A 227,416-nucleotide genomic window follows, 5' to 3' on the forward strand; every position below is an offset into this window, starting at 1 on the left:
CGCTCAAGCTCAAGCAGGGCGGCGGCCACGGCGGCCACAACGGCCTCCGCGATATCGCCAAGGCCCTCGGCACCCCCGATTTCCTGCGCGTGCGCGTCGGTATCGGGCGGCCGCCCGGGCAGCAGGACGCGGCCGACTTCGTGCTGCGGCCGTTCTCGAGCGGCGAGCGGTCGACGCTCGCCGTGCTGCTCGAGGACGCCGCGGACGCGGCCACCGCGCTCATCGACGACGGCCTGCTCGCGGCGCAGCAGCAGTTCCACGGAGCCAAGCAGTGAGCCTCGGCGGCATCGAGCGGCTGCTCGAGCAGTCGGAGTCGTTTCTGCAGGCGCAAGACGCCGCCGCGCAGGATGCCGACTTCTCGGTGACGGAGGGGCTGCGCGCCCCGCTGGTCGCCGGGCTCCTGCGACGGCTGCGCGGCGGCGGCGACCGCGGGGCGCTGCTGCTCATCGCGGCCACGAGTCGCGAAGCCGATGCCCTGCGCACTGCGATCGCATCGATTCTCCCGAAGGCCGACACCGTCGAGTTCCCGGCGTGGGAGACGTTGCCGCACGAGCGGTTGAGCCCGAGCCCCGAGACCGTCGGGCGCCGCGCGCAGGCGCTGCGCATGCTGCGGGAGCACACCGGCGAGCGCATGCTCGTCGTGGTCGCCTCGGTGCGCGCCGCACTGCAGCCGATCTCGCCGCACGCGGCGACGGCCGAGCCGCTCGTTCTGACAGCGGGCGCCGCATCCGACGGCCTCGACACCGTCGCTCGCGCACTCGTCGATCGCGCGTACACCCGGGTCGACATGGTCACCCGGCGCGGCGAGTTCGCCGTGCGCGGCGGCATTCTCGACGTGTTCCCGCCCGAAGCGCCGCACGCGGTGCGCGTCGACTTCTTCGGCGACGAGGTCGACCAGATCCGGGCCTTCTCCGTCTCCGACCAGCGGTCGGCAGGCGACCCGCTGCCCGCGGTCGAGCTGTGGCCGGCGCGCGAACTGCTGCTGACCGACGATGTGCGCGAGCGCGCCGCCGCGCTGCTGCCCCGGTTCCCGGCGCTCGGCACCCTCCTCGAGAAGTTGAGCAACGGCATCCCGGTCGAGGGGATGGAGAGCCTGCTCCCGCTGCTCGTGCCCGAACTGCTCCCGCTCACCTCGCTCATGCCCGAGGGCGGGGCCGTGCTCGTGGCGTCGCCCGAGCGCGTCGCCGGGCGCGCGGTGAGCCTCGTCGAGACGAACCGCGAGTTCCTCGAGGCGGCCTGGCATGCGGCGACCGCGGGCGCGGATGCGCCGATCCCCGCCGACGACTCGAGCATGCTCACGATGCGGGAGCTGCGATCGGGCTCCCGGGGCCTGCGCCCGTGGTGGACTCTCTCGAGCTTCGTGCACGGCGAGGATGCATCCGCCGAGCACGAGGGGGGCGCCGACCCCGTCGTGCCCGTCGACCCCGCCGCGATCGCCGTGCACGGCGCGCCCTTCCCGCGCCCGGCGCAGAGCGCAGACCCGACGGGCGCCGCCATCCGAGTGCTCGGCGAGCGCATGCGCGAAGGCTGGCACGCGGTCGTCGCCGCCCAGGGCATGGGGCTCATCGAGCGCGCCCGCGACGTGCTCGCCGAGGCGGGCGCCGCCGCGCGCATCGTCGACGAGCTGCCCGCAGAGCTCGAGAACGGCGTCGTCTACCTCGTCACCGGCGTCGCGCCATCCGGCTTCGAGAGTCCCGAGGCGAAGCTGCTGCTCGCCACCGAGGCCGAGTTCTTCGGCCGCGCCGTCAGCGCTCAGGCCGCGGGCAGCCAGAAGCTCGCCCGGCGCCGCGGCAAGAACGTCGTCGACCCCCTGAAGCTCGTCGCCGGCGACTACGTCGTGCACGAGACCCACGGCATCGGCCGCTTCGTCGAGCTGACGCAGCGCATGGTGCCGACCGGCATGGGGCGCGATGCCGAGAAGGCGCCCCGCGAATACCTCGTGCTCGAATACGCCGCCTCGAAGCGCGGGCTGCCCAAGGACAAGCTGTACGTGCCCACCGATCAGCTCGACCAGCTCTCGCGCTACGTCGGCGGCGAGGCGCCCGCCCTGTCGAAGATGGGCGGCAGCGACTGGTCGAACGCCAAGTCGAAGGCCCGCAAGGCCGTGCGCGACATCGCCGTCGAGCTCGTGAAGCTCTACTCGGCGCGCGTCGCCTCGAAGGGGCATGCGTTCTCGCCCGACACCCCCTGGCAGCACGAGCTCGAGGAGGCGTTCCCGTACGCCGAGACGCTCGACCAGCTCACCACCATCGACGAGGTGAAGCGCGACATGGAGCGGCCGATCCCGATGGACCGCCTGCTCGCCGGCGACGTCGGCTTCGGCAAGACCGAGGTGGCCGTGCGCGCGGCGTTCAAGGCGGTGCAGGACGGCAAGCAGGTCGCCATGCTCGTGCCCACCACGCTGCTCGTCACGCAGCACCTCGAGACCTTCCAGAACCGCTTCGCAGGTTTCCCCGTATCCATCCGCCCGCTCAGCCGCTTCCAGACCGAGAAGGAGTCGACCGATACGATCGAGGGCCTGGCTGCGGGCACCGTCGACGTCGTCATCGGCACCCACCGGCTCCTCGCCGAGAGCGTGCGCTACAAGGATCTCGGGCTCCTCATCGTCGACGAGGAGCAGCGCTTCGGCGTCGAGCACAAGGACGCGCTGAAGAAGCTGAAGACCGGCGTCGACATTCTCGCGATGAGTGCGACGCCGATTCCGCGCACCCTCGAGATGGCGGTCACCGGCATCCGCGAGATGTCGACGCTCGCGACCCCGCCCGAGGATCGCCACCCGATCCTCACCTTCGTCGGCCCGCGCAGCGACAAGCAGATCGCCGCCGCCATCAGGCGCGAGCTGCTGCGCGAAGGGCAGGTCTTCTTCGTGCACAACCGCGTCTCGTCGATCGGGCGCATCGCCGCCCAGATCTCGGAGCTCGTGCCCGAGGCGCGCGTCGCCGTCGCCCACGGCAAGCTCTCGGAGCATCAGCTCGAGCGCGTGGTGCAGGATTTCTGGGAGCGCAAGTTCGATGTGCTCGTCTCGACCACGATCATCGAGACCGGCCTCGACATCGCGAACGCCAACACCATCATCATCGACGCCGCCGACAAGTACGGCCTGAGCCAGCTGCACCAGCTGCGCGGCCGTGTCGGGCGCAGCCGCGAACGCGCCTACGCCTACTTCCTCTACGACCCCGACAAGCCGCTCACCGAGCACGCGCACGAGCGACTCGAGACGCTCGCGACGAACAACGAGCTCGGCTCGGGCATGCAGGTCGCGCTGAAGGATCTCGAGCTGCGCGGTGCCGGCAACCTGCTCGGCGGCGAGCAGTCGGGGCACATCGCGGGCGTCGGCTTCGACCTCTACCTGCGCATGATCGGCGAGGCCGTGAACACGTTCAAGGGGGAGGAGACGAGCGGGCCCTCCGAGCTCGTGCTCGAGCTGCCCGTCGACGCGCACATCCCCGAGGCGTACGTCGAGAGCGAGCGGCTCAGGCTCGAGGCCTACCAGAAGTTCTCGGCCGCATCGCACCCGCAGGCTCCGGAGGATCACGTCGCGCTCGTGCTCGAGGAGCTCACCGATCGCTACGGCGAGCCGCCCGCGGAGGTCGAGCGCCTCGCTGCGGTCTCGGCGCTGCGCCGCCGGGTCACGAAGCTCGGCATCGCGAAGCTCGTCGCGATCGGCCCGAACCTGCGTATCGAACCCGTGCGGCTGCTCGACTCGCGGCGCATGCGCATGAACCGCATGTACCCGGGCGCCCGCTACACCGAATCCACGGGGGTGCTGCAGATCCCGATGCCGGGCTCTGCCTCGCCCGCGCGCAGCCCGCTCGCGTCGGTCGGACGCAAGCCGACGGACGATGACGGCGATGTCGTGGCCTGGGCAGGGCGCGTGCTCGCGCACCTGCTCGAGGACGATGCGCCGGCCGCGTGATCCCTGTGCTAAAGTAGACCCTTGGTGCGCAAGCGCCCGATTTGTTGAGCCCTCCACGGCCCCTGCACCCTCGCGGGACGGGGCACGGAGCGGGATTCACGAAACACCTCCATTTCGACAGAAAGCAGCACGACAGTGACTCGCACTTATTCGCCGAAGGCAGCTGAGCAGAAGCACGACTGGATCGTCATCGACGCCACCGACGTGGTTCTCGGCCGTCTCGCCTCGCACGCGGCAGCCCTGCTCCGCGGCAAGCACAAGACCACGTTCGCCCCCCACATGGACATGGGCGACTACGTCATCATCGTGAACGCCGACAAGGTCGTTCTGACCGCCAACAAGGCGGCCAAGAAGATGGCCTACCGTCACTCGGGCTACCCGGGCGGCCTCACCGCCGTCAGCTACACCGAGCTCCTCGCGAACAACCCGGAGCGCGCGGTCGAGAAGGCCATCCGCGGCATGCTTCCCAAGAACTCGCTGGGTGCCGACCTGTTCCGCAAGCTGAAGGTCTACGCGGGTGCCGAGCACCCGCACGCCGCGCAGCAGCCCACCCCCTACACCTTCGGCCAGGTCGCGCAGTAATCGCGCCCGACGAGACGTTCAAGAGAGAGACTGCACAGTGACTGAAGAGCAGACCGTGGCCACCGAGAGCTACACCACCGAGACCCCGGCCGCCCAGGCGACCGAACAGGCCCCGCGCCCCGCGCTCACCGTTCCCGGTGCCGGCGTCGGCCGCCGCAAGCGCGCGATCGCGCGCGTGCGCCTCATCCCCGGTTCGGGCACCGCGACCGTCAACGGCCGCGAGCTCGCCGAGTACTTCCCGAACAAGCTGCACCAGCAGCTCATCACCGACCCGTTCACGGTGCTCGAGCTGAACGGCTCGTACGACGTGATCGCACGCATCACCGGCGGCGGCCCCTCGGGCCAGGCGGGCGCCCTGCGTCTCGCCATCGCTCGCGCGCTCAACGAGATCGACGCCGAGCACAACCGCCCGACGCTGAAGAAGGCCGGCTTCCTGAGCCGCGACGCCCGCGTCATCGAGCGCAAGAAGGCCGGCCTCAAGAAGGCGCGCAAGGCTCCGCAGTACTCGAAGCGCTAAGCTTCGGAGCTTCCTTATGGGACGCCTTTTCGGCACCGATGGGGTTCGGGGTCTGGCCGGGGTCGATGTGACCGCCGACCTGGCCCTGGGCCTCGCCCATGCAGCGGCTCTCGTTCTCGGCCGTTCGGCCCGGAGCGAGAGCCGTCGTGCTACCGCCGTCGTCGCGCGCGACCCGCGCGTCTCCGGTGAGTTCATCGCGGCCGCTGTTGCAGCCGGCCTCGCCTCCGCCGGAGTCGACGTGCTCGACGCCGGCGTCATCCCGACCCCGGCAGCGGCGTACCTCGTCGCCGACACCGGCGCCGATTTCGGCGTCATGGTCTCGGCCTCGCACAACCCCGCCGCCGACAACGGCATCAAGTTCTTCGCTGAGGGCGGGCGCAAGCTCGCCGACGACATCGAGGACGCGATCCAGGAGGCCATGAGCCGGCCCCCGATCGCGGTCACCGGACGCGAGGTCGGCCGCATCCGCCGCTTTGCCGACGCCGAGGACCGCTATCTCGTGCACCTGCTCGGCACCCTCGAAGGCCTCCGCCTCGACGGGCTGCACGTCGTGCTCGACTGCGCGCACGGCGCCGCGGCCGGCATCTCGCCCGACGTCTTCAGCGACGCCGGTGCGAAGGTCACCGTGATCGGCAACGACCCCGACGGCTTCAACATCAACGACGGCGTGGGCTCCACCCACCTCGAACCGCTGATCGCCGCAGTCACCGAGCACGGCGCCGACCTCGGCATCGCGCACGACGGCGACGCCGACCGCTGCCTCGCGATCGACGCCGACGGCAACGTCGTCGACGGCGACCGCATCATGGCGATTCTCGCGCTCTCGATGTCGGCGCGCGGCCGCCTCGAGCAGAACACGCTCGTCGCGACCGTCATGTCGAACCTCGGACTGAAGCTCGCGATGGCCGACAACGGCATCGATGTCGTCGAGACCGGAGTGGGCGACCGCTACGTGCTCGAGTCGATCAACGCGAATGGCTACTCGCTCGGGGGCGAGCAGTCGGGCCACGTCATCATGAGCGAGTACGCGACGACCGGCGACGGCATCCTCACCGGCCTGCACATCGCGGCCGAGATGGTGCGCAGCGGCAAGACGCTCGCCGAGCTCTCGACATGCATGACCGTGTACCCGCAGGTGCTCGTCAACGTGCGAGGCGTCGACCGGACCGGCGTGAACGGCGACGAAGTGCTGCAGCAGGCCGTGACCCAGGCGGGTATCGCGCTCGGCGGCAAGGGCCGCGTGCTGCTGCGCCCCTCGGGCACCGAGCCCGTCGTGCGCGTCATGGTCGAGGCCGAGCACGAGGACCAGGCGCTGAGTCTCGCGAACGACCTCGCGGCCATCGTCAAGGAGCGCCTCGCGGTCTAGCAGATCCTCGTCGGAGAGCTCACGGCCCCGTCGACCCGAGCGCGGGTCGGCGGGGCCGAGTCGCGCCCTACGATGTACGGATCCCTGCTGAGTGCGGAGCCATACGGTTCACCGTCATGGCCCCGGTGGGCCATATGGCACCACACCTGTTGGAGCGCCGGCGCGGCCGGCGCCAGGGCAGGGAGCCGTTCGATTCAGAGCTTGCGCAGGAGCACCTTCTGCACGCTGTGGTCGGCGTCCTTGCGCAGCACGGCCGTGGCCCGCGCGCGGGTCGGTCGGATGTTCTCGATGAGGTTCGGCTCGTTGATGTTCGTCCAGAACTCGTCGGCGACGGCCATGGCGACCTCGTCCTCCAGGCCGGCGTAGCGGCGGAAGTACGAGTCGGGGTTCGAGAACGCGCTCGCCCGCAGCTTCAGGAAGCGGTTGCGGTACCAGCGGTGGATGTCGGACGTGCGCGCGTCGACGTAGACCGAGAAGTCGAACAGGTCGCTGACCGCGACCGGATGCTCCATCGACGCCGGGCGCAGCACGTTGAGCCCCTCGACGATGAGGATGTCGGGGCGGCGCACCACGGCGTACTCTCCGGGCACGATGTCGTAGATGAGGTGGCTGTAGATCGGCGCGCACACCTCGGGCACCCCGGCCTTCACCTGCGACACGAAGCGCAGCAGGGATCGCCGGTCGTACGACTCGGGGAAGCCCTTGCGCGAGGCGATGCCGCGGCGCCGCAGCTCGGCGTTCGGGTACAGGAACCCGTCGGTCGTGACGAGCGACACGTTCGGCGTCTCGGGCCAGCGCGCGAGCAGGTCGCGTAGAATACGGGCCACGGTCGACTTGCCGACCGCCACCGAACCGGCGATGCCGATGACGAACGGGCTCTGCTGCTCATCCGGATGCTGCAGGAAGCCGCGGGTGCGGTTGTGCATCTCGCGCGCCGCCAACGCGTACTGGTTGATGAGCCGACTGAGCGGCCGGTACACCTCGGCGATCTCGGTGAGGTCGAGCGGCTCGCCGAGGCCGCGGAACGCCCGCACTTCCTCCTCGGTCAGCGGCATGGGAGTGGTGTCCGCGAGGCGCGACCATTCCTCGCGCCCGATCTCGGTGAACGGCGTGAGGAATTCGGGTCGGATCAACGCCTGGGTGTCGGTTCCGATTTCGCCGGTCTCGGCGCTGCTGTCAGTCATCGTCCATCAATCGTGCCACTAAAATATTCCTCATGTGTGGAATCGTCGGATATGTCGGCCCGAATAGTACGGTCGACGCGCTGATCGGTGGCCTGCGCCGCCTGGAATACCGCGGATACGACTCGGCGGGCATCGCCGTGTACGACGACACCGGTCAGATCGCCGTGCGCAAGCGCTCGGGCAAGCTCGCGCGCCTCGAAGAGCTGCTCGAGGCCGCCCCCCTCGCGGCCGCGGGCACCGGGATCGGCCACACCCGGTGGGCGACCCACGGCGGCCCCACCGACGAGAACGCGCACCCGCACCTCGGCGACGACGGCAAGCTCGCGCTCATCCACAACGGCATCGTCGAGAACTTCGCCGAACTGCGCGCGGAGCTCGCGGGAGAGGAGTTCCACGGTGAGACCGACACCGAGGTCGTCGCCGTGCTGCTGGGCCGCGAGGTCGCCCGCACCGGCGATCTCGAATCCGCGTTCCGCGGCGTCGTGAAGCGTCTCGAGGGCACCTTCACGCTGCTCGCGATGCACCGGGACGAGCCCGGCAAGGTGGTCGCCGCCCGGCACCACTCGCCGCTCGTCGTCGGCCTCGGCGACGGCGAGAACTTCCTCGGCTCCGACGTCGCCGCATTCGTCAGCTCGACGCGTCGCGCCGTCGCTGTCGACGAGGACAACATCGCGATCATCACGCCCGAGGGCGTGCGCATCACCGACTTCGACGGCGCTGCGGTCGAGTTCGCCGAGTTCGAGGTCGAGTGGGATGCCGATGCGGCCGACAAGGGCGGCTGGTCGTCGTTCATGGCGAAGGAGATCAACGAGCAGCCCGAGGCGGTCGCGAACACCGTGCGCGGCCGCCTCTCGGGCCGCGCGGTCGTCGTGCCCGAGCTCACTCCGCTCGATGACCGCCTGAAGGAGATCGACCGCATCGTCATCATCGCCTGCGGTACCGCATCGTACGCGGGACAGGTCGGTTCGTACGCGATCGAGCAGTGGGCGCGCGTGCCCGTCGAGGTGCAGCTCAGCCACGAGTTCCGCTACCGCGAGCCGGTGCTCAGCGATCGCACCCTCGTCATCTCGGTCAGCCAGTCGGGCGAGACGATGGATACGCTCATGGCCGTGAAGTACGCGATCGAGCGCGGCACCACGACCGTCTCGGTGTGCAACACGCAGAGCGCCACCATTCCGCGCGAGTCGGATGCGGCCGTGTACACGCACGCCGGCCCCGAGGTCGCCGTCGCGTCGACGAAGGCCTTCACCGCCCAGATCACTGCGCTCTACCTCATCGGTCTGCACCTCGGCCGCGTGCGCGGCACCCTCTCGGACGACGATTCGGCCACGGCCGTCGCCGAGTTCGAGACGCTGCCCGAGAAGGTGCGCGAGGCCGTCGACACCCACGAGCAGATCGCTCAGCTCGCGCACTGGATGGCCGACACCCGCTCGGTGCTCTTCCTCGGCCGCCACGTCGGCTTCCCGATCGCCCTCGAAGGCGCGCTGAAGCTGAAGGAGATCGCCTACATCCATGCGGAGGGCTTCGCCGCGGGCGAGCTGAAGCACGGCCCGATCGCGCTCATCGACCACGGCCAGCCCGTGTTCGTGCTCGTGCCGAGCCCGCGCACCGCGCCGCTCATGCACTCGAAGGTCGTCTCGAACATCCAGGAGATCCGCGCACGCGGTGCCCGGGTGATCGCGATCGTCGAGAAGGGCGACACCGCGGTGCTGCCGTACGCCGACGACGTCATCCGCATCCCGCTCTCGGATCCGCTGTTCGACCCGATCCTGCAGGTCGTGCCGCTGCAGTGGTTCGCGCTCGAGCTGTCGACCGCGAAGGGCCTCGACGTCGATCAGCCGCGCAACCTCGCGAAGTCCGTCACCGTCGAGTAGCGTTCGCAGCATGATCGTCGGCATCGGCGTCGACACGGTCGACATCCCGCGCTTCGAGCGGCAGCTCGAGCGCACCCCGGCGCTGCTCGAACGGCTCTTCACGCCGACCGAGCGCGGGCTGTCGCTCGTCTCGCTCGCCGCGCGCTTCGCCGCCAAGGAGGCGCTGATCAAGGCGCTTGGCGGCTCGGGCGAACTGCGCTGGCACGACATGAGCGTCGCCAGGGATCGGGGCGATGCGCCGGCGTTCATCTCGACGCCGCGCTTCGCCGAGGCGCTCGCCGAGAAGGGCGCGCATCGCGCGCACCTCTCGATGACGCACGACGCCGGCGTCGCCACCGCGTTCGTCATCATCGAGCGCGACCCGCACGCGGAGACCCCCGGGGGAGGCGCGCGATGACGCGGCTCGAGATCGCCGACCCGGATGCGATGCACGACCTCGGCCTGCGGCTGGGGCGCGTGCTCGCTGCCGGCGACCTGCTCATCCTGACCGGGCCGCTCGGCGCGGGCAAGACGACGCTCACGCGCGGCATCGGCGAGGGCCTCGGCGTACGCGGGCCCGTGCAGAGCCCGACCTTCGTGCTCGCGCGCACCCACCCGTCGCTCGTCGGCGGTGCTCCGCTCGTGCACCTCGACGCCTACCGTCTGAACGATGCGACCGAGCTCGACGACCTCGACATCGACTTCGAGGCCTCCGTCGTCGTCGCCGAGTGGGGCGCCGGCCTCATCGACGAGCAGGAGTCGTGGGTCGAGATCGTGATCGAGCGCCCGGTCGGCGCGGGGGAGGCCGTCGATGCGGGCGCGGGGCCCGAGGCGGAAACCGACGCGGAGCACGAGCTCGTCGAACCGCGCATCGTCACCATCGCCGGGCACGGGCCCCGATGGCAGAGGGGAGTGCTCGCATGACCGACGCGCACAGCGATATCGCGGCGCCCGAGCTCGGCGGGCAGGTGCTGCTCGCGATCGACACGGCCATCGGCACGAGCATCGCGCTCGGCGCCGACGGGCGCATCACCGAGGTCTCGAGCGACGACCCCCGCGGCCACGCCGAGCTCATCGGCCCGCTGCTCGCCGAGGTCTTCGACCGCTCGGGCGTCGCGCCCGAGCGGGTGACCGGCGTCGTCGCAGGTATCGGGCCCGGCCCGTTCACCGGGCTCCGCGTCGGCATCGCCGCCGCGCACGTCTTCGCGCAGTCGCGCGCCGTGCCGCTCCTGCCGTTGCAGGGACACGAGGCCGTCGCGCTCGATCACCTGCGGGGCGCCGAAGCCGGCGTGCGCGTCGTGCAGGATGCCCGGCGGCGCGAACTATTCGTCACCGACTACTCGGGCGTCGACTGGGCGGGCATCCCCGTGCGCAGCGACGGGCCGCGACTCGTCGCCCGCACCGACCATGCCCCGGTCGTAGGCGAGATCTGGCCCGAGCGCATTCCGGCGAGCGGGCTCGTGCGCCTCGCCGCCCGTCGCCTGGCCGCCGGCCTCGCCTTCGAATCCGACCGCGCCCTGTACATCCGCCAGCCCGACGTGCTCGTGTCGTCGGGGCCGAAGAAGGTCATTCCGAGTGCTTGATGCGGTGGCGGGCGAGCTCTCGATCCGCTCGGCCGAAGAATCGGATCTCGACGCGATCCTCGCGATCGAACGCGCCGTGTTCGGCGGCGAGGCCTGGAGCGAGGGCGCGCTGCGCTCGGAGCTCACGGGCGACTTCCGCCGCTATATCGTGCTCGTCGATGAAGCCGGGGCCGTGCAGGGCTACGCCGGCCTTCTCGCGGTAGGCGACGACGGCGACATCCAGACCATCGCGCTCGCACCCGCCGTGCGCGGTGCGGGCCACGGCAGACGCCTCATGGATGAACTGCTCGACGAGGCCGACCGACGGGGCACCCGCCAGGTGTTTCTCGAAGTGCGCGCCGACAACCCGCCCGCCCGGGGCCTCTACGCCTCGCTCGGCTTCGCGGAGATCGGCGTGCGCCCCCGCTACTATCAACCCGACGACGTCGACGCCGTGGTCATGCGGCTGAATCTGGAGGACCGGCGATGAGCCCGAACCGCGAGCCTCTCGGGAGCGCTCATGGCACGAGTGTCGAGCCGCTCGGCAGTGCTTATGGCACGAGCGTCGAGCCGCTCGTGCTCGGCATCGAGACCAGCTGCGACGAGACCGGCGTTGGTATCGTGCGCGGCCGCACGCTGCTCGCCAATGCGATCGCGTCGTCGATGGAGGAGCATGCACGATTCGGCGGCGTCGTGCCCGAGGTCGCCGCGCGTGCGCACCTCGAAGCGATGACCCCGACCATCGACCGCGCGCTCGCAGACGCCGGCGTGACGCTCGACGAGATCGACGCCGTCGCGGTGACCTGCGGCCCCGGCCTCGCCGGCGCGCTCATGGTGGGCGTCTCCGCCGCGAAGGCGCTCGCGGTCGCGCGCGGGCTGCCCCTCTACGCCGTGAACCACCTCGTCGGCCACGTCGGCGCCGACCTGCTGCAGAGCGAGGGGCTGCGCCCCGCCGTCGGCGACATCGGCGAGCTCGAACTGCCGACGGTCGCGCTGCTCGTGTCGGGCGGCCATACGTCGCTGCTCGTCGTGCGCGACCTCACGGGCGACGTCGAGATGCTCGGCGAGACGATCGACGATGCCGCCGGCGAGGCCTTCGACAAGGTCGCCCGCCTGCTCGGGCTGCCCTACCCCGGCGGCCCCCAGATCGACCGCGCCGCCGCAGACGGCAATCCGACGGCGATCCGCTTCCCCCGCGGCCTGACGCTGCCGAAGGATATGGCGAAGAACCGCTACAACTTCTCGTTCTCGGGGCTCAAGACCTCGGTCGCCCGCTGGGTGGAGAAGCGCGAGGCCGAGGGGCTCGAAGTGCCCGTCGCCGATGTCGCCGCGAGCTTCAGAGAGGCCGTCGTCGACGTGCTGCTCACGAAGGCGCTCGCCGCGTGCGCCGACCTCGGCGTACCGCGGCTGCTGCTCGGCGGGGGCGTCGTCGCGAATGCGCGCCTGCGCGAGGTCGCCGCGGAGCGCTGCGCCGCCGCGGGCGTCGAGCTGCGCGTGCCGCCGCTGTCGCTGTGCACCGACAACGGGGCGATGATCGCATCGCTCGGCGCGCAGCTCGTGGCGGCCGGCCACGCGCCGTCATCGCTCGGCTTCGGCGCCGACTCGACGCTGCCGGTCACCGAGATCCAGGTCGCCTAGACCCGTCGCCTGCTCGACTCGTCGACTGCAGGCTGCCCGCCCTGCCGCCTGCCCGCCCTGCCGGCTGTTTACCCCGCCCGAACTTCGGCTCTCACCCGTATTTCGGATCGCATCCCCGGTTCTCATCCGAAATACGGGTGAGAGCCGAAGTTCGGGCGCAGGTGTCCGTCAGCAGCGCTCGGCGAGGAGCGCGACGTGGCGCTCGCCCTCGCGGGTGAGGAACAGCGTCGCGCTCCGCGATCCCTGCAGCTTCAGACGCGACCGCAGCTGCGCAGGGTCGACGTCGGCGCCCCGCTTCTTGATCTCCAGGCGACCGATTTCGCGCGCGGCGAGCGCCTTGCGCAGCTGCTTCTCCTTCGCCGGCAGCCGCTCGAGCACGCGAAAGGCGGCGGCGAACGGCGTCGGGACGAGCTCGTCGCCCGTGAGATAGGCGATGCGCGCGCTGACCATGCCCGCCCCCAGCTGCTCGGCGAGCAGCCCGATGAGGCGCGCGCGGATGACGGCGCCGTCGGGCTCGTAGAGGAACTCGCCGAGGCCGCGCGCCTCGGCATCGGGAGTGTCGGCCGAAGCGGTGAGCTCGTGCACGTGGTCATCGCCATCGCGGCCCGAGCGGTGCACGAGCGCCGCGCGACCGATGCCGGGTCGCGCGGCGGCGCCGAACCACAGCCCCATCTCGACGAGCTGCCCGTCGCTCGACACCCACTGCGCCTCGGCGTTCTCGGGGATGAGGTCGCGGTCGAGCCCCGGGCCGAGCTTCACCCCGGTCGGCATCCGGTCGCCGTGCGAGAAGGCGAAGCCGAGCGAGGGGGAGTAGTCCCCGTGCGAAGCGAGGCGTCTCGTATCCCGATGCCCGGCCGTGCGTCGGGCGGGGTCGAGGAAGGCGCCGTCGACGCCGTGCGCGAGCGGCAGCGCCTCCGCGTCGCCCACCCGCACCTCGGCGTCGCAGCCGACCGCCCGCAGGTTGTGCGCCGCCAGTCGTGCCGTGAACGGGTCGAGCTCGACCGGGGCGGGAGTGAGACCCGCGCCTGCGATCGCGAGCGACTCGGCTCCGATGCCGCAGCCCAGGTCGGCGACCGATGCGCAACCCGCGCGCGCGAAGCGAGCCGCATGCAGCGCCGCGATCGGCGCGCGGGTCGCCTGTTCGAGCCCCGCGGGCGTGAAGAGCAGCCGCGAGGCGAGTGCGCCGAACTTCGCCCGCGCGCGGCGCCGCAGGTCGGCCTGCGTGAGCAGTGCCGAGACCTCGTCGGGTTCTGCTCCCGCGCGCCGCAGTGCGGCGCCGACGGCGGAGGGGTCGCTGCCGCCCGCGATCTCGGCCTCGACGCCCCGGAGGCGTTCCGCGCCGTCCGGGGCGAGCAGGGCCCGCCAGCCGGGCGGCCCGTCGGGGCCGTCTGCGCGCGTCATGCTCGGGTGCGGGGCGGGTCAGTATGCGTAGGAATCGTCCCAGGCGCCTTCCATGCCCGAGATGGCGGCGCCCATCGTGCCGAGCATGATGAAGATGAAGCCGATGTAGAAGATGAAGAACAGCGCGACCATGGCGAGCGAGGCGTAGCCGATGATGGTGCCGGTGAGGGCGAGGCCGCGGCCGGCGTCGCCGTTGCGCTTGATCTGGCTGAGGGCCATGTGCCCGAAGACGATCGCGGCGATCGGCGACAGGAAGGCGAGCACGATGGAGACGAGCGCGAAGGCATTGGTCGCGGCGAGCGTCGTGGCGCCGGCAGGAGCGGTGGCGGGCGGCGCGGGGAGCGGGGCGACGTAGGGGGCGGGTTCCGAGCCCGCGACGACGGCCTCGGGGAACTGCGCCGAGGGGAGCTGCATGTCGGGCAGCGGGACCGTGGGCTGTGCGGACGTGGGCTGCGGGGTGTCGGGGGTCGTCATGGTTTCCTCGATTCCGGTCGGCCGAGCAGGCGCGCTCAGGCGTCGCCGTCGATTATTCCACACCGCCGTTTCGCGCCGCCGTTCTCGAGGCGGGCGGCCGCAGGGCGGCGGCGGCCGTTCGCTGAGCGCGATCCCCGGCCGAATCATTGGCACTCACCTTGCGAGAGTGCCAGCGACGGCCATAGACTTTGCTGCAGAGCCCGACCGAAGTGGTGGGGCGCGAGAGTCACCTTGTCATCAGAAAGAGGTCAACCGTGTCGGTAGCCATCAAGCCGCTCGAAGATCGTATCGTCATCAAGCAGGTCGAGGCGGAGCAGACCACCGCTTCGGGTCTCGTGATCCCGGACAGTGCGAAGGAGAAGCCCCAGGAGGGCGAGGTCGTCGCAGTCGGCCCCGGCCGCGTCTCGGACAGCGGCACCCGCATCCCCGTCGACGTTGCCGTCGGCGACATCGTGATCTACTCGAAGTTCGGCGGCACCGAGGTCAAGGCCGGCGGCCAGGACTACCTCGTGCTCTCGAGCCGCGACATCCTCGCGGTCATCGAGCGCTGAGCGCTCACCGAGCACTCGCCCTGAGGGCGCGCACCGCGCCCGGGCATCAGCAGGAGCCCGTCGGGATCATCCCGGCGGGCTCCTGCGCGTTCGCAGGCGGGTTCGCGGAAGCGTTCCCGGTGCGCGATCCATCCCCGCCCGCGCCCTAGACTGGTGCGGATGAGCAGCACACGCACCGGCCTGGCCTTCGGCATCGGGGCGTACGCCTTCTGGGGCGCCTTCCCCTTCTACTTCACCCTCATCGCGGTCGTGAACCCGCTCGAGGTGGTGCCGTGGCGGGTCGCCACCACCTTCGCCGTCTGCATCGTCGCGGTGACCGTGCTGCGCAGATGGCGCCTCGTCCGGGCGATCCTGCGCACCCCGAAGCAGTTCGGCTGGTTCGCGCTGTCTTCGCTCATGCTCTACGCCAACTGGCAGATCTTCATCATCGGCGTCATCACCGGCCACGTCATCGAGACCGCGCTCGGCTACTTCATCAACCCGCTCTTCACGATCGTGCTCGGCGTCATCTTCCTGAAGGAGCGCCTCAGCCGCCTGCAGTGGACCGCGGTCGCGATCGCGGCGGTGAGCGTGCTCGTCTCGGCGATCGCCTACGGCTCGTTCCCCTGGATCGCGCTCGGCCTCGCGTTCTCGTTCGGCATGTACGGGCTGCTGCGCAAACGCACGGGCGAGGTCGACGGCATCACCGGCCTCATGATCGAGACCCTCGCCTCCGCGCCGATCGCAGTCGTCCAGCTCGTGCTGGTCGGCGTCTTCGCGGGGCTCACCGGCCTCTCGCACGGCACCGGCATCACGGTGCTGCTGATGCTGAGCGGCGTGATGACCGCGATCCCGCTCGTGCTCTTCGGCGAGGCCGCCAGGCGGCTGCCCCTGTCGACGCTCGGCTTCATCCAGTTCCTCACCCCGATCATCAACTTCCTCTACGGCTACTTCGTGCTGCACGAGGAGATGACCTTCGGGCGCTGGGCCGGCTTCCTCGGCGTCTGGTGCGCGCTCGCGATCCTCGTGTTCGACATGGTCAGAACGGGGCGGCGGCAGGCCGCGGTCTTCCGGGAATAGGGCGTTCGCCCGAGGCGCAGCCGTTCCGAGGCCGCACCCGCCGCGATCCCTTACACTGAATAGTGGTACGGCGGCCGCCCGCATCAGTCGACCCCGCGCCCCCAGGCCCAGCCACAACATAGATGAGGTTTTATGGAACAGCGTGACCCCTTCGCGTTCACCGGTCTGACTTATGATGACGTGCTGCTGCTCCCCGCGCACACGGACGTCATTCCGAGCGAGGCGGATACGTCGACCCAGCTCACCAAACGCATCCGCCTCGGCATCCCGCTCATCTCGGCGGCGATGGACACCGTGACCGAGACCCGCATGGCCGTTGCGCTCGCGCGCCAGGGCGGCATGGGCATCCTGCACCGCAACCTGTCGATCCAGGATCAGGCCGAGATGGTCGACCGGGTCAAGCGCAGCGAAGCGGGCATGATCACGAACCCCGTCACCACCACGATCGACGCGACGGTCGCCGAGGTCGACGCGCTCTGCGGCGAGTACCGCGTATCGGGTCTGCCCGTCGTCGACCAGAACGGCACGCTGCTCGGCATCATCACCAACCGCGACATGCGGTTCATCGCCCCCAGGGATCGCGCGAACGTGCGTGTCGAGGACGCTATGACGCGCATGCCGCTCATCACTGCGCCGACCGGCATCTCGCGCGCCGACGCCGCGGCGATCTTCAGCAAGCACAAGATCGAGAAGCTGCCCCTCGTCGATGACGCGGGCAAGCTCACCGGTCTCATCACGGTCAAGGACTTCGACAAGGAGGAGGAGTACCCGAACTCGGCGAAGGACGATGCGGGGCGCCTGCTCGTCGGTGCCGCGGTCGGCTTCTTCGGTGACGCGTGGAAGCGCGCGGGCGCCCTCGTCGACGCGGGCGTCGACGTCATCATCGTCGACACCGCCAACGGCGACAGCCGCGGCGTGCTCGAGATCATCGCGAAGATCAAGGCCGACCCCGCATTCGCGCGTGTCGACGTCATCGGCGGCAACGTCGCGACCTATGCCGGTTCGAAGGCGCTCGTCGAGGCCGGGGCCGACGCGGTCAAGGTCGGCGTCGGCCCCGGCTCGATCTGCACCACCCGCGTCATCGCCGGCGTCGGCGTGCCGCAGGTGACCGCGGTCTACGAGGCGGCCAAGGCGGCGACGCCGGCGGGCGTTCCGGTGATCGCCGACGGCGGTCTGCAGTACTCGGGCGACGTGGCGAAGGCCCTCGTCGCCGGCGCATCCTCGGTGATGATGGGGTCGCTCCTCGCGGGCACCGACGAGAGCCCGGGCGAGCTCGTGCTGCTCGGCGGCAAGCAGTACAAGAACTACCGCGGCATGGGGTCGCTGGGCGCCCTCCAGACGCGCGGCGAGCGCACCTCATACTCGAAGGATCGCTACTTCCAGGCCGACGTGCCGAGCGATGAGAAGCTCATCGCCGAGGGCATCGAGGGCCAGGTCGCCTACCGCGGCTCGGTCGGCACGGTGGTGCACCAGATGGTCGGCGGGTTGCGCCAGTCGATGTTCTACGTCGGTTCGCGCTCCATCGACGAGCTCAAGGAGCGCGGCGAGTTCGTGCGCATCACCTCCGCCGGGCTCAAGGAATCGCACCCCCACGACGTGCAGATGGTCGTCGAGGCGCCCAACTACCGGCGCTAGATACGGCACTTCCCGGAAGGGGGCGGAGCGGCTTGAACTGCTCCGCCCCCTTCCGCCGTCTGTCAGGAGCGAGCGGATAGACTGGCAGGGTGAGCAACGAGATCGAGATCGGGCGGGGCAAACGCGCCCGCCGCGTGTACACCTTCGATGAGATCGGCATCGTGCCGACCCGTCGCACCCGCGACCCCGAGCTGGTATCGACCTCCTGGTCGATCGACGCGTTCCATTTCGGGCTGCCGGTGCTCGGCGCCCCGATGGATTCGGTGATGTCGCCCGCGACGGCGATCGAGCTCGGCCGTCTCGGCGGTCTCGGCGTGCTGAACCTCGAAGGCCTGTGGACCCGGCACGAGAACCCCGAGGCGCTGCTCGAAGAGCTCTCGACGATCACCGATGAAGTCGCCGCGGTCAAGCGCATGCGCGAGATGTACGCCGCGCCGATCCGCGCCGAGCTCATCACCGCGCGGCTCGGCGAGATCCGCGAAGCCGGCGTCACGGTGGCCGGGGCGCTCTCGCCCCACCGCACCGCGCAGTTCACCGAGACCGTGGTGAACGCCGGCGTCGATCTGTTCGTCATCCGCGGCAACACCGTCTCTGCAGAGCACGTGTCGGTCGAGGGGCGCGAGCCGCTCAACCTGAAGCAGTTCATCTACGAGCTCGACGTGCCCGTCATCGTCGGCGGGGCGGCGACCTACCAGTCGGCGCTGCACCTCATGCGCACGGGCGCTGCGGGCGTGCTCGTCGGTTTCGGCGGCGGCGCATCGTCGACGACCCGCGCGACGCTCGGCATCCGCGCACCGATGGCCAGCGCGATCGCCGATGTGGCGGGCGCGCGCTCCGACTATCTCGACGAGTCGGGCGGCCGCTACGTGCACGTCATCGCCGACGGCGGTCTCGGCAGCTCCGGCGACCTCATCAAGGCGATCGCCTGCGGTGCCGACGCCGTCATGCTCGGCACGGCGCTCGCCAAGGCGTCTGACGCTCCGGGGCGCGGCTGGCACTGGGGCCAGGAGGCCCACCACGAGGATCTGCCGCGCGGCAAGCGCCTGCAGGTCGCGCCGGTGGCGCCGCTCGCCGAGGTCATCAACGGCCCGGCCCACACCGCAGACGGCGATGCGAACCTCGTGGGCGCGCTGCGCCGCGCGATGGCGACGACCGGGTACTCCGAGCTGAAGGAGTTCCAGCGCGTCGGCATCGTCTACGCCGAACGGTGACAGTGACGAGTACCGAGCCCGCTTCCCGTAAGCCCGAGTACCTCGGCGACCCCACGATCGCGCGCGTCGCGACGCGGCCGCGGTGGATCGCCGCGCTCGCACTCGCGCTGGCGGTCGCCGCGGGGTTCGCCTGGCTCGGCCGGTGGCAGCTCGACAACGCGATCCGCACCGACGCCTTCGACAGCGTCGAGTACGAGACGCCGCGCCCCCTCGAAGAGCTCGCTGAGCCCGGGGTCGCAGTGACCGAGGCGGCCGCCGGCGCCGTCGTCACGACCGCGGGCACGATCCGCTCGGACGACCTGCAGGTCGTCGCCCCGCGAGACAACGCGGGGCAGCGCGGCGCCTGGGTCGTGGGGCACCTCGTCACCCCGGCCGATGCGGCGGGCGAGACGCGCCACCTCGCGGTCGCGATCGGGTGGGCGCCCAGCGCCGCACAGGCCCGAAGCGCGATCGACGAACTCGCCACAGGCGGGGCGCTCGAGCCCGAGCTGGCGATCGAGGGGCGGTTCATGCCGACGGAGGGGCCGGTGGTGCCCGATGCCGGCGAGGACCCGTCGCTCATCAAATCGATGGTGCCGGCCTACCTCGTGAACCTCTGGAACGGCTTCGACAGCGGCGCGTACGCCGGGTACCTCGTGCTGCACCCCGAGGGCGACACCGCGCAGCTGATCGAATCGGTCGCCCTCGACCCGATCGACTCGGTCGCGCCCGAGGCGCCCGAGGCCGTCAACTGGCTGAACGTCTTCTACGCCATCGAGTGGGTCGTCTTCGCAGGTTTCGCCGTCTTCCTCTGGTACCGCCTCGTGCGCGACGCCTGGGAGAAGGAGCACGAGATGAAACTGCTCGTCGCCGAAGAAGCTGCGGCTGCAGAGCGAAATGCACTCGCTGAACGATCAGACAGCGCCGAATAGAATAGGGATCATGCAGCTGCAGCCCAAGCCCGCCGATTATCCTCGCATCCGCAAAGCGTTGAGCTTCTACAAGGTCACCTCGGTGGTGACCGGTGTGATGCTCCTGCTGCTCTGCGCGGTGATGGTCATGAAGTACGCCTTCGGCGTGCAGCTCTACCTCTTCACACCCGACGGCTTCGCGCATTTCACGCCCATCGCGCAGGAGGGGCTCGAGAGCGAGTTCGCTCCGCAGGGCTTCGATCTGTTCCGCGCGATCCTGATCGCGCACGGCTGGTTCTACGTCATCTACCTCGTCTCCGACTTCCTGCTCTGGAGCCCGATGCGCTGGAACTTCTGGCGCTTCATCCTCATCGCGCTCGGCGGCGTCGTGCCGCTGATGTCGTTCTTCCTCGAAGCGCGCATCGTGCGCGAGGTCGACGGCTTCCTCGCCGAGCGCGAGGCCGCGCCCGCGGCGCGGTAAACTTCTCCCATACGTCACCCGCCGCGGTTCATGCCGCGTTATTCCGAAAGGCCGACCGCACAGACTATGGCGACGCAGGCACAACAGACCGAATCCGGGCACCGTCCCGTTCTCGTGGTGGATTTCGGGGCGCAGTACGCGCAGCTGATCGCACGCCGAGTGCGCGAGGCCGGCGTGTACTCCGAGCTCGTACCCCACACGATCACCGCGGCGGAGATCGCCGAGAAGCAGCCGCTCGGCATCGTCATGTCGGGCGGGCCCTCCTCGGTCTACGCCGAGGGCGCCCCCCAGTTCGACCCGGCTATCTTCGACCTCGGCGTACCGATGCTCGGCATCTGCTACGGCTTCCAGGTCATGGCGCACACTCTCGGCGGCACCGTCGCGAAGACCGGTGACAGCGAGTACGGCGCGACCGACGCTCAGCTGCTCGGCGACGGCGGCGCCCTCCTCGGCGGTCAGCCCGAGGCGCAGAGCGTGTGGATGAGCCACGGCGATGCCGTGCAGCAGGCTCCCGAGGGCTTCGAGGTCTACGCGAAGACCGACGTCACCCCGGTCGCGGCATTCGGTTCGCCGGAGCGGGGGCTCTACGGCGTGCAATGGCACCCCGAGGTGAAGCACTCGGAGCACGGCCAGCGCGTGCTCGAGAACTTCCTCCACCGCATCGCCGAGATCCCCGCCGACTGGAATGCGGGCAACGTGATCGCCGATCAGATCGAGCGCATCCGCGAGCAGGTCGGCGACGCCCGCGTCATCTCGGCCCTGTCGGGCGGCGTCGACTCGGCAGTCTCGACGGCGCTCGTGCACGAGGCCATCGGCGACCAGCTCACGGCGGTCTTCGTCGATCACGGACTGCTGCGCAAGGGCGAGCGCGAGCAGGTCGAACGCGACTACGTCGCCTCGACCGGCGTGAAGCTCATCACCGTCGACGCGGCCGACATCTTCCTCGGTCACCTCGAGGGCGTCACCGACCCCGAGCAGAAGCGCAAGATCATCGGCCGCGAGTTCATCCGCGCCTTCGAGAAGGTGCAGCTCGATCTCGTCGCCGAGGCGAAGGCGTCGGGCGAGAAGGTCAAGTTCCTCGTGCAGGGCACGCTGTACCCCGACGTCGTGGAGTCGGGCGGAGGCTCGGGTACCGCGAACATCAAGTCGCACCACAACGTGGGCGGGCTGCCCGAGGACCTCGACTTCGAACTCATCGAGCCGCTGCGCGCCCTGTTCAAGGATGAGGTGCGGGCGATCGGCCGCGAGCTCGGCATCCCCGAGGCGATCGTCGGTCGCCAGCCGTTCCCCGGCCCCGGCCTCGGCATCCGCATCGTCGGCGAGGTGACCCGTGAGCGTCTCGACGTTCTGCGCGAGGCCGATGCGATCGCCCGCGAAGAGCTGACCATCGCCGGGCTCGATCAGACGATCTGGCAGTGCCCGGTCGTGCTGCTCGCCGATGTGCGCTCGGTGGGCGTGCAGGGCGACGGCCGTACCTACGGCCACCCGATCGTACTGCGCCCGGTCTCGTCGGAGGACGCGATGACCGCGGACTGGACGCGGGTGCCCTACGACGTGCTCGCGAAGATCTCGAACCGCATCACGAACCAGGTGCCCGAGGTGAACCGCGTCGTGCTCGACGTCACCTCGAAGCCGCCGGGAACGATCGAGTGGGAGTGAGCGTTCAGGAAACGGCCATTTCTGGCCGTTTCTCGCTCACTCCGGGTTCGTCTCGACCCCGGTTGGCGCGTCAGCGCCAGGGTGTGGAACGCCCATTTCTGGGCGTTTCTCGCCTATTCCGAGGCCGTCTCGGCCTCGGTCGGGGCGCCAGCGCCGTAGAGGTGGAACGGCCATTTCTGGCCGTTTCTCGCTCACTCCGGGGTCGTCTCGACTCCGGTTGGCGCGTCAGCGCCAGGGGAAAAGCCCGGCTTCGGCCGGGCTTTTCCGTTTCGTGTCGCGCCTGCGCGGCCGGGCCTGTCACACTGGGGTGATGGCGGATACTCAGAATGGCCGTGTCGCGGTCTACCTCGACTTCGATAACATCGTGCTCTCCTGGTACGACCGGGTGCACGGGCGCAACTCGTTCGGCCGTGATCGCCAGCGCATCGCCGAGAACCCGAACGATCCCGAGACGGCGGCGCGTCTGAAGGCCGCCATCGTCGACGTCGGCGCGATCATCGACTACGCCTCGTCGTTCGGCACGCTGGTGCTCACGCGCGCCTATGCCGACTGGTCGGCGCCGATGAACGCGGAGTACCGGTCGCAGCTCGTCGCGCGCGCGGTCGACCTGGTGCAGCTCTTCCCTGCGGCTGCGTATGCGAAGAACGGCGCCGACATCCGTCTCGCGGTCGATGCGGTGGAGGACATGTTCCGGCTCGACGACCTCACCCACGTCGTGATCGTCGCCGGCGATTCGGACTACGTGCCGTTGGCGCAGCGCTGCAAGCGCCTCGGGCGCTACGTCGTGGGCATCGGCGTGGCCGGGTCGACGGCGAAGGCCCTGCAGGCGGCGTGCGACGAGTTCGCCTCGTACGATGCTCTGCCGGGCATCGAGCGGCCCGAGCCGCCGGCGAAGGCGGTCCCTGCACGGTCGTCGCGGCGCGGCGGCCGGTCCGGCGCCGCCGCTCAGTCGGCACCGGCCGCGCCCGCGGAGCCGGAGGAGCCCGGCATGAGCCTCGCCGACGATGACGTCGATGCCGTCGACGTCGACGACGAGTTCGACGACGATACCGAGGTGTCGGTGACGGGCCTGCTCATCCGCGCACTCTGGCTCAGCCAGGACAAGGACGACTCGGGCTGGCTGTACAGCTCGGCGGTGAAGCAGCAGATGCGCCGCATGGACCCGTCGTTCAATGAGAAGGCGATGGGGTTCCGCTCGTTCTCCGACTTCCTGCGCTCGCGCTCCGAGGTGGTCGAGCTCGAAGAGACGGGGCACGAGCGCCTCGTGCGGCTCCGGGATCAGTCGGCGTAGCCCGGCGATCCCTGGCGCTGTCGGCCTGGTCGGCCCGGCCGGCCCGTGCGCCTGTGACCCCGCGAATGCTGGAAATAGTGCAGTATCCGTGACGAATTGTGCACCAGATCGTGCATGCGCAGGGTCGCTGCCGCGGCACGGGATGCCCCGGGCCCAGACGACGATGGGCCCGGCCGCAGAACGGCCGAGCCCATCGAAAGCGCGCGCTGAGCGCTCAGTCGCCGCGCAGGATCGCGAGGATGCGCAGGATCTCGACGTAGAGCCAGATCAGCGTGACCATGAGGCCGAATGCGGCCGACCAGCCCCACTTCTCGGGCACGCGGTTCTTGACGCCGTTCTGGATCAACTCGAAGTCCATCACGAGCGAGTACGCGGCCAGCAGTACGGCGAAGACGCCGATCGCGACGCCGAGCCAGCCGGAGCGCATGCCCCACGGGCTGTCGGTGAGGTTGAACATCACCAGCACGAAGTTGATGAGCGAGAACACGCCGTAGCCGACGAGCGCGATGAGGAAGATCTTGTTGAGGCGCGGGCTCGTGCGCACCTTGCCGCTGCGGAAGAGCAGCAGCGTGACGCCGAACACCGACAGCGTGCCGATGATCGCCTGCGAGACGATGCCGGCCCACTGGGCCTCGAAGATGCCCGAGATGCCGCCGAGGAAGACGCCCTGCGCCGCAGCGTAGGCGACGATGAGCGGCACGCTCGGCTGCTTCTTGAACGAGTTCACGAGGCCGAGCACGAGGCCGACGATCGCGGCGGCGAAGATGACGAGCGGGGCGGCCTTCACGAGCCACCAGCCGACGGCGCCGAACGCGAGCACGATCACGAAGAGCAGCGCCGTCTTCGAGATGGTGTTCTCGTAGGTCATCGGGCGGTCCGAGGGAGCGATCGCCGGCGGCTGGCCGGGGCCGAGACCCGCGCCCGTCGCGGGCTGGTCGATGCCCGGGCGCTGCGGCTGGGCGGCCGGCTGGTCGTAGATGCGGTGCAGCTCGTCGGCGGTCATCGTCTTGCCGTTGAGTGCCGGGTTGCGGCTCAGGGCGGGGTTGCTCATGCGTCGGAGTCCTTCCTGGCGTATGGGCCGAAGTCATGTGAGTACTCCCAGACTATCGAATACGGGCCCTGCCGCGCCTGTGTTTTCGGGCTGAATGCCGGTGGGCTCCAGGGATCGCCCCGCTGAGTCCCGGCCACTACACTGTTGGCATGCCAGCGCCTCTCGTCATCGGCCACCGCGGTGCCTCAGGCTATCGCCCCGAGCACAGCGAGTCGGCGTACCGCCTGGCCTTCGAGCTCGGCGCCGATCTCGTGGAGCCCGACATCGTCTCGACCCGCGACGGCGTGCTCGTCGTGCGGCACGAGAACGAGATATCGGGCACGACCGATGTCGCCGCGCACCCGGAGTTCGCCGATCGGCGCACGACGAAGGTCGTCGACGGTAAGAGTCTCACCGGCTGGTTCACCGAGGATTTCGACTGGGCCGAGCTGCGCACGCTGCGCTGTCGCGAGCGCCTCGCGAAGCTGCGGCCCGCGAATACGGAGTTCGATGGCGATGAGCCGATTCTGCGGCTCGCGGATGTGCTGCGCATCATCGATGATGAGAGCGCCGCGCACGGCCGCGAGTTCGGCGTGGTGCTCGAGATCAAGCACGCCCAGTTCTTCCTCGACCGCGGCTACGATCTCGGCGAAATGCTGCTCACCGACCTCGAACGGGCGGGCTGGGACGCGCGGCCCGATCGGGTCGTGTTCGAGTCGTTCGAGCTCGGCGTGCTCGACCGGCTGCGCGAGGCGGGCGCGCAGGGCGAGCTCGTGTTCCTGACCGAACGCGGCGGCGCTCCGGCCGATGAACCGGTCGGCGATGCGCACCCGCGCGGCTACGTCTGGTATCGCAGCGACGCGGGCCTCGATCTGCTCGCGACCCGGGTCGACGGCATCAGCGTCGCGAAGAGCAACCTCATCAAGCTCGGCCCGGTCGGTATCGCGGTCGGCCCGACGACGCTCGTGAAGCGGGCGCACGCGCGCGGGCTGCGCGTCTACACGTGGACGCTGCGGCCCGAGAACTTCTTCCTGAGCCTGCGCTTCCAGCGCCCGATCTCGCCCGCGCACCACGGCGACTGGCAAGGCGAGTTCGGTCTGATCATCGGGTCGGGCGTCGACGGCATCTTCGTCGATCACCCCGATCTGGGCCGCGCCGCGGTGGAGAAGCGCGAGGGCTGAGACCGCCTAGCGTGCTGCGCCGACGCACTCGCCGACGAGGTTCGTCTGCATGAGCGTGCGGATCTCGGCGGAGTCGCAGCCGCGGTCGAGCAGGAAGCCGAGCTTCGCGATCGCGGCCTCGACGGTGAGGTCGGAGCCGTCGATCGTGCCGGTCGCCGCGAGTTCGCGGCCGACGGCGTACCGGTCGAGGTCGACGCCGCCGTTCGCGCTCTGCGTGATCGCGACGACCGGGATGCGGCTGCACACCTCGCGCAGGGCGCCGAGCATGCCGGGGCGCGCCATCGGCGCGGTGCCGCTGCCGTAGCACTCGAGCACGAGCCCGTCGGGCGCCCCGCCGACCGCCGCGCGGAGATCGGCAGCGGTAACGGCGGGGGTGAAGCGGAAGCCGAGCACGCGCGCCGAGGTCGCGCGCGGGCTGCCGTGCGCGACGGGGACACCCGCCGCCCCCTGCGCGAGCGCCCGTTCGGCGCGGAAGGCCTGGAACGCGCTGCTGTCGTGCTTGGTCGCGCGCACGGCGGGCAGCAGGGCGCCGCCGAACGCGATCGATACGGGGGCGGCGCTCGAGGCCCGGACCGCGGTGCGCAGCGCGAGCGAGAGGTTGTCGAAGGCGTCGGTGCCGATGGCGCCGTGGGCGAGCTGGCTGCCGGTGACGATGACGGGCGCCCCGAGGTCGGCCAGGTCGAAGGCGAAGCGCGCCGCGCTGTACGCGAGCGTGTCGGTGCCGTGGGTGATGACGACGCCGCGGGGCCGCTGCGTGCGCACGCGGGCGCGCACCGCGCGGGCGATGCGGGGCGCGGTGTCGGCCTCGGCGTTCGCGCTGTCGATGGCGGGCAGCAGCTGGTTCACGCGGTGCTCGACGCCCATCGGCCCGCAGATGCTCGCGACGATCTCCTCGAGGATGTCCGGGAAATCGGGGTCGGGGGCGAGCCCGCGATCCGTTTCGTGCATGCCGATGGTGCCGCCGGTCGCGAAGACGAGAACTCCTGCCATGCCCACTATTCTCGCGGATGCGGCGACCGTGCGGCGACCGTGCGGCGACCGTGCGGCGACCGTGCGGCCGTCGGACCGCGTTGTCGGCGGCCCGGCCTAGACTTGTGGACGATGAGCGACTTCGAACTTCTCGACCCCTCCGGCATTCCGATCGGCGACGGCTTCGGCGCGCCCGCAGACGCCGGTGCCGACCCGCTGCTCGACGGGCTGAACCCGGCTCAGGAGCGCGCGGTGACCGCCCGAGGGCCGGCGCTGCTGATCGTGGCGGGCGCGGGATCGGGCAAGACGCGCGTGCTCACGCACCGCATCGCGCAGCTCATCCAGGGGCGCGAGGCCTGGCCGAGCCAGATCCTCGCGATCACCTTCACCAACAAGGCCGCCGCCGAGATGCGCGAGCGCCTCGAGGGGCTGCTCGGCTCGGGCGTCGAGGGCATGTGGGTGTCGACGTTCCACTCGGCCTGCGTGCGCATCCTGCGACGGGAGTCCGAGCGCTTCGGCTACGTGTCGGGGTTCACGATCTACGACTCGGCGGATTCGCGGGCGCTGCTCAAGCGCATCATCAAGGAGCTCGACGCCGACAGCTACGGATTCACCCCCGCGAACTCGGGGTCGAAGATCTCGAAGCTCAAGAACGAGCTCACCGACGTCGACGACTACCGCGCGACCATGAACGAGACCGACCCGCGCGACCGGCTCTTCGTCGAGATCTTCGCGATGTACCAGCAGGAGCTGAAGCGCGCGAACGCCTTCGACTTCGACGACCTCATCGGGCAGACGGTGCAGCTGTTCCGCTCGCACCCCGACGTCGCGGCGATCTACCAGCGGCGCTTCCGCCATATCCTCGTCGACGAGTACCAGGACACGAATCACGCGCAGTACTCCTTGATCCGCGAGCTCACGCGGCCGGTCGAGCCCGAGCAGGTCGAGCGGCTCGTGCCGCCGGTGCGGGGCCGCGAACTCGATGCCGCCGGGCGCATCCCGGGCGCTTCGCTCACCGTCGTCGGCGACTCCGACCAGTCGATCTACGCGTTCCGCGGCGCCGACATCCGCAACATCGTCGAGTTCGAGCGCGACTTCTCGGGGGCCGAGGTCGTGAAGCTCGAGCAGAACTACCGTTCGACGCAGAACATCCTGTCGGCCGCGAACGCCGTGATCGGCAATAACTTCGACCGCCAGGAGAAGAACCTCTTCACGACTTCAGGGCACGGGGCGAAGATCGTCGGCTTCACCGGATACTCGCAGCACGACGAGGCGCGCTTCGTCGCCGAGGAGATCGAAGACCTGCGCCGCGAGGGCATCGCCTACAGCGATATGGCCGTGTTCTACCGCACCAACTCGCAGACGCGCGCGCTCGAGGAGCTGCTGATCCGCTCGGCAGTGCCGTACCGCGTGCTCGGCGGCACGAAGTTCTACGAGCGCGCCGAGATCAAGGACGCCATGGCGTACCTGACGAGCATCGCGAACCCGTACGACCCGATCGCCTGGTCGCGGCTGCTCGGTGCGCCGAAGCGCGGCATCGGCCCCATGGCCGAGGCCCACCTCGCGAACTTCCAGGAGGCGCAGGGCATCTCGTTCGTCGACGCCATGCTGCGCGCCGACGAAGTGGCGGCGCTCGGCCCGAAGCTGAAGACGACGGTGCGGGAGCTCGGCTCGCTGCTGTCGCGCGCCGCGCGCATGGCGGCCGGCGGGGGCGCGACCGACGTCTCGTCGACCGCTCCCGATGCCGCCGACGGCGCAGAGAAGGCGCCCGCCCCCGTCGGCGATCTGCTGAAACTGCTGCTCGACGAGACCGAGATGATCGAGAGGCTGCGGGCGAAGCGCGACCCGCAGGACGACGCGCGCGCCGAGAACCTCGAAGAGCTCATCGCGGTCGCCCGCGAGTTCGACGCGAAGCAGCCCGGAGCCGGCCTCATCGCCTTCCTCACCGAGGTCAGCCTCGTGGCCGCCGCCGACGACCTCGACGACACGAGCGGCACCGTCTCGCTCATGACCATGCACACCGCGAAGGGTCTCGAGTTCAAGGCCGTCTTCATCACGGGTGTCGAAGAGGGGCTGCTGCCGCATCAGATGTCGGTCGACGAGATCGGCGGCATCAGCGAAGAGCGCCGTCTCATGTACGTCGGCATCACCCGCGCCCGCGAGCGCCTGTACCTCACGCTCGCCTCGACGCGCGCGACGTTCGGCGACATCTCCGCGGCGATGCCCTCCCGGTTCCTGCAGGAGATCCCCGAGGGACTCATCGACTGGCGGCAGTCCCCGGGCGAGGTCACCGGCCGCGGCGGCACCGAATCGCGCGCGCTCAACGCACCCCGCGGCGGCGCGGCGGCCGGCGCCGGCGGCCGCTTCCGCGCGCGCACCGACTCCGCGGTCTCCTTCGGCGGGAACGCCTCGGGGGCGGCTGCGGTGAGCGAGCCCGCGAGCGGCAATATGCAATCGGCGCTCGACAAATGGCGCGAGCGCAAGCGCCTCGCGAAGGAGGCGCAGGCCGCGGGCGGCGGCTTCCCGAACCTCATCGGCGGGGCGACCCGCGACAACGGCGAGCTCGAACTCTCTCCGGGAGATCGCATCACGCACGACGACTACGGCGGCGGCCGCGTCTCGGCGATCACCGGCACCGGTTCGAAGCGCGTCGCCCACGTCGTGTTCGACTCGGTGGGGGAGCGGAAGCTGCTCGTGAAGCTCGCCCCGATCGCGAAGACCGAGGGCTGAGCGGGCCGATGCGTCGAACCGGGCGGGGCGAACAATCGTGCGCGACCCGCTGCCCGGGTATTCCCGCAGCGGCGAACGGCACCCCGTAGGCTCATGACCATGAACGATTCATCGTCGAATCCGTGGCCGGCCATCGTGGAGGATGCGAGGCGCTACCCGAGCCCGCACAACTCGCAGCCGATCAAACTGCGGCCGACCGGCCGGCTCACCGCGACGGCGTACTACGATCTCGACCTCGGGCTCCCCGCCGAATCGTTCGGCATCCCGTTCGCCCACGTCTGCGCGGGCGTCTTCCTCGAAACCCTGCGGGTCGTCGCGAGAGCCGCGGGCTACGGAGTCGTCGAACGGCTGCACCTCGAAGAGATGGATTTCGACAGCGCCGATCGATTGCACCGCTTCGCCGATGTGACGCTCGCACCGCTCGACCTCGACGCCGACGAGCGCGTGCAGGCCGGCATCGAACTCGAACGGCTGCGCACCCGGCGCACCTCCCGCCGGCCGTACACGCGCCGCAGTGTGCCGGCCGAGGTGCTCGACGCCGCCGTCGCGCTGGCGGCGGGCGCCGGCTACGACTTCCGCTTCACGAACGATCGCGCGCTCGTGAAGCGCATCGTGCACGTCAACCAGGCGACGCTGTTCGACGACCTCGAGAACGACGCCGTCTACGACGAGATCATGACGTGGCTGCGGTTCTCGAAGGCGGAGGCGGGCGAGAAGGCGGACGGGCTCTCAGCGGAGGCGATGCTGATGCCCGGGGGCGTACTGAAATACGCGATGGGGCATCGATCCCTGTGGCGGGCGCCCGTCGTCGGCGATGCGATCAGGGCCGTCTACCTGAACACGATGCGCGGCGTGCACCAGCTCGGATGGCTCGAGGGGCCGTTCGACGGACCGGGCGACTACCTCGAGGCGGGGCGCACTTTCATGCGCCTCTGGCTCGAACTGCACCGGCACGGCGTCGTACTGCACCCCTTCGGCACGGTGATCACGAACCCGCGCTCGCACGAACTGTTCGCCGAAGCCGTCGGCACGCGCGAGGGAAGCGGGCGCATGGCCTGGATGCTGTTCCGCTTCGGATACAGCGCGTACCCGCCGCTCGCGCACCGCCGCAGCGCCGCAGCGATGCTGCTGGAGGCCGCAGAGGAGACCACCGCCGATATCGCCCCAGACCCGGGCCACGACTCAGAACCAGACCCGGGCCGCGGCCCCGCGGGCGCAGAGGAGACAGCATGAAACGCCTGATCGCATTCGGATTTCTCGCACTGCTCGAGCAAGCGGTGCGGCTGCTCATGCCGCGCGTCGGCACGCACCGCATCCTGCTCGCCCCGGGCATCGAGCCGCTGCGATGGAAGCTCGGCCGACTCCGCGCCTGGCGCACCTTCGAGCAGACCGCGCGCCGGGTGCCGGCCTACCGCGAGTTCCTCGCCGAGCGCGGCTTCCCGCGCAAGCTCGACACGAGCGCCGGGCTCGAGGCGGCTCTGAAGACCATCCCCGAGATGGACAAGGATTCGTATGTGAAGCGCTGGTCGATCCCCGAGCGCTGCCAGGGCGGCCGCATTCCGCGCCGCGGCGTCATCGTCGACGAATCGAGCGGCAGCTCGGGCACGCCGACGAGCTGGATCCGCGGGCCGCGCGAGCGCCAGGCCACGCGCCAGATCCTGCAGCTCGGCTACTCGAACACCGCGAGCGCGCTCAAGTACCCGCCGTTCGTGCTCAACGCCTTCTCGCTGGGCGCGTGGGCGACCGGCATGAACGTGACGACCTCCCTCACCGACGTCAGCATGATCAAATCGATCGGCCCCGACAAGAACAAGATCATCCAGACCATCCAGGAGTTCGGGCCGCGCTACACCTACGTGATCCTGAGCTACCCGCCGTTCTTGAAATCGCTCTTCGACGACACCCGTCTCGACTGGTCGCAGTACGACATCGTCGCGGCATTCGGCGGCGAAGGCATCAGCGAGAGCATGCGCGACCGCATCCTCGAAGTGGCGCACTCCGCCTACGGCAGCTACGGAGCGAGCGACCTCGAGATCAACCTCGCCCTCGAGACCGACTTCACAGTCGAGGTGCGGCGGGCGATCGCAGCGAACCCGGAGCTCGCGAAGCGCATCAGCAAGCGCGCCGAGTACGGCGTGCTGCCCATGGTCTTCCAGTTCAACCCGTTCAATTACCGCATCGAGACGAACGATCGCGGCGAACTGCTCGTGACCATCCTCCGCGCCGAGAACCTCAACCCGCGCGTCAGGTACAACATCCACGACCGCGGGCATGTGCTGCGCGTCGCCGAGCTCGAGCCGGTGCTGCGCGAGCTCGGGATGCAAGGCGTGATGCAGTCGAAGCTGCTCGACCTGCCGTTGCTCTTCCACTACGGCCGCAGCGACCTCTCGGTCGACTTCAACGGCGCCGTCATCGGGCCCGACTCGCTGCGCGATGTCGTGAACGCGCACGAGCTGCTGCTCGGCATCGTCGAGAACCATCGCCTCATATCGTTCGAGGACGCGCACGGCAACCGCCAGCTGCACCTCGCCATCCAGCTCGTCGACGGCGCCGACGCCGCCTCGCTCGATGCCCGTGCCCTCGCGGCCGAGATCTTCGCGCAGCTGCGTCGCGCGAACGGCGACTTCCACAACGCGATCCTCACCTCCGACGAGGCGATGCTGCCGACGCTCGCGTTCTACGCCTTCCGCCGAGGTCCGTTCGAGGGCGATGGCGCGAAACTGAAGAACGTGTACGTCGCCCACCTCGACGCCGATGAGGCGGCCGCGGAAGGGCTCGACCTCGAGATCGTCGCCGAGCAGCAGCTCGGCAAATAGCGCGGAAGCCGGGAAACGGCGGCTCGGCGAGAGGTCTGGAGACTGGCGCCTCAGCCGAGCACGGTGCGGTAGTTCGCGAGGGCCTGCAGCAGGTCGCCCTCCTCGGCGATGGTGTCGCCGTCGCGGCTCGCCCAGATCGGCATGTATGCGGCGACCATGCCGTGCACGAGAGTCACGGCGAGGGTCGCCTCGGTCTCGGGCGAATCGAGCTTGGCGTGCTCGGGGTGGGCGTTCAGCCAGGCGGTCGTGACCAGGCTGAGGTGGTACGACGACTCGAGCAGCGACGAGATGGTGAGGTGCAGCGCCTGAGGCTGCTCGGCCAGCAGTCGGGAGCGCAGGCGCGCGACCTCGGCGTTGACGTTCGCGTGACCGATCGCGGCGAACAGCAGTCGGAAGACGCCGAGCGGCAGATTGTCGGGGGAGGAGTCGAGCACGGCGAACGCTTCGGAGCCCTCGGGCAGCGTGATGGCACGGCCGACGATCGCGTAGTCGCGCGCCGAGAAGTAGTTGAAGAAGGTGCTGCGCGAGATGTCGGCCTTCTCGCAGATCGCCTCGACGGTGACGTTGTCGACGCCGAGCTCGAGCGCGAGGCGCACCGCGGAGCTCTCGATCGCATTCTCCGTCGCGCGGCGCTTGCGGGCGCGCAGGCCCTCGGGCTTCGGAGATGCAGCGTTGTTCACGTGAGCGTTCCCTTCCTCGTGCCTGGGCAGGCGGGGCCCGCGTCGAACGCGCACCGGCCCCGGCAGTCGATCAGCGAGTGTATCCAGCCGGCCTGTGAAGCCGTGCAGGATCGGGCATGCGTGCGCAGGCTGGCACTCGTGCCTCTCGTCTGCGCCGGGTGAGGGCGGCCGCTGTACCGGCTCCGCGCTCTGCGCGGGCCCCTGAGCGGACTCAGATCCGGGCTCTGCCAGGCGGTGGTACACTTGGCCATTGGTCGACTTATCTCGACATCGAGACATTTTCAGCCTCGGATCACCCCCGACTCCCAATGCAAAGGACAGTACGTGGATCTGTACGAGTACCAGGCACGAGATCTTTTTGAGCGATACGGAGTGCCGGTGCTTGCCGGCATCGTCGCGGACACTCCCGAGGAGGTGCGTGCGGCAGCCGAGAAGCTGGGCGGCGTGGTCGTCGTCAAGGCCCAGGTGAAGACCGGTGGCCGCGGCAAGGCCGGCGGCGTGAAGGTCGCGAAGAGCCCCGACGAGGCGTTCGAGGCCGCCCAGGCCATTCTCGGCCTCGACATCAAGGGCCACGTCGTGAAGCGCGTCATGGTCGCAGCCGGTGCCGATATTAAGCAGGAGTTCTACTTCTCTGTGCTGCTCGACCGCGCGAACCGCTCCTACCTCTCCCTCTGCTCCGTCGAGGGCGGCATGGAGATCGAACAGCTCGCCGTCGAGAAGCCCGAGGCGCTCGCGCGCATCGAGGTCGACCCGATCGCGGGCATCGACGCCGCGAAGGCCGAAGAGATCGCGCGCGCCGCGAAGTTCCCCGAGGAGCTCGTCGGCAAGGTCGTGCCGGTCTTCCAGAAGCTCTTCGAGGTGTACGCCGGTGAAGACGCGACGCTCGTCGAGGTCAACCCGCTCGTGCTGACCGGCGAGGGCGATATCATCGCGCTCGACGGCAAGGTCTCGCTCGACGAGAACGCCGAGTTCCGCCAGGCCGGCCACGCCGAGCTCGAGGACAAAGCCGCGGCCGATCCGCTCGAGGCGAAGGCCAAGGCGCAGGATCTCAACTACGTGAAGCTCGACGGCGAGGTCGGTGTCATCGGCAACGGTGCGGGCCTCGTGATGTCGACGCTCGACGTCGTCGCCTACGCCGGTGAGAACCACGGCGGCGTCAAGCCCGCCAACTTCCTCGACATCGGCGGCGGCGCCTCGGCCGAGGTCATGGCGGCGGGCCTCGACGTCATCCTCGGCGACCCGCAGGTCAAGTCGGTCTTCGTCAACGTCTTCGGCGGCATCACCGCCTGCGACGCGGTCGCCAACGGCATCGTCGGCGCGCTCGAGAAGCTCGGCGACGCCGCGAACAAGCCGCTCGTCGTGCGTCTCGACGGCAACAACGTCGAAGAGGGCCGCGCGATCCTCAACGAGGCGAACCACCCGCTCGTCACCCAGGCCGCGACCATGGACGCGGGCGCCGACAAGGCCGCCGAGCTGGCGAACGCCCGCTGATCCCGCACGAGACTCAAGGAAAGAACTAGCACTATGTCGATCTTCCTGAACAAGGATTCCAAGGTCATCGTCCAGGGCATCACCGGCGGCGAGGGCTCGAAGCACACCGCGCGCATGCTCGCCGCGGGCACCAACATCGTCGGCGGCGTGAACGCGCGCAAGGCCGGCACCGTCGTGTCGCACACCGACGCGTCGGGTGCTGCCGTCGAGCTGCCCGTGTTCGCGACCGTCGCCGAAGCGATGGCCGAGACCGGCGCCGACGTCTCGGTCGCCTTCGTGCCGCCGGCATTCACCAAGGACGCCGCCGTCGAGGCGATCGACGCGGGCATCGGCCTGCTCGTCATCATCACCGAGGGCGTGCCCGTCAAGGACTCCGCAGAGCTGTGGGCGCACGCCCAGGCGACCGGGAACCGGACGCGCATCATCGGCCCGAACTGCCCCGGCATCATCACGCCGGGCGAGGCGCTCGCCGGCATCACCCCGGCGACCATCACGGGCAAGGGCCCGATCGGTCTCGTCTCGAAGTCGGGCACCCTCACCTACCAGATGATGTACGAGCTGCGCGATCTCGGCTTCTCGACCGCCATCGGCATCGGCGGCGACCCCGTCATCGGCACGACGCACATCGATGCGCTCGCCGCGTTCGAGGCCGACCCCGAGACGAAGGCGATCGTCATGATCGGCGAGATCGGCGGCGACGCCGAGGAGCGCGCGGCCGAGTACATCAAGGCCAACGTGACGAAGCCCGTCGTCGGCTACGTCGCCGGCTTCACCGCCCCCGAGGGCAAGACCATGGGCCACGCCGGCGCCATCGTGTCGGGCTCGGCGGGCACCGCTCAGGCGAAGCAGGAGGCCCTCGAGGCCGCGGGCGTGAAGGTCGGCAAGACCCCGACCGAGGCCGCCGAGCTGCTGCGCGCGGCGTACAACGCGCTGTAATCCACGCGCGCCCGCAGCCGAGGCCCCTGTTCCCCGATTCCGTCGCGGGAGCAGGGGCCTTCCGCGTCCCCGCTCCGTAGTGCTCGCGAACGGCACCGAAGCCTTCGCGTTCACCACCGTAGAGCTCGATCACGAGTGTGGATGCGAATCACCGTGATTCGGGTGCACACTCGGTCGAGACCTGCACGCTCGCTCGTTCTGCGCGGGCCGGGCGGGGAGCCGGTGCGAGTAGCCTGGTCGGGTGAGCGAACAGGTCGGGCCCGGGGCGCGGTGGTGCGCGGTCGGCTGGGCCGGGGATCGCGTCGCGCTCGTCGATCTCGACGCATCGGGAGCCGCGATCGGTCGCACCGACGTCGAGCCCGCCGAACTGCCCGCGACGGTCGCCGCGCGCGAGGGGGAAGATCGCCCGCGCTGGGTCTGGAGCGATACCCCGCACTGGTACCCGCGGCTGCTCGACGCGGGCGTCGAAGTGCAGCGCGCCCACGACCTGCGCCTCTGCCACGCGATTCTGCGCAGTTCGGACGGCGCCGCCGGCAGCGCCGAGCACCGCGCGCTCGCCGAGGCGCGCGAGTGGGATCGGCCGTCGGCGGCCCTCGCCGCGGCCCCGGCGAGCCAGGCGACGCTCGGGGCGGATCCCGCGACCGCGCTTTTCGAAGTCGACGAGCTCGGAGACCTCGACGGTCGGGGCGCCCCCGCCGCACGCGCAGACGAAGTGCCGCACCGCATCGACGCCGCCCTCGCCGAGTTCGCACGCCAACGGGCGGCGCTCGCCCGCGCGGCGGGGTCTGCGCGTCTCGGCCTGCTGCTCGCCGCCGAGTCGGCCGGCGGCCTCATCGGCACCGAGCTCGGGTCTGCCGGGGTGCCGTGGGATGCCGACGAGCACGACCGCATCCTCGTGCACGAGCTCGGCCCGCGCCCCGACCCGGGTGCGAAGCCCGCCGAGATGCTCCGGGCGGCCGAAGCGGTGCGCGCGGCGCTCGGCGATGCGGCCGTGAGCCTGGACTCGCCGCCGAAGCTGCTGCGTTCGCTCCGCGCCGCCGGCATCGAGGTCGCCTCGACCTCTCACTGGGAGCTCGAGGAGCACGACCACCCTGCGATCGCGCCGCTGCTGCGCTACAAGAAGCTCGCACGCCTCCTCAGCGCCAACGGCTGGGCCTGGATCGACGAGTGGGTGCAGGGCGCGCGCTATCGCCCCGTCTACGTGCCCGGAGGCGTCGTCACCGGGCGGTGGGCGTCGAGCGGCGGCGGCGCGCTGCAACTGCCGCGCCAGCTGCGCCCCGCACTGCGCGCCGACCCGGGATGGACGCTCGTCTCGGCAGACGTCGCCCAACTCGAGCCGCGCGTGCTGGCCGCCATGTCGGGCGACCGTGCGATGGCCGGGGCGGGCTTCGGCACGGACCTGTACTCGGGCATCGTCTCCAGCGGCATCGTCGGCTCGCGGCAGGAGGCGAAGATCGCGGTGCTCGGCGCCATGTACGGCGGCACGAGCGGCGACAGCGGCCGGCTCGTACCGCGGTTGCGCCGCAGCTTTCCGCAGGCCATGGGGCTCGTCGACGGAGCAGCCGGCGTGGGGGAGCGCGGCGGCATCGTCTCGACCCGGCTCGGCCGGTCGTCGCCGGCGCCGGGGCCCGAGTGGGCCGAGCTGCAGGCACGAGCGAGCCTCCCGGGCGCGACGACGCGCGACGAGCAGCAGGCGCGCCGCGCCGCCCGAGACTTCGGCCGCTTCACCCGCAACTTCGTGGTGCAGGGCACGGCTGCCGAATGGGCGCTCGCCTGGCTCGCGGACCTCAGGCTGCGTCTCGCCGCGTTCCCTCCGGTGCCGGGCGGCGATCCGGTCGCCGAGGCATCGGGCCCGGTGTTCGCCCGCCGACCGCATCTCGTGTTCTTCCTCCACGACGAGGTGATCGTGCACGCCCCGCTCGAGCACGCCGATGCCGTGGCGGAGGCCGTCGCCGCTTCGGCGGCCGGGGCTGGGCGGCTGCTCTTCGGGGACGCGCCCGTCGACTTCCCGCTCGACATCCGGATCGCGGAGCGCGCCGCCCAGCACTGACCGGAGGGCCGGCCGCCGTCATCGTCCGTCATACGGCGCGCGCCGAACGCCGCTCGCAGGATACTGGGAGGATGAGCGAGCGCACCATCGAACCCCGCGGCTGCCATCTCGTCGGCAGCATCAACTTCGACGATGCCGAAACGACGCTGCGCGTCGCGGCCGAGCACCTCGGCGACCGTCTGAAGCGCATCCCCGACGGCGAGGTCGGCGAGCGCTTCCACTGGATCGTCTTCCAGGCCGACCGACTCGGGCGGGCCGCCGGCATCGAGCGCGTCGGCGATACGCCGATCCCGCTGCGCATGCTCGACATGCGGCAGGTCAGACTCGCCGACGGAGTCCGAGCGGCGGAGCTCGATCTGCCGCCGCTCGGCTACGCCGAGGCGGCGATCGACTCGTTCGCGATCTTCGACCGCCTGCAACGGGAGGGCGCGATCCCTGCGGCGACGCGCTTCCAGGTATCGCTGCCGACACCGCTCGGCGTCGTCGGCAGCTTCGTGCGGGCCGAGGATCGCGCCGAGTTCGAGCCGGTCTACGAGGCCGCGCTGGCGCGCGAACTCGACCGCATCCTCGAGGAGCTGCCGCACGACCGCACCGCGATCCAGTGGGATGCCGCGCTCGAATTCGCCATGCTCGAAGGCCAGACGAGCTTCGACGGCAGGCCCTACGAATGGTTCGACGACGTCTGGCAGGGCACGAGCGAGCGCCTCGCCCGCCAGGTCGACCGCGTGCCCGCCGACGTCGAAGTCGGGGTGCACCTCTGCTACGGCGACGTCGCCGAGAAGCACTTCGTCGAACCGGCCGACTCCGGCAACCTCGTGAGCTTCGCGAACCTCGTCGTGCGCGCGGCGCACCGACCGCTCACCTGGCTGCACCTGCCGGTGCCGATCGAACGCGACGACGACGCCTACTACGATGCGCTCGAAGCGCTCGAGATCTCCGGAGAGACCGAGCTCTACCTCGGCCTCGTGCATCGCGAGGACGGCGAGGAGGGCGCCGCCCGGCGCATCGCGGCGGCGCGGCGGCACGTGCCGCGACCCTTCGGGGTGTCGACCGAGTGCGGTTTCGGGCGGGCTCCCGAGGGCGCCGCCGTTCCGCTCTTCGCGGCGCACCGGGCGGTTGCCGCGGCCTGGTAGCTACGACGCGAACGAGTCGCGAAGCGCGGGCGCGAGCTCCGGGTAGGCGAATTCGAAGCCGACCCGCTGCAGCCGCTCGGGCAGCACCCAACGGCTCTTGAGCACGAGCTCGGTCTCGGTGCGAATGCCGATGGCGCCGATCTCGAGCATCCAGCGCGGCATCGGCGGCCCGAACTTCACGCCGAGCTGCCGCCGCACCTCGGCCATGAAGGCGCGGTTGTCGACGGGGTTCGGGCTGCTCGCGTTCACGGGCCCCGAGAGCGACGGAGTCGCCTCGGCGAAGTCGATGATGCGTGCGACATCGTCGATGTGCACCCAGCTGAAGCGCTGGGCGCCGTGCCGCGCGCCGGGAAGGTGCGCGGTGCCGGCCGCGCGCCGGGCCCGCGTGACCGGCCATGCGCCGTCGTGCTGCGCCCCGCCGAGACCGAGCCGCGCGAGCACCCTGATCGGGCCGAGCACGCCGCCGTCGCCGAGTACGATCGCGCTGCGCAGCGCGATGCGGCGTGTCGAGTGGAGCGCATCGGCGCAGAGCGCGCGCTCCCAGGCCTTCGCGACCTCGACCGAGAACCCGCTGCCGATCTCGCCTGCATCCTCGGTCATCGGGCGATCCTCCGCATGGCGGTAGATGGTCGCGGTCGACGAGTTCACCCAGAGCGGCGGGGGAGCCGCGGCGGTGCGGATCGCCCGCGACAGCGCCGCCGTCGTCTCGAGCCGCGACCGGAAGATCTCGGCGCGGTTCGCCTCGGTGTACCGGCAGTTCACGCTCTTGCCCGCGAGTCCGACGACGAGGGCTGCGCCGTCGACGGCCGCGGCGATCCCTGGCGCGTCGCCCCAGGCCAGGTCGGCGCCTGCGCGCCCGATCGTCACCACCTCGCGCCCCGACTCGCGGTAGCGCGACGCGAGGCACCGGCCCATGAAGCCGCCGGCTCCGCCGAGCACGACGCGCCCGCCGCTCGCAACCGACTCGTACGATTCAGTCATGTTCGGCCTCCGGCACGATCTCGTAGGTGAAACTGCCGCGGTACGCGTAGATGCGGCCGACGAGCGGCGCGTCGACCGTCAGGTCGACCCGCTGCACGCCGAGCGCATCATCGTACGCCTCGCTGAGCCGTACCACGGGCGAGAACCCGCGCGGCAGCCGCACCCGGAACCGCCCGCACACGAGGCCCACCGCGCGGCTCGTGAGCCGCAGCGCCCCGCCTCGCACCTCGGCGTCGAAGAGGGCCGACATCGTCCAGGGCGCGCCGATGCGGTCGACGACGCGCGACCCGACGCAGACGACCGAGTCGACCATCGTCCACGGCCCGCACGGCAGCTCGACGACCCGCTCGGCCCGGGCGGCAACGGTGCCGTCGCCGAGCGGTACCGACCGATTGACGATGCGGAACGGCACATCGCGCCCGCGGCCGGCGGCGAGCGCCCGGCGCCGCTCGAACGGCATGAGCAGCGGCCGCAGCCAGCCCCGTGCCGCCCCGAACACGGAGAACACCCCGTGCCCGACGCCGATGCTGCCCGCAGGGATCGCCGAGAAGTAGCGGCGCAGCCGCGGATGCAGCTCGTCGACCCGCGCTCCGAGCGCGGCCTCGTACGGGCCGAGCACGGCGGCGGGTGTCGTGGCCATGCCCCCAGCCTAGGGGCCGGGACGCAGAGTCGGGATGCGGAACCGGAACGCAGAGCCGGTGCGCGCCGCTCGCAATGTCACCCGGAACCGATGATCGGCAGCGGGATGCCGAGCTGCGTCGCGCCCGAGCGCACGAGCAGGAACCCGATGATGCCGAGCACCCAGGCCGTGTTCTCGGCCCCCGTGCGCTCGAGCCAGGCCGCGAGCCGCCGCAGCGGTGCGTCGATGACGCGGGCCAGCAGCAGCCGGCCCGCGATGAGCACGAGCGCCGGTGCGATCATCACAAGGCAGTAGCCGGCGAGCAGCGCGACACGGTGCGGCATCGTGATCGGGGCGTCGGCGATCATGGTCATGCCGATGAGGTAGGGCAGCATCGTCGCGACCTCGACGAGCCCCGCGGCGAGCGCGACGCCCATGATGGCGCCGCCGCTCGTGCCGTCGGCGAGCAGACGGTCGCGCCATCGCGCGATGCGTCCGCTCGGCGACTGGGCCGATTCCTGGGCCGATCCCAGGGGCGATCCCTGCAGCGCCCCCGGGGCCGACCCCGGGGGCGATCCCTGCAGAGCCCGCTCCCGTTCGGCGGCTTCGGCCTTCCGTTGCCGGGCCTTCGGACCGGGAATACTGAACGCGGCGACGAGCATGACGATGCCGATGGCGAGCATCGCCGTCTGCCCCGCCGGTGAACCGATGAAGGCGCGGCCGGCATCGACGATGTTCACGAGCCCGAGCATGAACAGTACGCCCACGGCGAGGTAGAACAGCGTGATAGTGCCGAGGTAGAGCATGATGCGGCCGGTGCGGGGCCTGCCCGGCGCGATGAGGAAGAACACGGGGATGAGCAGCGTGCCGACGCTGAGTCCGTCGAGCAGAGCGAGCAGGGTCAGCCCCGCGGGCAGCGGGATGCCGGTCAGGAAGTCCATGCCATCCAGATTCGCGTCACGGGCGGGGATGCGGATCGGCGAAGAGGACGAGGGGGCCTCATCCTTTGGGCGGAGCCGAGCGGGCCCTTCGTACTGGTTGGATGGGAGCATGACCGCACCGCAATCCGCTGCAGCGCCGAGATCAGTGCCGCTCTGGGCGCAGGCGATCGGATATGCGCTGCTCGCGGTGTTCTTCGCGGCGCTCGGCTTCTCGGGGTTCTGGACGGTGTTCCGCATCGTGCCCGAGTACTCGCCGGTCTGGTCGTCGCTGCTGACGGGACTGCCCGCGGCGGCGCTCGCGCTGACGAAGCAGCGGGCGCCGCTCGCGGGCTGCCTCGGCGCCGTCGTACTCGTACTCGTCGACCTGCTGTTCGTGGGCGGCCTCGTGCCGTTCATCGTGCTGCTCGACCTCGTCTACACGCTCACCGTCGCCCTACCGGCTCGGGCCCGCCGCCGCGTGCTCGTGGCCGTGGCGATCGCGACGGCGGCCGTCGCGGTGTTCACGATGATCGTCGGCGGCGATCTGCGCGTGACCGTGGTGATCGGGCTGCAGTTCGGTGCGCTGTTCGGCACGACCTACTGGTACGGCACCGCCGTCGCGCAGTCGCGCGAACTCGTCGAGCTGCATCGCCGGCAGGCCGACGACGCGCGTCGTCTCGCCGAGCTCGACCGCGAGGCGGCGGTGCTCGGCGAGCGGGAGCGGATGGCGAGCGAACTGCACGACATCATCGCGGGGCACGTGGCGGCGGTCGCGATCCGCAGCGAGGCGGCGCTCGCCGCAGTGCCGGCGGAAGTGGGGCAGCCCGAGGGTGCGACGGCCTCGGGTGCCGTTCCGGGCGCATCCGCCGAGCGCGCCGCGCTGCGGGCGGTGCGCGATTCGAGCCTCGAAGCTCATGAGGCGCTGCGCGCGATGATCGGCGTACTGCGGGGCGGCTCGGGCGAGACGGCGGCGGCACCGGGGATCGACCGCATCCCGGTCATGATCGAGGGCGCCAGACGCTCGGGCGTGAGCGTGGAGCTCGACGACCGGATCGCCGGCAGTGAACTGCCCGATGCGGTGGACCGGGCGACCTGGCGCATCGTCAACGAGGCGCTCGTGAACGCGGTGAAGCACGCCTCGGGCTCGGAAGTCGACGTGGTGCTCGTCGCGGAGGGCGGTGCCGCGCGGGTCGATGTCGTATCGCGGGGCGGAGCTCCGATCGCTCGGCCGGTGCTGCGGGGCGGCGGCATGGGGCTCGAGATGCTCGCCGAGCGGGTGCGGGCGCTCGGCGGCGAGTTCGATGCCGGGCCGATCGCGGGCGGCTGGGCCGTGCGCGCCCGCATACCGATGGAGGCGCGCGCATGACCGGGCGGGGAACCGACCAGGGGCGCGATCAGAGTCGGGAACCGACTGCCGTGGGGCGTGCGCCGCGCGTCCTGATCGTCGACGATCACGGAATGATCCGCGAGGGCCTGCGCCTGATGCTCGAGCGCCAGGGCATCGAGGTCGTGGGCGAGGCCGCCGATGGCGCGTCGGCGGTCGGCAATGCGCGATCCCTGCGTCCCGATGTGGTGCTGATGGACCTGCGCATGCCCGGCGTCGACGGCGTGACCGCGACCGCGCGCATCGTGGGCGACGGCATCGCCGAGGTGCTCGTGCTGACGAGCTTCGACGAGGATGAGCTCGTGTTCGCGGCGATCCGCGCTGGGGCCGCCGGATTCCTGCTCAAGACGACCGAGGCCGGGGCGCTCGCGGAGGCGGTGCGGCGAGTGGCCGCGGGCGACGGCGTGCTCGACCCGCGGGTCACACGACGGGCGCTCGCGGCCCTCGCCGACGCCCCGGAGGAGGCGCGGCCCGAAGCAGACCCCGTCGACCTGGCGCAGCTGACGGCGCGGGAGCTCGAGGTGCTCGAGCAGTTGCGCGAGGGCCGCTCGAACACGGCGATCGCCCTGCGGCTCGGCATCTCGGTGACCACGGTGAAGACGCACGTCTCGAGCATCCTCGTGAAGCTCGGCGCCGAGAGCCGCACTCAGGTGGTCGCGATGCTGAACCGCTGAGGCGGGCGCGGGGTCAGAAGTCGCGCTGCTGCATACGCACGGTGTTGCCGGCCGGGTCGCGGAATGCGAAGTCGCGCACGCCCCAGTCCTGCTCCATCGGTTCCTGCAGAATGTCGGCGCCCGCGGCCTCGACGCGTTCGTACAGGGCGTCGAGCTCGTTCGTCGCGAGGATGATCGTGGCGAAGAGGCCCTTGGCGATGAGCTCGCCGATGACGCGGCGCTCCTCATCGGTGAGGCCGGGGTCGACGGCGGGCGGAGTGAGCACGATCGAGGTGCCGGGCTGGTCGGGATGGCCGACCGTGATCCAGCGCATGCTCTCGTAGCCGACGTCGCCGCGCACCTCGAAATCGAGCACGTCGCGGTAGAAGGCGAGCGATGCCTCGGCGTCGGTGTGGGGCAGGAATACGGTGGTGATGTTGATCTTCATGACTGCCACGCTAATCGCCGGGCGGCGGCGGAACTTCTTGATTCCTGACCGGTCTCGTCATCCGCATCGCGACGACTCCGGGGAGCCCCGGCATCGGGCGCTCGCGCAGCCTCCGGTATCGGCCCGGCGAGACGCCCACGAGCTCGGTGAACCGTGTGGTGAACGTGCCCAGGGATCCGTACCCGACCGCGAAGCACACCTCGGTCGTGCTCAGCTCGCCCACGCGCAGCAGCGCCATCGCGCGTTCGATGCGCCGCGTCATCAGGTAGCTGTACGGCGATTCGCCGAAGGCCGCCTTGAACTCGCGGCTGAGGTGCCCCGCCGAGAACCCGACTTCGCGGGCGAGGGAGTCGACATCGAGCGGCTCCGCGTAGTCGCGATCGATGCGGTCGCGCACGCGGCGCAGCCGCACCAGCATGTCGAGGCGGGCGTCGTCGGGCATGGAGTCAGCTTACGCGCAGCGGTTTCGCCCGATGGAGCGGGTGCCGCGTGGAGCGGGAGGGGTTCGGTGCACTATACGGGCGGATTCTGCACCAAACCCCTCCCGCTGTGCGCCGGTGCCCGGCCGCCCGCGATAGCCTTGACGAGTCTTGAAAGGTGAGCGATGAGAGCAGTGGTGACGGCGGTGATCGCCGCGATCGAGGCGGCGGCCGTCGCGCTCATGGGCATGGCCGTCGTCGTCGTGCCCGCTGCGCTGCTCTGGGCGGTGACCTTCGATCTCGCGGCAGAGCCCGTCTCGGTGTTCGCCGGGGCGATCGGCGTCTGGTTCCTCGCCCACCTCGTGCCCATCGGCTTCGACGTCGGTGCGGAGGCCGCGGTCGGGCTCGGCCTGCCGCAGCAGGCATTCGAGTACCCGCTCTCGCTCGCGCCGCTCGGGCTCACCTGCGTCACGATCGCGCTCGCGGTGCGCGCCGGCCTGCGCTTCGGCGCCAGAGGTGGCATGGGGGCCGCAGGCGTGCTCGGCGGCATGATCGGGTTCGGCGCGGTCGTGCTCGCCGCGCTGCCGGTCGCCGCTCCGCTGCTGCACTGGTCGCCGGAATGGTCGATCCTCGTGCCGGTGGCGCTCTACGGCGCGTGCGCGACCGTCGGCTTCTGCGTGCGCGCGGCCCGCGACGGCCACGACTGGTGGCTGGCCGCCGTGCGCGCGGCGCAGCGGGGCATCGCACGCTTCGGCCTGCCAGGCTCGGCCGCGCTGCCCGATCGCGCTGCGGCGGCCGTGCGGATCGCGACCGCGCTGCTGCTCGCAGTGACGGTGCTCGCCGCAGTCGCAGTCGCCGTCACGCTCGTCGTGCACTACGTGCAGGTGGTCACGCTCTCGCAGTCGCTGCAGCTCGACCCGCTCGGCGCGCTCGTCGTGTTCCTGCTGCAGCTCGTCCTGCTCCCGGTGCTCGCGATCTGGGCGGCGTCGTGGCTCACCGGCGCCGGATTCGCGCTCGGCTCCGGCAGCAGCGTGACGCCGTTCGAGACGCTGCTCGGCCCGGTGCCCGCCGTGCCGATGTTCGGCGCGATCCCTGCCGGCTGGGACGGGGCGGGGCTGCTCGCGCCGACGCTCGTCGTGCTGGCCGCGGTCGCCGTCGGCACCCTGTTCTCGAGGCGGCCGCTGCTGCGCCGCGCCTCATGGGCTGCGACCGTCGCGATCGCCGTGTCCGCTGCCGCAGGCGCCGGGCTCGTGCTCGCGGGGGCGGGCGCGCTCGCCTCGGGCGGCATCGGGCCCGACCGGCTCACCGAGACCGGGCCCTCGCCCTGGGTCTTCGGCGGGTTCGCGGCGGCCGAGCTCTGCGTCGGCCTCATCGTCGGCCTCGCGGCGGGCCGCGTCGATGCGCGCCGCGTCGCGACGTCGCTGCCCGGCCTGCGCGGGTCGCAGGATCTGCCCGGCGAGGATTCCGAGGCCGGCGCCGCCGCCGCGACGGTGCTCGGCACCGATGCCGAGCAGGAGACGGTGCCGCTCGACGAGGCCGTGAAGGACCTGCGGGTGAAGGTCTGGCCCCGTGTGAAGCGCGCGGAGCAGGCCGACGGGAAGGCCGCACTGGAGTCCGATCCGCCACAGAGCGGGAGCCATGATCAGGGCCAGGATCAGGACGAGGTCGAGACCGGAGTGATCCCCGACAGCGTGCGCGACGCGGCATCAGCCCCGACCGCGGCAGCCGCCGGCCCCGCAGCGGCCTCGGGAGCGGAAGAAGCTGCCCCGGGCCCCGCGGTCGACGCCGATGCCGACGCGGACGACCTGCTGCGGGCCTACTCGTGGGATCAGCGCGACCGTGCCGGCGATGCCGCCCGCGAGGCGGCCTCCCGCAGCATTCCCGGTGCCGCGGCGGGCGACGGCAGCGCGTCCGGCGCCGACGGCGAAGCCGCGTCGAAGCGACGCCGCGGCTGGCCGTTCGGCCGGCGCGACGGCTAACCCGAATATGCCCTAAGGTGGAGGGTGCAATCCACGGGAGCCCCGACGCGCGGGGCTGAGAGGAAGCACGCGTGCTTCGACCGTTCAACCTGATCTGGGTCATTCCAGCGGAGGAAGGAACACCTCGATGACGCTTGTCCGAATCTCATCGCCCGCGCTGCGCCGCTTCGGCACCGCCTCGGTCGCCCTGACGGCGGTCGCGACGCTCGGCCTCGGCCTGACCGCCTGTTCGACGGGCGACGACGCCGCAGACGCCAGAACCGTCACGCTCGTCGTGCACGACGCGTTCCCGAACGAGGAGTTCGCGGCCGCCGCGAGCGAGGCGACCGGGTACGACGTCGAAGTGATCACCGCGGGCGCCGGCAGCGAACTCGCCAACAAGCTCGTGCTCACGAAGGGCGCCCCGATCGCCGACGCGTTCTACGGCATCGACAACATCGCCGCGGCGAGCCTCGTCGACAACGACGTGGCCGAGTCGTACACGCCCGAGGGGCTGCCCGAGTCGGCCGCCGAGTACGCCTTCGCCGGCTCCGATGCGCTCACCCCCATCGACATGGGGGCGACCTGCATCAACATCGACACCGCCTGGTTCGCGGAGCACGGCATCGCCGAGCCCGCGACCTTCGAGGATCTCGCCGACCCCACCTATCGCGACATGACCGTGCTGCTCGACCCGCTGCAGTCGTCGACCGGCAGCTCGTTCCTCGCAGGCACCGTCGCCGCGTTCGGCGAGAACGGCTATGCGGAGTACTGGAAGAACCTCATGGGCAACGGAGCGCGCCTCGAGCAAGGGTGGAGCGACGCCTACTACGGCCAGTTCTCGGCGCTCGGGGAGGGTACGAAGCCCATCGTGCTGTCGTACAGCTCGTCGCCCGTCGCGACGCTGAACGACGACGGGACCGAGACCACGACGCGCGCCCTGCTCGACACCTGCACGTCGCAGATCGAGTACGCAGGCGTGCTCGCGGGCGCCGCGAACTCCGAGGGCGCGCGGGCCGTCGTCGACTACCTCGTCTCCGACGAGTTCCAATCCACGATCCCCGACACGATGTACATGTACCCGGTGAGCGCGAATGCCGAGATGCCCGAGACCTGGGTGAAGTTCGCACCGCTGCCGGCGCGGGATCAGCTGAACGACCTCGACCCGGCCACCATCAACGCCGAGCGCGAGACCTGGCTCAAGACCGTGAGCGAGCAGATCGGTCTGTGACCGCAGCGGGGCCGAGGGCGGGTGAACCGGAGGGCGGTGACGGCACCGCCCTCCGGAGCCCGGCGACGGCCTGGAGCGTCGCCGGATGGACGCTCGCCGTCGCGGTCCCGCTCGCCTTTTTGGCGCTGTTCTTCGCGTGGCCGGTGCTCGCACTCGTGGCGACCGGGTTCGGCGGCACTGGGGCAGGCGCCGGCGCCGTGTTCGACACGAGCGGTATCGTCGAGGTCTTCGGAGCGCCGCGCACCTGGCGGGTCATCGGCAACACGCTCGCGCAGGCCGGCCTCGCGACGATCGTCTCGGTGCTGCTCGGCCTTCCCGCCGCGTACGTGCTCTACAAGCTGCGCTTCCGCGGCAGACTCGTGCTGCGCGGCCTGCTGACAGTGCCGTTCGTACTGCCGACCGTCGTCGTCGGCGTCGCCTTCTCGGCGCTCTTCGCGCCCGGCGGGCTGCTCGAGTGGACAGGGCTCGACCGCACGCTCGCGGTCGTCGTGCTCGCGCTCGCCTTCCCGAACGTTGCGGTCGTCGCGCGTACGGTCGGCGGGTTCTGGGCCCGTCTCGACGACAGCTCCGAGCAGGCCGCCCGCGTGCACGGCGGCGGCCGCCTGCGGGCCTGGACCATGATCGTGCTGCCGGCCCTCGCGCCGGCCCTCGCATCGGCGGCCGCCCTCGTCTTCCTCTTCTGCTCGACGTCGTTCGCGATCGTGCTCATCCTCGGCGGCAGCGCGAACGCGAACGTCGAAACCGAGATCTATCGGCTCACCGTGCAGTTCCTCGACCTCAAGGGCGCTGCGGTGCTGTCGCTCGCGCAGTTCGCGATCGTCGGCGCGACGCTCATCGTCTCGTCGCGCCTCAGACGGGCGGGCGAGCGCGCGGTGCAGCTGCGCGAGGACAGTCGGGATCTGGAGCGGGCGCCCGGCCGTGCCGACGCCGCCGTGCTCGCGGTCTTCGCGGCGACCGCACTGCTGCTGCACGTGCTGCCGCTCGCCGTGCTCGTCGCCCGTTCGCTGCGCGGCCCCTCGGGGGAGTGGACGTTCGAGAACTACGTCGCGCTCGTGCACCCGCCCGACGGCCTGCCGCTCGACGCGCCCGTGCTCTCAGCGGTCCTGCTGACCTTCCGGTACGCCGTCGCCTCGGCGGCGATCGCGATGACCCTCGGCGTGCTGCTCGCCTTCGTGCTCTCGCGCCGGCCCCGATCTCGCCTCCTCGCGCGCGGCATCGACGTCTTCGACGGCGCCGTCATGCTGCCGCTCGGCGTCTCGGCCGTCACGCTCGGGTTCGGCCTCCTGCTCACCATGCACCGGCCGCTCGGCATCGGCTTCGACCTGCGCACCTCGACCGTGCTCATCCCGATCGCGCAGGCGCTCGTCGCGCTGCCGATCGTGGTGCGCGTGCTGCTGCCGGTGCTGCGCGGCATCGACCCCGCACTGCGCGAGGCCGCCGCTTCGCTCGGCGCGACGCCCTTCGCCGTGCTGCGCTCGGTCGACCTGCCGCTGCTCGGCCGCTCGACGGGCGTCGCGCTCGGCTTCGCGCTCGCGGCCTCGATCGGCGAGTTCGGGGCGACGTCTTTCCTCGTGCGGCCGGGCGCGCAGACCCTGCCGATCGCGGTCGGGCAGCTCATCGGCAGCCAGGCACCGGGTGCCTACGGGGCCGGGCTCGCGGCGGCGGTCGTGCTCGGGGCCCTGGCCGCGGCGATCATGCTGCTCGCGGAGCGCCTGCGCACCGACCAGGCGGGGGCGGAGTTCTGATGCGCGGCGCCGAGACCCGCGGCAGTGCGAGTGGCGGGACGCAGGGGCAGACCGGGCGGGTGCCCGGTTTCGAGGTGCTCCTGATCGACGGCCGCTCGGGTGCGGGCAAGACGCAGCTCGCCGATCGGCTGCTCGCCGAGCTGCGTGCGGCGGGGCAGCGGCCGGAGGTGCTGCGGGTCGAGCACCTGTACCCCGGCTGGGACGGGCTCGCCGCGGGATCGTCGGCCCTCGCCGCCGCGCTCGACACGGGGGAGTATCGGCCCTACGACTGGGTCGCCGAGCGCTTCGGGGCGGCGCAGCGCATCGGCCCGGGCCGGCCCCTCGTCATCGAGGGATGCGGGGCTGTGACGCGCGAGAACCTCGCGGCCGCCGCGCGCTTCGCGGGTCCCGGCGGACGGGTGCGGAGCCGATGGGTGGAGTGCCCGGCGGCGGCCCGGCGGGAGCGGGCGCTCGCGCGCGACGGCGAGATGTACGCACCGCACTGGGAGCGCTGGGCGGCGCAGGAGGAGGCGCACTACGCGCGCCACCGCCCGTGGGAGATCGTCGACGAGGTCGTCGCGGGCGGCGCGGCCTGACGGGACGACAAAGGGTCGCGAATTGGGGTTCCGATACGGGACGAACCCCAACTCGCGACCCTTTGTGCGCGGCGCGGCGCGGCATGGCACGGCATGGCACGGCGCGGCGCGGGAGGTGCGGCGCGGGAGGCGCGGTGCGCGTTTAGAACGCGGCGGGCACGCCGAGCTCCTCGAGCACCGAGCGCACCTCGTCGCTGTGGAACGCCTTCGCGAGCGCCTGCGTGGCGGCCGAATCCTCGTCCTCGCCGCGGCTCACGAGCGACACGGCGAACTGCTCGTCCTGCTCGACCGCGATCGCGTCGTTCTTGGGCGTGAGCTCGAGCTGACGCGCGAAGGTGCCGTGCAGGAAGACGGCGTCGGCCTCGGGGTAGGCCGCGACGAGCTGCATGATGTCGATCTCCGTGAACTTGAGGTTCTTCGGGTTCTTCACGATGTCCTGCACCGTGACCTGCCACTTGTCGACTGAGGGGTCGAGCTCGATGAGGCCCTGGTCGGCGACCATCTGCAGCGAACGGGCCGCGTTCGAGGCGTCCTGCGGAATGACGATATTGCCGCCCTCGGGTACCTCGTCGAAGCTCTTCCACTTGCTCGAGTACATGCCGACGACGGTCAGGTAGACGGGTTCGACCGCGACGAGGTCCGCGCCGTTGGCGGCGTTGTACTCCTCCATGAACGGCGGGTGCTGCACGAAGTTCGCGGCGAGCTCGCCGTTCTGCAGCATCATGTTCGGCTGCACGTAGTCGGCGACCTCGACCATCTCGATCGTGTACGGTGCCTCGATCGCCTTGCCGGCAGCCTGCACGACGTCGGTCATCGGCGTGGTGGTGGCGGCGACCTTCAGGGTCTCGGTGCCCTTCGCTTCGTCGCCCGAGCCGTCGCTCGATCCGCCGGCGCATCCGGTGATGAGCAGCAGCGCGGCAGCTGCCGCCGAGATCGGGGCGAGGAGGTGTCGTTTCATAGGGATCCCTGTCGTTGTGTCAGATGGAGCGGAATGGGGGAGATCAGCGCTTGTCGATCGCGCGCGAGACCTTGTGGCCGAGCGCCTGCAGCCCGACCACGCAGAGGATGGTGATCGCGATCGTCACGTACATGAGCGCGAAGTCGTACCGGTGGTAGCCGTAGCGCATCGCGAAGTCGCCGACGCCGCCGCCGCCGACGACGCCGAGCACCGCCGAGTACGAGACGAAGCTGACCGTCGCCGAGGTGAGCGCGTAGACGAGACCCGAACGGCCGTCGACGAGCAGGAAGCGGAAGATGGTCTGCGGCACGGAGGCCCCCATCGCGGCCGCGGCCTCGTTCAGACCGCTCGGCAGCTCGAGCAGGATCTGCTCGGTGAAGCGGGCGTAGATCGCGACCGCCACGAAGCCCAGCGGGAAGGTCGCGGCGACCGTGCCGAAGCTCGTGCCGAAGACGGCGCGCGTGAGCGGGATCATGAAGACGATGAACAGCAGGAACGGGAACGAGCGCACGATCGTCACGTAGAGGTCGGCGATGGTCCAGACGGTGCGCTGCTGCATCAGCCCGCCTTCGCGGGTGAGGTAGATCAGCGTGCCGAGCGGCGTGCCGATGATGACGGCGGCGAGGATCGAGACGCCGACCATGTAGCCGGTCTCGGCCATCGCGACGGCGATCTCTCCGCCGTATTCGCCGAATACGCGCTGCAGTTCTTCGATGATGATCATGCGCCGAGCACCTCCTGCACGTGCGAGAGGTAGCGCTTGCCGCGGTCGCCGCGGGCGTGCTTCACCTCGACGATGTCCTGCAGACGGCCCTGCTCGAAGACCGCGGCGCGGTCGCAGATCGCCTTCACGGCCTCGAGCTCGTGCGTCACGAGCACGATGGTGGTGCCGAACTTCTCGCGGGTCGTGCGCAGCAGATCGAGGATCTCGCCGGTCGTGTGGGTGTCGAGGGCCGAGGTCGGCTCGTCGCACAGGAGCAGCGAGGGGTCGGTGACTAGCGCTCGGGCGATGGCGACGCGCTGCTTCTCGCCGCCCGAGAGCTTCGCGGGGTGGTGGTCGCGGCGGTGCGAGAGGCCGACGAAGTCGATCATCTCCTGCACCCGCGCCGGATCCGTGCGGCGCTGCAGGCGCAGCGGCAGTTCGACGTTCTGCCGCACGGTGAGATTGCCGACGAGATTGTACGACTGGAAGACGACGCCGATGCCGTGGCGCATCCGGTTCATCTGGTGCTTGTTCAGCTTCGAGAGGTCGGTGCCGCCGACGAGCACGGTGCCTTCAGTGGGGTGGTCGAGGCCGAGCATCTGCCGCAGCACCGTCGACTTGCCCGCTCCGCTCTCGCCGAGGATGCCGAAGATGGTGCCGGCCGGGATGGCGAAGTCGACGTCGTCGAGTGCGATCACGGGGGTCGGGCCGTCGCCGAAGCGTCGGGTCACGCCGCGGAACTCGAGGGCGTAGGCGACGGGTTCGCTGGCGGTCGTGTGCGCCTGCTGCGCGTTCATTCTGGGGATGGCTCGTTGTTTCGCGTCGAGGCCCGAACGGGGCCGAGGGTGGTGCGGCGGTGGCTGCGGGGCGGCGACCGGTGGGTCGTAGGCCGGGGCTGCCGCCGGATCGGTGTTGTTAGACTCGGTTTAAGATAGGCCGGATCGGTCGAGAAATCAAGTGGAGCGGCGTGACGAACATGCGGACGGAACAGTTGGGCGACGTCGTTTTCACGGCGGTCGCCGAGAATTCCAGCGGAATCAACGGTGAGAGCCGCGTAGAAGGCGGCCTCGCCGTCGAGGTGGCCTCGCCGACGGCGCAGGATCGCGGCGGTGCCACGAACCCCGAGGAGCTGCTCGCGCTCTCGTGGGCGACCTGTCTGAACGCCGCGGCCCGCGTCGTCGCCGGGCCGGGCGTCGAGGTCTTCGCGCGCACGCACGTGTCGCTGCACCGACGTGCAGACGGCGAGGGCTTCGAGTTCTCGGCCCGGGCCGAACTGCGCTTCGACGGCAAGACCGCCGAAGAGGCCGAGGCGCTCGCCGCCGCCGCGCACGAGCGCTGCCCGGTGTCGCGCATGCTGAGCGGGCGCTCGCCCGTCAGCGTCGTCGCCATCCCGTAGATATCCAGAGCGGGGCTGCAGAGCGGGGCTGCAGCGGAGCCGCGGCCCTGAGAGGGCCTCCGGTGCCGTGCGCACAGGCGCCCGTGCGGTCGGCGGAGTAGACTGGTGCGGTGCTGAATGTCGTGGTGCTCATTTCAGGCGGAGGCAGCAACCTCAAGGCGCTGATCGACGCGGCCGCCGACCCCGCATACCCGGCGCGCATCGTCGCGGTCGGTGCGGATACCGACGCGGCGGGTCTCGCGCACGCCGAGGCGGCCGGCATCCCGACCTTCGTCGAGCGGCCGGGGGAGTACCCGGGCCGCGACGCCTGGGGCGACGCGTTCGCTGCGCGGATCGAGGAGTTCGAGCCCGGACTCGTCGTGAGCGCGGGCCTCATGCGGATTCTGCCCGCGGGCTTCGTGCGCCGCTTCTCGCCGCGCCTCATCAACACCCACCCCGCGCTCCTGCCGCTGTATCCGGGAGCGCACGCCGTGCGCGATGCGCTCGCCGCGGGCGCCACCGAGACCGGCGTCACGGTGCACGTCATCGACGAGGGCGTCGACACCGGCCCCGTGCTGCGCCGGGCGTCGGTCGAGATCGCGCGCGGCGAGCTCGAAGACGACCTCCACGAGCGCATCAAGCAGCTCGAACGCCCGCTGCTCGTGCAGACCGTGCGCGAGATCGCGCAGGGCGGCATCGACCTCGCAGCTTTCCGATCCTGATCACCCACCTCTCGAACCAAGGAGCCAGATGGCAGTCCAGAGCCACGATCCCAGCCTCTACGAGCACCGCGACCTGATTCCCGTGCGCCGTGCGCTCATCTCGGTGAGCGACAAGTCCCGCCTGCTCGATCTGGCGGCGGCACTCACCGAGGCCGGCGTCGAGATCGTGTCGACGGGTTCGACCGCGGCGACCATCCGCGACGCGGGCCACGCCGTCACCGACGTCGCCGAGGTCACCGGGTTCCAGGAGGTGCTCGACGGTCGCGTGAAGACCCTGCACCCGGCCGTGCACTCGGGGCTGCTCGCCGATCTCCGCCTCGCCGACCACCGTGCGCAGCTCGAGGATCTCGGCATCGCGCCCTTCGAGCTCGTCGTCGTGAACCTCTACCCGTTCGACGAGACGGTCGCCTCCGGGAAGCCCGCTGCGGACGTCATCGAGAACATCGACATCGGCGGCCCCTCGATGGTGCGCGCATCGGCGAAGAACCACGCCAACGTCGCGGTCGCCATATCGCCCGCGCGCTACGACGAGATCATCGCCGCGGTGCGCGCCGGCGGTACCGGCCTGTCGCTGCGCCGCTCGCTCGCCGCCGAGGCGTTCGTGCACACGGCGCAGTACGACGCGTCGGTCGCCAACTGGTTCCTCGATCGCGAGGATGCGGACTGGAGCGACGCCCCGGCCGAGGAGGAGCAGACGCCCGCGGGCGAGGGCGACATCGACAGTCTATTCGAAGCGACCGAGGGGTATGTCGGCTACGAGACCTTCGGTCTGCGCGAGGCCGTGCTGCGCTATGGCGAGAACAGCCACCAGCGCGCCGCGCTCTTCACCGAGAACGAGGGCTCCGGCATCGCCCAGGCGACGCAGCTGCACGGCAAGGAGATGTCGTACAACAACTACGTCGACGCGGATGCTGCGCTGCGCGCCGCATTCGACCACGAGCGGCCCGCGGTCGCGATCATCAAGCACGCGAACCCCTGCGGCATCGCCGTCGCGCCCGAGGGCGCGGCCGATCCGATCGCCGCGGCCCACGAGCTCGCCCACGCCTGCGACCCCGTGTCGGCGTTCGGCGGTGTGATCGCCGCCAACCGAGTCGTGACCGAGCAGATGGCGCAGACCGTCTCGGGAATCTTCACCGAGGTCATCGTGGCGCCCGGCTTCGAACCGGCCGCGCTCGAGATCCTCACGCAGAAGAAGAACCTCCGCCTGCTCGTGCTGCCCGCCGACTTCTCGGCGAACCCGATCGAGTTCCGCCAGATCTCGGGCGGCTTCCTGCTGCAGGATGCCGATCGCAGCTTTGCGCCGGCCGCCGAGTGGGAGCTCGCGACCGGCGAGCCCGCCGATGCCGCGACGCTCGCGGATCTCGAGTTCGCCTGGCGCGCCTGCCGCGCCGTGAAATCGAACGCGATCCTGCTCGCCTCGGGCGGCGCCTCGGTCGGCGTCGGCATGGGCCAGGTCAATCGCGTCGACTCGTGCCGTCTCGCGGTCGCCCGCGCGGAGGATCGCGCGGCCGGATCGGTCGCGGCATCCGACGCCTTCTTCCCCTTCGCCGATGGCCTGCAGGTGCTGCTCGACGCCGGTGTTCGCGCCGTCGTGCAGCCGGGCGGGTCGGTGCGCGACGCCGAAGTGATTGAGGCCGCGACGGCCGCCGGCGTCACCATGTACTTCACCGGCGAACGCCACTTCTTCCACTGACCCGGTAGTCGACCACCGGGCCGGGACACACACCAGGAGAGATAGGAACCATGGAAATTCTTCAGGGCATTCTCGTCGTGCTGCACATCGTGGGCTTCGCCCTCGTGTTCGGCGGCGCGCTCGGGCAGCTGCCGAACGTCAAGAAGGGCATGGCGCGCGTGCAGCCGTTCATGCTCTGGGGTGCGCTGCTGCTGCTCGTGACGGGCCTCGCGCTCGTCGGCATGACCTACGCGCTCGGCGGCCAGCCGAACAACATGAAGATCGGCGTGAAGCTGATCGTACTGCTGGCGCTCATCGGACACATCTTCGGAGTGCGCAAGAAGGAGAGCCTCTCGGCGGGCGGGCTCACCGCGATGGCGGGCATGGCGCTCGTCAACGCGAGCATCGCGGTGCTCTGGCACTAGCGCGCACCGGCTCCGACGAGACAGGCGGCCCAGGGATCATCGATCCCTGGGCCGCCTCTCTCGTGTCCGGACCGGGAGCCGGCAGACCACTTTTAGTCCAGTTGGTTTCAACTGGACTAATTGGTCTAAATGTGTTTGACTCTCTTCAGAGCCGAAATCCGCGGCACTCGAATGGCGAAGGAGCAACCGCAGTGACCACACCTATCTCGCTGGCGATCATCGGCGCAGGTACGATCACCCAGTCCGTGCATCTGACGAGCCTGCGCCGTGCGGGCTACGATGTCGCGATCGTGTGCGACCTGTCGCCGTCCCGCGCCGACGAAGTGGCGCGGAGCATCGGCGCCCGCGCGGTCAGCGATCCGGCCGAGGCATTCGCCTCGGACGTCGATGCGGTGCTCATCGCGACGCCGGGCAGTCACGCGAAGCTCGCCGCCGATGCGATCCGCGCCGGCAAGCACGTGCTCGCCGAGAAGCCCCTGGCATTCACCGTGCGCGAGGTCGACGAGCTCGAGGCCCTCGCCGCCGAGCACGGCGTCGTCACGCAGGTCGGCTACATGAAGATGTTCGATCCGCTGCTCGAAACCGCTGCGTCCGAGTACCGCGACCTCAATGGTGTGCGCATGGTGCGTGTAACGGTCATGCATCCGGCCGATGAGCCGCAGATCTCCCACCTGCGCATGTCCGCGCCGCCCGCGGACGCCGACCGCGCCGCGATCGCCGAGTCGGTCGCGTACGACGAGGCCCGTGCAGCCGAAGCGCTGCCCGGTGCCGACGCGGCGCTCGTGCAGTACTACGCGAACGTGCTCAACGGTTCCGTGATCCACGAGCTCAGCCTCATGCGCGCCATGGGGATCGCGCTCCCCGAGAGCTGGCGCGCGGACGCGATCACGCCGCTCGACGGCGCAGCGCCCGCTTCTCTGCTCGCGACCGGTGTAGCCGGTGAGACCGCGTTCGTGCTGAGCTGGAACTGGCTGCCCGATTACCCGGAGTACGCGGAAGAGCTCGTCGTGCTCGGCGCGAACGGCCGTCTCGAATTCGATCTCGCGAAGCCCTATCTCGTCGAGGAGCGCAGCCGTCTCGTCAGCCGCCGACACGACGGCGATCTCCGTGCCGACACGGAGTACCGTTCGGGTCACGAGACCGGTTTCCTGCGCCAGCTCGACGCGTTCGCCGCGGCCATCCGCAACGGGGCGACGAATCCCGCGGACTTCGCCGGGGCGAAGACGGATATCCGTCAACTGCAGCGCCTCGCGCAGGCGATCGCCGCGGCGCATGGCGACACCATCGCGATCGAGGCCGATACCGTTGCGGTCGGTGCCTGATATGCGCTTCGCGAACGCCCCCATCTCGTACGGCGTCTTCGGCGACCTGACGGTCGAGGGAGCGACGACCACCGAGGAGCTGCTCGCCACCATGGCGGAGACCGGCTACGCGGGGTCCGAGCTCGGCCCTCCCGGCTTCTTCGGTTCGATCGACCGGATGGTCGCATCGTTCGATGCCGCTGGTATCGATGCCGTGGGGGCCTACGTCCCGCTGAACACGCAGCAGCCCGGGCCCGTACTCGATCGGGATCTCGAGCGCATGGAGATCACTCTCGACGAGATCGAGGCGGTGAACCCCGGGGCGCTCGTCATCCTCGCGGACGAGGGCGATGCGGAGATCATCGCGCAGCCGCGCAAGGACCCGTCGCGCATGCTCGGCGCAGAGGACTGGAAGCAGCTCGTCGAGACCGTGCAGGGCGCCGCCGACCGAGCCCGCGCCCGCGGGCTCGAGGTCTCGTACCATCCCCATGTCGGGACCTTCGTCGAGCTGCCCGACGAGATCGAGCGCTTCCTGAACGACACCGATATCCCGCTCACGTACGACATCGGGCATGTGGTGCTGGCCGGCGGCGACGGCGTCGCGCTCTTCCGACGCTGGCGCGACCGCATCAACCATGTGCATATCAAGGACGTGCTCCCCGGCGTGCTCGAGGAGGCGCGCGCGAACGGCGCCGATTTCGAGGAATGGTTCCCCCGCGCGTGCACGCGGCTGGGGGAGGGCGAATCGAACCTCGCGGCTTTCGCGGGCGCGCTGCGCGATACCGGGTACGACGGCTGGGTGGTCGTCGAGCAGGATCGCGAACCGTTGACCGCTGACACCTACCGCCGTGTCGTGGCGGATCAACGAACGAACCTCGAATGGCTGCAACGGCACCTCGCCGTCTCGGCCGCAAACTGAAAGGACCACTAGCGATGTCAACTCAACGTCGAATGACGCGCCTCGCCCCCGTCGCGCTGGGCGTCGGCCTGGTGCTCGGGCTCTCCGCCTGCGGCGCTCCCGGAGGGAGCGCGAAGCAGGCCGCGGAGTTCACTCCGATCGATGCCCCGGTCACGGCCGAGCAGGTCGCCGAGCTCGGCGACGTCACCCTCAACGTCTGGGCGGATCAGGGCGAGCAGGATCTCATGGACCAGTTCGTGCCCCTCTACGAGGAGCAGTTCCCGAACGTGGACGTGCAGATCCAGTTCAAGAGCTACAACGACCTCACGGCGACCGTGCTCAACGCCATGAACTCGGACGACGCGCCCGATGTGACGCAGGGCAACCAGGGCTGGGCCACCGACGGCGCGCTCGTGAAAGCGGGTCTCATCCGGCCGCTCGACGACGTCGCCGATGCCTACGGCTACCGCGAGGCCGCGGGCGATGCGATCACCCAGCTCGAATGGTCGGAAGACGGCAAGACGTTCGGTTCGGGCACCGTCTACGGCATGTCGCCCGACAACCAGATGGTGGGCCTCTTCAGCAATACGGAGAAGCTCGCGGCGCTCGGGCTCGAGGTACCGACCACGCTCGACGAGTTCGAGGCCGCACTCGAGACGGCGAAGGCCGCCGGCGAAGTACCGCTCACGCTCGGCAATTCGGATAAGGCGTCGGCGATGCAGGCGCTCTCGCTCGTGCAGGGCGCGCTGACGCCCGCCGAGGACACCCGCGCATGGATCTCGGGTGCCGAGGGATCGGACTTCGCGGTCGACAGCAATATCGCAGCGATCGAGAAGTTCACCTCATGGGCGCAGGCCGGATACCTGACCGAGGGCTACGACGGCATGAGCCCCGATGATGCCGCGACCGCGTTCGCGGGCGGCGACGGCGTATTCTTCGTCCACGGCAACTGGTACGCCGGCACCATCTCGGACGGCGCGAAGTTCGACTTCTCCGCGGGCCTCACGGACGGCGACTATGCGACTGCAGGGTCCTTCGGTATGCCGTGGCATGTCGGTTCGGCCTCCGAAGCGGAGCTCGCAGCGGTCGCCTTCGTCGGCATGCTGAACTCCGAAGAGACGTCCTCGATGCTCGTCGACGTGCAGCGCGTGCCGATCTACTCCGTCGAGGCGGGCGATCCCGCGACGACGTTCCCCGACCTCCTCGCGGCATCGAGCGACCAGCTCCAGGGCGCGGGCCCCCTCTTCTGGTACGACTGGGCGACCGACACCATGTTCGACACCTTCACCGGCGGACTGCAGGAGGCCATGGCGGGCAAGACTGCGCCGGAGGATCTCGCTACGCGCGTCCAGGACGACTGGAGCGCCTTCCACGACAAGTAATCGGATGATGGCGCACCCGACTCTTCGAACCGGGTGCGCCATCGACGATGGATGGCAACGGACATGCATACAACAGCCAGAACCCGGAACCGGCGCTCTCTCCTGCGCCGGTACGACTGGGACGCCTATCTCTACCTCCTCCCGGCCTTGGTCTTCTACGCCTGGTTCCTGCTGCGGCCGACGATCGAATCCGCGTGGATCGCGTTCTTCGATTGGGACGGCATCGGCCCGAGCACCTGGGTCGGTCTCGGCAACTTCGCGGACGTGCTCGGCGACCCGAAGGTCTGGGAAGCGATCGCGCACTCGTTCGTGTTCGTCGTCTTCTACGCGCTGCTGCCCATCGCGTTGGCGCTGCTCATCGTCGGCATCGTGTCGCGCTTCCGCGTGAAGGGCCTCGCGTTCTTCCGCGCCGTGCTCTTCATGCCGTACATCCTCTCGACCGTCGTCATCGCCATCGCGTGGCGATGGATCTTCGCCGAGACCGGCCCGTTGAACTCGGCACTGCGCGCGGTCGGCCTCGACGCGCTGACGCGCAGCTGGCTCGGAGATTTCGGCACCGCGCTGCCGTCGGTGGGCATCATCGGCACCTGGGCGATGTTCGGCCTCGCCTTCGTGCTCTTCGTGAGCGGCCTGCAGGGTATCCCCGGCGAGCTCTACGAGGCGGCGCGTCTCGACGGGGCCGGTCCCGTACGCGAGTTCTTCACCGTGACCCTCCCGGGGCTCCGCGGCGAAATTCAGGTCGCTCTCGTGCTGCTCATCACCGCAGCGCTGCGCAACTTCGATATCGTCTGGAACACGACGGCGGGCGGCCCCGGCAACTCGACGACCGTGCCGTCGTACTTCATCTATCGCGAGGCGTTCACTGCGCACCACGTCGGCCGCGCCTCGGCCATCGCCATCATCCTGATGCTGCTCATCTTCGCCGTGGTCGGCCTCGTCATGTATCTCACCCGCCCTGACGATCGGGGGAACCGATGAAGGTCGCACGCCACGAACGCATCATCGGCTACATCGTACTGATCGTCGGTGCCATCCTCGCGTTCTATCCGTTCTTCTCGATCCTGATGCTGTCGGTGACGCCCGCGGACGCGCGTCGTCCCGGGCAGGTGATTCCTCCCGCCTTCACATTCGAGAACTTCATCGAGGCCTGGACCCGCGGCGGTTTTGGCTCCGCGCTCTGGTCTTCGCTCGTCGTAGCCGTCGGTGTGGTCGTCGGTGCGCTCATCGTCTCGATGCTCGCGGGCTACGCGTTCGTCGTGCTGCGCTTCCCCGGCAAATCGCTCATCATGGCGGTGCTGCTCGTCGGGCTCATCGTGCCGTACGAGGGCATCATCGTCCCGCTCTACTACCTGCTCGACGGCATGGGGCTGCTCAATACCTATTGGGCCCTGATCCTGCCTCAGATCGCGACTTCGGTTTCGCTCGGAGTGCTCTGGATGCGCACGACCTACAGCAACATCCCGAAGTCTTTGAACGAGGCAGCCCGCGTCGACGGCAATACGCACTGGGGCGCGCTCTGGCGCGTGTACGTGCCGATCTCCGGGTCGGGCATCGCCACCCTCGGCACGCTGCTGTTCCTCTACACCTGGAACGAGTTCCTCATGGCGCTCGTGCTCGTGCCGCAGAACCCGGACGTGCAGACCGCGCCGCTCGCGCTCTCGTTCTTCGCCGGCAGTACGCGCAATTTCGACCCGGGCGTGACCGCAGCCGCGGCCGTGCTCGTGGCATTGCCCATCCTGATCTTCTACGTCATCTTCCAGCGACGATTCATCAATGGAATCGCCGCCGGTGCAGTCAAAGAATAATTGAGAGGAAGCGACGCGATGTCGAACCCGCACAATCCGATCGTCGTCCACCCGGACGCCGAAACACTGGGCAGCGCAGTAGCCGCCGATATCGCTGATCGTATGAGCGAGAAGATCGCGGCAGGCGGGCGCTTCCTGCTCGGCTGCCCGGGGGGGCGCTCGCCGCAGACGACGTATGCGGCGCTCGCCGATGAAGCCGCTAACCGCGGTCTCGATCTCGGTTCGCTCGTCATCGTGATGATGGACGACTACCTGCAGGAAGTCGATGGCGGCTGGGATCACATCCCGGCCGACGCGCACAACTCGTGCCGTCGCTTCGCTCGGGAGGACATCCAGGCCGTACTGAACCGTGCGGTGCCCGAAGAGCACCGGGTTCCCGATGCGAACGTCTGGTTCCCGAATCCGGCCGACCCGTCCGCATACGACGGCCGGATCCGCGACGCCGGCGGTATCGACTTCTTCATCATCGCGAGCGGCGCCGGCGACGGTCACGTCGCATTCAATCCACCGGAGTCGCCGGTCGACTCCCGCTCCCGTATCGTCGAGCTCGCCGAGCAGACTCGTCGCGACAACCTCGCGACCTTCCCCGACTTCCCCTCGATCGATGCCGTGCCGACGCACGGGGTCACGGTCGGTATCGCGACGATCGCCGAGCTCTCGAAGGCGGGTGCCCTCGTACTCGTCGGGGCCGACAAGCAGTCCGCATTCGGCAAGCTGGCCGACGGCGAGGGGTACGACCCGAGCTGGCCTGCGACGGTGTATCGCCTGATCGATGGCGCCGTGCTGCACAGCGACGCCGCAGCTGCCGGAGATCGCGCCTGATGACGAAAGCGACGAGCAGCGCGAGGGAGCTCGGGAGGGCGGCCTCCGGCGCTCGCCGTCGCATCATGGAGCTGATCGACTCGGGCGTCTACCCGCCGGGGAGCAAACTGCCGGGCGAGCGCGAGCTCGCAGTCGCTGTCGGAGTGAGCCGAGCCGTGCTCCGCGACGCGCTCGGCGTACTCGCCGACGAGCAGCAGCTCGAGGCATCGCCCTGGCGGGGCTGGTTCGTCACCGCCCCGCATATGGAGGAGAAGGTCGATCTGCTCTCGTTCACCGAGATGGCCGAACAGCGAGGGCTCCGCGCCGGCGCCGAAGTGATCGACTTCGCACGCCGAGCCGCGACGCTCGAGGAAGCGCGCAGACTCCGCCTCGCCCCCGGTGACGAGGTCTTCGATCTCGTACGTCTGCGCACGCTCAACGAGAACCCCGCCTGCGTCGACTACACCGTGATGCCGGTGGCGCTGATGCCGAGTGCGACGCGCGATGACTTCGTCGATGCCTCCCTGTATGCGGTTCTCGAAGCACGCAGTGCAGTCGTGATCGTGCGCAGCGACTACGCGGTACGCGCAGAAGGCGCGGCCGCAGAGGACGCCGGAAGGCTCGGCATCGACTCCGGGTCCCCGGTGCTCGTGGGCGAGGAGACCGCGGGAGCGATCGATGGCGTGCCGAGGCTTCTCGGCCGAGTGGTCTACCGTCCCGACGCGTACGAGTTCCACGCGACCCTGTTCAGATCGGTCGGCGCATGAACGGGACTGTTCTCGCCATCGATATCGGGGGCACCAAGACGCTCGTCGGCCTCGTCGATCGTGCGGGCTCGGTCCTCCTGGAATCCGAGCAGACGACACGTCCCGGGGCGGCGCCCGAAGCTGCCGTCGAACCGGGCAGCACGGACGAGTTCGATCGTGCATTCGCGTTCGGCTGCGAATTCGCTGCATCAGCGGGCGTGCATCCGGTCGCCGTGGCGGCCGGGGCTCCGGAGTACGTCGCCGCCGACGGCACGGTCAGTACCTCGGAGGTGCTGACCTGGCAGCGCCAGCCCGCTGAGTCACTGCTGCGACGCGCGACACAGGCGTTCTCGAGCCCGAGTGCCGGCGTAGTGCCGGCGGTGCTCGACTCCGACGTGAGACTGGGAGCATTGGGGGAGCTGCGCTTCGGCGCGGGGCGAGGCCTCGGCTCGTTCCTCTATGTCTCCCTCGGCACGGGATTGTCGTCGACGCTCGTGATCGACGGGCGGCCCTGGGCCGGTGCGCGCGGCCAGGCGATCGCACTCGGCGAACGGGTGATCGGATCGGGGGCCAATCTCGAATCGTTCGCGTCGGGGACGGCACTGACGGTACGCTACGAAGCGGAGACCGGCGAGCGCCTGCCCGGGCCCGAGCTCGTGCGCCGAGCGAACAGCGGTGATCATGTCGCCGCCGAGGTGCTGCGCACTGCGGGCGAGGCGCTGGGCGATGCATTCGCCGATGCGCTCGAGCTGCTCGATCCGGGCGCGATCATCGTGGGCGGCGGTCTCGGGTCCGCTGAGACTCCCGTGATGGATGCGGCGCGAGCGCGCTATGAATCCCGTGCCGTGCACCGGGCCGGCGGCGCGCCGCTGATCACGGCGACGTGCGGCAAGCGCTCGGCTCTGCTGGGTGCGGCCGCGCGCGCCTGGGGGCTCGTTCAGCCCGCGTGACGCTCGAGCGCGCCGATCTCGGCGCCGCTCTCGTCGAACAGGGTCAGGGTATCGCCCGACAGCTCCGCCGTGCGCGCCTGCACGAGCCACGTGTCGACGCCCTCGCAGAACATGAGCGTCGACCGCATGAGTCCGAGGTCGATGCTGCCGTCCTCGACGGTGAACGACCCGCCGACCGAGTTGCACCCGTCGGTACCGGAGTAGTCGCCGGAGCCCTCCGTGCCGCTGAACTCCAGCGACGGCGTCGCCTGCGCATCCGGGTCGCCCCACGTGCCGATCAGTTCGCCCGAGGGCGACGCGCATGCCGAGAGTCCGATGAGCACCGCTGCGGCGAGGGCGGTCGTGCGCAGGAGAATCTTCATGCTGCTCAGCATAGACGGGGCACGCCGGAGGCGCGCGGGTCGGAACCGGGCATCCGCTGTGCTAGTTTTAGTATGTTGAAATTATTTGATGTTTATTGAAACTTGACTGGAGCAGCGCGCCGCGGGGCGCCGCAGCGACGGCACGACGGAGTGTTATGAAGATCGTAGACCTGCATTCGGATGTCTTCACCGACATCGCCTGGCGGGTGTCCCAGGGCGAACGACAGGTATTCGACCGCCTCCATTATCCCGCACTGCGCGCCGGCGGCGTCGACACCGTGATCTGCGTGTTCTGGGTCGAGGAGCGCCACCTGCGGCAGGCGAGCCCGCGCTTCAGGGATCTGCGGTCGCGGGTGCTCGCAGACCTCGCCCGCAGCGAGCACGCGAACATCGTCGCCGAACCGGCGCAGCTCGCGGACGCGCCCGAGGGGCGCATCAACATCGTGCTCGGCCTCGAGGGGATGAACTTCTTCGAGACCGACGCCGTGCTCGACAGCGAGCAGTCCGTCGACGAGCAGATGCAGCAGCTGCACGAGAACGGCATCCGCCATGCGATGCTCGTCTGGAACGACAACAACGCACTCGCCTCGGGCACGGGGGCCGCGCATCCGAGCCCGGAGCCGGGACTCAGCGCCGCCGGCCGCCGGGTCGTGCGCTCCATGCAGCAGCGCGGCTGGGCGCTCGACGTCTCGCACCTCGACGTGAACTCGTTCTGGGGGATGCTCGAGGCGACCGAGGCCCCGATCATGGCCTCGCACTCGAACGCATTCGCCCGCTGCCCGCACGAGCGCAACCTGCGCGACGAGCAGCTCCAGGCGCTCGCCGAACGCGACGGGCTCATCGGCCTGAACGCCTACTACGCGTTCGTGGACGAGGAGGACCCGAACCTCGACGCGTTCATCGACCACGCCGTGCACATCTGCAGCCTCATCGGCGTGCGCCACGTCGGCTTCGGCTTCGATTTCCTCGATTTCCTGCCGACCGAGCACGGCGGCTCCTTCATGGGCGGCCGCACCCGGGGGCTCGAGAGCCACCGCGACATCCCCGCTCTGATCGAGCGCATGTCGGCACGCGGCTTCTCCGAAATCGAGATCGCCCAGATCGCCCATGTCAACGCCACGCAGTGGCTCACCCGAACCGCACCCGCTACAAGGAAGTAGGTACCACCTCCCATGACAGACACACTGATCCAACCCGATGACACGCTCACACTGTGGTCGATCATCATCGTCTGGGCCACCATCAGTATCGTGCTCGAGCAGCGATACAAGTGGGCCAGCCGCATCTCCGGCGCCATCATCGCCCTCATCGGCGCGCTCGCGCTGTCGAACCTGAACGTGATCCCGACCGAATCCTCGGTCTACGACGCGGTCTGGGGATTCATCCTGCCGCTCGCCATCCCGCTGCTGCTCTTCCACGTGGACCTGCGGCAGATGTGGCGCGAGAGCCGCAGGCTCCTGCTCATCTTCCTGATCTCGACGGTCGGCACCGTCGCCGGCGCGATCCTGAGCTTCTTCCTGCTGCGCGAGCACATCCCGTACCTCGACAAGATCGCGGCCATGATGACCGCGTCGTACACGGGCGGCGGAGTCAACTTCGCCGCGATGGCCGGCAAGTTCGAGACCCCCGGCGAGATGGTCTCGGCCACGATCGTCGCCGACAATCTCATGATGGCGCTCTTCTTCGTCGTGCTCATGGCGATCCCGGCCATGTCGTTCTTCCGCAAGCGCTACCAGACCCCGCACCAGGATGCGGTCGAGCGCGACGCCGCCGCGGCCGGTGACGACGGCACCGAGACTGTCGCGGCCGAGTACTGGGGGCGCAAGGAGATCTCGCTCAAGGACATCGCGCTCTCGATCGGCACCGCGATCTTCCTGCTCGCCGTCTCGACGAAGCTCGCCGAGTTCTTCGCGGGCATCATCCCGACGGGCGACGGCGACAACGTCTGGCTCAACCTGCTCACCGGCATCTTCGGCGACAAGTACCTCGTGCTGACGACGCTCACCTTCGTCGCCATGCTGCTCTTCCCCGGCTACTTCAAGTCGATCGCGGGCAGCCAGGAGATCGGCACCTTCCTCATCTACCTCTTCTTCATGGTGATCGGCATCCCCGCCTCGATCCCGCTGATCGTGCAGAACGCGCCGCTGCTGCTCGTCTTCGTGTTCATCATCGTCGCATGCAACCTCGCGCTCTCGCTCGGCCTCGGCAAGCTGTTCAAGTTCGATCTCGAGCAGATCCTGCTTGCCTCGAACGCGAACATCGGCGGCCCCACGACCGCCGCGGCCATGGCCATCGCGAAGGGGTGGAAGAACCTCGTCGGCCCGATCCTCGTCGTCGGCACCGTCGGCTACCTCATCGGCAACTACCTCGGCACCGCGGTAGGGGTCACATTTGCTGGCATGATGTAGGCATGGTGTCACTGGGGTCGGCCGATGTTTGACGGCACGAGGCTGCGCGAGCTGCGCCAGAAGCAGGATCTGACGCTGAAGGATCTCGCCGAGCGATCGGGCGTGAGCCTGAGCATGATCAGCCAGATCGAGCGCGGCAAGGCCGACCCCACCCTCACCACCCTCTACAAGATCTGCAAGGGCCTCGAAGTCCCGCTGTCGATGCTCGTCGTCGACGACGCCGAGGAGTTCCAGATCGTGCGCGCCGATGAACGGCGCGTGATGAACTTCCCCGACTCGCGCTCGCGCTACGAGTTCTTGACGCCCAGCCATCACGGCGGCGTCGAGATGCTCATGATCCATCTCGAGCCGGGCACGCACAACCGGCACCAGGTGCAGCACACCGGCGAGGAGTGCGGTCTCGTGCTCTCGGGCATCCTCACCGTGTCGCTCGCGGGCGAGGAGCACGTGCTCCGCCCGGGCGACAGCATCAGATATCTGAGCACGTTGCCGCACCGCCTGCACAACGACTCCGACGAGGTGACGGTGTCGGTGTGGGCGATGACGGGTCAGGCTCTGTAGCGGTGCTCGTCCAGGGATCGCGCGAGCAGCGCCACAGCGACGCCGACGATCACGAGCAGTCCGAGCGCCCAGCGCAGTGAGGCGGCACCGGCGAACAGGCCGATCGCGGGGCTCGCCACGACGGCGCCGACGCGCATCAGCCAGCCGATGAGCGTGAGCGCTGTGCCCTGCCTGAGCCCCGGCACCTCGGCGGCGGCGCTGAACGCGCTCGGGATGAGCGTCGCCGAGCCGAAGCCCGCGAGCGCGAGGCCGGTGAACAGCAGCACGGGGCGGCCCTCGGCACCGACCACGGCGAGCCCGCCCGCGGCGATGAGGATGCCGCCGAAGCGCGCGACCCGTGCCCGGCCGTAGCGATCGATGAGCGGGTCGCCGGTGAAGCGGCCGAGGCACTGGCTGCCGATCATGAGAGTGTATGCGATGCCCGAGACGGCGGGCGGGCTTCCGCCCACCGCGACGGCCGAGAGCGCGGCCCAGTTGTTCGCGATGTCCTCCACCACGGTCGCGAAGAGGCCGATGCAGACGAGCGGGGCGATGGCGACCATGATGCGGCGCCGGCTCGGGGACGGCTGCTCGGCGCCCGTTGCGCCGCCGCCCGCTTCGCGCACGCGGGCCCTCCCGGTGAAGCGTAGGGTCATGGCCCCGCCGGTGATCACGAGCGCCGCCCCCGTGCCGCCCGCGACGATGAGGTAGGCGCCGATGCCGAGTCCGGCCGCGGCCGCCGCTGTGGCGAGGGCTCCGCCGGCGACGCAGCCGAGGCTCCACATGGCGTGCATCGACGAGATGATCTGCCGTCCGCGCCTGCGCTGCACGGTGATAGCGGCATCGTTCTGGGCGACGTCGGCGATCGCGTCGCAGAAGCCGATCGCGCCGAGGCAGGCCGCGAGCATCCAGGGGGCGCCCGCGAACCCGGCCGCGGCGAGGCCGGCCGCGAGCAGCAGCGTCGAGCCGATCGAGACCGGAATGGGGCCGAAGCGCCCGACGAGCGGGGCGGGCAGCGCCGACGAGACGATCGCGCCGGCGACGAACGCCGAGACGACCAGGCCGAAGGCCGCCGTATCGAGTGCGAGCCGCTCGACGAGCAGCGGGTACCAGGGGAGCAGCGACGCGAAGAGCGCGCCGTTGCTCGCGAACATCAGCGCGACGCCGATGGTCGGGCGCAGCGTGCCGTCTCGTCGCGTCATCGTCGCACCGCCATCATCGCCCGGGTGCCGTCCGCCCGCGCTACGCGGTCGCCGGGAGCGCCCAGCGGCTGCCCCAGGAGCGCGAGGCGCCCGCGGGGGAGACCGTCTGCGCGACGCCGCGCGGGTTGTCGTCGCGCAGCACGTCGGGCAGGAACGCGGCGGGCGCGTTCTGGAAGGCGACCGGGCGCAGGAAGCGGGTGATCGCCGAAGTGCCGACCGAGGTGTTCGCGTCGTTCGTTGTCGCGGGCCACGGGCCGCCGTGCTGCTGCGCCGGCGTCACTGCCACGCCGGTGGGCCAGCCGTCGAAGAGCACCCGACCCGACTGGCGTCCGAGCGCCGCCACGAGCGCCTGCAGCTCGGCGACGTTCTCGCTCGCACCCGCGGCCTCCTCGCCTCCGAGGTGCACGGTGCCCGACAGGTTGCCCTCGAACAGTTCGGGTACGAGGGCGGCGAGATCGGTGCCCTCGGGCACCTCGACGATGATCGACAGCGGCCCGAAGGCCTCCTCCACGAGCGCGTCGGCCGAGGCGCGCAGCTCCGCGAGCGGCACGGAGGCGATCGTCGCAGCGGCCCACCCCTGCTCGTCGGCGTCGAAGCGCAGCGCCCCCGGTACGACCGCTCGCACGCCGGGGGCGGCGAGCACCGCGTCCCGCCTGGCGGCGAAGGCCGCGGCGATGCGCGGCCCGAGCAGCCGGTGCTCGGCGAGACCGTCGGCCGCGGCCGCGGCCGCGGCCACCGCCTCCGTGAAGCCCGACCCCTCCGGCACGAACACGATGCCGGGCTTCGTGCAGAGCTGGCCGGCGGAGCCGGAGACGCTCGTGAGGTAGCCCGCCGCGATCCCCTCCGCGCGCTCCGCGAGCGCGGCCGCGGTGATGAAGACCGGATTCATGCTGCCGAGCTCGCCGAAGAACGGGATCGGCGCGGGGCGCGACGCCGCGATGTCGGCGAGGGCGCGGCCGCCGGGGATGGATCCCGTGAACGCGCCCGCCGCGATGCGCGGGTCGCGGAGCACGGCGACGCCCGCCTCGCGCCCGTGGATGAGCTGGAATGCGCCCGCGGGAAGGCCGGCCGAAGCGATGGCCGCCGTCGCGATCTCGGCCGTGGCGTCCGAGAGCTCCGGGTGGCCCTCGTGGGCCTTCACGATGAGCGGGCAGCCCGCCGCGATGATCGAGGCCGAGTCGCCGCCCATCACCGAGAACGCGAACGGGAAGTTCGAGGCCGAGAAGTTGATGACCGGGCCGAGCGGGAAGTGCGCGCGGCGGATGTCGGGGCGCGCCCCGAGCACGAAGTCGGCATCGGCCGGGTCGATGCGCGCGCCGGCGTAGTCGCCGTCGACCGCCTCGTCGGCGAACAGCCGCAGCTGCACCGCCGTGCGCGTCACCTCGCCCGTGAGCCGTGCCTCGGTGAGCCCGGTCTCGCGGGCCGCGATCTCGACGAGGCAGGGCTTCGCGGCCTCGAGCGCGTCGGCGATGGCGACGAGCGCCCGGGCGCGCTGCTCGGGTGCGGTGCCGGCCAGCACCGGGGCGGCCGCTGCGGCCCGGGAGACCACCGCCTCGAGTTCGGGGGAGAGGGCGATGTGCTCTCGCTGATCGGTCATGCTCGGGATCCTTCCGGCGGTGCGCTGCACCGCTCGCGTTCTCTATCGAAAGCGGCTGAGCCTGTTCCCGCGATCCGATCGCGGGAACAGGCTCAGCCGGGTGGGTGGCGTCTAGGCCTCGAAGCGCAAGGTCTCCGCGACGATCCGCTCCTGCTCGACCGCGTGCACCTTGGCGGAGCCCGTCGAGGGGGCGGCGGATGCGGCGCGCGACACGACTCGGATGCGGTCGTTCGCGAGGTGCTTCGCGAGCATGAGCGAGATGAACGGCCATGCGCCCTGGTTCTCGGGCTCGTCCTGCGCCCACACCAGTTCGGCGTCGGGGTAGCGGGCAAGCACGCGACCGAGCTCGGCGGTCGGCATCGGGTAGTACTGCTCGATGCGCACGAGCGCGATGCGCGGGTCCGGGCCCCGCTCGAGCGCCGTCGCGAGGTCGTAGTAGAGCTTGCCCGAGACGAGCACGACCCGTTCGATCGTCGACGCGTCCGCAATGGTCGGGTCGTCGATCACGGGGCGGAAGTGGCCCTCGGTGAAGTCCTCGACGTCCGACGTCGCGCCGCGCAGGCGCAGCATCGACTTCGGGGTGAAGACGATGAGCGGCTTGCGGGGGCGGGCGTACGCCTGGCGGCGCAGCAGATGGAAATAGTTGGCCGGCGTGGTCGGCTCGGCGACGACCATGTTGTCCTCGGCGCACAGCTGCAGGAAGCGCTCGATGCGGGCCGACGAGTGGTCCGGGCCCTGTCCCTCGTAGCCGTGCGGCAGCAGCATCACGACGGAGGACTGCTGGCCCCACTTCTGCTCGGCGCCCGCGATGTACTCGTCGATGACGGCCTGCGCGGTGTTCGCGAAATCGCCGAACTGCGCCTCCCACACGACGAGTGCGTCCTCGCGCTGCAGCGAGTAGCCGTACTCGAAGGCGAGTGCCGCGTACTCGGCGAGCAGCGAATCGTAGATCCAGAACCTCGACTGATCCTCCGAGAGATTCAGGAGCGGAATCCATTCCTGGCCGTTCAGACGGTCGTGGAAGACGGCGTGGCGCTGGGCGAAGGTGCCGCGGCGCGCATCCTGGCCGGCGAAGCGCACGGCCGTGCCCTCCATGAGCAGCGAACCGAGGGCGAGCAGCTCGCCGAAGCCCCAGTCGATCGAGCCCGACCGGCTCATCTCGGTGCGCTTCTTGAGCAGCTGGTCGAGCTTGCGGTGCACCGTGAAGCCCTCGGGCTTGTTCTGGTGCGCATCGCCGATGCGTTCGATCATCGCCCGGTCGACACCGGTCGGGATGACCTCGGTCGAGGCCGCGTTCGACTCGGCGGGGGCGCCGGCGGAGATGCCGCTCTGGTCGATCACGGGGATCGAACCGGTCTGCGCGGCGTGCGTCTCCATGAAAGCGCGCTCGAGGCGGCTCTGGAAGTCCTCCTTCGCCCGCTCGTACTGCTCCTCGGTGAGATCGCCGCGGCCGACGAGGGCACTCGTGTACAGACGGCGGGTCGAGCGCTTCGCCTCGATCAGGTCGAACATGAGCGGCTGCGTCATCGATGCGTCGTCGCCCTCGTTGTGGCCGCGTCGGCGGTAGCAGACGAGGTCGATGATGACGTCGACGTGGAATCGCTGGCGGAACTCGTACGCGAGGCGCGCCACCCGCACGACCGACTCGGGGTCGTCGCCGTTCACGTGGAAGATCGGGGTCTGCACGACCTTGCCGATGTCGGAGGAGTACACCGCCGAGCGCGAATCGCGCGGCAGGGTCGTGAAGCCGACCTGGTTGTTGATGATGATGTGGATGGTGCCGCCGGTGCGGTAGCCGCGCAGCTGCGACATCTGCAGCGTCTCGTACACGACGCCCTGACCGGCCATCGCGGCGTCGCCGTGGATGAGCACGGGCAGCGTCGTGAACGAGCCGATCGGCTTCAGGTCCTGCTTCGCGCGCACGATGCCCTCGAGCACGCCGTCGACGGTCTCGAGGTGCGAGGGGTTGGCGGCGAGGTGGATCGGGACCTTGGTGCCGTTCGGCGCGGTGAACACGCCGGAGGTGCCGAGGTGGTACTTCACATCGCCGGAGCCGCGGCTCTGGGTCTGCGCCCCCTCGAACTCGCGGAAGATCTGGCCGTAGGTCTTGCCGGCGATGTTCGAGAGCACGTTGAGGCGGCCGCGGTGGGCCATGCCCACGTCGACGCTGTCGACGCCGTCCTCTGCCGCATCGATGAGCATCGCGTCGAGAAGCGGGATGACCGACTCGCCGCCTTCGAGGCTGAAGCGCTTCTGGCCGACGTACTTGGTCTGCAGGAAGGTCTCGAAGGCCTCGGCCTCGTTGAGCTTCTCGAGGATGCGCATCTGCTCGTCGTGGTTCGGCTTCGCGTACGGCACTTCGAGCTGCTCGCGCAGCCACAGGCGCTGCTCCGGATCCTGGATGTGCATGTACTCGATGCCGATCTTGCGGCAGTACGAGTCGCGCAGCACGCCGAGGATGTCGCGCAGCTTCATCGTGCGCTTGCCGCCGATGCCGCCGGTGACGAACTCGCGGTCGAGGTCCCAGAAGGTGAGGCCGTGGCTCTCGATCTCGAGGTCGGGGTGAGTGCGCTGCACGTACTCGAGCGGGTCGGTGTCGGCCATGAGGTGGCCGCGCACGCGGAACGAGTTGATGAGCTCCTGCACCCGCGCGGTCTTGTCGACCGCGCCCGACACGTCGACGTGGATGTCGGAGGCCCACTGCACCGGCTTGTAGGGGATGCGCAGGGCGGCGAAGATGTCCTCGAAGAAGTCGTGGCCGCCGATGAGGCGCTCATGCACCTTCTTCAGGAACTCGCCCGAACCGGCGCCCTGGATGACGCGGTGGTCGTAGGTGCTGGTGAGCGTGATCGTCTTCGAGATGCCGAGGTTGACGAGCACGTCCTCGGAGGCGCCCTGGAACTCGGCGGGGTACTCGAGCGCGCCGACGCCGATGATCGACCCCTGGCCCTTCATGAGGCGCGGCACCGAATGCACCGTGCCGATGCCGCCCGGGTTCGTGAGCGAGATCGTCGCACCGGCGAAGTCGCCGGCCTCGAGCTTGCCGCCGCGGGCTCGCTTCACGAGGTCTTCGTAGGCGCTCAGGAACTCGTTGAAATCGAGAGTCTCGGCGCGCTTGATGGCGGGCACGAGCAGCGAGCGGCTGCCGTCGGGCTTCGGGAGATCGATCGCGATGCCGAGGCCGACGTGCGCGGGCACGACGATCGACGGCTTGCCGTCGACCTCCGCGTACGACACGTTCTGGCTCGGGAACTCCTTCAGCGTCTGGATGAGCGCCCAGCCGATGAGGTGCGTGAACGACACTTTGCCGCCGCGGCTGCGGCGGAGGTGGTTGTTGATGACGATGCGGTTGTCGATGAGCAGCTTCGCCGGCACCGTGCGCACGCTGGTCGCGGTCGGCACGGTGAGGCTCTGGTCCATGTTCTTGGCGAGCGTGCGCGGCATGCCGCGCAGCGGCGTCACCTGATCGACCGCCTCGTCATCCGAGGTGCCGGCGTCTGCCTTCGCCCGCGGGGCATCCGCAGGGATCGGGGCCGTGCGCGGCGCGACGTTGGTGGTGCGGGCCGGTGCAGCCGCTGCCTGAGCGGCGGGAGCCGCTGCAGCGGGGGCCGCGGGCGGCGCCGGAGCCGGGGCTGCCGGGGCCGCGGGTGCCTGCTGTGCAGCGCCGTACTGCTCGAGGACCGGCCACCATGCCTGATCCACCGAGTTCTTGTCGACTTGGAATTGCTTCCACATCTCCTCGACAAGCCAAGCGTTTGCACCAAAATCTTCTGCGGAACCGCCCTGTACGGGGGTCTCCGTGCGCTCCGCCAAAGCGACGTCCTCTCGTTTGTGCCGATGCGTGGCGGCGATGCAGCCGGGGTGGCGGCTCCATAGCCCAATGCCTCCGACAAGCCTACGCCTTTTCCTCTTCGATGTTCGGAGCTTTTCTCAGGGCATCGCCCGTACGGGCTGGTAAAGTGGGGAAGGCTATGGATGCAGACTCCCGAAGACCCTCAGACCCCCCGAGTACCAGCCGCGCTGACGCGCGGCCCCTCTTCCTTCCGAGGTGCACCCGGTGAACGACTGGGTGCTCCTGCTCATCGGAATTCTGCTCACCGCGGGCACCGGCATCTTCGTCGCCGCGGAATTCTCGCTCGTCGCGCTCGACCGGCAGGATATCGAACGCCGCCGCGACTCCGGCGAGCGCGGACTCGACCGCGTCATCAGCGGTCTCGCGCGCACGTCGACCCATCTCTCGAGCGCGCAGCTCGGCATCACGCTGACGACGCTGCTCGCGGGCTACACGCTCGAACCCGCGATCAGCGGGTTCCTCGACGCCCCGCTCGGCGCGCTCGGCGTGCCCGAAGAGCTGCGCCGTACGATCAGCGCCCCGGTCGCGGTCATCGTCGCCACGATCCTCTCGATGATCGCGGGTGAGCTCGTCCCGAAGAACTTCGCGATCTCGCGGCCCCTGGCCACCGCGAAGTTCGTGATGCCGGCGCAGGCCGCGTTCACGGCCGTGTTCAAGCTGCCGGTGCTGGCGCTGAACGGCAGCGCCAACGGCATCCTGCGTTCGATCGGCATCGAACCGAAGGAGGAGCTGTCGGGTGCGCGCTCGGCCGAGGAGCTCTCGTCGCTCGTGCGCCATTCGGCGAGCGCCGGCTTGCTCGAGGCCGACACGGCGACGCTGCTCGATCGCACGCTGCGGTTCGCCGAGCTCACCGCCGGCGACGTGATGACCCCCCGTCTGAAGATCGAGAGCCTGCACCGGCTCGACTCCGCGCAGGCCGTGCTCGAACTCTCGGGTCGCAGCGGGTTCTCGCGCTTCGCCGTCATCGACGACGACCGCGACGACGTCGTCGGCATCGTGCACGTGAAGCAGGCCGTCGCCGTGCCGCGGGCGAAGCGGGCCGAGGTGCCGGTCGCGGCGCTCGCCGAGGAGGTCCTCCGGGTGCCCGACACGATGCGCCTCGATCAGCTGCTCGAAGAGCTGCGCGGCAGCGGCTTTCAGTTCGCTCTCGTCGTCGACGAGTACGGCGGCACGGCGGGCATCGTGACGCTCGAGGATCTGGTTGAGGAGATCGTCGGCGAGGTCGCGGACGAGCACGACCGCGCCTCGGCCGGGGTGATCGGCACCGCCACCGAGATGACCTTCCCGGCGAATCTGCGCCCCGACGAGGTGAAAGAGCAGACGGGCATCGACATCCCCGAGAACGACGATTACGACACGATCGCGGGCTACGTGCTGCTCGAGCTCGGCCGCATGCCCGAGGTCGGCGACTCGGTCGACCTCGAGGGCGGCGGCACCCTGACCGTGACGCGGCTCGAGGGCCGCCGCATCTCGCGCGTGAGGTTCACGGCCCCCGCGCTGCCCGAGACGCAGGGCGACGCGGGCGGCGATGCCGGCGGCGCGGGTGCGACGAACGGAGGCGCGGCATGAGCGACTGGATGGGAATCTTCTGGCTCGTGGTGCTGCTCGTCGCGAACGCCTTCTTCGTCGCGGCGGAGTTCGCGGTCATCTCGGCCCGTCGGTCGCAGATCGAACCGCGCGCCGAGGCCGGTTCGAAGAGCGCGAAGACCGCGCTCTTCGCGATGGAGCACGCGACGCTTATGCTCGCGACCAGCCAGCTCGGCATCACGGTGTGCTCGCTCCTGATCCTGAACGTGTCCGAGCCCGCCATCCACCACCTGCTCGCGGGGCCGCTCGAGTGGACGGGGCTCTCGACGCAGGCGGTATCGGTCACGGCGTTCGTGATCACGCTGGTCATCGTGTCGTACCTGCACGTCGTCTTCGGCGAGATGGTGCCGAAGAACGCGGCGTTCTCGGTGCCCGACCGGGCCGTGCTGCTGCTCGCGCCCCCGCTCGTGGCGATCTCGCGACTGCTGCGGCACGTGATCGCGTCGCTCAACGCCGTCGCGAACGGCGCGCTGCGCCTGTTCGGCGTCGAGCCGAAGTCGGAGACCACGAGCACCTACACGCTCGAGGAGGTCGCGAGCATCGTGAGCCATTCGACGCGCGAGGGCGTGCTCGAAGACCGCAGCGGGGCGCTCTCCGCCGCGTTCGAGTTCACGACGAAGCACGCGTCGGACCTGCTCGTGACCTCGGATCGGCTGGTCGTGCTGCCCGAGGGCGCGACGCCCGAGGACGTGGAAGCGGCCGTCGCCCGGCACGGCTTCTCGCGGTACCCGATCGCGGGCCCCGGCGGCGAGCTCGAGGGCTACGTGCACATCAAGGATCTGGTGCGCCTCGGCGAGGATCGCATCGCCCAGCCGATCCCGGCGAAGCGCATCCGCACGATGGTCACCTTCCCGGGGGGCGCCGACCTCGAGGACGTGCTGAGCAGCCTGCAGCGCGGCGGCATCCACCTCGCGCGCATCTGCGACAGCGATGGGCGCGAGCTCGGCGTCGTCTTCCTCGAGGACATCATCGAGGAGCTCGTCGGCGAGGTGCACGACGCGACGCGCCGCCGCCGCTACGAGTAGGCGGTACGGGGCCTGCTCAGAGCGCGGCGGGTGCGGTGCGTCGTGCCCGCCGCGTCCCGTCGCCGTCAGGGCGCGGCGGTGAGTGCGATGCGCGCCGTGAGATCTTGCACGGTCGCGGCGCTCTGCTCGAACGGCAGTTCGCTCGGCAGGTCGAAGTCGATGTCGAACACGAGCTCGTCGATCTCCAGCGTCGTCGGCGTGAATTTCACCATCGTCGGAATGGGCGGGTGATCGCCGATGGTCAGCTCGCCGACGGCGTAGGCCGGCCCGGTCTCGTTCTCGGCCCGGCGCAGCGTCGTCGGCTCGGTGAGCACGAAGCTCGCGCTCTGCAGGCCGGTCACCCCGAAGTCGAACTCGGCGTCGGTGATGATGTCGTCGCTCAGCACGATCGCACCCGAGTAGCGGAAGCCCGACTGCGCCGCATCGCTCAGCGAGGCGAGGGCGCTCGGCGCGGTGATCGTGAACTCCGAGAGCTCGTACACCTGCTCCGTCGGCAGCGCCAGCAGGTTCGAATCGCGAGCCGCTCGCAGTTCGGCGAGGTGCTCGGAAGGCGCCGCGACGGCCGCGGAGCACCCGCTCAGAGCGAGCGGCAGCAGCACTGTTGCGATCGCCGCAGCCGTGACCGTGCGCGGGGCTCGAATCACGTGCAAAGGGGCTCCAGTCGAATCTGACCCGAGGGCGGATCTGAACAGTACTGGGCCGAGCCTACGACCGGAATGTGTGAAGCTCTTGTGAGAACGTCGGGAGAACGCTTCGGCGTCACTCCGCGAGCAGTCGGGCGAGCTGCGCGCCGACCATCTCGAACTCGATGAGGAAGGAGTCGTGGCCGAACGGCGAGTCGATGCGGGTCGCGAGATCGCCGTCGAGACTGCCCGGCGCGTGCCGCGCGATCTCGTCCTGCCCCTCGAGCGTGAAGAGGCGGTCGCTCGGGATGCCGAGCACGAGCAGCGGCATGTCGAGCGCCGCGAGCGCCTCCGCGACGCCGCCCCGCCCGCGGCCGACATCGTGCGAATTCATCGCCTGCACGAGCGTGAGGTAGCTGTTCGCGTCGAAGCGGCGCGTGAACTTGTTGCCGTGGAAGTCGAGGTACGATTCGACGGCGAAACGGCCGCCCGCGCCGAGCGGGCTCACCGCCGACTGCCAGGAGCGGCCGAAGCGCTCATCGAGCTCGGTGTTCGAGCGGTAGTTCAGCAGCGCGAGGCGGCGCGCGGTCGCGAGCCCGTGGTGGGGGCCCTTGCCGTCGGGCGCGTCGTAGTAGTCGCCGCCGTGGTAATTGGGGTCCGAACGGATGGCTTCGAGCTGCACGAGGTTCAGGCCGATCTGGTCGGCGGTCGTCACCGGGGGAGCGGCGATGACGGCCAGGCGCTCTACGCGGTCGCGGTGGGCGATGCCCCATTCGAGGGCGTGCATGCCGCCCATCGAGCCGCCGATGACGGTGTGGAAACGGTCGATGCCGAGCGCGTCGGCGAAGCGGGCGGTCGCCGCGACCTGATCCCTGATGGTCAGGTACGGGAATCGGCCGCCCCATTCGCGGCCCGTCGGGTCGAGCGAACCCGGGCCCGTCGACCCCTGGCAGCCGCCGAGCACGTTCGGCACGACGATGCAGAATCGAGAGGTGTCGAGCACGAGCCCGGGGCCGACGATCTCGGACCACCAGCCGTCGGTCGGGTGGCCTGCGGTCGCGGGCCCCGCGATGTGGCTGTCGCCGGTGAGCGCGTGGAACACCAGTACGGCGTTGTCGCGGGCCTCGTTGAGCTCGCCGAAGGTCTCGTAGGCGATGCGCACGTGGGGCAGCTCATCGCCGGATTCGGTCGTGAGCGCGCCGACCGGCACGAATCCGCGGTCGCCGACCGGGTCGCCGTCGCGCCAGCCGCCCGAGATCGGGGGGCGGCCCATGAGCGCCCGCAGCTGCGCGTCGGTGATGAAGTCGGTCGGAAACGAATCCTCGGGCGTCTGCCAGTCCATAGCTCCCTATTCTGCCCGCGATGCCGGGGCGTCGCGGCAATGTTACGACGGCCGGCGGCGCGAGCGGCGGTTTCTCCAGGGATCGCCCGGCCCGGGCCCGCCCCGACGCATGCGAAAGGCCGCATATATGTCCGCCTCGCGACGGGAGAACATAGATGCGGCCGATCACATATCGTGAGCCGGAGCCGGAGCCGGAGCCGGAGCCGGAGCCTAATGACCGAGAACTAGGCGCGGGCGGACGCGACGACCTCGCGTGCGGCGGCGAAGCCGAGCTCGAGGTCGCTCTTGATGTCGTCGATGTGCTCGAGGCCGACCGAGAGGCGCACGAGGCCCGGAGTGACGCCGGCCGTGAGCTGCTGCTCGGGGGTGAGCTGCGAGTGCGTCGTCGAGGCCGGGTGGATGACGAGCGAGCGCACATCGCCGATGTTCGCGACGTGGCTGAACAGCTCGAGGTGGTTCACGAACGCCTTGCCGGCGTCGACGCCGCCCTTCAGCTCGAACGACAGCACCGCGCCGACGCCCTTCGGAGCGTAGGCGTTGGCGGCCGCGTACCACGGCGAGGTGGGCAGGCCCGAGTAGTAGACGGCCGCGACGTCGTCGTGGGCGTCGAGCCACTCCGCGATCTCCTGCGCGTTCTGCACGTGGCGCTCCATGCGCAGCGACAGGGTCTCGATGCCCTGCAGCAGCAGCCAGACGCTGAGCGGCGCGATCGCCGAGCCGAGGTCGCGCAGCAGCTGCACGCGCGCCTTGATGATGTAGGCGATGCCGTCGCCGACGGCCTCGGTGTAGCTGACGCCGTTGTACGAGGGGTCGGGCTCGGTGAGACCCGGGAACTTCTCGACGTTCTGCGACCACGCGAACTTGCCGCCGTCGACGATGACGCCGCCGATGGTATTGCCGTGGCCGCCGAGGAACTTCGTGGCCGAGTGCAGCACGATGTCGGCGCCGTGCTTGAGGGGCTGGATCAAGTAGGGGCTCGCGACGGTGTTGTCGATGATGAGCGGCAGGCCGTTCTCGTGCGCGACGTCGGCGACCGCGCGGATGTCGAGCACGCTCGAGCGGGGGTTGGTGAGGCTCTCGGCGAAGAAGAGCTTCGTGTTCGGGCGCACGGCGCGCTGCCAGGCCGCGACGTCGTCCTGATCCTCAACGAACGTGACCTCGATGCCGAGCTTCGCGAGGGTGTACTTGAAGAGGTTGTAGGTGCCGCCGTAGATCGACGACGACGACACGATGTGGTCGCCGGCGTTCGCGATGTTGAGCACGGCGAAGGTCGAGGCGGCCTGGCCGCTGGCGAGCAGCAGCGCCGCGGTGCCGCCCTCGAGGGCTGCGATGCGCGCCTCGGCGGCATCCTGCGTCGGGTTGCCGATGCGGGTGTAGATCGGGCCGAGGTCGGCGAGTGCGAAGCGGTCGGCCGCCACCTGCGTGCTGTCGAAGACGAACGACGTGGTCTGGTGGATCGGGAGGGCGCGCGATCCGGTCGTCGGGTCGGGCTCCTGGCCCGAGTGGATCTGCTTGGTCTCGAAGCCCCAGGCGGTCTGGTCGGTCATGAAAACTCCTCGGTGAGTGGAATCGGGGGGTCGCGTGCGGAACGGCAACGCTCACGAGAGTATGCAGAGCGATCGCGAACGGCAAGGGGCCGCGACACGAAGTGTAATGTTCTCCGGGCGATAGGGTGGGAGGCGCCGGCAGACGGAGCCGTCGATGAAGGGAGACTCGGATGCAGCGAGTGGTCGTCACAGGAGCGAGTTCGGGCATCGGCGCGGCCTCGGTGCGCAGGTTCTCGGAGCTCGGCTGGCAGACCGTCGCGGTCGCGCGGCGCGAGGATCGGCTCCGCGAGCTCGCCGAGGAGACCGGCGCGTACCCGATCGTCTGCGACGTGACCGACGAGGAGCAGGTATCGCGGCTCGCGGGCGAGGTCGCGGCCACCGGCGGCGCGACCGGCCTGGTCAACAACGCGGGCGGTGCGATCGGCACCGAATCGGTCGAGCACTCGTCGAACGAGGACTGGCGGCGCATGTTCGAGGTGAACGTGCTCGGGCTGCGCGCGGTCACGGCCGCCATGCTGCCGGTGCTGCGCGAGGGCGCACGCCAGACGGGGTGGGCTTCGATCCTGAATCTCACCTCGACCGCCGGGCTCAACGCCTACCCGGGCGGTGCGGGCTACAACGCGGCGAAGTATGCGGCGCACGCCGTCACCGAGGTCATGCGCCTCGAGCTCGCGGGCGAGCCGATCCGCGTGATGGAGCTCGCACCCGGGCTCGTGCACACCGAGGAGTTCACGCTGAAGCGTCTGCGCGGCGACGCGGCCGCGGCCGCGAAGCCGTACGCCGATGTCACGCCGCTGACCGCGGAGGACGTGGCGAGCGTGCTCGTCGGCGCATTCGAGCAGGCGCCGCACATCAATCAGGATCTCATCGTGCTGCGCCCGGTCGCGCAGTCGAGCGTGTTCCATACGCACCGCGGCCCGCTGGTGCCGAAGATCTGAGACGCGACGCATGGCGATGACGGCGGGCGGGGCCCTCGGGAGCGGCATCGCAGCCGACTGGGCCGAGGTTCTCGCGCCGGTGCGCGGCACTCTCGCCGAGCTCGAGGCGTTTCTGGATGCCGAGCGCGCTGCGGGGGAGCAGGTTCTGCCCGCCGAGCGGCGCATCCTCGCCGCATTCGAGCGGCCGCTCGCCGATGTGCGGGTGCTCATCGTGGGGCAGGATCCGTACCCGACCCCCGGCCACTCGATCGGGCTCGCGTTCGCCGTGCAGCCGGAGGTGCGGCCGATCCCGCGCAGCCTGCGCAACATCTACCGCGAGCTGCACGACGATCTCGGCATCGCGCCCGCCGACCACGGCGATCTCACGGCCTGGGCCGATCGCGGTGTCATGCTGTTGAACCGCGTGCTGACCGTGCGCGCCGGGCAGATCGCCTCGCACCGGCGCAAGGGCTGGGAGACCGTCACCGCTGCAGCGATCCGGGCGCTCGCCTCGCGCGGCGGCCCGCTCGTCGCGATCCTGTGGGGCAACGATGCCCGCGCGCTCGCGCCCGTGCTCGGCGACGTCCCGTGCATCGAGAGCCCCCACCCGTCGCCGCTGTCGGCATCGCGCGGGTTCTTCGGGTCGCGGCCGTTCAGCCGCGCAAACGCGGCCCTCGCGGCGCAGGGGTCGCCGCCGATCGACTGGTCGCTCGCGTAGCGGGTCCGTTCTGCAGCATCGCTCAGGCGATGCGCGAGCCGCGCGGCAGCCGCTTCGCCGGGGTGTCGAGCCGGCGATAGCCGCCCCAGAGGGCTCCTGCGACGAGCAGCAGCTGCAGGCCGAAGCCGATCCACCACACGGGCACGGTGCTCTCGAAGACCTCGTCGGTGGGGTCGACTTCGAGCGGCACCCGGTTCTCGGGCGCGCAGTCGTTCCACCCGGTCGGCGCGGCCGGGGCCTGCTGCAACGAGCGCACCGTGTAGGCGATGCCGCCGAAGAGGTCGTTGGGAGTGCGGTACCGGTCGAGTTGCGGCGGCACCATATCGGCGACGACGACGTAGGGGTTGAGCGCCAGAATCCACCACAGCCGGTCGGTGGGCACGTAGGGCACCCGGTCGATGCGGGTCTCGCACTCCTCGGGCACCGCCTGCCAGCACGCCTCGTCGGTGCACTCCGCGGTGGCGGCGTAGTACTCCGATGTGAATGCGCGGTTCTCGACCTCGTGGTAGCTCGTCGTCACGCCGCTCGCGAGGGCGAAGCCGATGAGGGTACCGACCGAGAGCAGCGCCACCATGAGGTAGGCCATGACGATGGCGAACACCTGCGAGCGGATCATCGCCGACAGGCCGACCCCGATCGCGGTGAAGACGCCGATCTGCAGGGCGAGCGCCACGAGCGCCAAGCACAGCTGGGCGGCGCCGGTGCCGCTGAGCAGCAGACTGAACACGACGAACGGCGCCGCGATGACGAGGAAAGCGATGCCGGTGATCCAGGCCGCGAGGGCCTTGCCGAGCAGGATCTGCCAGAGGCCGATCAGCGTGACCTGGGTGGTGGCGAGCGTCGCCTGGCCGCGCTCGGCGCCGATCGAACCTGCCGAGATGGCGGGGGCGACGAGGGTGCCGAAGAGCAGCACGAAGGCGACGATGAGGGAGAACAGCGGGTACCCGTCGGTCTCGGCTCCGGCGGCCCCGAGCATCGCCGAGAGCGTCGCCCAGGCGAGCAGGGTGACGGCGCCGATGATGACGAACCAGACGATCGCGAGCACGAGTAGGGCGCGCGACCGCATGCGCTGCCGCAGCTCGAGCGCGGCGATGAGCCGGAGGCCGCGCCAGAAGCCCGGGCGGCTCACGGCGAGGCGGTCCGGGGCACGGCCGGTCATGACCGGCCGGCTCTCTCCCCGGCCGCTCATCATGCCTCCTCCGCCGAGAGGTGCACGAACGCCTGTTCGATCGCGCTCGAGGCGGGCCCGAAGCCGATCACGGGCACTCCGAGCGTGACCAATCGGCTCAGCAGCTCGGCCGCGGCCGGTTCGTCGGCGAGCTCGACGGTGAGGCTCGTGCCCGCGAGCGTCTGCCGGGTCTCCGCGGTCACGCCGAGCTGCGCGAGCGCGGCGTGCAGCGCGCCGGCGTCGAGCGCCCGGATGCGCCAGCTGCGGCCCGGGCGCAGCGCCGCCTCGACGACCGCGGTCGGCGAGGTGCTGCCGTCGTGCAGGAAGACGACGTTCGAGGCCAGCTCGTCGAGCTCGTCGAGCACGTGGCTCGTGACGAGGATCGCGGTGCCCTCGGAGGCGAGACGGCGCAGGAGGTCGCGCTGCGCAAGGCGCGCCGCCGGGTCGAGGCCCGCGGCCGGCTCGTCGAGCAGCAGCGCGCGAGGGCCGTGCGCGACCGCGCGGGCGAGACTCAGGCGCTGCTTCTGGCCGCGCGATAGCGTGCGGGTCTGCTGCGCGGCGAGACCGTCGAGGTCTGCGAGGGCGAGCAGCTCGGCGACGCGACCCTCGGCCGCCGCGCCGCGGATGCCGTACATGCCGCAGACGGCGACGAGCGTCTCGCGCACGGTCAGCGTCGGCCACGAGCCGAGCGCGTCGGGCATCCATCCGAGCGCAGCACGTGCCGAGGCGGGGTCGCTCGCGGCATCGTGACCGGCGATGCGCACCGTGCCGCGGTCGGGCGCGAGCAGCGTCGCCAGCATGAGCAGCAGGGTCGTCTTGCCGCTGCCGTTCGGCCCGACGAGGGCCGTGATCTCGCCGGCGTGCACCGCGAGCGACGCGTCGCGCACCACGTCGACCCCGCCGAACGAGCGCGCGAGCCCGTCGGCCACGATCACCGGTGCGGCGGTTGCGGCTTCCATGGCCTCACGGTAGCAGGTGCGGCGCGAGGCCCGGCGAGACCTGCGGAGACTCCGAGCGGTCGAGTCTGCCGGCGAGGCCCGCGGCGGCCTCGAGCACGCACATCGCGGCGAGGCGCACGGTGCGCTGGTCGGCGGCGTCGGCCGTCGCGTCGACCTCGGCGATATCGATGCCGCGCACCCGGAGGTCGGCCGCGAGCAGCCGCGTGATGCGGCGCAGCTCGTGCGCCTGGATGCCGCCCGGGATGGAAGCGGGGCAGGCTGGCGCGACCGAGCGGTCGCAGACGTCGACATCGAGGTCGACGTGGATCGGGCCGCCCGAGGCCCCCGCGACCCCGAGGGCCTCGGCCACGATCTCGCCGAGCGGGCGGTCGTGCAGCTCGTCGCGGTGGATCACGGTGATACCGAGCTCCTTCGCGCGCCGACGGTACTCGTGGGAGTTGGCGAAGTCGGCGATGCCGATCTGCACGATGCGCCGCGGGTCGAGGCCCGCCTCGATCAGGCGGCGCACGGGCGCGCCGTTGGTGCGGCCGTCGCGCAGGTCGTGATGGGCGTCGAGCGTGATGAGGCCGGCCGTGCCGAGCTCGTCGCCCGCGACGCCGAGCGCCGCCGGCACCGTGAGCGCGTTGTCGCCGCCGAGCGCGACGACGAGCTGCGCCTGCCGCGCGAGCTCGGCGACCCGTGCGGTCGCGGCGCGCTCGCCGTCGACGGAATCGGCGTCGGCGACGTCGCCCACGTCGACGATGCGCAGCGCCTCGTCGATGACGGTCTCGGCCTCGTCGCCCCGCGACTCCGCGTCGCCCGGGGCGACGACATGGCCCGAGTAGCGGCGCAGGGCGGCGCGCACGGCGGCGGGCGTCACGTGCGCATTCGAGGGAGAGAGGGAGGTCTGCGACGTCGGGATGCCGATGAGCGCGAGGTCGACCGGGTCGCCGCCGGGGGCGGGCCATCCGCCGGTGCGGGGCCAGGAAGGGTCGTGCGGCAGGGGGCGCTGGGTCGGGGCGTCGGGGCTCATGCCTGCGACGCTAGCAGCGGGCCCCGGCGCGGCCGCGAGAGGGATCCGCGGCGCCGTCTGGAATCCCGGACACGATCGGGCGCCGTGCACCCCTGCGGCACCCGCGCGTGCGGTTCCATCGAAGTTATGAACACTCGCCCAGCACCGGTCGTCGTCATCGGTTCGTCGCCCCTCACCGTCGCCGACGTCGTCTCGGTCGCCCGCCACGACGCGCGCATCGAGGTCTCGGAGGCCGGCCTCGCCCGCGTCGCCGAGAGCCGCCGCGTGATCGAGGAGCTCGCGAACGACACCCGGCCCCACTACGGCGTCTCCACAGGCTTCGGCGCGCTCGCGAAAGTGCAGATCCCTGTCGAGAAGCGGCAGCAGCTGCAGCGCAGCCTCATCCGCTCGCACGCCGCCGGCACCGGGCCCGAAGTCGAGCGCGAGGTCGTGCGCGCCCTCATGCTGCTGCGCCTCGACACACTCGCCTCGGGCCGCACCGGCGTGCGCCCGGTCGTCGTCGAGACCTACGCCGCCATCCTCAACGCCGGCATCACCCCGGTCGTGCACGAGTACGGCTCGCTCGGCTGCTCGGGCGACCTCAGCCCCCTCGCGCACTGCGCACTCACGCTCATGGCCGAGGGCGACGTGCGCGTGAGCCTCGACCCGCACGACGCGCCGATCTCCGCGGCCGAAGCGCTCGCCGCCGCCGGTATCGAACCGCTCGTGCTCGCCGAGAAGGAGGGGCTCGCCCTCATCAACGGCACCGACGGCATGCTCGGCACGCTCTGCCTCGCCCTGCACGACCTCGCCCTGCTGCTCAAGACCGCCGACATCGCCGCCGCCGCGAGCGTCGAGGGCCTCACCGGCACCGACGCCGTGTTCGCCGCCGATCTGCACGCCCTGCGCCCCCACCCGGGCCAGGGCGCGGCCGCCGCCAACATGCTGCGCGTGCTCGAAGCCTCGACCCTCTGCCAGCGCCCCGCCGAGGGGGAGTTCACGCGGGTGCAGGACGCGTACTCGCTGCGCTGCGCCCCCCAGGTGCACGGCGCCGCCCGCGACACCGTCGACCATGCCGCCCGCGTGGCCGCCATCGAGCTGCGCTCGGCCATCGACAACCCCGTCGTGCTGCCCGACGGGCGCGTCGAATCGAACGGCAACTTCCACGGCGCCCCCGTCGCCTACGTGCTCGACTTCCTCGCGATCGCCGTCGCCGACGTCGCCTCGATCAGCGAGCGCCGCACCGACCGCTTCCTCGACACCGCGCGCAATCACGGCCTGCCGCCCTTCCTCGCAGCCGACCCCGGCCTCGACTCGGGTCTCATGATCGCGCAGTACACGTCGGCCGGCATCGTCTCCGAGCTGAAGCGCCTCGCGGCCCCCGCCTCGGTCGACTCCATCCCGTCGTCGGCGATGCAGGAGGACCACGTGTCGATGGGGTGGCACGCCGGCCGCAAGCTGCGTCGCGCCATCGATGGCCTCGGCCGCGTGATCGCGATCGAACTGCTCGCCTCGACCCGCGCGCTCGACTTCCGCGCGCTCGACGCCGCCGCGGGCGTCCCCGGTGCGGCGACCGCGGCCGTGCACGCGCTCTTCCGCACCGCCATCCCGACGCCCGACACCGACTCGTTCCTGTCGCCCACGATCGCGGCCGCGCACGAGTTCGTCGTGACCGGGCGGGCGCTCGAGGCCGTCGAGGGCGCGCTCGGCTCGCGGTTGGACTGAGCCGGGCTACTTCGCCCAGCGCAGGTCGCTGAAGCCGAACCGGCCCGCTTCGGGTGTCGCCGCGAGGATCTGCTCCCGGGTGAGCATCTTCCTGGGGAGCAGATCCTCGGGCAGCTTCTCGGCGTATGGCGCAGCATGCGAGACGCCCTCCGCGAGCATGCGCACCTGCGCCTTCGCGACGAGCGGCACCTGCATGGTCCATTCGGTGAGCTGCCCGAGCGCGGTGAGCGCCCAGACCGGTGCCGGCAGGATCCCGATCGGCCGGCCCTGCACATCGGCCACCCGGCGCACCACGCGGCTCAGCTTCAGCTCCTCGGCGCCGACGACCTCGACGGTCTTGCGCTCGAGCCGCCCGCGGAGCGCCGCCTCCATCACGTCGACAAGCTCTTCGACGGGTACGGGGCGCACGGTCTTCTCCTTGAGCCCGACGGTGGCGAACAGCGGCAGAGTTCTGACGGTCCGCGTAGTGTGATCGATCAAGTGGTCGCCGAGCCCGTAGATCATGCCCGCTTTGAGGATCGTATAGTCGACCCCCGAGGCGCGGATCATCTCCTCGGCCTCCCACTTCGACTCGTGATAGGGCGACCCGCTTCCGGGCCTGGCGCGGAGGAAGCTCAGCATCACGATCTTCTTCACACCGGCCCGCTTCGCCGCCTCGATGACGGCGGCGGTGCCGCGAACATGCACGCGCTCGTACGTCTGGTCGCCGATCTCGCGGTTGATGCCGGCGCAGTGGGCGACGGCGTCGCACCCCGCGAACACGCGGGCGAGCGCCTCGACGTCGTCGACCGGGACGCCGGTTCTGCGGGAGACGATCACGGGACCCTCGAACCGTTCCGCGAGGTTGCGTCCGACGAATCCAGTGCCGCCGGTGATTGCGATGCGAGGTTCAGCCATATCCCGACAATAGCCGCCGAAGCCCGCAGTAGGATCGATGGATGACCCAGCCGAAGGTGCCCGCGGCCGACCAGACGCTGCGCATCCTGAGCCTGCTCGCAGCCTCGCGCGGGCCGCTGGCGGCGAGCATGATCGCGACGCAGCTCGAGCTGCCGCGATCGACCGTCTACCATCTGCTGGCGACGCTGCAGGAGCACGGCTTCGTCATGCACCTGCCCGAGGAGCAGCGGTACGGGCTCGGCATCGCCGCGGTCGAACTGAGCTCGGCCTACGAGCGGCAGGAGCCGCTCGCCCGCATCGCCCGCCCGCTCATCGCCTCGCTCGTCGACCGCTTCGGCTTCAGCGGGCACTTCGCGGTGCCCCACGGGCGCGACGTTCTCTACGTCGTCGAGGAGCGCGCGCAGGGCGCCCCTGCCCTCATCACCGATGTCGGAGTGCGCCTGCCGATGCAGCTCGCGGCGAGCGGCCGCTCCATTCTCGCCGCCCTGCCGCGCGCCCAGGTGCGCGCGCTCTTCCCCGACAGCGCCGCGTTCGTGCACCGGCACGACACCGCGCTCCGGCCGGGCGACGTCGAGATCGACCGCTACTCGCGGTTGCGCACGGTGCTCGACGACACGACGACGCGGGGCTATGCGCTCGAACGCGGTTCGGTGACGCCGGGCTTCGCCTCGGTCGCGCTGCCCGTGCTCGACCACCGACACTGGCCCGTCGCGGCGGTCGCGCTCACCTTCCGCGAAGGCGAGGTCGACGAGGCCGGGCTCGCAGCCCTCGTCGCCGAGGTGCGCCGAACGGCGACGACGCTGTCGCAGCGCATCCACGGCCGCAGCACGGCCGGGAGCTCCGGGGCGGCGGGGTAGCACGGGCTCGGCAGTGCGAGCTCAGCATCGCGGGCTCGGCATCGCGGGCTCAGCGCTGCGCGGCGGCGGGATCGTCGGTGCGCGCCGCCGTCTCGTCCACGAGCGGGTGGGGCTTTCGCCCGTCGCCCCGCACGAACGCGAAATAGCAGATCGCGAGGAGACCGACCCAGATGAGGCCGACCCAGAGCGCGGGCCGCGAGTCGGGCACGATGCCGACCATCACGATGACGAAGCCGATGAACCCGACGGTCAGCCACGAGGCGACCGGCCACAGCGGTACGGGGAACTCGCTCGATGTGCGGCGCTCGGCGGCGATCTCGCGCTTCATGCGGATGTGCGCGATGAGGATCACGAGCCACACGAGCACGGTCGCGAAGGTCGCGAGGGCGCCGAAGAGGAACAGCGCCTGGTCGGGGTAGAGGTAGTTGAGGACGACGCCGACGAGCAGGCCGACGACCATCGTGGCGACGGTCATGATCGGCACGCCGCCCCGGGTCGTGCGCATGAACGCTCGCGGCGCTTGACTCTGCTCGGCGAGGCCGTGCAGCATGCGCCCCGCGCCAAAGATGTCGGCGTTCATCGCCGAGAGCGCGGCGGTGATGAGCACCACGTTGAACACGGCGGCCGCGGCCTGGAAGCCCATCGACTCGAAGAGCGAGACGAAGGGGCTCGTCTCGCCGGTGATGTCGACCCACGGCTGGATGCACATGATGACGCCGAGAGCGAGCACGTAGAAGAGCAGGATGCGCAGCGGCACCGAGTTGATCGCCTTCGGGATGACCTGCTTCGGGTTCTGCGCCTCGCCGGCCGTGACGCCGATGATCTCGATGCCGCCGAAGGCGAACATCACGATGGTGAACGAGGCGAGCAGCCCGGTCAGCCCGTTCGGCATGAAGCCGCCGTGCGCGACGAGATTCTGCGGGCCCATCTGGTCGTGGCCCGCGACGCCGAAGCCGAAGACGATGACGGCGGCGCCCGCGGCGATCAGCACGACGATCGCCGAGATCTTGATGAGCGCGAACCAGAACTCGAGCTCGCCGAACACCTTCACGCCGATCATGTTGATGGCGGCGATGAAGAACACGACCGCGAGCACCCACACCCACTGCGAGACCTCCGGGTACCAGAACCGCATGTAGACGCCGATCGCAGTCGCATCGAAGACCGCGACGAGAAACATCTCGAAGGCGAAGCTCCACCCGACGAGGAAGCCGGCGAAGGGATGGATGTAGCGCGATGCGTACTGCCCGAACGAGCCCGAGACGGGGTGGCGCACGACCATCTCGCCGAGTGCGCGCATGACCATGAAGACCGCGGCACCGCCGATGATGTAGGCGAGCAGCACGGCGGGGCCGGCGCTCTGGATGGCGCTCGACGAGCCCATGAAGAGGCCGGTGCCGATCGCGGATCCGAGGGCCATGAAGCGGATGTGCCGAGCGTTCAGCCCGCGCTTGAGCCCAGTCCCGGTGCGCTGCGACGACTCCATGTGCTCTCCTTGCTCGGTGCGGCGCGCCGCCCGGGGTGAGGCGAGATGGTGCGCCGCGCTCAGGCGACCCGTTCGCCCGCGCGCCAGACCGCCGCGGTGAGCGGCACGCCGGGGCGGTAGGCGAGGTGGGTGGCCGACGGGGCCTGCAACAGCTGCAGGTCGGCACGCGCGCCGGGGCGGATCGCACCGACCGCCGGCTGCGGGGCGCCGTGCGGGTCTCGCCAGCCGTCCTCGTGCATGCCGAGGGCGATGGCCCCTCCGAGCGTAGCGGCCCGTACCGCTTCTTGCACGCTGAGCCCCATCTGCAGCACGGCGGTCGCGACGCAGAAGCCCATCGAGCTCGTGTACGACGTGCCGGGGTTGCAGTTCGAGGCGATCGCCACGATGGCGCCCGCGTCGGTGAGGCGGCGGGCCGGCGCGAGCGGCATGCGGGTCGAGAGGTCGCAGGCCGGCAACACGGTTGCCACGGTGCCGCGCGCACCGCCCGCCCACGACGCGGCCAGCGCCTCGATGTCGGCGTCGTCGAGGAAGCCGACGTGGTCGACGCTCAGCGACCCGTGCTCGACCGCCAGCCGGGCGCCCGGCCCGTGCCCGAGCTGATTGCCGTGCACGCGGGTGGCGAGTCCCTTCGCGGCGGCGGCCTCGAGCACCCGAGTCGAGGCGGCGCCGTCGAAGGCGCCCGTCTCGCAGAACACGTCGACCGCGCTCACGTGCGGCGCGACCGCGTCGAGCATGGGGCCGCAGACCAGGTCGAGGTACGCGTCGGCGTCGGCCCCGGCGGGCACGAGATGCGCGCCGAGGAATGTGACGGCGTCGACTCGGCCCGCGGCGATGCGCGCGCTGCGCAGCTCGTGCTCGACGTCGAGGCCGTACCCCGTCTTCGTCTCCATCGTGGTCGTGCCGCCGCGCCGGGCCTCGTCGACGAGCCGAGCGAGGTTCGCGTCGAGTTCGTGGTCGCTCGCAGCGCGCGTCGCGTTCACGGTGACGTTGATGCCGCCCGCCGCATACGACTCGCCCGCAATGCGCGCCTCGAACTCGGCCGTGCGGTCTCCGGCGAACACCATGTGGGTGTGCGAATCGACCCACCCCGGCAGCAGCGCGCGCCCCGCGGCGTCGAAGCGCTCATCCGCCGCGGGTGCCTGCGCCGCCGGGCCCGCCCACGCGACGCGACCGTCCTCGACCACGACGGCGGCATCGGCGATGCGGCCGCCGATCCCTGCGTCGAGCGCCTCGTCGTTCGTGGTCAACTCGCCGATGCCGTCGATGAGAAGCGTTGCCATGCCGGGAACCTACCAGGCGCGCTCGGTGTTGCGGATGGTCGGCTCGAGGGGAACGCGCACGTTCCGCTCGCTCGCGACCTCGGCGGCGCGTTCGTAGCCCGCGTCGACGTGGCGGATGACGCCCATGCCGGGGTCGTTGGTGAGCAGGCGCTCGAGCTTCTGCGCGGCGAGCTCGGTGCCGTCGGCCACGGAGACCTGGCCGGCATGGATCGAGCGGCCGATGCCGACGCCGCCGCCGTGATGCAGCGACACCCAGGTCGCCCCCGACGAGGTCGCGGTGAGCGCGTTGAGCAGCGGCCAGTCCGCGATCGCGTCGGAACCGTCGGCCATGGCCTCGGTCTCGCGGTAGGGCGACGCGACGGAGCCCGAATCGAGGTGGTCGCGGCCGATCACGATCGGCGCGGAGACCTTGCCCTCGGCGACCAGCCGGTTGAAGAGCAGGCCGGCCCGGTGCCGTTCGCCGTAGCCGAGCCAGCAGATGCGCGCGGGCAGGCCCTCGTACTCGACGCGCTCCTCGGCCGCATCGAGCCATTTGTGCAGGTGGACGTTCTCGGGGAACAGCTCCTTGAGCGCCTCGTCGGTGACGCGGATGTCTTCGGGGTCGCCCGAGAGCGCGGCCCAGCGGAACGGGCCGAGCCCCTCGCAGAAGAGCGGGCGGATGTAGGCCGGCACGAAGCCTGGGAATGCGAAGGCGCGGTCGTAGCCGCCCGTGCGGGCCTCGTCGCGGATCGAGTTGCCGTAGTCGAACACCTCGGCGCCCGCGTCCTGGAACTCGACCATGGCCTTCACATGCGCGGCCATCGACGCCTGCGCATCCTTCGTGAACTGCTCGGGGTCGGCCTCGGCGCGGGCGAGGTGCTCATCGACCGAATAGCCGATCGGCAGGTACGACAGCGGGTCGTGCGCCGAGGTCTGGTCGGTCACGAGGTCGATCGCGATCTCGCCGGCGCGGTGGCGGCGCAGGATCTCGGGGAACACCTCGGCGGCGTTGCCGACGAGCCCGACCGACCAGCCCCGCTGCTCGTCCTTCGCCTGCCGCACCCGGGCGAGCGCGGCATCGAGGTCGTCGACGACCTCGTCGAGGTAGCGCTTGCCGGCGCGGCGCTCGAGGCGCGTGCGGTCGACGTCGACGATGAGGCAGGCGCCGTCGTTGAGGGTCACGGCGAGCGGCTGGGCGCCGCCCATGCCGCCGCAGCCGCCGGTGAGGGTGAGCGTGCCGGCGAGCGATCCCTTGCCCTCGACCGCCGCGATGCGGCCCTGACCGATGAGCTTGCGGCCGGCGGCAGCGAAGGTCTCGTAGGTGCCCTGGAGAATGCCCTGGGTGCCGATGTAGATCCACGAACCGGCCGTCATCTGGCCGTACATCATGAGCCCCTCGGCCTCGAGCCTGCGGAACTCGGGCCACGTCGCCCAGTCGCCCACGAGGTTCGAATTGGCGATGAGCACGCGAGGCGCCCACACGTTCGTGCGGAAGACGCCGACCGGCTTGCCCGACTGCACGAGCAGCGTCTCGTCGTCTTCGAGGTCGCGCAGCGTGTCGACGATCGCGTCGAACGCCTGCCACGAGCGCGCGGCGCGGCCGGTGCCGCCGTAGACGACGAGGTCGTCGGGGCGCTCGGCGACCTCGGGGTCGAGGTTGTTCATGAGCATGCGCAGCGGGGCTTCGGTCTGCCAGCTCTTCGCGGAGATCTCGGTGCCGCGCGGGGCGCGGACGGGGCGGGCGCCGGGGAGTGACATCGGGTGCCTTTCGGTCGGTGCCGCTCGAAACTCGAGCGGGCGGCGGATGCTGCTTCGACCATCTCATCGCGGGTCGGGGGAGCGGACAACGAAGTTCGGCCGGTCATTGTCCGGAATCCCGGACCGCGGGCGCGGGGCCAGTGAACAATCGGGGTGAGCCGGTCGTGGGGGCGGTAAAGCGGTGTAAGATGGTACGATGCCCTCTTCCGAGAACCTGGACCAGCCCGACGCCGAACACAATTCGGTCGTCGAGGACGCCGCCGCACCCGCCGAGACCCCCGCGCCCGCAGAAGCAGAGGTGACCGAAGAGGCCGCCGCCACCGACGCCGCGTCGCACGACACCGCCACCGGGGCCGCCGACCCCGCTGCGGCCCCCGAGGCCCCCGAGGCCGCCGCTCCCGCCGCTCCCGCCGCTCCCGCCGAGAAGGAGCGCGCGACCTTCGCCGACCTCGGCCTCGCCCCGAAGGTGCTGCGCGCCATCACCGACGTCGGGTACGAGCACCCGTCGGCGATCCAGGAGGCGACCATCCCCGTGCTGCTCGAGGGGCGCGACGTCGTCGGCCTCGCACAGACCGGCACCGGCAAGACCGCCGCGTTCGCGCTGCCGATCCTGTCGCGCATCGAGCCCGGCGCCGGCGTGCCCCAGGCCCTTGTGCTCGCGCCGACCCGCGAGCTCGCGCTGCAGGTCTGCGAGGCCTTCGAGAGCTACGCCGCGCACCTGCCGAGCGTGCACCTGCTGCCCGTCTACGGCGGCCAGGCCTACGGTCAGCAGCTCTCGGCGCTGCGCCGCGGCGTCGATATCGTCGTCGGCACCCCCGGTCGCATCATGGACCACCTGAACCGCGGCTCGCTCGACCTCAGCCAGATCAAGTACCTGGTGCTCGACGAGGCCGACGAGATGCTGAAGATGGGCTTCGCGGAGGATGTCGAGACCATCCTCGCCGACACCCCCGCCGAGAAGCAGGTCGCTCTGTTCTCCGCGACGATGCCGGCGCAGATCCGCCGCATCTCGCAGCAGCACCTGAACGACCCGCGCGAGATCAAGATCGCCGGCAAGACGCAGACCTCGTCGAACATCACCCAGCGCTACGTGGTGCTGTCGTACACGCAGAAGCTCGACGGCCTCACCCGCATTCTCGAGGTCGAGGACTTCGACGGCCTCATCGTCTTCACGCGCACCCGCGGCGACTCCGAGCAGGTCGCCGAGAAGCTGCGCGCCCGCGGCTATTCGGCCGCCGCGATCAACGGCGACATCCAGCAGGCGCAGCGCGAGCGCACCGTGCAGGCGCTGAAGGACGGCAAGCTCGACATCCTCGTCGCGACCGACGTGGCAGCGCGCGGCCTCGACGTCGAGCGCATCAGCCACGTCGTCAACTACGACCTGCCGATCGACACCGAGTCGTACGTGCACCGCATCGGCCGCACCGGCCGCGCCGGCCGCTCGGGCGACGCGATCAGCTTCGTCACGCCCCGCGAGCGCCGCCTGCTGAAGGCGATCGAGAAGGCCACGAAGCAGCCGCTCACCCAGATGCCGCTGCCCATGGTCGACGAGGTCAACGCGACACGCCTGTCGCGCTTCGACGACGCCATCACCGCCGCGCTCGCCGAGACCGCGCGCGTCGACCGCTTCCGCGACATCATCGACCACTACGTGCGCCACCACGACGTGCCCGAGGCCGACGTGGCCGCGGCGCTCGCCGTCGTCGCGCAGGGCGACACGCCGCTGCTGCTGTCCGAGGACGACGACCGCAAGTTCGAGCGCGACCGCAAGCAGGCCGCGAAGTTCCTCGAAGAGGCCCAGGGCGGCCGAGACCGCTCCGACAGGGATCGCCCGCGCGAGGATCGCGGCCCCCGCGAGCGCCGCGACGACCTGAAGATGTTCCGCATCGAGGTCGGCCGCCGCCACAACGTGAACCCGGGCCAGATCGTCGGCGCCATCGCGAACGAGGGCAACCTCAGCCGCGGCGACTTCGGCCGCATCCAGGTGCGCGACGACTTCTCGCTCGTCGAACTGCCCGCGAACCTGTCGGCCGAGACGCTCGCGGCGCTCTCCGATACCCGGATCAAGGGCAAGCCGATCGAGATCAGCGAGGACAACGGCCCCGCTCCGCGCGGCAAGGGCTGGGAGGATCGCCGCGGCGGCCGCGATCGCGATGATCGCGGCGGCTACCGCGGGGGCGACCGCGGTGACCGTGGCGGGTATGACCGCGGGAACCGTGGCGGCTACGACCGCGGGGGTCGAGGCGACCGGAACGATCGCGGGGACCGTGGCGGGTACGACCGCGGCGGGCGCGGCGGGTACGACCGGAACGACCGTGGCGGCTACGACCGGAACGACCGTGGCGACCGCGGCGGGTACGACCGCGGGGGACGCGGCGGCTACGACCGGAACGATCGGGGCGGCGATCGCGGCGGCCGCGGCTGGGAGGATCGCGGGCGCGATTCGGGCTCCGGTCGCGCTGATGGCAAGCGCAAGCCCCGCTGGTAGGTTCTCGCGGGCGGATCGAGCGAAGATCCGCCGCAGCGCCTGACAAAGGGTCGCGATCTGGGGTCGGTGCGGCCACCGGACCCCAGATCGCGACCCTTTGTTCGCCGTGAGCGCCTGGGCGCACGAGGAATCGTGCGCCCAGGCGCTTCGCGCGTTCAGGCGGGGAGCACCGACCCGAGCAGCACCGCGACCGAGAGCGCGAGCATGCCGAGGCAGTTGACCCAGAACGCCTGGCCGAAGAAGCGGGCGCGGATGTGCGCGACCGCGGCGCACACGAAGTAGACGATCACGCCGACGTTCGCGGCGAAGGCGACGCCCGGAAGCCAGATGCCGACGATCAGCCCGGCCGCCGCCAGGGCCTTGATGACGATGAGCGCCCACCACCAGCCGCGCGGGAAGCGCACGCCGTCGAGGCAGTCGCGGATGAAGCGGGGAGGCCGCACCGACATCGCCGCATCGGCGAGCAGCGCGATCGCGAGTGCGACCGGCAACCACCAGATCGCGGGCAGCGGCGGCAGCGTGAGCACGGTCGGCGTCATCGTGCCTCCACCGCGCTTGCAGTCGCACCTCGAGCGCCGCCGTCGCGCCCAGCGCCCGAGCACCGGCAACAGGCGGCGAACGCGCGCCGCAGCTCCTGCTCGATCTCACGGACATCGACGGCTCCGGTCGCCGAGGCACTGAAGAGCACCCCGACGTAGGCGTAGTACAGGGACGCTGCTCGAGACGGTGCGTCCGCGCTCGCGGCGCAGCCGCGCGGCGACGCGATGGCCGCGGCGAAATCCTGCCGCAGCCGGTCGGCGAGCTCGGTGAAGAGCGTCGAGCGGTGCGTGCCCGATACGAGGATCGCCGCGTAGCGCCGTGCGAGGTCGGCATGCACGGCGAAGAGCTCGACGAACGGTCGTGCGAGGGCCGCGAGTCGGTCGACGCAGGTCCCGGTCGCGGCGCTGCGCTCGGTTGCAGTGCTGCGGTCTGCCGCCGCTGCGTCGGTCGTCGTCGGAGCCGCGCCCTCGTACCATGATCCCGCGTGCAGCGCCGCGATCTGCGCGTCGAAGACCTCGATGAGCAGCGCGTTCTTGTCGCCCACCGCCATGACGGTACCAGTGCTGACCCCTGCCGCTTCGGCGATGCCGCGCACCGTGGTCGCGGCGTAGCCTCGCTCGACGAAGCGCTGCCGCGCCGCCGCGATGACGCGCCGCCGGGTGGCGAGTCTGTGCTGCTCGCGAGTGGTGATCATGGGCGACCCCTTTCGTCCGGTCCCTGCCGCGCCCGGAACAGCGCAGTCAGTTCGCTGAACGTGTTCAATGAACGCGTTCAGCATATCATGTGAGCGGTTCGGGGCGCGGCGCGGCGGGGCTACCGACGTCGAGGGGTTCGGCGGGTTCGGCGGACCGACGGGCTGCGCGACGCCGACCGGCCTAGCAGAAGCCCCGCAGGGCGGCGAGCAGCACGCCGCCCGCGGCACCGGCGAGCACTGCGACCCAGGGCGGCAGCTTCCAGACGACGAGCAGCGCGAAGCAGACGAGGGCGAGCGCGAAAGCGCCGGTGCTCCCTCCGATGCCTGCCGGGCCTGTCGGGCCGGCCGCGCCGCCGTGGTCCGTTGAGCCCAGCACGGCGGTCGTGAACACCGGAGAGTAGAGCGCCGCGGCGAGCACGCCCACCACAGCGGCATTCGCCCCGCGCATGAACCCCCGCACCGCATGTCGCTCGCGCAGCGCCTCCCAGAACGGTAGCACCCCGATGAGCAGCAGGAGCCCGGGCAGGAAGATCGCGGTGAGCGCGATCGCGGCACCGGAGTGGCCTCCCGGGCCGACCGTCGAGTCCGCGCCCAGAAATGCAGCGAACGAGAACAACGGGCCGGGCATCGCCTGCGCGGCGCCGTATCCGGCGATGAAGTCGGCGGCCGGCACCCAGCCGGGTGCGACGACCGAGGCCTCGAGGAGCGGCAGCACGACGTGGCCGCCGCCGAACACCAGTGCGCCAGCAGTGGCGAAGGCATCGAACAGTGCGAGGCCGCCGGCGGCGTCGGAACGCGCCCCGCCGGTCGCGTGCACGACGACCGGGAGCAGAGCCAGCAGGCATGCGAAGAGCACCAGGCAGACGATGCCCGTCGCCCTGCGCGGTGCGGCCGGACGCACCGGCCCCGACGGCCGCGCGGGCGCCTCGGCCGGAAGCCCCCTGCGGCCGAGTGCGAGCCCGGTGACCCCGCCGAACGCGATCGCCGCGACCTGGCCGAGCGACCCGGGCAGCAGCAGCACCAGCACCGCGGCGCAGACCGCGATCGATGCGCGGGACCGGTCGGGGGCCAGCGTGCGAGCCATGCCGATCACGGCCTGCGCCACGACCGCGACGGCGACGATCTGCAGCCCCGAGATGAGGCCGGCGCCGATCGGGCCGTCGATGCGGGCGGCGCCGAACGCGAACACCACCATGAGCGCCGCCGACGGCAGAGTGAACGCCGCGAACGCCGCGAGGGCGCCGAGTAGCCCGGCCCGGCGCAGCCCGATCGCGAACCCGACCTGACTCGATGCGGGCCCGGGCAGGAACTGGCAGAGCGCGACGAGATCGGCGTACTCCTCGTCGCTCATCCAAGCGCGCCGCTCGACGAACTCGGTGCGGAAGTAGCCGAGGTGCGCGATCGGGCCGCCGAACGAGGTCGCCCCGAGCTTCAGGAAGACGCGGAGCACCTCCCGCGCCGAATGCCGCGCAGACGGTGCGCCGTCAGGGGGCGTCGCGGGCTCGGGCATGCCGGGAGCATACCGGGGCCGGGTGAACGCCCGGTGGCGCAGGCGGCCTCGCGCCCGGGCCGGGTGCCGCGCAACCGGGCTCGGGCGCCGCGCGGGTCACCGGGCTCGGGCGCCGTGCCGGGACGACAATGGGTCGCAAATCGGGGTGGAATCGACCAGAGAACCCCGATTTGCGACCCATTGTCAGCGCATCAGCGCGAGAAGATCAGCCCGCGAAGCGGAACAGCTTCTTGTTCGCGAACTCGAGCATGCCGACGCGGCCGAGCTCGCGGCCGTAGCCCGACTTCTTGACGCCGCCGAAGGGCACGTCGGCGCCCTCGAGGCCCGCGGCGCCGATGAAGACCATACCCACCTCGAGCTGATCGCCGACGCGCTCGGCGCGCTCCAGGTCGTCGCAGATGATGACCGAGCCGAGGCCGTAGGGCGACGAGTTCGCGAGTTCGACGGCCTCCTCATCGCTCGACACGCGGTAGAGCTGGGCGACGGGGCCGAAGAGTTCCTGGCTGTAGGCCTCCATCGCGGGCGTGATGTTCGCGAGCACGGTCGGGGTGAAGACGTTGCCCTCGGGCTCGGCGCTGCCGACGAGCACCTCGGCGCCCTGGTCGATGGCGCCGCGCACCTGGCCGGTGAGCGTCTTCGTAGCGGCGGCCGACGAGAGCGGGCCGAAGTCGCTGCCGTAGCTCTGGCCGCCGATAGCGGCGACGAACTTCTCGCGGAAGGCGTCGAAGAGCGAGTCGATGACGACGATGCGCTTCGAACCGTTGCAGGCCTGGCCCGAGTTCTCCATGCGGCCGCCCACGGCGTGCGCGACCGCATGGTCGAGGTCGGCGGTGTCGAGCACGAGGAAGACGTCAGAGCCGCCGAGCTCGAGCACGCACTTCTTGAGCGCGCGGCCGGCCTGCTCGGCGACGATCGCTCCGGCGCGCTCCGAGCCGGTGAGCGAGACGCCCTGGATGCGGTCATCGGCGATGATGCCGGAGATCTGCTCGTGGGTCGCGAACACGTTGACGTAGGCGCCCTCGGGGAAGCCGGCGTCCTTGAACAGCTGCTCGAGCGCGAGCGCCGACTCGGGGCACTGCGCCGCGTGCTTCAGCACGATCGTGTTGCCGAGGATGAGGTTCGGCACGGCGAAGCGGGCGACCTGGTAGTAGGGGTAGTTCCACGGCATGATGCCGAGGATCACGCCGGTGCCCTGGAAGCGGAAGAAGGTCTTCAGGCCGTCTTCGACCTCGAGCACCTCGTCGGCGAGCCACTCCTCGGCGTTGTCGGCGAAGGCCGCGGCGATCGCGCCCGAGAACTCGGCCTCGCCGACGGACTGGTCGAGCGGCTTGCCCATCTCGCGGTTGATGATGGCGCCGAGTTCGTCCTTGCGCTCGTCGAAGAGTTCGGCCGCGCGCTTCGCGAGCGCCGCGCGCTCGGCGACGGTCGTCTTCCGTGACCAATCGCGGTAGGCGCTCTGCGCCGACGTCAGCGCGTTCTCGATATCCGCCGCGGTCGCGTCGGGGTATTCGGCGACGGTCTGCCCGGTGGCGGGGTCGATGACTGCGAATGTACCCATGTTCGGATCACTCCTCCATAAGGATGCTGGTGGGCTCGGGTGCCGCAAGTCTCGCACATTTGCTCGAGGCGCGCTACGCGGTCGAAAATGAGGATCCCGGAGGATCGATGATCCCTGCAGAACTGTTTTCGAAGAATCTTGTGCCGTATGCTTCGGAATGAGTCGAATCGATGGAAAACTCTTCTCAGCTTTCGCCCCGGCGCGAATTGCTGCACAATTGGCGCTATGTCGAAGAAGACCCTCAGTAACGCCACTGAAACAGGGCACATCCACGTCGGCAAGGGCCTGAGCGCAGGCACCCTCGGCGTCGTCGGCTCCACCGTCATCGGCCTCGCGTCGACTGCTCCGCTCTATTCGCTCGCGGCGACGCTCGGCTACGTCATCCTCGCGGTGGGCTCCCAGGCACCGCTCGTATTCGTGGTCGCCTGCGTGCCCATGATCTTCGCGGCCTTCGCCTATCAGGAGCTGAACCGCGATATGCCCGACTGCGGCACCACCTTCGTGTGGGGCGCGAAAGCGTTCGGCCCCGTCACGGGCTGGATCGGCGGCTGGGCCGTGGCGGTATCGGCCATCATGGTGCTGTCGAACGTCGGCGAGATCACCGGCAAGTACTTCTGGCTGCTGCTCGGCAACCAGGAGTTCGCCGACAATCGCGTCATCGTCGTGAGCACTTCGGTCGTGTTCATGGCCATCATGACCGTCATCAGCACGATCGGCGTGCAGATGGGCGAGCGGCTGCAGATGGTGCTCATGACCGTGCAGATCGTCGCCATGGTGCTGTTCGCGGGGCTCGCGATCGGGCATGCCGTGAACGGCACCTCCGAGGGCTCGATCGCCTTCGACTGGCAGTGGTTCAACCCGGCGGGGCTCACCTCGTGGTCGGGGTTCATCGAGGCCGTGCTGCTCGCCCTCTTCATCTACTGGGGCTGGGACACCTGCCTCGCGCTGAACGAGGAGACGAAGAACCCGCGTAAGACTCCGGGTCGCGCGGCGCTGTCGAGCATCGTCGTGCTCATCGTGCTCTACGTCGGCACCTCGATCGCGGTCATGATGTTCTCGGGCTTCGGCGACACCGGCTTCGGGCTCACGAACCCCGAGAGCATCGACGATGTGTTCTCGGTGCTGAGCGGGGCGCTGTTCGGGCCGTGGGGCTGGTTCCTCATCCTCGGCGTGATGATCTCGGCGGCCTCGTCGACGCAGACGACGATTCTGCCGACCGCGCGCGGCACCCTCTCCATGGCGGTCTACCGCGCGCTGCCTGCGAAGTTCGCCGAGCTGCACCCCCGCTTCAAGACCCCGTGGTTCTCGACCACGCTCATGGGCGTCGCTGCCATCGTCTACTACGTCGGCATGTCGATCATCTCGGAGGACGTGCTCGCCGATTCGCTCACCTCGATGGGGCTCGCGGTCGCGCTGTACTACGCGATCACCTCCTTCGCCTGCGTCTGGTATTTCAAGGACACGCTGCGCGAGAACGCCCGCAACCTGTGGATGCGCGGCATCCTCCCCGCGCTCGGCGGCCTCATGCTGAGCTACGCCTTCGTGCAGTCGGCGATCGATATGATCAGCGTCGACTACAGCTACACGGTGCTGCTCGGCATCGGCGGCGCCTTCGTCATCGGCGTCGGCGCGATCCTGCTCGGCTTCGTGCTCATGGGCATCTGGTGGCTGCGGCCGAACTCGAAGCCGTTCTTCCGCCGCGAGAGCCTGAACCGCGACACGCCGGTGCTCGTTCCCGACGAGTGAGCCGGCCAGGGATCGCCGAGCGCGATGAGCAGCCGCCCCGAACGGCGGCATGACGAGTGAAGAGCGGAGAGACGATGGAACACTTCGATTCGATAGTGGTGGGAGCCGGCATCGCGGGGCTCACCGCGGCCGGGCTCCTGGCGCGCGCCGGGCAGCGCGTGCTCGTGCTCGAGGCGCGCGACCGCGTGGGCGGCCGCGTGCACACCGAGCGCGAGGGCGGTCGCGTCACCGACATGGGCGCGTCGTGGATCCACGGCATCGACGACTGCCCCCTCTTCGACGTCGCGGCCGGTTTCGGTCTGCCGATGACGGAGTTCACGATGGGCAGCTACCAGCCCGACGGGCGCCCGCTCGCGTACTACCGGCCCGACGGCGCGCGCCTGACCGACGAGGCGGCGGAGGCCTTCGCGGCGGATATCCATGAGACCGATGCCCGCCTCGAGGCGATCATCGCCGCGGCGGAGCCCGGCGCCTCGTACGGCGACGTCGTCGATGCGGTGCTCGACGAGCTGCGCGCGGGCGGCTGGGAGGCCGAACGCGCCGCGCGCGTGCGCGAGTACCTGCGGCACCGCAGCGAGGAGCAGGTCGGCGCCGATGCGACGATTCTCGGGGCGCACGGCCTCGACGACGACGTCATCGACGGCGACGAGGTCGTCTTCCCGCGCGGCTACGACGAGCTCGCGACCCGCCTCGCCGCGGGCCTCGACGTGCGGCTCGAGCACGAGGTGTCGCGCATCGTTTGGTCGGAGGCCGGAGCGGTCGTGGCCGCCTCGGGCGACGAGTTCGCGGCCGACCGCGTCATCGTCACCGTGCCCGTCGGCGTGCTCAAGAGCGGAGCGCTGGCCTTCGAGCCCGAGCTGCCGCAGCCCGTCGCGGGCGCGCTCGCGGGCTTCGAGATGAACGCCTTCGAGAAGGTCTTCCTGCGGTTCCCGCGCAAGTTCTGGGACGACGGCGTCTACGGCGTGCGCCGGCAGGGCGCTGCGGGCGACTGGTGGCACTCGTGGTACGACCTCAGCGGGCCGAGCGGGGAACCCACGCTGCTCACCTTCGCCGCGGGGGAGTGCGCCCGCACCATCCGCGACTGGAGCGACGAGCGCATCGTCGCCTCGGTCATGGAGGGGCTGCGCGGCATCTACGGCGATGCCGTCGTCGAGCCCGTGCACGCGCGCATCACGCGCTGGCAGCACGACCCCTACACGCGCGGCTCGTACTCGTACATGACCGTCGACGCGGTCGGCGCCGACCACGAACTGCTCGCGACGCCCCTCGGCGGCGGCGTGCTGCACATCGCGGGCGAGGCGACCTCGGGCGACGACTCGGCGACGGTCACCGGCGCGATGCACACGGGGCATCGTGCCGCCGAGCGCGTCGCCGGCCGCCCGCTCGCCTACGCGTCGCTGCTCGAGCCGCTCGCCGGCTGACCGGGCTCGGCCTGCCTCGGAGCAGCCCGGCCGGGTGCCGCCTGCTCGGGTGATGCCTGCGCCGCGCGCCGCGCGCGGCCGCGTCGGCGGGCGCGGCGTACGATCAGCACGACGACGAGCGCGATGATGCCGCCCACGACGAGCCACGGCAGCAGTACGCCGAGCAGCACGAGGGCGCCCGAGCCGGCGGCGCCGAGCGACGAGAAGCCGGCGAGGAGGCCTTCCCAGAAGTTCGCGGGGCCGCCGCCGGGCAGCGTGCTCGGGCTCGTGAGCGACACCGTGATCGTCGATTCGGCGACCTGGCCCTCGAGTGCCTGCAGCTGGGCCTTGAGCCCGTCGAGCTCCTGCTGGCGCTGGGACAGCATCGATTCGGCCTCGAGCAGTTCGGTCGTCGAGGCGGCGTTCGCCATGAGGCCCTGCAGTCGCTCGACCGACGTCTCGAGGGCGCCGACGCGAGCGTCGAGATCGGCGTGCTCGGCCGTGACGTCGACGGCCGACCGGTTCTCGGATTCGACGGTGCCGATCTCGCCGAGCGCTGCGAAGGCAGCGTCGAGCTCGTCGGCCGGGACGCGCAGCGTGAGGTTCGCGGTGGAGCGGTCGCCCGTGCCCGACACCGACATCGATTCGACCGATCCGCCGAACTTCGCGGCGACCCGAGCGGCCTCGTCTGCCGCGGCGGTGGGGTCTTTGACCGAGAGCCTGATGTCGCCGGTCTGAATGATCGACTTCTCGGCGCCCGGCGTCTCCGCCGAACCGCCCGGCGCCGAATCCTCCATGGACCGAGCCGCGTCCGAGCTGACGAAGTCGCTCGAGGCCGCGAGATCGGGGACGCTGCCGCCGGTGCCGCCGGAGCATGCTGCGAGCGGCAGGAGCAGCAGACCGCCGGCGGTCAGGGCGGTCAGGGCACGGGTTCTCGTAATGGAGGCCATGCACCCCACCATAGGGTGGCCGTGCTCAGCGGCACGGGGAGGCGCCTGCCGAAACCCTGGACGCGACCGGATCGTTACGATGCCTGTCGAACGCACCGCCCTACGGCAGCGGGAGGGTGACGGTGCCCGTCTCGGGAGGCGCCTCGATGCTGCGGCCGCGCAGATCGGGGATCCAGCGGAGCGTCGCCACCGAGCAGATGAGGCCTGCGAGCAGCAGCCCGCTCGACACGAGCAGCGCGCCGTGCGCACCCGAGGCGTCGATGGCGATACCCGCGAGCGCCGAACCGGAGGCGACGCCGACGAGCTGGCCGGTGCCGATCCAGCCGAACGCCTCGGCCGTCTCCGAGAACTTGATGGAGACCGCGATGATGCTCGAGATCGCGGCGAATGCGGGCGCCGTGCCGAGGCCGCCGATGAACAGCATGACGCTCAGCCACCACATGTCGAGCATGACGAGGCAGGCGGCGATGCCGACGAGCACGACGAAGAGGCGCAGCGCGAGCGACCAGGGGCGCATCTCGCGGTGCCCGAAAAGCAGACCGCCGACGAGCGAACCGCCCGCGAAGAGAGCGAGCACGATGCCCGAACGGATATCGCCGTGCCCCTGGCCGGGGCCCGCGAAGGCCGCGACGACGCCGGCCTCGAGCGACGCGAACGACGCGACCATGAAGAAGCCGACGACGGTGGTGATGACGACGGTCGGGTGGCGCAGTACCGCGCCGAAGCCGCGCTTCGGGCGGGCGAGCCGCACGGCGCCCAGGGCAGGGCTCACGATGAACCAGGCGCCGCCGACCAGCATGAAGCCGGCCGCGACGCACAGTCCGACGGTCGTGCCGAACTGCGACGACACGAAGACCGCGATGACGGGGCCGGCGACCCAGATGATCTCCTGCGCCGCCGCGTCGAGCGAGTACAGAGCCGACAGCTGCGTGGCGGGCACGAGCTTCGGGTAGATCGTGCGCACTGCCGGCGTGACCGGGGGAGTGGCGAGGCCGACGAACACCGCGATGACGGCGACGACGGGGAGCGGCAGGTGCACGACGGCGACCGTGATGAGCAGCGCCGCGCACACGATCGAGGTGACGGTGAGCACCGGGCGCATGCCCCAGCGGCCCATGAACCTGCTGCTCAGCGGGCCCGATACCGCCTGGCCCGCGCTCTGCGCCGCGAGCACGATACCGGCCGAGGTGTAGTCGCCGTAGGCGTTCTGGATGTGCAGCAGCAGAATGATCGAGAGCATGCCGAACGGGAACCTCGCGAAGACCTGCGAGAGAACGATACGGAAGACGCCGGGGTTGCGCCCCAGATCACGATAGATGCCCACCGATCGAGTATAGGTGCGAAATGCGCGCGAAAACAGTGGTTCGAGCACTCATTCCGTCACAAGATTTCGGCCGAGGGGGTGGAGATACGACGAATGGAGACGCGACGAGCGGAAACAGGACGAGCCCCGCACCCCGAGGCGATCGGGGTGCGGGGCTCGTCGAGGACGTGTCAGCTGTTGGTGGAGTAGACCGTGCCGCCGCCCGTGGCGCGGCCGCGACCGCCCGTGCGACGGCGGCCGCTGCCCGGCTGACCCTGCGTGCGGGGCTGCTGGGATCCCTGTCGATTCTGCTCCTGCCGGCCCTGGCCGGCGTTCTGGCCGCCCTGCGAACCGCCCTGACCGCTGATGCTCTGGCCGGCGCCGCCACCGCTGCGCCCGCGCCCGCCGCGCGAGCGCTTGCGCTTGGCGTTGGCGCCCTGCGACTTGCCCTCGCCCGCGGGGGCGTGCCCGGCGGCGCGCTGCTGCGCGACCTGGGCCGCGGCACGCTTGCGCTCGGTCTCCCGGGGGTCGACGCGCGGCGCGACTTCGCCGATGAGCGCGAGCACCTCGGGGGCGATCTGCGCGGCCATCGGGTTGACCTGCTGCGGGGTCACGCGGATCTTCGCGGCGCGCATGATCTGGCGCATCTCGCCGCGCTGCTCGGGCAGCACGAGCGTGACCACGTCGCCCTCGTTGCCGGCGCGGGCGGTGCGGCCCGAACGGTGCAGGTAGGCCTTGTGCTCGACCGGCGGGTCGATGTGCACGACGAGCTCGACGCCGTCGACGTGCACGCCGCGGGCGGCGACGTCGGTTGCGACGAGCACCTTCGCCTCGCCCGAGACGAACTCGGCGAGGTTGCGGTCGCGTGCGTTCTGCGACAGGTTGCCCTGCAGCTCGACCGCGGGGATGCCGCGGGCGGTGAGCTGCTTCGCGAGCTTCTTCGCCTGGTGCTTCATGCGGGTGAAGAAGATGCGGCGAGCCGTGCCCGAGGCGAGGGCCTCGATGAGGGCGTCCTTCTGATCTTTGCCCGCGATCTCGAAGACGTGGTGCGTGAGCTGCGGCACGGGCGACTCGGCGGCGTCGACCGAGTGCAGGATCGGATCGTGCAGGTACTTCTTCACGATGTTGTCGACCCCGTTGTCGAGGGTCGCCGAGAAGAGCAGGCGCTGGCCGTGCTTCGGGGTCTTGTTCATGATGCGCGTGACGACGGGCAGGAAGCCCATATCGGCCATGTGGTCGGCCTCGTCGAGCACCGTGATCTCGACACCGTCGAGGCTGACGACGCCCTGGCGCATGAGATCGTCGAGCCGACCGGGAGCGGCGACGACGATGTCGACTCCGGCTTCGAGGGCGGCCTCCTGGCGGCGCTGCGGGATGCCGCCGAAAATGGTGGTGACCTTGACGCCGATCGGGTCGGCGAGCATTTTCACGGTCTCGGCGATCTGGGTGACGAGCTCGCGGGTGGGGGCGAGCACGATGGCGCGCGGGCGGTTCGGTCGGCGCTTCCTCGCCGCGTCCTGCGCGTCGCTCGCGAGGTTCGCGACGAGGGGGATGCCGAAGGCGATGGTCTTGCCCGAGCCGGTGCGGCCGCGGCCGAGCACGTCGCGGCCGGCGAGGGTGTCGGCGAGGGTGTCGCGCTGGATCGGGAAGGCGGTCTCCTTGCCGTTCTTCTCGAGGGCGTGCGCGATGGCTTCGGGTACGCCGAGGTCGCGGAACGACGGGGCGGGAGTGGTCTGTTCGGTCACGGGGACCTTTCTGGCTGAGCAGCGCGGCGCGCGCGGGCCCGTGCTCCCGGCAGGGATCGGGCGGCGCGGTCGTGCGTCGCTGCGGTTCGGCGGGTGCAGCGCGGGGCCGCGCGCACCGTTCGCCGCGGAAAGTCTCGGGGCCTGGGGCCTCGGCTCGGGCCTGTCGAACGGCCCGGTATGCATGAAGATCAGCGACGATGGGGCCGATATCGGATCGGCCCGTGCGCACCAGTCTACCGTGCGATTTCACCAGTGCGGAAGAAGTGCCGAACTTCGCGGAAGGATCTGCACGATTCCGCCCGGTACGGGGCGGTCGCCTGGCATGATCGAGCCATGGCACGCATCACGATCCGAGAATTCCATGACGACGACCTCGACGCCGTCGTCCGGCTGTGGTGGGAGGCGCAGGCCTCCGACGAGCAGCCCGTGTACTCGCTCGCCGAGGTGACCGCCTCGTGCCGCGAGGATCACGCCGTCGTCGCCGTGCGCGACGAGATCGTGGTCGCCGCCGCGGTCGGTCGAGCGGCGCACGCCCAGGGGTGGGTCGTGTTCTTCCGGGCATCGGAGGATGCGCGCTCCGAGAACGTATCGGGCGCGCTGCTCGACGCGCTCGAGCGCAAGATGGCGCCCCTCGGGCTGTCGACGCTGTCGGTGCTGATGCCCGAGGGCAGTCGCCTCGACATGCTGACGTCGAACGGGTTCCGCGTGCGCTCGGATCTGCGCTTCCTCGAACGGCAGATGCCCGTGCAGCGGCGCGAGCTCGAACTGCTCAAGGAGGTCGGCGGCCGCATTCTGCCGCGCCACCTCTGGGGCAATGTCGCGGGTATGCGGCACGAGAAGCAGCTGCTCGAGGAGCGTCTGGTGGCTCCCCTCGCGCAGCCCGATCTCGCCGATCGCTACGGTGTCGTGCCGCCCCGGGCGGTGATGCTCTTCGGCCCGCCCGGTACCGGTAAGACGACGTTCGCGAAGGCGGTCGCCTCGCGGCTCGAATGGCCGTTCGTCGAGGTGTTCCCGTCGCGCCTGGGCGACGGCATGAGCAGTATGGCGTCGTCGCTGCGCAGCACTTTCGAGCAGATCGACGAGCTCGAGCACGGCGTCGTGTTCATCGACGAGGTGGAGGAGATCGCGTCGCGCCGCAGCGACCCGCCGACGCCGACGCAGGGCGTCACGAACGAGCTGCTGAAGATCGTCGCCGACTTCCGCAGCCGCGAGGGCATGCTGCTGATCTGCGCGACCAACTTCGTGCGCGCGCTCGACGCCGCGTTCCTGCGGCACGGCCGCTTCGACTACGTGCTGCCGATCGGCCTGCCCGACGACGAGGCGCGCGGCGCGATCTGGCGCCGGTACGTGCCGCAGGCGATCGCGGGCGAGATCGACTTCGCTGCGCTCGTCGAGCGCAGCGCGGGGCTCACCCCGGCCGATATCGAGTACGCCGCTCGACGGGCGTCGCAGGAGGCGCTGGCGCGGGCGCTGCGCTCGGGCGGCGGCACGGGCAGCGACGACGGCGAGGGGGCGGCCGCGGGCCCGGGCGCCGGCGAGCCCGGGGCCGACCTCACGACGGGTGACTACCTCGCCGCGCTCTCGGTCACCCGTGCGACGGTATCGGACGAGCAGCAGTCCCTGTTCCTCGAAGACATCGAGGAGCTCGCGCGGCTCTGAGCGCGGGGCGATCCCTGGCGGCCATGGGCCCAGAGCGGAAAGTTCGTGCAACCACTTGCACACTTGCCAAGTGGTAACTATTCTTGCAACTACTATCCGAACTGCGAAAGGGATTGCATCATGAACACCGAGATCACCCGCGAGGAAGCGGCCGCCGCGCTCGCGAAGACCGACCTGCTCGCCGCGAACATGCGCCGCGACCTCACGGCGATGCGCGTCGCGATGGCGGCCTTCGGCATCGGCAGTGCGGGAGCGATGCTCATCATGGGGCTCGTCGGCATGGGCGGGCAGCCCGGCGCCCTCGTCGCCGGCGTCGTGCTGCTCATCGCGGCGATGATCCCGGTGCAGATCGTCGGCGTGCGCGCCAAGGCCCGCGTCTCGAAGTTCGCCCGCCGCTACCTCATCGCCATCCTCGTCTGGGGCGTCGTCTACGCGGCCGGCATGATCGTCGGCGGCTTCGTCTTCCCGCTCGTGCCCGCGTTCTGGATTCCGGCGGCCGTCGTCAGCGCCCTGCCCGGCCTCTGGTTCGCCGCGACCGCCCGGGACGCGCGATGAACCACCCGCGCAGCGCGCTCGACAAGGAGCTGCTCGCGCCGCTCAGGCTCTCGATCGCGGCTGCGCTCTCGCGGGTCGGCGAAGCCGACTTCGGCAGCGTGCGCGATGCGATCGAGACGAACGACGCCGAGCTGTCGCGCCAGATCACCCGGCTGCAGGCCGCCGGCTACCTGACGATCGACAAGCGCAGCAGCGGCCGCTACGGCAAGACCTGGCTGGCGCTCACCGATGCGGGGCGCGAAGCGCTCGCGGGGCATGTCGACGCCCTGCGCAGGATCACCGGCGAGTGAGCCGCGCTTTCGGGAGGGCACGGCCCCGGCCCGTTGTCGGCGGCATCCGATAGCTTCATGAGCGACGCCGGGGTCGGCCCGGCAGGCGGAAGGAGACGGCATGTTCGTGCAGCAGCGCAGCGAGGGCGGCCAGCGCCTGGTCACCAGCGCGAGCGACCTGACGGCGGCGAGCGCCTGCGAGTTCGCGTTTCTGCGCCGCGTCGACGCGAGGCTCGGCCGCGACATCGAAGTGCCGCCCGACGACGACCCGATGCTCGCCCGTGCGGGCCGGCTGGGCGACGCGCACGAAGAGCGCACGCTCCAGGACTACCGGCGGCGCTTCGGCCAGGGATCGGCGGGGGAGCCGGGCGGGGTCGTCGAGATCCCGCGGCCCGACTCCATGCACGAGGCCGACCTCGTCGCCGTCGCCGAATCGACCGTGCGGGCGCTCGCCGGGCGGGCCGATCTCGTCTTCCAGGCGACCTTCTTCGACCCCGCGCAGCGCGCTGCGGGCGACCCGGGCTCGGAAGGCGCAGGCGGTGCGGGCGAGCTCGAGATCGGCTTCATCGGTTTCGCCGACTTCCTCGCGCACACGGGCGACGGCGCCTACGAGGTGCAGGATACGAAGCTCGCGCGCCGCGCGAAGGTGACCGCGCTGATGCAGCTCGCCGCCTACGCCGAGCAGCTCGAGCGCATCGGCATCCCCGTGCGCGACGAGGCCGTGCTCATCCTCGGCGACGGCGCGCACTCCCGGCACCGCATCGCCGACATCGCTCCCGTCTTCCGCGCCCGCCGCGAACGGCTCCACCGCATCCTGCTCGACCGCGCCGCCGCCACCGGCCCCGACGGGGCGCGCGAGACGGCCGCGGCGATCGCGTGGGGCGCGCCCGGCATCGCCGCCTGCGGCCGCTGCGAGGTCTGCGAACCCGAGATCGTGCGCACCCGAGACCCGCTGCTCATCGCCGGCATCCGCGCCGCGCAGCGCGACGCGCTCGTCGCGGCCGGCGTCGGCACGATCGACCGCGTCGCCGAACTCGCACGGCTCGTACCGGGCGACGGCGGCCCGGAGATCGCCGGCATCACCGCGCAGGCGCTCGCACGCCTTGCCCGGCAGGCCGCGGCCCAGATCGGCGCGGTACCGGGGGAGGCGCCGCCCTTCCGCGTCACCGACCCGGCACCGCTCGCGGCGATCCCTGCCCCCGATGACGGCGACATCTTCTTCGACTTCGAAGGAGACCCCATGTACCGCGAGCCCGGCCCCGACGGGTCGGCGCGGTGGGGCATCGACTACCTCTTCGGCTGGGTCGACCGTGCCGGCGAGTTCTCGGCGCTCTGGGCGCACGATCTCGTCGCCGAGCGCGAGGCCCTCATCGCGTTCATCGCGTACGTCGCGGCGCGCCGCCGCGCGCACCCCGGCATGCGCATCTACCACTACGCCGCCTACGAGCGCACCCACCTGCTGAGCCTCGCCGCCCGCCACGGGGTCTGCGAGGCCGAAGTCGACGAGCTGCTGCGCGAGCACGTGCTGGTCGACCTCTACCCGATCGCGCGCCGCGCGCTCACCGTCGGCTCGCGCTCGTACTCCATCAAGAAGCTCGAACCGCTCTACATGGGCGCGGAGCTGCGCGACGAGGCGGGCGTCACCAACGCCGCGCAATCGGTGACCGAGTACGCCGAGGCCGTCGAGCAGCTGGCCTCGGACGACCCCGCCGCGCGTGCCGCGGGGCAGCGGCGCCTCGACGACATCGCCGACTACAACCGCTACGACTGCGTCTCGACGCTCAGGCTGCGCGACTGGCTGCTCGGCCTCGCCGACGAGCACGGCATCGCACCGTTCCCGGCGGCGTCCGCGGACGACGCCGCGCAGCCTCCCCTCGAACTCAGCCCCGTCGCCGCACGCCTCGCCGTGCACGCCGACGCCTGGGGCCCCGGCCCCGAGCGCTCCGCGATCGCGCTCGCCGGCAGCGCCATCGACTACCACCAGCGCGAGCAGAAGTCGTTCTGGTGGGAGCACTTCGCGAGACTCGTCGACCCCATCGACGACTGGGCCGACACCCGAGACGTGCTCGTCGTCGACTCCGCCCGCAGCCGGGTGGGCGAGGACTGGTTCGTGCCGCCGCGCGCCCGGGCCGAGCGACGCCGCCTCGAGCTCCGCGGGGCGCTCGCCCCCGGCAGCGGCCTGCGCGCGGGCAGCGACGCGTTCCTGCTCTACGAGCACCCGGCGCCCTTCCCGCAACCGGGCGCCGCCCCCGGAGCCCGCGGAGCGAAACAGGTGAAGATCATCGACGGGGCCCCGGCCCCGTCAGACGCAGGCTCCGGTGACGATGCCCGCGAGACGCTCGTCATCGTCGAGGAGATGATCGGAGGCGCAGCGCAGTACCGCGAGCTGCCGGTCGCGCTGGTGCCCGGCCCGCCGCCGCGGGCCGGCGCGCAGAAGGGCGCGATCGAGGAGTGGGGCGCCCATCTCTCGGAGGCGCTCGACCGCGGCGAGTTCCCCCGCGACCCCGTCGTCGACCTCGTGCTGCGCGAGACGCCGCGGGTGCGGGCCGGCGCCGGGGCCGGGCTCGTGCGCCCCGAATCGGAGGAGGCGCTCGCCGCCGGGGGCGGCGACCCCGAGGCGCGCACCATCGGAGCCGTCGTCGAGAGCCTGCGCCGACTCGACCGCAGCACGCTCGCGGTGCAGGGCCCGCCCGGCACCGGCAAGACCTATCTCGCCGCGCACGTGATCGCGCGGCTCGTCGCCGACCACGGCTGGCGCATCGGCGTCGTCGCCCAGTCGCACCGCGTCGTCGAGAACGTGCTCGACGCCGTGGTCGGCACGGGCCTCGCGCCCGGCCTCGTCGGCAAGGTGCCGCAGGGCGGCAGGCTCTCCGATGACGACCCGAGGCCGCCGTACACGGTGCTGCAGCCGAACCGGCACCGCGCCTTCGCCGAGGGGCACCGCGACGCCGGGCGCGGCTGCGTGATCGGCGGTACGGCCTGGGACTTCAGCAACGAGACCCGCTTCGGGCGCCGCAGCCTCGACCTCCTCGTCGTCGACGAGGCCGGGCAGTTCTCGCTCGCCCCGACCATCGCCGCATCCGTCGCGGCCGAGCGGCTGCTGCTGCTCGGCGACCCGCAGCAGCTGCCCCAGGTGTCGCAGGGGTCGCACCCCGAGCCCGTCGACTCCTCGGCGCTCGGCTGGCTGCTCGGTGCGCACGAGACCATGCCCGCCGAGCTCGGCTACTTCCTCGCCGAGACCCGGCGCATGCGGCCCGAGCTCGCCGGCATCGTCTCCGAGCTCGCCTACGACGGGCGCCTGCACGCCCACCCTGCGGCGTCGCAGCGCGAGGCGGTCGGCGTGGGTGCCGCGGGGCTGCACTGGCATCCGGTGCGGCATTCGGGCAATGCGACGGCCTCGAACGAGGAGGCCAGCGCCGTCGCGCGCATCGCGCACGACATGCTGCGGGGAGCACTGCGCGCGAGGGGTGCGCCCGAACGCCGGCTCGACGAACGCGACGTCATCGTCGTCGCGGCCTACAACGCGCAGGTCGGGCTGATCGCGGAGGCGCTCGCCGAGGCAGGCCTGCCCGGCGTGCGCGTCGGCACCGTCGATAAATTCCAGGGCCAGGAGGCCGTCATCGCGATCGTCAGCCTCGCCGCGTCGAGCGCCGACGATATTCCGCGGGGCGTCGAGTTCCTGCTCATGCGCAACCGCTTGAACGTCGCGATCAGCCGCGCGCAGTGGGCGGCGCACCTCGTCTCGTCGACCCGGCTGGGCGACGGCCTGCCGAGCTCGGCCGAGGGCGTCGCGGCGCTCTCGGGGTACCTCCGCCTGCTCGAACGGGCCGAACGGGCCGAACCGGCCGAGCAGGCCGTGTCGGCGGGATAGCCTGGAGGCATGGTGACACCCCGAGGCCCGTTCAAGACTCCGCCGTCCAGACGGCTCCCGCCGCGCGAGGCACCCGCGACCGCGCACGCGCCGCTGGCGCTGCCCGCGTCGGAGCGTTCGCGCATCCCCGCGTTCGAGGTCATGCGCATCACCGATGAGATCGCGAAACGCCGAGCCGCGGGCCACGATGTGGTCTCGCTCTGCGCCGGCGAACCGAGCGCCCGCCCCGTCCCGGGCACCATCCGCCCCGCCGGATACACGGGCCCGCTCGGTACGACGCCGCTGCGCGAAGCCATCGCCGGGCACTACCGCGCCTGGTACGGCATCGAGGTCGACCCTGCCCGCGTCGCCATCACCACCGGCTCATCGGGCGCCTTCCAGCTCGTCTTCCTCGCCGCCTTCGACCCGGGCGACCGGGTCGCGCTCGCGAGCCCCGGGTACCCCGCCTACCGCAACATCCTCACGGCGCTCGGCGTCGACGTCGTCGAGATCCAGACCGGTCCCGAGACCCGCTACCAGCCGACACCCGAGCTGCTCGACGCGGCCGTCGCCGCGGGCGGACCGCTCGCCGGTCTCATCATCGCGTCGCCCGCGAACCCGACCGGCACCATGCTCAGCCGCACTGAGCTGCAGGCGCTCGACGCGTGGTGCCGCCGCGGCCGCACGCGCCTCATCAGCGACGAGATCTACCACGGCATCACGTTCCCCGAGACGGGCGATGCCGATAGGCGTGGCATCTCGGCGCTCGAGCTCGACCCCGACGCCATCGTCATCAACTCGTTCTCGAAGTACTGGGGCATGACCGGGTGGCGACTCGGTTGGGCCATCCTGCCGGAAGACCTCATCGCCCCGTTCGAAGCGCTCGCTTCGAATTTCGCGCTCTCGCCGCCGGCCCCGGCGCAGGAGCTCGCCCTCACCGCCTTCAGCGACGAGAGCTACGCCGAACGCGACGCGATCGTCGCCGGTTTCGCCCGGGCCCGCGCCCTCATCCTCGAGGCCGAACCGCAGCTCGAGTGGGGCGTCGCCGCGCCATCGGACGGCGCGTTCTACTACTACTCCGAGCTCGGCGAGGCGCTGCTCGAACGCTACGGCGACTCGGTGTCGTACGCCCGGGCACTGCTCGAAGCCGCCGACGTCGCCCTCGTGCCCGGCGTCGACTTCGACCCCGCGCAGGGGCATCGGGCCGTGCGCCTGTCGTACGCGGCGGGGGAGCCGGCGGTCGCCGAGGCGCTCGACCGCATCATCCGCTTCCAGCGCAGTTGACGCTGAGCGGGCCGCGGCGCATTCGCCGACCGGACCGCTCAGCGATTCAGCGGGCTGCATGCTGGAGTTCCTTACCGAAGGTGGGGACCGACCGGTCTCAGCTCATGCTTCCGGCTCCGACTCGGTCTCCGGCACCGCGAGCAGCGCGAGGGTCCGCTGCGCTTCGTAGACGGCCGCGTCGAACCCGATCTCCGGGTCGGTCATGATGCGCTCGGTGGCGATGGCGTGCGTACGCACCTGCAGATCTGCGTGAGTCTGCAGACGGCCGACGACCGGCAGCGCGGCTTCTCCGAGGGCCGCGAATGCGCGACTCAGGCTCAGCTGCACCTCGCGGTCGCCCCGGGCGAACTGCGATGACAGCTCCTCGGCCAACGCCGCTTCGCGTCCGTCGGGTACGAGCCCTGCGGCGGTGCGCCACGCCGTGCGCGCCACCTCGTCGTCGCTGTCGCGCAGCAGCTCCGAGGTGATCGCGGGCCAGGTGCTCGGCGCTCCGATCTTCGACAGCGTGTGGAGCGCCTGGCTCCGCGCCTGCGCGGCCTCGGAGTGCAGTTCCGGGAGCACCCGATCGAGCACCGCCGCCTGATCGTGGCGGATCAACGCCCAGGTGAGCATGTCGCGCACGTAGAAGTCCGGTTCGACTGCGCAGCGCTCGACGAGGACGTCGATGTAGTCGGGCGACGGTTTCGTGCCGGCAGTGAGCGCGGCCTGCAGACGCCCCGAAGACGTCGGTGCGTCGAGCGCGGCCCGAAGCCGTGCTGCCGGGTCATCGTTCTGTTTCATCTGGGTCATGGTAACAACCTGTGTTCCCTTCCTACAGGCTGGTCGCGGTGAGGAGTCTACGAGACGGGGCGCCGAGGCTCTCCGCCGGGAATAGCTGCGAGCCACGACGAGGAGCAAGGGCCCCCAGGCGAGCATCGGGGCGTAGGCTGCAGTGATCTGGGCGGCCTGCGGGCGTTCGCGGATCGGGCGCAGGTCGCCTCCGGGTTCACCGACGATCTGCAGATCCGGTCTGGCAGAGGCCGCTGTGAAGTAGTTGTAGATGTAGATGGCGGCGATGGTCATGACGATCACCGCTCCTGCGACAGCGAACCTCGTGACGATCCGTGAGGAGAGCTCGCGCCCGCCGACGATCGGGACGCGAGACGGAATTCGCTCGCCCCATGGGCGCACGAGTCCTACGGAGAGGAATGCGACTGCCAAAGGACCCGCGGAGAGGATGACGAAGTACCACCAGTTCTCCGGCTCTTCGCCGATGACTCGCAGCCGCCAGATGGCGGAAGGCAGCACGGTCAGCGGGATCAGCCAGGCCATGCCGACGATCCAACGATTCGGCTGGGCATACATGGTTCTACGCTCCCTGCTCTTCGCGTGATCGCTCTGCTCCACAGTGCGGGCTGCGAGATCTCCAGATCGCGACGGCCAGGAGGAGCACGGAGAGACCCCATAGCAAGCAGAAGGTGCCGAAGGGCCACCCTCCGCGATCCTCGAGAATGCTTCCGGCGACCGTGAAGACGCCCAACGCGGCCAGTGCTGCTCCGAGCACGGCGAGGGGAGGAGCGAACGCGACCGGGTGCCACCGCTGGGTCACCGGGAGGAACGGCAGGAGGACAGCGCACAACATGAGAGCGCCGACGCCTGCGTTCGCCCATTGCGCGAGCGAGATCTGCGCCGCGTTCGCGTATTGGAGCGTCTCTGCAGCGGTGACATGCGGGCCGCCGTGGATGCCGAGCTTCCCGGCGAAGGCGAAGTCCGCCTTCGCCACGATGTAGAGGGCGGTGAAGCCGGCCGACACCAGTGCCGGGATGCGAATCGTCATCGGAGTCATGGATTCTCCCTTCTGCGGTCTCGGCCTCGGTGGAGCACCCCGCGCGCAGCGCGCATCGTGGTGATGGTTCCGCGGATGACCAGTTCCTTTCCGAGGCCCCCGAGCCATGATGCGAGCGCGAATCGCCGCAGGCGATCGCGGCCGGTGACGAGCTGGACCCGGCCCGTGAACCGTCCGAGGTCGATGCAACGGATGATGTAGTCGTGCTGGAAGGGCGGCGGCGTTCGCAGGCCTTCGACTGCAGTGATGACGTCTGCGGCGTGCGCGCCCATCGGCAGCGCGGTCGCGCACGACATGCGCAGGTGACTCGCATCAGGGCCGGCGACGCATATCGCATCCCCGGCACCGATGATGCGCGGATGATTCGCGACCTGCAGCGTCGGTGTGACGACCAAACGTCCTCGGTCATCGGTCGGAAGCCCCGAAGATGCGGCGAGAGGCGGAGTCTGCAGACCGGTGCAGTCGACGAGAAGCTCGTCCGGGGGGTTCGGCGCGTCCCGCTCGGAGAAGACGAGAGGGATCCCGAGCCTGTCGAGGCGTCGTTGCTGCGCCCGGTGATAGGCGTCCTCAGGCCAGGCGGTGCGAGAGGCCAGCGTCACGTCGCGGCCTGCCGTTGCCAGGGCGGCCGCGGTCTCCACTCCCGTGAGCCCGGCTCCGAGCACCCGGACAGGGGCGTAGGGGCGCCGGGCGAGCGTGTCGGAGAGCCGGGCCGCGGCGTGTTCGTTGGCGACACTGTGCCGCTGCCTATGGTCTCTTCGGTGACCCGAGCCGACGGTTACGATGAGCCAGTCGAAGTCGATCTCTTCTCCTGATGCCAGAACGACGAGGTTGTCGTCCGCGTCGATCCGATCCGCGGTCGAGGTGATCGTCTTGATCTCATGGTGCAGCACTCGGTCCATGGGGATCCGGGCATGCGGCCGGTGGTTCGCCGCGACACGATGGAGTCTCACCCGTTCGACGAAATGCGGAACGGGGTTGACGATGGTGACGTCGAACCCTCTGCGGGCGAGCTTGTTCGCAGCGACGACTCCTGCGTATCCTGCTCCGAGTACGAGTGCTCGGGTCATGTTGATACCTCCTGAGTATGGTCGTGCTGAGTGCGATCGGGCGATGGCCGGCGACGGGGATTCTGCGTACTTCTCGACCAGAACGCCCAGGCGGCGACAGTCAGGGCGGCGCCGAATCCGGCGAAGGCCGTCACTCCGATCCATGCCACCAGCAGCGCGTCTTGCGGTGCGGGGAAGTCTCCGGCGGGGATGGCGAGAACACCGGCGGAGACGAGGGCGGTGTAGCCGATGCCGATGAGGCCGTAGGGCAGGAGCGTCCCTGCCCCGACGGCCGACGGGACCAGCAGCAGCCACCGAGGAATGACTCGGCTCCACGGCAGGACGAGCATCCACAAGAGCAGGGCGCCGGCGCACGAGAAGAGCACTGTCGGATCCAGCCCGAGGTGTTGCAAACGGAGCCAGACATCCGAGGCTCCATTGCTCGCAGAAATGCGCGCGACATCTTCCCCGGACCGTCCGGCGAATGAGCCGCCAGTCGCCCAGAGCGTCTTCATCCACGCATACGGAAGAAGTGCGATCGTTCCGAAGACAGCTGCGATCCGGGCGGTGTACGGGTTCGCTGCCGACAGTGAGAGGCCTCGAGCTGGGAATCGCCTTGCCGTGAACATCGTGAGCAGGACGGCGCCGACCGCGGAGAATGCACGCGCAACGAGCGTCCACAGATCTTCTGGAAGCTGCCCGGAGACGATCATCAGCAGATCCTGCAGCAACCCCCACGTCGACAAGACCGCGACCCCTGTCAGGATCCACAGCCAGCTTCTCTTGCCGAATCTGCGGCGCGATATCACCGTCCCGGCAGCCGTGATGCCGAGCACCGGCCCGATGATGGTCTGCAGCCAGGAGACCGCGTCCGGCTTCGTGTCATCCTGCGCGATGAGCACGGCGGTGAAACGGGCGAGCTGGAGGGTTGCATACACCGACCCCCAGACCGCTACTCCGACAGCCGCGCCCCGGTACGGGTGAGTCGGGGGAGCGCTGTTCGCATGCTGGTCCCTCATGATGGAATCACTCCTCGGGCGATTGTTCTGAGCAGTCGCTTCAGCAGGATCCGGTGCATGCCGGTACCGAAGACGGCCAGCCGGTATAGCGCGCCCTGAAGCCCGGCGAACGTTGCATGCGAGCGGATCCGCACTGTCACCCGGTCGTCGACGTCCGCGTCGACCAGGATCACCATGGCGTATTCCGAGAGCAGATGGCGGCCCGACAGCACCAGGGCTCGTGGGCGGTCGATGTGCGAGACGGCGAAGCCCGGCACTGCCGACCCTTGTTCTGGGAATCGACCATCGGCGAAACGGGGGCGAGCTCGGACGGCGCTCGCATAGGCCCGTGCGGCGCCGTTGTCGAACCCGCCCACACAGGCGAGCAGGCTCGCCCAGACGGCGGCCGGCGGTGCCGCCGCACCGGTTCGGTGTTCATCCAACAGCGGCAGCTCCGTGTGCGCCGAGCTGTTCCGGGATCCGCGCATCGCCGTCATCGTCGTTCACCTGTTCGCGCCGATCAGTGCGGCGATGTCGTTCGCGATCCGCTCCGGCTGTTCACCGTTCACCGCGTGCGAGGCTCCCTCGTAGACGTGCACGATGGCATTCGGGAAGCTCCGTCGCGCAGTCGCCGCAGCCTGCCGAGCGTCATGGATCGCCGAGTCGCCGCCGATGATCACCAGCGTCGGTACGGTGATCCTGCGCAGCTCCGCTTCGGGGATCAGCTTCAGCTGCGGCAGCCGTAGGATGAAGTGCTTCATGCCCGCCTCGATCATCTCGGCCACGGGAAGATCTGCCACGGGTGCACCGCCCGCCATGTAGGAGTTGAACCCGTCGCGCCACGACTTCGGGAACCAGCGCACCGTGGCAGGTAACGAATGCATGATCATCCGAACCGGGAGGTTCGCGAGTGTGAGCGCTGCATCGATGAGGGTGAGCGTGGCGACCTTGCCCGCGTCATGCAGCACGAGGTTCGCCGCGCTCCATCCGCCGAAGGAGATGCCGGCGAGGTGGAAGGCTTCCTCGGGAAGCGCCTGCATCGTCTGGGCGAGCCACGTCGCCTGGTCCGCGGCGTCGGTGATCGGACGATCTTGAACGCTCATGCCCGGTTCGCCCAGCAGATCCACGGCGTAGACGTCTCCCAGCTCGAGCAGCGAGGGCATGTTGTCCGCCCAGATGGGAGTGCCGGATGATTTTCCGGGCAATAGGAGCAGAGGATGCGGGCCGGAGCCCGCGCCGGCGAAGCGGTAGCAGCGGACCGAGCCGAAATCGGTGCGGATATCGAGTGTTTCAGCGGGCTGGGGCAGGCTCGCGAATGCACGTGCATACGCGTCCATGTATCGTGCCCGCCCCTGGGGGGAGTCCCAGCGACCGAGGAGTTTCGCTGCGTCGTCGATTGTTCTCATCTTGAGACCTAACCATTGGTAAGTGTTCTCACCATAGGTTAGGATCGGAGGCATGGCAACCCAGAAGATCGCAGGGCGCGGTGAATCCTTCACCGAGCAGGCTCGGCGCGCGCAGCTCATCGGCATCACCCGGAACCTGATCGCCGAACGCGGCCACCGGGGCACTTCTCTGCAGAGCATCGCCGATGCCGCCGGTATCACCAAGGCAGCCGTGCTTTACTACTTCCCCACGAAGGCCGCCGTGATCGAGGCCGCGTACGGCGAAGTCGTCGCCGCCCTCGCGCGCGACGTCGGAGCGGCCGTCGAGGCAGCGGCTCCGGGGCATGAGCCCGCGGCGTACATCCGCGCCATGGTGCATCATCTGCACGAGCACCCGCAGCACACCCGCATCTTCGCCGAGGCCGTATTGCACGACGAGCGGCCTCACAGCAGAAAAGAACGTTGGCAGCCGCTGGCGGCACTCATCGAGACGGCTGCGGGCCAAGACGCGGTAGACGCTCGTGATGCCCGCGCGACCGCGATCATCATCGGCGGCGCCATCGACGGCATCATCGCCGAGCAGCTCGACGACCCCGATTTCGATTCCGGGCATGCGGCAGAAGTGCTCATAGCGATGCTGCCGGGGGCGTCGAACGCGGCGACCGAATCCTAGGAGTCACCGCCCGTCGGTATGCGATCCTCCGTGGATCTGGGATTTCGCCCGGGTTACGGGCATTCCTTCGGCAGAAGACATTTGGAAGAGGAACCCTGGCGCGGTGGGGAGACACCTGCGGGGGACAGATCCAGGGGAGAATCCGAAGCGAGGCGAGCCCGCCCCGATGAACGGCGAAGGCCGTGCGGAGGACGATGATCTCTTCCTCCGCACGGCCTGCACTCGGGGGAGCGTCAGTACTCGATGACGCTGCGGATGCCGCGACCCTGGCGCATCTCGGCGAACGCCTCGTTCACCTCGTCGAGCGCGATGCGATCGGTGACCATCGAGTCGAGGTCGACGAGGCCCTCCATGTAGAGATCGACGATCTTCGGGAAGTCGATCGACTGGCGGCTCGAGCCGTAGTTCGAACCGATGAGCTTCTTCTCCTGGTCGCTCATCACGAACGGGTCGATCGAGATCTTCACGCCGTCGGCGACCTGGCCGACGACGACCGCGGTGCCGCCGCGGCGCACGGCCTCGTAGCAGGCCTCGATCGTGAAGGGCAGTCCGATCGCCTCGAAGGCGTAGTCGACGCCGCGACCGTCGGTGAGCTGCTGCACGGTCTCGAGCAGGTCGACCTCGCGGCTGTTGATCGTGTGTGTCGCGCCGAACTTGCGGCCGAGCTCGAGCTTGTCCTCGCTGACATCGGCGAGAATGATCTGCTTCGCACCCGCGAGGCGTGCGCCCTGCACGACGTTCAGGCCGACGCCGCCGCCGCCGACGACGAGCACGGTCGAGCCGGGCTCGACCTTCGCCGTGTTGACGACCGCTCCGATGCCGGTGGTCACGGCGCAGCCGACGAGGGCGGCCTGCGCGAGCGGGGCGTCCTTGCGGATCTTGATGGCGGCCGAGGCCGGCACCATGGCGTGGTCGCCGAAGGAGCCGACGGCGAGGAAGCTCTTGACGTCGTCATCGCCGTCGCGCAGACGGGTCTTGCCGTCGAAGAACACGTGGTTGTACGCGGTCTCGTTGGCGAGCTGGCAGAGCACGGGGTTGCCCGAGACGCAGAACTCGCACCTCTGGCACGACGGGGTCCACGAGAGGATCACGTGGTCGTCGACCTCGAGATCGTCGACCTCGCTGCCGACGGCGATCACGACTCCGGCGCCCTCGTGCCCGAGCACGAGCGGTGCCGGGGTGGCCCAGTCGCCGTCGAGCGCGTGCAGATCCGAGTGGCAGACGCCCGAGGCGGCCATCTTGACGAGCACCTCGCGGGGGCCGGGCTGGTCGGAGATCTGGAGATCGCGGAGCTCGAGGGGCTGTTCGGCGCCGACGAAGACGGCGGCTTTCACGTTGACCATGGAGTGTCCTTTCAGAGGGTGGATGGCAGGCGGGGGAGCAGGCCCGGGGGATCCGAGCCCGATCGGTTCGCGCGTCAGGCGGCGACGGCCGCCTCGGCGATGCGGGGGCTGCGGAAGCTGCGGATGAGCGCGAGGATGCGCTCGACCTCCCCTGCGGGGAAGGCAGTGGCCTTGAAGACGGGCGGGATGAGCACCCAGACGAACGAGCCGCCCATCGGCACGATGCTCAGTGTGCGGCCGTCGACGGCGGAGGCGATCAGATCGATCTCGCGCAGTTGCCCGCCGACTTCGCGGTTGACCGCGTTCAGGCGCGGGCCGGGAGCGGGGCGGGTCGCCTGGCCGACCTTCTTCGGTACGTACCGTACCGCGCCCTTCTCGCGGAATGAGAGTTCGATGCCGCTGGGCACCCGAGTGTCCGCAGGCAGCGTCGCCATGATCCGCAGGTTGTACACCCGCGAGAAGATGTAGTTGCCGGGGTCGTACGACAGCGTCAGGGTGATGCCGTCGGCTGTGCGCACCGTGGCGGTGGTCTGGTCGGCGGCCGTCACCTCGCCGAACTGGGCCGCGGTGTGCTGCAGCGCGGCCCGGGCGCGGTTGACGATCGGGCCCTCGCCCGCGAGTGCGTCGCGGCGGGGCCGTTTCCCGGACTTCACTTCGTCTCCTCCGTCTCGAGTGCGCCCTCCGCTTCGAGCGCGTCGTCGTACTCGTGCTCGAGACCCTCCGAACGCACGACGATGTTCGTCTGCGTCTCGGTGAGATCGGTCGGGGCGAAGAGCGGCAGGCGGTTCATCTTCAGCCAGATGATCGCGAAGATCGCGATGGCGGCGATGACGATGCCGGCGCTGCCCCAGATCACGAGGCGCTGCGACATCTCGGGCACGATGAAGACGATGAGGTAGGTGCACGAGGCGATGCCGAGAATCTGCGGCAGCGGGTAGAGCGGCGTCTTGAAGGGGCGATGCGCCTGCGGGTAGCGGCGACGCAGCACGACGACGTCGACCTGGGCGATGATGTAGCTCAGCAGCCAGGTGGTGCAGGCGATGCTGATGAGGTTCAGGATCATCTCGATGCCGCCGTCGGAGAAGGTCGAGTACAGCAGCACCGAGGCCATGCAGCCGGCGGTGACGAGCATGCCGGTCCAGGGGACGCGGCTGCGGGGGCTCACCTTCGAGAGCCACTTCGGCAGCAGGCCCTCGTTCGACAGGCCGTACAGCATTCGCGGGATGGCGGCGAGGTACGAGTTGCCGGTCGAGAACGAGGCGAGGATGGTGACGACGGTCATGATGAGGCCGCCGGTGGCGCCGAAGATCGCGGTCGCGCCGACGACGTGCGGGATCGACGAGGTCGCCATCTCGGCGAGGTCGGCGTAACGGGTGGCGCCCCAGCCGAAGAGCACGTCGACGAGGAAGATGGTGCAGACGCCGATGACCATGGCGAGGGGGATGTTCTTCCAGGGCTTCTTGACCTCTTCGGCGAGGGGAGCGACGAACTCCATGCCGATGTAGAGCCAGATGGCGACGGCGCCCATCGAGGCGAGCGTGCCCCAATCGGTCGCGAGGAAGTCGTTCTCGACAGGGGTGCCGGTCGCGAAGCCGGTGATGCCCGCGAGGCCCATCACGGCGAGGATGCCCATCATGCCGAACACGACAGGGATCTGGAAGCGCGCGAAGATGTCGACGCCCGAGATGTTCAGGGTCAGCAGGATGGCGAGCAGGATGAAGGAGAAGAGCGGCGCTGGGAAGCCGGTGAGCGATTCGAAGGAGTCGCCGGCCACGAGCAGCTGCGTGCCGCCGTCGGCGGAGACGAGCACGAGGTAGCCGCCGAGCACTGCGATGATCGCCATGAGGCGGCCGAGCGCGGGCAGCGTGTACTCTCCGACCATGCCGCCGCCCGGCAGCATCGATGCGAGCTCGCCGTACGAGATGGCCACCATGACGATGATGATGAGGCCGATGAATGCCGGGATAGCGAAGGCGAGCCCGCCCGTGCCGAAGCCGTTGCCGAGAGAGACCATGGCGGTCCCGGAAACGACGAGTCCGGTGGAGGCCGCGTAGGCGGCGCCGAACCCGAGGCTCCTCTTGAGCTTGGTTCTGGACATGTCTCAGCTCCTTTGCTGTGTGCTGTGTCGTGAACGAACGTCCAGCAGACAGCTTGCTCCCTCCGTGCACGTTCCGCATTCGACACAGTGGTGATCTGGAGGAGAATGCTGGCCGGTCTGCCATTGGATCGTGCGAGGTTTCGACATCAGTCTGTCGAAATCAAATTCGACTACTGGACGTTCTGCTCCGAAGGCTGGAAATAGCGCAGGGCGAGCGTGAGCTCGGCGCGCACCTGGTAGTCGTCGAGATCGCTCGAGGTGATGTTCGCGATCTGCTCGAGCCGGTTCGCGAGCGTGTGCCGGTGGATGCCGAGTTCGCGGGCGGCCGGTTGCTGTCGGCCGTGCTGCTCGAGCCAGACGCGGAGGGTGCGCAGCAGCTCCGCGCCGCCTGCGGCGTCGGTGGCCTCGAGCGGGCCGAGCAGGCGCCGGGCGACGTGCGAGGCGTCCGACGCGTCGATCAGGTCGGTCACGCCCTCCCGCCAGATGTCGGGGAAGCCCGTGACGCCCGCATCGCCGCGTCGCAACCCGAACTCGGCAGCCTTCTTGGCTTCCTCGAGCGCGAGCGGCAGCCCCTCCCACACGTCGCAGTGCGAGCGTCCGATGACGAGCCCGAACGGAGCGAGCCGGTCGATGAACGCGTCGGCGTCGGCCTCGTTCACGAGGATGGCGGTGTCGCTGCGGTACTGCGCGAAGAAGAACGGCTCTTCACCCTCGAGGCGCAGCTTGTCGAGCGCGGGCAGCAGGCGCGAAGCGTCGAAGTGCTGGGGGATGCCGATCAGCGCGACGAGCGGCGGCTGCGGGAGCGGCCCCCACACGCTCTGCACGATGTGCCGGGTGACGTCGATGCTGCCCGAGAGCAGCAGCTGCAGCAGCGCCTCGCGCAGTGTGCGCTGCAGCGCCTCGAGGGTCTGGTTCTGCGCGAGCGAGACGCTCACGAGGGCGAGCACGCTCGAGAGCACGTTGCGCGACACGTCGTCGAAGCCGCGGCTGAGGGTGAGCGCCAGTACGCCGGTCGGGTAGTCGGCGCCGCCGAGGGTCTGCAGCACGACCTCGATCTCGGGGGTGGCCTGCAACGATACGAAGCGCTGCCCGTTCTCGAGGGTCTGCTGCACGATCGGGGTGAGCTCGGCCTCGGGCAGGAGGCGCCCGTCGGGCGACTCGATCAGCGTGAGGGGGCGGCCGAGCGGGTCGTAGAGCGCGACGCCGCAGCCGAGCTGGCGGGCGGTCTCGCGCAGCGTCGCCGTGAGGCCGTCCTTGCGCGTGGCGGCGTTCGCGATGGCCTTCTGGGCCCGCAGCGATCGGGTGTACCGCTCGGTCTGGTCGCGCTGCAGCACGCGTGCCGCCTCCTGCAGCAGATCCATGAACGAGATCTCGTACGGCACGTCGAAGAGGATGAGCCCGTGGCGGTGGCAGGCGAGCGCGAGCTCGTGCGGAATGCCTCGGTGCACGACATCGCTGCCGAAGCCGATGCCCTTGACGCCGTAGGCGGCGACGAGGGCCGCGTAGTCGTCGTAGATGCGCGCGAGGCGCTCGGGGTCGATGCGTACCTCGGGGATGGAGGCATCGGCCGATTCGGTGATGGGGAACTGCCAGCCGAGCGTCAGGATGACCTCGGCCGGGCCGAGGAACGGGGTCGGGTCGATGAGGTCGGTGGCGTGCAGCCACTCGAACTCCTCGTCGAACGCTCCCTCGCCGCCCGCGCCGTCGCTCTCGTCGCCCGCGACGACGAGGCGCAGATGCAGCGAGGGGTTCTGGAGCAGTCTGCGCAGGCTGAGCGACATCGCGGGGAGGGGTCAGGCGCCGAGGCGGATGGGGGTGCTCTCGGCGACGCCGATGCGCTGCTGCAGGGCGGCCGGCACGACGAGCACGGGCAGTTCGGTATCGACGCCGAGCTCTGCGAGCGCCTCGAGCTCGGCCCCGCCGAGATCGACGACGAGCGCGGTGATGGAGTCGACGAGCGGGCCCTCGAGGCCGGCGACCGCGCGGCTGAGCGCCGACCGCAGGGCGCGGGCGAGGTCAGCGGTCTCCGCGCCCGTGAGCGCCACCGCTGCCGTGGAGTAGGCGACGCCGTCGCCCGAGAGCGCCTCGGCGATGATGCGGGTCCCGGATGACTGCGCAGTCTCCGCCGCTTCGGACGCGTCGCGCGCTGCGTCCTCGAGTCGCGCCCGCACTTCGAGGACGCTGCTCGACCCTCCCGACGAGGTCGTGAAGGGGAGCGGAACGGCCGAAGGAGCGCCACCGTGATCGTGATGATCGGGTGACGCTCCTCCGAAAGTGAACTTCAAATCCATGAGGTTCAGCCTACTCCCCGCATCGGCCTCGCCGGGCGGGGAGGGACGGGGTTACGCGCTGGCGAGCACGTCCTCCAGCGACTTCGAGGCGAGGTCGGGGAACGCGACGGCGACGCCGTGGTTCGCGATGACGCCGTCGTGCGCGTTCAGGCCCTTGGCGAGCGACGCGTCGTCGTTCAGCGCCTTCTCCCAGCCCTTGTCGGCCAGTGCGACCGCGTAGGGGAGGGTGGCGTTGGTGAGCGCAGCGGTCGAGGTCTCGGGGACCGCGCCGGGCATGTTCGCCACGCAGTAGTAGATCGAGTTGTGCACCGGGAAGGTGGGGTCGTCGTGCGTGGTTGCGTGCGAGTTCTCGAAGCAGCCGCCCTGGTCGATCGCGATATCGACCAGCACCGAGCCGGTCTTCATCTGGGCGACCATCTCGTCGGTGACCAGCTTCGGCGCCTTCTCGCCCGGGATCAGGACCGAGCCGATGACGAGATCGGCTTCCTTGAGCGCCTCGGTGATGTTGTGGGCGTTCGAGGTGCGGGTCTGGATCCGACCGTTGAACTCGTCCTCGAGCTGCTTCAGGCGGGGGAGAGCGATGTCGATGACGGTGACCTCTGCGCCCATGCCGTAGGCGATGCGTGCGGCCTGCTCGCCGGCAGCGCCGCCGCCGATGACGACGACCTTGCCGCGACGGGTCGCGGTGACGCCGCCGAGCAGGATGCCGCGGCCGCCGTTGGCCTTCATGAGCGAGTAGGCGCCGACCTGCACCGAGAGGCGGCCCGCGACCTCGGACATGGGGGCGAGCAGCGGCAGCGCGCGGTTGGGCAGCTGCACGGTCTCGTAGGCGATGGCGGTGGTGCCCGACTCGAGCACGGCCTCGGTGAGCTGCTTGTCGGCGGCGAGGTGCAGGTAGGTGAAGAGGACCTGGCCCTTGCGCAGCTTCGCGTACTCCGAGGGGATGGGCTCCTTGACCTTGAGGATCATGTCGGCCTCGGCCCAGACGCCGTCGGCGCCGTCGACGATCCGGGCGCCGGCAGCGGCGTACTCCTCATCGGTGATGGCCGAGCCCAGGCCCGCGCCCGACTGCACGAGCACCTCGTGGCCGCGGCGGGTCAGCTCGAAGACGCCGGCTTCGGTGATGGCGACACGGTTCTCGTTGTTCTTGATCTCGGTAGGAATGCCGACGCGCATGTTTGCTCCTCTTGTGGCGGTGGAGTGATTCGGGGAGGATCACTGTGATAGCCCGTATCGCGCGGTGACACGAGGGCCGCGACCTCGACAAGGGCAATGCACTGATTGTGCAGTATATTCGTCGGTTTTCAATAAGTCATGAATGCTATTCGGAAAATTGGCGCTATTCTTGTCCGAAATACCGCAATAAAGGATAAGAGTGACTGAAACTTCGAAGAATCTGCGCGCCGATTCCGACCTGGACGCGATCGATCGGAAGATCGTCGAGGAGCTGCAGGCGAACGGCCGCATCACGAACGCCGAGCTCGCCGATCGCGTCGGCGTCGCCGCATCGACCTGCATCGCGCGCGTGCGCAGCCTCGTCAGCCGCCGCATCATCACCGGCTTCACCGCCAGTGTCGATCCGCGGGCGATGGGGCTCGAGCTGCAGGTGCTCGTCAGCGTCACCGTGCGTTCGGGCGCGCGCCAGCGCATCTCCGAGCTGAGCGAAGAGCTGCGATCCCTGCCCGAAGTGATGCAGCTCTTCTTCCTCGGCGGAGTCGAGGATTTCATCATTCACCTGGGCGCCCGCGACTCCGACCACGTGCGCGAGTTCGTGACCGAGCACCTGTCGGCGCACCCCGCGGTCTCGTCGACGCGCACCAGTCTCGTCTTCAGCCATCATCAGAATCCTGTGCGGTCATTCGCCTGATTTCGGGCACCGGATGCGTTTGGGTCCGGTCCAGAGTCGTTCTCTCCAGTATTTCCTGCTGAATTTTGTCTGAGAGTCTCACCGTTGCACAGCCGTTACCAAGCTGCGCATATACTTCCTCAGTGTGGTGCGCGAGCGCCTAAGTAATTTTCATGTCCAGCACGTCGCAAAGTGGCGAAAGCAGAATAGGAAACCTTCTCCATGGACTTCCAGGGATTTCTCGACTGGTTGAGCGGAATTATTTGGGGGCCCTTCGTCCTCATCCCGCTCCTCTTCCTGACCGGTCTCTACCTGACCATCCGCCTCGGCGGGCTTCAGTTCTTCCGCCTCGGCGCGGCGATCAACCTCGGCATCATCCGCCGTCGTGACCCGGGCTCCAAGGGCGATATCTCGCAGTTCCAGGCGCTGACCACCGCCCTCGCCGCGACGGTCGGCACCGGCAACATCGTCGGCGTCGCGACCGCGATCGGCATCGGCGGCCCCGGCGCGCTGTTCTGGATGTGGGTCACCGGCGTGCTCGGCATGGCCTCGAAGTACTCCGAGGCGTTCCTCGCGGTGCGCTACCGCACCGTCGACGCCAAGGGCGAGCGCAACGGCGGCCCCCAGTACTACCTGGAGAAGGGCATCAAGGGCCCGGTCGGCAAGATCCTCGGCTGGTCGTTCACCATCTTCACCGTGTTCGCCTGCTTCGGCATCGGCAACATGACCCAGTCGAACGCCATCGCGGCGAACGTCGAGAACAGCTTCAACGTGCCGATGTGGATCACCGGCGCCGTCGTCGCCGTGCTCACCGCGATCGTGCTCATCGGCGGCATCAAGTCGATCGGTAAGGTCACCTCGGCGTTCGTGCCGATCATGATCGTCTTCTACGTCGGCGCAGCGCTCTACATCCTGTTCGCGAACATCGTCGACGTGCCCGCCGCCTTCGCGCTGATCTTCACCGACGCGTTCACCGGCACCGCCGCCACCGGCGGCTTCCTCGGCTCGGTCTTCATCATCGCCGTGCAGTACGGCTTCGCCCGTGGCATCTTCTCGAACGAGTCGGGCATGGGCTCGGCCGCGATCGCCGCCGCCGCAGCGCAGACCAGCCACCCCGTGCGCCAGGGCCTCGTCTCGATGACGCAGACCTTCATCGACACCATCATCGTCGTCACCATGACCGGCCTCGTGATCATCACGACCGGCACCTGGAACAGCATCGATGCCGAAACCGGCGAACAGGTGTCGCCGGCGCTGATGACGAGCGAGGCGTTCTCGCACGGCCTCCCGGGGCAGTGGGGCCATTGGGTCGTGACGCTCGGCCTCATCTTCTTCGCCTACTCGACGCTGCTCGGCTGGTCGTACTACGGCGAGCGCGCGCTCGAGCGCATCTTCGGCCGCCCCTCGGTCATCCCGTTCCGCGTCGTGTGGGCCATCGTCGCCTTCGTCGGCGCGACCACGCAGCTCAGCCTCGTGTGGTCGTTCTCGGACGTGATGAACGGCCTGATGGCGCTGCCGAACCTCATCGGCCTGCTCATCCTCTCGGGCCTCATCGCCCGCGAGACCAAGGCGTACCTCAAGTTCGACCCGAAGCTGCGCGCTACCGAGCCCGAGATCCGCGCCGCCCTCAAGGACGAGCCCGGCTACCAGGAGTGGCTGACGCAGGAGGACGACATCGACGTCCAGATCGACGAGCACCAGAAGAAGAAGCAGGCCCGCTAGACCGTCGGCTTCATCGCGACTGAGGGTCGGGGCGGCATCGCCGCTCCGGCCCTCCGCCGTTTCCGCGCGCTGATCGCTGCATCGACAGGGATCGGCGTAACCTGAACCTTGCCCCGCGCCGCAGCGCGCACTCGACCTTTCGGAGGTACTCCGCACCATGACCGCTCTCTTCCGCGAAGCGCGCATCGACCCCGTCGCGATCTCGCAGAACATCGCGCATGCCGTGCAGCTCACCGGCACCGAGGTGATCGGCGTGGTGAAGGCGAACGGCTACGGGCACGGTGCCGCGACGGTCGCGCGGGCGGCGCTCGAAGGCGGGGCGCGGCGCATCGGCGTCGCCGACCTCGGCGAGGCGTTCGCGCTGCGCGAGGCCGGCATCGAGGCGCCGCTCATCGCCTGGCTGCACGGGCCGGGCACCGACTTCTCGCAGGCGGTGGAGCAGGGCATCGAGCTCGGCGTCTCGTCGGCCGCGCAGCTCGCCGCCGCGGCCGCTGCATCGCGCCCGGGGGCGCCCGCCCGTGTGCACCTGAAGCTCGACACGGGGCTTTCGCGGGGCGGTCTCGCCCCCGAGGAGTGGGACTTCGTCTTCGCCGAGGCCGCCCGCCTCGAGGCCGCGGGAGAGGTGCGCGTCGCGGGCATGTTCAGTCATCTCGCGAACACGACACCCGCATCGAATCGCGAGGCGCTCGACGTCTACCTCGGGGCCGTCGACCTCGCAGCATCCCTCGGCGTCGTGCCCGAGACGCGCCACCTCGCCGCGACGCACGGCACCTTCGAACTGCCGGAGGCGCGCCTCGACGCCGTGCGCTTCGGCATCGGAACGTACGGGCTCTCGCCGTTCGACGGGGTGACGTCGGCCGAACTCGGGCTGCGCCCGGCGATGACGCTGCGCGCCGCCGTGGTGAAGACGCGCAGGGTCGCCGCGGGCGCAGGCGTCTCGTACGACCACACCTACCGCGCCGAGCGCGAGACGACTCTCGCCCTGGTGCCGCTCGGTTACGCCGACGGTATTCCGCGCCAGGCCTCGGGCGCCGGCCCGGTGCTGCTGAACGGCCGCCGCTACCGCGTCGCGGGCCGCATCGCCATGGATCAGTTCGTGCTCGACGTCGGCGACGACCGGGTCGCCGAGGGCGACGTCGCGACGCTCTTCGGCGACCCCGCGAGCGGTGCGCCCTCGGCGACCGACTGGGCCGACGCCGCGGGCACCATCAACTACGAGATCGTGACGCGCATCGGCGCCCGCGTGCCGCGCACCTGAGCGCGGGTTCGGGGGCGGCCCCGGTGCGCGGCGCTCAGTGGATGCCCGAGAGGCGCGTCTCGTGCACGTCGAGCGCGAGCTCGGCCTGGCGCAGCGCGCTCGAACTGTAGCGCCCGATCGCGCGCTCCTCGAGCAGGGCGTCGCGCTGGGCGTCGAGCACGTAGCGGGCGACGCGCAGATACGCCTGCGCCGGCGTCTCCTCCTCGAGCCCCGCGATCGCGCCCGTCTCGGGCAGCGACACCGCGAGCGGTGCGAGCGCACCCCGCGAGCTCGCCCGCACCCGTTCGATCACACGGTCGGAGGGCACGGCGAAATCGGCCTCGTCGTGCGGCGGGTTCGTGAGGAGGTCGTCGAGGGCGATGTTGCCCGCTTCGATGAGGTCGCTGCTGAGCGACGCGAGCTCGAGGCCGTCGTCGTCGGTGCCCGCGCCGCCCGGCCACAGCTTCTTGATGACCGTCGGCAGTGTGAGGCCGTGCAGCAGCAGGGTGATGACGGCGACGAAGAACGCGATGAGGATGAGCTGGGGGCGCAGCGGCACTTCGGTCGGGATCGACTGCGCGGCCGCCAGCGTGACGACGCCCCGCATGCCGCTCCACGAGAGCACGGCACCGTCGCGCCAGCCGAGCCGCTGGTCGCGCTCGTGGGCGAGGTCGGCGCGCGAGCGCTGGGCGAGGCGGTCGAGGCGCTCGACCCGCGCCGGGTCGGCATCGTCAGCGTCGCGCAGTCGGCGCGAGATCTTCATGAAGCCGGCGCTGCGCAGCTGGTAGCGGCCGAGGTTGCGGCGCATCGAGAAGAGCAGCGGCACGAGGAAGAGGGCGCGGATGGCGATCAGCATCACGACGACGCCGATCGCGATGAGCGGCAGATGCCCGAGCTGCAGGTCGTTACCGCTGACGGCGTCGACGAGAGTGTGCAGTTCGAGGCCCATGATCAGGAAGACGCCGTTCTCGATGACGAACTGCAGAGTGCGCCAGTTGAGGCGCTCGTTCATGCGCGCGGTCGCGCTGAAGCGGCTCGCCGAGTGGTGGCCCGTGTAGAGGCCGGTGACGACGACGGCGAGCACGCCCGAGGCGCCGATCTCTTCGGCGGGGAGGAAGGCCACGAACGGCACCACGAACGAGATGACGGTGTCGTGCACGGGGTTCGTGAGCTTCGAACGCACCCACACCGTTGCGATGCCGATGAGGTAGCCGATGATGATGGCGGCGGTGACCGAGAATGCGAAGGTGCCGGCCGCGCTCCAGAATGCGAATCCGCCGGCGACGGCGGCGAGGGCGGTCTTCAGCAGCACGAGCGAGGTCGCGTCGTTGACGAGGCTCTCGCCCTCCAGGATGGCGACGAGCCGTTCGGGCATGCCGAGGCGCTTGCCGATGGAGGTCGCGGCGACCGCGTCGGTCGGGCTGACGACGGCGCCGAGCGCGACCGCGACGGGGAAGGGGATGGTCGGCACGGCGAGGTGCAGCAGGCCGCCGATCGCGAGGGCCGAGAGCAGCACCAGCACGACCGAGAGGCCCGCGATCGGCTGGATGTTGCGGCGGAAGTCGACGAGCGGCGTGTTGACGGAGGCGGCGTAGAGCAGCGGCGGCAGCACCCCGAGCAGGATGATCTCGGGGTCGACGCGGATGTCGGGCACGATCGGGATGTAACCGATGCCGATGCCGATGACGACGAGCAGCAACGGTGCGGCGATGCCGATGCGGGCACCGAAGATCGAGGTGCCGACGAGCAGCACGATCGCGATGACGGCGAGCAGTCCCAGTTCCATGGGAACAGATTACGGGCAGCGCCCGCTCGCCGCGCCGGTTACGCGTCTGCGACGGGCATGATTTCGACGGGCGGGGCTTCGGCGCCGTGGAAGGAGGCCCAATCCGAGACGGGCACGGCGAGCGATGCGGGGTCGAGGGGCGGTGCCGCGGCGGCGGTGCCCGCTGCAGGGATCGCCGTGATCTCGAGCGCCGCGCGCTTGCCGGCGCCGCGCTTCCACGTGCCGACGGTGCGCCCGCCCCGCACCACCGTCGCGAGGAACATGCCGTTGCGGCCCGGCACGATGCGATCGAGCTGCCCGGCGCCGAGCTGCGGGGTGCGCTCGGCGTAGCCGAGCAGATGCTCGTCGAACGCCGGCAGCAGCAGGGTTTCGGCGGTGAACCCGGCACCGGCACCGGCACCGGCAGAGGCCGCCTCGGCGGACCGGAGCGCGTCGAGCTTCTCGAGCGCCTCCGGCGCCGCCCACAGCGCCGCTGCCGCGCCGCTCGCGTTCTCCCGATGCACCGGGGCGAGCCTGCCGGCCTCGGCCGCGAGCTCCATCCCGCGGCGCGCGTCGCGCACGGGCAGCCCCGCCCACCAGGCCAGATCCTTCGCATGCACGGGGCCTCGTGCCGCGGCGTAGCGGCCTGCGAGCTCGGCGAGGGCGTCGTCGCCGTCGAGCTCGCGGGGCGCGGCGATCCAGTCGCGCGCGAGCACGAGGCGGGGCTCGCCGGTCTCGCCCGGAGGCCCGAAGACCGCGATGCCGTTCTGGCACAGCCACCAGATGACGTGGTAGCGCCAGTTGCTCGGCCACTCGATGCCGGCCTCCGTCCACACGCTCGACAGGCTGTCGCGGTCGTGCGAGGCGCCGCCCGCGAGCGCCTGCTGCGAGACGTCGACGAGCCGGTCGAGGTCGGCGTCGCTCATGCCGAGGTATTCGCGACGCTTCGGCGCCCCGGCGAGCACGCGCGCGTTCGTGGCCCGCTGCATCCACCTGATGTCCTCCGCCGCGACGACGTGCACCGTGCCGCGCATGGGCCACGAGCGCACGATGAGCCCCGTCGCGTACGCCGCGCGCACGTCCGCGATCGTCGACCCGGGGGTGCGCACGCCGAGCGCCCATTGCGCGGCCCGCCAATCCTGACCCTGCACGGCGAGCATGCGCCGCGCGGTCGCGGCGATGCGTTCGGAGCCGGACGATGATCCCTGCAGGGACGGGACCGCGTCAGCGGCATCTGCCCCGCGAGCGTTCAGCCCGAGGGAGCGCATGCGCAGGCGCAGCAGTTCGTCATCGGTCACGGCGGTGGCGCTCGCGGTCATGAGCACAGTGTACGAGCAGCCGCCGTCATCGCGCCGGGCGGCCCGCGACCCGTCGACGGCGCTGCGAGCGAACAGACGCCGGGTGCGCACTCGGGCGGCGTATCATGGCTAACGCTCGCAGGCGCAGCGAGGGTCGGCCGAACAGCCCGCGCACGCCCGCGCGCCCGCGCCCCGATCGCCCCCTCCGGAAGGCCGCCGTGTCCTCACTGCTGCGCATCATGCGCTTCACCCGATCGCTCACCCCCTATTACGTCGGCATCGCGGCCGCCGCGATCGTCGTGACGCTCGCGAGCCTGACCGTGCCGTTCATCACCGGCCGCGCGACCGACGTCATCGTGAGCGCCGTGTCGGCGACGGCGCAGGGCGGCAGCGCGGCCGGCGGCACGATCCGCACCGTGGTGCTGCTCGCCGTCGGGCTGCTCGCCGCGAGCCTCACCTCGACCCTGCTCAGCAACGTGGGCGGCTACTGGGGCGACGTCATGAGCGCGAAGATGCGCACGATCCTCTCCTCGCGGTACTACGAGCAGCTGCTGTCGCTGCCGCAGCGCTACTACGACAACGAGCTCACCGGCACGATCGTCGCCCGCCTGAATCGATCGATCAACGAGATCACGAACTTCATGAAGACGTTCTCGAACCTGTTCGTGACGATGTTCATGACGACCATCGCGGTGCTCGCGATCAGCGCCTGGTACTACTGGCCGCTCGCCGTGCTGCTCGCCATCGCCTACCCCGTGTACCTGTGGCTCACGGCGCTCACCAGTCGCAAGTGGCAGGTGCTCGAGGGGCGGAAGAACGACCACGTCGACATCGCCTCGGGCCGTTTCGCCGAAGTCGTCGGGCAGATGCGCGTCGTGAAGTCGTTCGTGCGCGAGCGCAGCGAGCTCGAGGAGTTCGACCGGCACTTCGACGCCACCGTCGGACTCACCGCCCAGCAGTCGCGGCACTGGCACGCGATGGATGCGCTGCGCCGCGGCGTGCTCAACGTCATCTTCTTCGCGCTCTACATCATCATCTTCGTGCGCACCGTCACCGGCCATTTCACGGTCGGCGACATGGTCATGCTCATCCAGCTCATGGCGCTCGCCCGGCAGCCGGTCGAGAGTCTGAGCTGGGTCGTCGACTCGACGCAGCGCGCCGTCGCCGGGTCGAAATCGTACTTCGAGGTCATGGAGCTCGACCCCGCCGAGGTCAAGGGGCGGGGCGGCGGGGCGCTGCCGCAGCCGCTCGAGACGGGCGCCGGTGTCGGTGCCGGTGACGACGACGGCATCGCAGCCGCCGCCGAGGCCGACGGCACGGGGGCCGACGACGTCGTGCGCTTCACCGAGGTGCGCTTCGGCTACGACGACGACCCCGACGTGCTGTCGGGGCTGTCGTTCACGGTGCGGCGCGGCGAGCGCATCGCGTTCGTGGGGGAATCGGGCGGCGGCAAGACGACCATCATGAACCTGCTCATGGGCCTGTACACGACCCGTTCGGGCGCGATCGAGATCGCGGGGGCGGGCGAGGGCGTCGAGGAGCTCAGACGCGGCATCGGCGTCGTCTTCCAGGATCCGTCGCTGTTCTCGGGCACGATCGCCGAGAACATCTCGTACGGCCGCCCCGACGCGACGCGCGAGGAGATCGAGACGGTCGCCGAGCGCGCGGCCGTGTCGCAGTTCGTCGCGCGCTTCCCCGACGGCTACGACACCCTCATCGGCGAGCGCGGCATCAAGCTCTCGGGCGGCCAGAAGCAGCGCATCGCGGTCGCGCGGGCGATGCTCAAGGACGCGCCGATCATCGTGCTCGACGAGGCGACCAGCGCGCTCGACACGAAGTCGGAGCGGCTCGTGCAGGCCGGCCTCGACGACCTCATGCAGGGCCGCACGAGCTTCATCATCGCGCACCGGCTGTCGACCATCGCCGAGGTCGACCGCATCATCACCCTGCGCGAGGGCCGCATCGACGAGATCGGGTCGCCGGCCGAGCTCGCGCGCTCGGGCGGCATCTACGCCGAGCTGCTCGCGCTGCAGCATTCGGCGTCGAAGGCCGACCGCAAGCGCATGAGGCGCTTCGACCTCGTCGGGTAGCCGCGCGCGGTCCGTCCCGCGATGTCCGCGGTCTGTGCCACTGTTGAGGGGTATCGCCCGCCCGGCAATTCTCGAATGGAGCTCCCGATGCACGAGATCAAGTGCCCGCACTGCGGCAAGGCGTTCACCGTCGATGAGGCGGGCTACGCCGACATCCTGAAGCAGGTGCGCGACCGCGACTTCGAACAGCAGCTGCACGAACGCCTCGCCCTCGCCGAGACCGACAAGCAGAACGCCCTCGAGCTCGCCCGCGCCACCGCGGCCGGCGAACTGCAGCAGGCCGCCGCTGCGAAGGAGGCGCAGATCCAGGAGCTGCGGGCGCAGATCGACGCGGGCGCGACCGCGCAGAAGCTCGCCGTTGCAGAGGCGCTCGCCGCAGTCGAGAAGCAGCGCGATGAGCTCGCGACCGAGCTCGCCCGGACGAAGCGCGACGGCGAGGCCGCGAGCGAGCTCGCACAGGCGCGGCTCGCGGCCGAGGTGCAGCGCGCGGAGGCCGAGAAGGACGCGGAGATCCAGCGCCTCAAGGCGCAGGTCGAGGCGGGGCAGACGGCGCAGAAGCTCGCGGTGACCGAGGCGGTGGGCGCGCTCGAGAAGCAGCGCGACGAACTGAAGAGCGGCCTCGACCGGGCGGCGCTGGAGAAGGAGCTCGCGGAGCGGGCGCTGAAGGAGCGCTACGAGGCGCAGCTCGGCGACCGCGACGAGCAGATCGAGCGACTGCGCGACATGAAGGCGCGCCTGTCGACGAAGATGATCGGCGAGACCCTCGAGCTGCACTGCGAGAACACCTTCAATCGCTACCGCGCCATGGCCTTTCCGAACGCCTACTTCGAGAAGGACAACGACGCGCGCACGGGCAGCAAGGGCGACTACATATTCCGCGACTTCGACGACGCGGGCATCGAGCTCGTCTCGATCATGTTCGAGATGAAGAACGAGGCCGACACGACGGCGACGAAGAAGAAGAACGAAGACTTCTTCAAAGAGCTCGATAAGGATCGCACCGAGAAGGGCTGCGAGTACGCCGTGCTCGTGTCGCTGCTCGAACCCGACAGCGAGGTCTACAACGACGGCATCGTCGACGTGTCGCACCGCTACCCGAAGATGTACGTCGTGCGACCGCAGTTCTTCATGCCGCTCATCACCCTGCTGCGCAACGGTTCGCTGAATGCGCTCAAGTACAAGGCCGAGCTCGAGCAGGTCAAAGCGCAGAACATCGACATCACGCAGTTCGAGGAGCACCTCGACAAGTTCAAGGACGCGTTCGGTCGCAACTACGACCTCGCCTCGCGGCAGTTCCAGGAGGCGATCGACCGCATCGACAAGTCGATACTCGAGATGCAGCGGGTGAAGGAGAACCTGCTGAAGTCCGAGAACAACCTGCGCCTCGCCAACGACAAGGCGCAGGGCGTTACGATCAAGAAGCTCACCCGCGGCAATCCGACGATGCAGGCGAAGTTCGCCGAGGTCGACGCGGCGGCACGGCTTTCCGCCGCACCCGAAGACGCCTAGGAGGGCGAACGCCGACATGAACCTGGGATCGATACTCGCGGCCCGCCGCTTCGACGAGCCGGAGGACGCCTACGCGGCGTTCGAGGAGTGGGCGCTCGAGGAGAAGGGCCTGCGCCTGTACCCGGCGCAGGAGGAGGCGATCCTCGGCATGACGCTCGGCTCGAACGTCATCCTCGCCACCCCGACCGGCACCGGCAAGTCGCTCGTCGCGATGGGGGCGCACTTCATCGCCCTCGCCGAGGGGCGGCGCACCGTCTACACCGCGCCCATCAAGGCCCTCGTGAGCGAGAAGTTCTTCGATCTCGTGGGCGTGTTCGGCGCCGAGAACGTCGGCATGGTGACGGGCGACAGTTCGATCAACTCCGATGCGCCGATCCTCTGCTGCACCGCCGAGATCCTCGCGAACCTCGCCATCCGCGACAAGAACGTCGACAATCCCGACGCGGGCGGCATCACCCAGGTCGTCATGGACGAGTTCCACTACTACGCCGATCCCGACCGCGGCTGGGCCTGGCAGGTGCCGCTGCTGCTCATGCACGACGCGCAGTTCCTGCTAATGTCGGCGACGCTCGGCGACGTCACCGAGCTCGCCGCAGACCTCGGCGACGCGACCGGACGCGACACCGCGCTCGTCACCGGCGTCGAGCGCCCGGTGCCGCTGAGCTTCGCCTATGCGGTCGCCTCGGCACACGAGGTCGTGGAAGAGCTCATCGCCGACCGCGAGACCCCCGCCTACCTCGTGCACTTCAACCAGTCGCACGCGGTCGAGCAGGCGCAGGCCCTGTCAAGCATCAAAGTCGTCGACCGCGCAGGGCGCGACGCGATCGCCGCCGCCATCGGCGACTTCCGCTTCTCGACCGGCTTCGGGCAGACCCTGTCGCGCCTCGTACGATCGGGCATCGGCGTGCACCATGCAGGCATGCTGCCGCGCTACCGCCGCCTCGTCGAGCAGCTCGCCCAGCGGGGCCTGCTCAAGATCATCTGCGGCACCGACACCCTCGGCGTCGGCATCAACGTGCCCATCCGCACCGTCGTCATCACCGCGCTCACCAAGTTCGACGGCGAGAAGATGCGGCGGCTCTCCGCCCGCGAGTTCCACCAGATCGCGGGCCGCGCCGGCCGCGCCGGCTACGACACCGAGGGCGACGTCATCGCGCTCGCCCCCGAGCACGAGGTCGAGAACGCGAAGATGAGCGCGAAGGCCCAGGCGAAGGCGGCGGCCGGCAAGAAGGTCGGCAAGGGGCCGAAGAAGAAGTCGGCGCCGCAGGGCTTCGTCGCCTGGAGCGAGCAGACCCTCGACAAGCTCGTCGCCTCCGAGCCCGAACCGCTCGTGAGCCGCATGCGCGTCACCCATTCGATGGTGCTCGGAGTCATCGGCCGCGGCGAGGAGTGGGAGGGCGAGGCCCTCAACACCATGCAGATGCTCATCTTCGACAGCCACGAGCCGAAGGCGCGCCAGTTCGCCCACGCCCGCACGGCGCTCGAGATCTTCCGCACCCTCAGGAACGGCGGCATCGTCGAAGCGCACGAGCGCGTCGACGAGCGCAGCGGACGCACCGAGAAACTCTTGCGCCTCACCGTCGAACTGCAGGCGAACTTCGCCCTGAACCAGCCGCTGTCGCCGTTCGCGCTCGCCGCGATCGAACTGCTCGACCCCGAATCCGAGCACTACGCGCTCGACGTGATCTCGGTCATCGAGGCGACGCTCGAAGACCCGCGTGCGATCGTGCGCGCCCAGGAGCATCGGGCGCGCGGCGAGGCCGTCGCCGAGATGAAGGCCGAGGGCATCGAGTACGACGAGCGCATGGAACGGCTCGAGGCGATCACCCATCCGCAGCCGCTGAAAGAGCTGCTCGACGAGGCCTTCCGCGCCTACACGAAAGAGGTGCCGTGGGCGCGCGACTACGAGCTGCGCCCCAAATCGGTCGTGCGCGACATGGTCGAGCGCGCCTTCGGGTTCCGCGACATCGTGTCCTTCTACCAGCTCGGCCGGGCCGAGGGCGGCGTGCTGCGCTACCTCTCCGACGCGTACCGCGCCCTCGAGCGCACCATTCCCGAGCAGGCGAAGACCCCCGAACTCGAAGAACTCATCGACTGGCTCGGGGAGCTCGTGCGCCAGGTCGATTCGAGCCTCGTCGACGAATGGGCAGCCACGCTTGAACTCGAGAACGGAGTCCTCGACGCGGGGCTGTTGCCGCACACGGCGGCACTCGCAAACCCGGAGGCGGCGGCCGAGCACGCGGCGGCGCTGCACCCCGAGGGCGACGCCGCGATGCTCGCCCCGCCCACCCGGTCGGTGCTGCAGAACGAGCGCGCCTTCACCGTCATGGTGCGCAACGCGCTCTTCCGGCGCGTGCAGGCGGCGGCGTTCGAGCGCTACGCCGAGCTCGCCGAGCTCGACGGCCCGCACGGCTTCGGCGGCGACGCCTGGCGCGACGCGCTCGACGGCTACTTCACCGAGTACGACGCGATCGGCGTCGACGCCGATGCGCGGTCGGCAGCCCTGCTCGAGCTCGACCGCGGCGACGAGGCGCGCGCGGCGGGGGAGTGGCGCTTCCGCCAGGTGCTGCTCGACCCGGCGGGCGACCGGGACTGGGGCATCGAGGGCGCGATCGACCTCGCCGAATCGGAGCTCGCGGGGGAGCCCGCCGTGCGCGTGCGGCGGGTCGGCCCGCTGCACGACTGACCGCTCCCGACCCCGCGCGAACGCCGACTGCTAGGCTGAATCGCGATGACTCCGAGCTCGTTCCCCCCGGTCTTCGCACCGGCCCCGTGGCTGCTGCCGCACCCCGGCACGAACGGGTACGTCTCGTCATGGGGCGCCATGCTCTCGGGAACGGCTCCCACGCGGGTCGCAGCCTGACCCCGCCCGGCAGCGCCGCTCGCGCGCTCCCCGGCCGGGAATCCCGACCGACTGCGCACCACGAACGGACGATCCCGTGACCCCGTCACCCGCACCCCGCACCACCTTCCCCCACTACGGCACCTTCGCCGAGGCGCGACGCATCGCGGCGCTGCTGCGCAAGGAGACCGTCGGCGGTATCCTGCTCGTCGCCGCCGCGCTCATCGCGATCGTATGGGCGAACTCACCCGCCTCCGATGCCTACTTCGCGCTGCGCGATCTCGAGATCGGGGTCGAGCCCTGGCATCTGCGCCTGAGCCTCGGGGCCTGGGCCGCCGACGGGCTGCTCGCCATCTTCTTCTTCCTCGTCGGCATCGAGCTTAAGAAGGAGTTCGTCGCGGGCGATCTGCGGAAGTTCCGCACCGCGATCCTGCCGATCGCCGCCGCGGCGGGCGGGGTCGTCGTGCCCGCGCTCATCTACACCGCGATCGTGTGGCCGCACCCCGAACTGCGGCACGGCTGGGCTATCCCGACCGCCACCGACATCGCCTTCGCGGTCGCGGTGCTCGCGATCATCGGCTCCCACCTGCCCACCCCGCTGCGCATCTTCCTGCTCACCCTGGCCGTGGTCGACGACCTGCTCGCGATCAGCATCATCGCGGTCTTCTACACCGACCGCATCGAGGCGGTACCGCTCGCGCTCTCGTTCGCCGCGATCGCCGTCTACGGCCTCATCGCGCAGACCGGACGCCGCTTCTTCGCCCGGTACCCGGTCGCGGCCTGGCTGATCCTGCTGCCGATCGGCGCGGTCGCGTGGGCGCTGATGCACGCCTCGGGCATCCATGCCACCATCGCGGGAGTGCTGCTCGGCTTCACCATTCCCGTGCTGCACCGCAGGGCCGACCGGGGCGAGCCCGGGCCCGGGCTCGCCGAGGAGTTCGAACACCGGTTCCGGCCGCTGTCGGCCGGCTTCGCGGTGCCCGTGTTCGCGTTCTTCGCCGCCGGCGTCTCCGTCGGCGGCTGGTCGGGCGTGCAGACGGCGCTGACACATCCGGTCACCTATGCGATCGTCGCGGCACTCGTACTTGGCAAGCCCCTCGGCATCGTCACGACCACCTGGCTCATGACGAAGGCGACCGGCAGCCGCCTCGACCCCGCCCTGCGCTGGATCGACATGGTCGGGGTCGGGCTGCTCGCCGGGATCGGGTTCACGGTGTCGCTGCTCGTCGCCGAGCTCGGGTTCCCGAACGGCGCCATCGAGCACGACTACGCCAAGGTCGCGATCCTCGCCGCTTCGCTCATCGCGGCCGCCCTGGCCTCCATCCTGCTCGGGGTGCGCAACCACCAGTACGGCCGCATCAGGCACCGCGACCGGGCCGATCTCGACGGCGACGGCATTCCCGACGCGTACCAGCGCGAGTCGGGGCCCGCCGACCCCGGGGCCCCGACCCCTTAGACTGCTCCCATGCGCCTCGGAGTCATCGACGTCGGTTCGAACACCGTCCACCTGCTCATCGTGGATGCCCACCCGGGCGCGAGCCCGGCGCCGTACCATTCGCAGCGCTCGGTGCTGCGGCTCATGCGCTACCTCGACGCCGATGGCGCCATCACCGAAGCGGGCGTGCAGCGCATTCTCCAGGCCGTCAGCGAGTCGGTGCGCACGGTGCGCGAGATCGGCGTCGACGACATGATCGCGACGGCGACCAGTGCCATCCGCGAGGCCGCGAACGGCGAAGAGGTGCTGGCCCGCATCGAGCGCGAGGCGGGCGTGAAGCTCGACGTGCTCTCGGGCGAGGACGAGGCGCGCATCACCATGCTCGCGGTGCGCCGCTGGCTCGGCTGGTCGGCCGGCGAGATCCTGCTCTTCGACATCGGCGGCGGCTCGTTCGAGATCGCCCAGGGCGCCGACGAATACCCCGACGTGCAGGTGTCGCTGCCGCTCGGCGCGGGCCGCTCGACCATCAACTACCTGGCTGAGGATCCGCCGTCGCGCGAGGCGGTCTCGCGCCTGCGCGCGCATTCCCGCGCCGAGTTCACGCGCGTGCGCGACGAGCTCTTCAGCGACCGGCCGCAACCGAAGCGCGTCGTCGGCACGTCGAAGACGATCCGATCCCTGGCGAGGCTCATCGGCGGCCCGGCAGATGCGGTGACGGGCGATCTCGCTCAGCTGCAGTACGTCGGCCTGCGCGAGTGGGAGCCCGCGCTGCGCGACATGCCCGGGTCGGTGCGCGAGTACCTGCCCGGCATCACCCCCGAGCGCGGCTACCAGATCATGGCGGGCGCCGTCGTGCTGCGCACCGCGATGAAGGTGTTCGGCGTCGACACGCTCACCATCTCGCCGTGGGCCCTGCGCGAGGGGATCGTGCTGCGCTACATCGACGCGCTCGACGGCCGCGGGGCCGACCCGGTCGACCACGCGGAAGCCCGCGCCGAGTAGCCGCCGAGCCCGGTGCGAAGCCTCCGCCGAGCGCCCGCACCGGCCCGGCCCGTTGTCGGGACCCGACCGCCCGCGCGCGCGAATACCCGCGGCCGCATGTGCGGTTCGTAACCATTTGGTATCTGCTCTGGCGACCCCGATGCGATCTCCGGTAGGAATAGGCGGAATGGTTCTGATTTCGTCTGTCTCGGCGGGCGATCGACTGGGAGGCATGAATTGTCTAAAACTCACGTGAAGAAGTTGATCGGCAGCGTCGCCGTCGCCGGCCTGCTGCTCGGGCTCGCGGGCTGCGGCCAGTCGGGCGAAGCCGGGTTCAAGCCGTGCATGGTCTCCGACGAGGGCGGGTTCGACGACAAGTCGTTCAACCAGCTCGGATTCGAGGGCCTCCAGAAGGCCGCAGACGAGCTCGGCGTCGAGATCGCCAAGTCCGAATCGAAGAGCGCGAGCGATTACGAGGCGAACCTCGACGGCCTCGTCTCCGAGGGCTGCACCTTCATCGTCTCGGTCGGCTTCATGCTGAGCCAGCCGACCGTCGACTCGGCCCTCGCGAACCCCGACATCGACTACGCCATCATCGACGATTGGGCCGACAACGACGGCGACGGCGAGACCGACGCGCCGAACGTGAAGCCGCTCGTGTTCGACACCGCCCAGGCGGCGTTCCTCGGCGGCTACGCAGCGGCCTCGTACTCGACCACCGGCACCGTCGGCACCTTCGGCGGCGCCAAGATTCCGCCGGTGACGATCTTCATGGACGGCTTCGCCGACGGCGTCGCCTACTACAACGAGCAGAACGGCACCGACGTCAAGGTCATCGGCTGGGACGTGACCGGCCAGGAGGGCCAGTTCACGAACGAGTTCGCCGCCAACGACACCGCGAAGCAGATGGCGCAGGGCCTCCTCGACCAGGATGCCGACGTGCTGCTGCCGGTCGGCGGCCCGATCTACCAGTCGGCCGCAGAGGCCATCCGCGACTCCGGCGGCACTGCGGCCCTCATGGGCGTCGACGCCGACGTGTTCGAGACCGACCCGTCGGTCGCCGACATGCTGCTCGCATCGATCATGAAGGGCATGGACGTCGCCGTGTACGACGCCGTCATGGAGGCGTCCGAAGACAAGTTCTCGACCGATCCCTTCGTCGGCACGCTCGAGAACGACGGCGTATCGCTCTCGGGCTTCCACGACTTCGAGTCGAAGGTGAAGCCCGACCTGCAGGCGCAGCTCGACGAGATCCGCGCCGGCATCATCGACGGTTCGATCAAGGTGGAGTCGCCCTCGTCGCCGTAAGACGACACCAGTTCACCCCCGAGCACCGTACCTCCAATGCGCGAGGTGCGGTGCTCGGGCGATACGGATAGGTTGGTCCACATGACGCTCGAACTGCGAGGGATCACGAAGCGCTTCGGCTCCTTCACCGCGAACGACCGCATCGATCTCGAGGTGCGTCCCGGCGAGATCCATGCGCTCCTCGGCGAGAACGGCGCCGGCAAGTCGACGCTGATGAACGTGCTCTACGGCCTGTACCAGGCCGAGGAGGGCGAGATCGTCATCGACGGCGAGGTGCAGAGGTTCAAGGGGCCGGGCGATGCCATGGCGGCGGGCATCGGCATGGTGCACCAGCACTTTATGCTCGTGCCGGTGTTCAGCGTCGCCGAGAACGTCATGCTCGGGCACGAGGACACGAAGTTCGCGGGCGCCCTCGACCTCGCGAAGGCGCGCGCCCATGTCGAGAGCGTCGCCCAGCGCTTCGGGTTCCACGTCGACCCGAACGCGATCGTGCAAGACCTGCCGGTCGGGGTGCAGCAGCGCGTCGAGATCATCAAGGCGCTCTCGCGCGACGCCCGCATCCTGATCTTCGACGAGCCGACCGCGGTGCTCACGCCGCAGGAGACCGACGAACTCATGGCGATCATGCGCCAGCTGCGCGACGAGGGCACCGCGATCGTGTTCATCACGCACAAGCTGCGCGAAGTGCGCGAGGTCGCCGACCGCATCACCGTCATCAGGCACGGCAAGGTCGTCGCCGAGGCGAACCCCGATTCCAGCAACGCCGAGCTCGCCTCGCTCATGGTCGGCCGCGCGGTCGAGCTGACGGTGCAGAAGGAGCAGCCGAAGCTCGGCGAGGGCGGGCTCCTCGTCGAGGATCTCGTCATCGCCGACGAGCACGGCGTCGTCGCCGTCGACCGCGTCAGCTTCGCGGTGCGCCCGGGCGAGATCCTCGCCGTCGCGGGCGTGCAGGGCAACGGCCAGACCGAGCTCACCGAGGCGCTCGTCGGACTGCACGACGTCGACCTAGGCAGCATCACGCTCGACGGGCGCAGCGTGATCGGCCGATCGGTGAAGCAGATCATCGATTCGGGCGTCGGCTTCGTGCCCGAGGATCGCATCGAGGACGGGCTCGTCGGCACCTTCACGGTCGCCGAGAACATGATGCTCAACCGCACGGGCGACCCGGCCTTCGTGACGGCGGGCACGGTGCGCCGCGGCGCGCTGCGCGAGTTCGCCGAGTCGAAGATCGAGGAGTACGACATCCGCACCCAGGGCCCCGACGCGCTCGCGGGCCGCCTCTCGGGCGGCAACCAGCAGAAAGTCGTCATCGCGCGCGAGCTCAGCCGCGAACTGAAGCTGCTCGTCGCGTCGCAGCCGACGCGCGGCGTCGACGTCGGCTCGATCGAGTTCATCCACAAGCAGATCGTCGCGGCGCGCGACACGGGGGTGCCGGTGGTGCTCGTGTCGACCGAGCTCGACGAGGTGTCGGCCCTCGCCGACCGCATCGCGGTCATGTACAAGGGCGCCATCATCGGCATCGTGCCGGGCGACGCGTCGCGCGAGACGCTCGGCCTCATGATGGCCGGCGAGATGCCGGAAGGGGCAGCGGCATGACGAATCCCGACCTCGGAGCCGACGGCCTCGCCGTCGCCGCGCAGACCGGGGGTGCGCAGCCGGAGCTCACACCCGAGACCGGTGCGCAGTCGACCCCGGAGGCGCCGCGGCAGAACCGGGTACTGCAAGAGATCTTCACGAGCTCGATCACGACGACCGTGCTCGCGGTCGTGCTGTCGATGATCATCGGCGGCGTGCTCATGGCCTTCACCGACCCGCAGGTGCAGCAGGCCGCGGGCGACGTCATCAGCCGTCCCTTCGACTTCCTCGCGGCCGTCTGGCAGTCGGTGGCGGGCGGCTACGCGGCCCTCTTCCGCGGCGCCGTCTTCAATTACCAGGCGCCGGGCCTCATCCGCGCGATCAAGCCCCTCACCGACACCCTCAACTTCGCGACCCCGCTCATCGCCGCGGGCCTCGGCGTCGGCCTCGCGTTCCGCGTCGGCCTCTTCAACATCGGCGGTCGCGGCCAGATGCTCATGGGCATCATCGCCGCCGCGTTCGTCGGCATGACGGTGCAGGCGCCGCTCATCATCCATCTGCCGCTCACCATCGTCGCCGGTATGGTCGGCGGCGCGATCTGGGGCGGCATCGTCGGCTATCTGAAGGCGCGCACCGGGGCGCACGAGGTGATCCTCACGATCATGCTCAACTTCATCGCGTTCTACTTCATCTCGTGGCTGCTGTCGACGCCGGGTATGCTCATGCGACCGGGCGGCAACCAGCCGATCTCGGCCGAGACGCCGGTCACCGCGCAGTTCCCGCTGATCTTCCCGGCGCCGCTGTCGGTCAACTGGGGCTTCGTCGTCGCCGTGCTCGCGACCGCGTTCGTATGGTGGCTGATGGAGCGCTCGGCGCTCGGCTTCCGCATGCGCGCCGTCGGCGAGAACCCGCACGCGGCGCGCGCCGCGGGCATCAACGTCGGCCGCATCGTCTTCATCGCGATGGCGTTCGCCGGTGCGCTCGCGGGCCTTGCGGGCGTCAACCAGATATCGGGCACGATCACCTCGGGCTTCGCGAGCCACATCGATGCGGGCATCGGCTTCGACGCGATCACGGTCGCGCTGCTCGGCCGCAGCCGCGCCTGGGGCGTGCTCGCGGCCGGCCTGCTGTTCGGCGCGCTGAAGGCGGGCAGCTTCACGATGCAGATCTCTCAGGACATCCCGGTCGACATCGTGCTCGTCGTGCAGGCGCTCATCGTGCTCTTCATCGCGGCACCGCCGCTGGTGCGCGCGATCTTCGGGCTCGGGCGCTTCGACCGCGCGCAGGCGCTGCAGGCGAAGGGGGCATGAGCATGAGCGACATCACCGTGCAGCAGCGCGAGGCCGCGGGCGGGCCCCAGCAGGGGGCGTCGGCCGAGGCCGTCCGGCGCCGCAGCCTGAAGGGCCCCATCGCCTACGCCGTCGTCGCGCTCGTGGGCCTCGCGCTCGCGTTCCCCGGCGGTCGCAGCGGCGAGAGCACCTTCCGCCTCGCTGACCGCACCTCGTCGTGGAACCTCGCCGACGTCGTCGTGCCGACCTCCCCCGCCGTCACCGTGTGCGCGCTGCTGCTCGTCGTCATGACGGCCGCTGCATTCTGGTACGCGCTGCGATATCGGCCCGTGCCGCTGTGGCTGACCTCGGTCTTCGCGATCATCGGCATCTTCGAGTTCCTCACCTGGTCGGCGGCGGGCGGCATGGTGCCGGTCACGGGCCTGCTCTTCGGCGCGCTGTCGCTGTCGGTGCCGCTCATCTTCGGCGCCCTCGGCGGCGTCATCGGCGAGCGCGTCGGCGTCGTGAACGTCGCCATCGAGGCGCAGTTCCTCTTCGCCGCCTTCTCGAGCGCGCTGATCGCGTCGATGACGGGCAGCTACGTCGCAGGCCTCCTCGGCGCGATGGTCGCGGGCGCGCTCGTCGCGTCGGTGCTCGCCGTGTTCTCGATCAACTACTACGTCGACCAGGTCATCGTCGGCGTCGTGCTGAACGTGCTCATCACTGGCCTCACGAGCTTCCTGCACGGCGCGCTCATGCAGCCGAACGCGGCCGCGCTGAACAAGCCGCCGCGCTTCCCGCGCTGGGCGATTCCCGGCCTGAGCGAAGTGCCGGTCGTCGGGCCGGTGTTCTTCAACCAGACGCTCATTGTGTACCTCGCCTACATCATCGTGCCGCTCGTGACCTGGGCGCTGTACCGCAGCCGCTGGGGCCTGCGCCTGCGCGCGGTGGGCGAGCATCCGCAGGCCGCCGACACCGTCGGCATCAAGGTCAACCCCACCCGCTTCCTGAATCTGCTGCTCGCCGGCTCGATCGCGGGCATCGGCGGCGCCTACTTCACGCTCGGCGCGGTCGGCTCGTTCGACAAGGAGATGACGGGCGGCCTCGGCTTCATCGCCCTCGCGGCCGTGATCTTCGGCGGGTGGGATCCGTGGAAGGCGACGCTCGCGGCGCTGCTCTTCGGCTTCTCCACGAACCTGCAGACGCTGCTGAAGAATCTGGGCTCGCCGATCCCTGGCGAGTTCATGTCGATGCTGCCGTACGTCGTGACGGTGCTCGCCGTGGTCGGCTTCGCCGGGCGCGCGAGACCGCCCGCCGCGAACGGCAAGCCGTACATCAAGGGGTGACGATGATCGAGCAGAGCACCGCACCGGACGTCGACTGGGGGCTGCTGCGCGCGAGCGCGGTCGCGGCCCTCGACCACGCCTACGTGCCCTACTCGCGCTACCCGGTGGGTGCGGCGGCGCTCACCGACGACGGCCGAATCGTGTCGGGCTGCAACGTCGAGAACGCCTCGTACGGGCTCACGCTCTGCGCCGAGTGCGCGCTCGTGTCGGCGCTGCACATGACGGGCGGCGGCCGGCTCGTCGCGTTCGTCTGCGTGAACGGCGCCCGCGAGACCATCATGCCGTGCGGGCGCTGCCGGCAGCTGCTCTACGAGCACTCCGCCGACGGCATGCTGCTCGAGACCGTCGCCGGCGTGCAGACCATCGACGACGTGCTCCCGCACGCCTTCGGGCCCCGCGACCTCGAGCGCGCGGCCGCCACGCACGACCCCGAACCAGGAGCCTGACGACATGACTTCCGCCCCCGCACCCTTCGAACCGTTCGACGCCATCGATGTGATCCGCGCCAAGCGCGACGGGGGAGCGGTGCCCGAACCCGAGCTCCGGTGGATGGTCGACGCGTACACGCGCGGCTACGTCTCGGATGCGCAGATGGCGTCGTTCGCGATGGCCGTGTTCCAGCGCGGCATGGGGCGCGACGAGATCCGCGTGCTCACCGACGCGATGATCGCGTCGGGCGAGCGCATGAGCTTCGCCGCGCTGTCGAAGCCGACGGTCGACAAGCACTCCACCGGCGGCGTCGGCGACAAGATCACGCTGCCGCTCGCCCCGCTCGTCGCGGCGTTCGGCGTCGCCGTGCCGCAGCTGTCGGGCCGCGGGCTCGGGCACACGGGCGGCACGCTCGACAAGCTCGAGGCGATTCCCGGGTGGCGCGCGGCGCTGTCGAACGACGAGATGTTCGCGCAGCTCGACGGGCCGGTCGGCGCTGTGATCTGCGCGGCCGGTTCGGGGCTCGCGCCGGCCGACAAGAAGCTGTACGCGCTGCGCGACGTGACGGGCACGGTCGACTGCATCCCGCTGATCGCGTCGAGCATCATGTCGAAGAAGATCGCGGAGGGCACGGGCGCGCTCGTGCTCGACGTGAAGTTCGGCGACGGCGCGTTCATGCGCGAGTTCGAGCTGGCGCGGGAGCTTGCGCAGACGATGGTCGCCCTCGGCGAGGATTCGGGCGTGCGCACCACCGCGCTCCTGACCGACATGAACCAGCCGCTGGGGCTTGCGATCGGCAATGCGAACGAGGTGCGCGAGTCGGTCGAGGTGCTCGCCGGCGGCGGGCCCGCCGACGTGCGCGAGCTCACGGTCGCGCTCGCCCGCGAGATGCTCGCGCTCGTCGGGCAGCCCGGCGCCGACGTGGAGGCCGCGCTCGACGACGGCCGCGCGATGGACGCGTGGAAGCGCATGATCCGGGCGCAGGGCGGCGACCCCGATGCGGCGCTTCCGGTCGCGCCCGAGACGCACGTCGTGACAGCGCCCGCGGCAGGCGTGCTGCAGCGCCTCGACGCGCTCGCCTTCGGCATCTCGGCGTGGCGGCTCGGGGCGGGGCGCGCGCGGGCCGAGGACCCGGTGGTGCACGCGGCAGGGATCGACCTGCACGCGAAGCCGGGCGACACCGTGACGGCCGGGCAGCCGCTCTTCACGCTGTCGGCCGATGACGCGGCGCGCTTCGACCGGGCGCTCGAAGCGCTCGACGGCGCGTGGGGGGTAGGCGACGCCGCAGTGCCCGAGCGGGCGCTCGTGCGGGAGCGCATCACCGCCTGAATCGGGCCGGCGGCCGTTCAGGGCTTATAGTTGCTTCGGCCCTGAACCGACCTTGGAGTACCCGAATGGCGACAACCCTGCGCGAGCAGTTCTTCCGTGTGAAACCCGTACCGACCGGCGACGGCGGCGGCCAGCTGAAGCGCAGCATCGGGCTCTTCCAGCTCACCCTCATCGGCGTGGGCGGCACGATCGGCACGGGCATCTTCTTCATCCTCTCGGAGGCCGTGCCGATCGCGGGCCCCGCGGTGATCTGGTCGTTCGTGATCGCGGCGGTCGTCGCCGGCCTCTCGGTGCTCTGCTACGCCGAGCTCGCGAGCAGCGTGCCCGTGTCGGGCTCGTCGTACTCGTACGCCTACTCGACGCTCGGAGAACTGCCCGCCATGGGCGTCGCGGCCTGTCTGCTGCTCGAATACGGCGTCTCGACGGCGGCGGTCGCCGTCGGCTGGTCGCAGTACGTCAACCAGCTCGTCTTCAACGTGCTCGGCGTCGAACTGCCGCACGCGCTGCTCTACGCTCCCGAAGAGGGCGGCATCGTGAACCTGCCCGCCGTCATCCTCATCGGCCTCTGCTGCATGCTGCTCATCCGCGGCACCTCGCACTCGGTGCTCGTGAACACGATCATGGTCATCATCAAGGTCGCCGTGCTCCTCTTCTTCATCGCCGTCGGCATCACCGGGTGGAACGTCGACCACTTCGCGAACTTCGCGCCCTTCGGCTTCGCGGGCGTCATGACCGGCGCCGGCCTCATCTTCTTCTCGTTCATCGGTCTCGACGCCGTCGCCACGGCCGGCGAAGAGGCGAAGAACCCGCGCCGCAACCTGCCGATCGCGCTGCTCGCCGCCCTCGTCGTCGTCACCACCGTCTACGTCGCGGTCGCGCTGACGGCCCTCGGCGCGCAGAAGACCGACGACTTCGAAGGCCAGGCCGCCGGCCTCTCGGCGATCCTCGAGAACATCGTCGGCGCGAGCTGGCCCGGCACCGTCGTCGCGGCAGGCGCCGTCATCTCCATCTTCAGCATCACGCTCGTCGTGCTCTACGGCCAGACCCGCATCCTCTTCGCGATGTCGCGCGACGGCATGGCGCCGAAGATCTTCCAGAAGGTGAACCCGCGCACCATGACCCCGGTCGCGAACACCATCATCGTGTCGATCGTCGTCGCGATCCTCGCAGGAGTGCTGCCCATCAACTTCCTCGCCGAGATGACCTCGATCGGCACGCTCGCCGCCTTCCTCGTCGTCTCGATCGCGGTCATGGTGCTGCGCCGCCGCGAACCCGACCTCGAGCGCGGCTTCCGCGTACCGCTCTACCCGGTCGTGCCGATCCTCTCGATCATCGGCTGCCTCTGGATCATCAAGGACCTGCGCCTCGTCACCATCGTCGTGTTCGCGGTCTGGACCGTGATCGTGCTCGTCTGGTACTTCTTCACCGGCCGCAAGCACTCGGAACTCGGCAAGGAGATCGCGGCGGCCCGCGCCGCGGAGCTCGCAGGGGTCTCGGAGGCCGGACGATGAGCATCGTCGTCGGCGTCGCGCCCGGGCACATCTCCTCCGCCGCGATCGCGGCCGCGGTGCTCCTCGCCCGCACCGAGGAGCGCCGGCTCGTCGTCGCCGCTGTGAACGCGGCCGCCTGGCCGCCGAGCCACTCGATCGGGTACCCCGACCACGAGTTCCAGGCGTTCGTCGCGGGCGAGACGCAGGCGGCGCTCGACGCGGCGCGCGCGGCGATCCCTGCGGAACTCACCGTCGAGTACGTCGTGCACCGGGCCTCGAGCGCCCGCCGCGGCCTGCTCGAGGTGTGCGAGCGGCACGGGGCGACGCAGCTCGTCGTCGGTGCGAAGGGCGAGTCGCGCGATGGCGAGACCGAACTCGGCTCCGTCGTCACCGGGCTGCTGCAGAGCGCGAGCGTGCCCGTCGTGATCGTGCCGAACGGCTACGACGCCGCCGGTGCCTCGCGCCTGACCCGGGTCACCGCCGCCTACAGCGGCTCCGAGACCTCGGGAGAGCTCGTGCTCGGCGCCGCCGCGCTCGCCGCCGAGGCCGGGTGCGCGATGCGCATCGCGTCGTTCCACACGAGGCCCCGCGGCCTCGCCGAGTCGGGCGTCGGCTTCGATACCGAGAACGACGTGATCGCGGCGTGGGAGAACGTGATCCGCGAGCACACCCGCGAACTGCACGACGATATCGAGCGCTTCGCGACGCCCCCCACGGCCGTCGAGGTGGTCGTCGGCGCCGGACGCGACTGGCACGCCGCACTGCGCGCGGTGCCGTGGGATGCAGGGGAGGTGCTCGTCGTCGGATCGAGCAGCCTCGGCCTGCTCGCGCGCATCTCGCTCGGCTCGCACGCCGTCAAGATCGTGCGGCACTCGCCCGTGCCGGTCGTCATGGTGCCTCGGAGGGCGACGGGTGGCTACGCGGCGCGGGCGGGCGGCAAGCAGGGCTAGCGGTTCACGGCCCTGCCGCCGGGGCGCATCACCAGAGGTGGCCCTTGTGGCGCCACCAGAGGAAGCGTGGCCGCTGGCTCTTCTTGCCCCATTCCGGGTGTCTGACGAGGCCGGGGTCGGCGACGCCGCGCCACGGGTTGTCGGCGTCGACCATCGACTGCTTCCACTGCGTCGCGCCGTCGAGCACCGGCCGGTCGAGCGTCTTGCCCGGAGGCCATCCGGTGATCGTGCCGTGGCCGTTCGGCGCTTCGGTCGGCGTGCCGTAGTGCGGCTGCTCCCAGTGGTGCTGCACCGCTTCGTCGTACTTCCGGGTCGTCGTGACCTTCGCTGTGTGTCGCATCTCACACCTCCTCGATGAGGGCGTACTTCTACGGTACGCCTGTTCGGCGGGAGCGGTCGGGACTCACAGGAAGTGCGGGGCGCGCCCGGGGGCCGCGGCCTGATTTGTACTTCCGGTGAGGCGCGGGTAAAGTAATCTCCTGGTGCCGAGCTCTTCGGAGCGAGGATTTCCGCTATTGGGCTATGGTGTAATTGGCAACACTACGGTTTCTGGTACCGTCATTCTAGGTTCGAGTCCTGGTAGCCCAGCCACAGTGCGAGCCCCGATATTCCCCGGAAGATCGGGGCTTTTGCGTTGCCGCCGCTGTCTGCGCCGGTGCGGCACGAGGTGGAGCGGGCCGGCGCGGGGCGGCGCGGGCCGGCCCGCGGGCAGCGAGCGCCCGAGGGTGCTCGAGGGGCGAGAAATAGCCCATTTCTGCATGGATCGCCGCGAAATCTCGCCCCTCGAGGCGTGCGCGGGTGAGGCCCCGCCAGTGTGCAGTCGAATGACGAGCGTGCACCTGGAACACCGTGATCTCGCTGCACGCTCGTTCAGCGCCCGTACGCTCGCCGGCCTGCCGCCCAACGCGCCACGGCCCGTACGATAGACCCCATGACCGATGCGATGCCGCCGCTGCTCACCCTGGCCGATACCGCCGCGTGGCGGGCCTGGCTCGACGCGCACGAAGACGACTCCGACGGGGTCTGGCTGGTGCTCGCGAAGAAGGGCACCGTCGAACCGACGACCCTGAACTACGCCGAGGCGCTCGAAGAGGCGCTGTGCAGCGGGTGGATCGACGGGCAGAAGGGCCGCATCGACGACGCCACCTTCCGCCAGCGCTTCACCCCGCGCCGCCGCGCGTCGATGTGGTCGCAGCGCAACATCGGCATCGTCGCCGAGCTCATCGCCGCGGGCCGCATGCGCCCTCGCGGCCAGGCCGAGATCGATCGGGCGCAGGCCGACGGCAGGTGGGATCGCGCCTATGCCGGCGCCGCGAACGCCGAAACGCCCGACGATCTCGCGGCGGCGCTCGCCGCATCCGAGCGTGCGGCGGCGACCTACGCCTCGCTCAACGGCGCCAACCGCTACGCCGTGCTGCATCGGCTCATGACCGCGTCGAACGCGACGACCCGCGGCAACCGCCTCTCGCGGATCCTCACCATGCTCGAGAACGGCGAGACCCCGCACCCGCAGTGAAGCGGCGCCCGGGCGGACCGGGCGCACCGGGCGCACAGGGCGCCGGCGCCTCCTGGCGGGGCGTGCGCTATGACCTGGTCTCTGACGGCTCTGCCGGCCCACCCGGTCCGGCCGACACGGAGGGGTCGGGAATCTCTTCCGGCCGGTAGCGGGGGAGGCGCGATGCGGGCAGCGCGGCGATCGCGCTGAGGCCCGCGAGCACGAGGAACCCGAGCTTGAGGGTGCGCAGGCGCTGCTCCTCGTTGATCTGGACGGCCGCGTCGATCTGCGCATAGGTCGCGCTCGTCTCGGCGAATTTCGCGCGCAGCTCGTCGTTGCTGATGAAGTTCACCTCGTCGAGCTGCACCTCTTCCATGATCTCGGGCGGCAGCTCGTCGTGATCGGTCACGGCCTGCGTGAACCCGAGGCTGAGGGTCGTGACGAGCAGGGCGCCCATGACCGCGGTGCCGACGGCGCTGGCGAGGTTCTGGGTCGTGCCGCGGATCGAGCCGACGTCGCCGGCGAGCTCCTTCGGGGCGGCCGTGACGAGCACGTTGAACACGAGGGTGACGAGCGCGCCCTGCCCGATGCCGAACACGATCAGACCGAGGATCGTGGGCAGCGTCTCCCAGTTGTTCGTCACGACGAAGGCGAGCCAGACGAGGGCCGCGGTCGTGAGGGCGAACGAGAACAGGGCGATCGTGCGCGGGCTGTACCGGTGGTAGAAGCGCACGATGAGCGTCGCGGTGATGAACACGGTGAGGTTGAACGGCATCATCGCGAGCGACGTGTCGAGGGGAGTGCGCCCCTGCACGACCTGGATGTAGGTCGGCACCGTGAAGTTCACGGAGGCTTCCATCGCGACGATGATGAACATGGCGTAGATCGCCGCGCGCTCGGTGGGCTCCTTGAGCACGCCGAGGTCGACGAGCGGCACCTTGCCGAGGCGCATGCGCCTGCGCGTCCAGCTGAAGAACAGCTGCCCGAACACCACGCCGAGCACCACGAACACGGGCGCGGGCGACAGCCCGAGCACCGAGAACGGGGCGCCGGGTTCTGCGAGCAGGATGCCCCAGCCGTTGAGATTGTTGAAGCCGAGGGTGAGCAGCACGATCGCCGCGCCGATGAGCACGGAGGCGACGAGGTCGATGCGGATGTTCGGGTTGCCGCGGTCGCCGCGCAGCTTGAAGCTCAGCACGAGCACGATCGCGGCGAGCCCGAGCGTGACGAAGAACACCGGGCGCCAGCCGACGAGCGTGCCGAGCGTGCCGCCGATGAGGAAGGCGCTGATGCCCGAGAATGCGCGCGCGGAGCCGAGGGAGCCGACGGCCGTGGCCTGCTGGGCGCCGCGGTAGTTCTCGGCGATGAGCGCGACGAGCGCGGGCACGATGATCGCGGCCGAGGCGCCGGCGAGGATCTGGCCGCCGATCGCCCAGGTGATGCTGCGCGAGAAGATCATCATGAGCGAGGAGATCGCGAACACGGCGACGACGATGCGGAAGATGAGCACCCAGCCGACGCGCTGCCCGAGCTTCGCGCCGGTCATCACGAGGGCGGCGACCGCGAGGCCGTAGACCACGATGGTCGTGCTCGCCGTGGTCGGGGGCACCTCGAAGTCTTCGACCATTCCGCCGAGCGAGATGGGCAGCGCTGCGACGTTGAACGACATGAGCACCTGGGCGAGGAACAGGCCGACCATCGGCGCCCAGGAACGGCGCTCCTCGGGCATCGGGTCGACGGGGGCCGGTGCGGTCATCGGGACGCTCCTTCGCGGTCGGGGGACTGGAAGGGATCGGGGCCGGGGTTCGGCTCGATGTCTGCCCGCGGCGCGGAGGCGAAGAGGTTGAGGCCGAGGGAGCGGGAGAGGTAGGCGCAGGCGCGCTGCCCGCGCACGCTGTTGCCCGCGGAGTCGAGCGGAGGCGAGAACGCGCCGACGGCGCCCTTGCCGGGCGAGATCGCGACGATGCCGCCCGAGACCCCGGACTTCGCGGGGAGGCCGATCTCGTACAGCCATTCGCCCGAGCGCTCGTACATGCCGCACGAGGCGAGCAGGGCGAGGGTGTCGCGGCTCGTCTCGGCCGAGACGACGCGTTCGCGGGTGAGGGGGTTGATGCCGCCGCAGGCGAGAGTCGCGCCCATCACCGCGAGGTCGCGCGCCGTCACCGCCAGCGAGCACTGGCGGGTGTAGAGGTCGACGGCCTCGTCGGGGCCGATGGCGAGACGGTCGTAGCTCTGCAGCAGGCGGGCGAGCGCGTGGTTGCGGTAGTTGGTGAAACTCTCCGACCGGTACACCTCTCCGTCGAGCAGAAGCGGTCGCCCGGCGAAGCGGCTCAGACCGCTCCGGATCGCGTCCCACCGTGCGTCGGAGTCCTTGCCGGGCATGAGGGCGGTCGTGGCGATCGCACCGGCGTTCACCATCGAGTTCATGGGGCTGCCGCCGTTGAGTTCGATCGCGACGACGGAGTTGAAGGCGAGCCCGGTGTTGTTCACGCCGATGACGTCGTGCACGGCCTCGTGGCCGAGCGCATCGCAGACGAGCGCGAACACGAATGCTTTCGATATCGACTGGATCGAGAACGCGATGCCGGTATCGCCCGCGTTATGGCTCGCGCCGTCGGCGGCGAAGAGCGAGAGCCCGAACCAGTCGGCATCGGCCCGGGCGAGGATCGGGATGTAGTCCGCGACCGCCCCGTCGCTCGCGTTCGCTCCGGCGTATCGCTCATGGGCCTCGGCGACGAGTTCGCCGACCCGGTCCTGTTGCGGCAGCGCACCCGTCGAGCTGTGCTGGGCGATATGGGCGACGTCTGCTTCGAACATGCTCTCATCTTCTCTCGGAAGGGCCCGCTCGGCTAGGCCCCGGGGGATCCGGGGCGACGACGGGCACCTCGACGCACCAGGTCTTGATAGGGGACGCATGGCAGTTGCACAGACATCGTCTAGTGCCGCATCCTCGGCGCACCGCCCTACTAAAATAGTGGGAATGAACGCACCTGCGCAGCCCTCCGTGCTCGGCAAACCCTGGTACTGGGTTCTCATCGGCCTCGGCGTCGTGCTCATGGTGGTGCTGCTGGTGCTGACCGTCGCGAATCGCGCCGGCGCACACGGCGCGGCGGCGCAGGCTCCCGCCGCCGCGGAGGCCTCCGAGTCGCCCGAAGGCCCCGGGGCCGCCGAGGGGGAGGCCGTCATCGAGTACGGCGACGGCTCGGATTTCGAGCATCCGCTGCCGCCCGGCACCGACGCGACGATGAAGTACTTGAATCTCGACCATTCCGAGCCCATCGAGACGCGGCCCATTCAGAACGAGGCCACCGTGCGCGTGACGGGCGTGAACTTCGACGCCACCGCCGAGGCGCTCGCCGAGGACCCGTGGGCCGATCTGATGCTCGAAGACGATGAGAAGCTCGCCATCGTCGACTTCGAGGTCATCAATCACGCGAAAGACCTCAACCTGAGCGTCGATCTCATGGGCATGATCGAGCTCGAAGACGAGGCGGGCAATCTCTACCCGGTCGATATCGTGCAAGTCGCGCTCGACCAGCCCGAGATTCCGAACACCGACTTCCCCGAGGGCGAGACCGTGCGCACGGTGGGTGTCTTCTACGTGCCGAAGAGCGCGAACGCGTCGAACACCATGGTGCGCCTCTTCGAGTCTTCGGACGTCGACCCTGAAGGGTCGGGCGCGCCTTCCGACCCCGACGCCTTCATGCGCACCTACCGCTACATGGCGACTCAGTGAGTCGTCCGCCCGTATCGCCGATCCGCCGAATCCGAGGAACGAAATGAACTCCGTGCAACCGGGATGGTACCCCGACGACACCGGTACGCTGCGCTGGTGGGACGGCCGGCAGTGGACCGAGCACACGCACACCCCGGAGCCCGAGGTCGCGGCCGCTCAGCAGGTGACGACACCGCAGGTGCCGCAGATGCAGGTGCCCCAGGCGCTGCAGGCGCAGCAGCCGCAAGCCCAGTCCACGGCGCCTCAGGGGGCGCAGGCGCTGCAGGGATCGCCGACGCCGAAGCTGCGTCACGCGGGCGTCGCGTGGGCGATCGCCGGCGCGGTCGCACTCGGCGTCGTCGGCTCGGGCATCGCGTTCGGCATGAGCCTCGCGACCCACTCGCCCGCGGAGGCCGGTGGCGCGGAGACGGCGCCCGGCCAGTCGTCCGAGGAGGGCGAGGGCGGAGGACGGTTCGCGCCGCTCGTCGAGCGCACTCCGGTGGACGCCGAGCAGGCGAAGCGGCTCGAGTTCGTCGTGCGGCAGTTCAACGAGGCGTACGAGAAGCAGGACTGCGCGCTCTACGACGCGTCGACGAGCGCCGCACTGCGCGAGGAGCGCGGCGAATGCTCCCCGGAGATGTTCGACGGCCTCACCGTCACCGACTACCGGTCGACGACGCTCGAAGCGTCTCAGGCCCGCGACGGTCTCTACGACCTGCGGGTCGAGGAGTCGTACACTTACAACGGGCAAGCGGTGGAGGGGCGCCTCGCCTATATCCTCGTCGACGACCCCGAGACCGGTGAGCCCGTCATCGAGATGATCATCGACCGCAACTGAGCGCAGGGCCGCAGACGGGGAGCGGTGCTCGTGCATCCGCGCTGCAGGTCCCGTGCAGGCCGCGCGGGACCTCTAGGATGGGGTTTGCCGCACCGTATGCGACGTTGCCGGCCCACTTGAACGGAGAGGTTGGTGCACGTGAGCCCCGAGGCGACGCCCCCAGCTGACTGGTATCCCGACCCCGAGAACCCGAGCCAGCTGCGCTACTGGGACGGGACGGCGTGGACCGAGCATCGCGCTCCGGTGCCGCAGGCTCCGGAGCCGGCCCAGGCCGCGGCGCCGATGCAGGTGCAGCACACTGCGCAAGCCGAGGCGCAGTACGCGCAGCAGCAGACGGCACCGTACGCCGCTCAGCCCGGCCCGTACGCGCAGCTGCCGGCCCAGTACGCGGCCCAGTACGCGGCCCAGCCGGGTCAGTACGCCCCGCAGCCCCTCGTGCCGCGTGGGCCGAGCGCCTGGACCCGCGGCACGATCATCACTCTGGTGGTGTGCCTCGTGCTCGTGTTCGGTGCCGCCGCGGGAGCGGTCGCGTTCTTCAACCACAGCAGCACAGCGCACGAGCGTCAGGCGAACGAAGCACTCGAGGGCTTCGTCTCGAACTCCGTGAAGGGCGACGCGAAGTGGCGCGACTTCGCGAACCAGAAGCTGCTCGACAAGGTGGTGCTCGGGTCTCCGATCCTCGGCGAATCCACGACGGCGAAGGCGCTCGACCTGAAGATCGATTACGAACTCGGGCCGCTGATCTTCCAGTCCGATCTGCCGAATCTGCCGGCCGATCTCGCGCATGCGAAGCTCAAGCTCACATACACCTTCTCGCTCGACGGCGTGGAGGCTACGAGTACCGCCTACCAGACGGTCTGGCTGTCGCGTCCTTTCTACTACGGCGACGACGTGCCCGCGCGTGCGACGGGCCAGGAGCCGAGCGCGATCGGCCCGTGGCGCGTCACCAGCCTGGTGCTGCCGACCGACGGCGAGAGCGGGGGCAACGAGGGGACCGAGTACTTCAAGACCGACATCGAGGTCCCGTTCATCGAGGATGTCGACGACACCTACTGCTTCGCGGCGCCCGAGCTGCTCGAAGACGTGTCGACGGCTTCGCGCACAGAAGCAGAGGTGCGTTCGTTCTGCTTCTGGGACGAGGGGTCGATCGCGCTCGGTGACAATGTCGACCTCGATGACATGGCGATGAGCTTCCCGCCGATCGATGCGATGCAGGCTTCCCAGATGCCGCCCGAGTTGGTGCAGCTCGATCCGGGCATGGCCTACCAGTCGGCTCCGCCGTTGCGCGAATACCTCATTCGCGGGGCGAGCGGCACCTATGTGCTCACGCTCATCGGGGTGCAGGTCACCGGTGATGCGGAGCAGACCACCTCCAACCGCATCGTGAGCATCCAGATGATCGAGGAGGACGCATCGTGACGAGCCCCGAACCGCAGAGTCGCAACACGAAGGCCCGGGTCGCGAAGATCATCATCGCCGGTGCGACCGCTCTGGCGCTGGCCGGTATCGGCGGTGCGACGGCGCTGCTGCTGCCGAACACCCCGGAGGGCGAGTTCGCCGAGCTGCCCGCCGAGTACATGTACGACTCGCTGCCGGCGGCCGATACCGGCCTGGGGTCGCTCGCCTGGGCATGGGAGGCCGGCATCAGCGAAGCCATGCAAGCGGGGGACAAGGAGGCCTTCCTCGCCTACTCGAGCGGTGCGGCGAAGGAGAAGATGTCGCGCTGGTGGGACAGTACGAAGGCGATCGGCTGGGATGTCGGCTTCGCCACCGCAGGGATCGGCGAGAACGACCAGCACGTGCTGACGCTCGGCGTGCAGCTCGCGTTCTCGTCGCACCCCATCCGCGGCAGCGGCTCGCCCGACTCGGGCCTGATGCTGACCCAGAACTTCCCGTACTCCCTGACGGTCGAGGGCGACGACGACGATCTCACCATCACCGATTGGGAGCCGTTGTTCCCGATGCCGTGGGATTTCGGCGATATCTATGTCGCGAAGCGCGATCATGTCGTGCTGTACGGGCTCGCGAACGAGGCGGCGCTGGTCGATGCGAACATCGATCTCGCCGAGCAGTCGGCCGAGCTGACGCTCTCGACGCTCGCGAACATCGGGGGCACGTCGCCGGTCGACGGCTTCGTCGCCGTCATCACCGACGACGAGCAGGGGTTCAACACCTGGCTCGGGAAGGACGAGCTGGATTGGACGATGGATGTCGCGGGCTTCGCGCGCTCGACCCAGCGGCCCGACTATCCGAGCGACACGATCCCGGCAGGGGTGGCGACGGGCAGCACATCGTCGGGCTCGCTCGTCGCGATGGGGCCCTCGAGCGCCGACCAGCGGCAGTCGACCTTCGTGCACGAGTTCGCGCATGTGCTGCACGAGGCCGCGGTGCCGTACGACTACTGGGGCTATCAGGAGCCGGCACCGGCGGAGGGCTTCGCCCGCTATTTCGAGAACGCCGCGGGAGTGGGCCGCGACTACTTCGAGTTTCAGGAGGTCGGGCAGGCGATCGCCGCGAACGGGGAGTACGCCATGAGCGAGGAGGCGCTGCGCAACCAGGATGCGTGGATCGCCTACGCGGCGGCCGGTTCGTTCTACCAGTACGTCGCCGATTCGGGCGGCTCCGCGTGGCAGCTCGCCCTCGACCGCGACAACGGTTTCTCGATGTCGCTGCGCGCCCGCCTGCAGAGCCCGGAGTTCAGCGAGGCGGGCTGGCAGGCCTGGGCCGCCGGGCATTGAACGGGGGCGATCCCTGTCGAGAGCCTGTGCAGCGCCTCGACAGGGATCGCTGGGCCGTCAGATGATGCTGCGGCCCTCCTGCTTCGCCCGGCGCGCATCCTTCGCGAACGCGCGCACGATGACGGCGAGGGTGCCGATCACGATCACGGGCCAGGCCAGTACGTAGACGGTGAGCAATAGCGTGGTCATCGGTTCTCCTTCTCGGTGAGCGTCGAGCTGCCGGTGCGCAGCACCTGTTCGAGCTCGGCGGTGTCGACGTTCGGGTGCTCGAGCGATGCGGCCCGGGGCGCCGGGTCGAACTCGCCCGTGCGCTCCCGGATGAGTCCGAAATCGAACCGCCGCGTGCGGTTCGCGAGGGTGAGCGCGACGCACACGATCGTGCTCACCGCGTAGGCCACGAGCGACCCCGCCAGCACCGGGTAGGTGTGGAGGAAGCCGATCGCGAACGGCGCCGACGCGAGGGTCGCGACCGTGCCGACGACGAGCGCGACCCGGGTGCCGAAGAACCCGAACGCCATGAGCCCGAGCACCACGCCGATGCCGATGACCGAGAGCACGTCGACGACGACGCCGAGGCCGCCGGCGAGCGGGATCCATTCGAATCGCACCGGGATGAAGCACGCCAGTGCGGCGAGCACCGCGGCGCTGAACGCGAGGTTCGTGACGCGGTTCCAGTAGAAGCTCGCGATGACCGGGAACACGAGCGCGCCCCAGAGCGCGCCGACGAACACGAGCAGGTCGAGGATGTTGAACTGCATCGACGCGAAGCCGAGCGCCGCCGCGGTCGCGCCCACCATGGTGAGCCGCCCGACGAGCAGCATCGTCTTCGGGTTCGCGTTCTTCTTGCCGGCGATGTTCTGCCCGTAGATGTCGGCCATCGTGATCGACGCGAGTGCGGTCATATCGGCGTCGGCGGTCGACGACAGCGACCCGATGATCATCACGAAGAACACGCAGATGAGGATCGGGCCGAGGTAGGTCGACGCCATCTGCGGGATGAGGTTGTTGACGTCGCCGCCCATCGGCTCGATTCCGGCGTACAGGGCGATCACGCCGAGCATGCCGATGCCGATGATGGTCGCCCCGTAGCCGACGGTCGCCGTGATGAAGGTCTTCTTGATGAGATCCTCCCGCACCGCGAACAGGCGCTGCGCGATGGTCTGGTTGCCGATCGCATAGGCGAGCACCGCAGCGATGTAGGGGGCGCCCTGGTTGAAGAACGCGTCCGACGAGAAGAAGTCGCCCTGCTGGGGTGTGAGGTGCTTCGCGCCGACCTCGAAGAGGCCCGGCCCGCCGGCCGCGAAGAAGATCACCGGGATGATGATGGCGACCGCTCCGAGCATGGCGATCACTTGCGCGAAGTCGGTGAGCACCGAGGCGCGGAACCCCGACCACAGCGTGTAGGCGAGCACGCCCACCGCGATCGCGACGATGCCCTGCGTGAAGCTGAACGGCGACAGCATCGAGATGAGCGCCCCGCCCGCGATGAGGTTCGAGGTGAGGCTGATGAGGCTGCCGAGCACGTTGGAGCCTGCCAGCATGAGCTGGCTGGAGCGCCCGTGGCGTGCGAACATGACCTCGGCGATGGTGTGCGCATTCGGCGCGACCTGGCGGATGCGGCGCCCGAAGGGGTAGATGAGCAGGATCATCAGGGCGCCCCAGAGGCCGTAGTGGATGGGGCCCGACAGGCCGTAGGTGTAGCCGGAGGTCGCGGAGGCGTACATCGAGGCTGCCCAGATCCAGGTCGCCGTCATCGAGGCGGCCGAGATGCCGAAGCCGATCTTGCCGCCGCCGGTCATGTATCCGTCGGCGTTCTCGCGCTTGCGGGAGATGCGGATCGACATGAAGAGGCTGCCGCCGAAGAACAGCAGCATGAGCAGGACCGTGACCGGCCCTGACAGGGGGTGAAGATTTTCCACCGGGAATGTCTCGCTTTCTGATCGTTGAAGAACCGGGTGCTGCGGTGCATGCCGGTCGTGGACGAGAAGAGCGAGTCGCTAAGTGGGCGGGGTGAAGTTGTAGTCGGAGATGGAAGTGGTGAATCGAACGGTGTGCATGGATTGCGAACCTGGGCCACTGGGGGCGCACGGTCGTGCGCCGGCGAGAGGCCCGGGGTGCGTCTCCTTTCCAGTTTTCGGGTGCCGCGAATCGCCGGCATCCATGGCGAATCGTCGGGATGTCTTCGTCGGGCGCGCACGCGAGGGCGTCGCCCGGCACCCCATGCGGGCATGAGGGCCGTGCTCATAGTAGCAAGCCCGGGCCGTTTCGCACCCCGGCTCGAGAAATGAGCGGACCGAGACGCCGGTGCGCTCGCCGAGCTACGATGATTCCAGCGAGGTGGCATCTTGACCGCAGGCACGATTTTCACCATCGGGCACTCGAATCACGAGCTCGACGAGTTTCTCGAGCTCGTGACCGGCCACGGCGTCGATCGGGTCGTCGATGTGCGCAAGCTGCAGGGGTCGCGCCGCTACCCGCAGTTCGACGCCGATGCGCTGCAGGCGTCGCTGGCCTCGATCGGCGTCGGCTTCGGCCGCCTCGAGGCGCTCACCGGGCGCCGGCCCGTGAGCCGCACGGTGCCGTTCGAGGTGAACGCGTGGTGGCAGAACCGCAGCTTCCACAACTACGCCGACCATGCGCTGTCGCCGGAGTTCGCGACGGCGCTCGCGGAGCTGCGCCGCGAGGGCGCCGCGCGCCGCACGGCGGTCATGTGCTCGGAGGCCGTGTGGTGGCGCTGCCACCGGCGCATCATCGCCGACCATCTGATCGCCGCGGGCGGCACCGTGCGCCACGTGATCGGGGCGGGGGAGGCGGCGCTCGCCGAGCTCAGCGGGGGCGCCGTGATCGGGCCCGGAGGGGCCGTGACCTACCCCGGTCAGGGGGCTCCGAAACAGTAGTTGCTTTTGGCAACTATCGGCGTATGCTGAGGGTATGCACCAGCACGAGTCGGCCGCCGAAGCGCTGCGCGCGGGCGGGGGAGCGACGCCCGCCGAAGAGCTGCTCGGCGCCATCGTCGCCCTGGTCTCGTCGTGGTCGTCGACCGAGGTGCAGTCGCGCATCGCGCACCGCATCGGCCTCGACATCGGCGAGAGCGATGTGCGCACGCTGCACACCATCGGTCGATTCGGCGGCGGTGCGCGCCCGGCGCAGCTCGCCGACGAGCTGCAGGTGACCCGGCCCACGATGAGCAAGAGCCTCGCGCGCCTCGCCGCCGCCGGGTTCATTACGCGTACGCAGGCCGCGCACGACGGCCGCGCCACCGACGTCGCGCTCACGCTCGCGGGCGCCCGCGCATACGAAGCGCTCGTCGACGCCGGCGTCGAGATGGTGCGGCGCGCGCTCGACGCGGCCCCCACGAGCGACGTCGCCTCGATCATCGCGTTCACCCGCGCCCTGCGCGCGTCGGGATAGAGCCCCGGTGATCCCTGCAGAACCGGGATCGCCCCCCCAGACACCCTGCACCCCAGGGATCCACCACAGGTATTCACCACCATGAAGGAGCACCCCATGACACGCACCTATGTCGTCACCGGAGCAGCCTCGGGCATCGGCGCCACCACCGCCCAGACCCTGCGCGATCTCGGCCACACCGTGATCGGCGTCGACCTGAAAGACGTCGACGTGACCGCCGACCTCTCGAACGCCGCAGGCCGCGCCGAGGCCGCCGCGAAGGCGAGCGAACTCGCCGGCGGCACCGTCGACGGCGTGATCGCCTGCGCCGGCATCTCGGCCCCGATCGCGAAGACCTTCGCGATCAACTTCTTCGGCGTCACCGAGTTTCTCACCGCCATGCTGCCCGCGCTGCGCGGTTCGTCGGCGCCTCGCGCGGCGACCATTTCGTCGATGGCCTCGCTGCAGCCCGTGTCGGCCGACCTCGTCGAGGCCGGTCTCGACGGCGACGAGGCAAAGGCCCTCGAGATCGGTGCGGCACTCGAAGCGCAGGGCCCCGAGTCCGGCTACCTCAACTACCCGTCGTCGAAGCGCGCCGTTTCGCGCTGGGTGCGCCGCGAGTCGATCAGCGAGGCGTGGGCCGGCAGCGGTATTCCGCTGAACGCCGTCGCCCCCGGCACCGTCATCACCCCGATGACCCAGGGGCTGCTCGCGACCCCCGAGGGCGCGGCCATGGTCGATGGTGCGGTGCCGATGCCGCTGAACTACCACCAGTCGCCGCAGACCGTCGCCGACCTGCTCGTCTGGCTCACGAGCGAGCAGAACTCGCACATGGCGGGCCAGACCATCTACCTCGACGGCGGTGCCGATGCGACGCTGCGCGGCGACGACATCTGGTCGTGGAACGACGCGCAGTAGTCCTCTTCTGACAGTCTGACCAGCGCGAGCGCGGGGCCGCTGCATCCCGAGGGATGCCGGCTCCCGCGCTCGCGTCGGTCATTCTGCGTGCGAGCCGCCCAATTGGTCATACTGCGTTCGCACATCGAATCGCAGAATCCATCAGCGCCTCCGGGTGCTACTTCCGTTCGCGCACCGGGTGCTGGCTCAGAATCGAGATGCGGTTGAACGCGTTGATCGCGGCCGCGACCCACTCGGCGGCGACGAACGCGTCATCGCCGAGCACGTGACGGGCTCCGGCGAGGTCGGCCGACGCCTCCTCGGTGATCGGGAGCGCGGTCGCGGCCTCGGCGATGGCGAGCACCGCCCTGTCGCGTTCGGTGAAGAGCGCGACCTCGCGCCAGGCGGGCAGCAGGTCGAGCTTCTGCTGCGGCACCCCGGCATCGCGCGCTTCTTCCGTGTGGAGGTTCAGGCAGAAGGCGCAACCGTTCATCTGCGAGGCGCGCACCTTCACGAGGTCCGACTCCTCGGGCGTGAGGCCGCGCTGCAGCGCCTCCGTCCGGATCGTGTTCGAGAAGACGCCGGCGGCCTTCCACGCCTCGGGTATGACCTTGTCGAGATACGGGCGCATGGGGCTCCTCACCGGGTCTGCGATTCACTGCCTGTAGTTCTTCGGGTCGCGATGCGCCCGTCTCAGGGCAACTCTACGTTGCGGTCGGGTATTCCGTCTCGGCAGCCCGCCCGGTGCCCCGGAATACGCCGCACGGCGCCGATGTTCCACCGGATGCCGCCGCGGCCGAACGCCTGCAGCAGCGGGTGCGCGAGCACGTGCATCCCGACGAACCCGGCGGGCTCCACGAACCCGGCGCGCTCCACGAACCCGACGAGAGGTCGACCCATGCGCAGTCCCGATGGCACGCCCCGTGAGGCAGCGCGCGAGGCGGCCGTCGTCGTGATCGGGGCCGGTCAGGCCGGGCTCTCCGCCGGGTACCACCTGCAGCGCCGCGGCTACACGAGTGCGCTCGAAGCGGGAGCCGATCCGCGCCGCTCTTTCGTGATCTTCGACGCAGAGAGCGCGCCCGGCGGCGCCTGGCAGCACCGGTGGCAGTCGCTCACCATGGCGACCGTCAACCACATCTTCGACCTGCCCGGCTTCAGGCAGACCGAAGTCGACCCGGCGACGCCGAGCCGCGAGGCGGTGCCCGCGTACTTCGCCGCCTTCGAGCGCGAGATGCGGCTGCCGATCGTGCGGCCCGTCGACGTGCTCGCAGTGCGCGATGACCCGGCAAGGGAGCGGGGCGGCGATGCTCCGGGATCTCTGTCGATCGAGACCAGCATCGGCCCGTGGCGCGCGAGCGCGATCATCAACGCGACCGGCACCTGGACGAACCCGCTCATGCCCGAGTATCCCGGCGCCGAGACCTTTCTCGGCCGGCAACTGCACACGCAGCAGTACGTGTCGCTCGACGAATTCGCGGGGCAGCGGGTGGCCGTCGTGGGCGGCGGCATCTCGGCGCTGCAACTGCTCGAGGAGATCTCGCGGGTCGCGACGGTCGCCTGGTACACCCGGCGCGAGCCCGTGTTCCGCGACGGCGACTTCAGCCCCGAGGTCGAGGGGCGCGAGACCATCGAGAAGGTGACTGCCGATGCCGAGGCCGGCAACCCGCCGCGCAGCGTCGTGTCGTACACCGAGCTCGCGTGGACGCCGTACGCGCGAGCGGCGAGGGATCGCGGTGCGCTCGTACGCCGCCCCATGTTCACCGCGATCGAGCCGCACGGCGTGCGCGAGGCCGACGGCTCGTTCACCTCGGTCGACGCGATCCTGTGGGCGACCGGGTTCAGGCCCGCGCTGTCGCACCTCGACCCGCTGCACCTGTGCAATGAGCGCGGCGGCATCGAAGTGCGGGGCACGCAGGTCGCGGCCGATCGGCGCGTGCACCTCATCGGCTACGGGCCGTCACAGTCGACCGTCGGCGCGAACCGGGCCGGGCGCGATGCCGTTGCCGCGCTCGAGAGGTGGCTGCCGGCCCTTCATTCCGCTTTGGCTGGCATGAGTTCTTCCTGACCCATAGGCGCACGTGCCTGCGAGCTGTTCTGAGTACCGGCGGCAGCCCCGAACGTTTGCATAAGCAATGCAATGAGTACGAATCATAAACACTGGTATCTTGCTCAGCATAGGCACTTTCAGAGGAGGGCTGACTCTTGTCGCGCGGCTTTGTAATTCTTGATTTCGAGACCACGGGCTTGGCACCAAAACGCGGTGATCGAGTCGTGGAAGTCGGTGCCGTGTATATGAGCCCATCTCTGCAGCTCAATGACGGGCTTGAAACCATTGTCAACCCCCAGAGAGATGTCGGGCCGACGAGTGTTCATGGGTTGAGTGCGCGAGATGTCTTCGATGCACCTACGTTTGACCAAGTGGCTCCGTCGCTTCTGAAAATGCTCGAGGGGCGAGTCATCGTCGGCCATAACGTCTCGTTTGATTTGCGGTTCCTTGCCGCTGAGCTCGAACGTGAAGGGTTCGATGTGCCCGAGTTCGTAGCGATTGATACCGTTCAGGCAGCGAAGGGCCTGCTCAAATCGAACCCGCCGCGGTCCTACAAGCTGGGCGATGTGGCAGCGCACCTCGGAATCAACGCGGCGGAGGTTTTCAAGTTTGTCGGGCTCGAGGAGCGACCTGAACATAGCGCGTTTGGCGATGCCATGGTTACCTCATTCGTGTTGAGCGCACTCATTCAGATGGCGCCAGATTCTGCGTATTGGCGCACGCATTTGGATCAGGCCGAAACCGTGGTGTGGCCTGAGTACGTGCCATGCGACGTGAACGGAAAGCAACGCGGTCAGACTCCCGAGCAGCCCGCGCCGGCTCCTATCTCTGCAGATTCGGCGTCAATGAAGGATGTCCTCCATGCGCTCGGCACCCAGGCTCCGACTCAGCCCGAAACTGAAGAGTATGCGCGGCTGCTCGAGAGTGCGCTTGCTGACCGTGTACTTGATGCGACAGAAGTTGATGCACTCGTGGAAACTGCGCGCTCACTCGGTCTTGACGGAGTGACGCTCGGGTCATTGCACCGGGGACATTTCGAAGATGTGGTGCGAGCAGCGTGGGCTGACGGCGTGTTGACCGCCGACGAAAAGGCTGACATTGAACAGCTGGCGGGGCTGCTAGGGATAGATGGCGATTCTGTGAAGGCGGCACTCCATGGATCCAAGACCAGCAATGCAGGCTTGGCGTCATCACTTACGGGTCCTCAGCTGGCTGAAGCGCTTCCCGCCTCTGCAATCGTTGTGCTCACCGGTGAAATGACCGTAGATCGGGTGACGATCGAGACCGAGATCATTTCCTCCGGTTTCCTGGTGGCCAACAACGTGACAAAGAAGACTGCTCTCGTTATCGCCGCCGATCCGTATACTCAGTCGGGCAAAGCGAAGAAGGCTCACGCTTACGGTATTTCGATTCTTGGAGAGGCTGAAGGCTTGGCGCTGATTCGGCGCAGCGCGGCGCAGTAGACGAGGGCTGGCGAAGTCACTCGATGATTGCTGACAACCATTTGCCCCTGTACTACAGTGCACTACACGTTCAGGTCAGCTGGTCGAATTGCTGGGCTTGTTGGAGTGGCCCTGACCATTCAGATCAGTTGAGGATCAACTGTGTGGCTTGAACAGGCTGGGGTGCCCTGGTGGTATCCGGTAACGTGAGAAGGGCGAATGATGGATGAGAAGCTTCGCAGACTGTTGGAAGAAGAAAGTGTCGAGATCGAGGCGAACCCCGATTCTGTGCGAAATCCGGATAGTCATCCCCGCCGCCCGAATAGACTGCGCGTGCTGCAAGTGCGACTGACTGAGGCCGAGTTTGAGGAGCTGCAGCAGGATGCGGAGTCACACCACCTCCCTGCTTCGACGTACGCGCGGACGGTGCTGCTCGACCGACGTGGCGCGGCGTAGGAGTAAGTGGGGAAGTGATGAACCCGAAGAGGTCGATGCCTTCAGGTGTTCACTGATCCGCCTCTCGGCGAGTCGAACGACCAGCGATCCGGGCTGCGGTCTCCGACGTCGCTCCATGAATCTACGTCCCAGGTGAAGCGGGCGACGGCGCACGTCGGCATATGCGGAATGCCCCCGCCCGAAAGTCGGAACGCGAGCTCCGTGAGACCCGGGTCATGGGCGACGATCATCACCGACGAGTCGCCGGCTGCTGCCGCCTGCTCGAAGAGTTCATCGTCAGAGGCGAGGTAGAGGCTGCCGCGCTGCTCGACCTCGATGCCTAGGGCTTCCCCGAACTGCGCCGCGGTCGTTCGGGCTCTGAGCGCCGTGCTTGAGAGGATGCGTTCCACCTGGGCGCCGGACCTGACGAGGCGCTCGGCCATGGCTGGCGCATCACGCAGACCGCGAGGGTTGAGCGGGCGATCATGGTCGGTGATGCCCGGGTCGCCCCAGTCGGATTTCGCATGACGGGCGAGAATCAGTTCGACCACGGTGCACCTCCTGGTGTGGTGATGCTCATCGTATGACGGGGTCGCGTGAACAGCAATGGGCCCCGGCGAGAGTGCTCCCGCCGAGGCCCATGTGCGTGGACGTTTGTTTACGCCTCCGAGACCACGACCTCGGACGAGTCGACGCCCGCCGGGGCACCGGTCGAGACCTGCACCTTGCGCGGCTTCGCCCGCTCGCTCACCGGGATGGTGACGCTGAGCACACCGTTGTCGTAGTTCGCGGTGATGCGCTCGGTGTCGATGCCCTGGCCCAGGTTGAGCTGGCGCAGGAAGCTGCCCGGGGTGCGTTCGCGGGTGATCCACTTCACGTTCTCGGCCTTCGGCAGCGTGCGCTCGGCGCGGATGGTGAGCAGCTGCCCGTCGATGTCGATGTCCACCGAGCCGGGGTCCATTCCCGGCATGTCGGCCGTCAGCAGATAGTTGTCGCCGTCGCGGTAGAGGTCCATGGGCATGCGGCGCGGGCCTCGGGTCGATCCCTCGAGCAGCGCGTCGGCGAAGCGTTCCATGTCGCGGATCGGGTTGTACGTAGCCATTTTGCATCACCTTTCGACTGTGTTTCGGATTGATCTGAAAACTTGAGCCTAGGTGGCTCAACTTGAGATTAGATTAGCACTCGCGCATGGGGAGTGCTAATGCGTTCGCCGAGGGCAAACGGTGATACCGATCGGCTCCCGTCGCCCTCGTGATCTCGGTGACGGGCATTGTGGCGTGCGCGGTACGGACCGGCAAGGCCCTGTGGCAGGGCGAGGCATCGGCGTAGTTTCTGCGTACGAGCGGGATAGGTGGCAACGGGAGGGGCGCAGCAATGGAGACGGCCGGGGTTCGGGGCGCATGAGGCTATCGCTGCGGCGGCTCGCGCATCGTGCGCGCCCGGTGCACGAGCGCGCGAAGCAGGAAATGCGACGCTTGGCGCGGCGTTCGCGCTGGGTGCTCGCGCTGAAGACCGCGCTCGCCGCCGCGCTCGCGTGGGTGCTGGCTCCGTTCGTGCCGTTCGCCGAATCCGAGTATTCGTACTATGCGCCGCTCGGTGCGCTCGTCAGCGTCTACGCGACGGTGCTCGATTCGGTGCGTGCGGGCGTGCAGGTGCTGATCGGGCTCGCGCTCGGTATCGCGCTCGGCCTCGGGGCGCTCGGGCTCGTTCATGCGGGGGCGCCCTCGTATGCGGCGATCGCCGTCGTTGTGGGCATCGGGGTCGCGCTCGGCGGGCTGAAGGTGCTCGGCGCCGGAGGCGACTGGGTGCCCATCGCGGGAGTGCTCGTGCTGCTGCTGAGCGGGCGCGAGGGCGAAGACTTCTCTGTCTCGTATCTCGTGACCATGGCGTTCGGCGCAGCCCTCGGGCTGGTCGTGCAGTGGGTAGCGGTGCCGCCGCTCTACTTCGCCGAGGCCGATGCCCGTCTGTCGGATCTGAGACGCGCGATCACCGAGGCGCTGCGCGGGACGGAACTGTTCGTGCGCGGCGAGGGAGACGAAGGCAGATTTCGACCCTCCGTCGCGCACCTCCATGTTGCGCGCGATGCGGTGGCTGCCGATCTCGACGAAGCCCGCCGGAGTGGACGGGCCAATCCCCGGGCCCATCGGCATCACGCCCAGCGCGAGTCGCTCGACGAGCGGTTCGCATCGCTCGATCGATGCGAGTTTTATGTGCGCGCACTCTCCGATTTCGTCGGGAGGAGTGCGGAGGGGGACCGTTCGAGGGAGGGCCTCGGTGATGCCCTCGAAGCCTGCCGTGCCGTGGTCGACGCGAAGCCCGGGAGCGATGAACAGCGAGCGGCGCGGGAAGCCGCGCAGTATGCGGTGGACCGTTATGTCCACCTCGCTGCTGAAGCGGTAACCCAGGCGCCGGCCGCATCGGGAGCGGTCCCGTCATCGGCGGTGGCCATTGGCGTGTGCCTCAGGCGCATCCTAGAAACTCAGGACGCAGACGACGCGTGAGGCATGGTGGTGTCGACGCGAACACCGTGTCCGGTCATCGCGGTCCACTGCTACCGTGTTTTCATGACGACGATCCATGCCACGGGCACCGGTGAAGCCCACTTGCTCGCCGAACGCGCCACGATCACCGTGAACATCTCGGTAGCTTCGCGCGACCGGCGCAAGAGCATCGAGATCGCGACGCGCAACCACAACTGGGCGGTGCAGCGGGCGCAGGAGCTGCGTGCGAACGGCGATGCGACCTGGCATGCCGCCGATCCCATCAGTACTTGGAGCTACAAGACCTATGCAGAGGGGAAGAACAACCAGACCGTGATCGAGCACCGCACCGCGAGCCGCGTGCGCGTGAAGCTGTCGAACCTGTCGCTCGTCGGCGCGCTCGTCACCGAGTTCGCCGAAGCCGGGCTGACGGCGAGCGTCGACTGGACCCTGACTGAAGCGACCCGACGGGAGAGCGAGCGCAGCATGTGTAAGGCCGCTGTCGCCGCGGCACGAGCTATCGCCGACGACTACGCCGACGCGCTCGGTCAACGCATCGAGAGCGTCACGAGCATCTCAGACACGGCCGCCGGCCAGCCCGGAGCGGGGCCGATGCTTGCGCGAGCGAGCGGCTCCGCCGGTGCGGCGGAAGTCACCATTCCCGAGATCACGGTCTTCTCGACAGTGAATGGCGTCTACGAGGCCGCGTGATCCTTACGGCAGCTGGTGCGTGCCGACCGCGGAGCTGAGCGATACCCCGTTGAGTTCGAGGAAGAGCGTGCCCTCCGTCACGGAGAGCGACATCTCGTTGCGGCGTTCGAGCGCTCGTGTCGCGTCCTCGATGAAGCGAGGGTCGAAGCTGTGCAGCACGATGTCTTCGGAGCGGTGGATCGTCTTGCCGCTCCACGACGCGAGCACCTTCTCGGGGTCGCGATGCGTGTACGCGGTGGCATAGCCGGCGAGCTTGCTGCCGTGATGCATGCGCGCCGCGTCGGGTGCTCCGACTTCGATCCAACCGGTGATCGCCCCGGTGAGATCGCGCACGATCACCGCCGGCTCATCGGTTGTGGAGACGCCGGCACTGAACTCAATGCCCTCCCGATATTCGAGGCAGTAGGCGAGTAGGCGCGTCATCATGAAAGCGTCGGTCTCCGACGGGTGGCGCGCGACCCGCAGCGAGAAATCCTCGTAGACACCCCGGTCGACATCGGCGAGCTGCACCGCGAACACGTGAATCGTCGAACCGATAGCCATGATCTCGATCGTAGTGCGTAGGGGAGTGGCTACACTGCCAAGCATGAGTGATGCATCGACAGGGGTCGAGGCGCTGCTCGTTTTGGAGCGGCAGCACGCGCTCGAGCGCGTCGCGAAGCTCGAGGCCGACCTGGATGCGCTGACCCGCGCTCGCCGAAGTGAATCCGACGATGACGAGCACGACCCGGAGGGGGAGACGCTCTCGGCGCAGTGGTCGCTACGCGCCGGGCTGCTCGAGGACGCCCGAGCGACGCTACGCCAAGTCGATGCTGCTCTGGAGCGTCTCGCCGCAGGGTCTTATGGCGTTTGCGTTGTGTGCGGCAACCGGATTCCGGAGGGGCAGCTCGAAGCCCGACCATTCCGGGAGCAGTGCGTGAAGTGCGCGTGAAGGTGGGCGCTGCACTGATCATGCTGACGGGGAGTCAGTGCTTCTTGGGTCATTTCAGAAGCAGGCACCGCTGAGATCGTTGAAATTCCGCGGCAGAATCGCCTATCCGTTCACCACTTGTCGACCGGGTTTTTGGTAAAAACACCGCAATCAATACCAAAAACCCCGATACGAGGTCGGTCATGACCGCGCCGAACCTGCGGGCGCTGAGCGCCGCAGGGAGCTACCGGACGAGAGCGCAAGTTGTGCACCTGCCTGGCATGGAACAGCACACGAACTCAGAACCACAGTCCGTATCGCCCGTCTTTCTCACCTCGCGCGAAGTTGCGGACATGCTCCGCATCCCCGTGCGCACGGTCGAGGATTGGCGGCTCACTCGCTCCGGCCCGCCGTGGGTCAAGTTTGGTCGGCACGTTCGCTACAACCAGGCTGAACTGCTCGACTGGGTCGAAGGGCATCGCCGTGCCTAGACCGAAACTCGCCGCAGGCGAGATGGGCTCCGTGCAGATCACGAAACTCTCAAACGGCAAGTTCCGTGCCAGGGCACGCGCCCGAGACGATGCTGGTGACCTGCATCAGCTTGTCACCGTCGCCGAAACCGAAGAGTTCGCGCGTCAAGACCTCGACAAGAGGAAGCTCGGCCTGAGTACCGGATCGAGTTCCGGCCTCACCCGCAACGACACTATCGCCGACGCTGCGAAGGCGTGGCTCGAACAGGTGCACACCCGCGCAACCGTCGGGTCGCTCTCGTTCTCCACCTACGAAAACTACGAGATTAGCGTGCGCTGCACCCTGCTGCCTCGTTGCGGCGGCATCGCGCTCGGAGCGCTCACCGTCGGGCGATGTGACCGCATCATCCAGGCGATTCTGCTCGAACGCAGTATCTCGGCCGCACGCCGGGCTCGCAGCGTCTTCAATATGATCTGCGCCTTCGCCGTGCGCGACGATGCCATCCCCTTTAATCCAGTGCGCGACGTGCAACGCTTGCCGTTGCCGCCGAAGAAGACCTCGATACTCACCCCCGAGCAGATCGCGGGCATTCGAGAACTCATGGCGCACTGGCAAGAGATACGCAAGCGCGGCGGCCCCCGCGCCGACTACCGCGCTCTCGTTGACGGCATGGACATTATGCTCGGCACCTCCGCACGAATAGGGGAGTGCCTCGCCCTGCGTCGCCGCGACGTGGACATGACCACGAACCCGCCCACGCTCTCGATCAACGGCACGAATGTCGACCACCGCGGCAAGGGCACCTCGCGCAAAGACTCGCCGAAACGCACCCGCCAGATTCGCAGGGCTGCGCTGCCCGCAATGGCCGCAACTGCCGTGCGGCGCAGGCTCGCGCTCGCCGCAAGCGGCCCGGACGCGCTGCTCTTCCCGACCCGCACCGGCGCACTCTTCAGCGTGCACAACTATGAACGACTGTTGCGCTCGTTCATCGACGAGAACCGCGAGGCACTGCTGAAGCTCGAGGTAGAGGTCGATGAGTATTCGACGCACATCTACCGTCGCACTGTTGCAACCCTCATCGAACGCAACGCCGGCATCACGCTGGCGTCGAGGTTGCTCGGTCACGCGAACGAGCAGATTACCCGCGCCAGCTACGTCGTGAGTCAGGAACAGGTCGACCCGGTGACCGTGGACATTCTCGATGCGGTGTTCGGGAGTTGAGGATTGTGAGCGGTACTTTCAATCATTGCCGTACCGTTGTTTTCGTTATACATTATTGTCATGAATGCGCGCGAAACGATCAATGGTGTTCCGGTCACGGAGGAACAGATTGTTGCTTGGGCTGCTGAGGCTGAAGTTGGCTATGACATTGCTGCGCTGAAGAAGCGCGGCCGGGGAAGGCCAGGGCGTGGCGCCGAGCCGTCGCAGGTGGTTGCGCTCCGTCTCACGCTCGAGGAGATTGCAGTGCTCGATGAGCGGGCGGAACACGAAGGTAAGACTCGTTCCGACGTGATCCGTGAAGCATTGCACCTCACAGCTGCATGAATGTTCACGACTCTGCGAATTGGTTATTCACGCGATGAAAGCCAGGCCGCAGATGATTGACCTGTTGCCATAGTCCGACAGGCCGAGTTCGCCTGCTGAGAGTTTGTCTCACCTCGCGTGCAGAATGAGTAAATTCCGAACGGGGATGGCGTTGTCGGTGGTGCCACGGCGGCACGACCGTGGGCTGCCGCGATGTCGGTTAATTTGGCTGCTGAAACCGTGTGGTTGCGGCTTCACGGTGCCGCCACGGTGGCGGCACCGTGGGTTCCTGCTGAAAACGACAAAACATGATTCTCCCGTGTTGAACAGCAGCTGTATCGCCACCTTTCGATTCTGAACAGAGCTGTCGCCAAGATTCCCAGCGGTCACCCTGAACCCTGTTCTCCTGCTTGCTGAACAGGTGCACACCGCGTGCCTGACCAGAGCGACCACGCCTCTTGCAGAACGAGGTTTTGGTGCTTGTCGCAGATCAAGCTTTGCGTGCGGGAAACGGTGCTGGCGGGAGTTGCGCACCTCATCTGCAAGACGCGTGGTAGCTCGAAAGGAGGACGGAATACGAGGGCACGACTGTCTGCTTCATATGTCAGAAGGTAAAGCGCCGGTACGGTAGTCACATAACCAAGAAATAGCTAATCGCGCATATGCGCGAAGGAGAGCAAAGCAGCATGACCACACCGCTATATATCCCCATCGGTAACTCGATCGCGAGGGTGGCGGCGTGACGATGGCTCTCAAGAAGTCTGATCTCTACAGTTCACTCTGGGCAGGGGCGAACGAGCTTCGTGGCGGCATGGATGCCAGCCAGTACAAGGACTACGTCCTCACGCTGCTCTTCATGAAGTACGTCACCGACAAGGCGAAGTCCGACCCAGACAGCCTCATCGAGGTGCCCGAGGGCGGTTCGTTCGATGACATGCTCGCAGCGAAGAGCGACAAAGAGATCGGTGATCGCTTCAACAAGATCATCGGGAAGCTCGCCGAAGCCAACGACCTCCGCAACGTTATCGACCAGGCTGACTTCAACGATGGAGAGAAGCTCGGCAACGGCAAGGAGATGCAGGATCGCCTCTCCAAGCTTGTGACCATTTTCAATGAGCTCGACTTCCGTGGCTCGCGCGCTGAAGGCGATGACCTGCTCGGCGATGCATACGAGTTCCTGATGCGTCACTTCGCCACTGAGTCCGGTAAGAGCAAAGGTCAGTTCTACACTCCCGCCGAGGTCTCGCGTGTGGTGGCACAGGTCGTGGGCATCAACAGTGAAACCCGCCAGGATGAGACCGTCTATGACGCAGCCTGTGGCTCGGGATCGCTGCTCCTCAAAGCTGCTGCTGAAGCTCCTCGTGGCATGACGATTTATGGCCAAGAGAAGGACAATGCAACTTGGGCGTTGTCTCGCATGAACATGATTCTCCACGGCAACGAGACCGCTGAGATCCACAAGGGCGACACGATCACCAGCCCGAAACTGACTGACGGCAATCGCCTCAAGACATTTGACTATGTCGTGCTGAACCCGCCGTTCTCGGTGAAGTCATGGTCGAACGGTCTCGAGAACGACTTCGGTCGCTTCGAGTACGGCATGCCACCAGAGAAGAACGGTGACTATGCCTTCTTGCTGCACGCGCTGACGTCGCTCAAATCTGACGGTAAGGCCGCAGTCATCCTGCCGCACGGAGTACTATTCCGTGGCAACGCCGAAGCCAACATTCGCAAGGAACTCCTCAAGCGCGGCTTCATCAAAGGCATCATCGGCCTGCCTGCGAACCTGTTCTACGGCACCGGCATCCCCGCCTGTATCGTCATTCTCGACAAGGAGAACGCGGTCGGGCGCACCGGCGTCTTCATGATCGACGCGTCCAAGGGCTTCATCAAGGACGGCAACAAGAACCGCCTGCGTAGCCAGGACATCCACAAGATTGTCGACACCTTCAACAAGCAACTCACGATCGAGCGCTACTCACGCATGGTGCCGATGGGCGAGATTGCTGATCCGAAGAACGACTACAACCTCAACATCCCGCGTTATATTGATTCTTCCGAGCCGGAAGACCTGCAGGATCTCGACGCGCACATTAACGGCGGTATTCCTGACCGGGATCTCGATGCACTCGCGGAGTACTGGGAGCCGTTCCCGCAGCTGCGCAGCCAGTTGTTCAAGCCCAACCGTCCCGGCTACAGTGACCTCGCTGTTGACGTGAATGAAGTCCAACAGACCATCCTCGATGCGCCTGGCTTCGCTGAGCTCCAAGCGCAGGTTCGTGGCATCGTGAGTGATTGGTTCAATGCGCACCGCAACAAGCTCGTGGGGATCGACTCATCAACAAATCCTGCTGCCTTGATCGCGGAACTGAGCGAGGACTTCCTAGCTCGGTTCAAGGATGTGCCGCTCCTTGATGAATATGACGCCTACCAGCGGCTAATGAGCTATTGGGACGTAGCCATGAATGATGACGTCTATCTCGTCATGAATGAGGGCTGGCTTGAAGCATCTCGTCCGCGCACCACGATCGAGGATAAAGAGCGGAAGCTCACTGAGGAGCCAGATCTAGTTGTTGGGACAGGGCGCAAGAAAACGAAGTACAAGATGGATCTTGTGCCGCCTGCACTCATTGTGGCGCGCTATTTCGCAGATGACCAGGCAAACATCGACAGCCTGAACGCAGATCTCGAAGCAGCTACTGCCGCACTCACGGAGCACGCCGAAGAGTACGGAGCAGACGAAGCTCCGCTCGCTGAAGCCACGAACGACAAGGGTGCATATACGAAGCAACTTGTGAGTGCTGCGATCCGGGAAGCGGAGAACTTGAGCGACAGCGAAACGCTGAAACTTGCACAGGAAGCGCTCGCGCTAGTGAACGAGGAAGCAGCGCTGAAGAAGCAAGCTAAGGAGGCGCAGGCTGCTCTCGACGATCTTGTACTACGAAAGTACGGTGAGCTCACAAATAATGATGTGGAGGCACTTGTACTTGATGATAAGTGGTGTGCCTCTGTCGCTGTGAGTCTTGACAGTGAGGTGAACTCACTGACGCTACAGCTAGTTGGTCGTATCGAACAGCTCGGGAAACGATACATAGACACTGTCAGTGACATCGCTGATAACCTAGCGAGCTTGGAAACCAGAGTCGCGGGACATTTAGCTTCTATGGGAATTGAGCTATGACAGCGCAGCACGTCAAAGATTGGTCGGAGAAGCGCCTGGGTGACCTAGCGACGATGAAAAGCGGGGGTACACCGTCTTCAAAAGTTCCCAAGTACTACGGTGGTGGTATCCCCTGGGTTTCCATTGCCGATATGACGGCAAATGGTAAGTATGTCAAAATCACAGCGAAGACCCTCAGTGCAGTAGGGCTATCGGCATCAGCTGCATCAGTATACGAACCCGATGTCGTTCTCTACGCTATGTATGCATCGCTCGGAGAGTGCGCCATTGCAGTTGGGGCTGTTTCGTCCAGCCAGGCAATCCTGGGGATCAACGTAGGAGCAGAGCTAGATCGAAACTACTTGTACTACTTCCTGTCATCGATCAAGCGTGAGGTCAAGATAACTGGCCAGCAGGGTACACAGGCGAATCTGAATGCGGGAATGGTGCGTGATTTTCGTATCCCTCTGCCTCCGCTCGAGGAGCAGAAGCGGCTCGCTGGAGTCTTGGCCGATACAGACGATCTGATCTCCACACTTGAACGCCTCATTGCCAAGAAGCAGGCAATCAAGACCGGCATGATGCAGCAGCTACTCACCGGGAAGACGCGACTACCCGGACACGATCGCATCTGGACTGATACGGCAGTTGGCTCAATTGGTCGCGTAGTTGGCGGAGGCACACCGTCGACACGTGTTAGTTCTTATTGGGGTGGCGACATACCCTGGTTCGCTCCGGCAGAAATCAAATCTGAAGGATCAGGGGTTGTAACCAAGTCTGAGCGCACGATCACAGCTGCAGGTCTTTCTGGATCAGCGGCTGCTATCCTGCCTGCCGGTTCGGTGCTGGTGACTTCTCGAGCCAGTATCGGGAACTGTGCAGTTGCCGGTAAACCTGTATCGACAAATCAGGGATTTACTTCGCTCATTCCTAACGATCTGCGTTCCACTTGGTTTTTCTATTACTGGGTGCAGCTAAACAGGAGCAAGTTTGAGTCTCGTGCTGCCGGAAGCACATTTCTCGAGATCAGTGCAAGCAAAGTCAGGGATTTGCCCATCCACCTTCCTCCACTCGAAGAGCAGGAAGCAATTGGAAATGCGATCAAAGATGTCGATGCACAACTCTCAGCGTTGCAAGATCGACTTCGTAAAGTTAGAAACATCAAACAGGGCATGATGCAGCAACTCCTCACCGGACGTACTCGCTTGCCAGCGGAGGCAACCTCATGAGTGGCCTAGATCGAGACTGGGCTATTGAGCAGCTCAATACATTCATCCATCTCACTGAGTATGTTCCTTCGAGCCGCCCCAACGTGATCGGCTCTTTCATTCGTGGCAAGAATGAAGAAATTGCGGGTCAGGCACATGTTGTTGAGCAGATTCTTGGACGAGTACTACCTGGATGGAAGTCCGACCTTAAAGAGACCAAGCGTCAAAGGGACGGACTCCGGGAACTGGCAAGTCGGGCGCGAACTCAGCTTCAGCGGGAACAAGAACTTCAAGAAAAGCTCAGAGACGATGCGCCTCGCATTTCTGCGACAGGCTTGCATCCCTGGATTTGGAGTGGAGCACGCTCGCTCTGGCAGTCAGAACATTTCGTGCAGGCAGTTCGTGACGCTGCAACGAAACTGAACGCCGAGACCCAGAACAAGGTCGGTCGACGCGATGTCAGCGAGACCGATCTCTTCAAACAGTCCTTCTCACTCGACGAATCTAAACCTGGAAAGGCGCGACTTCGCCGCATGTCGCCAGACGACAGTGACACCTACAGATCGATGCAGCGCGGAGCCATGGCCTTCGCTGAAGGTGTGTTCGCTGGCATCCGCAATCCGCTGTCGCATGAGGCGGATCAGGAACTGTCTGAGCAGGTCGCATTGGAATATCTCGCCGCGTTAAGCGTGCTCGCGCGATGGGTGGATGAATCAACAGTGGAGCGTGCAGGAGAATCCTCATGAGTACGGTTGGTCAGATTGAACGTAAGACGCAGGAACGCGTCGTTAAGCTCTTCGGCGACCCCGAACGGCTCAACTACGAGTATCTCGGTGACTGGCACGACGGTAACCGCACCAACGGCATTGAGACCGATCTCCTGACGCAGAACCTGCGTGCGCGTGGCTATGACGATGTGCTTATCAGTCGGGCACTCGACAAGCTCGAAAAAGCTGCAGCGGTTGGCACCGGCCACAATCTCTTCGAGGCGAACCGTGACGTTTACCAGCTGCTTCGTTATGGCGTGAAGGTGAAGGCCGGTGTCGGTGAGCAGACACAGACGGTCTGGCTTATCGACTGGCAGACACCGACCGCGAACCACTTCGCCTTTGCCGAAGAAGTGACGGTGCTCGGACAGCACACCAAGCGCCCGGATATCGTGCTCTACGTCAACGGTCTCGCGCTCGGTGTCATCGAACTGAAGCGTTCCAAGGTCTCGGTGAGTGAGGGTATTCGCCAGTCGATCGGCAACCAGAGTAAAGACTTCATCCGTCCGTTCTTCTCAACCGTGCAGTTCCTCTTTGCGGGTAACGATGCCGAAGGTTTGCGCTATGGCGTTATCGATACTCCCGAGAAGTACTGGCTGGAGTGGAAAGAAGATTCCAACGCCTCCTCACCGCTCGACCGCGCGCTACTGCAGATGTGTTCCAAGGATCGCTTCCTTGAGCTAATCCACGACTTCATCGTCTTCGACAACGGCGTCAAGAAAGGCCCACGCCACAACCAGTACTTCGGTATCAAGGCAGCGCAGGAACGAATCGAGAAGCGCGAAGGTGGCATCATTTGGCACACCCAAGGTTCGGGTAAGAGCCTCACGATGGTGTGGCTTGCTAAGTGGATCCGCGAGTCCCAGGTCGGCACCGACCCTCGCGTGCTTATCATCACCGACCGCACCGAACTTGACGCTCAGATCGAGAAGGTGTTCAAGGGTGTTAACGAGCAGATTTACCGCACCAAGAGCGGCGCTGACCTGATCTCAACGCTCAACAGTTCCGAAGAATGGCTCATCGGTTCCCTCGTGCATAAGTTCCGTGGTGTCGATGACGACAACGCTGACGCTGACACGGATGACTTCATCAAGGAACTCAACGCTGCACTGCCGAAGGACTTCCGCGCGAAGGGCAACATCTTCGTCTTCGTGGATGAAGCGCACCGTACGCAGTCAGGCAAGATGCACCAGGCGATGAAGCAGCTACTGCCCGACGCGATGTTCATCGGTTTCACCGGTACGCCGCTGCTCAAAGCAGACAAAGCCACCAGCATCGAGACCTTCGGCTCGTTCATTCACACGTACAAGTTCAACGAAGCGGTGGATGATGGTGTCGTGCTCGACCTCAAATACGAGGCACGAGATATCGATCAGGATCTGACCTCACCAGCCCACGTCGACAAGTGGTTTGAAGCCAAGACTAAGGGCATGACTGATCTGACTCGCGCTGAGCTCAAGAAACGCTGGGGCACGATGCAGAAGGTCGTCTCGAGCAAGTCTCGTGCCGAGCAGATCGTCGCAGACATTCTCATTGACATGGAGACCAAGCCTCGCCTTATGGATGGCCGTGGTAACGCCATGCTTGTTGGCTCGAGCATCTACCAGGCCTGCAAGTTCTACGACCTCTTTGTCGCCGCAGGCTTCCAAGGCAAGTGCGCCATCGTCACGAGCTACGAACCAAACATCACGGAGATCTCCAAAGAAGACGCCGGGGCTGGCAAAACCGAGAAACTTGCTCAGTACGACACCTACCGTCGGATGCTCGCGGACTATTTCGACGAGGACGAAGATTCGGCGATGAAGCGCGTCGAAGAGTTCGAAGACGCCGTCAAGAAGCAGTTCATTGAGGATCCCGGCCAGATGCGTCTGCTCATCGTGGTCGACAAGCTCCTGACTGGCTTCGATGCTCCGAGCGCCACCTATCTCTACATCGACAAGAAGATGCAGGATCACGGTCTGTTCCAGGCTATCTGCCGCGTCAACCGTCTCGACGGTGACGATAAGGACTACGGCTACATCGTCGACTACCGTGACCTGTTCAACTCACTCGAGAAAGCCATCGGAGACTACACCTCGGGCGCATTCGAGAACTACGAAAAGCAGGACATCGAAGGTCTGCTTTCTAACCGCCTCGATACTGCACGCGAGCACCTCGACGATGCGCTTGAACGCATCCGGGCGCTCTGCGAGCCGGTGTTGACTCCTCGTGGCACCGACGAGTACCGTGCGTATTTCGTCGCAAAAGATGCCGGGAACGCGGAGCAGATCAAGGCCAATGAACCACGACGCGTTGAGCTCTACAAAGCGGTGGCTGCGGTCACCCGCGCATTCGCGAACCTCGCCAACGATATGGAAGAGGCTGGTTACAGCCCCGCCGACACCGAGAAGATAAGACGAGAGATCGCTCACTACAGCGATGTGCGCGCTGAGGTGAAGCTGGCTGCTGGTGAAGATGTCGACTTCAAGGCGTATGAAGCTGACATGCGCTTCCTCCTCGATACTTACATCAAGGCAGGTGCTTCGGAGGTTGTCTCGAATTTCGAAGATGCTGGCCTGATCGACCTCATCGTCAAGCTTAGTCATGACGCGATCGACAAGCTGCCTGCTGGAATCCGGAAGAGCCGGGAAGCGGTGGCAGAGACCATCGTCAACAACATGCGTAAAGTCATCATTGACGAGCATGCACTCAACCCGAAGTTCTATGACCGGATGAGCGAACTACTGGATGCGATCCTTGAAGAGCGCCGACAGCAAGCCATCGAGTATGAAGAGTACCTCGCGAAGATCCTCGAGGCCGCTCAGCAACTCGGCAACAAAGACACGGGGCGAAGCTACCCATCATGGGTGAACCATGCCGGGCAGCGAGCGCTCGTTGATTTCTTCTGGCCGGATGGCGATATCGCTCTAGAGATTGACTACGCGGTTAGAAACGCCAAACTGCACGGGTGGAAGAACAACAAACTCAAAGAGAAGAAAGTACGTTTGGCGATCGCTCGTGAGCTCGAAGCTAGCGATGAACGGGTCAGCGCAGTTTTGGATTTGGTGAAAGCGCACGATGACTACAACTAGTGCGTACCTCACCGTCGGTGGCATCGATATTGACGTCATCCACAAAGACATCAAACACCTCCACATCGGGGTATACCCACCGCTTGGTCGTGTCCGTGTCGCGGCACCAGAGCGCTTCGATGATGAACAAGTGAGGCTTGCGGTTGTGCAGCGCCTGGCATGGATTAAGCGCCAGCGGAAGCGACTCCAGGCTGCGCCACGCCAGACCGAGCGTGAAATGGTTACTGGTGAATCGCACTATGTCTGGGGCAACCGGCTCCGCCTGAAAGTCGTTGAACGACCAGGGCGTGCAAAGGCTGAAATCGACGGCGATCGTCTCGTGATCTACACCGCCCCTGATTCCACTGCAGAGTCTCGCCGCGCAGCACTCGAGTGCTGGTACCGCGACCAGTTGCGCCAGGCACTCGCTCCGCTGATCGAAAAGTGGGAGAACAAACTTCAAGTGACTGTTCCGAAGTGGACGATCCGACGCATGAAGACGAAATGGGGATCGTGCAACCGGGAAAGCCGTCACATCTGGTTCAACCTCGAGCTTGCAAAGAAGCACCCGAATTGCCTCGAGTACATCGTTGTCCATGAGATGACGCATTACGTCGAGCGCAAACACGGTGAACGCTTTATCAAATTGATGGATGAGCGGCTACCTAATTGGGAGTTGCGCCGCAGTGAGCTGAATGGGTCGCCCCTCGCTAGCGAAGAATGGAGTGCACTCGAGCGATCACTCGAAAGGCAGGGAGGGCTAACGGATGTCTGAATTTGAAGTCTCTGGGATCCTTGGCCTTCTAGTGAAGGTCATTCGTATTGATCTTGAGAACCTCACCGTGCACTACCGAATGCACGAAGGTCAAGCTGGGCGAGTTTCCGGTCTATCCAATCTCGAGAACATACGAGTGGGTGACGTTCTAATTTTGGGTTCAAACGGCTGGGAGCAAGCCCCGGACGATGTTTGGAATGAATCTAGATCTGTTGCTGTCGTGAGGAAAGTTATCGACGACGGTGACTCGTTTATTGTCGATACCGAAATGCGGCTCAAGACCATCAAGAACCCCATGGGAATTGATGCTAGCGCGGGAAACACCATCGAGTACAACGAATATGATGGTGCGCTTCGCGTAATCTCCGCGACCCCCATCCGAAGTAACTCACTCGGGCAAGAGACCGAGGTTGAAGACATCCGCAAGGAGTATTTGTGGGACCCGAAGAGTCTGGGAGCAGGCTTTAGTGACTTTGGAGGGTACCCGCACGTAAAGGAACGCGCTCGGGAACTGATTGAAACGCAGTTAGAGCGGCGAGGGAAGTTGGAGAAGATCGGCGCGCGGCCCGTGAAAGGTGTGCTGTTCACTGGGCTGCCTGGAACTGGTAAGACTCACCTCGCTCGCATTATTGCAAAAGAGTCAGGAGCAGACTTCTTCCTTGTGAGCGGCCCATCCATCGTGAGCAAATGGGTCGGATCTTCGGAAGATAATCTTCGGAAGATTTTTGAAGCAGCCGCAGATAGTAAGTCGGGTAAGGCAATCATCTTCTTCGATGAGATCGACAGCGTTGCCGAGCGGCGTGGTGGAGACTCTCACGAGTCCTCGCGCAAGCTCGTTGCCCAGTTCCTGACGCTCATGGATGGCTTTGACGACAGTGGAAAGAACGTCGTAGTCATTGCAGCTACGAACCGCGTTGAGTCGCTTGATCCCGCGCTGACGCGCCCCGGTCGCTTTGACTGGGAGATCGACTTTGGCCTCCCAAACCGACAAGACCGACTTGAGATTTTGCAGGTGCGTGCAAGCCAGCTCGAGACCTCAGACGAGCTGCCATTGGAAGACGTCGCAGTGCTTACCGATGGATGGTCGGCTGCCGAACTGACTGCAATCTGGACTGAAGCGGCACTGGTTGCCGCCGGAGACGACAGGGAGGCGATTTCTCCAGAAGACCTCGCCATGGCATACGAGCGAGTCGCTCGGAGGCCGAGACGAGAGCTTGTAAAGGAGAACGCAGAATGAGTATCAGAAGCTGGTGGCAGAACCGCTGGGGCAAGCCGAGGAAGCAAGCACCCGAAGCTAAGCCCGAAGAGGTCAGTAAGGACAATCTGCGTGAGTTCGTCTACTTGGATGAAGTGAGCCTTCGAAGCCTGTTGTCTTCACTCAAAGGAGATCTAAGGGACGGCACTTCCGAAGGCTTCAATGATGCCTACGAGATTGAAGCTGCGACCTCTGTTGAGGCGAGTAATCCGCTCGTAGGCAAGGCAGGTGCATCTTCTCGATTTCAGACATCCAACAGCACTTCTATTCAGACCTCACGTAAAGCAACGGTGCAGTCTTGGTTCCGAGACTTCCGTGCTCTTAACGGCATCCGTCTCGTGGAGAAAGCTTTACCTGAAGCGGCTGCCGTTAGCGTCGAGACGCTAAAGCGAACTGATGAAACATCACTAATGGTCTCGTCTGACGGTCTCGCGCGTGGTGAATTGGTTGAGTTCCGAGTCGAACTCGCGGCAGACCCGGTGTACCACATGAGCACGGTCACCTCCGAGCTTGCAGGTATGGCAGAAGACTACCCAGAGATGTTCACAGCAGGGGGCGGAGCCGGTGTGCTGCAAGATTTCGCTCCGGTCAGAAAGGTACTCGAGCGTCTTCTTGCTGGGCTCGTCCCCATCCGTGCCGTCGCGTTGGACTACGTCGTTATCGAGTTGGATGAGACCGAGTACGTCGTGCACAAGGATTTGATTCAAGATCTTGACCTGAAATCTGAGCCGTTACAAATCGTTGGCGTGACGGAGTTGCTTGCCTATTGGAAGGACTTGCGACGCGTTCTTTTCTCCGAGGCAGAGTTCACCCTGCTCGCACGCATCTCTCGCACGGGTATTCAGCCGTCCTGGACTCCAGTGAAACTCGCGGATATCTTCCGGGAAATGGTGCCAGAGCTTGTCCCGCAGATTAACGCTGCTGGGAAAGTGCCATTTGCTCCGCAGGCCGATACGGCCAGCCCTGCCATGCAGAAAATGCGAGAAGCGCTAACTCATTACGCGTCTCACGCTTTAAAACTTTCGGGAACAACGCTCGAGTGCGCGCAACACGCAGAATTGGAGCAACTTATCGAGAAGCTTCATGTGCGTGTTGCTTCGGTTTCCGACCAGCATTCTGCATTCAAAGTTCTTCATCAGTGGATAGAGGACCATGCTGATGAATCGATCACGTCCGAGCAAAGCCATGACCTCCGTGAGAACGCGCGCGGAGAGACAGGGCTCACACTGTTCCCGACGCTAGAGGCATCGTTGGCTAATGCAACGAGCCAGGCGAGTCTTGAACAGAAAACGAGGGCGGAACGAGAACGGCTTCTGGATGTCGAGATTATCGCGATCTACTGGTGAGAATTTCCGCCAGTCGCCAGTATCCCTATGCGTTACTCCGGGTCTGCAGGGTCAAGTCCCGTGGAGTGGTGTAACGGTGTTGGAGTCCTTCGAGGAAGTTCCGGTCTAGCTTTCGAGGTGCTGGTAGATGCGGTCGCGTAGCTCAGCGATTGTGTGGATGATCTCGGGGTAGCAGCCTCCTTCCACGCCTGGGTAGACGACCTCGGCAGCGTTCTCGATCGCGACCCGCTCAGCGATACTCGCGGTGTGGTGTTGAGCACGGTCTCGAGACCAGCAAGGAAATCGTTCGCGTTGGACAGCAGTCGCCCGGCAGCGGTGTCGTACGGGGTCATGCTGCGACTTCCAACGCTGGGTGAATCGTGTCGTGTTTGATGGAGAGTAGAGATTCCCGGAAGAACCTACCCCATGCCCAGGCAACACCCCGCAGAGCTCCGCGAACGCGCGGTACGCCTCACGCGTGAAGCCCAGCAGGACTCCGAGGCCCCGCCTATGGCGCTCCGGCCCGGAGCGCCCGGCAACTCGGCATCAACCCCGACACGCTGCGAGGCTGGCTCAAACAAGCCGAGATCGATGACAGCACCCGGCCAGGTGTGACGACGAACGAAGCAGCCCGGATCACTGAACTCGAGCGTGAAGTACGAGAGTTACGCCGCGCGAACCAGATATTGAAGCAGGCCTCGGCTTTCTTCGCGGCGGAACTCGACCGCCCATCCCGGTGAATGAGCGCGTAGTGTTCGTGGCCGAGCATCTCAACATTCTCGCAGCACGCGAGAGCCGCGGGCGGGGGCAACCGTGGTCGCCTCGCAGTTCGATCCGCAGGACTGGTACAAGGCCCTGCATAACGCGGTTGTCGCGGTGTCCATCCTGAACCGGATCGTGTTGGGCGCGGAGCTCGTGCAGCTTGACGGGCCGAATATGCGCCGCTACCTCGCCGACACCACGATGGGTTGAAAACCGGCGGCGGGCGCGGGGCTGCTACCGGTTACCCGCGCCCGCTACCACTACGACCCGCGCGCTACCAATCAAGTCAGCTAAACAGGCCATTGTTGAGATGTGCTTCCGACAGATTTGGCTCAAGAACGAAGAAACTCGACATCAAGCTTACGAAGGAAGCCTATTGCGGTGCTCGCAATCCTGGCATTGTCCGTTCGGGAAAACACTATTTCCATTCCATTTGTGTGAATATTGAAGCCAGAATGTAAGCGTTTCCGAAGGTCTAGATAAGTCTTAACAGACTTCGCCTGCAGCGGTGTGATCCGCCCATTTCCGTGCATGATCGCGTTTCGTAAATCGATCAAGGTAAAGAAATCCTGTGATAGTTGATCACCGAAAAAGTCTTGGGAGGTGGCTAATTTGATCAATCTCTTGCGGCCTTCCCATGTGGAAAGCAAGCCGGATAGGTTCTCCTTAATCCAGAACTGGCCAAGTCGGGTTTGCGCGCTTTCATCCCTATGGGTAAAGGATCTCAGGCGAATGTCCACATGGCTCTCTACTTCGGGAACTACGCTCAGAACTAGTTCGCGACCAAGCGGAATATTCGCATGGGCTTGAATGATTCTTGCGATCGCCGCTTCAACTTCTTCGGTCATGACCTGCTGATTCGTCACTGTCGCGCTCCCCATTCGTATGCGGTGTGATTCTGAGCAGAGTCGTTCTTGATGGCAGTGAGTGAATTACTTGAATCAGTTTGAGACAGTTTTCCCGCCACGGCCGCGATCCCTGCCTCTGTAATCTGGGTTGCCCGAAGGTATACGTTTTGCAAAGCGTCTGAAGAAAGCTGCCCTGCCTCGGCGAGTAGCCATGCTGCTTCTGCACGTACGGACTCAGAAGCGTCATGTTCGACCCACCCCGCTGCACGTTCAAGGAAATCATGCTTACATGCCGAGTCACTGGTTAGGGACTTCATTGCGAGTTGTAGGAGCCAGAGCCGGTGCCACGGAGTATTCCGCTTCTGTTTCTGAATCAGTTCGAGCAGTTCCCAGTTCTCGGATTCGGAGGGGCGGCTCCTTGCATACTCCACAACTCTTCGGAGGCGAATTGGTTCCTTGTCGACGAGGCCCGCGAGTAGCTCGTTGGGAACTCGTTCGGGGAGATCTCGAGCGACTGTGAAAACTGCTGACCCGGCGTGTGCCAAGGCGCTGCTTCGGGGGTTGTTTGGGTCGCCCCAGTCTGAAATCAGTTCTTTTACTGCCTCGAAGTTCACCTTGTCCGAGCTTGGCTGTTCAAGCTGGACGTCCCAGTCCTCGTACCCTACTTCGATTAGAACTTCTTTGGTGAGTGCTTCTGAGACCCGCTCCGTGTATTCATTGAACAGGGTCTGCTGAGCTTCTAAGGTGCTCGCAAGTTCGGCGCTGCTCACAACTTCAGACTTATGCTCAGCGAGAGCCAGATGGACGCGGCGCGCTTCCTCCATGGCAACCTCAATTGCCTGATAAGCGTCCTTTTCGTCGTTGAGAATCAGCTTGAAGTCATCCGCATAGCGCATTACTTCAAAGCCTTTTCGAACCAATCCACGTTCCATTCTGTTGAGATAAAGATCCGCAAGGCGATGACTCGAATTCACGCCTTGTGGAAGCCCGATAGGGCGAGTGAACAACGATCCGAGGAGGAGGCGCGTGAACTCTGCCTGCTCGACGGTTGCTCCTTGGAGCATTAGTTCCTCTGCGAGGAGAGCATGATCGATGAATTCGTAACAGGCCGCGATATCAAAGCTAGCCACCCACTGAGCGTGGTCCGACGTACCAAAGGACTCGAAGGCTTGAAAGTCTGTTTCTCTGGTCGATGGCGGGAGCGTGTTCTTCAGTAGGTCCACGAGGGCTTCGAAGGTAACTCTAGAGGTCGGCGAAAGCACTGCTAACGGCCGATTTCCCTTGCTCTTCTTCGGCATTGCGAGAAGCTCAGGCGTCGTTACGAGCCCGCTCCCTAGGCTTATCCGAGTAATATCAGCTAGAACTTGGTCATTATCGAAAAATGCACGCTCGGAGATGAGCTGTGGTAGATCAAGAAGCGGTTTGGAAACGACAAGCTGTGCAGCCCGACCAAGATTTAAGGAAGAGATCAGGCTCTGTGGTGCGAGAATGGTACGCACGTTCTGAAGCTTACCAAGATGCATAGCGGTAACTTATCGTCTTTGTTCAATGTCTGGTGCTGATGCCGGTGTAATGGTCGTATGATCTCTCCTTGATGTCAGCTACGGAAGGTGGGTGACACAGGGTGATCCGCATGGCTTGTGCCTGACCGTGGACGGCACGTCTCGGATAAAAAAATCAATACCAAAAACCCTAAGAACACCTTCCGCAAGGCCAGCACCACCCGCTAAACTGACCTCATGAAAACCGCAGAATCATGCGGAGTTTCATGGGTTTTCAGCAGTTGCCATGAATTGCTTATGGCCTTCAGTTGTTCTTGGTTCGAGTCTCAAGGGCAATGAGACTAGTGGAGCCTGTATCCCAGATGCTCGCGCAGGGTCGCCCCCGTATATCCGGTGCGGAATATGCCGCGGCACTGCAGCTCCGGTACGACGCCCGCTACGAAGTCCTCGAACGATGAATGGTAGAGCGCCGGGAAGACAATGAAGCCGTCGGCCGCACCGCTGAGGTACAGATGCCCGAGGCGATCGGCGACCGTTGCGGGGGAGCCCACGACCTGCGGATGCAGCTGATTCAACGCCTGCTCGATCGCGAGATCCGCCACCGTGAATCCGCGCTGCGTGCTCACCGCCGCCAGCATGTCCTCGAACCCCATGCTCCCCGTCGCGCCACGATGCGCCGCGAGTACGTCGACGGCCAGCGCCTGTGGGTCCAGGTCATCCGCATGCAGCAGCCGGGCCAGCTTCACCAGCGCCTCGGCCGGATCGATGCGGTTGCGCAGCATCCGCAGCTTCGCCTCCGCATCGGCATCCGTCCACCCCACGACCGGCTGCACGCCCTGCAACACCCGGATCGAATCCGGGTCGCGGCCATGATCGACACGTGCACGCTCGCGCAGCTCCTCGCGCAGCGCGCGCATGCCCTCCTCCGAATCGCCGACCGCGAAGACGACCTCCGCCCACCGCGCCGCGAACGCCCGCCCTCGCGGTGACGACCCCGCCTGCATCAGCACCGGATGCCCCTGCGGGCTCCGCGGCAGCGTCAACGGACCGCGCGACAAGCCGTCCGCAACTCCGTCGCCGTGCGCACCGGGCAGGCGCAGCTCCTCGCGCACACGGTGCACGCGGGAGGGATCCGCGAAGAGGCCCGACTCCCGGTCGTGCACGAGCGCGCCGGGCTCCCACGAGTTCCAGAGATCGATCACCGTCTGCACGACATCATCGGCGCGATCGTAGCGCGCTCCCGGCGGGTCGATGCTCTCGTGGCCCATGTTTCGGGCCTCGGCATCCGTCGTCGACGTGACGATGTTCCAGGCGACGCGGCCGCCCGAGAGATGATCGACCGACAGCAGCTGCCGCGCGATCGCATATGGCGGCACGAAGCTCGTCGATATCGTCGCACCGAGCCCGATGCGCGTCGTCGCGCCGGCCGCGAGCGAGACCGTCGTGATCGGGTCGAGGTAGATGCTGCCCTTGCCCGCCGTACGCAGCGTCGTGCCGTAGTCGCCGTCGCCATCCTCGGGCACGGCGAGCGCATCGGCGAAGAAGATCATGTCGAAGCAGCCGCGCTCGAGCGTGCGCGCAAGATCGGCGTAGAACCGGCCGCTCAACCAGTCGGAGCGCCCGAGCGGGTCGCGCCAGTTCTCGGCGTACTGGCTCGTCGGCGGGTTCACCATGCCCACCAGATGCATCTGCCGACCGGCCTGCTGGCTCATGACGGGCCCGTGCTCAGTCGGCGATCGGCGACGGGCTGTTGATCGACACCGTGAGATGCGTCGCCACGTGCTGCACGGCAGCCCCCACGCCGATCCACGCATTCGCCGCCGTCTGCAGCACCGCCGCGAGATCGCCGTCGAGGCGGGTCGCGTAGTGATCGGAGCCCGAGTACACGCCCTCGGCCTTCGCCTGCTCGATCGCCGCGTAGATCGGCGTCATGTGGTCCGGTGCTTCGGCAGTCGTTCCAGCACCGTCGAGCAGCGGATACAGCGACCAGTGCGCCCGCGCCCGCACGCCGGTCTCGGGAAGCGAGATCGGCACCGCACCGAGCGCCGGCACCCCTTCCGGCAGCGCGCACTGCAGCTCGCCCGGGCAGCCGCGCGACAGCAGGATCGCCGCCGATAGATGCGCCCCGCTGCGAGCCGCGGCTGCGATCACGTCGGCGATGAACGCGACGACGCGCTGCTCGGGGCCGGTCACGAACGTCGAGATATCGTTCGTCTCGATCGTGAGCCCGCTCGCGTCGGCCTCGCCGAGCGCACCGAGAATGATGCGCACGTAGTCGGAGTCGTACACCGACAGCGTGAAGCGGGCGCCGACGCCGTACTGCTGCGGAGTCATCAGCGCGGCGGGGTCGGTCGTATCGACGGGAGCGAGATCGGTGGGCTGGGGGTTCGGCTCTGCAGTCACGCCACCACCATAGGGGAACGAGTCGGGCTCGGTGCAACAATTCGAGATCGTCAGCGCGAACGGGCTAGCATGAGAGGCACACGGGAGTCCGGTAGGCCGGGCTGAGAGGAAGGTACTCAACCTTCGACCGTCGAACCTGATCTGGGTCATGCCAGCGCAGGGAGACACTCACCGAACCCGTGCCCCCTCACACACGAAAGGGCACGCTTTCATGCGACGCACCATTATTCATCGATCATCGACCGACACCATCGCGACCCGCGCCACCATCGCGACCCGCGCCACCATCGCGACCCGCGCCACCATCGCGACCCGCGCCACCATCGCGACCCGCGCCACCATCGCGACCCGCACCACCATCGTGGCCCTCGCCGCCGGAGCGCTCGCGCTCACCGGCTGCGCGAGCAGCTCCGGCGACACCGCCAATGCATCGAGCCCGGGCGGCGACCTCGCAAAGGTCTCCTTCGCGCTCGACTGGGCACCGAACACCGGCCACGTCGGCCTCTACGTCGCCGACGAACTCGGCTACTTCGAAGAGGCCGGCCTCGACGTCGAGATCCTGCCCTACGGCTCGACCCCGGCCACCCAGCTCGTCTCGGCGGGCGAAGCCGACTTCGGCATCGGCGGCCAGTCGCAGGTGCAGATGGGCCGCACCTCGGGCCTCGACCTCGTCTCGGTCTACCGCACCACCCAGACCGACACCGGCCGCATCGTCACCCTCGCAGGCCGCGATGACATCACCCGCCCCGCAGACCTCGACGGCCTCGTCTTCGGCGGCTTCGGCGCCCCGCTCTACACCGCCCTCGCGAAGGGCACCATCGAGGGCGACGGCGGCACCGGCGACTTCGAAGAGGTCGCCCTCGACACCGGCGCCTACGAGGCGCTCTCGCAGGGCCGCATCGACTTCACGCTCTCGGTCTCGACATGGGAGAACGTGCAAGCGAAGCTCGACGGCCACCCCTACCAGGAGTTCCGCTACCAGGACTTCGGGGTGCCCGACCAGCAGGGCGGCGGCATCGTCTCGAGCGAGGCCTACCTCGACGCGCACCCCGACGAAGCGAAGGCCTTCGTGCACGCGATCGCCCGCGGGTACGCCTACGCCGACGAGCACCCCGACGAGGCGGCCGAACTGCTCCTCAAAGCGAACCCCGACACGCTCGGCAAGTCGAAGGAGCTCGTGCGCGCGAGCATGCAGCTCATCGCCGACGAGGGCTACTTCCGGGCCGACGGGCTCGAGATCGGGGCCGCGAACCCCGCCTTCTGGGACGAGTTCGGTACCTTCCTGCTCGACGGCGGCTTCCTCGTCGACGCGAACGGCGAGAAGCTCACCGAGCAGCCCGACTGGAGCGAGTACTACACCGACGAGTACCTCGGGTGAGCGAAGCGGCCACGCTTCCGCGCGGGCGGGCGAGGGCCGGCGTCATCGTGCCGCCGATCCTCGCCTTCGTCGCGCTGCTCGCGATCTGGCAGGCCGTCTCGACCGCGGGGCTCGTGCCCGCCGACATGCTGCCCGCGCCCACCCGCATCGCCTCCGCCGGAGCAGCCGAGAGCGACGTGCTGCTGCGCCACGCCATCCCGACCCTCACCGCGACGATCACCGGCTTCGCCCTCTCCGTGACGGTCGCGTTCATCACAGCGACACTGCTCGACTTCTCGCTCGTCATGCGCCGCGCGCTCCTGCCGCTCCTCATCACGAGCCAGACGCTGCCGCTCATCGCGCTCGCCCCGCTCGTCGTGCTCTGGTTCGGCTTCGGTCTGCTGCCGAAGGTGCTGCTCGTCGCGTTCGTCACCTTCTTCCCGATGGTCGTCGGGTTCTTGCGCGGCTTCGCGTCGGCCGACCCCGAGGCCGAGCATCTGCTGCGCTCGATGGGGGCCGACCGGGGCAAGATCTTCCGCATGGTGCGCCTCCCGGCCGCGACCGACTCCTTCTTCTCATCGCTGCGCATCTCGATCACCTACGCCGTCGTCGGCGCCATCTTCGCCGAGTACGCGGGCGCTGTTTCTGGCCTCGGCGTGTACATGCTCACCATGAAGAACGTCTTTCGCACCGACCTCGTGCTCGCCGCGGTCGTCGTGAGCACCGTGCTCACGCTCGGGCTCTACGGCACGGTCGCGCTCATCGAGCGTCTCTGCGTGCCGTGGCTGCGCATCGAACGGAGGGGCGCCCGATGAGCGGGGCCGGCATGGTGCGACAGGGATCCCTGGCGTCGGCCCACACGCGACCCGGGCCGGGGAGCCTCGAGGTGCGCGGCATCGCGAAGAGCTTCGGGGCGCGGCGCGTGCTCGCCGACGTGTCGCTCGAGGTCGCGGCCGGCGAGATCGTCGCGCTCGTCGGGCCGAGCGGCAGCGGCAAGTCGACGCTGCTGTCGATTCTGACCGGGTCGCTCGCTCCCGATGCGGGGGAGCTGCGATTCGCGGGCGAAGCGGTCGCCGGCCCGTGCCGGCCCTTCGCCTACATGCCGCAGAGCGACGTGCTGCTGCCCTGGCGGCGCATCGTCGACAACGCCGCAATCGGGCTCGAGGTCGCGGGCCTCCGTCGCGCCGAAGCCAGGGCGCGCGTCGGCGAGCTGCTCGAGCCCTTCGGTCTCGCCGGCACTGAGCGGCTCTACCCGCGCCAGCTGTCGGGCGGCATGCGGCAGCGCGTATCGTTCCTGCGCACCGTCGTGCAGGATCGGCCCGTGCTGCTGCTCGATGAACCGTTCGGCGCGCTCGACGCGATCACCCGCGACGAACTGCAGCAGTGGCTGCTGAAGATCTGGGGCGAGAACGGCTGGAGCATTCTGCTCATCACCCACGACATCCGCGAAGCGGTGCGGCTCGCCGACCGCGTGCTGGTGCTGCCGCGCGAACCCGGCCCGCTCATCGGAGACGTTCGGGTGAGCCGCAATATCGCGCGCGGCGACGGCTTCGTCACCGATCCGCGCGTGCCGCCCCTCGAAGCGGAGTTGCAGGGGCTGCTGCGGAAGGCCTCCGGGCGCGCGGGCTGACCGGCCTACTGCGCCCGGAGCTTCGGCTGCTCGGCCGCCGCCCCGACCTCCGGCACCGGTGGTTCGGCGACTGCGACTGCGGCCTCCTCCGGCCGCACCATACGGGCCGATGCGTAGGCGTCGGCCTCGTCGCGCAGCGGAACATCGAAGATGCGGCTCGGGCCGTCGCCGTCGGTGTCGCGCGGCCACCCCGGGTAGCCGTCGCGGCTGAACCGCACGATCGCCCCGTGCACCGCGTCCGCCAGCCGCTGCGGCGGAGCCGGGCCCGCGACGGCCGAGACGCCCGGGGCGTCGAGCCGATCGAAGACGAACGGGATGTCGATGCAGTGCCCCGCGTACGGAGGCTTCTCGCCATGCCACGAGAAGCGGTAGCTCCAGGTCGGGCCCGCCTCGGGCGTCTGCTCGCGGGCCGTCGCGATGCGCGGCACCCACGAGCGGAAGAACACATCCGTCACATAGCGGCCGAGCATCACGGCGGTGCTCGTGAACGCTCCCGTTCGCGGGTGCTCGAGCCAGTGCGCGGCCGACTGCGACGATGCGCCGAGTGCGCGCAGCAGCATGCGGCGCGGCAGGTGCTCGAGCGGCCCGCCCGGCTGCAAGAGGCCCGTCAGCTCGTCGTCCGCCGTGCCGATCACGAGCGGCACGCCGGCACTCGACCCCCGGGACGCGGCCGTTTCGACGTCGCTCAGCACGACCTCGCCGTCGGCGACCGGGCCGATCATGAGCCCCTCGCGCAGCAGCTCGTGCAGATCGTGCAGCAGGTGCGGCATCGCGGGCGACGCGACCCTGCGCTGCAGCTCGAGCACCCGCGACTCGGGGATGGAGAGGAAGCCGGCCTCGTCGGGCGCCACCGCGGCGAGCTTCGCGAGACGTCGGCCCCGATCCTTCGCAGCAATGAGCGACGCATCGGCGATCGCGGGCGACATCGCGCACACGCCGTGGAAGAGGCCGGCGGCGTACGGCACCCCCATCAGCGTGAGCGCCGCGCTGCCGCCCGCAGATTGGCCGCCGATCGTGACGCGCCCCGGGTCGCCGCCGAACGAGGCGATGTGACCCTGCACCCACTGCAGGGCGCACACCCAGTCGAGCACGCCCCGGTTCGGTACGGCGCCCTCGGTCCACCCGAAGCCGCGGAACCCGAGCCGGTACGACAGCGTCACGAGCACCACACCGTCGCGTGCGAAGGCGCGGCCGTCGTACCAGGGGCTCGCGGGCGACCCCGAGAGGTACCCGCCGCCGTGGATCCAGACGAGCACCGGCAGTGCGGCGTCGGGGTCGAGCGTCGGCGTCCACACGTTCACGCTGAGGATGTCGTCGCCGGCGATCGACTCCTCGGGAATCAGCGTCATGCCCACGTGGCCGCGCATCGGCGTCGGCCCGAACCGTGTCGCCTCGAGCACGCCCTCCCACGGGCGCCGAGGCCTGGGCGCGGCGTACCGGTGCTCGCCGGTCGGTCGCTCCGCATATGGGATGCCGCGGAACACCGCGACGTCGGTGCCTACCGCATCGGCATTCGGATCGGCACCGGGGCTCGCATACTCCCAGACTCCGCGCACGCTTCCCGAGGGAGTGCGCGCGATCGGGGGACCGCTATGCTCGCCCGCTCGGCTCATATGCACACAGTAACAGTGCGCACTGCAGTGCCATAGGGATCGCGAAGCGGCCGATGCCCGTGACGTCGTCGCGGAATAGCGGGTGCCGGCGATACGTTCACGGGAAGAGAACGCCGAACCGAAGGAGTGCGCCCATGCGAGCCGCCGTCTACGACCGCTACAGCGAAGATCTCGACACCGTCGAGGTGCGCGAGGTCGCCGAACCGAAGCTGATGGCGGGCAGCGTGCTCATCGAGGTGCGCGCCGCTGCGGTGAACCCGGTCGACTGGAAACTCATGGCGGGCGGCCTCGACGGCATGATCGACGCGAGCTTTCCGGTGATTCCCGGATGGGACGTGGCCGGCGTGGTGATCGGGCTCGGCCCCGATACCCCCGAGTTCTCCGTCGGCGACGAGGTGCTCGCCTACGCCCGCAAGGACGTGCTGCAGCACGGCACCTTCGCCGAGCGCATCGCGGTCTCGGCGCACGCCGTCGCCCGTAAACCCGCGAGCCTTTCGTGGGAGCAGGCGGCCGGGCTGCCGCTCGCCGGCGGCACCGCATTGCGCGCGATCGATGCGCTTGGCGACGTCACGGGCCGCACGGTGCTCGTACATGCGGCGGCGGGCGGCGTCGGCGGATTCGCCGCCCAGATCGCGGTCAGCCGCGGCGCCCGCGTCATCGGCACGGCCTCCGAGCGCAATCACGACTACCTGCAACGCCTGAACATCGCACCCGTCGCCTACGGTGACGGCCTCGCCGAACGCGTCATCGCCCTCGCCGGCGGCCCGGTAGATGCGGTCGCCGACTTCGTGGGCGGCCAGCTCGAGACGACACTCGCGGTGCTGCGCGACGGCGGCCCGCACGTCTCGGTCGCCGACCCGACCGTCGCCGCTCACGGCGGGCGATGGATCTGGGTGCGCCCCGACGGCGCGGAGACGGCGCGGCTCGCCGCCCTCGCCGAGTCGGGGCAGCTGTGGGTCGAGATCGCCGAAGTGTTTCCGCTCGAGCGGGTCGCCGACGCCTTCCGCGCGAGCCGGACCGGGCACACGCGCGGCAAGCTGATCGTCGTACCGTGACGGGTGCCCTCGCCCTCTCGCGGATGTCGGCGCGAAGGCCTATCGTGGCGGGTATGAACGCTCTCGAGGTACTCATCGATGTCGCCGGCCGGCCGAAGTTCGCTGCGGAGATGCTGCGGGGCCGCCTGACGCCCGAGCTGCTGAACGCCCACCCGCACCACGACAACTCGATCGCCTGGCTGCTGTGGCACTCGGCTCGCGAGATCGACGAGCAGCTCGCCGACATCACGGGCGGCGAGACCGTATGGGTGCGAGACGGCATGGCCGACCGGTTCGGCTTCGCGGTGGAACCGGGGGAGCACGGCTACGGGCACAGCCCCGAGCGCGCCCGTCAGATCGTATGCGACGACGCCGACCTGCTGATCGACCACCTCATCGCCGTGATCGACGCGCAGATCGCCGTACTCGAGTCGCTCGACGAGGCCGAGCTCTCGCGCATCGTCGACGAGCGGTGGGACCCGCCGGTCTCGCTCGCGACGCGCATGACGAGCATGTCGCTCGACGCGCTCGAGCACGTCGCTCAGGCGATGTACATCGCCGGCATGGGCGCTGACGCGTTCGAGTAGGGTCGGGGATCTCCCGGCTACCTGCGGAGAGCCTCGACCGATGATCCCTGGACGCATGCACCGTGCGCATTGCAGACTCATCGCATTTGCAATGGCGCGACCCCGCACCCAGTGTGGAACGTGGTAACTGCTGACCCGAAATGACGGAGTTGATACTTGTGAGCTCAGACGAGCACACCGATTTCCAGGCGTTCCCGGACCATCCGGACCTGCCGGAGACCGTGCATCTGCACGAAGCCGTGCAGATCGCCGACGACGACAGCGACGAGCGGATCAGCGCGAAGCTGCGCACGCACGGCGTGCACATCGGCCGCGGCATGATCTCACCGCGCGTCTTCTGGCCGGCGCTCATCGTCATCGTCGCCCTCGTGGCGTTCGCGATCCTGCTCCCCAACAGTGCCGAGCGCACGTTCAGCGCGGTGCAGGGCTGGATCGTCACGAACCTCGGCTGGTACTACATGCTCGCGGTGGCTCTGTTTATCGGTATCGCGGCCTTCATCGGCTTCTCGCGCCTGGGCCGCATCCGCCTCGGTCGCGACGACGATACGCCCGAGTTCGGCCTGCTCTCGTGGTTCTCCATGCTCTTCGCCGCGGGCATGGGCATCGGGCTCGTCTTCTACGGCGTCGGCGAACCGCTCACCTATGCGACGGTCTCGCCGAAGCCCGGTTGGAGCGGCGACCAAGCCGAGATCTCCGGGCTCGCCATGGCGCAGACCTTCGTGCACTGGGGAATCCACCCCTGGTCGATCTACGCGGTCATCGGTCTGGCGATCGCCTACGCGATCCACCGCCGCGGGCGCCCCGTCTCCATCCGCTGGGCGCTCGAGCCGCTCTTCGGCGAGCGCGTGAAGGGCTGGACGGGCGACATCATCGACATCCTCGCCGTGCTGGGCACGATGTTCGGCGTCGCGACCTCCCTGGGCCTCGGCGTGCAGCAGATCTCGGCGGGCATGGCCGAGATCGGCATCGTAGACCGCGTCGACAACACGATCCTGGTCGTGCTCATCATCATCGTGTCGCTGCTCGCCATGCTCTCGGTGATCAGCGGCATCGGCGCCGGCATGAAGTGGCTGTCGAACATCAACCTCTCGCTCGCCGGCCTGCTGCTCGTCAGTCTGCTGCTGCTCGGCCCGACCCTCTTCCTGGTGCAGAACTTCACCGAGTCGATCGGGGTCTACCTTGCGAACTTCATGGGCATGACGTTCGACGTCGGCGCCTTCCAGCGCGGCGAGGCGACGAGCTGGTTCGAGAGCTGGACCATCTTCTACTGGGGCTGGTGGATCTCATGGTCGCCGTTCGTCGGCATCTTCATCGCGCGGATCTCGCGCGGACGCACCATCCGCCAGTTCATCGCGGGCGTCATGCTCGTGCCCACCCTCGTCGGCATGCTCTGGTTCTCGGTGCTCGGCGGCACCGGCATCTTCCGCCAGTTCTTCGGCGAGGGCGATCTGGTCACCGATGGCGAGGTGAACGTCGACAGCGTGCTGTTCAAGATCCTCGGCGACCTGCCGTTCGGCACCATCTTCTCCGTCATCGGCATTCTGCTCGTCGCCATCTTCTTCATCACCTCATCGGACTCCGGCTCGCTCGTCGTCGACATGCTCGCCTCGGGCGGCCACCCCAACCCGCCGACCTGGTCGCGCGTGCTCTGGTCGCTGCTCGAGGGCGCCGTCGCGATCGCCCTGCTGCTCGCGGGCGGGCTGAAGTCGCTGCAGGCCGCCGCACTCGCGACGGCCCTGCCGTTCAGCGTGATCCTCATCCTCATGGGCGTCGCGACGATCAAGGCGCTGCGCATCGACGACCAGGTGCTCGAACGCTTCGAACGCAGGCAGCGCCTCGAACGGGTGACCGAGCACATCACGTCGCACTGGGCGAACACCCTCGGTGACCTGCCCGAAGTCGAGAGCTACGTCGACGACCGCATCGACTACCGGATCTCGAGGTCGCGCGGACTCTTCGCGAACCGCAGCGCATCGAAGCATACGACGCAGAAGCCCACGCCCGAGAAGTAACGCGGCGTTCGCAGCGCGCTACTCGGCGCTCTCGGCCTGTTCGGCGGCGAGAGCGTCGAGTGCGTCGGCGATCTGCGCGATGACCGCTGCGGCGGTCTCGGCTTCGGCGTTGTCGAAGCGGTCGATCTGCTCGACCAGTCGCGCATGGTGAGCCCCGATGGCGCGGTCGATCTGCTCGACGCCCGCCTCGGTCGGTACGAGAATGCTGGCGCGACGGTCGGTCGGGTGCTTCACGCGCTCGACGTAGCCGCGCTTCACCAGGCGGTCGATCACGTTCGTGATATTCGCGCTCGATGTGCCGAGCATCATGATGAGCGCCTTCGCTCCGATGCTGCGGTCGTCGCGCTGCGCCTGCACGAGGTAGCGCAGGGCGCGCAGATCGAGATTCGACAGCGTCGACGAGGTGATCCAGCGCTGCTCCTGCTGGTGCTGCGCTCGGCGCAGATGGAGCACCGCCGCGGCGAGATCCTTCCCCGCATCGCTGCGCGGGGGAGTCGCGTACAGATGCTCCTGCTCGTGGCGAACGATCTTCTGCGGCATCAGGCCCTCCGGTGCGGCTTATTCGCGGGATGCGCCCGCGGCCCGGGTCTGCGCCTGGGCGAGTGTTGCGAATTCTCCGAGGTGGCGGTGCACTGCGTCGAAAGCGACGAAGCGGCCATTTCTCGACTCGATCGTGCCGAGAAACTCGCCGGCGTCGTTTCCGGCCCAGAAGCCGGGTTCCACCTCAGTCCATGCCGGTGGGCGCACAGCCGATTCGGGGCGATATCGGTCTGCAACGATCAACGTCATTTCGAATCTCCAGTGTAGAGCTTTGCGAACTGGGCCAGTCGGAACGTGGCCCAGTTCGTGAAAGATTTCGCGCATAGGGGGCATGAGGCGTCTGCCCCACGCCCCCTATGTTTTGAGTTGCAGCCGCGGGCCTCGTCGCGGGCGCTTCGCGATCAGTCCCGGCGGCGACCCACGATCATGCCGTAGATCAGCAGTACGACGATCGAGCCGGCGATCGCGACGAGCCACGTCTGGATCGAGAAGAAATCCTGCAGCGGCGCGCCGAACAGCAGGCTCCCCAGCCATCCGCCCAGCAGGGCACCGAGAACGCCGAGCACCAGGGTGGCGATCCAGCCGCCGCCCTGCTTGCCGGGGAGGATGGCCTTCGCGATCGCGCCCGCGATCAGACCCAGCAGTAGAAATCCCAGAAACCCCATGATCTTCTCCTTCAGTACGGTGATGTTCGTGCCGTCGTGCCGTCGGGCGGTCGAGCCCGAGCGAGCGGCTACTTGCCGAATGCGTCCTTCGCGGCATCCTTCACGTGCTCTGCCGACTGTTTGAGCCCGCCCTTCGCCTGCTTGGCCTTGCCGGCGACGACCTTCCCGTCGTCGCCGGTGGCTTTGCCGATGATCTCTTCCGTCTTGCCCGCGACCTTGTCCATCCCGGCCGAGATCTTGTCTGCTGCGCTCATGATGACTCCCATCGAAGCTCGAATAATCTGACTATGAAGTAAGACACTCAGTAAGTAGTTTATAAAGTGTCTTACTTTTTATAACAGGAGTATCGCCGGGCGCGCAACCCGAGCGCGCGAGAGTTTTCTGAGAACTACGCCGGAGTCAGGCGAGCCCGTTGGCTTCGAGCCAGGCCTTCGCGATCTCGGCCGGCTGCTGCTTGTCGGCCGTGCTCCGCACGTTCATCTTCACGAGCTCCTCGGTCGTGAGCTTCGCGCTGACCGCATTGATCGTCTCCGAGATCTCATCGGCGACCTGCGCACTCGCGATCGGCACGACGTTCGACGACAGGATGAGCTGCTTCGGGTCGTCGAGCGCGACGAGCTCGCCCGACTCGAACGCCGGGTCGGCCGAGTAGATATCAGCCACCTGCACCACGCCGCCCTGCAGCGCCTCCAGCGTCGTCGGGCCGGTCGCAGAGAAGGCGAGGTCGACGCCGTACGCCTGCTTCGCGGCCGCGGGGCCGTACGGGCGCTGCTCGAACTCGGGCGCCGCCCCGATGGTGAGCGGTTCGTCGACCTGCGCGAGGTCGGCGATCGAGGCGAGCCCGTGCTCATCGGCGAACGACTTCAGCACCGTGTAGGTATCCTGATCGCTCGCCTCGGCGTAGTCGAGCGCCACCAGGCCCTCGGGGAGGGCCTGCTGCAGCTCGGTGTACACGTCTTCGGGGCTCGTCGACGACGTCTCGCCCTCGAGGAACTCGAGCAGGTTGCCCGTGTACTCCGGAAACAGCCCGATGGCTCCCGATTCGACATCGGGCATGTACGCGTCGCGCTGCCCGATATTGAACTTGCGCTCGACCGTCTTGCCGTCGTTCTCGAGGGCCTGCGCGTAGATCTCGGCGATGATCTCGTTCGAGTAGTACGCCTGCGACCCCACGACGATGGTGCCCGAATCGCTCGAGGCTTCGGGTGCTGCGGTCTCGTCGAGCGGATTGCTCGACCCGCAGGCGCTGAGCGCGAGGGCGAGCGCGGCGGCCGAGCCGAGCGCCGCCAAGCTGCGCAGGCCGGTGCGACGGGTGGTGCGATGAGTGGTCATGGTGATCCTCGCTTCGATCGGTTCAGACAGTGGCTTCGGTACGGCGTGCACGGGGCGCAGGCGCGAGCCCCGCGGGGACGGTGGCGCGCTGGGCGAGCGCGAACAGCAGGTCGACGATGAGCGCGAGCAGTGCGACGAGCAGGGCGCCCGCGAGCACCTGGTCGAATCTGCGCAGCGGGATGCCCTGGATGATGGGCCAGCCGAGCCCGCCGAGATTCACGTAGGCGGCGATCGTCACCGTCGCGATGACCTGCAGCGTCGCCGCGCGCAGCCCGCCGATGAGCAATGGAAGCCCGAGCCTGAACTCGACCTTCCAGAACACCTGCCAGCGCGTCATGCCCGTGGCGACGGCGGCATCGATCACGCGCCGGTCGATCGCCTCGATGCCCGTGTAGGCGCCGGCGAGCAGCGACGGGATGGCGAGCAGCACGAACGTCGCGAGGGCGGCCGCGGGCACCCGCAGCACGCCGAAGAGCAGCACGAGCAGGATCAGCAGCCCGAAGGACGGCACAGCGCGCGCGGCCCCGGATACCGCGACGGCGATCTCGCGGCCGCGCCCCGTATGCCCGATCGCCCAGCCGGCCGGCACGGCGATCAGCGCCGCCACGAGGATCGAGGCCGCCGTGTAGGCGATGTGCTGGCCGAGCAGCACCGGCAGCGCATAGGCGCCCGTCCACTGCTCGGGGGCGAGCAGCCAGGCGAGAGCATCGGCGAAGAGGTTCATGCGGCGCCTCCGAGGGCGGCCCGCGCGGGGGAGCGGCCGGGGCGGTGCGCTCGCTGCCAGGGCAGGAGCAGACGGCCGAGCAGCACGAGCGCGAGGTCCACCAGCAGTGCCAGCACGACCGTCGCGAGCACGCCGGCGAAGACCTCCTCGATGAGGCGCCGGTCGAGCCCGTTCGTGAACAGGTAGCCGAGGTTCGTCACGCCGACGAGAATGCCGACGGTCGCGAGCGCGATCGTGCTCACTGCCGCGATGCGCACCCCGGCGAGGATCACCGGGCCTGCGAGCGGCAACTCGACCGCCCAGAACCGCCGCGTCGCCCCGTACCCGGTCGCGGTCGCGGAACGGCGCACGTCTTCATCGACCGAATCGAGGCCGTCGGCGACCGCTCGCACGAGAATCGCGACGGCGTAGATCGTGAGGGCGACGACGAGGTTCGTCTCGCTGAGCGCCGAGTAGCCCGCGATTGCCGGCAGCAGGATGAGCAGCGCGAGCGAAGGGATCGTGTACAGCAGCCCCGTGAGCACGATGATCGGCCCGCGCACGAGCCGATACCGCCAGGCGATGCGTCCGAGCGGAATCGAGAGCGCCACTCCCAGCACGAGTGCGATGAGGCTCTGCCGCAGGTGCACCGCGGCGAGCTCGACGATGAGCCCGACGTTCTCGATGATCCAGTTCATGTCACGCGCCGCCCTCGGCGAGCACGCCCTGCGGGCGCCCGGCCGCGTCGACGACGATGGTGCCGTGAGGGGTGCGCTCGAGCCTCAGCTCGCGCTTCCCGTGATCTGCGCCGATGAAGGCCGCCACGAAGTCGTCGGCGGGGTTCGCGATGATCTCGCTCGGCGTGCCCTGCTGCACGATGCGGGCACCGGTGTCGAGGATGACGATGCGATCGCCGAGCAGGAACGCCTCGTCGATGTCGTGGGTGACGAAGACGACGGTCTTGCCGAGCTCGCGCTGCAGCCGCAGCAGCTCCTGCTGCAGCTCGGCCCGCACGATCGGGTCGACCGCGCCGAACGGCTCGTCCATCAGCAGGACGTTCGGGTCGGCGGCGAGACCGCGGGCGACACCGACGCGCTGCTGCTGCCCGCCCGACAGCTGGCTCGGATAGCGGCCCGCGAGCCCCTGATCGAGCCCGACCGTGTCGAGGAGTTCGCGCGCACGAGCGTGCGCCTCGCGCCTCGTCGCTCCGTTCAACCGCAGCACCGTCGCGACGTTGTCGATGACGGTGAAGTGAGGCATGAGCCCGGAGTTCTGCATCACATAGCCGATGCTGCGGCGCAGCGCCACGGGATCCCTGCCCTGCACGCTCGTACCGTCGATCTCGACGACGCCCGACGTCGGGTCGACCATGCGGTTGATCATGCGCACGAGCGTGGTCTTGCCGCAGCCCGACGAACCGACGAGCACGGTCGTCTGCCTGGCCGGGATGACGAGGCTGAAATCGTGCACCGCGGTCGTGCCGTCGGCGAAGGTCTTCGATACCGATCGGAACTCGATCATCGCGCGGAGCCCCGCCCGTACTTCTCGAGCAGCCGCAGCCACACCTCGCTGAGCGTCGGGTACGCCGGCACCGCATGCCAGAGCCGCGAGATCGGCACCTCGCCGACCACGGCGACGGTCGCGGCATGCACGAGCTCGGCGACGTCCGGGCCGACGAACGTCGCCCCGAGCAGCACCCGGCGCTCGTCGTCGACGACGATGCGGGCCCGGCCCCGATAGCCGTCCGCGTGCAGGGCGGCGCCCGCGACCGACGAGAACTCGACATCGACCGCGGTGACGCGGTGCCCGGCGTCTCGCGCCGCGGCCTCGGTGAGCCCGACCGAGGCGACCTCGGGGTCGGTGAACACCACCTGCGGTACGGCGCCGTGGTCGGCCGTCGCGGCCGTCGATACCCATGCCGCGTCGAGCCGGGCGCCCTGCTGGTCGGCCCGGTCGCCCTGATCGGCCCGTGCGCGGGCCACGATCGCATCGCCTGCGGCGCGCGCCTGGTACTTGCCCTGGTGCGTCAGCGGTGCGCGGCCGTTCGCGTCGCCGACGACGTACAGCCAGTCGACGCCCGCCACGCGCAGCGTGTCATCCGTCTCGAGCGAGGTGCCGCGCTCGCCGCCGGCCGCGATCCCGATCGTCTCGAGCCCGATATCGCCGGTGCGAGGCGCCCGGCCGGCCGCCACGAGAATCTCGGCGGCTCGGATCTCGGTCTCGGCGCGGCGCTCACCGTTGCTGCTGTCACCTCCACGGTCGCTGCCGCTGCCGCTGCCGCTGACCGTGACGACGACGCCGTCGTCCGTGCGCTCGACCTCTTGCGTCTCGGTGCGAAGCCGCACGTCGACGCCCGCGGCCCGCAGACCGCGCGCCACCTCCTCGCCCGCGAACGGTTCGAAGCCGCCGAGCAGCCCGCTGCGCGCGATCAGAACGACCCGGCAGCCGAGCCCGGCGAACGCCGTCGCCATCTCGACTCCGACGACGCCGCCGCCCAGCACGACCAGCGATTCGGGGATCTCGTGGGCGCTCGTCGCCTCCCGGCTCGTCCACGGGTTCGCCTCGTGCAGGCCGGCGATCGGCGGGATGACGGCGTCCGAGCCCGTCGCGATCGCGACCGCCCGCCGCGCGGTCAGCACGGTCTCCTCGCCCGACTCGTCGGCGACGGCGACCTCGCGCTCGCCCGCGATGCGGCCGTGCCCGCGCACGAGGTCGATGCCCGCGCCGCGCAGCCAATCGACCTGCCCGTCGTCGGACCAGCGGCTCGTGAAGTCGTCGCGCCGCTCGAGCACCGCCGCCGTGCCGAGGGCGCCCGTGACGGCCTCCGCGCTGCCGGCGACGTCGCGCGCAGCCTGCAGCGCTCGGATCGGGCGCAGCAGCGCCTTCGACGGCATGCAGGCCCAGTACGAGCATTCGCCACCGACGAGCTCGGCCTCCACGACGACCGCGGTGAGGCCGCCCTGCACCGCCCGGTCGGCGATGTTCTCGCCCACGGGCCCGCCGCCCAGCACGATCAGATCGTAGGTGTCGGTCATCGGCCGCTCCGCCTCTCCGGTTTGCTTCGTCGGGCTGACCCCGTCGGGGCGCCCGTGCTCGCGTGATCTGCTTCCACAATTGCAGAGTCGAGCGGGCAATGTGAACCCCATTGCGCGATGCTGCCGAAACAGTCAGGGTTCGCCGCGGCTCGGCTCGGGCCATGTGAGCGGCGGGTCCGGGCGTCCTGTTCCCTGGCCGAATCCGCGAATCCGAGTACACTGGCTGCATGGGTGCACTGTTTCTTTAGAACGGGACATCGCGTCGAGGCCCGCCTCCGCGATGCGTCCTAGGCGTGCCGCCGCCCGCACCCGATAGCCGTCTCGACGACACCGGTGCCGGTCTCGGCGCGAGCTTCCCGTTCACCTGCCCGTGCGTCCGCTGCGACCCGGGCGATCATGCGGCCCGGAGATGCCTCTCGCGCGGGCCGTGCAGAGGAGTAGGCCATGACCGCCATACCGAACCCCGAACCCCGCACCGCACCGATGCGGCCCCGCCCGCACCGCGCCTGCGAACTGCGCGGCGCGACCGTCAGGTTCGCCGACCGCACAGTGCTCACTGACATCGATCTCGTGGTCGGCCCGAAAGACCGCATCGTGCTCATCGGCGACAACGGCGCCGGGAAGACCACCCTGCTGCGCGCGATCGCCGGGCAAGTGCCGCTCGCTTCGGGTGAGCGTCGGGTCGAACTCCCCGGCGGCATCGCCATCGCGGCGCAACAGCCCGAATTCGCACCTGGAGCGACCGTCGCCGAAGCCCTCGACGAGCTACTGCACGACTTCCGCGACATGGAAGGCGAGATGCAGACGGCCTCGGAGGCACTCGCCGCCGCCCCGGCCGGGGAACAATCCGGCCTGCTCGGCCGCCTCGGCGACCTCACCGACCGCTTCGAAGCCCGCGGCGGATACGACATCGAGCGCCGCGTCGAAGCCGCGCTGGACCGGCTCTCGCTGGGCGGTCTCGATCGCGGTCGCCCCGTCGCCGATCTCTCCGGCGGGGAGCGCGCCCGTCTCGCCCTCGGCGCCGCCCTGTCGGCGGAGGCCGAACTGCTGCTGCTCGACGAGCCCACCAACGATCTCGACGACGCGGCGGTCGTCTGGCTCGAGGAGATGATCGCGCGGCATCGTGGCGCCTGCGTCATCGTCTCGCACGACCGGGCGCTGCTCGAACAATTCGCGATCGACATCGTGCACCTCGAAGGCGGCCGCGCCGCCCGTTACGGCGACGGATACGCCGGATACCTGCGCGCCCGCGCCGCCGAGCGCCGCCGCCTGATCGCCGAATACGAGGCCTGGCGCGCAGAGCTCGCGCGCAGTACGGAGCTCGTCGAAGCGAACGCGTTCCGACTGCGGGCGATCCCGCGCAAGATGGAGCGCGCAGTCTTCGGCCATGGCGCGTTCCGAGCCCGCGGCCGCGACCACGGGGCGGTGAGCCGAATCCGGCAGGCGAAGGAACGCGTCGAACGATTGCAGGCCGATCCGGCCGTGCGCCCCGCCGACCCGTTGCGCTTCACCGCCGCGGTGCTCGGAGCGGATGGTGACGCGAGAACCCGTGCGAATGCCAGTGCGGTCGACCGTGCTGCACCCGAAGCCCGGATGGCCGCGGAGCCGCTGCTGGTCGCTCGGAGCGTGCGCCTGGGGCCGCCGGGCCCGCGGCTCTCGCTCGCCGAACTCGACGTGCACGAGGGCGACCGGTGGATCGTCTCGGGGCCGAATGGCGCCGGCAAGACCACGCTGCTGCGGGTACTGGCAGGGGACACGCCGGTCGAGGGCGGTCTCGACCGACGGCCCGGCCTGCGCATCGCCCGGCTCAAGCAGGAGATGATGCCGGTGCCGGAGGGGAGCGCGGTCGCGCGTCTCGGCCTGCTCGACGCCTACGCCGCGGCGCTCGGCGCGTACCAGGACGACGCGGCCGAGACGCTGCTCGCCTTCGGGCTCTTCCGCCCCGCCGATCTCGAAGTGCCGCTGCACGGATTGTCGATCGGGCAGCGCCGCCGACTCGAGCTCGCCATCGCGCTGTCGGCGCCGAGCGAGCTGCTGCTGCTCGACGAGCCGACGAACCATCTCGCCCCCGAGCTCGTCGACCAGCTGGAAGAGGCGCTCGTCGACTACCCGGGGGCCGTGATCACGGTGACGCACGACCGCCGCTGGCGCGAGCGGGCTCCGCGCGGCGGCAGACTCGAGGTGCGCCCGGGCGGCGCGGTCGTGCGGGTCAGCGAGGTTCGAGCGGGTCATTCCGGGTCGAGCGGATAGGCGATGCGCGAGCGTGCACCGAACGCACCGTTATCGAGCTGCACGCTCGTGCTTTACCTGTACGACAGCGCCAGGGATCGCGCCCCCAGGCCGGCGAAACCGAGTGCGTTGGGCAAGTCGGAGGTCAGAACCGGAGCCGTAGCGCCGCGATCTCGCGGGCGAGGTTCTGCCGGGCGCGCGCCTCCCACGCCTCGCGGGCCGTCCCGGTGCGGTATACGCGCGGGCGGCCGAGATAGCCGGAGAGGATGTCGGCCCGGGCCTGCGCGAACACCGCGTCGGGCACGTGCGCGTACTCCTCGCGCACGGCGGCCGCGTACTCGTCGTAGCGGTGCGGGGGAGCGGCGAAGATCGCGAGGTCGGCGTCGAGCAGCTGCGCGAGCGCGGTGCTCGGGCGCTCGACCGCGCGCGCGGGCTCGGTGTCGGCGATCATCGCGCCCACCTCGGCGATGAGGCCGGCGTCGAGCCCTGCGCGCGCGAGGGCCTCTGCCGCGAGCGCCGCCGAGGCGGCCTCGTCGGTCTCGCCCCCGGCACCTGGGCCCGCCCGCCCGGTGTACACGGCGTCGTGGAACCAGGCCGCGAGCAGCGTCGACGGCTGCAGCGTCTCGCCGCGCACCGCGAGCTGGTCGAGCGACAGCAGTACGTCCTCGAGATGCCGCTCGTCGTGGTAGCGGCGGTGCGGTTCGTTCCAGCGCGCGAGCAGCTCGTCGCCGAGCGCCCGCCACTGCGCCCCGGCATCAGCCCCGGCACCCGCACCGGCACCCGCACCGGCCGTCGTCTCAGCGCCCGCGATGCCGGGCGCCCGGCCGAGCGCCTCCCATTCGCCCTGCAGGTACTCCCGGCGGCGCACGGGCGTCATGAGGCCGCGGTCGATCTGCCGCACCCGCAGCCCGCTGCGTCGCAGCCGGCGGGCCAGCTCTTTCGCCCCGACGGGCTCGGCCCCGAGCGCGATCGCGCGGGCGTGCAGCGACGCCGGCACGTCGTAGTGGTCGAGGTCGAAGCTGCGCCGCGGCACGGGCAGCCGTTTCGCGAAGGCGTGCACCTCGGCGTAGTCGGCATCCGAGACGAGGTGCGACCACAGGGTGCCGTGCGCGGGCCACATCGGCGGGTCGATCAGCACGGCCATGGTCAGCGGCCCCTTCCGTGATGCGCGACTTCGGCGATGCGCTTCGCCGCCGGCTCCGCGATGCGCGCGAGCACCGGGCCGCACACGGCCATGATCATGACGTACGCCGCGGCCAGCGGGCCGATGCCCGCCACGCCCGCCGAGGTCGCGAGGCCCGCGATGACGATGTTGAACTCGCCGCGGGGCACCATGATGGTGCCGGCGCGGATCTGGCCCGGCCTCGCGACGCCCGCGCGCTTGGCCGCCCACATTCCCGTCCAGATCTTCGTGGCCGCCGTGACGACCGCGAGCACGATCGCGATGCCGAGCACCGCCGGGATCTCGCGAGGGTCGGTGCGCAGCCCGAAGAACACGAAGAACACCGCGGCGAACAGGTCGCGCAGCGGTGTCAGTACGGCGCGGGCGCTCTCGGCGACCCGCCCCGAGAGCGCGATGCCGACGAGGAAGGCGCCGACCGCGCTCGACACCTGCAGCTGCTCGGCGACGCCCGCGACGACGAGCACGATGCCGAGCACGCCGAGCAGCAGCAGTTCGTCGTTCGGCGAGAAGACGATCCGGTTGATGAGCCCACCGAAGCGCAGCGCGACCAGCATCGCGAGCGCGACCGCCGCGACGGCGACGCCGACGCTCAGCATGCCGCCCCACACGCCGACTCCGGCGAGCAGCGCCGTCAGCACGGGCAGGAAGATCGCCATCAGCAGATCCTCGAACACGAGCAGCGACAGCACGGTCGGCGTTTCTCGGTTGCCGAGCCGGCCGAGATCGCCGAGCAGTTTCGCGGCGATCCCTGAACTGGTCGCGTAGGTGACGCCCGCCATCGCGAGGATGCCGGGGCCCGAGAACCCGAGCGCCCAGCCCGCGAGCGCGCCCGGTGCCGCGTTGACCACGAAATCGATGAGGCCCGAGGTCGAGTTCGCCCGCAGGTTCGTGATGAGCTCCTCGGCCGAGTACTCGAGCCCCAGCAGGAGCAGCAGCAGGATCACGCCGACGTCGGCGCCGGTCGCGATGAACTCGTCGCTCGTCGCCAGCGGCAGCAGGCCGCCGACGCCGAACATGAGCCCGGCGAGCAGGTACAGCGGAATCGGCGAGAGCCCGATGCGGGCGGCGAGGCGCCCGAGGATGCCGAGCACGAGAATGGTGCCCCCGAGCTCGAGCAGAGTCCTGGTGGACTCCACGGGTCTAGCGTTCGTCCAGGATGGCGCGCACGAGGGCGAGAGCCTCGCTCGTGCCGACCGTGATGATCCGGTCGTCGCCCTGCAGCACGAATGCGGGGGTGGGCGAGGGGATGGCGTCGCCGTGGCGCAGCACCGCCACGATCGAGGCGCCCGTGCGGCTGCGCACCTGCATCGCGCCGAGAGCGGCGCCGTCGTACTTCGCGCCGCGCTCGATCTCGAACTTCTCGGTCGCGATGCCGTCGACCTGGTCGGAGAGGGCCGACAGCCGCTCGATCACGCGCTTCGTGCCGAGGAACTCGGCGAGTGTGTCGGCCTCGCCCGCCGAGAGCGAGATCGTCTGCGCGCACGCGTCGGGGTCGTCCTCGGCATATACGAGCAGGTCGCGGCGGCCGTTGCGGTGCGAGATGACGCCGACGCGCCTGCCGGTCGCGGTGAGGAAGTCGTCGCGGATGCCGATTCCGGGGAGCGGGGATTCGCTCACTTCGATGGATTCGTCGCCGTCCATGCGCTCTCGATTCGTTCGGGCGTCATCGCACCCGATCAGGTGCGGTTTCAGTATCGCACGAGCCCGGAGCTGTGGTCGCGCGCATCAGGATGTGGGATGCTGACAGCATTGCGCCCGCCCGCACCGCTCGAAGGAGGAGACGCCATGCCGCACCCGTACTTCGACCGCCCCGAACGGCCCCGCATCATCGCGCATCGCGGTTTCGTGCCGCCTGCGGCGGCGGCGCGCGGCATCGCCGAGAACACCCGGGCCGCGTTCGCCGAGGCGCTCGCCGCCGGCGCCGACTGCCTCGAGTCCGATTGCCACCTCACGAACGACGACGTCGTCGTGCTCTTCCACGACGACGATCTCGCCCGCGTATCGGGCGACCCGCGGAAGGTCGCCGAGGTGTCGCATCGCGAGCTCGCGCAGATCATGAGCGATCGCGGCGGGCTCCTGACCCTCTCCGAGCTGTTCGAGGAGTTTCCGGAGGCACGCGTGAACCTCGATGTGAAGGCTGCGGCGGCGGCCGACCCGGTGGGCAGGAGCATCGCCCCGCACGCGCACCGCACGCTCGTCACGAGCTTCTCCGACGAGTTCCGCCTGCGCGCCCTGCGCTCCGCTGCATGCGCCACGGGCAGCGAACGGCCGGCGACCTCGGCGGGGCGCGGCACGCTCATCAAGCTGCTGCTCGCGGTGCAGGTCGGGGCGCGGCGCCGTGCCGCACGTCTGCTCGAGGGTGTCGATGCGCTGCAGATTCCCGAACGCCAGGGATCGCTGAGCGTGTTCACGCCGCGACTCGTGGACGCGGCGCACGATGCCGGGGTCGAAGTCCATGTCTGGACGGTGAACGACCCCGACGACATGCGATCCCTGGCGCGCCGCGGCGCAGACGCCATCATCACCGACCGTACCGACCTCGCGCTCTCGACGCTGCGCTGAAGCCGCCCGGGGCCGCACCCGACGGGCGGCACCCCGGGCGACCACGCTAATAGTGGGCGGGCGGGTCGCTCACCGGGAAGGACTCCTCGCCCCACTCGTCGGCGAGGGCATCGGCGTGCTCGCGCTCCACCTGCGTCGAGCCGGGTCGTTCGGCGACATCGCCCTCGTGCCCGTGCGCGCGCTCGGCCCCGCCGTCGGAGCGCCGCTCGCGGTAGTCGCCCGGAGATGTGCCTTCCGTGCGCGGCTCGTCCGCGTGCTCGTTCGTCTGCTCGTTCGTCTGCATGCTGCCTCCCTCGTCTGCGTGGCGAGCGCGGTGCACAGTGCTGCGCCGTCGGCGCCGCTCAGCACCGCGCTCGGTGAGCAAGCCTAGAAAGCGGTCGTCGTGGCGTCGAGGGGGTTGCGCATCGGCGGCGCCATCGATTATCGGCCGGGGATCACCAGAACTGGTGCTGCTGGCGGCGCAGCAGCACCCGCGCATCCTCGCCGTAGGCCTCGTGGAAGGCCCGCGTGAACCGGGTCACGTTCGTGAAGCCCCAGCGGCCGCCGATCGCCGCCACCGAATCTCCCGGCTCGGCATCGAGCAGATCGGCGCGCGCGCCCGAGAGCCGAGCCCGTTTCAGTTCGGCGCTCGGAGTGGTGCCGAGCGCCCGCCTGAACGCCGCATGCAGGCCGCGCGTCGACATGTGCGCGGCGCGGGCCACATCGTCGATCGTGATCGCCTCGTGCGCGTGCTCCTCGATATATGCGACCGCCTGCCGCACGGCTCTGGGGGCGGCGAGCGTCTGCGCCGAGCGTTCGGCGGAGTCGCCGAAGGTGGTCGCGAAGCAGGCGAGCGTCGCCCAGAGCGCGTACCGCTGCAGGCCTGCCGACCAGAGCTGCGACGACTCGAACTCGAGCGCCCCCGACTCGTCGGTCTCGATCTGCAGCGCCGTCATCAGGTGGCGGAAGGTCGCGTCCCAGCGCCGGCTCGCCGCCTGGCCGATCGCCTCGGGCGATCGTGTCCGGAGCACGAGCCGGTCGTCGCCGGTGATCTGGCGCGCGAGCCGCTCGGCGTACCCGAGGTCGAACGCCATCGCCTGCACCCGGGCCGATCCCTCCCACACGGCGTCGACCGGGCGCCCGTCGGTGAGCCAGGGGCGGCCGGGCGGGAAGCTCGTGCGCTCGCTCCACATCTCGGCGCTCGGGCTCGTGAGCCGGCATGCGAAGAGCTGCCCCTCGGGGGCGACCGAGGCCCGGACATCGGCATGCAGCTCGTATTCGATCAGCGACAGGCCGGGCACCGACAGCGAAACCCACTGCAGCCGGCACTGCTGCTCGTCTGCCCGCAGCAGTTTCGCCGACGGTGCGAAATCGTTCCACACATCCTCGACCTCGGCTACCGAGTCGGACTCGACCCGCAGCAGTTCGGGAGCGGCCGTCATCCGCGCTGCTCCCGGTGCCGATGGCCTCCATGATTCCGACGTTCCCCCATGCCGCGAGCCTAGCGAGCGCAGCCGTGAAACGGACCGTATCGGCGCAGTCGGTGCCGATACTGTCAGGTTCAGCGCGTGTCCGAACGGGGCACGAACGACGTCGGCCGAGGTCTGCCACACTCGGCGATATGGGCTATCTGCTGCACGGAACATTGGAATACGAGTTCGAGGATCGGCTGCTCGCCCATCTGAAGACCGTCATCGGACAGAAGCTGAAGAAGCACGAGGGGTTCTACGTCAGCTGGACCAAGTCGGTGCAGGAGGGCGGCGGCAGGATGGCCCTCTGGGTCTCGACCGCGACGCAGCTCGGATTCCGCTTCTCGGGCAGTCGCCCGCCCGAGCTCAATATGCTCTGGATCACGGTCATGCTCGCCACCTCGCACGGAAACCGCGGCGTGCTCGTGATCCCGGAAGCGGAGGCGGAGTCCTTCGCCCGGAAGAACCCCGACCTGATCTGAGAGCGGGCGCCCGCAGGGCCTCCGCTCGCTAGGCTCGAACCATGCCGCCTCCCGCCGACGTCCTCGCGTTCTTCCGCATCGACCCCGCTGCCGCAGCGCCGCCATCGCAGCAGGTGCACGACGCCGTCATCGGAGCGGTCGCGGACGGCCGCCTCGTGCCGGGCGCGAAGCTGCCCACGACCCGGGGTCTCGCCGCGCACCTCGGCATCGCCGTGAACACGGTCGCCTCCGCCTACCGGCAGCTCGAAGCGGCGGCGATCGTCGAAGGGCGCGGCAGAGCGGGCACCTTCGTGCGGCTCGATGCCGGCGGCGACCCGGTCGAAGCGGAGGCGCGCCGGATCGCCGGCGACGCGGCCCGTGCGCTCGCCCGCCTCGGAATCGGGCGGGAGCGGGCCGCCGCGCTGCTCGGCGAAGCCTTCGCCGCCATCGACTGACCGCGAACCGGCGCCTTGTCAACGGGGTGATGCGAGGCGCCCGGGCCCTCTACCGTTTCGGCCATGACCACCGAGAACCCGACCCCCGAGACCATGACCTCGCTCTGGCGCATGACCGGGCCCCGCATCGAGACCGATGACTGGCGCGACGGGCGCGCCGACACCGTCGTCGTCGGCGCGGGCCTGACCGGGCTCGTGACGGCGGTGCTGCTCGCGCGGGCCGGCCGGAAGGTCGTCGTGCTCGAAGCGCGCACCGTCGGCGCGGTGACGACCGGCGGCACGACCGGCAAGCTGAGCCTGCTCCAGGGCACCGTGCTCTCGGACATCCGCGCCCACGACGGCGACGACGTGCTCCGCGACTACGTGGCGGCCAATCGGGAGGGCCAGGCCTGGCTGCTGCGCGAGCACGAGCATTGGGGCATCGACGTGCCGCGCCGGCGCGCGATCGTCTACGCGGCCGACCCGTCGGCCGTCGACGCCCTCGACGAGGAGCGCAGCGCCGCGCTCGCCGCCGGTCTCGAGCTCGGCACCACTCGGTCTCCCGATCTCCCGTTCGAGACGCACGGGGTGCTGACGCTCGACGGTCAGGCCCAGCTGCACCCCCTGACGATGCTCGCGGCGTTCGCGCGAGAACTGCGCGAGCGAGGCGGTCGCATCGTCGAGCACCAGCGGGTGCGCGACGTCGACGTCGATTCCCACGAGGTGGTCGTCAGCGCGGACGGCGGCATGCTCGCCGCCGAGAACTGCGTGCTCGCGACCGGCACCCCCATTCTCGACCGGGGCATGTACTTCGCGAAGATCGAGCCGTCGCGCTCGTACGCCGCCGCCTACCGCGTGGCTCCGGGAACGGCCCCCAGCGACATGTGCGTCTCGGTCGGCGACCCGCCGCGATCCCTGCGCACCGCGACCGGTCCGTCGGGGGAGGAGGTGCTCGTGGTCGGCGGGGGCGGCCACGTCACCGGCCGCTCGACCGATACCGCGGCCGAAGTCGCCGAGCTCGACGCTTGGGTGCGCGAGCACTTCTCCGTGCGCGAGCGCGTCGCGCTGTGGGCCGCCCAGGACTACCGCAGCCATTCGCGTCTGCCGTTCGCCGGAGAGATGCCGTGGGGGCGCGGCCGCGTGCATCTCGCCACGGGGTACAACAAATGGGGTATGACGAACGGCGTCGCCGCCGCGCTCGCGATCACCGCCGAGATGCTCGGCGGCCGTATGGACTGGGCGCGCGCCTACCATCACGACACGATCGGGCTGCGCACCGTCGCCGACACGTTGGAGGTGAATATCGGTGCAGGCTTGCATGCGGTCGGCGGCCGCGCCGCCGCGGCGCTGCAGCCCGAGAGCCCCGAGCCGCTCGGCGAGGGCGAAGGGCGGGTGCGGTACGGCGGCGGCAGGCCCGTCGCCGTCTCGCGCGTGAACGGCGAACTCTGCGCGGTGTCGGGGGTCTGCACGCACCTCGGCGGGGTGCTCAACTGGAACCGTGCCGAGCGCAGCTGGGACTGCCCGCTCCACGGCTCGCGCTTCACCGCGACCGGCGCGCGGCTCGAGGGCCCGGCGATCGCCGACCTCGAATGGCGCCCGCTGCCCGATGCGGAGGGCGGCGAATGACCCGGCAGGCCGCGCGGACCGCGGACGCGGGCCGGCTGAGACGCGCCATCACCGGGCCGCTGCTCTTCGCCTTCATCCTCGGAGACGTGCTCGGGGCGGGCATTTACGCGCTGATGGGAGTGCTCGCGGAGGAAGTGGGCGGGCTGCTCTGGGCCCCGCTCGTCGTCGCCCTGCTGCTCGCGCTGCTGACGGCCGGCTCGTACGCCGAACTCGTGACGAAGTACCCGCGTGCGGGCGGGGCCGCCGTGTTCGCGGAACGCGCGTTCCGCAGCCCGCTCGTGTCGTTCCTCGTCGGCTTCGCCATGCTCGCGGCCGGCGTGACCAGCGCGGCGGGTCTCGCCATCGCCTTCGCGGGCGACTACTTCAGCACGTTCGTCGACCTGCCCGTGCCCGTCGTCGCCATCGTGTTCCTCGCGATCGTCGCGGCGCTCAACGCCCGCGGTATTCGCGAATCGATGGGGGCGAACCTCGTGATGACCCTCGTCGAACTGAGCGGACTCGTCATCGTGATCGTCGCTGTCGCCGTCTTCGCGACCGGGGGCGGCGGCGATCCCTCGCGCGCCCTGCAGGCCCCGGCGGGCACGGGCACCGCAGGCGCCGTGCTCGCGGGCGCCATCATCGCCTTCTATTCGTTCGTCGGCTTCGAGACGTCGGCCAACGTCGTCGAAGAGGTGCGGCGCCCGTCCCGGGACTACCCCCGCGCCCTGTTCGCCGCCCTCGTCACTGCCGGAGTCGTCTACGCGCTCGTCGGGTGGGCGAGCGCCGTCGCGCTGCCGCCCGATGAATTGGTCGCGTCGAGCGGCCCGCTGCTCGCGGTCGTCGAAGCGACAGGGATCGGCGTGCCGGCATCGGTGTTCAGCCTGATCGCGCTCATCGCCGTCGCGAACGGCGCCCTGCTCACGATGATCATGGCGAGCCGCCTCGCCTACGGCATGGCGGAGCAGGGCCTCCTGCCGTCGGGCCTCGCGCGCGTGCTGCCGAAGCGCCGCACGCCGTGGGCCGCGATCGTCGTCACGACGGTCGTCGCGATGCTGCTCGTGCTCGTCGGCGACCTGGCCACGCTCGCCGAGACGGTCGTGCTCCTGCTGCTGTTCGTCTTCCTGAGTGCGAACGTATCGGTGCTCGTGCTGCGGCGCGACCGCGTCGATCACCCCCACTTCCGGGTCTGGAGCTTCGTACCCGTGCTCGGGGCGCTCTCGTGCATCGCGCTCATGACGCAGCAGCGCGGCGTCGTCTGGGCGTTCGCCGGAGTGCTCGTGGTCGTCGGGTGCGCGCTCTACGCCCTCGCCCGCTGGGGCGTTCGCCGCGAGCGGCGCTCCGCCCTAGCGGCCTCGGAGACCGCCCGTCAACCCCGGTGACGCACGGGCGACGGGCTCGTACGCTCGTGAGACACACGCCGGCGCATGCCGGTTCACGCCGCGCGACCCCCGTTCGCGCATCGCGCGGCCGAGAAGAGGAGGGCGGCGCCATGGCCGAGATCTGGGAGCAGAACGAGGAGGTCGACGAGGAGCACGAGCTCGTCGCGACCGACCACCGCGATCGCGACGAGGAGCTCGTCGACGCCGACGCAGAGCAGGAGGTCGAGACCGACGCCGACGACCCCAGAGACGCGCTCGCCGAGCTCGGGGAGGACGTCGCCTCGTCGCCGGCGCGGCGTGGGCACGACAACGACACGGACGACGAGGGCGACGAGAATGGGGACGGCCATGGATGAACGGCGGAACGAGCCGCGCAGATTCGGGGTCGAGGAGGAGTACCTGCTGCTCTCCGAAAGCGACGGCGCCCCCGTGGATCGCGCCGAGGAGACGATCGGCACGCTGCCCGAGCACGGCGACACCGCGTCGCGGGAGTTCTTCGCCAGCCAGCTCGAGACCGCGACCGGCATCTGCACGAGCGCGGCGCAGGCCGAGCACGAGCTCCGGGAGTTCCGCCGCACGGCCGCGGCCGCGGCGGCCGCCCGAGGGGCGATCGTCGCGGGCAGCGGGCTGCCGCCCGTCGGCGGCGACGTCGTCGGCACGGTGACGCCCGAGACGCGATACCGCGCGATCGACCAGGAAATGCGGGCCGCCGGGGCCTACCAGTACGTCACCGGCACGCACGTGCATGTCGAGGTGCCGTCGCGCGACGCCGGTGTGGCCGTGCTGCGGCACCTCGCCCGCTGGGCGCCCGCCCTGCTCGCGATGACTGCGAACTCGCCCGTCTGGTGCGGGGAGGCGACGGGGTTCGCGAGCTGGCGCTCGATCATGAGCCGCAACTGGCCGCTCACGAGCTATCCGCCGGAGTTCTTCGACGGCGCGGACTACGATGCATCGATCGCGGCGCTCGTCGAGAGCGGCGTGCTTCTCGACTCCGGTCTCGTGACGTGGCTCGCGCGCCTCTCGGAGCGCTACCCGACCGTCGAGCTGCGCATCGCCGACGCGCAGCTCTCGCCGCGCGAAGCGGTCGACTTCGCCGTCGTCGTGCGGGCCCTCGTCGAGCGCGCACTGCACGATATCGAGCACGGACTCGACCATCCGCGCATCGCACCCGGCCTGCTCGACGGCGCCATCTGGAACGCGGCCCGCAACGGCCTCGAGACCACGCTCGTCGACCCGGTAGCGGGGGAGTCGCTCCCCGCTTTCGACCTGCTCGAACGAATGATCGAGCAGGTTCGACCCGAGCTCGTGAGATTCGGCGACATGCCCCGAGTCGAGCACATGCTCGTGCGCCTCCGCGAGGAGGGCAGCCCGGCACGCCGCCAGATCGCCCGCTTCGCCGAGCGCGGCATTGCGGGGCTGCTCGAGCTCTACCGCGAGGGGTCGGAGTCGCCCCGCCCGCGTGCGCCCGAGCCGGAGGTCGAACCGTCGCTCGGCGCTCCGTAGCAATCGCGCCCGCGTGTCCGGTCGGCGGGGAAGCCGAGAGTACCCGCAGCCGCCGGCGTTGTCGAGGGGGTGCCGCGAGTCCGGTCGCGGGGCTACCGTCGATGCGAACCGAATATCGGAAGGAGTCGCCATGCCCACGCCCCAGCTGAAGGACGAAGAGCTCTACGAGCGTCTGCGGGAGGAGGGGAATTCGAAGGAGAAGGCCGCCCGCATCTCGAACGCCGCCGCGCGCGACGGCCGCCGAGCCGTCGGCAAGCGCGGGGGAGAGGCCGAGGATTACGACGAGCGCACGGTGCCCGAACTGCGGCAGCGCGCGAAGGAACTCGGTCTCACCGGCTACTCCAAGCTGCGCAAGCAGGAGCTCATTCAGAAGCTGCGCGAGCACTGAACCGCCGGCACTGGGCGGTCCGGACCGCTCCGCTCGCATCACGTCGACCGCCGACCCGAAGGAGCCATCGACGATGTCACCGAATCTCGACCCCCGTACCAAGCATCCCCGCCCGCCCTTCCCCGAACAGCGGCAGGACGGCCAGCCCGGCCTGACCGGGCGCATGCGCCCCGTCCCCGATCACGGCGAGGAGGAATACCGCGGCAATGCGAGGCTCGAGGGCCTCCGCGCCCTCGTCACGGGCGGCGACTCCGGCATCGGCCGCGCCGTCGCCATCGCCTACGCCCGCGAGGGCGCCGACGTCGCGATCAGCTACCTTCCCGAGGAGCAGACGGATGCCGACGAGACGCGCCGGCTGGTCGAGGAGGCCGGTCGCCGATGCGTGCAACTGCCCGGCGATCTGCGCGACGAATCGGTCTGCGTCGCGGCCGTCGCCGGCGCGGTCGACGAACTCGGCGGTCTTGAGGTGCTCGTGCTCAACGCGGGCACCCAGTACGAGCGCCGGCCCGACGTCGACATCACCCGCGAGCAGATCATGGAGGTGTTCGAAACCAACCTCGTCGCCCCGCTGCTGCTCATGCGGGAGGCCGCCCCGCATCTGCGCCCCGGCGCCTCGGTCATCGTCACCGCCTCGATCCAGGGGTTCTCGCCGAGCCCCGACCTGCTCGACTACGCCATGACCAAGTTCGCGCTCGTCGGGTTCACGCGCGCGCTCGCCGATGAGCAGGGGCGCCGCGGCGTGCGGGTGAACGCCGTCGCGCCGGGGCCCATCTGGACGCCGCTGATCCCCGCGACGGGCTGGGACGAGAAGCAGGAGCAGTTCGGCGGCGATACCCCGCTCGGCCGCCCCGGGCAGCCGGTCGAGGTCGCGGGGGCCTACGTGTACCTGGCCTCCGAGGACGCGTCGTACGTGTCGGGCATCGTGCTCCCCGTGACCGGCGGCAAGCACCTGTAGCTCAGTCGGCCGGAGCCATCGGCAGGATGTCGCGCAGCACCGCCGAGTTCAGGCCTCCGCGACAACGGATGCGTCGACGGGTTCGTCGACGCATCGCAGACCGCCCGCGGAGTTCGCGAGATCCCTGAGCTTCTCGAGCCAGGCGCGGTTGAGTTCGGGCGTCTCGGGCATGTCGAACTCGAAGTGCAGCGGGACGCTCGGGTGTAGCCAGACGCTGTGCTGCGTCGTCTCGGTATGCCAGGTCAGCGCGAGGGCCTCCTGCAGGGCGAATTTCGAGAGGATCACCGTGCGCAGATGCGTCAGCAGCCGGTCGTCGAATTCGAAGCTCTCGCCGAGGCCGTAGTGCAGATGTCCCATTCCCGTTCCTCCCTTGCATCGATGCGCGTGCGACCGCGCGGCTATGTCCTGTTCTTGCGGGCGTGGGCAGCGGCTTCCTCCTCCGACACCACGATGAGCCCGCGCGGCGTGTGCGAGAACTCGTGCAGCACCTCGAGCCACTCCTGATTGAGGGTCGGGCTGCGGCTGCCGGCGAAGCGGAAGGTGAGGGGGATGCTCGACGAGACCCAGATCGAGACCCGGCCCCCGCCGCGCTCGGCGGGGTTCACCCAGCTCAGCAGAAAGCTCTCCTGGCGGCGCAGTTTGCCCGTCATCACGATCTTCAGGTGCGCGAGCGTGCGGTCGTCGAACTCGAACTCCTGCCCGCTGCCGTAGTTCAGATGCCCCATGCGGTCATCGTGGCAGGCGAGGGTGTGAACCGGGTGTGAAGGGCCGACGCGCGCAAAATGAGAAAGTTCGCCATGGCGAACTTTTAATATGGTTGAATCGAAGTCAAGATGATCGGGCCGCAGTCGAGGCGGCATCGAGACCACCGGAAGAACCGGCGGGGTCTCTGCGGAAGGGGAGCGGGAATGATGAACGGCAGGGCGCGGACGACGCGCAGAAGCGGCGGGCTCGTCGGGCTGCTCGGGCCCGCATTCGTCGCGGCGATCGCCTACGTCGACCCCGGTAACGTCGCCGCCAACCTCTCGGCGGGGGCGAACTACGGCTACCTGCTGGTGTGGGTGCTCGTGCTGGCGAACGCGATGGCCGTCGTCGTGCAGTACCTGTCGGCCAAGCTCGGCCTCGTGACCGGTCAGAGCCTGCCCGAAGCGCTCGGCGCACGACTCTCGAGACCGGCACGACTGCTGTTCTGGGCGCAGGCCGAGCTCGTCGCCATCGCCACCGACCTCGCCGAAGTCGTCGGCGGGGCGCTCGCTCTCTACATCCTCTTCGACGTGCCGCTGCTGCTCGGCGGAGTCATCGTCGGCATCGCGTCCCTCGCGATCCTCGCGATGCAGCGCGCCGGGCAGCTGACCTTCGAACGCGTCATCCTCGCACTGCTCGCGGTCATCACGGTCGGCTTCGTCGCCGGTCTCGTCATCAGCCCGCTCGACTGGGGCGGCATCGCGGCCGGCATGATCCCGCGCTTCGAAGGCACCGCGACCGTGCTGCTCGCCGCGAGCATGCTCGGTGCGACCGTGATGCCGCACGCGATCTACCTGCACTCATCGCTCGCCAGGGATCGCCACGGCCGTCAGACGGACCCCGCACGCCTCGCGGGCCTGCTGCGCGCGACCCGGTGGGACGTCGGGCTCGCGCTGCTGCTCGCCGGCGGCGTGAACATCGCCATGCTGCTGCTCGCGGCCTCCTCGCTGCCGGGCGTCGCGGGCACCGACACGATCGACGGAGCCGCCGCGGCCATCACGGCGCACCTCGGGCCGGTGATCGGGGCGCTTTTCGGTATCGGGCTGCTCGCCTCGGGGCTCGCCTCGACGTCGGTCGGGTCGTACGCGGGCGCCGAGATCATGCGCGGTCTGCTGCACGTGCGCATTCCGCTCTTCACCCGGCGCCTGGTCACGCTCGTGCCGGCGCTCGTCGTGCTCGGCGTCGGGTTCGACCCGACGCGCGCACTCGTGCTCAGCCAGGTCGTGCTCTCGTTCGGCATCCCCTTCGCACTGATCCCGCTCATCGGCCTCACGAGCCGGCGATCCGTGATGGGGCGGTGGGCGAACGGGCCGGTGCTGCGCACCGTGGCGATCGCCGTGGCCGTGGCCATCGTCGCCCTCAACGCGCTGCTGCTCGTGCTCACCGCGCTCGGCGAGGCGTGAGGTCCGCCCCGGGCGCGTGAGCTCCCTCGGAGATGAGAGCTCACTCGGATGGATTCGTGCGGAAACGTCCGAACGAACTCGCAACTCTGAACGAGCTCACGCCCCAGGCCGAGCTTACGCAGCCGACCGAGCGCACGGCGCGGTTCAGGGCCCCGGCCCCGAACCGCGCCGAACGGATGACGGGTCAGCCGCGCTCGGCGATCGACTTCTCGAGGAAGTCTGCGAAGTCGCCGTCGCGCGCGAAGACGAACTCCTCGCCCGAGACGATCGCCGTCGGGGTGCCGGTGAGCTTCTGCGGCTGGTCGGCGGGCTGCAGCTCGCCGCCCGGGCCCTGCAGCTGCGCGCCATCGGCGAGCCCGACGAGACCGACCTGCGTGAAGACCGAGGTGTTGGTGCTGAAGAAGCCGCCGTAGGCGACGTTCTCGACGCAGGAGCGCAGCGGCCCTGCGGTGTCGGCGCCCGCATCCGCCGCGACCTGCAGCAGCTCCTCGTCATCGAGGCCGGGAGTCTGCTCCTCGGGCTGCACGGCGTCGCTCAGCAGTGCGGTGTGCACGGCGAGCGCCGCATCGGGGGCGTTCTCGACGGTGCAGGCGAAGAGGTTCGCCGCGCGCGTGGAGTAGTTCGTGCCCTGCGACATCGAGTCGAGGAAGTTGAGGGGCACGACCTGCAGCGTGATGTCGCCGGCATCGACGGCGGTCTCGAGGTCGTCGCCGTACTCGCCCTCGAACGCACCGCAGATGGGGCACATGTAGTCGACGTAGATCGTGACATCGACGGGGTCGCTGGTGCGATCGACGTCGAACGCGACGCGCTCGTCGCCGCTCGTCGACCCCTGCGAGATGAGCTCGCCGCCCGCGCCGAAGACGGCGCCGCCCGAGGCCATGCCTTCGGGGCCGTCCGTGGAGGCGGGAGCGGAGCCGGTCGGGCCGGGAGCGTCCGCGCCGGCGGCGGAGCCGGAGCCTGCGGGCGCCAGCACGATGAAGACGATCACGGCGATGACGGCCGTGATCTGCGCTGCGAGCACGACGTAGCCGATGATGACGCCGGCGAGTGCGAGGCCGCGCCCGCCCTCGCCCCGGCGCTTGATCTGCGACAGCGCGATGTGGCCGCAGACGATGCCGACGAGAGAGATGAAGAATGAGCCGACGAGCGCGATGATCGCGAGCGTGTTCGTCTTGCCGCGCGGCGGCTGCGCGTACGGGTGCTGCGGCGGCAGGCCCGGTGCGGGGGGCTGCGGTGCGCCGTGCGGGGCGGGCCGGCCGTCGGGAGGGGCGGCAGCCCCCTGCTGCGCGGAAGTGGGCTCAGCAGGGGGCTGCGTCGGGTCGAACGTCATGTCGGAGTCGCCTCAATAATCTCTAGGGGTGGGAAAATCGCGCGAACCCGAGTTCGCGTTCGGTCAGTGCTTGTGGTCGCCGCCGGTCGCGGGGGCCTGGCCCGTCGCCTCGGCCTGGGCGCGCAGCAGGTCGCGGATGTCGCTGAGCAGCTCCTGCTCGGTCGGCACCTCGGGCTCGTCGCTCTCGGGCTCGGGCCTGCGCATCTTGTTCATGGGCACCACGAACACGAAGTAGACGACGGCCGCGATGATGACGAAGTTGAGCACCGCGCCGATGACGGCGCCGAGGGCGAGCGAACCGCCGCCGGGCAGCGCGATCATGAGCGCGCCGTCGAGCGAGTCGGCCTTGAAGACCATGCCGATGATCGGGTTGATCAGCGAGTCGACGACCTTCTCGACGACGGTGTTGAAAGCTGCGCCGATGACGACGGCGACGGCGAGGTCGACGACGTTACCGCGGAGCAGAAATTCTTTGAATCCTTTGAGCATGCTTCTGCGTGTCCTTTTGCAAGAGTGTCAGTGTATCAGTGGGTATCGTCTGCGATGACTGTGCGTTTCGCCGACGAATGCTAGAGGCATTCCATCGAGTCGTCGATCGTCGCCGACAGCAGGTCGAGCATGCCGGTGGCGACATCGGCCTCGCTCGCGCTCGAGTCCTTGGCGAGCGCGAGGTAGTCCTGGTAGACCGACTGGTTGGGGCTCTGGTGCGACGCGAGCTCCTCGACCGCGTCGATCACGGCCGCATCCTTCGGGTCGGAGGAGCTGCCGCTCGCGCTGAAGTAGTCGTCGAGCGCGGTGCAGAACTCCGCAGTGTACTCGCCCGAGGCAGTGCCCGAATCGCTCGTGCTGCCCTCGGTCGACGAGGCGTCAGCGCTGCCCTCGATCTCCATCTCGCTCGAGAGCTCATCGAGCTGCGAGCTGTACTCGTCGATGGCGCTGCCCGCCTGCGAGAAGGCGATGCTCCACAGCACGATGGAGGCGATGCCGATGAGCACGGCGACGCCGCCCATGATGAGGCCGGTGAGCGACATGCCCTTCGACTGGCGCTTGTTCAGGGCGATGAAGCCGAGCACGACCGCGGCCGCGCCGACGAGAATCGTGATGATGCCGCCGACGAACGGCAGCCAGCCGAAGATGAGACCGCCGACGACGCCGACGATGCCGAGGATCAGCGCGGTGATCGCCAGCCCCTTCGAGGCCGCCGGTGCGGGGCCGTACGGGGGGCGCGGGGCGCCGGGACCGCCGGGCGCGCCCGGGGAGCCGGGACCGCCCGGGGCCTGCGGAGCGCCGGCGAATGCGGGTGCCGGCATCTGCGGTGCGGCGGGGGCCTGGGGCGCCTGCGGTGCAGGCGGCTGCGGAGCCTGGTACTGCGGGGCGGGAGGCGCTGCGGGCGCCGCCGGGGGCTGCGGTGCACCTGCGTCGGGTGCTGGCGCGCCGCCCTCGGAAGGCATGTTCTGGGCGCCTTCGTCGGTCGGGTTGTTGTCAGACATTTCCGTCTCCTCAAAACTATTGCGTACTCTCCCCGTCGGGCGCGGGACCTGCGGCGGGGCGGGCTGAGTGGGACGGACGGGAGCCGCCGCACAGTTCAATCCTATATATCGGAAAAACGCCTGAAGCGAACCCCGGGCCCGGAACGGCTAGTTTGGAAACATGGAATTCATCGGTGCGCAGCCCTCGGTCGACCTCACCTATTCGGACGTGTTCCTGGTACCGCGGCACTCGGAGCTCGGCAGTCGGCTCGCCGTCGATCTCGCACCGCGCGACGGCACACCCGCCACGGTGCCGCTCGTCGCATCGAACATGAACTCGGTGACCGGGCCCCGCCTCGCGGCCGTGCTCGCCCGTCGCGGAGGCCTCGCGGTGCTGCCCCAGGACCTCTCGCTCGAAGGCACCGAGCGGGCCATCCGGTGGGTCAAGGAGCAGCCGGCCGAGGTCGACACCCCGATCGCGCTCGGCGAGGCGCAGACCGCGGCCGATGCGCTCGGGCTGATTCCGCGCGCCGAGGGGCAGAGCGTCGTCGTCGTGATCGGCGACCCCGCCGAGACCCCCATCTCGGCCGAGCGGGTGCGCGGCATCCTCTCGTCCGAGCGGCTCGCGGGCGTTCCGGCCGACGCGCGCCTCGGCGATCTCATCCAGGGATCGCCCGCGCTGCTCGACGCATCGCTCGTCGCGGACCCGCGCGAGACGTTCGACGCGGTCGACGCCGCCCTCTCGGGCAGCGCGGACGGCGCCGTGGGCGTCGTCGACGGCGGCGCGCTGCTCGGCACCCTGTCGCTGCGCTCGGCACTGCGGCGTTCGATCTACCGCCCGGCGCTCGACGGCGATGGGCGGCTCGCCGTCGCGGCGGCCGTCGGCATCAACGGCGATGTGGCGGGCAAAGCGCGATCCCTGGCCGCCGCCGGAGCCGATGCCCTCGTCGTCGACACCGCCCACGGCCACCAGGCGGGCATGCTGCGCGCGCTGCGCGCCGTCGCCGAGCTCGACCTCGGTCTGCCCATCGTCGCGGGCAACATCGTCACCGCCGACGGCGTGCACGACCTCGTCGAGGAGGGCGCGAGCATTCTCAAGGTCGGTGTCGGCCCCGGTGCGATGTGCACCACCCGCATGATGACCGCAGTCGGCCGCCCCCAGTTCTCGGCCGTGCTCGAGACCGCGCAGGCCGCGCGCGAGCTCGGCGCCCACGTCTGGGCCGACGGCGGCGTTCGCTACCCCCGAGATGTCGCGCTCGCCCTCGCCGCCGGTGCGGCCTCGGTCATGATTGGCTCGTGGTTCGCCGGTACCGCCGAGTCGCCCGGCGAGCTGCTCTCCGACGCCGAAGGCCGCCAGTACAAGGAATCGTGGGGCATGGCCTCGACGAAGGCCGTGCAGGGCCGCTTCGGGGGTCTCGAGGCATTCGAGCGGGCACGCAAGGAGCTCTTCGCCGAGGGCATCTCGTCATCGAAGATCTACCTCGACCCGCAGCGGCCGAGCGTCGAGGATCTCGTCGACATGATCACCTCGGGAGTGCGCTCCTCGCTCACCTATGCGGGGGCCGCGACGCTGCAGGAGTTCCACGTGCGCGCGCACGTCGGGCTGCAGTCGGCCGCCGGTTACGAGGAGGGCAAGGCGCTGCCCGTCTCCTGGTAGCCCGCGCACCGCCCCGGGGCCTCGCCCGAGCTCAGAGCGCGGCCGCGCCGACCCCGAGCGCGATGGCGACGATGGTGCCGAGGGTGAACTGGATGACCGTTACGAAGATGCCGATGTAGAACCCGGCCATCGCGAAGCCGACGCCGCGCAGCCCGCGATTGCCGATCTGCTTCGACGCGATGAGCCCGAGCACGACGCCGAGGATGCCGATGAAGAACGACGAGATGAACGCCCAGACCGCCATCCGGCTCATCGGCGGGCGCACGCCCATCTGCTGGTACGCGTAGGGGGAGTACATGGCGGCCTGCGGAGGCGGCGGCGTCTGACCGGTGAGCCCGCCCGTCGGCTGCAGCGGCGTGTGCCGGGGCTGCATGTAGTGCGGCAGGAGTTCGGGCGCCGTGTACTGCGGCTGGCCCGTGGGCACCTGGGGCGGCGCCGGCTGCTGCGCGTACGGCTGCTGCTGGGGGTAGGGCTGCTGAGCGTACGGCTGCTGCTGGGGGTAGGGCTGCTGCGCGTACGGCTGCTGCTGGGGGTAGGGCTGCTGAGCGTACGGCTGCTGGCCCGGCTGCGTCTCGTCGCCCATGCCCGGTGCTCCTTCT

The 227,416-nt window shown here is 69.1% G+C and carries 206 protein-coding genes, 1 tRNA gene, 1 pseudogene and 2 riboswitches (1 of these 210 running past the window's edge); of the genes and pseudogenes, 125 read left to right on the top strand and 83 right to left on the bottom strand.

The window, feature by feature from the left end:
* From pth to glmM, 5 genes are all read left to right on the top strand, one after another.
* Positions 1–275: the 3' portion of an aminoacyl-tRNA hydrolase gene (pth, locus tag NHL51_RS01820; protein WP_434141365.1), read on the top strand. It extends 349 nt beyond the left edge of the window; 275 of the gene's 624 nt are visible here — the last part of the coding sequence; the start codon falls outside the window, past its left edge; the stop codon is at positions 273–275.
* Complete coding sequence (gene mfd / locus NHL51_RS01825) at positions 272–3,916, top strand: transcription-repair coupling factor (RefSeq protein ID WP_434141367.1); 3,645 nt, start codon at positions 272–274, stop codon at positions 3,914–3,916. Before pth ends, mfd begins: the two co-directional genes overlap by 4 nt.
* Before the next feature lie 135 nt (positions 3,917–4,051).
* Positions 4,052–4,498: a 50S ribosomal protein L13 gene (rplM, locus tag NHL51_RS01830; RefSeq protein WP_434141369.1), complete on the top strand. Its 447-nt coding sequence runs from the start codon at positions 4,052–4,054 to the stop codon at positions 4,496–4,498.
* A gap of 37 nt (positions 4,499–4,535) precedes the next feature.
* The gene (rpsI, locus tag NHL51_RS01835; protein WP_434141371.1) at positions 4,536–5,015 is read left to right on the top strand and encodes a 30S ribosomal protein S9; all 480 of its coding nucleotides are present in this window, start codon (positions 4,536–4,538) and stop codon (positions 5,013–5,015) included.
* A 16-nt stretch (positions 5,016–5,031) separates the two neighbouring features.
* Complete coding sequence (gene glmM / locus NHL51_RS01840; RefSeq protein WP_434141373.1) at positions 5,032–6,381, top strand: phosphoglucosamine mutase; 1,350 nt, start codon at positions 5,032–5,034, stop codon at positions 6,379–6,381.
* Between the two features lie 194 nt (positions 6,382–6,575).
* Here the strand turns inward: glmM and coaA are convergent, their stop codons facing one another.
* Positions 6,576–7,565, bottom strand: a complete 990-nt coding sequence (gene coaA / locus NHL51_RS01845) for a type I pantothenate kinase (RefSeq protein WP_434141375.1) — start codon at positions 7,563–7,565, stop codon at positions 6,576–6,578.
* 32 nt (positions 7,566–7,597) lie between these two features.
* On the opposite strand from coaA, the gene glmS reads away from it, so the two are divergent.
* The 6 genes from glmS to tsaD are packed head-to-tail and all read left to right on the top strand — an operon-like array spanning position 7,598 to position 12,618.
* Positions 7,598–9,439 carry a glutamine--fructose-6-phosphate transaminase (isomerizing) gene (gene glmS / locus NHL51_RS01850; RefSeq protein ID WP_434141377.1) on the top strand — a complete coding sequence of 614 codons (1,842 nt, stop codon included), beginning with the start codon at positions 7,598–7,600 and terminating at the stop codon, positions 9,437–9,439.
* Between the two features lie 10 nt (positions 9,440–9,449).
* Entirely contained in the window at positions 9,450–9,836 is a 387-nt protein-coding gene (locus NHL51_RS01855; protein ID WP_434141379.1) for a holo-ACP synthase, read from the top strand.
* On the top strand, positions 9,833–10,342 hold the full coding sequence (gene tsaE / locus NHL51_RS01860; protein ID WP_434141381.1) for a tRNA (adenosine(37)-N6)-threonylcarbamoyltransferase complex ATPase subunit type 1 TsaE: 510 nt from the start codon (positions 9,833–9,835) through the stop codon (positions 10,340–10,342). Before NHL51_RS01855 ends, tsaE begins: the two co-directional genes overlap by 4 nt.
* Entirely contained in the window at positions 10,339–11,001 is a 663-nt protein-coding gene (gene tsaB / locus NHL51_RS01865; protein ID WP_434141383.1) for a tRNA (adenosine(37)-N6)-threonylcarbamoyltransferase complex dimerization subunit type 1 TsaB, read from the top strand. Before tsaE ends, tsaB begins: the two co-directional genes overlap by 4 nt.
* Entirely contained in the window at positions 10,994–11,470 is a 477-nt protein-coding gene (gene rimI / locus NHL51_RS01870; protein ID WP_434141385.1) for a ribosomal protein S18-alanine N-acetyltransferase, read from the top strand. The genes tsaB and rimI overlap by 8 nt, the downstream gene beginning before the upstream one ends.
* Positions 11,467–12,618, top strand: coding sequence for a tRNA (adenosine(37)-N6)-threonylcarbamoyltransferase complex transferase subunit TsaD (gene tsaD / locus NHL51_RS01875; protein ID WP_434141387.1), 1,152 nt, complete (start codon positions 11,467–11,469; stop codon positions 12,616–12,618). Before rimI ends, tsaD begins: the two co-directional genes overlap by 4 nt.
* 168 nt (positions 12,619–12,786) lie before the next feature.
* Here tsaD and NHL51_RS01880 read toward each other — a convergent pair whose 3' ends face one another.
* A complete protein-coding gene (locus NHL51_RS01880; protein WP_434141389.1) occupies positions 12,787–14,019 on the bottom strand; it encodes a THUMP-like domain-containing protein in 1,233 nt (410 codons plus the stop codon).
* 18 nt (positions 14,020–14,037) lie between these two features.
* Positions 14,038–14,493, bottom strand: coding sequence for a DUF4190 domain-containing protein (locus NHL51_RS01885; RefSeq protein ID WP_434141391.1), 456 nt, complete (start codon positions 14,491–14,493; stop codon positions 14,038–14,040).
* Between the two features lie 254 nt (positions 14,494–14,747).
* On the opposite strand from NHL51_RS01885, the gene groES reads away from it, so the two are divergent.
* The 8 genes from groES to NHL51_RS01925 all read left to right on the top strand — a co-directional run bounded on the left by groES (position 14,748) and on the right by NHL51_RS01925 (position 23,270).
* A complete protein-coding gene (gene groES, locus NHL51_RS01890; protein WP_434141393.1) occupies positions 14,748–15,044 on the top strand; it encodes a co-chaperone GroES in 297 nt (98 codons plus the stop codon).
* Positions 15,045–15,203: 159 nt separating this feature from the next.
* Positions 15,204–16,103 (top strand): EamA family transporter RarD, encoded by a 900-nt coding sequence (gene rarD, locus NHL51_RS01895; RefSeq protein ID WP_434141395.1) that lies wholly within the window; start codon positions 15,204–15,206, stop codon positions 16,101–16,103.
* Positions 16,104–16,235: 132 nt separating this feature from the next.
* Positions 16,236–17,738 (top strand): IMP dehydrogenase, encoded by a 1,503-nt coding sequence (gene guaB / locus NHL51_RS01900; RefSeq protein ID WP_434141397.1) that lies wholly within the window; start codon positions 16,236–16,238, stop codon positions 17,736–17,738.
* A gap of 89 nt (positions 17,739–17,827) precedes the next feature.
* Positions 17,828–18,949, top strand: a complete 1,122-nt coding sequence (locus NHL51_RS01905; RefSeq protein ID WP_434141399.1) for a GuaB3 family IMP dehydrogenase-related protein — start codon at positions 17,828–17,830, stop codon at positions 18,947–18,949.
* Positions 18,950–18,951: 2 nt separating this feature from the next.
* Positions 18,952–19,860 (top strand): SURF1 family cytochrome oxidase biogenesis protein, encoded by a 909-nt coding sequence (locus NHL51_RS01910; RefSeq protein WP_434141401.1) that lies wholly within the window; start codon positions 18,952–18,954, stop codon positions 19,858–19,860.
* Positions 19,861–19,870: 10 nt separating this feature from the next.
* On the top strand, positions 19,871–20,320 hold the full coding sequence (locus NHL51_RS01915) for a DUF3817 domain-containing protein (RefSeq protein ID WP_434141403.1): 450 nt from the start codon (positions 19,871–19,873) through the stop codon (positions 20,318–20,320).
* Positions 20,321–20,386: 66 nt separating this feature from the next.
* The gene (gene guaA, locus NHL51_RS01920; RefSeq protein WP_434141405.1) at positions 20,387–21,979 is read left to right on the top strand and encodes a glutamine-hydrolyzing GMP synthase; all 1,593 of its coding nucleotides are present in this window, start codon (positions 20,387–20,389) and stop codon (positions 21,977–21,979) included.
* Between the two features lie 310 nt (positions 21,980–22,289).
* Positions 22,290–23,270, top strand: a complete 981-nt coding sequence (locus tag NHL51_RS01925) for an NYN domain-containing protein (RefSeq protein ID WP_434141407.1) — start codon at positions 22,290–22,292, stop codon at positions 23,268–23,270.
* A 214-nt stretch (positions 23,271–23,484) separates the two neighbouring features.
* On the opposite strand, the gene NHL51_RS01930 is transcribed toward NHL51_RS01925, so the two are convergent.
* A complete protein-coding gene (locus tag NHL51_RS01930; RefSeq protein WP_434141409.1) occupies positions 23,485–24,321 on the bottom strand; it encodes a Bax inhibitor-1/YccA family protein in 837 nt (278 codons plus the stop codon).
* A 149-nt stretch (positions 24,322–24,470) separates the two neighbouring features.
* On the opposite strand from NHL51_RS01930, the gene NHL51_RS01935 reads away from it, so the two are divergent.
* Positions 24,471–25,481: a glycerophosphodiester phosphodiesterase family protein gene (locus NHL51_RS01935; RefSeq protein WP_434141411.1), complete on the top strand. Its 1,011-nt coding sequence runs from the start codon at positions 24,471–24,473 to the stop codon at positions 25,479–25,481.
* A 6-nt stretch (positions 25,482–25,487) separates the two neighbouring features.
* Here NHL51_RS01935 and NHL51_RS01940 read toward each other — a convergent pair whose 3' ends face one another.
* On the bottom strand, positions 25,488–26,471 hold the full coding sequence (locus tag NHL51_RS01940) for an asparaginase domain-containing protein (protein WP_434141413.1): 984 nt from the start codon (positions 26,469–26,471) through the stop codon (positions 25,488–25,490).
* Between the two features lie 111 nt (positions 26,472–26,582).
* Between NHL51_RS01940 and NHL51_RS01945 the strand changes: the two genes are divergently transcribed.
* From NHL51_RS01945 to NHL51_RS01955, 3 genes are all read left to right on the top strand, one after another.
* Positions 26,583–29,180, top strand: coding sequence for an ATP-dependent helicase (locus tag NHL51_RS01945; RefSeq protein WP_434141415.1), 2,598 nt, complete (start codon positions 26,583–26,585; stop codon positions 29,178–29,180).
* 99 nt (positions 29,181–29,279) lie between these two features.
* Positions 29,280–30,413 (top strand): hypothetical protein, encoded by a 1,134-nt coding sequence (locus NHL51_RS01950; protein WP_434141417.1) that lies wholly within the window; start codon positions 29,280–29,282, stop codon positions 30,411–30,413.
* The gene (locus NHL51_RS01955; RefSeq protein WP_434141419.1) at positions 30,410–31,996 is read left to right on the top strand and encodes a CoF synthetase; all 1,587 of its coding nucleotides are present in this window, start codon (positions 30,410–30,412) and stop codon (positions 31,994–31,996) included. Before NHL51_RS01950 ends, NHL51_RS01955 begins: the two co-directional genes overlap by 4 nt.
* A gap of 50 nt (positions 31,997–32,046) precedes the next feature.
* Here the strand turns inward: NHL51_RS01955 and NHL51_RS01960 are convergent, their stop codons facing one another.
* Positions 32,047–32,676, bottom strand: a complete 630-nt coding sequence (locus NHL51_RS01960) for a TetR/AcrR family transcriptional regulator (RefSeq protein ID WP_434141421.1) — start codon at positions 32,674–32,676, stop codon at positions 32,047–32,049.
* Positions 32,677–33,000: 324 nt separating this feature from the next.
* On the opposite strand from NHL51_RS01960, the gene sucC reads away from it, so the two are divergent.
* From sucC to NHL51_RS01980, 4 genes are all read left to right on the top strand, one after another.
* Positions 33,001–34,167 carry an ADP-forming succinate--CoA ligase subunit beta gene (sucC, locus tag NHL51_RS01965; RefSeq protein ID WP_434141423.1) on the top strand — a complete coding sequence of 389 codons (1,167 nt, stop codon included), beginning with the start codon at positions 33,001–33,003 and terminating at the stop codon, positions 34,165–34,167.
* Between the two features lie 33 nt (positions 34,168–34,200).
* Positions 34,201–35,103, top strand: a complete 903-nt coding sequence (gene sucD, locus NHL51_RS01970; RefSeq protein WP_434141425.1) for a succinate--CoA ligase subunit alpha — start codon at positions 34,201–34,203, stop codon at positions 35,101–35,103.
* A 241-nt stretch (positions 35,104–35,344) separates the two neighbouring features.
* Entirely contained in the window at positions 35,345–37,153 is a 1,809-nt protein-coding gene (locus NHL51_RS01975; protein ID WP_434141427.1) for a bifunctional 3'-5' exonuclease/DNA polymerase, read from the top strand.
* 71 nt (positions 37,154–37,224) lie between these two features.
* A complete protein-coding gene (locus tag NHL51_RS01980; RefSeq protein WP_434141429.1) occupies positions 37,225–38,286 on the top strand; it encodes a hypothetical protein in 1,062 nt (353 codons plus the stop codon).
* Here NHL51_RS01980 and NHL51_RS01985 read toward each other — a convergent pair whose 3' ends face one another.
* The 3 genes from NHL51_RS01985 to NHL51_RS01995 form a co-directional block, all read right to left on the bottom strand.
* On the bottom strand, positions 38,287–39,267 hold the full coding sequence (locus tag NHL51_RS01985; protein ID WP_434141431.1) for an epimerase: 981 nt from the start codon (positions 39,265–39,267) through the stop codon (positions 38,287–38,289).
* A complete protein-coding gene (locus NHL51_RS01990) occupies positions 39,260–39,907 on the bottom strand; it encodes a DUF4166 domain-containing protein (RefSeq protein ID WP_434141433.1) in 648 nt (215 codons plus the stop codon). The genes NHL51_RS01985 and NHL51_RS01990 overlap by 8 nt, the downstream gene beginning before the upstream one ends.
* 77 nt (positions 39,908–39,984) lie before the next feature.
* Positions 39,985–40,827, bottom strand: a complete 843-nt coding sequence (locus NHL51_RS01995; protein WP_434141435.1) for a GAP family protein — start codon at positions 40,825–40,827, stop codon at positions 39,985–39,987.
* Positions 40,828–40,936: 109 nt separating this feature from the next.
* Here NHL51_RS01995 and NHL51_RS02000 point away from each other — a divergent pair, with 109 nt between their 5' ends.
* Both NHL51_RS02000 and NHL51_RS02005 read left to right on the top strand, forming a co-directional pair.
* Positions 40,937–42,172, top strand: coding sequence for a sensor histidine kinase (locus NHL51_RS02000; RefSeq protein ID WP_434141436.1), 1,236 nt, complete (start codon positions 40,937–40,939; stop codon positions 42,170–42,172).
* Positions 42,173–42,264: 92 nt separating this feature from the next.
* Entirely contained in the window at positions 42,265–42,864 is a 600-nt protein-coding gene (locus NHL51_RS02005) for a response regulator (RefSeq protein WP_434141680.1), read from the top strand.
* A 13-nt stretch (positions 42,865–42,877) separates the two neighbouring features.
* On the opposite strand, the gene NHL51_RS02010 is transcribed toward NHL51_RS02005, so the two are convergent.
* Both NHL51_RS02010 and NHL51_RS02015 read right to left on the bottom strand, forming a co-directional pair.
* Positions 42,878–43,291, bottom strand: a complete 414-nt coding sequence (locus NHL51_RS02010; RefSeq protein ID WP_434141438.1) for a VOC family protein — start codon at positions 43,289–43,291, stop codon at positions 42,878–42,880.
* 10 nt (positions 43,292–43,301) lie between these two features.
* Entirely contained in the window at positions 43,302–43,733 is a 432-nt protein-coding gene (locus NHL51_RS02015; RefSeq protein ID WP_434141440.1) for a helix-turn-helix transcriptional regulator, read from the bottom strand.
* A 162-nt stretch (positions 43,734–43,895) separates the two neighbouring features.
* Between NHL51_RS02015 and NHL51_RS02020 the strand changes: the two genes are divergently transcribed.
* The 4 genes from NHL51_RS02020 to NHL51_RS02035 all read left to right on the top strand — a co-directional run bounded on the left by NHL51_RS02020 (position 43,896) and on the right by NHL51_RS02035 (position 49,219).
* Positions 43,896–45,689 (top strand): cell division protein PerM, encoded by a 1,794-nt coding sequence (locus NHL51_RS02020; protein WP_434141442.1) that lies wholly within the window; start codon positions 43,896–43,898, stop codon positions 45,687–45,689.
* 23 nt (positions 45,690–45,712) lie between these two features.
* Positions 45,713–45,822: riboswitch (TPP riboswitch) on the top strand.
* Entirely contained in the window at positions 45,817–46,899 is a 1,083-nt protein-coding gene (locus NHL51_RS02025) for a thiamine ABC transporter substrate-binding protein (protein WP_434141444.1), read from the top strand. (Overlaps the previous riboswitch by 6 nt.)
* Entirely contained in the window at positions 46,896–48,644 is a 1,749-nt protein-coding gene (locus tag NHL51_RS02030; RefSeq protein ID WP_434141446.1) for an ABC transporter permease, read from the top strand. The genes NHL51_RS02025 and NHL51_RS02030 overlap by 4 nt, the downstream gene beginning before the upstream one ends.
* The gene (locus tag NHL51_RS02035) at positions 48,644–49,219 is read left to right on the top strand and encodes a hypothetical protein (protein WP_434141448.1); all 576 of its coding nucleotides are present in this window, start codon (positions 48,644–48,646) and stop codon (positions 49,217–49,219) included. Before NHL51_RS02030 ends, NHL51_RS02035 begins: the two co-directional genes overlap by 1 nt.
* Before the next feature lie 142 nt (positions 49,220–49,361).
* Here the strand turns inward: NHL51_RS02035 and NHL51_RS02040 are convergent, their stop codons facing one another.
* From NHL51_RS02040 to NHL51_RS02050, 3 genes are read right to left on the bottom strand one after another with little or no spacing between them, the layout of a single operon-like run.
* Positions 49,362–50,177, bottom strand: coding sequence for a MetQ/NlpA family ABC transporter substrate-binding protein (locus tag NHL51_RS02040; protein WP_434141450.1), 816 nt, complete (start codon positions 50,175–50,177; stop codon positions 49,362–49,364).
* Positions 50,178–50,220: 43 nt separating this feature from the next.
* Positions 50,221–50,901, bottom strand: coding sequence for a methionine ABC transporter permease (locus NHL51_RS02045; RefSeq protein ID WP_434141451.1), 681 nt, complete (start codon positions 50,899–50,901; stop codon positions 50,221–50,223).
* Positions 50,898–51,677: a methionine ABC transporter ATP-binding protein gene (locus NHL51_RS02050; RefSeq protein WP_434141453.1), complete on the bottom strand. Its 780-nt coding sequence runs from the start codon at positions 51,675–51,677 to the stop codon at positions 50,898–50,900. Before NHL51_RS02050 ends, NHL51_RS02045 begins: the two co-directional genes overlap by 4 nt.
* A 179-nt stretch (positions 51,678–51,856) precedes the next feature.
* Here NHL51_RS02050 and NHL51_RS02055 point away from each other — a divergent pair, with 179 nt between their 5' ends.
* The 12 genes from NHL51_RS02055 (at position 51,857) to NHL51_RS02110 (ending at position 62,957) form a co-directional block, all read left to right on the top strand.
* Entirely contained in the window at positions 51,857–52,276 is a 420-nt protein-coding gene (locus NHL51_RS02055) for an OsmC family protein (protein ID WP_434141681.1), read from the top strand.
* 110 nt (positions 52,277–52,386) lie between these two features.
* On the top strand, positions 52,387–52,977 hold the full coding sequence (gene purN / locus NHL51_RS02060) for a phosphoribosylglycinamide formyltransferase (RefSeq protein ID WP_434141455.1): 591 nt from the start codon (positions 52,387–52,389) through the stop codon (positions 52,975–52,977).
* Between the two features lie 28 nt (positions 52,978–53,005).
* Positions 53,006–54,670: a bifunctional phosphoribosylaminoimidazolecarboxamide formyltransferase/IMP cyclohydrolase gene (gene purH / locus NHL51_RS02065; protein ID WP_434141457.1), complete on the top strand. Its 1,665-nt coding sequence runs from the start codon at positions 53,006–53,008 to the stop codon at positions 54,668–54,670.
* Between the two features lie 50 nt (positions 54,671–54,720).
* On the top strand, positions 54,721–55,074 hold the full coding sequence (locus NHL51_RS02070) for a hypothetical protein (RefSeq protein WP_434141459.1): 354 nt from the start codon (positions 54,721–54,723) through the stop codon (positions 55,072–55,074).
* A 191-nt stretch (positions 55,075–55,265) separates the two neighbouring features.
* The gene (locus NHL51_RS02075) at positions 55,266–56,396 is read left to right on the top strand and encodes a Gfo/Idh/MocA family protein (RefSeq protein WP_434141461.1); all 1,131 of its coding nucleotides are present in this window, start codon (positions 55,266–55,268) and stop codon (positions 56,394–56,396) included.
* Between the two features lies 1 nt (position 56,397).
* On the top strand, positions 56,398–57,294 hold the full coding sequence (locus NHL51_RS02080; RefSeq protein WP_434141682.1) for a sugar phosphate isomerase/epimerase family protein: 897 nt from the start codon (positions 56,398–56,400) through the stop codon (positions 57,292–57,294).
* A 14-nt stretch (positions 57,295–57,308) separates the two neighbouring features.
* Positions 57,309–58,655 (top strand): ABC transporter substrate-binding protein, encoded by a 1,347-nt coding sequence (locus NHL51_RS02085; protein ID WP_434141463.1) that lies wholly within the window; start codon positions 57,309–57,311, stop codon positions 58,653–58,655.
* 63 nt (positions 58,656–58,718) lie between these two features.
* Entirely contained in the window at positions 58,719–59,633 is a 915-nt protein-coding gene (locus NHL51_RS02090) for a carbohydrate ABC transporter permease (protein WP_434141465.1), read from the top strand.
* Positions 59,630–60,460, top strand: a complete 831-nt coding sequence (locus NHL51_RS02095; protein WP_434141467.1) for a carbohydrate ABC transporter permease — start codon at positions 59,630–59,632, stop codon at positions 60,458–60,460. The genes NHL51_RS02090 and NHL51_RS02095 overlap by 4 nt, the downstream gene beginning before the upstream one ends.
* An 18-nt stretch (positions 60,461–60,478) precedes the next feature.
* On the top strand, positions 60,479–61,282 hold the full coding sequence (locus tag NHL51_RS02100; protein WP_434141469.1) for a 6-phosphogluconolactonase: 804 nt from the start codon (positions 60,479–60,481) through the stop codon (positions 61,280–61,282).
* A complete protein-coding gene (locus NHL51_RS02105; protein WP_434141471.1) occupies positions 61,282–62,028 on the top strand; it encodes a GntR family transcriptional regulator in 747 nt (248 codons plus the stop codon). Before NHL51_RS02100 ends, NHL51_RS02105 begins: the two co-directional genes overlap by 1 nt.
* A complete protein-coding gene (locus tag NHL51_RS02110) occupies positions 62,025–62,957 on the top strand; it encodes an ROK family protein (protein WP_434141473.1) in 933 nt (310 codons plus the stop codon). The genes NHL51_RS02105 and NHL51_RS02110 overlap by 4 nt, the downstream gene beginning before the upstream one ends.
* On the opposite strand, the gene NHL51_RS02115 is transcribed toward NHL51_RS02110, so the two are convergent.
* A complete protein-coding gene (locus NHL51_RS02115; protein WP_434141475.1) occupies positions 62,945–63,319 on the bottom strand; it encodes an META domain-containing protein in 375 nt (124 codons plus the stop codon). The two genes, NHL51_RS02110 and NHL51_RS02115, sit on opposite strands and share 13 nt — an antisense overlap.
* 155 nt (positions 63,320–63,474) lie before the next feature.
* On the opposite strand from NHL51_RS02115, the gene NHL51_RS02120 reads away from it, so the two are divergent.
* Genes NHL51_RS02120 through NHL51_RS02130 form a run of 3 tightly spaced genes read left to right on the top strand, consistent with a single transcriptional unit; the run spans position 63,475 to position 66,288 of the window.
* Positions 63,475–64,479 (top strand): dipeptidase, encoded by a 1,005-nt coding sequence (locus NHL51_RS02120; RefSeq protein WP_434141477.1) that lies wholly within the window; start codon positions 63,475–63,477, stop codon positions 64,477–64,479.
* A gap of 12 nt (positions 64,480–64,491) precedes the next feature.
* The gene (locus tag NHL51_RS02125) at positions 64,492–65,727 is read left to right on the top strand and encodes a DUF819 domain-containing protein (RefSeq protein ID WP_434141479.1); all 1,236 of its coding nucleotides are present in this window, start codon (positions 64,492–64,494) and stop codon (positions 65,725–65,727) included.
* Positions 65,728–65,751: 24 nt separating this feature from the next.
* Positions 65,752–66,288 (top strand): helix-turn-helix domain-containing protein, encoded by a 537-nt coding sequence (locus tag NHL51_RS02130; protein WP_434141481.1) that lies wholly within the window; start codon positions 65,752–65,754, stop codon positions 66,286–66,288.
* Here the strand turns inward: NHL51_RS02130 and NHL51_RS02135 are convergent.
* The 3 genes from NHL51_RS02135 to NHL51_RS02145 form a co-directional block, all read right to left on the bottom strand.
* Positions 66,276–67,469 carry an MFS transporter gene (locus tag NHL51_RS02135; RefSeq protein WP_434141483.1) on the bottom strand — a complete coding sequence of 398 codons (1,194 nt, stop codon included), beginning with the start codon at positions 67,467–67,469 and terminating at the stop codon, positions 66,276–66,278. The genes NHL51_RS02130 and NHL51_RS02135 overlap by 13 nt on opposite strands.
* A 40-nt stretch (positions 67,470–67,509) precedes the next feature.
* A complete protein-coding gene (locus tag NHL51_RS02140) occupies positions 67,510–69,066 on the bottom strand; it encodes an aldehyde dehydrogenase family protein (RefSeq protein WP_434141485.1) in 1,557 nt (518 codons plus the stop codon).
* Between the two features lie 111 nt (positions 69,067–69,177).
* Complete coding sequence (locus NHL51_RS02145; RefSeq protein WP_434141487.1) at positions 69,178–72,801, bottom strand: multifunctional oxoglutarate decarboxylase/oxoglutarate dehydrogenase thiamine pyrophosphate-binding subunit/dihydrolipoyllysine-residue succinyltransferase subunit; 3,624 nt, start codon at positions 72,799–72,801, stop codon at positions 69,178–69,180.
* A gap of 322 nt (positions 72,802–73,123) precedes the next feature.
* Between NHL51_RS02145 and NHL51_RS02150 the strand changes: the two genes are divergently transcribed.
* Positions 73,124–74,488: a hemolysin family protein gene (locus NHL51_RS02150; protein ID WP_434141489.1), complete on the top strand. Its 1,365-nt coding sequence runs from the start codon at positions 73,124–73,126 to the stop codon at positions 74,486–74,488.
* A complete protein-coding gene (locus NHL51_RS02155; protein ID WP_434141491.1) occupies positions 74,485–75,531 on the top strand; it encodes a hemolysin family protein in 1,047 nt (348 codons plus the stop codon). The genes NHL51_RS02150 and NHL51_RS02155 overlap by 4 nt, the downstream gene beginning before the upstream one ends.
* Before the next feature lie 65 nt (positions 75,532–75,596).
* Here the strand turns inward: NHL51_RS02155 and NHL51_RS02160 are convergent, their stop codons facing one another.
* The 3 genes from NHL51_RS02160 to NHL51_RS02170 form a co-directional block, all read right to left on the bottom strand.
* The gene (locus NHL51_RS02160) at positions 75,597–76,181 is read right to left on the bottom strand and encodes a hypothetical protein (RefSeq protein WP_434141494.1); all 585 of its coding nucleotides are present in this window, start codon (positions 76,179–76,181) and stop codon (positions 75,597–75,599) included.
* 109 nt (positions 76,182–76,290) lie between these two features.
* Entirely contained in the window at positions 76,291–77,496 is a 1,206-nt protein-coding gene (metX, locus tag NHL51_RS02165; protein ID WP_434141496.1) for a homoserine O-acetyltransferase MetX, read from the bottom strand.
* Positions 77,497–77,720: 224 nt separating this feature from the next.
* Positions 77,721–79,043 carry a bifunctional o-acetylhomoserine/o-acetylserine sulfhydrylase gene (locus NHL51_RS02170; protein WP_434141498.1) on the bottom strand — a complete coding sequence of 441 codons (1,323 nt, stop codon included), beginning with the start codon at positions 79,041–79,043 and terminating at the stop codon, positions 77,721–77,723.
* 170 nt (positions 79,044–79,213) lie between these two features.
* On the opposite strand from NHL51_RS02170, the gene NHL51_RS02175 reads away from it, so the two are divergent.
* Both NHL51_RS02175 and NHL51_RS02180 read left to right on the top strand, forming a co-directional pair.
* Positions 79,214–79,981 carry an SDR family oxidoreductase gene (locus NHL51_RS02175; protein WP_434141500.1) on the top strand — a complete coding sequence of 256 codons (768 nt, stop codon included), beginning with the start codon at positions 79,214–79,216 and terminating at the stop codon, positions 79,979–79,981.
* A 10-nt stretch (positions 79,982–79,991) separates the two neighbouring features.
* Positions 79,992–80,678, top strand: a complete 687-nt coding sequence (locus NHL51_RS02180) for a uracil-DNA glycosylase (RefSeq protein WP_434141502.1) — start codon at positions 79,992–79,994, stop codon at positions 80,676–80,678.
* Between the two features lie 22 nt (positions 80,679–80,700).
* Here NHL51_RS02180 and NHL51_RS02185 read toward each other — a convergent pair whose 3' ends face one another.
* The 3 genes from NHL51_RS02185 to NHL51_RS02195 are packed head-to-tail and all read right to left on the bottom strand — an operon-like array spanning position 80,701 to position 83,817.
* The gene (locus NHL51_RS02185) at positions 80,701–81,867 is read right to left on the bottom strand and encodes an ABC transporter permease (RefSeq protein ID WP_434141504.1); all 1,167 of its coding nucleotides are present in this window, start codon (positions 81,865–81,867) and stop codon (positions 80,701–80,703) included.
* Entirely contained in the window at positions 81,867–82,805 is a 939-nt protein-coding gene (locus NHL51_RS02190; RefSeq protein ID WP_434141506.1) for an ABC transporter ATP-binding protein, read from the bottom strand. Before NHL51_RS02190 ends, NHL51_RS02185 begins: the two co-directional genes overlap by 1 nt.
* Positions 82,806–82,809: 4 nt before the next feature.
* Entirely contained in the window at positions 82,810–83,817 is a 1,008-nt protein-coding gene (locus NHL51_RS02195) for an arginase family protein (protein WP_434141508.1), read from the bottom strand.
* Positions 83,818–83,943: 126 nt separating this feature from the next.
* Between NHL51_RS02195 and hutH the strand changes: the two genes are divergently transcribed.
* On the top strand, positions 83,944–85,521 hold the full coding sequence (gene hutH / locus NHL51_RS02200) for a histidine ammonia-lyase (protein WP_434141510.1): 1,578 nt from the start codon (positions 83,944–83,946) through the stop codon (positions 85,519–85,521).
* Between the two features lie 6 nt (positions 85,522–85,527).
* Here the strand turns inward: hutH and NHL51_RS02205 are convergent, their stop codons facing one another.
* Positions 85,528–86,418, bottom strand: coding sequence for an SDR family oxidoreductase (locus tag NHL51_RS02205; protein ID WP_434141513.1), 891 nt, complete (start codon positions 86,416–86,418; stop codon positions 85,528–85,530).
* Between the two features lie 41 nt (positions 86,419–86,459).
* On the opposite strand from NHL51_RS02205, the gene NHL51_RS02210 reads away from it, so the two are divergent.
* Positions 86,460–87,275: an IclR family transcriptional regulator gene (locus NHL51_RS02210; RefSeq protein ID WP_434141515.1), complete on the top strand. Its 816-nt coding sequence runs from the start codon at positions 86,460–86,462 to the stop codon at positions 87,273–87,275.
* Between the two features lie 49 nt (positions 87,276–87,324).
* On the opposite strand, the gene NHL51_RS02215 is transcribed toward NHL51_RS02210, so the two are convergent.
* Genes NHL51_RS02215 through NHL51_RS02225 form a run of 3 tightly spaced genes read right to left on the bottom strand, consistent with a single transcriptional unit; the run spans position 87,325 to position 91,778 of the window.
* Positions 87,325–88,761, bottom strand: coding sequence for an amino acid permease (locus tag NHL51_RS02215; RefSeq protein WP_434141517.1), 1,437 nt, complete (start codon positions 88,759–88,761; stop codon positions 87,325–87,327).
* A gap of 59 nt (positions 88,762–88,820) precedes the next feature.
* Entirely contained in the window at positions 88,821–90,041 is a 1,221-nt protein-coding gene (hutI, locus tag NHL51_RS02220; protein WP_434141519.1) for an imidazolonepropionase, read from the bottom strand.
* Positions 90,042–90,050: 9 nt separating this feature from the next.
* A complete protein-coding gene (locus NHL51_RS02225; RefSeq protein WP_434141520.1) occupies positions 90,051–91,778 on the bottom strand; it encodes a urocanate hydratase in 1,728 nt (575 codons plus the stop codon).
* 196 nt (positions 91,779–91,974) lie between these two features.
* On the opposite strand from NHL51_RS02225, the gene NHL51_RS02230 reads away from it, so the two are divergent.
* On the top strand, positions 91,975–94,266 hold the full coding sequence (locus tag NHL51_RS02230) for a DEAD/DEAH box helicase (protein WP_434141521.1): 2,292 nt from the start codon (positions 91,975–91,977) through the stop codon (positions 94,264–94,266).
* A gap of 155 nt (positions 94,267–94,421) precedes the next feature.
* Here the strand turns inward: NHL51_RS02230 and NHL51_RS02235 are convergent, their stop codons facing one another.
* From NHL51_RS02235 to NHL51_RS02250, 4 genes are all read right to left on the bottom strand, one after another.
* Entirely contained in the window at positions 94,422–94,805 is a 384-nt protein-coding gene (locus tag NHL51_RS02235) for a DoxX family protein (protein WP_434141522.1), read from the bottom strand.
* The gene (locus NHL51_RS02240; RefSeq protein ID WP_434141523.1) at positions 94,802–95,500 is read right to left on the bottom strand and encodes a TetR/AcrR family transcriptional regulator; all 699 of its coding nucleotides are present in this window, start codon (positions 95,498–95,500) and stop codon (positions 94,802–94,804) included. Before NHL51_RS02240 ends, NHL51_RS02235 begins: the two co-directional genes overlap by 4 nt.
* 181 nt (positions 95,501–95,681) lie before the next feature.
* Positions 95,682–97,010 (bottom strand): chromate efflux transporter, encoded by a 1,329-nt coding sequence (chrA, locus tag NHL51_RS02245; RefSeq protein ID WP_434141524.1) that lies wholly within the window; start codon positions 97,008–97,010, stop codon positions 95,682–95,684.
* A gap of 205 nt (positions 97,011–97,215) precedes the next feature.
* Complete coding sequence (locus NHL51_RS02250; RefSeq protein WP_434141525.1) at positions 97,216–98,841, bottom strand: NAD-dependent succinate-semialdehyde dehydrogenase; 1,626 nt, start codon at positions 98,839–98,841, stop codon at positions 97,216–97,218.
* On the opposite strand from NHL51_RS02250, the gene NHL51_RS02255 reads away from it, so the two are divergent.
* Together NHL51_RS02255 and NHL51_RS02260 are read left to right on the top strand one after the other, a co-directional pair.
* Complete coding sequence (locus tag NHL51_RS02255) at positions 98,794–100,314, top strand: APC family permease (protein WP_434141526.1); 1,521 nt, start codon at positions 98,794–98,796, stop codon at positions 100,312–100,314. The two genes, NHL51_RS02250 and NHL51_RS02255, sit on opposite strands and share 48 nt — an antisense overlap.
* A 74-nt stretch (positions 100,315–100,388) precedes the next feature.
* Positions 100,389–101,735 (top strand): flavin monoamine oxidase family protein, encoded by a 1,347-nt coding sequence (locus tag NHL51_RS02260; protein WP_434141527.1) that lies wholly within the window; start codon positions 100,389–100,391, stop codon positions 101,733–101,735.
* Here the strand turns inward: NHL51_RS02260 and NHL51_RS02265 are convergent.
* From NHL51_RS02265 to NHL51_RS02275, 3 genes are all read right to left on the bottom strand, one after another.
* Positions 101,702–102,664, bottom strand: a complete 963-nt coding sequence (locus NHL51_RS02265) for a DUF4349 domain-containing protein (protein ID WP_434141528.1) — start codon at positions 102,662–102,664, stop codon at positions 101,702–101,704. The genes NHL51_RS02260 and NHL51_RS02265 overlap by 34 nt on opposite strands.
* A 100-nt stretch (positions 102,665–102,764) precedes the next feature.
* Entirely contained in the window at positions 102,765–103,988 is a 1,224-nt protein-coding gene (locus NHL51_RS02270) for an MFS transporter (protein ID WP_434141529.1), read from the bottom strand.
* 170 nt (positions 103,989–104,158) lie between these two features.
* On the bottom strand, positions 104,159–105,712 hold the full coding sequence (locus tag NHL51_RS02275) for a DEAD/DEAH box helicase (protein ID WP_434141530.1): 1,554 nt from the start codon (positions 105,710–105,712) through the stop codon (positions 104,159–104,161).
* A 333-nt stretch (positions 105,713–106,045) separates the two neighbouring features.
* Here NHL51_RS02275 and NHL51_RS02280 point away from each other — a divergent pair, with 333 nt between their 5' ends.
* From NHL51_RS02280 to NHL51_RS02300, 5 genes are all read left to right on the top strand, one after another.
* Positions 106,046–107,371 (top strand): ATP-binding protein, encoded by a 1,326-nt coding sequence (locus NHL51_RS02280; protein ID WP_434141531.1) that lies wholly within the window; start codon positions 106,046–106,048, stop codon positions 107,369–107,371.
* A 120-nt stretch (positions 107,372–107,491) separates the two neighbouring features.
* Entirely contained in the window at positions 107,492–107,926 is a 435-nt protein-coding gene (locus NHL51_RS02285; protein WP_434141532.1) for a hypothetical protein, read from the top strand.
* Entirely contained in the window at positions 107,923–108,216 is a 294-nt protein-coding gene (locus NHL51_RS02290) for a transcriptional regulator (RefSeq protein WP_434141533.1), read from the top strand. Before NHL51_RS02285 ends, NHL51_RS02290 begins: the two co-directional genes overlap by 4 nt.
* A gap of 100 nt (positions 108,217–108,316) precedes the next feature.
* Positions 108,317–112,066, top strand: a complete 3,750-nt coding sequence (locus NHL51_RS02295; RefSeq protein ID WP_434141534.1) for a TM0106 family RecB-like putative nuclease — start codon at positions 108,317–108,319, stop codon at positions 112,064–112,066.
* A gap of 9 nt (positions 112,067–112,075) precedes the next feature.
* On the top strand, positions 112,076–113,329 hold the full coding sequence (locus NHL51_RS02300) for a pyridoxal phosphate-dependent aminotransferase (RefSeq protein WP_434141535.1): 1,254 nt from the start codon (positions 112,076–112,078) through the stop codon (positions 113,327–113,329).
* A gap of 102 nt (positions 113,330–113,431) precedes the next feature.
* On the opposite strand, the gene NHL51_RS02305 is transcribed toward NHL51_RS02300, so the two are convergent.
* The 6 genes from NHL51_RS02305 to NHL51_RS02330 form a co-directional block, all read right to left on the bottom strand.
* On the bottom strand, positions 113,432–114,673 hold the full coding sequence (locus tag NHL51_RS02305) for a HEAT repeat domain-containing protein (RefSeq protein ID WP_434141536.1): 1,242 nt from the start codon (positions 114,671–114,673) through the stop codon (positions 113,432–113,434).
* Between the two features lie 4 nt (positions 114,674–114,677).
* Positions 114,678–115,154, bottom strand: coding sequence for a hypothetical protein (locus NHL51_RS02310; protein WP_434141537.1), 477 nt, complete (start codon positions 115,152–115,154; stop codon positions 114,678–114,680).
* Complete coding sequence (locus NHL51_RS02315) at positions 115,151–116,221, bottom strand: NAD(P)/FAD-dependent oxidoreductase (protein WP_434141538.1); 1,071 nt, start codon at positions 116,219–116,221, stop codon at positions 115,151–115,153. The genes NHL51_RS02310 and NHL51_RS02315 overlap by 4 nt, the downstream gene beginning before the upstream one ends.
* Positions 116,218–117,036, bottom strand: a complete 819-nt coding sequence (locus NHL51_RS02320; RefSeq protein ID WP_434141539.1) for a hypothetical protein — start codon at positions 117,034–117,036, stop codon at positions 116,218–116,220. Before NHL51_RS02320 ends, NHL51_RS02315 begins: the two co-directional genes overlap by 4 nt.
* 179 nt (positions 117,037–117,215) lie before the next feature.
* The gene (locus NHL51_RS02325) at positions 117,216–117,695 is read right to left on the bottom strand and encodes a hypothetical protein (protein ID WP_434141540.1); all 480 of its coding nucleotides are present in this window, start codon (positions 117,693–117,695) and stop codon (positions 117,216–117,218) included.
* Positions 117,696–117,701: 6 nt separating this feature from the next.
* Positions 117,702–118,730 carry an alpha/beta fold hydrolase gene (locus NHL51_RS02330; protein ID WP_434141541.1) on the bottom strand — a complete coding sequence of 343 codons (1,029 nt, stop codon included), beginning with the start codon at positions 118,728–118,730 and terminating at the stop codon, positions 117,702–117,704.
* On the opposite strand from NHL51_RS02330, the gene NHL51_RS02335 reads away from it, so the two are divergent.
* A complete protein-coding gene (locus tag NHL51_RS02335) occupies positions 118,657–119,256 on the top strand; it encodes a TetR/AcrR family transcriptional regulator (RefSeq protein WP_434141542.1) in 600 nt (199 codons plus the stop codon). The genes NHL51_RS02330 and NHL51_RS02335 overlap by 74 nt on opposite strands.
* Before the next feature lie 233 nt (positions 119,257–119,489).
* Here the strand turns inward: NHL51_RS02335 and NHL51_RS02340 are convergent, their stop codons facing one another.
* The 6 genes from NHL51_RS02340 to ald all read right to left on the bottom strand — a co-directional run bounded on the left by NHL51_RS02340 (position 119,490) and on the right by ald (position 126,164).
* The gene (locus NHL51_RS02340; protein WP_434141543.1) at positions 119,490–120,599 is read right to left on the bottom strand and encodes a Zn-dependent alcohol dehydrogenase; all 1,110 of its coding nucleotides are present in this window, start codon (positions 120,597–120,599) and stop codon (positions 119,490–119,492) included.
* A gap of 74 nt (positions 120,600–120,673) precedes the next feature.
* Complete coding sequence (locus NHL51_RS02345) at positions 120,674–121,252, bottom strand: hypothetical protein (protein WP_434141544.1); 579 nt, start codon at positions 121,250–121,252, stop codon at positions 120,674–120,676.
* On the bottom strand, positions 121,249–122,697 hold the full coding sequence (locus tag NHL51_RS02350) for an APC family permease (RefSeq protein WP_434141545.1): 1,449 nt from the start codon (positions 122,695–122,697) through the stop codon (positions 121,249–121,251). Before NHL51_RS02350 ends, NHL51_RS02345 begins: the two co-directional genes overlap by 4 nt.
* Before the next feature lie 170 nt (positions 122,698–122,867).
* Positions 122,868–124,478 (bottom strand): helix-turn-helix domain-containing protein, encoded by a 1,611-nt coding sequence (locus NHL51_RS02355; RefSeq protein WP_434141546.1) that lies wholly within the window; start codon positions 124,476–124,478, stop codon positions 122,868–122,870.
* Between the two features lie 12 nt (positions 124,479–124,490).
* Complete coding sequence (locus NHL51_RS02360) at positions 124,491–124,988, bottom strand: hypothetical protein (protein WP_434141547.1); 498 nt, start codon at positions 124,986–124,988, stop codon at positions 124,491–124,493.
* A 51-nt stretch (positions 124,989–125,039) separates the two neighbouring features.
* On the bottom strand, positions 125,040–126,164 hold the full coding sequence (gene ald, locus NHL51_RS02365; protein ID WP_434141548.1) for an alanine dehydrogenase: 1,125 nt from the start codon (positions 126,162–126,164) through the stop codon (positions 125,040–125,042).
* Between the two features lie 199 nt (positions 126,165–126,363).
* Here ald and NHL51_RS02370 point away from each other — a divergent pair, with 199 nt between their 5' ends.
* The 3 genes from NHL51_RS02370 (at position 126,364) to alr (ending at position 129,814) form a co-directional block, all read left to right on the top strand.
* A complete protein-coding gene (locus NHL51_RS02370) occupies positions 126,364–126,855 on the top strand; it encodes an Lrp/AsnC family transcriptional regulator (RefSeq protein WP_434141549.1) in 492 nt (163 codons plus the stop codon).
* A 201-nt stretch (positions 126,856–127,056) separates the two neighbouring features.
* Positions 127,057–128,556: an alanine/glycine:cation symporter family protein gene (locus tag NHL51_RS02375; protein WP_434141550.1), complete on the top strand. Its 1,500-nt coding sequence runs from the start codon at positions 127,057–127,059 to the stop codon at positions 128,554–128,556.
* A gap of 157 nt (positions 128,557–128,713) precedes the next feature.
* On the top strand, positions 128,714–129,814 hold the full coding sequence (gene alr / locus NHL51_RS02380; protein WP_434141551.1) for an alanine racemase: 1,101 nt from the start codon (positions 128,714–128,716) through the stop codon (positions 129,812–129,814).
* Between the two features lie 34 nt (positions 129,815–129,848).
* Here the strand turns inward: alr and NHL51_RS02385 are convergent, their stop codons facing one another.
* Together NHL51_RS02385 and NHL51_RS02390 are read right to left on the bottom strand one after the other, a co-directional pair.
* Positions 129,849–131,579 (bottom strand): cation:proton antiporter, encoded by a 1,731-nt coding sequence (locus NHL51_RS02385; RefSeq protein ID WP_434141552.1) that lies wholly within the window; start codon positions 131,577–131,579, stop codon positions 129,849–129,851.
* 38 nt (positions 131,580–131,617) lie between these two features.
* On the bottom strand, positions 131,618–132,877 hold the full coding sequence (locus NHL51_RS02390) for a winged helix DNA-binding domain-containing protein (protein ID WP_434141553.1): 1,260 nt from the start codon (positions 132,875–132,877) through the stop codon (positions 131,618–131,620).
* A 197-nt stretch (positions 132,878–133,074) separates the two neighbouring features.
* Here NHL51_RS02390 and NHL51_RS02395 point away from each other — a divergent pair, with 197 nt between their 5' ends.
* The 14 genes from NHL51_RS02395 (at position 133,075) to NHL51_RS02460 (ending at position 151,408) form a co-directional block, all read left to right on the top strand.
* On the top strand, positions 133,075–134,946 hold the full coding sequence (locus NHL51_RS02395) for an ABC transporter ATP-binding protein (protein ID WP_434141554.1): 1,872 nt from the start codon (positions 133,075–133,077) through the stop codon (positions 134,944–134,946).
* Positions 134,947–135,033: 87 nt separating this feature from the next.
* Positions 135,034–136,455 carry a DUF2130 domain-containing protein gene (locus tag NHL51_RS02400; protein WP_434141555.1) on the top strand — a complete coding sequence of 474 codons (1,422 nt, stop codon included), beginning with the start codon at positions 135,034–135,036 and terminating at the stop codon, positions 136,453–136,455.
* Positions 136,456–136,471: 16 nt separating this feature from the next.
* Positions 136,472–139,141, top strand: coding sequence for a DEAD/DEAH box helicase (locus NHL51_RS02405; protein ID WP_434141556.1), 2,670 nt, complete (start codon positions 136,472–136,474; stop codon positions 139,139–139,141).
* Positions 139,142–139,186: 45 nt separating this feature from the next.
* A complete protein-coding gene (locus NHL51_RS02410; RefSeq protein ID WP_434141557.1) occupies positions 139,187–139,318 on the top strand; it encodes a hypothetical protein in 132 nt (43 codons plus the stop codon).
* Between the two features lie 76 nt (positions 139,319–139,394).
* Complete coding sequence (gene nhaA, locus NHL51_RS02415; protein ID WP_434141558.1) at positions 139,395–140,753, top strand: Na+/H+ antiporter NhaA; 1,359 nt, start codon at positions 139,395–139,397, stop codon at positions 140,751–140,753.
* 9 nt (positions 140,754–140,762) lie between these two features.
* Positions 140,763–141,734 carry a Ppx/GppA phosphatase family protein gene (locus NHL51_RS02420; protein WP_434141559.1) on the top strand — a complete coding sequence of 324 codons (972 nt, stop codon included), beginning with the start codon at positions 140,763–140,765 and terminating at the stop codon, positions 141,732–141,734.
* Positions 141,735–141,950: 216 nt separating this feature from the next.
* Positions 141,951–143,021 (top strand): BMP family lipoprotein, encoded by a 1,071-nt coding sequence (locus NHL51_RS02425; protein ID WP_434141560.1) that lies wholly within the window; start codon positions 141,951–141,953, stop codon positions 143,019–143,021.
* Between the two features lie 81 nt (positions 143,022–143,102).
* Entirely contained in the window at positions 143,103–144,617 is a 1,515-nt protein-coding gene (locus NHL51_RS02430) for an ABC transporter ATP-binding protein (RefSeq protein WP_434141561.1), read from the top strand.
* A complete protein-coding gene (locus tag NHL51_RS02435) occupies positions 144,614–145,906 on the top strand; it encodes an ABC transporter permease (protein WP_434141562.1) in 1,293 nt (430 codons plus the stop codon). The genes NHL51_RS02430 and NHL51_RS02435 overlap by 4 nt, the downstream gene beginning before the upstream one ends.
* A 2-nt stretch (positions 145,907–145,908) precedes the next feature.
* Complete coding sequence (locus tag NHL51_RS02440; RefSeq protein WP_434141563.1) at positions 145,909–147,210, top strand: ABC transporter permease; 1,302 nt, start codon at positions 145,909–145,911, stop codon at positions 147,208–147,210.
* A 2-nt stretch (positions 147,211–147,212) separates the two neighbouring features.
* Positions 147,213–147,656 (top strand): cytidine deaminase, encoded by a 444-nt coding sequence (locus NHL51_RS02445; protein WP_434141564.1) that lies wholly within the window; start codon positions 147,213–147,215, stop codon positions 147,654–147,656.
* A 4-nt stretch (positions 147,657–147,660) separates the two neighbouring features.
* On the top strand, positions 147,661–148,968 hold the full coding sequence (locus NHL51_RS02450; protein ID WP_434141565.1) for a thymidine phosphorylase: 1,308 nt from the start codon (positions 147,661–147,663) through the stop codon (positions 148,966–148,968).
* Between the two features lie 65 nt (positions 148,969–149,033).
* Positions 149,034–150,479, top strand: coding sequence for an amino acid permease (locus tag NHL51_RS02455; RefSeq protein ID WP_434141566.1), 1,446 nt, complete (start codon positions 149,034–149,036; stop codon positions 150,477–150,479).
* Complete coding sequence (locus tag NHL51_RS02460) at positions 150,476–151,408, top strand: universal stress protein (protein WP_434141567.1); 933 nt, start codon at positions 150,476–150,478, stop codon at positions 151,406–151,408. Before NHL51_RS02455 ends, NHL51_RS02460 begins: the two co-directional genes overlap by 4 nt.
* A 28-nt stretch (positions 151,409–151,436) precedes the next feature.
* Here the strand turns inward: NHL51_RS02460 and NHL51_RS02465 are convergent, their stop codons facing one another.
* Complete coding sequence (locus tag NHL51_RS02465) at positions 151,437–151,748, bottom strand: hypothetical protein (protein ID WP_434141568.1); 312 nt, start codon at positions 151,746–151,748, stop codon at positions 151,437–151,439.
* Between the two features lie 176 nt (positions 151,749–151,924).
* On the opposite strand from NHL51_RS02465, the gene NHL51_RS02470 reads away from it, so the two are divergent.
* Together NHL51_RS02470 and NHL51_RS02475 are read left to right on the top strand one after the other, a co-directional pair.
* Positions 151,925–151,999, top strand: a tRNA-Gln gene (locus NHL51_RS02470).
* A gap of 340 nt (positions 152,000–152,339) precedes the next feature.
* Positions 152,340–152,924, top strand: coding sequence for a YdeI/OmpD-associated family protein (locus tag NHL51_RS02475; protein ID WP_434141569.1), 585 nt, complete (start codon positions 152,340–152,342; stop codon positions 152,922–152,924).
* Positions 152,925–152,991: 67 nt separating this feature from the next.
* Here the strand turns inward: NHL51_RS02475 and NHL51_RS02480 are convergent, their stop codons facing one another.
* Both NHL51_RS02480 and glsA read right to left on the bottom strand, forming a co-directional pair.
* Positions 152,992–154,659 carry an MFS transporter gene (locus NHL51_RS02480; protein WP_434141570.1) on the bottom strand — a complete coding sequence of 556 codons (1,668 nt, stop codon included), beginning with the start codon at positions 154,657–154,659 and terminating at the stop codon, positions 152,992–152,994.
* Entirely contained in the window at positions 154,656–155,720 is a 1,065-nt protein-coding gene (gene glsA, locus NHL51_RS02485) for a glutaminase A (RefSeq protein WP_434141571.1), read from the bottom strand. Before glsA ends, NHL51_RS02480 begins: the two co-directional genes overlap by 4 nt.
* A gap of 163 nt (positions 155,721–155,883) precedes the next feature.
* Here glsA and NHL51_RS02490 point away from each other — a divergent pair, with 163 nt between their 5' ends.
* From NHL51_RS02490 to NHL51_RS02505, 4 genes are all read left to right on the top strand, one after another.
* Entirely contained in the window at positions 155,884–156,639 is a 756-nt protein-coding gene (locus NHL51_RS02490; protein ID WP_434141572.1) for a hypothetical protein, read from the top strand.
* Between the two features lie 43 nt (positions 156,640–156,682).
* Positions 156,683–157,456, top strand: coding sequence for a DUF2510 domain-containing protein (locus NHL51_RS02495; protein ID WP_434141573.1), 774 nt, complete (start codon positions 156,683–156,685; stop codon positions 157,454–157,456).
* A 132-nt stretch (positions 157,457–157,588) separates the two neighbouring features.
* A complete protein-coding gene (locus tag NHL51_RS02500) occupies positions 157,589–158,875 on the top strand; it encodes a DUF2510 domain-containing protein (protein WP_434141574.1) in 1,287 nt (428 codons plus the stop codon).
* On the top strand, positions 158,872–160,194 hold the full coding sequence (locus NHL51_RS02505) for a hypothetical protein (RefSeq protein WP_434141575.1): 1,323 nt from the start codon (positions 158,872–158,874) through the stop codon (positions 160,192–160,194). The genes NHL51_RS02500 and NHL51_RS02505 overlap by 4 nt, the downstream gene beginning before the upstream one ends.
* A gap of 57 nt (positions 160,195–160,251) precedes the next feature.
* Here NHL51_RS02505 and NHL51_RS02510 read toward each other — a convergent pair whose 3' ends face one another.
* Complete coding sequence (locus NHL51_RS02510) at positions 160,252–160,383, bottom strand: putative transporter small subunit (protein WP_434141576.1); 132 nt, start codon at positions 160,381–160,383, stop codon at positions 160,252–160,254.
* Positions 160,380–162,068 carry a sodium:solute symporter family protein gene (locus tag NHL51_RS02515; RefSeq protein ID WP_434141683.1) on the bottom strand — a complete coding sequence of 563 codons (1,689 nt, stop codon included), beginning with the start codon at positions 162,066–162,068 and terminating at the stop codon, positions 160,380–160,382. The genes NHL51_RS02510 and NHL51_RS02515 overlap by 4 nt, the downstream gene beginning before the upstream one ends.
* A 471-nt stretch (positions 162,069–162,539) precedes the next feature.
* On the opposite strand from NHL51_RS02515, the gene NHL51_RS02520 reads away from it, so the two are divergent.
* The 3 genes from NHL51_RS02520 to NHL51_RS02530 all read left to right on the top strand — a co-directional run bounded on the left by NHL51_RS02520 (position 162,540) and on the right by NHL51_RS02530 (position 164,502).
* Positions 162,540–163,091: a DUF488 domain-containing protein gene (locus NHL51_RS02520; protein WP_434141577.1), complete on the top strand. Its 552-nt coding sequence runs from the start codon at positions 162,540–162,542 to the stop codon at positions 163,089–163,091.
* Between the two features lie 34 nt (positions 163,092–163,125).
* Complete coding sequence (locus NHL51_RS02525) at positions 163,126–163,605, top strand: MarR family winged helix-turn-helix transcriptional regulator (RefSeq protein WP_434141578.1); 480 nt, start codon at positions 163,126–163,128, stop codon at positions 163,603–163,605.
* Positions 163,606–163,701: 96 nt separating this feature from the next.
* Entirely contained in the window at positions 163,702–164,502 is an 801-nt protein-coding gene (locus tag NHL51_RS02530) for an SDR family oxidoreductase (protein ID WP_434141579.1), read from the top strand.
* 157 nt (positions 164,503–164,659) lie between these two features.
* Here NHL51_RS02530 and NHL51_RS02535 read toward each other — a convergent pair whose 3' ends face one another.
* Both NHL51_RS02535 and NHL51_RS02540 read right to left on the bottom strand, forming a co-directional pair.
* Entirely contained in the window at positions 164,660–165,112 is a 453-nt protein-coding gene (locus tag NHL51_RS02535) for a carboxymuconolactone decarboxylase family protein (protein ID WP_434141580.1), read from the bottom strand.
* Positions 165,113–165,174: 62 nt separating this feature from the next.
* Positions 165,175–165,381, bottom strand: coding sequence for a hypothetical protein (locus NHL51_RS02540; protein WP_434141581.1), 207 nt, complete (start codon positions 165,379–165,381; stop codon positions 165,175–165,177).
* Here NHL51_RS02540 and NHL51_RS02545 point away from each other — a divergent pair.
* The 3 genes from NHL51_RS02545 to NHL51_RS02555 all read left to right on the top strand — a co-directional run bounded on the left by NHL51_RS02545 (position 165,380) and on the right by NHL51_RS02555 (position 168,426).
* A complete protein-coding gene (locus tag NHL51_RS02545) occupies positions 165,380–166,546 on the top strand; it encodes an NAD(P)-binding domain-containing protein (RefSeq protein WP_434141582.1) in 1,167 nt (388 codons plus the stop codon). The genes NHL51_RS02540 and NHL51_RS02545 overlap by 2 nt on opposite strands.
* A gap of 137 nt (positions 166,547–166,683) precedes the next feature.
* Positions 166,684–167,991, top strand: coding sequence for an exonuclease domain-containing protein (locus NHL51_RS02550; RefSeq protein WP_434141583.1), 1,308 nt, complete (start codon positions 166,684–166,686; stop codon positions 167,989–167,991).
* 198 nt (positions 167,992–168,189) lie between these two features.
* The gene (locus tag NHL51_RS02555; protein WP_434141584.1) at positions 168,190–168,426 is read left to right on the top strand and encodes a plasmid mobilization protein; all 237 of its coding nucleotides are present in this window, start codon (positions 168,190–168,192) and stop codon (positions 168,424–168,426) included.
* A gap of 41 nt (positions 168,427–168,467) precedes the next feature.
* On the opposite strand, the gene NHL51_RS02560 is transcribed toward NHL51_RS02555, so the two are convergent.
* Positions 168,468–168,956 (bottom strand): SixA phosphatase family protein, encoded by a 489-nt coding sequence (locus tag NHL51_RS02560; protein WP_434141585.1) that lies wholly within the window; start codon positions 168,954–168,956, stop codon positions 168,468–168,470.
* Positions 168,957–169,063: 107 nt separating this feature from the next.
* A complete protein-coding gene (locus NHL51_RS02565; RefSeq protein WP_434141586.1) occupies positions 169,064–169,507 on the bottom strand; it encodes an Hsp20/alpha crystallin family protein in 444 nt (147 codons plus the stop codon).
* 340 nt (positions 169,508–169,847) lie between these two features.
* On the opposite strand from NHL51_RS02565, the gene NHL51_RS02570 reads away from it, so the two are divergent.
* Together NHL51_RS02570 and NHL51_RS02575 are read left to right on the top strand one after the other, a co-directional pair.
* On the top strand, positions 169,848–170,906 hold the full coding sequence (locus NHL51_RS02570; protein WP_434141587.1) for an FUSC family protein: 1,059 nt from the start codon (positions 169,848–169,850) through the stop codon (positions 170,904–170,906).
* A gap of 63 nt (positions 170,907–170,969) precedes the next feature.
* Positions 170,970–171,596, top strand: coding sequence for an SIMPL domain-containing protein (locus NHL51_RS02575; RefSeq protein ID WP_434141588.1), 627 nt, complete (start codon positions 170,970–170,972; stop codon positions 171,594–171,596).
* A gap of 3 nt (positions 171,597–171,599) precedes the next feature.
* On the opposite strand, the gene NHL51_RS02580 is transcribed toward NHL51_RS02575, so the two are convergent.
* Entirely contained in the window at positions 171,600–172,139 is a 540-nt protein-coding gene (locus NHL51_RS02580; RefSeq protein ID WP_434141589.1) for a YaeQ family protein, read from the bottom strand.
* A gap of 43 nt (positions 172,140–172,182) precedes the next feature.
* Between NHL51_RS02580 and NHL51_RS02585 the strand changes: the two genes are divergently transcribed.
* The 13 genes and pseudogenes from NHL51_RS02585 to NHL51_RS02645 all read left to right on the top strand — a co-directional run bounded on the left by NHL51_RS02585 (position 172,183) and on the right by NHL51_RS02645 (position 187,013).
* Complete coding sequence (locus NHL51_RS02585) at positions 172,183–172,527, top strand: TraR/DksA family transcriptional regulator (RefSeq protein WP_434141590.1); 345 nt, start codon at positions 172,183–172,185, stop codon at positions 172,525–172,527.
* Positions 172,528–172,709: 182 nt separating this feature from the next.
* Complete coding sequence (locus NHL51_RS02590; RefSeq protein WP_434141591.1) at positions 172,710–172,997, top strand: helix-turn-helix domain-containing protein; 288 nt, start codon at positions 172,710–172,712, stop codon at positions 172,995–172,997.
* Between the two features lie 22 nt (positions 172,998–173,019).
* Complete coding sequence (locus NHL51_RS02595) at positions 173,020–174,198, top strand: tyrosine-type recombinase/integrase (protein ID WP_434141592.1); 1,179 nt, start codon at positions 173,020–173,022, stop codon at positions 174,196–174,198.
* 60 nt (positions 174,199–174,258) lie between these two features.
* Complete coding sequence (locus tag NHL51_RS02600; protein WP_434141593.1) at positions 174,259–174,522, top strand: ribbon-helix-helix protein, CopG family; 264 nt, start codon at positions 174,259–174,261, stop codon at positions 174,520–174,522.
* Positions 174,523–175,246: 724 nt separating this feature from the next.
* Positions 175,247–177,682 (top strand): type I restriction-modification system subunit M, encoded by a 2,436-nt coding sequence (locus tag NHL51_RS02605; protein WP_434141684.1) that lies wholly within the window; start codon positions 175,247–175,249, stop codon positions 177,680–177,682.
* Positions 177,679–178,890, top strand: coding sequence for a restriction endonuclease subunit S (locus tag NHL51_RS02610; protein ID WP_434141594.1), 1,212 nt, complete (start codon positions 177,679–177,681; stop codon positions 178,888–178,890). Before NHL51_RS02605 ends, NHL51_RS02610 begins: the two co-directional genes overlap by 4 nt.
* Positions 178,887–179,615 (top strand): TIGR02391 family protein, encoded by a 729-nt coding sequence (locus NHL51_RS02615; RefSeq protein ID WP_434141595.1) that lies wholly within the window; start codon positions 178,887–178,889, stop codon positions 179,613–179,615. Before NHL51_RS02610 ends, NHL51_RS02615 begins: the two co-directional genes overlap by 4 nt.
* A complete protein-coding gene (locus NHL51_RS02620; RefSeq protein WP_434141596.1) occupies positions 179,612–182,707 on the top strand; it encodes a type I restriction endonuclease subunit R in 3,096 nt (1,031 codons plus the stop codon). Before NHL51_RS02615 ends, NHL51_RS02620 begins: the two co-directional genes overlap by 4 nt.
* Entirely contained in the window at positions 182,694–183,461 is a 768-nt protein-coding gene (locus tag NHL51_RS02625) for a M48 family metallopeptidase (protein ID WP_434141597.1), read from the top strand. Before NHL51_RS02620 ends, NHL51_RS02625 begins: the two co-directional genes overlap by 14 nt.
* Positions 183,454–184,698 (top strand): AAA family ATPase, encoded by a 1,245-nt coding sequence (locus NHL51_RS02630; protein WP_434141598.1) that lies wholly within the window; start codon positions 183,454–183,456, stop codon positions 184,696–184,698. Before NHL51_RS02625 ends, NHL51_RS02630 begins: the two co-directional genes overlap by 8 nt.
* Positions 184,695–186,062 (top strand): DUF6414 family protein, encoded by a 1,368-nt coding sequence (locus NHL51_RS02635; RefSeq protein WP_434141599.1) that lies wholly within the window; start codon positions 184,695–184,697, stop codon positions 186,060–186,062. The genes NHL51_RS02630 and NHL51_RS02635 overlap by 4 nt, the downstream gene beginning before the upstream one ends.
* A 515-nt stretch (positions 186,063–186,577) precedes the next feature.
* A pseudogene (locus NHL51_RS02640) lies at positions 186,578–186,772 on the top strand (transposase); the annotation flags it as partial.
* A gap of 82 nt (positions 186,773–186,854) precedes the next feature.
* A complete protein-coding gene (locus tag NHL51_RS02645; protein ID WP_434141600.1) occupies positions 186,855–187,013 on the top strand; it encodes a hypothetical protein in 159 nt (52 codons plus the stop codon).
* A 122-nt stretch (positions 187,014–187,135) separates the two neighbouring features.
* On the opposite strand, the gene NHL51_RS02650 is transcribed toward NHL51_RS02645, so the two are convergent.
* The 4 genes from NHL51_RS02650 to NHL51_RS02665 form a co-directional block, all read right to left on the bottom strand.
* Positions 187,136–187,669, bottom strand: a complete 534-nt coding sequence (locus NHL51_RS02650) for a hypothetical protein (protein ID WP_434141601.1) — start codon at positions 187,667–187,669, stop codon at positions 187,136–187,138.
* Positions 187,666–189,150 carry a reverse transcriptase domain-containing protein gene (locus NHL51_RS02655; RefSeq protein WP_434141602.1) on the bottom strand — a complete coding sequence of 495 codons (1,485 nt, stop codon included), beginning with the start codon at positions 189,148–189,150 and terminating at the stop codon, positions 187,666–187,668. Before NHL51_RS02655 ends, NHL51_RS02650 begins: the two co-directional genes overlap by 4 nt.
* 344 nt (positions 189,151–189,494) lie before the next feature.
* Positions 189,495–190,865 carry an NtaA/DmoA family FMN-dependent monooxygenase gene (locus NHL51_RS02660; protein ID WP_434141603.1) on the bottom strand — a complete coding sequence of 457 codons (1,371 nt, stop codon included), beginning with the start codon at positions 190,863–190,865 and terminating at the stop codon, positions 189,495–189,497.
* A gap of 13 nt (positions 190,866–190,878) precedes the next feature.
* Entirely contained in the window at positions 190,879–191,556 is a 678-nt protein-coding gene (locus NHL51_RS02665; RefSeq protein ID WP_434141604.1) for a YkoF family thiamine/hydroxymethylpyrimidine-binding protein, read from the bottom strand.
* A gap of 70 nt (positions 191,557–191,626) precedes the next feature.
* Positions 191,627–191,736: riboswitch (TPP riboswitch) on the top strand.
* Between the two features lie 31 nt (positions 191,737–191,767).
* On the opposite strand from NHL51_RS02665, the gene NHL51_RS02670 reads away from it, so the two are divergent.
* The 3 genes from NHL51_RS02670 to NHL51_RS02680 are packed head-to-tail and all read left to right on the top strand — an operon-like array spanning position 191,768 to position 194,543.
* Complete coding sequence (locus NHL51_RS02670; protein WP_434141605.1) at positions 191,768–192,934, top strand: ABC transporter substrate-binding protein; 1,167 nt, start codon at positions 191,768–191,770, stop codon at positions 192,932–192,934.
* The gene (locus tag NHL51_RS02675) at positions 192,931–193,728 is read left to right on the top strand and encodes an ABC transporter permease (protein ID WP_434141606.1); all 798 of its coding nucleotides are present in this window, start codon (positions 192,931–192,933) and stop codon (positions 193,726–193,728) included. Before NHL51_RS02670 ends, NHL51_RS02675 begins: the two co-directional genes overlap by 4 nt.
* Entirely contained in the window at positions 193,725–194,543 is an 819-nt protein-coding gene (locus tag NHL51_RS02680; protein ID WP_434141607.1) for an ABC transporter ATP-binding protein, read from the top strand. The genes NHL51_RS02675 and NHL51_RS02680 overlap by 4 nt, the downstream gene beginning before the upstream one ends.
* Positions 194,544–194,548: 5 nt before the next feature.
* Here NHL51_RS02680 and NHL51_RS02685 read toward each other — a convergent pair whose 3' ends face one another.
* Positions 194,549–196,156, bottom strand: coding sequence for a carboxylesterase/lipase family protein (locus NHL51_RS02685; protein ID WP_434141608.1), 1,608 nt, complete (start codon positions 196,154–196,156; stop codon positions 194,549–194,551).
* Between the two features lie 134 nt (positions 196,157–196,290).
* On the opposite strand from NHL51_RS02685, the gene NHL51_RS02690 reads away from it, so the two are divergent.
* The 3 genes from NHL51_RS02690 (at position 196,291) to NHL51_RS02700 (ending at position 199,789) form a co-directional block, all read left to right on the top strand.
* Positions 196,291–197,211, top strand: a complete 921-nt coding sequence (locus NHL51_RS02690; RefSeq protein ID WP_434141609.1) for an NADP-dependent oxidoreductase — start codon at positions 196,291–196,293, stop codon at positions 197,209–197,211.
* 53 nt (positions 197,212–197,264) lie between these two features.
* On the top strand, positions 197,265–197,777 hold the full coding sequence (locus NHL51_RS02695) for a DinB family protein (protein ID WP_434141610.1): 513 nt from the start codon (positions 197,265–197,267) through the stop codon (positions 197,775–197,777).
* A gap of 158 nt (positions 197,778–197,935) precedes the next feature.
* Positions 197,936–199,789 (top strand): BCCT family transporter, encoded by a 1,854-nt coding sequence (locus NHL51_RS02700; protein ID WP_434141611.1) that lies wholly within the window; start codon positions 197,936–197,938, stop codon positions 199,787–199,789.
* Positions 199,790–199,807: 18 nt separating this feature from the next.
* Here the strand turns inward: NHL51_RS02700 and NHL51_RS02705 are convergent, their stop codons facing one another.
* The 8 genes from NHL51_RS02705 to NHL51_RS02740 all read right to left on the bottom strand — a co-directional run bounded on the left by NHL51_RS02705 (position 199,808) and on the right by NHL51_RS02740 (position 206,064).
* Positions 199,808–200,329, bottom strand: coding sequence for a MarR family winged helix-turn-helix transcriptional regulator (locus NHL51_RS02705; RefSeq protein WP_434141612.1), 522 nt, complete (start codon positions 200,327–200,329; stop codon positions 199,808–199,810).
* Positions 200,330–200,730: 401 nt separating this feature from the next.
* Positions 200,731–200,994, bottom strand: coding sequence for a GlsB/YeaQ/YmgE family stress response membrane protein (locus tag NHL51_RS02710; RefSeq protein ID WP_434141613.1), 264 nt, complete (start codon positions 200,992–200,994; stop codon positions 200,731–200,733).
* Positions 200,995–201,062: 68 nt separating this feature from the next.
* Entirely contained in the window at positions 201,063–201,248 is a 186-nt protein-coding gene (locus NHL51_RS02715) for a CsbD family protein (protein ID WP_434141614.1), read from the bottom strand.
* 145 nt (positions 201,249–201,393) lie between these two features.
* Entirely contained in the window at positions 201,394–202,326 is a 933-nt protein-coding gene (locus NHL51_RS02720; protein ID WP_434141615.1) for an ABC transporter substrate-binding protein, read from the bottom strand.
* A 22-nt stretch (positions 202,327–202,348) separates the two neighbouring features.
* Positions 202,349–203,050 carry an ABC transporter permease gene (locus tag NHL51_RS02725; RefSeq protein WP_434141616.1) on the bottom strand — a complete coding sequence of 234 codons (702 nt, stop codon included), beginning with the start codon at positions 203,048–203,050 and terminating at the stop codon, positions 202,349–202,351.
* Positions 203,047–203,727: an ABC transporter permease gene (locus NHL51_RS02730; RefSeq protein ID WP_434141617.1), complete on the bottom strand. Its 681-nt coding sequence runs from the start codon at positions 203,725–203,727 to the stop codon at positions 203,047–203,049. The genes NHL51_RS02725 and NHL51_RS02730 overlap by 4 nt, the downstream gene beginning before the upstream one ends.
* Position 203,728: 1 nt before the next feature.
* Positions 203,729–204,550, bottom strand: coding sequence for an ABC transporter ATP-binding protein (locus tag NHL51_RS02735; RefSeq protein WP_434141618.1), 822 nt, complete (start codon positions 204,548–204,550; stop codon positions 203,729–203,731).
* The gene (locus NHL51_RS02740; protein WP_434141619.1) at positions 204,547–206,064 is read right to left on the bottom strand and encodes a dihydrolipoyl dehydrogenase family protein; all 1,518 of its coding nucleotides are present in this window, start codon (positions 206,062–206,064) and stop codon (positions 204,547–204,549) included. Before NHL51_RS02740 ends, NHL51_RS02735 begins: the two co-directional genes overlap by 4 nt.
* A gap of 444 nt (positions 206,065–206,508) precedes the next feature.
* Here NHL51_RS02740 and NHL51_RS02745 point away from each other — a divergent pair, with 444 nt between their 5' ends.
* Complete coding sequence (locus NHL51_RS02745) at positions 206,509–208,314, top strand: ABC-F family ATP-binding cassette domain-containing protein (RefSeq protein WP_434141620.1); 1,806 nt, start codon at positions 206,509–206,511, stop codon at positions 208,312–208,314.
* A gap of 124 nt (positions 208,315–208,438) precedes the next feature.
* Here NHL51_RS02745 and NHL51_RS02750 read toward each other — a convergent pair whose 3' ends face one another.
* Genes NHL51_RS02750 through NHL51_RS02760 form a run of 3 tightly spaced genes read right to left on the bottom strand, consistent with a single transcriptional unit; the run spans position 208,439 to position 211,093 of the window.
* Entirely contained in the window at positions 208,439–209,437 is a 999-nt protein-coding gene (locus tag NHL51_RS02750) for a DUF4031 domain-containing protein (RefSeq protein WP_434141621.1), read from the bottom strand.
* 2 nt (positions 209,438–209,439) lie between these two features.
* Positions 209,440–210,612 (bottom strand): cation:proton antiporter, encoded by a 1,173-nt coding sequence (locus NHL51_RS02755; protein WP_434141622.1) that lies wholly within the window; start codon positions 210,610–210,612, stop codon positions 209,440–209,442.
* A gap of 4 nt (positions 210,613–210,616) precedes the next feature.
* The gene (locus tag NHL51_RS02760) at positions 210,617–211,093 is read right to left on the bottom strand and encodes a cation:proton antiporter regulatory subunit (RefSeq protein WP_434141623.1); all 477 of its coding nucleotides are present in this window, start codon (positions 211,091–211,093) and stop codon (positions 210,617–210,619) included.
* A 168-nt stretch (positions 211,094–211,261) separates the two neighbouring features.
* On the opposite strand from NHL51_RS02760, the gene NHL51_RS02765 reads away from it, so the two are divergent.
* Positions 211,262–212,038: a glycerophosphodiester phosphodiesterase family protein gene (locus NHL51_RS02765; RefSeq protein WP_434141685.1), complete on the top strand. Its 777-nt coding sequence runs from the start codon at positions 211,262–211,264 to the stop codon at positions 212,036–212,038.
* A gap of 46 nt (positions 212,039–212,084) precedes the next feature.
* On the opposite strand, the gene NHL51_RS02770 is transcribed toward NHL51_RS02765, so the two are convergent.
* Entirely contained in the window at positions 212,085–212,321 is a 237-nt protein-coding gene (locus tag NHL51_RS02770; protein WP_434141624.1) for a hypothetical protein, read from the bottom strand.
* Positions 212,322–212,472: 151 nt separating this feature from the next.
* Entirely contained in the window at positions 212,473–213,459 is a 987-nt protein-coding gene (locus NHL51_RS02775) for a helix-turn-helix transcriptional regulator (RefSeq protein WP_434141625.1), read from the bottom strand.
* A 179-nt stretch (positions 213,460–213,638) separates the two neighbouring features.
* On the opposite strand from NHL51_RS02775, the gene NHL51_RS02780 reads away from it, so the two are divergent.
* From NHL51_RS02780 to NHL51_RS02815, 8 genes are all read left to right on the top strand, one after another.
* Positions 213,639–213,968, top strand: a complete 330-nt coding sequence (locus NHL51_RS02780; RefSeq protein WP_434141626.1) for a hypothetical protein — start codon at positions 213,639–213,641, stop codon at positions 213,966–213,968.
* Between the two features lie 41 nt (positions 213,969–214,009).
* Positions 214,010–214,402: a GntR family transcriptional regulator gene (locus NHL51_RS02785; RefSeq protein WP_434141627.1), complete on the top strand. Its 393-nt coding sequence runs from the start codon at positions 214,010–214,012 to the stop codon at positions 214,400–214,402.
* A 63-nt stretch (positions 214,403–214,465) separates the two neighbouring features.
* On the top strand, positions 214,466–216,007 hold the full coding sequence (locus tag NHL51_RS02790) for an FAD-dependent oxidoreductase (RefSeq protein ID WP_434141628.1): 1,542 nt from the start codon (positions 214,466–214,468) through the stop codon (positions 216,005–216,007).
* Positions 216,004–217,365, top strand: a complete 1,362-nt coding sequence (locus tag NHL51_RS02795) for an APC family permease (RefSeq protein ID WP_434141629.1) — start codon at positions 216,004–216,006, stop codon at positions 217,363–217,365. Before NHL51_RS02790 ends, NHL51_RS02795 begins: the two co-directional genes overlap by 4 nt.
* A 110-nt stretch (positions 217,366–217,475) precedes the next feature.
* Positions 217,476–217,721, top strand: a complete 246-nt coding sequence (locus NHL51_RS02800) for a hypothetical protein (RefSeq protein WP_434141630.1) — start codon at positions 217,476–217,478, stop codon at positions 217,719–217,721.
* The gene (locus NHL51_RS02805) at positions 217,714–218,868 is read left to right on the top strand and encodes a carboxylate-amine ligase (RefSeq protein ID WP_434141631.1); all 1,155 of its coding nucleotides are present in this window, start codon (positions 217,714–217,716) and stop codon (positions 218,866–218,868) included. The genes NHL51_RS02800 and NHL51_RS02805 overlap by 8 nt, the downstream gene beginning before the upstream one ends.
* A 130-nt stretch (positions 218,869–218,998) precedes the next feature.
* Positions 218,999–219,256, top strand: a complete 258-nt coding sequence (locus tag NHL51_RS02810) for a Rho termination factor N-terminal domain-containing protein (RefSeq protein ID WP_434141632.1) — start codon at positions 218,999–219,001, stop codon at positions 219,254–219,256.
* Positions 219,257–219,329: 73 nt separating this feature from the next.
* Positions 219,330–220,211 (top strand): SDR family oxidoreductase, encoded by an 882-nt coding sequence (locus NHL51_RS02815; protein WP_434141633.1) that lies wholly within the window; start codon positions 219,330–219,332, stop codon positions 220,209–220,211.
* A 48-nt stretch (positions 220,212–220,259) separates the two neighbouring features.
* On the opposite strand, the gene NHL51_RS02820 is transcribed toward NHL51_RS02815, so the two are convergent.
* Together NHL51_RS02820 and NHL51_RS02825 are read right to left on the bottom strand one after the other, a co-directional pair.
* Complete coding sequence (locus NHL51_RS02820; RefSeq protein WP_434141634.1) at positions 220,260–220,568, bottom strand: hypothetical protein; 309 nt, start codon at positions 220,566–220,568, stop codon at positions 220,260–220,262.
* Positions 220,569–220,609: 41 nt separating this feature from the next.
* On the bottom strand, positions 220,610–220,936 hold the full coding sequence (locus NHL51_RS02825; RefSeq protein WP_434141635.1) for a hypothetical protein: 327 nt from the start codon (positions 220,934–220,936) through the stop codon (positions 220,610–220,612).
* Between the two features lie 186 nt (positions 220,937–221,122).
* On the opposite strand from NHL51_RS02825, the gene NHL51_RS02830 reads away from it, so the two are divergent.
* On the top strand, positions 221,123–222,358 hold the full coding sequence (locus NHL51_RS02830; protein WP_434141636.1) for an Nramp family divalent metal transporter: 1,236 nt from the start codon (positions 221,123–221,125) through the stop codon (positions 222,356–222,358).
* Between the two features lie 184 nt (positions 222,359–222,542).
* Here the strand turns inward: NHL51_RS02830 and NHL51_RS02835 are convergent, their stop codons facing one another.
* The 3 genes from NHL51_RS02835 to NHL51_RS02845 form a co-directional block, all read right to left on the bottom strand.
* Positions 222,543–223,691, bottom strand: coding sequence for a DUF4190 domain-containing protein (locus NHL51_RS02835; RefSeq protein ID WP_434141637.1), 1,149 nt, complete (start codon positions 223,689–223,691; stop codon positions 222,543–222,545).
* Positions 223,692–223,754: 63 nt separating this feature from the next.
* The gene (mscL, locus tag NHL51_RS02840) at positions 223,755–224,180 is read right to left on the bottom strand and encodes a large conductance mechanosensitive channel protein MscL (RefSeq protein WP_434141638.1); all 426 of its coding nucleotides are present in this window, start codon (positions 224,178–224,180) and stop codon (positions 223,755–223,757) included.
* Positions 224,181–224,260: 80 nt separating this feature from the next.
* The gene (locus NHL51_RS02845) at positions 224,261–225,181 is read right to left on the bottom strand and encodes a hypothetical protein (RefSeq protein WP_434141639.1); all 921 of its coding nucleotides are present in this window, start codon (positions 225,179–225,181) and stop codon (positions 224,261–224,263) included.
* Positions 225,182–225,341: 160 nt separating this feature from the next.
* Between NHL51_RS02845 and NHL51_RS02850 the strand changes: the two genes are divergently transcribed.
* Positions 225,342–226,817, top strand: a complete 1,476-nt coding sequence (locus NHL51_RS02850; protein ID WP_434141640.1) for a GuaB1 family IMP dehydrogenase-related protein — start codon at positions 225,342–225,344, stop codon at positions 226,815–226,817.
* Between the two features lie 31 nt (positions 226,818–226,848).
* Here the strand turns inward: NHL51_RS02850 and NHL51_RS02855 are convergent, their stop codons facing one another.
* On the bottom strand, positions 226,849–227,400 hold the full coding sequence (locus NHL51_RS02855) for a DUF4190 domain-containing protein (protein WP_434141641.1): 552 nt from the start codon (positions 227,398–227,400) through the stop codon (positions 226,849–226,851).
* Positions 227,401–227,416: the final 16 nt, after the last annotated feature.

This window comes from Leucobacter sp. gxy201 (genome assembly GCF_051043335.1).
Lineage (GTDB): Bacteria > Actinomycetota > Actinomycetes > Actinomycetales > Microbacteriaceae > Leucobacter.

Excerpts from the sequence above, each read along its gene's own strand:
- glmM (WP_434141373.1), top strand. The coding sequence starts at position 5,032 with ATGGGACGCCTTTTCGGCACCGATGGGGTTCGGGGTCTGGCCGGGGTC.
- coaA (WP_434141375.1), bottom strand. The coding sequence starts at position 7,565 with ATGACTGACAGCAGCGCCGAGACCGGCGAAATCGGAACCGACACCCAG.
- glmS (WP_434141377.1), top strand. The coding sequence starts at position 7,598 with ATGTGTGGAATCGTCGGATATGTCGGCCCGAATAGTACGGTCGACGCG.
- NHL51_RS01855 (WP_434141379.1), top strand. The coding sequence starts at position 9,450 with ATGATCGTCGGCATCGGCGTCGACACGGTCGACATCCCGCGCTTCGAG.
- tsaE (WP_434141381.1), top strand. The coding sequence starts at position 9,833 with ATGACGCGGCTCGAGATCGCCGACCCGGATGCGATGCACGACCTCGGC.
- tsaB (WP_434141383.1), top strand. The coding sequence starts at position 10,339 with ATGACCGACGCGCACAGCGATATCGCGGCGCCCGAGCTCGGCGGGCAG.
- tsaD (WP_434141387.1), top strand. The coding sequence starts at position 11,467 with ATGAGCCCGAACCGCGAGCCTCTCGGGAGCGCTCATGGCACGAGTGTC.
- NHL51_RS01880 (WP_434141389.1), bottom strand. The coding sequence starts at position 14,019 with ATGACGCGCGCAGACGGCCCCGACGGGCCGCCCGGCTGGCGGGCCCTG.
- NHL51_RS01885 (WP_434141391.1), bottom strand. The coding sequence starts at position 14,493 with ATGACGACCCCCGACACCCCGCAGCCCACGTCCGCACAGCCCACGGTC.
- rarD (WP_434141395.1), top strand. The coding sequence starts at position 15,204 with ATGAGCAGCACACGCACCGGCCTGGCCTTCGGCATCGGGGCGTACGCC.
- guaB (WP_434141397.1), top strand. The coding sequence starts at position 16,236 with ATGGAACAGCGTGACCCCTTCGCGTTCACCGGTCTGACTTATGATGAC.
- NHL51_RS01915 (WP_434141403.1), top strand. The coding sequence starts at position 19,871 with ATGCAGCTGCAGCCCAAGCCCGCCGATTATCCTCGCATCCGCAAAGCG.
- guaA (WP_434141405.1), top strand. The coding sequence starts at position 20,387 with ATGGCGACGCAGGCACAACAGACCGAATCCGGGCACCGTCCCGTTCTC.
- NHL51_RS01925 (WP_434141407.1), top strand. The coding sequence starts at position 22,290 with ATGGCGGATACTCAGAATGGCCGTGTCGCGGTCTACCTCGACTTCGAT.
- NHL51_RS01930 (WP_434141409.1), bottom strand. The coding sequence starts at position 24,321 with ATGAGCAACCCCGCCCTGAGCCGCAACCCGGCACTCAACGGCAAGACG.
- NHL51_RS01935 (WP_434141411.1), top strand. The coding sequence starts at position 24,471 with ATGCCAGCGCCTCTCGTCATCGGCCACCGCGGTGCCTCAGGCTATCGC.
- NHL51_RS01940 (WP_434141413.1), bottom strand. The coding sequence starts at position 26,471 with ATGGCAGGAGTTCTCGTCTTCGCGACCGGCGGCACCATCGGCATGCAC.
- NHL51_RS01945 (WP_434141415.1), top strand. The coding sequence starts at position 26,583 with ATGAGCGACTTCGAACTTCTCGACCCCTCCGGCATTCCGATCGGCGAC.
- NHL51_RS01950 (WP_434141417.1), top strand. The coding sequence starts at position 29,280 with ATGAACGATTCATCGTCGAATCCGTGGCCGGCCATCGTGGAGGATGCG.
- NHL51_RS01955 (WP_434141419.1), top strand. The coding sequence starts at position 30,410 with ATGAAACGCCTGATCGCATTCGGATTTCTCGCACTGCTCGAGCAAGCG.
- sucD (WP_434141425.1), top strand. The coding sequence starts at position 34,201 with ATGTCGATCTTCCTGAACAAGGATTCCAAGGTCATCGTCCAGGGCATC.
- NHL51_RS01980 (WP_434141429.1), top strand. The coding sequence starts at position 37,225 with ATGAGCGAGCGCACCATCGAACCCCGCGGCTGCCATCTCGTCGGCAGC.
- NHL51_RS01985 (WP_434141431.1), bottom strand. The coding sequence starts at position 39,267 with ATGACTGAATCGTACGAGTCGGTTGCGAGCGGCGGGCGCGTCGTGCTC.
- NHL51_RS01990 (WP_434141433.1), bottom strand. The coding sequence starts at position 39,907 with ATGGCCACGACACCCGCCGCCGTGCTCGGCCCGTACGAGGCCGCGCTC.
- NHL51_RS01995 (WP_434141435.1), bottom strand. The coding sequence starts at position 40,827 with ATGGACTTCCTGACCGGCATCCCGCTGCCCGCGGGGCTGACCCTGCTC.
- NHL51_RS02000 (WP_434141436.1), top strand. The coding sequence starts at position 40,937 with ATGACCGCACCGCAATCCGCTGCAGCGCCGAGATCAGTGCCGCTCTGG.
- NHL51_RS02005 (WP_434141680.1), top strand. The coding sequence starts at position 42,265 with ATGATCCGCGAGGGCCTGCGCCTGATGCTCGAGCGCCAGGGCATCGAG.
- NHL51_RS02010 (WP_434141438.1), bottom strand. The coding sequence starts at position 43,291 with ATGAAGATCAACATCACCACCGTATTCCTGCCCCACACCGACGCCGAG.
- NHL51_RS02015 (WP_434141440.1), bottom strand. The coding sequence starts at position 43,733 with ATGCCCGACGACGCCCGCCTCGACATGCTGGTGCGGCTGCGCCGCGTG.
- NHL51_RS02020 (WP_434141442.1), top strand. The coding sequence starts at position 43,896 with ATGAGAGCAGTGGTGACGGCGGTGATCGCCGCGATCGAGGCGGCGGCC.
- NHL51_RS02025 (WP_434141444.1), top strand. The coding sequence starts at position 45,817 with ATGACGCTTGTCCGAATCTCATCGCCCGCGCTGCGCCGCTTCGGCACC.
- NHL51_RS02035 (WP_434141448.1), top strand. The coding sequence starts at position 48,644 with ATGCGCGGCGCCGAGACCCGCGGCAGTGCGAGTGGCGGGACGCAGGGG.
- NHL51_RS02040 (WP_434141450.1), bottom strand. The coding sequence starts at position 50,177 with ATGAAACGACACCTCCTCGCCCCGATCTCGGCGGCAGCTGCCGCGCTG.
- NHL51_RS02045 (WP_434141451.1), bottom strand. The coding sequence starts at position 50,901 with ATGATCATCATCGAAGAACTGCAGCGCGTATTCGGCGAATACGGCGGA.
- NHL51_RS02050 (WP_434141453.1), bottom strand. The coding sequence starts at position 51,677 with ATGAACGCGCAGCAGGCGCACACGACCGCCAGCGAACCCGTCGCCTAC.
- NHL51_RS02055 (WP_434141681.1), top strand. The coding sequence starts at position 51,857 with ATGCGGACGGAACAGTTGGGCGACGTCGTTTTCACGGCGGTCGCCGAG.
- purH (WP_434141457.1), top strand. The coding sequence starts at position 53,006 with ATGGCAGTCCAGAGCCACGATCCCAGCCTCTACGAGCACCGCGACCTG.
- NHL51_RS02070 (WP_434141459.1), top strand. The coding sequence starts at position 54,721 with ATGGAAATTCTTCAGGGCATTCTCGTCGTGCTGCACATCGTGGGCTTC.
- NHL51_RS02080 (WP_434141682.1), top strand. The coding sequence starts at position 56,398 with ATGCGCTTCGCGAACGCCCCCATCTCGTACGGCGTCTTCGGCGACCTG.
- NHL51_RS02085 (WP_434141463.1), top strand. The coding sequence starts at position 57,309 with ATGTCAACTCAACGTCGAATGACGCGCCTCGCCCCCGTCGCGCTGGGC.
- NHL51_RS02090 (WP_434141465.1), top strand. The coding sequence starts at position 58,719 with ATGCATACAACAGCCAGAACCCGGAACCGGCGCTCTCTCCTGCGCCGG.
- NHL51_RS02095 (WP_434141467.1), top strand. The coding sequence starts at position 59,630 with ATGAAGGTCGCACGCCACGAACGCATCATCGGCTACATCGTACTGATC.
- NHL51_RS02100 (WP_434141469.1), top strand. The coding sequence starts at position 60,479 with ATGTCGAACCCGCACAATCCGATCGTCGTCCACCCGGACGCCGAAACA.
- NHL51_RS02105 (WP_434141471.1), top strand. The coding sequence starts at position 61,282 with ATGACGAAAGCGACGAGCAGCGCGAGGGAGCTCGGGAGGGCGGCCTCC.
- NHL51_RS02110 (WP_434141473.1), top strand. The coding sequence starts at position 62,025 with ATGAACGGGACTGTTCTCGCCATCGATATCGGGGGCACCAAGACGCTC.
- NHL51_RS02115 (WP_434141475.1), bottom strand. The coding sequence starts at position 63,319 with ATGAAGATTCTCCTGCGCACGACCGCCCTCGCCGCAGCGGTGCTCATC.
- NHL51_RS02120 (WP_434141477.1), top strand. The coding sequence starts at position 63,475 with ATGAAGATCGTAGACCTGCATTCGGATGTCTTCACCGACATCGCCTGG.
- NHL51_RS02125 (WP_434141479.1), top strand. The coding sequence starts at position 64,492 with ATGACAGACACACTGATCCAACCCGATGACACGCTCACACTGTGGTCG.
- NHL51_RS02130 (WP_434141481.1), top strand. The coding sequence starts at position 65,752 with ATGTTTGACGGCACGAGGCTGCGCGAGCTGCGCCAGAAGCAGGATCTG.
- NHL51_RS02135 (WP_434141483.1), bottom strand. The coding sequence starts at position 67,469 with ATGACGCGACGAGACGGCACGCTGCGCCCGACCATCGGCGTCGCGCTG.
- NHL51_RS02140 (WP_434141485.1), bottom strand. The coding sequence starts at position 69,066 with ATGACCGATCAGCGAGAGCACATCGCCCTCTCCCCCGAACTCGAGGCG.
- NHL51_RS02145 (WP_434141487.1), bottom strand. The coding sequence starts at position 72,801 with ATGTGGAAGCAATTCCAAGTCGACAAGAACTCGGTGGATCAGGCATGG.
- NHL51_RS02155 (WP_434141491.1), top strand. The coding sequence starts at position 74,485 with ATGAGCGACTGGATGGGAATCTTCTGGCTCGTGGTGCTGCTCGTCGCG.
- metX (WP_434141496.1), bottom strand. The coding sequence starts at position 77,496 with ATGGACTGGCAGACGCCCGAGGATTCGTTTCCGACCGACTTCATCACC.
- NHL51_RS02170 (WP_434141498.1), bottom strand. The coding sequence starts at position 79,043 with ATGACCGACCAGACCGCCTGGGGCTTCGAGACCAAGCAGATCCACTCG.
- NHL51_RS02175 (WP_434141500.1), top strand. The coding sequence starts at position 79,214 with ATGCAGCGAGTGGTCGTCACAGGAGCGAGTTCGGGCATCGGCGCGGCC.
- NHL51_RS02180 (WP_434141502.1), top strand. The coding sequence starts at position 79,992 with ATGGCGATGACGGCGGGCGGGGCCCTCGGGAGCGGCATCGCAGCCGAC.
- NHL51_RS02185 (WP_434141504.1), bottom strand. The coding sequence starts at position 81,867 with ATGAGCGGCCGGGGAGAGAGCCGGCCGGTCATGACCGGCCGTGCCCCG.
- NHL51_RS02190 (WP_434141506.1), bottom strand. The coding sequence starts at position 82,805 with ATGGAAGCCGCAACCGCCGCACCGGTGATCGTGGCCGACGGGCTCGCG.
- NHL51_RS02195 (WP_434141508.1), bottom strand. The coding sequence starts at position 83,817 with ATGAGCCCCGACGCCCCGACCCAGCGCCCCCTGCCGCACGACCCTTCC.
- hutH (WP_434141510.1), top strand. The coding sequence starts at position 83,944 with ATGAACACTCGCCCAGCACCGGTCGTCGTCATCGGTTCGTCGCCCCTC.
- NHL51_RS02205 (WP_434141513.1), bottom strand. The coding sequence starts at position 86,418 with ATGGCTGAACCTCGCATCGCAATCACCGGCGGCACTGGATTCGTCGGA.
- NHL51_RS02210 (WP_434141515.1), top strand. The coding sequence starts at position 86,460 with ATGACCCAGCCGAAGGTGCCCGCGGCCGACCAGACGCTGCGCATCCTG.
- NHL51_RS02215 (WP_434141517.1), bottom strand. The coding sequence starts at position 88,761 with ATGGAGTCGTCGCAGCGCACCGGGACTGGGCTCAAGCGCGGGCTGAAC.
- hutI (WP_434141519.1), bottom strand. The coding sequence starts at position 90,041 with ATGGCAACGCTTCTCATCGACGGCATCGGCGAGTTGACCACGAACGAC.
- NHL51_RS02225 (WP_434141520.1), bottom strand. The coding sequence starts at position 91,778 with ATGTCACTCCCCGGCGCCCGCCCCGTCCGCGCCCCGCGCGGCACCGAG.
- NHL51_RS02230 (WP_434141521.1), top strand. The coding sequence starts at position 91,975 with ATGCCCTCTTCCGAGAACCTGGACCAGCCCGACGCCGAACACAATTCG.
- NHL51_RS02235 (WP_434141522.1), bottom strand. The coding sequence starts at position 94,805 with ATGACGCCGACCGTGCTCACGCTGCCGCCGCTGCCCGCGATCTGGTGG.
- NHL51_RS02240 (WP_434141523.1), bottom strand. The coding sequence starts at position 95,500 with ATGATCACCACTCGCGAGCAGCACAGACTCGCCACCCGGCGGCGCGTC.
- chrA (WP_434141524.1), bottom strand. The coding sequence starts at position 97,010 with ATGCCCGAGCCCGCGACGCCCCCTGACGGCGCACCGTCTGCGCGGCAT.
- NHL51_RS02255 (WP_434141526.1), top strand. The coding sequence starts at position 98,794 with ATGTCGAAGAAGACCCTCAGTAACGCCACTGAAACAGGGCACATCCAC.
- NHL51_RS02260 (WP_434141527.1), top strand. The coding sequence starts at position 100,389 with ATGGAACACTTCGATTCGATAGTGGTGGGAGCCGGCATCGCGGGGCTC.
- NHL51_RS02265 (WP_434141528.1), bottom strand. The coding sequence starts at position 102,664 with ATGGCCTCCATTACGAGAACCCGTGCCCTGACCGCCCTGACCGCCGGC.
- NHL51_RS02280 (WP_434141531.1), top strand. The coding sequence starts at position 106,046 with ATGGCACGCATCACGATCCGAGAATTCCATGACGACGACCTCGACGCC.
- NHL51_RS02285 (WP_434141532.1), top strand. The coding sequence starts at position 107,492 with ATGAACACCGAGATCACCCGCGAGGAAGCGGCCGCCGCGCTCGCGAAG.
- NHL51_RS02290 (WP_434141533.1), top strand. The coding sequence starts at position 107,923 with ATGAACCACCCGCGCAGCGCGCTCGACAAGGAGCTGCTCGCGCCGCTC.
- NHL51_RS02295 (WP_434141534.1), top strand. The coding sequence starts at position 108,317 with ATGTTCGTGCAGCAGCGCAGCGAGGGCGGCCAGCGCCTGGTCACCAGC.
- NHL51_RS02300 (WP_434141535.1), top strand. The coding sequence starts at position 112,076 with ATGGTGACACCCCGAGGCCCGTTCAAGACTCCGCCGTCCAGACGGCTC.
- NHL51_RS02305 (WP_434141536.1), bottom strand. The coding sequence starts at position 114,673 with ATGTATGCCCAGCCGAATCGTTGGATCGTCGGCATGGCCTGGCTGATC.
- NHL51_RS02310 (WP_434141537.1), bottom strand. The coding sequence starts at position 115,154 with ATGACTCCGATGACGATTCGCATCCCGGCACTGGTGTCGGCCGGCTTC.
- NHL51_RS02315 (WP_434141538.1), bottom strand. The coding sequence starts at position 116,221 with ATGACCCGAGCACTCGTACTCGGAGCAGGATACGCAGGAGTCGTCGCT.
- NHL51_RS02325 (WP_434141540.1), bottom strand. The coding sequence starts at position 117,695 with ATGACGGCGATGCGCGGATCCCGGAACAGCTCGGCGCACACGGAGCTG.
- NHL51_RS02335 (WP_434141542.1), top strand. The coding sequence starts at position 118,657 with ATGGCAACCCAGAAGATCGCAGGGCGCGGTGAATCCTTCACCGAGCAG.
- NHL51_RS02330 (WP_434141541.1), bottom strand. The coding sequence starts at position 118,730 with ATGCCGATGAGCTGCGCGCGCCGAGCCTGCTCGGTGAAGGATTCACCG.
- NHL51_RS02340 (WP_434141543.1), bottom strand. The coding sequence starts at position 120,599 with ATGGTCAACGTGAAAGCCGCCGTCTTCGTCGGCGCCGAACAGCCCCTC.
- NHL51_RS02350 (WP_434141545.1), bottom strand. The coding sequence starts at position 122,697 with ATGTCCAGAACCAAGCTCAAGAGGAGCCTCGGGTTCGGCGCCGCCTAC.
- NHL51_RS02355 (WP_434141546.1), bottom strand. The coding sequence starts at position 124,478 with ATGTCGCTCAGCCTGCGCAGACTGCTCCAGAACCCCTCGCTGCATCTG.
- NHL51_RS02360 (WP_434141547.1), bottom strand. The coding sequence starts at position 124,988 with ATGGATTTGAAGTTCACTTTCGGAGGAGCGTCACCCGATCATCACGAT.
- ald (WP_434141548.1), bottom strand. The coding sequence starts at position 126,164 with ATGCGCGTCGGCATTCCTACCGAGATCAAGAACAACGAGAACCGTGTC.
- NHL51_RS02375 (WP_434141550.1), top strand. The coding sequence starts at position 127,057 with ATGGACTTCCAGGGATTTCTCGACTGGTTGAGCGGAATTATTTGGGGG.
- alr (WP_434141551.1), top strand. The coding sequence starts at position 128,714 with ATGACCGCTCTCTTCCGCGAAGCGCGCATCGACCCCGTCGCGATCTCG.
- NHL51_RS02385 (WP_434141552.1), bottom strand. The coding sequence starts at position 131,579 with ATGGAACTGGGACTGCTCGCCGTCATCGCGATCGTGCTGCTCGTCGGC.
- NHL51_RS02390 (WP_434141553.1), bottom strand. The coding sequence starts at position 132,877 with ATGACCGCGAGCGCCACCGCCGTGACCGATGACGAACTGCTGCGCCTG.
- NHL51_RS02400 (WP_434141555.1), top strand. The coding sequence starts at position 135,034 with ATGCACGAGATCAAGTGCCCGCACTGCGGCAAGGCGTTCACCGTCGAT.
- NHL51_RS02405 (WP_434141556.1), top strand. The coding sequence starts at position 136,472 with ATGAACCTGGGATCGATACTCGCGGCCCGCCGCTTCGACGAGCCGGAG.
- NHL51_RS02410 (WP_434141557.1), top strand. The coding sequence starts at position 139,187 with ATGACTCCGAGCTCGTTCCCCCCGGTCTTCGCACCGGCCCCGTGGCTG.
- NHL51_RS02420 (WP_434141559.1), top strand. The coding sequence starts at position 140,763 with ATGCGCCTCGGAGTCATCGACGTCGGTTCGAACACCGTCCACCTGCTC.
- NHL51_RS02430 (WP_434141561.1), top strand. The coding sequence starts at position 143,103 with ATGACGCTCGAACTGCGAGGGATCACGAAGCGCTTCGGCTCCTTCACC.
- NHL51_RS02435 (WP_434141562.1), top strand. The coding sequence starts at position 144,614 with ATGACGAATCCCGACCTCGGAGCCGACGGCCTCGCCGTCGCCGCGCAG.
- NHL51_RS02440 (WP_434141563.1), top strand. The coding sequence starts at position 145,909 with ATGAGCGACATCACCGTGCAGCAGCGCGAGGCCGCGGGCGGGCCCCAG.
- NHL51_RS02445 (WP_434141564.1), top strand. The coding sequence starts at position 147,213 with ATGATCGAGCAGAGCACCGCACCGGACGTCGACTGGGGGCTGCTGCGC.
- NHL51_RS02450 (WP_434141565.1), top strand. The coding sequence starts at position 147,661 with ATGACTTCCGCCCCCGCACCCTTCGAACCGTTCGACGCCATCGATGTG.
- NHL51_RS02455 (WP_434141566.1), top strand. The coding sequence starts at position 149,034 with ATGGCGACAACCCTGCGCGAGCAGTTCTTCCGTGTGAAACCCGTACCG.
- NHL51_RS02460 (WP_434141567.1), top strand. The coding sequence starts at position 150,476 with ATGAGCATCGTCGTCGGCGTCGCGCCCGGGCACATCTCCTCCGCCGCG.
- NHL51_RS02465 (WP_434141568.1), bottom strand. The coding sequence starts at position 151,748 with ATGCGACACACAGCGAAGGTCACGACGACCCGGAAGTACGACGAAGCG.
- NHL51_RS02475 (WP_434141569.1), top strand. The coding sequence starts at position 152,340 with ATGACCGATGCGATGCCGCCGCTGCTCACCCTGGCCGATACCGCCGCG.
- NHL51_RS02480 (WP_434141570.1), bottom strand. The coding sequence starts at position 154,659 with ATGACCGCACCGGCCCCCGTCGACCCGATGCCCGAGGAGCGCCGTTCC.
- glsA (WP_434141571.1), bottom strand. The coding sequence starts at position 155,720 with ATGTTCGAAGCAGACGTCGCCCATATCGCCCAGCACAGCTCGACGGGT.
- NHL51_RS02490 (WP_434141572.1), top strand. The coding sequence starts at position 155,884 with ATGAACGCACCTGCGCAGCCCTCCGTGCTCGGCAAACCCTGGTACTGG.
- NHL51_RS02495 (WP_434141573.1), top strand. The coding sequence starts at position 156,683 with ATGAACTCCGTGCAACCGGGATGGTACCCCGACGACACCGGTACGCTG.
- NHL51_RS02510 (WP_434141576.1), bottom strand. The coding sequence starts at position 160,383 with ATGACCACGCTATTGCTCACCGTCTACGTACTGGCCTGGCCCGTGATC.
- NHL51_RS02515 (WP_434141683.1), bottom strand. The coding sequence starts at position 162,068 with ATGCTGCTGTTCTTCGGCGGCAGCCTCTTCATGTCGATCCGCATCTCC.
- NHL51_RS02525 (WP_434141578.1), top strand. The coding sequence starts at position 163,126 with ATGCACCAGCACGAGTCGGCCGCCGAAGCGCTGCGCGCGGGCGGGGGA.
- NHL51_RS02530 (WP_434141579.1), top strand. The coding sequence starts at position 163,702 with ATGACACGCACCTATGTCGTCACCGGAGCAGCCTCGGGCATCGGCGCC.
- NHL51_RS02535 (WP_434141580.1), bottom strand. The coding sequence starts at position 165,112 with ATGCGCCCGTATCTCGACAAGGTCATACCCGAGGCGTGGAAGGCCGCC.
- NHL51_RS02545 (WP_434141582.1), top strand. The coding sequence starts at position 165,380 with ATGCGCAGTCCCGATGGCACGCCCCGTGAGGCAGCGCGCGAGGCGGCC.
- NHL51_RS02540 (WP_434141581.1), bottom strand. The coding sequence starts at position 165,381 with ATGGGTCGACCTCTCGTCGGGTTCGTGGAGCGCGCCGGGTTCGTGGAG.
- NHL51_RS02555 (WP_434141584.1), top strand. The coding sequence starts at position 168,190 with ATGATGGATGAGAAGCTTCGCAGACTGTTGGAAGAAGAAAGTGTCGAG.
- NHL51_RS02565 (WP_434141586.1), bottom strand. The coding sequence starts at position 169,507 with ATGGCTACGTACAACCCGATCCGCGACATGGAACGCTTCGCCGACGCG.
- NHL51_RS02575 (WP_434141588.1), top strand. The coding sequence starts at position 170,970 with ATGACGACGATCCATGCCACGGGCACCGGTGAAGCCCACTTGCTCGCC.
- NHL51_RS02580 (WP_434141589.1), bottom strand. The coding sequence starts at position 172,139 with ATGGCTATCGGTTCGACGATTCACGTGTTCGCGGTGCAGCTCGCCGAT.
- NHL51_RS02585 (WP_434141590.1), top strand. The coding sequence starts at position 172,183 with ATGAGTGATGCATCGACAGGGGTCGAGGCGCTGCTCGTTTTGGAGCGG.
- NHL51_RS02590 (WP_434141591.1), top strand. The coding sequence starts at position 172,710 with ATGACCGCGCCGAACCTGCGGGCGCTGAGCGCCGCAGGGAGCTACCGG.
- NHL51_RS02595 (WP_434141592.1), top strand. The coding sequence starts at position 173,020 with ATGGGCTCCGTGCAGATCACGAAACTCTCAAACGGCAAGTTCCGTGCC.
- NHL51_RS02600 (WP_434141593.1), top strand. The coding sequence starts at position 174,259 with ATGAATGCGCGCGAAACGATCAATGGTGTTCCGGTCACGGAGGAACAG.
- NHL51_RS02605 (WP_434141684.1), top strand. The coding sequence starts at position 175,247 with ATGGCTCTCAAGAAGTCTGATCTCTACAGTTCACTCTGGGCAGGGGCG.
- NHL51_RS02610 (WP_434141594.1), top strand. The coding sequence starts at position 177,679 with ATGACAGCGCAGCACGTCAAAGATTGGTCGGAGAAGCGCCTGGGTGAC.
- NHL51_RS02615 (WP_434141595.1), top strand. The coding sequence starts at position 178,887 with ATGAGTGGCCTAGATCGAGACTGGGCTATTGAGCAGCTCAATACATTC.
- NHL51_RS02620 (WP_434141596.1), top strand. The coding sequence starts at position 179,612 with ATGAGTACGGTTGGTCAGATTGAACGTAAGACGCAGGAACGCGTCGTT.
- NHL51_RS02625 (WP_434141597.1), top strand. The coding sequence starts at position 182,694 with ATGACTACAACTAGTGCGTACCTCACCGTCGGTGGCATCGATATTGAC.
- NHL51_RS02630 (WP_434141598.1), top strand. The coding sequence starts at position 183,454 with ATGTCTGAATTTGAAGTCTCTGGGATCCTTGGCCTTCTAGTGAAGGTC.
- NHL51_RS02635 (WP_434141599.1), top strand. The coding sequence starts at position 184,695 with ATGAGTATCAGAAGCTGGTGGCAGAACCGCTGGGGCAAGCCGAGGAAG.
- NHL51_RS02660 (WP_434141603.1), bottom strand. The coding sequence starts at position 190,865 with ATGAGCCAGCAGGCCGGTCGGCAGATGCATCTGGTGGGCATGGTGAAC.
- NHL51_RS02670 (WP_434141605.1), top strand. The coding sequence starts at position 191,768 with ATGCGACGCACCATTATTCATCGATCATCGACCGACACCATCGCGACC.
- NHL51_RS02680 (WP_434141607.1), top strand. The coding sequence starts at position 193,725 with ATGAGCGGGGCCGGCATGGTGCGACAGGGATCCCTGGCGTCGGCCCAC.
- NHL51_RS02685 (WP_434141608.1), bottom strand. The coding sequence starts at position 196,156 with ATGAGCCGAGCGGGCGAGCATAGCGGTCCCCCGATCGCGCGCACTCCC.
- NHL51_RS02690 (WP_434141609.1), top strand. The coding sequence starts at position 196,291 with ATGCGAGCCGCCGTCTACGACCGCTACAGCGAAGATCTCGACACCGTC.
- NHL51_RS02695 (WP_434141610.1), top strand. The coding sequence starts at position 197,265 with ATGAACGCTCTCGAGGTACTCATCGATGTCGCCGGCCGGCCGAAGTTC.
- NHL51_RS02705 (WP_434141612.1), bottom strand. The coding sequence starts at position 200,329 with ATGCCGCAGAAGATCGTTCGCCACGAGCAGGAGCATCTGTACGCGACT.
- NHL51_RS02710 (WP_434141613.1), bottom strand. The coding sequence starts at position 200,994 with ATGGGGTTTCTGGGATTTCTACTGCTGGGTCTGATCGCGGGCGCGATC.
- NHL51_RS02715 (WP_434141614.1), bottom strand. The coding sequence starts at position 201,248 with ATGAGCGCAGCAGACAAGATCTCGGCCGGGATGGACAAGGTCGCGGGC.
- NHL51_RS02720 (WP_434141615.1), bottom strand. The coding sequence starts at position 202,326 with ATGACCACTCATCGCACCACCCGTCGCACCGGCCTGCGCAGCTTGGCG.
- NHL51_RS02725 (WP_434141616.1), bottom strand. The coding sequence starts at position 203,050 with ATGAACCTCTTCGCCGATGCTCTCGCCTGGCTGCTCGCCCCCGAGCAG.
- NHL51_RS02730 (WP_434141617.1), bottom strand. The coding sequence starts at position 203,727 with ATGAACTGGATCATCGAGAACGTCGGGCTCATCGTCGAGCTCGCCGCG.
- NHL51_RS02735 (WP_434141618.1), bottom strand. The coding sequence starts at position 204,550 with ATGATCGAGTTCCGATCGGTATCGAAGACCTTCGCCGACGGCACGACC.
- NHL51_RS02740 (WP_434141619.1), bottom strand. The coding sequence starts at position 206,064 with ATGACCGACACCTACGATCTGATCGTGCTGGGCGGCGGGCCCGTGGGC.
- NHL51_RS02745 (WP_434141620.1), top strand. The coding sequence starts at position 206,509 with ATGACCGCCATACCGAACCCCGAACCCCGCACCGCACCGATGCGGCCC.
- NHL51_RS02750 (WP_434141621.1), bottom strand. The coding sequence starts at position 209,437 with ATGGCCGTGCTGATCGACCCGCCGATGTGGCCCGCGCACGGCACCCTG.
- NHL51_RS02765 (WP_434141685.1), top strand. The coding sequence starts at position 211,262 with ATGCCGCACCCGTACTTCGACCGCCCCGAACGGCCCCGCATCATCGCG.
- NHL51_RS02770 (WP_434141624.1), bottom strand. The coding sequence starts at position 212,321 with ATGCAGACGAACGAGCAGACGAACGAGCACGCGGACGAGCCGCGCACG.
- NHL51_RS02775 (WP_434141625.1), bottom strand. The coding sequence starts at position 213,459 with ATGACGGCCGCTCCCGAACTGCTGCGGGTCGAGTCCGACTCGGTAGCC.
- NHL51_RS02780 (WP_434141626.1), top strand. The coding sequence starts at position 213,639 with ATGGGCTATCTGCTGCACGGAACATTGGAATACGAGTTCGAGGATCGG.
- NHL51_RS02785 (WP_434141627.1), top strand. The coding sequence starts at position 214,010 with ATGCCGCCTCCCGCCGACGTCCTCGCGTTCTTCCGCATCGACCCCGCT.
- NHL51_RS02790 (WP_434141628.1), top strand. The coding sequence starts at position 214,466 with ATGACCACCGAGAACCCGACCCCCGAGACCATGACCTCGCTCTGGCGC.
- NHL51_RS02795 (WP_434141629.1), top strand. The coding sequence starts at position 216,004 with ATGACCCGGCAGGCCGCGCGGACCGCGGACGCGGGCCGGCTGAGACGC.
- NHL51_RS02800 (WP_434141630.1), top strand. The coding sequence starts at position 217,476 with ATGGCCGAGATCTGGGAGCAGAACGAGGAGGTCGACGAGGAGCACGAG.
- NHL51_RS02805 (WP_434141631.1), top strand. The coding sequence starts at position 217,714 with ATGGATGAACGGCGGAACGAGCCGCGCAGATTCGGGGTCGAGGAGGAG.
- NHL51_RS02810 (WP_434141632.1), top strand. The coding sequence starts at position 218,999 with ATGCCCACGCCCCAGCTGAAGGACGAAGAGCTCTACGAGCGTCTGCGG.
- NHL51_RS02815 (WP_434141633.1), top strand. The coding sequence starts at position 219,330 with ATGTCACCGAATCTCGACCCCCGTACCAAGCATCCCCGCCCGCCCTTC.
- NHL51_RS02820 (WP_434141634.1), bottom strand. The coding sequence starts at position 220,568 with ATGGGACATCTGCACTACGGCCTCGGCGAGAGCTTCGAATTCGACGAC.
- NHL51_RS02825 (WP_434141635.1), bottom strand. The coding sequence starts at position 220,936 with ATGGGGCATCTGAACTACGGCAGCGGGCAGGAGTTCGAGTTCGACGAC.
- NHL51_RS02830 (WP_434141636.1), top strand. The coding sequence starts at position 221,123 with ATGAACGGCAGGGCGCGGACGACGCGCAGAAGCGGCGGGCTCGTCGGG.
- NHL51_RS02835 (WP_434141637.1), bottom strand. The coding sequence starts at position 223,691 with ATGACGTTCGACCCGACGCAGCCCCCTGCTGAGCCCACTTCCGCGCAG.
- mscL (WP_434141638.1), bottom strand. The coding sequence starts at position 224,180 with ATGCTCAAAGGATTCAAAGAATTTCTGCTCCGCGGTAACGTCGTCGAC.
- NHL51_RS02845 (WP_434141639.1), bottom strand. The coding sequence starts at position 225,181 with ATGTCTGACAACAACCCGACCGACGAAGGCGCCCAGAACATGCCTTCC.
- NHL51_RS02850 (WP_434141640.1), top strand. The coding sequence starts at position 225,342 with ATGGAATTCATCGGTGCGCAGCCCTCGGTCGACCTCACCTATTCGGAC.
- NHL51_RS02855 (WP_434141641.1), bottom strand. The coding sequence starts at position 227,400 with ATGGGCGACGAGACGCAGCCGGGCCAGCAGCCGTACGCTCAGCAGCCC.